At 62.5% G+C, this 228,522-nt stretch carries 206 protein-coding genes, 7 tRNA genes, 1 other RNA gene and 2 pseudogenes (2 of these 216 running past the window's edge); 97 read left to right on the forward strand and 119 right to left on the reverse strand.

The annotated features are described in order from the left end of the window. The 5 genes from VWY75_RS11345 to VWY75_RS11365 all read right to left on the reverse strand — a co-directional run. Window positions 1-674: the 5' portion of an amidase gene (locus VWY75_RS11345; RefSeq protein ID WP_416538965.1), read on the reverse strand. It extends 751 nt beyond the left edge of the window; 674 of the gene's 1,425 nt are visible here — the first part of the coding sequence; the start codon lies at window positions 672-674; its stop codon lies off the left edge, out of view. A 141-nt stretch (window positions 675-815) separates the two neighbouring features. Next, window positions 816-1,940 carry a peptide chain release factor 2 gene (gene prfB, locus VWY75_RS11350; RefSeq protein ID WP_340545916.1) on the reverse strand — a complete coding sequence of 375 codons (1,125 nt, stop codon included), beginning with the start codon at window positions 1,938-1,940 and terminating at the stop codon, window positions 816-818. Between the two features lie 179 nt (window positions 1,941-2,119). Next, window positions 2,120-4,621, reverse strand: coding sequence for a penicillin-binding protein 1A (locus tag VWY75_RS11355; protein ID WP_416534237.1), 2,502 nt, complete (start codon window positions 4,619-4,621; stop codon window positions 2,120-2,122). A 187-nt stretch (window positions 4,622-4,808) separates the two neighbouring features. Further along, window positions 4,809-6,089, reverse strand: coding sequence for an N-acetylmuramoyl-L-alanine amidase (locus VWY75_RS11360; protein WP_416538966.1), 1,281 nt, complete (start codon window positions 6,087-6,089; stop codon window positions 4,809-4,811). Between the two features lie 164 nt (window positions 6,090-6,253). Further along, entirely contained in the window at window positions 6,254-7,402 is a 1,149-nt protein-coding gene (locus tag VWY75_RS11365; protein WP_416538967.1) for a pyridoxal phosphate-dependent aminotransferase, read from the reverse strand. Here VWY75_RS11365 and VWY75_RS11370 point away from each other — a divergent pair. Together VWY75_RS11370 and VWY75_RS11375 are read left to right on the forward strand one after the other, a co-directional pair. Then, complete coding sequence (locus VWY75_RS11370) at window positions 7,401-8,789, forward strand: M48 family metalloprotease (protein ID WP_416538968.1); 1,389 nt, start codon at window positions 7,401-7,403, stop codon at window positions 8,787-8,789. The genes VWY75_RS11365 and VWY75_RS11370 overlap by 2 nt on opposite strands. Beyond that, window positions 8,786-9,574 carry a DsbA family protein gene (locus VWY75_RS11375; RefSeq protein WP_416538969.1) on the forward strand — a complete coding sequence of 263 codons (789 nt, stop codon included), beginning with the start codon at window positions 8,786-8,788 and terminating at the stop codon, window positions 9,572-9,574. Before VWY75_RS11370 ends, VWY75_RS11375 begins: the two co-directional genes overlap by 4 nt. Window positions 9,575-9,809: 235 nt before the next feature. On the opposite strand, the gene ispG is transcribed toward VWY75_RS11375, so the two are convergent. From ispG to hemA, 3 genes are all read right to left on the reverse strand, one after another. Next, the gene (gene ispG, locus VWY75_RS11380) at window positions 9,810-10,931 is read right to left on the reverse strand and encodes a flavodoxin-dependent (E)-4-hydroxy-3-methylbut-2-enyl-diphosphate synthase (RefSeq protein ID WP_340545921.1); all 1,122 of its coding nucleotides are present in this window, start codon (window positions 10,929-10,931) and stop codon (window positions 9,810-9,812) included. 209 nt (window positions 10,932-11,140) lie between these two features. Beyond that, complete coding sequence (locus tag VWY75_RS11385; protein WP_340545922.1) at window positions 11,141-12,364, reverse strand: helix-turn-helix domain-containing protein; 1,224 nt, start codon at window positions 12,362-12,364, stop codon at window positions 11,141-11,143. A 131-nt stretch (window positions 12,365-12,495) separates the two neighbouring features. Continuing rightward, window positions 12,496-13,719: a 5-aminolevulinate synthase gene (gene hemA, locus VWY75_RS11390; protein WP_340545923.1), complete on the reverse strand. Its 1,224-nt coding sequence runs from the start codon at window positions 13,717-13,719 to the stop codon at window positions 12,496-12,498. 323 nt (window positions 13,720-14,042) lie between these two features. Here hemA and VWY75_RS11395 point away from each other — a divergent pair, with 323 nt between their 5' ends. Next, window positions 14,043-15,434, forward strand: a complete 1,392-nt coding sequence (locus VWY75_RS11395) for a M20/M25/M40 family metallo-hydrolase (RefSeq protein WP_416538970.1) — start codon at window positions 14,043-14,045, stop codon at window positions 15,432-15,434. A gap of 127 nt (window positions 15,435-15,561) precedes the next feature. Here the strand turns inward: VWY75_RS11395 and VWY75_RS11400 are convergent. The 8 genes from VWY75_RS11400 to VWY75_RS11435 form a co-directional block, all read right to left on the reverse strand. Then, window positions 15,562-15,638: transfer RNA gene (locus tag VWY75_RS11400), tRNA-Asp, on the reverse strand. An 87-nt stretch (window positions 15,639-15,725) separates the two neighbouring features. Next, window positions 15,726-15,802, reverse strand: a tRNA-Asp gene (locus VWY75_RS11405). 50 nt (window positions 15,803-15,852) lie between these two features. Further along, a tRNA-Asp gene (locus VWY75_RS11410) sits at window positions 15,853-15,929 on the reverse strand. Between the two features lie 330 nt (window positions 15,930-16,259). Beyond that, on the reverse strand, window positions 16,260-16,631 hold the full coding sequence (locus VWY75_RS11415) for a hypothetical protein (RefSeq protein WP_416538971.1): 372 nt from the start codon (window positions 16,629-16,631) through the stop codon (window positions 16,260-16,262). Window positions 16,632-16,781: 150 nt separating this feature from the next. Then, window positions 16,782-16,857: transfer RNA gene (locus tag VWY75_RS11420), tRNA-Val, on the reverse strand. Window positions 16,858-16,934: 77 nt separating this feature from the next. Further along, the gene (locus VWY75_RS11425; protein WP_416536883.1) at window positions 16,935-17,504 is read right to left on the reverse strand and encodes a histidine phosphatase family protein; all 570 of its coding nucleotides are present in this window, start codon (window positions 17,502-17,504) and stop codon (window positions 16,935-16,937) included. A gap of 148 nt (window positions 17,505-17,652) precedes the next feature. After that, window positions 17,653-17,727, reverse strand: a tRNA-Val gene (locus VWY75_RS11430). 101 nt (window positions 17,728-17,828) lie between these two features. Then, window positions 17,829-18,284 (reverse strand): Lrp/AsnC family transcriptional regulator, encoded by a 456-nt coding sequence (locus VWY75_RS11435; RefSeq protein ID WP_340545927.1) that lies wholly within the window; start codon window positions 18,282-18,284, stop codon window positions 17,829-17,831. Window positions 18,285-18,413: 129 nt separating this feature from the next. Between VWY75_RS11435 and VWY75_RS11440 the strand changes: the two genes are divergently transcribed. Then, window positions 18,414-19,469 carry a Leu/Phe/Val dehydrogenase gene (locus VWY75_RS11440; protein WP_416538972.1) on the forward strand — a complete coding sequence of 352 codons (1,056 nt, stop codon included), beginning with the start codon at window positions 18,414-18,416 and terminating at the stop codon, window positions 19,467-19,469. Window positions 19,470-19,761: 292 nt separating this feature from the next. Continuing rightward, entirely contained in the window at window positions 19,762-20,034 is a 273-nt protein-coding gene (locus VWY75_RS11445; RefSeq protein WP_416539811.1) for a YrhK family protein, read from the forward strand. A gap of 312 nt (window positions 20,035-20,346) precedes the next feature. Here the strand turns inward: VWY75_RS11445 and lon are convergent, their stop codons facing one another. The 3 genes from lon to tgt all read right to left on the reverse strand — a co-directional run bounded on the left by lon (window position 20,347) and on the right by tgt (window position 25,233). Beyond that, on the reverse strand, window positions 20,347-22,761 hold the full coding sequence (lon, locus tag VWY75_RS11450) for an endopeptidase La (protein ID WP_416535159.1): 2,415 nt from the start codon (window positions 22,759-22,761) through the stop codon (window positions 20,347-20,349). A gap of 235 nt (window positions 22,762-22,996) precedes the next feature. Then, the gene (locus tag VWY75_RS11455; protein WP_416538974.1) at window positions 22,997-23,665 is read right to left on the reverse strand and encodes a hypothetical protein; all 669 of its coding nucleotides are present in this window, start codon (window positions 23,663-23,665) and stop codon (window positions 22,997-22,999) included. Between the two features lie 437 nt (window positions 23,666-24,102). Next, window positions 24,103-25,233 (reverse strand): tRNA guanosine(34) transglycosylase Tgt, encoded by a 1,131-nt coding sequence (gene tgt / locus VWY75_RS11460; RefSeq protein ID WP_416538975.1) that lies wholly within the window; start codon window positions 25,231-25,233, stop codon window positions 24,103-24,105. A gap of 365 nt (window positions 25,234-25,598) precedes the next feature. On the opposite strand from tgt, the gene VWY75_RS11465 reads away from it, so the two are divergent. The 7 genes from VWY75_RS11465 (at window position 25,599) to VWY75_RS11495 (ending at window position 32,044) form a co-directional block, all read left to right on the forward strand. Further along, on the forward strand, window positions 25,599-26,492 hold the full coding sequence (locus VWY75_RS11465; protein WP_340545933.1) for an SPFH domain-containing protein: 894 nt from the start codon (window positions 25,599-25,601) through the stop codon (window positions 26,490-26,492). Then, on the forward strand, window positions 26,489-26,767 hold the full coding sequence (locus VWY75_RS11470) for an NfeD family protein (protein WP_340545934.1): 279 nt from the start codon (window positions 26,489-26,491) through the stop codon (window positions 26,765-26,767). Before VWY75_RS11465 ends, VWY75_RS11470 begins: the two co-directional genes overlap by 4 nt. Window positions 26,768-27,276: 509 nt before the next feature. Continuing rightward, window positions 27,277-27,792, forward strand: coding sequence for an Lrp/AsnC family transcriptional regulator (locus VWY75_RS11475; protein WP_416535161.1), 516 nt, complete (start codon window positions 27,277-27,279; stop codon window positions 27,790-27,792). 140 nt (window positions 27,793-27,932) lie between these two features. After that, window positions 27,933-29,072, forward strand: a complete 1,140-nt coding sequence (locus VWY75_RS11480) for a glycine cleavage T C-terminal barrel domain-containing protein (protein ID WP_416538976.1) — start codon at window positions 27,933-27,935, stop codon at window positions 29,070-29,072. Window positions 29,073-29,099: 27 nt separating this feature from the next. Then, window positions 29,100-29,549, forward strand: coding sequence for an OsmC family protein (locus VWY75_RS11485; RefSeq protein ID WP_416538977.1), 450 nt, complete (start codon window positions 29,100-29,102; stop codon window positions 29,547-29,549). A 23-nt stretch (window positions 29,550-29,572) separates the two neighbouring features. Beyond that, window positions 29,573-30,373 (forward strand): enoyl-CoA hydratase, encoded by an 801-nt coding sequence (locus tag VWY75_RS11490; protein ID WP_416538978.1) that lies wholly within the window; start codon window positions 29,573-29,575, stop codon window positions 30,371-30,373. Between the two features lie 3 nt (window positions 30,374-30,376). Continuing rightward, a complete protein-coding gene (locus VWY75_RS11495) occupies window positions 30,377-32,044 on the forward strand; it encodes an acyl-CoA synthetase (protein WP_416538979.1) in 1,668 nt (555 codons plus the stop codon). Between the two features lie 22 nt (window positions 32,045-32,066). Here the strand turns inward: VWY75_RS11495 and VWY75_RS11500 are convergent, their stop codons facing one another. The 4 genes from VWY75_RS11500 to VWY75_RS11515 are packed head-to-tail and all read right to left on the reverse strand — an operon-like array spanning window position 32,067 to window position 34,206. Next, a complete protein-coding gene (locus tag VWY75_RS11500; RefSeq protein WP_416538980.1) occupies window positions 32,067-32,921 on the reverse strand; it encodes a fumarylacetoacetate hydrolase family protein in 855 nt (284 codons plus the stop codon). A gap of 37 nt (window positions 32,922-32,958) precedes the next feature. Next, window positions 32,959-33,405 (reverse strand): ThuA domain-containing protein, encoded by a 447-nt coding sequence (locus VWY75_RS11505; protein WP_416538981.1) that lies wholly within the window; start codon window positions 33,403-33,405, stop codon window positions 32,959-32,961. A gap of 12 nt (window positions 33,406-33,417) precedes the next feature. Then, window positions 33,418-33,834: an NAD-binding protein gene (locus VWY75_RS11510; RefSeq protein ID WP_416538982.1), complete on the reverse strand. Its 417-nt coding sequence runs from the start codon at window positions 33,832-33,834 to the stop codon at window positions 33,418-33,420. Between the two features lie 30 nt (window positions 33,835-33,864). Beyond that, entirely contained in the window at window positions 33,865-34,206 is a 342-nt protein-coding gene (locus VWY75_RS11515; RefSeq protein WP_416539170.1) for an NAD(P)-binding domain-containing protein, read from the reverse strand. Between VWY75_RS11515 and VWY75_RS11520 the strand changes: the two are divergent. Together VWY75_RS11520 and VWY75_RS11525 are read left to right on the forward strand one after the other, a co-directional pair. Beyond that, window positions 34,095-34,361, forward strand: a pseudogene (locus tag VWY75_RS11520) (M24 family metallopeptidase); the annotation flags it as partial. The gene VWY75_RS11515 and the pseudogene VWY75_RS11520 sit on opposite strands and share 112 nt — an antisense overlap. 25 nt (window positions 34,362-34,386) lie before the next feature. After that, window positions 34,387-34,665, forward strand: coding sequence for a hypothetical protein (locus VWY75_RS11525; RefSeq protein ID WP_416541681.1), 279 nt, complete (start codon window positions 34,387-34,389; stop codon window positions 34,663-34,665). 32 nt (window positions 34,666-34,697) lie between these two features. On the opposite strand, the pseudogene VWY75_RS11530 reads toward VWY75_RS11525, so the two are convergent. Both VWY75_RS11530 and VWY75_RS11535 read right to left on the reverse strand, forming a co-directional pair. Next, window positions 34,698-35,252: pseudogene (locus VWY75_RS11530) on the reverse strand (IS5 family transposase); the annotation flags it as partial. A 94-nt stretch (window positions 35,253-35,346) separates the two neighbouring features. Then, window positions 35,347-35,766, reverse strand: coding sequence for a DUF4345 domain-containing protein (locus VWY75_RS11535; protein ID WP_416538983.1), 420 nt, complete (start codon window positions 35,764-35,766; stop codon window positions 35,347-35,349). 124 nt (window positions 35,767-35,890) lie between these two features. Here VWY75_RS11535 and VWY75_RS11540 point away from each other — a divergent pair, with 124 nt between their 5' ends. Further along, on the forward strand, window positions 35,891-36,487 hold the full coding sequence (locus VWY75_RS11540; protein WP_416538984.1) for a TetR/AcrR family transcriptional regulator: 597 nt from the start codon (window positions 35,891-35,893) through the stop codon (window positions 36,485-36,487). Between the two features lie 191 nt (window positions 36,488-36,678). Here the strand turns inward: VWY75_RS11540 and VWY75_RS11545 are convergent, their stop codons facing one another. Next, on the reverse strand, window positions 36,679-37,860 hold the full coding sequence (locus VWY75_RS11545; RefSeq protein ID WP_416538985.1) for an MFS transporter: 1,182 nt from the start codon (window positions 37,858-37,860) through the stop codon (window positions 36,679-36,681). Between the two features lie 113 nt (window positions 37,861-37,973). Here VWY75_RS11545 and VWY75_RS11550 point away from each other — a divergent pair, with 113 nt between their 5' ends. Further along, on the forward strand, window positions 37,974-39,284 hold the full coding sequence (locus VWY75_RS11550) for a PLP-dependent aminotransferase family protein (RefSeq protein ID WP_416538986.1): 1,311 nt from the start codon (window positions 37,974-37,976) through the stop codon (window positions 39,282-39,284). Between the two features lie 303 nt (window positions 39,285-39,587). Here VWY75_RS11550 and VWY75_RS11555 read toward each other — a convergent pair whose 3' ends face one another. Further along, window positions 39,588-42,665, reverse strand: coding sequence for a VCBS domain-containing protein (locus VWY75_RS11555; protein WP_416538987.1), 3,078 nt, complete (start codon window positions 42,663-42,665; stop codon window positions 39,588-39,590). Window positions 42,666-42,929: 264 nt separating this feature from the next. On the opposite strand from VWY75_RS11555, the gene VWY75_RS11560 reads away from it, so the two are divergent. Next, window positions 42,930-44,228: an MFS transporter gene (locus VWY75_RS11560; RefSeq protein ID WP_416538988.1), complete on the forward strand. Its 1,299-nt coding sequence runs from the start codon at window positions 42,930-42,932 to the stop codon at window positions 44,226-44,228. After that, window positions 44,225-45,904: a sensor histidine kinase gene (locus VWY75_RS11565; protein ID WP_416538989.1), complete on the forward strand. Its 1,680-nt coding sequence runs from the start codon at window positions 44,225-44,227 to the stop codon at window positions 45,902-45,904. Before VWY75_RS11560 ends, VWY75_RS11565 begins: the two co-directional genes overlap by 4 nt. Here the strand turns inward: VWY75_RS11565 and VWY75_RS11570 are convergent. After that, a complete protein-coding gene (locus tag VWY75_RS11570) occupies window positions 45,874-46,524 on the reverse strand; it encodes a response regulator transcription factor (protein WP_416538990.1) in 651 nt (216 codons plus the stop codon). The genes VWY75_RS11565 and VWY75_RS11570 overlap by 31 nt on opposite strands. A gap of 400 nt (window positions 46,525-46,924) precedes the next feature. On the opposite strand from VWY75_RS11570, the gene VWY75_RS11575 reads away from it, so the two are divergent. From VWY75_RS11575 to tpiA, 4 genes are all read left to right on the forward strand, one after another. Next, on the forward strand, window positions 46,925-47,287 hold the full coding sequence (locus tag VWY75_RS11575) for an SUF system Fe-S cluster assembly protein (RefSeq protein ID WP_340545951.1): 363 nt from the start codon (window positions 46,925-46,927) through the stop codon (window positions 47,285-47,287). A 384-nt stretch (window positions 47,288-47,671) separates the two neighbouring features. Next, entirely contained in the window at window positions 47,672-48,943 is a 1,272-nt protein-coding gene (locus tag VWY75_RS11580) for a glycerophosphodiester phosphodiesterase family protein (protein ID WP_416538992.1), read from the forward strand. A gap of 69 nt (window positions 48,944-49,012) precedes the next feature. Further along, window positions 49,013-49,372 (forward strand): HesB/IscA family protein, encoded by a 360-nt coding sequence (locus tag VWY75_RS11585; protein WP_340545952.1) that lies wholly within the window; start codon window positions 49,013-49,015, stop codon window positions 49,370-49,372. A 254-nt stretch (window positions 49,373-49,626) separates the two neighbouring features. Further along, a complete protein-coding gene (gene tpiA / locus VWY75_RS11590; protein WP_416538993.1) occupies window positions 49,627-50,379 on the forward strand; it encodes a triose-phosphate isomerase in 753 nt (250 codons plus the stop codon). A 202-nt stretch (window positions 50,380-50,581) separates the two neighbouring features. Here tpiA and VWY75_RS11595 read toward each other — a convergent pair whose 3' ends face one another. The 5 genes from VWY75_RS11595 to VWY75_RS11615 form a co-directional block, all read right to left on the reverse strand. Next, window positions 50,582-51,985 (reverse strand): TRAP transporter large permease, encoded by a 1,404-nt coding sequence (locus VWY75_RS11595; RefSeq protein ID WP_416538994.1) that lies wholly within the window; start codon window positions 51,983-51,985, stop codon window positions 50,582-50,584. Then, window positions 51,985-52,662 carry a TRAP transporter small permease gene (locus tag VWY75_RS11600; protein ID WP_340545955.1) on the reverse strand — a complete coding sequence of 226 codons (678 nt, stop codon included), beginning with the start codon at window positions 52,660-52,662 and terminating at the stop codon, window positions 51,985-51,987. Before VWY75_RS11600 ends, VWY75_RS11595 begins: the two co-directional genes overlap by 1 nt. A gap of 109 nt (window positions 52,663-52,771) precedes the next feature. Continuing rightward, window positions 52,772-53,773, reverse strand: coding sequence for a DctP family TRAP transporter solute-binding subunit (locus VWY75_RS11605; RefSeq protein ID WP_340545956.1), 1,002 nt, complete (start codon window positions 53,771-53,773; stop codon window positions 52,772-52,774). A 677-nt stretch (window positions 53,774-54,450) separates the two neighbouring features. Then, window positions 54,451-55,680 carry a sigma-54-dependent transcriptional regulator gene (locus VWY75_RS11610; protein WP_340545957.1) on the reverse strand — a complete coding sequence of 410 codons (1,230 nt, stop codon included), beginning with the start codon at window positions 55,678-55,680 and terminating at the stop codon, window positions 54,451-54,453. Beyond that, a complete protein-coding gene (locus tag VWY75_RS11615) occupies window positions 55,677-57,467 on the reverse strand; it encodes a sensor histidine kinase (RefSeq protein WP_340545958.1) in 1,791 nt (596 codons plus the stop codon). The genes VWY75_RS11610 and VWY75_RS11615 overlap by 4 nt, the downstream gene beginning before the upstream one ends. Before the next feature lie 61 nt (window positions 57,468-57,528). Here VWY75_RS11615 and VWY75_RS11620 point away from each other — a divergent pair, with 61 nt between their 5' ends. After that, on the forward strand, window positions 57,529-58,713 hold the full coding sequence (locus VWY75_RS11620) for a cytochrome P450 (protein WP_416538995.1): 1,185 nt from the start codon (window positions 57,529-57,531) through the stop codon (window positions 58,711-58,713). A 50-nt stretch (window positions 58,714-58,763) separates the two neighbouring features. Here VWY75_RS11620 and VWY75_RS11625 read toward each other — a convergent pair whose 3' ends face one another. Together VWY75_RS11625 and VWY75_RS11630 are read right to left on the reverse strand one after the other, a co-directional pair. Further along, a complete protein-coding gene (locus tag VWY75_RS11625; RefSeq protein ID WP_416538996.1) occupies window positions 58,764-59,963 on the reverse strand; it encodes an MFS transporter in 1,200 nt (399 codons plus the stop codon). A gap of 198 nt (window positions 59,964-60,161) precedes the next feature. Further along, window positions 60,162-60,641: an Lrp/AsnC family transcriptional regulator gene (locus VWY75_RS11630; RefSeq protein ID WP_340545961.1), complete on the reverse strand. Its 480-nt coding sequence runs from the start codon at window positions 60,639-60,641 to the stop codon at window positions 60,162-60,164. A gap of 146 nt (window positions 60,642-60,787) precedes the next feature. Between VWY75_RS11630 and cobA the strand changes: the two genes are divergently transcribed. From cobA to VWY75_RS11660, 6 genes are all read left to right on the forward strand, one after another. Continuing rightward, window positions 60,788-61,624 (forward strand): uroporphyrinogen-III C-methyltransferase, encoded by an 837-nt coding sequence (gene cobA, locus VWY75_RS11635; protein ID WP_340545962.1) that lies wholly within the window; start codon window positions 60,788-60,790, stop codon window positions 61,622-61,624. After that, window positions 61,624-61,932 carry a DUF2849 domain-containing protein gene (locus VWY75_RS11640; protein ID WP_260081637.1) on the forward strand — a complete coding sequence of 103 codons (309 nt, stop codon included), beginning with the start codon at window positions 61,624-61,626 and terminating at the stop codon, window positions 61,930-61,932. Before cobA ends, VWY75_RS11640 begins: the two co-directional genes overlap by 1 nt. Next, complete coding sequence (locus VWY75_RS11645; RefSeq protein WP_416535181.1) at window positions 61,925-63,589, forward strand: nitrite/sulfite reductase; 1,665 nt, start codon at window positions 61,925-61,927, stop codon at window positions 63,587-63,589. The genes VWY75_RS11640 and VWY75_RS11645 overlap by 8 nt, the downstream gene beginning before the upstream one ends. A 4-nt stretch (window positions 63,590-63,593) precedes the next feature. Next, window positions 63,594-64,373, forward strand: coding sequence for a phosphoadenylyl-sulfate reductase (locus VWY75_RS11650; RefSeq protein WP_340545964.1), 780 nt, complete (start codon window positions 63,594-63,596; stop codon window positions 64,371-64,373). Between the two features lie 3 nt (window positions 64,374-64,376). Further along, window positions 64,377-64,775: a DUF934 domain-containing protein gene (locus VWY75_RS11655; protein WP_416538997.1), complete on the forward strand. Its 399-nt coding sequence runs from the start codon at window positions 64,377-64,379 to the stop codon at window positions 64,773-64,775. 149 nt (window positions 64,776-64,924) lie between these two features. Next, the gene (locus tag VWY75_RS11660; RefSeq protein ID WP_340545966.1) at window positions 64,925-65,803 is read left to right on the forward strand and encodes a ferredoxin--NADP reductase; all 879 of its coding nucleotides are present in this window, start codon (window positions 64,925-64,927) and stop codon (window positions 65,801-65,803) included. A gap of 80 nt (window positions 65,804-65,883) precedes the next feature. Here VWY75_RS11660 and VWY75_RS11665 read toward each other — a convergent pair whose 3' ends face one another. Then, window positions 65,884-66,609 carry a hypothetical protein gene (locus VWY75_RS11665; protein WP_340545967.1) on the reverse strand — a complete coding sequence of 242 codons (726 nt, stop codon included), beginning with the start codon at window positions 66,607-66,609 and terminating at the stop codon, window positions 65,884-65,886. A gap of 311 nt (window positions 66,610-66,920) precedes the next feature. On the opposite strand from VWY75_RS11665, the gene infC reads away from it, so the two are divergent. Together infC and VWY75_RS11675 are read left to right on the forward strand one after the other, a co-directional pair. Continuing rightward, the gene (gene infC / locus VWY75_RS11670) at window positions 66,921-67,469 is read left to right on the forward strand and encodes a translation initiation factor IF-3 (RefSeq protein WP_374015615.1); all 549 of its coding nucleotides are present in this window, start codon (window positions 66,921-66,923) and stop codon (window positions 67,467-67,469) included. A gap of 220 nt (window positions 67,470-67,689) precedes the next feature. Beyond that, window positions 67,690-68,331 carry a methyl-accepting chemotaxis protein gene (locus tag VWY75_RS11675; RefSeq protein WP_340545969.1) on the forward strand — a complete coding sequence of 214 codons (642 nt, stop codon included), beginning with the start codon at window positions 67,690-67,692 and terminating at the stop codon, window positions 68,329-68,331. A gap of 101 nt (window positions 68,332-68,432) precedes the next feature. Here the strand turns inward: VWY75_RS11675 and VWY75_RS11680 are convergent, their stop codons facing one another. The 8 genes from VWY75_RS11680 to phaC all read right to left on the reverse strand — a co-directional run bounded on the left by VWY75_RS11680 (window position 68,433) and on the right by phaC (window position 77,767). Beyond that, window positions 68,433-69,221, reverse strand: coding sequence for an FAD binding domain-containing protein (locus VWY75_RS11680; RefSeq protein ID WP_416538998.1), 789 nt, complete (start codon window positions 69,219-69,221; stop codon window positions 68,433-68,435). A gap of 86 nt (window positions 69,222-69,307) precedes the next feature. Continuing rightward, complete coding sequence (locus VWY75_RS11685) at window positions 69,308-71,671, reverse strand: xanthine dehydrogenase family protein molybdopterin-binding subunit (RefSeq protein ID WP_340545971.1); 2,364 nt, start codon at window positions 71,669-71,671, stop codon at window positions 69,308-69,310. Window positions 71,672-71,765: 94 nt separating this feature from the next. After that, a complete protein-coding gene (locus VWY75_RS11690; RefSeq protein ID WP_260102333.1) occupies window positions 71,766-72,251 on the reverse strand; it encodes a (2Fe-2S)-binding protein in 486 nt (161 codons plus the stop codon). A 119-nt stretch (window positions 72,252-72,370) separates the two neighbouring features. Further along, the gene (locus tag VWY75_RS11695) at window positions 72,371-73,375 is read right to left on the reverse strand and encodes a molybdopterin-binding protein (RefSeq protein ID WP_416538999.1); all 1,005 of its coding nucleotides are present in this window, start codon (window positions 73,373-73,375) and stop codon (window positions 72,371-72,373) included. Beyond that, window positions 73,372-74,376: an XdhC family protein gene (locus tag VWY75_RS11700; protein ID WP_416539000.1), complete on the reverse strand. Its 1,005-nt coding sequence runs from the start codon at window positions 74,374-74,376 to the stop codon at window positions 73,372-73,374. The genes VWY75_RS11695 and VWY75_RS11700 overlap by 4 nt, the downstream gene beginning before the upstream one ends. Window positions 74,377-74,553: 177 nt before the next feature. Then, a complete protein-coding gene (gene phaR / locus VWY75_RS11705) occupies window positions 74,554-75,114 on the reverse strand; it encodes a polyhydroxyalkanoate synthesis repressor PhaR (protein WP_340545975.1) in 561 nt (186 codons plus the stop codon). Window positions 75,115-75,361: 247 nt separating this feature from the next. Beyond that, on the reverse strand, window positions 75,362-75,805 hold the full coding sequence (locus tag VWY75_RS11710) for a phasin, PhaP (RefSeq protein WP_340545976.1): 444 nt from the start codon (window positions 75,803-75,805) through the stop codon (window positions 75,362-75,364). Window positions 75,806-75,937: 132 nt separating this feature from the next. Then, the gene (gene phaC / locus VWY75_RS11715) at window positions 75,938-77,767 is read right to left on the reverse strand and encodes a class I poly(R)-hydroxyalkanoic acid synthase (RefSeq protein ID WP_416539001.1); all 1,830 of its coding nucleotides are present in this window, start codon (window positions 77,765-77,767) and stop codon (window positions 75,938-75,940) included. Window positions 77,768-77,912: 145 nt separating this feature from the next. Between phaC and phaZ the strand changes: the two genes are divergently transcribed. Continuing rightward, the gene (phaZ, locus tag VWY75_RS11720; RefSeq protein WP_416539002.1) at window positions 77,913-79,187 is read left to right on the forward strand and encodes a polyhydroxyalkanoate depolymerase; all 1,275 of its coding nucleotides are present in this window, start codon (window positions 77,913-77,915) and stop codon (window positions 79,185-79,187) included. Between the two features lie 82 nt (window positions 79,188-79,269). After that, entirely contained in the window at window positions 79,270-79,845 is a 576-nt protein-coding gene (locus VWY75_RS11725) for a DUF6151 family protein (protein ID WP_416539003.1), read from the forward strand. 53 nt (window positions 79,846-79,898) lie between these two features. On the opposite strand, the gene VWY75_RS11730 is transcribed toward VWY75_RS11725, so the two are convergent. From VWY75_RS11730 to VWY75_RS11740, 3 genes are all read right to left on the reverse strand, one after another. Next, on the reverse strand, window positions 79,899-80,807 hold the full coding sequence (locus tag VWY75_RS11730) for an alpha/beta fold hydrolase (protein ID WP_416539171.1): 909 nt from the start codon (window positions 80,805-80,807) through the stop codon (window positions 79,899-79,901). 39 nt (window positions 80,808-80,846) lie between these two features. Beyond that, entirely contained in the window at window positions 80,847-81,290 is a 444-nt protein-coding gene (locus tag VWY75_RS11735; RefSeq protein WP_340545981.1) for a VOC family protein, read from the reverse strand. A 178-nt stretch (window positions 81,291-81,468) separates the two neighbouring features. Then, on the reverse strand, window positions 81,469-82,251 hold the full coding sequence (locus VWY75_RS11740) for an alpha/beta hydrolase (protein WP_416539004.1): 783 nt from the start codon (window positions 82,249-82,251) through the stop codon (window positions 81,469-81,471). A 215-nt stretch (window positions 82,252-82,466) separates the two neighbouring features. Here VWY75_RS11740 and VWY75_RS11745 point away from each other — a divergent pair, with 215 nt between their 5' ends. From VWY75_RS11745 to VWY75_RS11770, 6 genes are all read left to right on the forward strand, one after another. Beyond that, complete coding sequence (locus VWY75_RS11745) at window positions 82,467-83,471, forward strand: DUF4105 domain-containing protein (protein ID WP_416539005.1); 1,005 nt, start codon at window positions 82,467-82,469, stop codon at window positions 83,469-83,471. Between the two features lie 185 nt (window positions 83,472-83,656). Beyond that, the gene (thrS, locus tag VWY75_RS11750) at window positions 83,657-85,603 is read left to right on the forward strand and encodes a threonine--tRNA ligase (protein ID WP_416535193.1); all 1,947 of its coding nucleotides are present in this window, start codon (window positions 83,657-83,659) and stop codon (window positions 85,601-85,603) included. Window positions 85,604-85,837: 234 nt separating this feature from the next. Further along, the gene (locus VWY75_RS11755) at window positions 85,838-86,143 is read left to right on the forward strand and encodes a DUF2282 domain-containing protein (RefSeq protein WP_340545985.1); all 306 of its coding nucleotides are present in this window, start codon (window positions 85,838-85,840) and stop codon (window positions 86,141-86,143) included. Between the two features lie 68 nt (window positions 86,144-86,211). Then, the gene (locus VWY75_RS11760) at window positions 86,212-87,075 is read left to right on the forward strand and encodes a DUF692 domain-containing protein (protein ID WP_416535194.1); all 864 of its coding nucleotides are present in this window, start codon (window positions 86,212-86,214) and stop codon (window positions 87,073-87,075) included. Next, window positions 87,072-87,827 (forward strand): putative DNA-binding domain-containing protein, encoded by a 756-nt coding sequence (locus VWY75_RS11765; RefSeq protein WP_416539006.1) that lies wholly within the window; start codon window positions 87,072-87,074, stop codon window positions 87,825-87,827. Before VWY75_RS11760 ends, VWY75_RS11765 begins: the two co-directional genes overlap by 4 nt. Before the next feature lie 3 nt (window positions 87,828-87,830). Further along, window positions 87,831-88,367: a DoxX family protein gene (locus VWY75_RS11770; RefSeq protein ID WP_416539007.1), complete on the forward strand. Its 537-nt coding sequence runs from the start codon at window positions 87,831-87,833 to the stop codon at window positions 88,365-88,367. 78 nt (window positions 88,368-88,445) lie between these two features. Here VWY75_RS11770 and VWY75_RS11775 read toward each other — a convergent pair whose 3' ends face one another. Then, window positions 88,446-88,814 carry a hypothetical protein gene (locus VWY75_RS11775; RefSeq protein ID WP_416539008.1) on the reverse strand — a complete coding sequence of 123 codons (369 nt, stop codon included), beginning with the start codon at window positions 88,812-88,814 and terminating at the stop codon, window positions 88,446-88,448. Between the two features lie 40 nt (window positions 88,815-88,854). Continuing rightward, window positions 88,855-89,175 (reverse strand): arsenate reductase family protein, encoded by a 321-nt coding sequence (locus tag VWY75_RS11780; RefSeq protein ID WP_416539009.1) that lies wholly within the window; start codon window positions 89,173-89,175, stop codon window positions 88,855-88,857. A gap of 220 nt (window positions 89,176-89,395) precedes the next feature. Here VWY75_RS11780 and VWY75_RS11785 point away from each other — a divergent pair, with 220 nt between their 5' ends. Continuing rightward, complete coding sequence (locus tag VWY75_RS11785) at window positions 89,396-89,602, forward strand: cold-shock protein (RefSeq protein ID WP_340545989.1); 207 nt, start codon at window positions 89,396-89,398, stop codon at window positions 89,600-89,602. 68 nt (window positions 89,603-89,670) lie between these two features. Here VWY75_RS11785 and VWY75_RS11790 read toward each other — a convergent pair whose 3' ends face one another. From VWY75_RS11790 to VWY75_RS11810, 5 genes are read right to left on the reverse strand one after another with little or no spacing between them, the layout of a single operon-like run. Further along, window positions 89,671-91,137: an aldehyde dehydrogenase gene (locus VWY75_RS11790; RefSeq protein ID WP_416539010.1), complete on the reverse strand. Its 1,467-nt coding sequence runs from the start codon at window positions 91,135-91,137 to the stop codon at window positions 89,671-89,673. A gap of 11 nt (window positions 91,138-91,148) precedes the next feature. Continuing rightward, complete coding sequence (locus VWY75_RS11795) at window positions 91,149-92,186, reverse strand: LLM class flavin-dependent oxidoreductase (protein ID WP_416539011.1); 1,038 nt, start codon at window positions 92,184-92,186, stop codon at window positions 91,149-91,151. 14 nt (window positions 92,187-92,200) lie between these two features. Continuing rightward, window positions 92,201-93,109 (reverse strand): flavin reductase, encoded by a 909-nt coding sequence (locus VWY75_RS11800; protein ID WP_416539012.1) that lies wholly within the window; start codon window positions 93,107-93,109, stop codon window positions 92,201-92,203. After that, window positions 93,106-93,918, reverse strand: coding sequence for an alpha/beta fold hydrolase (locus tag VWY75_RS11805; RefSeq protein WP_416539013.1), 813 nt, complete (start codon window positions 93,916-93,918; stop codon window positions 93,106-93,108). Before VWY75_RS11805 ends, VWY75_RS11800 begins: the two co-directional genes overlap by 4 nt. Further along, entirely contained in the window at window positions 93,890-94,492 is a 603-nt protein-coding gene (locus VWY75_RS11810; RefSeq protein ID WP_340545994.1) for an amino acid synthesis family protein, read from the reverse strand. Before VWY75_RS11810 ends, VWY75_RS11805 begins: the two co-directional genes overlap by 29 nt. Before the next feature lie 100 nt (window positions 94,493-94,592). On the opposite strand from VWY75_RS11810, the gene VWY75_RS11815 reads away from it, so the two are divergent. The 4 genes from VWY75_RS11815 (at window position 94,593) to VWY75_RS11830 (ending at window position 97,852) form a co-directional block, all read left to right on the forward strand. Next, window positions 94,593-95,297: a GntR family transcriptional regulator gene (locus tag VWY75_RS11815; RefSeq protein ID WP_416539014.1), complete on the forward strand. Its 705-nt coding sequence runs from the start codon at window positions 94,593-94,595 to the stop codon at window positions 95,295-95,297. After that, window positions 95,275-95,712 carry a carboxymuconolactone decarboxylase family protein gene (locus tag VWY75_RS11820; protein WP_416535201.1) on the forward strand — a complete coding sequence of 146 codons (438 nt, stop codon included), beginning with the start codon at window positions 95,275-95,277 and terminating at the stop codon, window positions 95,710-95,712. Before VWY75_RS11815 ends, VWY75_RS11820 begins: the two co-directional genes overlap by 23 nt. A gap of 95 nt (window positions 95,713-95,807) precedes the next feature. After that, the gene (locus VWY75_RS11825; RefSeq protein ID WP_416535202.1) at window positions 95,808-96,602 is read left to right on the forward strand and encodes an arylmalonate decarboxylase; all 795 of its coding nucleotides are present in this window, start codon (window positions 95,808-95,810) and stop codon (window positions 96,600-96,602) included. A 92-nt stretch (window positions 96,603-96,694) separates the two neighbouring features. Continuing rightward, a complete protein-coding gene (locus VWY75_RS11830; protein ID WP_416539015.1) occupies window positions 96,695-97,852 on the forward strand; it encodes a M24 family metallopeptidase in 1,158 nt (385 codons plus the stop codon). Between the two features lie 29 nt (window positions 97,853-97,881). Here VWY75_RS11830 and VWY75_RS11835 read toward each other — a convergent pair whose 3' ends face one another. Then, a complete protein-coding gene (locus tag VWY75_RS11835; RefSeq protein ID WP_340545999.1) occupies window positions 97,882-98,358 on the reverse strand; it encodes a dihydrofolate reductase in 477 nt (158 codons plus the stop codon). Window positions 98,359-98,370: 12 nt separating this feature from the next. After that, the gene (locus VWY75_RS11840) at window positions 98,371-99,204 is read right to left on the reverse strand and encodes a thymidylate synthase (protein WP_340546000.1); all 834 of its coding nucleotides are present in this window, start codon (window positions 99,202-99,204) and stop codon (window positions 98,371-98,373) included. 385 nt (window positions 99,205-99,589) lie between these two features. On the opposite strand from VWY75_RS11840, the gene VWY75_RS11845 reads away from it, so the two are divergent. The 3 genes from VWY75_RS11845 (at window position 99,590) to VWY75_RS11855 (ending at window position 102,499) form a co-directional block, all read left to right on the forward strand. After that, the gene (locus VWY75_RS11845; RefSeq protein WP_340546001.1) at window positions 99,590-100,525 is read left to right on the forward strand and encodes a thymidylate synthase; all 936 of its coding nucleotides are present in this window, start codon (window positions 99,590-99,592) and stop codon (window positions 100,523-100,525) included. Window positions 100,526-100,529: 4 nt separating this feature from the next. Beyond that, window positions 100,530-101,954: a hypothetical protein gene (locus VWY75_RS11850; protein WP_416539016.1), complete on the forward strand. Its 1,425-nt coding sequence runs from the start codon at window positions 100,530-100,532 to the stop codon at window positions 101,952-101,954. 116 nt (window positions 101,955-102,070) lie between these two features. Then, the gene (locus VWY75_RS11855; RefSeq protein ID WP_340546003.1) at window positions 102,071-102,499 is read left to right on the forward strand and encodes a VOC family protein; all 429 of its coding nucleotides are present in this window, start codon (window positions 102,071-102,073) and stop codon (window positions 102,497-102,499) included. 438 nt (window positions 102,500-102,937) lie between these two features. On the opposite strand, the gene VWY75_RS11860 is transcribed toward VWY75_RS11855, so the two are convergent. The 3 genes from VWY75_RS11860 to VWY75_RS11870 form a co-directional block, all read right to left on the reverse strand. Then, window positions 102,938-103,435, reverse strand: a complete 498-nt coding sequence (locus VWY75_RS11860) for a MarR family winged helix-turn-helix transcriptional regulator (protein ID WP_416539017.1) — start codon at window positions 103,433-103,435, stop codon at window positions 102,938-102,940. A 73-nt stretch (window positions 103,436-103,508) separates the two neighbouring features. After that, a complete protein-coding gene (locus tag VWY75_RS11865; RefSeq protein WP_340546005.1) occupies window positions 103,509-103,769 on the reverse strand; it encodes a succinate dehydrogenase assembly factor 2 in 261 nt (86 codons plus the stop codon). Further along, window positions 103,766-104,161, reverse strand: a complete 396-nt coding sequence (locus VWY75_RS11870; RefSeq protein WP_416535692.1) for a helix-turn-helix domain-containing protein — start codon at window positions 104,159-104,161, stop codon at window positions 103,766-103,768. The genes VWY75_RS11865 and VWY75_RS11870 overlap by 4 nt, the downstream gene beginning before the upstream one ends. Window positions 104,162-104,270: 109 nt before the next feature. Here VWY75_RS11870 and VWY75_RS11875 point away from each other — a divergent pair, with 109 nt between their 5' ends. The 3 genes from VWY75_RS11875 (at window position 104,271) to VWY75_RS11885 (ending at window position 107,108) form a co-directional block, all read left to right on the forward strand. Next, entirely contained in the window at window positions 104,271-105,473 is a 1,203-nt protein-coding gene (locus tag VWY75_RS11875; protein WP_416539018.1) for a pyridoxal phosphate-dependent aminotransferase, read from the forward strand. 14 nt (window positions 105,474-105,487) lie between these two features. Then, window positions 105,488-105,910, forward strand: a complete 423-nt coding sequence (locus tag VWY75_RS11880) for a hypothetical protein (RefSeq protein ID WP_416539019.1) — start codon at window positions 105,488-105,490, stop codon at window positions 105,908-105,910. 331 nt (window positions 105,911-106,241) lie between these two features. Continuing rightward, entirely contained in the window at window positions 106,242-107,108 is an 867-nt protein-coding gene (locus VWY75_RS11885; RefSeq protein WP_416539020.1) for a delta-class carbonic anhydrase, read from the forward strand. Between the two features lie 107 nt (window positions 107,109-107,215). Here VWY75_RS11885 and VWY75_RS11890 read toward each other — a convergent pair whose 3' ends face one another. After that, entirely contained in the window at window positions 107,216-108,613 is a 1,398-nt protein-coding gene (locus VWY75_RS11890) for an MATE family efflux transporter (RefSeq protein ID WP_340546010.1), read from the reverse strand. Between the two features lie 169 nt (window positions 108,614-108,782). Between VWY75_RS11890 and VWY75_RS11895 the strand changes: the two genes are divergently transcribed. Beyond that, a complete protein-coding gene (locus VWY75_RS11895; protein ID WP_416539021.1) occupies window positions 108,783-109,517 on the forward strand; it encodes a DUF2461 domain-containing protein in 735 nt (244 codons plus the stop codon). Window positions 109,518-109,526: 9 nt separating this feature from the next. Here VWY75_RS11895 and VWY75_RS11900 read toward each other — a convergent pair whose 3' ends face one another. Both VWY75_RS11900 and VWY75_RS11905 read right to left on the reverse strand, forming a co-directional pair. After that, complete coding sequence (locus VWY75_RS11900; RefSeq protein WP_416539022.1) at window positions 109,527-110,135, reverse strand: carboxymuconolactone decarboxylase family protein; 609 nt, start codon at window positions 110,133-110,135, stop codon at window positions 109,527-109,529. Window positions 110,136-110,366: 231 nt separating this feature from the next. Next, the gene (locus VWY75_RS11905; RefSeq protein ID WP_416539023.1) at window positions 110,367-111,782 is read right to left on the reverse strand and encodes a pyridoxal phosphate-dependent decarboxylase family protein; all 1,416 of its coding nucleotides are present in this window, start codon (window positions 111,780-111,782) and stop codon (window positions 110,367-110,369) included. A gap of 225 nt (window positions 111,783-112,007) precedes the next feature. On the opposite strand from VWY75_RS11905, the gene parE reads away from it, so the two are divergent. The 5 genes from parE to VWY75_RS11930 all read left to right on the forward strand — a co-directional run bounded on the left by parE (window position 112,008) and on the right by VWY75_RS11930 (window position 119,032). Next, window positions 112,008-113,966 (forward strand): DNA topoisomerase IV subunit B, encoded by a 1,959-nt coding sequence (parE, locus tag VWY75_RS11910; RefSeq protein ID WP_416539024.1) that lies wholly within the window; start codon window positions 112,008-112,010, stop codon window positions 113,964-113,966. Window positions 113,967-114,019: 53 nt separating this feature from the next. Further along, a complete protein-coding gene (locus tag VWY75_RS11915) occupies window positions 114,020-114,682 on the forward strand; it encodes a hypothetical protein (RefSeq protein ID WP_416539025.1) in 663 nt (220 codons plus the stop codon). A 680-nt stretch (window positions 114,683-115,362) separates the two neighbouring features. Then, complete coding sequence (locus VWY75_RS11920) at window positions 115,363-116,115, forward strand: hypothetical protein (protein ID WP_416539026.1); 753 nt, start codon at window positions 115,363-115,365, stop codon at window positions 116,113-116,115. 101 nt (window positions 116,116-116,216) lie between these two features. Further along, window positions 116,217-118,283: a molybdopterin-dependent oxidoreductase gene (locus VWY75_RS11925; protein WP_416539027.1), complete on the forward strand. Its 2,067-nt coding sequence runs from the start codon at window positions 116,217-116,219 to the stop codon at window positions 118,281-118,283. A 62-nt stretch (window positions 118,284-118,345) separates the two neighbouring features. Beyond that, window positions 118,346-119,032 (forward strand): hypothetical protein, encoded by a 687-nt coding sequence (locus VWY75_RS11930; RefSeq protein WP_416539028.1) that lies wholly within the window; start codon window positions 118,346-118,348, stop codon window positions 119,030-119,032. A 10-nt stretch (window positions 119,033-119,042) separates the two neighbouring features. Here the strand turns inward: VWY75_RS11930 and VWY75_RS11935 are convergent, their stop codons facing one another. The 3 genes from VWY75_RS11935 to proS form a co-directional block, all read right to left on the reverse strand. Next, on the reverse strand, window positions 119,043-119,756 hold the full coding sequence (locus VWY75_RS11935; RefSeq protein WP_416539029.1) for an ABC transporter ATP-binding protein: 714 nt from the start codon (window positions 119,754-119,756) through the stop codon (window positions 119,043-119,045). Further along, window positions 119,749-121,041, reverse strand: coding sequence for a lipoprotein-releasing ABC transporter permease subunit (locus VWY75_RS11940; RefSeq protein WP_416539030.1), 1,293 nt, complete (start codon window positions 121,039-121,041; stop codon window positions 119,749-119,751). Before VWY75_RS11940 ends, VWY75_RS11935 begins: the two co-directional genes overlap by 8 nt. 229 nt (window positions 121,042-121,270) lie before the next feature. After that, window positions 121,271-122,626, reverse strand: a complete 1,356-nt coding sequence (gene proS / locus VWY75_RS11945) for a proline--tRNA ligase (RefSeq protein WP_416539031.1) — start codon at window positions 122,624-122,626, stop codon at window positions 121,271-121,273. Between the two features lie 224 nt (window positions 122,627-122,850). Here proS and VWY75_RS11950 point away from each other — a divergent pair, with 224 nt between their 5' ends. From VWY75_RS11950 to VWY75_RS11960, 3 genes are read left to right on the forward strand one after another with little or no spacing between them, the layout of a single operon-like run. Further along, on the forward strand, window positions 122,851-123,918 hold the full coding sequence (locus tag VWY75_RS11950; RefSeq protein WP_416539032.1) for an AI-2E family transporter: 1,068 nt from the start codon (window positions 122,851-122,853) through the stop codon (window positions 123,916-123,918). 9 nt (window positions 123,919-123,927) lie between these two features. After that, a complete protein-coding gene (locus tag VWY75_RS11955) occupies window positions 123,928-124,698 on the forward strand; it encodes a DnaA ATPase domain-containing protein (RefSeq protein WP_340546024.1) in 771 nt (256 codons plus the stop codon). 47 nt (window positions 124,699-124,745) lie between these two features. Further along, window positions 124,746-126,290 carry a Ppx/GppA family phosphatase gene (locus tag VWY75_RS11960; RefSeq protein WP_416539033.1) on the forward strand — a complete coding sequence of 515 codons (1,545 nt, stop codon included), beginning with the start codon at window positions 124,746-124,748 and terminating at the stop codon, window positions 126,288-126,290. A 64-nt stretch (window positions 126,291-126,354) separates the two neighbouring features. Here the strand turns inward: VWY75_RS11960 and VWY75_RS11965 are convergent, their stop codons facing one another. From VWY75_RS11965 to VWY75_RS11995, 7 genes are all read right to left on the reverse strand, one after another. Then, window positions 126,355-126,795, reverse strand: a complete 441-nt coding sequence (locus VWY75_RS11965; protein ID WP_416539034.1) for a hypothetical protein — start codon at window positions 126,793-126,795, stop codon at window positions 126,355-126,357. 132 nt (window positions 126,796-126,927) lie between these two features. Beyond that, a complete protein-coding gene (locus VWY75_RS11970) occupies window positions 126,928-127,923 on the reverse strand; it encodes an endonuclease/exonuclease/phosphatase family protein (RefSeq protein WP_340546027.1) in 996 nt (331 codons plus the stop codon). Then, window positions 127,904-128,602 (reverse strand): molecular chaperone DjiA, encoded by a 699-nt coding sequence (locus VWY75_RS11975; RefSeq protein ID WP_340546028.1) that lies wholly within the window; start codon window positions 128,600-128,602, stop codon window positions 127,904-127,906. Before VWY75_RS11975 ends, VWY75_RS11970 begins: the two co-directional genes overlap by 20 nt. 9 nt (window positions 128,603-128,611) lie before the next feature. Then, window positions 128,612-129,136: a GNAT family N-acetyltransferase gene (locus tag VWY75_RS11980; protein WP_416539035.1), complete on the reverse strand. Its 525-nt coding sequence runs from the start codon at window positions 129,134-129,136 to the stop codon at window positions 128,612-128,614. Then, window positions 129,133-129,735 (reverse strand): VOC family protein, encoded by a 603-nt coding sequence (locus VWY75_RS11985; RefSeq protein WP_416539036.1) that lies wholly within the window; start codon window positions 129,733-129,735, stop codon window positions 129,133-129,135. Before VWY75_RS11985 ends, VWY75_RS11980 begins: the two co-directional genes overlap by 4 nt. A gap of 411 nt (window positions 129,736-130,146) precedes the next feature. Then, window positions 130,147-132,273: a methylmalonyl-CoA mutase gene (gene scpA / locus VWY75_RS11990; RefSeq protein ID WP_416535118.1), complete on the reverse strand. Its 2,127-nt coding sequence runs from the start codon at window positions 132,271-132,273 to the stop codon at window positions 130,147-130,149. Further along, window positions 132,236-133,171, reverse strand: a complete 936-nt coding sequence (locus VWY75_RS11995) for a hypothetical protein (RefSeq protein WP_416539037.1) — start codon at window positions 133,169-133,171, stop codon at window positions 132,236-132,238. The genes scpA and VWY75_RS11995 overlap by 38 nt, the downstream gene beginning before the upstream one ends. A 202-nt stretch (window positions 133,172-133,373) precedes the next feature. On the opposite strand from VWY75_RS11995, the gene VWY75_RS12000 reads away from it, so the two are divergent. Then, the gene (locus VWY75_RS12000) at window positions 133,374-133,976 is read left to right on the forward strand and encodes a DUF4174 domain-containing protein (protein WP_374015580.1); all 603 of its coding nucleotides are present in this window, start codon (window positions 133,374-133,376) and stop codon (window positions 133,974-133,976) included. A gap of 97 nt (window positions 133,977-134,073) precedes the next feature. Here the strand turns inward: VWY75_RS12000 and VWY75_RS12005 are convergent, their stop codons facing one another. From VWY75_RS12005 to VWY75_RS12035, 7 genes are all read right to left on the reverse strand, one after another. Continuing rightward, the gene (locus tag VWY75_RS12005; RefSeq protein WP_340546335.1) at window positions 134,074-134,598 is read right to left on the reverse strand and encodes a hypothetical protein; all 525 of its coding nucleotides are present in this window, start codon (window positions 134,596-134,598) and stop codon (window positions 134,074-134,076) included. A 9-nt stretch (window positions 134,599-134,607) separates the two neighbouring features. Further along, window positions 134,608-136,653: an acetyl/propionyl/methylcrotonyl-CoA carboxylase subunit alpha gene (locus VWY75_RS12010; RefSeq protein ID WP_340546033.1), complete on the reverse strand. Its 2,046-nt coding sequence runs from the start codon at window positions 136,651-136,653 to the stop codon at window positions 134,608-134,610. A 227-nt stretch (window positions 136,654-136,880) separates the two neighbouring features. Next, window positions 136,881-137,084, reverse strand: a complete 204-nt coding sequence (locus tag VWY75_RS12015; RefSeq protein ID WP_340546034.1) for a hypothetical protein — start codon at window positions 137,082-137,084, stop codon at window positions 136,881-136,883. Window positions 137,085-137,642: 558 nt separating this feature from the next. Then, window positions 137,643-137,999, reverse strand: coding sequence for a hypothetical protein (locus VWY75_RS12020; protein ID WP_416535115.1), 357 nt, complete (start codon window positions 137,997-137,999; stop codon window positions 137,643-137,645). Window positions 138,000-138,068: 69 nt separating this feature from the next. Next, the gene (locus VWY75_RS12025; RefSeq protein ID WP_014880466.1) at window positions 138,069-138,209 is read right to left on the reverse strand and encodes a hypothetical protein; all 141 of its coding nucleotides are present in this window, start codon (window positions 138,207-138,209) and stop codon (window positions 138,069-138,071) included. 283 nt (window positions 138,210-138,492) lie between these two features. Continuing rightward, on the reverse strand, window positions 138,493-138,888 hold the full coding sequence (locus VWY75_RS12030; protein WP_260104883.1) for a DUF6497 family protein: 396 nt from the start codon (window positions 138,886-138,888) through the stop codon (window positions 138,493-138,495). A gap of 404 nt (window positions 138,889-139,292) precedes the next feature. Then, window positions 139,293-140,825 carry an acyl-CoA carboxylase subunit beta gene (locus VWY75_RS12035; protein ID WP_416535113.1) on the reverse strand — a complete coding sequence of 511 codons (1,533 nt, stop codon included), beginning with the start codon at window positions 140,823-140,825 and terminating at the stop codon, window positions 139,293-139,295. A 217-nt stretch (window positions 140,826-141,042) separates the two neighbouring features. Here VWY75_RS12035 and VWY75_RS12040 point away from each other — a divergent pair, with 217 nt between their 5' ends. From VWY75_RS12040 to VWY75_RS12055, 4 genes are all read left to right on the forward strand, one after another. Continuing rightward, window positions 141,043-142,272: a M10 family metallopeptidase gene (locus VWY75_RS12040; protein ID WP_416539039.1), complete on the forward strand. Its 1,230-nt coding sequence runs from the start codon at window positions 141,043-141,045 to the stop codon at window positions 142,270-142,272. Window positions 142,273-142,319: 47 nt separating this feature from the next. After that, window positions 142,320-143,531, forward strand: a complete 1,212-nt coding sequence (locus VWY75_RS12045; RefSeq protein ID WP_340546038.1) for a multidrug effflux MFS transporter — start codon at window positions 142,320-142,322, stop codon at window positions 143,529-143,531. 161 nt (window positions 143,532-143,692) lie between these two features. Further along, window positions 143,693-145,081 carry a helix-turn-helix domain-containing protein gene (locus tag VWY75_RS12050; RefSeq protein ID WP_340546039.1) on the forward strand — a complete coding sequence of 463 codons (1,389 nt, stop codon included), beginning with the start codon at window positions 143,693-143,695 and terminating at the stop codon, window positions 145,079-145,081. Window positions 145,082-145,216: 135 nt separating this feature from the next. Next, window positions 145,217-145,714 (forward strand): hypothetical protein, encoded by a 498-nt coding sequence (locus tag VWY75_RS12055; RefSeq protein WP_340546040.1) that lies wholly within the window; start codon window positions 145,217-145,219, stop codon window positions 145,712-145,714. A 110-nt stretch (window positions 145,715-145,824) separates the two neighbouring features. On the opposite strand, the gene VWY75_RS12060 is transcribed toward VWY75_RS12055, so the two are convergent. From VWY75_RS12060 to VWY75_RS12080, 5 genes are all read right to left on the reverse strand, one after another. Further along, on the reverse strand, window positions 145,825-146,064 hold the full coding sequence (locus tag VWY75_RS12060; protein WP_340546041.1) for a YdcH family protein: 240 nt from the start codon (window positions 146,062-146,064) through the stop codon (window positions 145,825-145,827). 151 nt (window positions 146,065-146,215) lie between these two features. Beyond that, window positions 146,216-147,871, reverse strand: a complete 1,656-nt coding sequence (betA, locus tag VWY75_RS12065) for a choline dehydrogenase (RefSeq protein ID WP_416539040.1) — start codon at window positions 147,869-147,871, stop codon at window positions 146,216-146,218. 211 nt (window positions 147,872-148,082) lie between these two features. Next, window positions 148,083-149,540 (reverse strand): betaine-aldehyde dehydrogenase, encoded by a 1,458-nt coding sequence (gene betB / locus VWY75_RS12070; protein WP_416539041.1) that lies wholly within the window; start codon window positions 149,538-149,540, stop codon window positions 148,083-148,085. 64 nt (window positions 149,541-149,604) lie between these two features. Continuing rightward, window positions 149,605-151,113: a choline-sulfatase gene (betC, locus tag VWY75_RS12075; RefSeq protein WP_416539042.1), complete on the reverse strand. Its 1,509-nt coding sequence runs from the start codon at window positions 151,111-151,113 to the stop codon at window positions 149,605-149,607. Window positions 151,114-151,295: 182 nt separating this feature from the next. Then, a complete protein-coding gene (locus tag VWY75_RS12080) occupies window positions 151,296-152,504 on the reverse strand; it encodes a BCCT family transporter (protein WP_340546045.1) in 1,209 nt (402 codons plus the stop codon). A 159-nt stretch (window positions 152,505-152,663) separates the two neighbouring features. Between VWY75_RS12080 and betI the strand changes: the two genes are divergently transcribed. Beyond that, a complete protein-coding gene (betI, locus tag VWY75_RS12085; protein WP_340546046.1) occupies window positions 152,664-153,239 on the forward strand; it encodes a choline-responsive transcriptional repressor BetI in 576 nt (191 codons plus the stop codon). 55 nt (window positions 153,240-153,294) lie between these two features. Here the strand turns inward: betI and VWY75_RS12090 are convergent, their stop codons facing one another. The 3 genes from VWY75_RS12090 to VWY75_RS12100 form a co-directional block, all read right to left on the reverse strand. Next, window positions 153,295-154,365 carry a DUF1036 domain-containing protein gene (locus VWY75_RS12090; protein ID WP_416539043.1) on the reverse strand — a complete coding sequence of 357 codons (1,071 nt, stop codon included), beginning with the start codon at window positions 154,363-154,365 and terminating at the stop codon, window positions 153,295-153,297. Between the two features lie 66 nt (window positions 154,366-154,431). Then, window positions 154,432-155,400 (reverse strand): DMT family transporter, encoded by a 969-nt coding sequence (locus VWY75_RS12095; protein WP_416535108.1) that lies wholly within the window; start codon window positions 155,398-155,400, stop codon window positions 154,432-154,434. Window positions 155,401-155,536: 136 nt separating this feature from the next. Beyond that, window positions 155,537-156,142, reverse strand: coding sequence for a LysE/ArgO family amino acid transporter (locus VWY75_RS12100; RefSeq protein WP_416539044.1), 606 nt, complete (start codon window positions 156,140-156,142; stop codon window positions 155,537-155,539). Between the two features lie 138 nt (window positions 156,143-156,280). Here VWY75_RS12100 and VWY75_RS12105 point away from each other — a divergent pair, with 138 nt between their 5' ends. Continuing rightward, window positions 156,281-157,165, forward strand: a complete 885-nt coding sequence (locus VWY75_RS12105) for a LysR family transcriptional regulator ArgP (RefSeq protein ID WP_416539045.1) — start codon at window positions 156,281-156,283, stop codon at window positions 157,163-157,165. A 110-nt stretch (window positions 157,166-157,275) separates the two neighbouring features. After that, a complete protein-coding gene (locus tag VWY75_RS12110) occupies window positions 157,276-158,106 on the forward strand; it encodes a hypothetical protein (protein ID WP_416539046.1) in 831 nt (276 codons plus the stop codon). Between the two features lie 9 nt (window positions 158,107-158,115). Here VWY75_RS12110 and VWY75_RS12115 read toward each other — a convergent pair whose 3' ends face one another. Together VWY75_RS12115 and VWY75_RS12120 are read right to left on the reverse strand one after the other, a co-directional pair. After that, window positions 158,116-158,586, reverse strand: a complete 471-nt coding sequence (locus VWY75_RS12115) for a GNAT family N-acetyltransferase (protein WP_416539047.1) — start codon at window positions 158,584-158,586, stop codon at window positions 158,116-158,118. An 88-nt stretch (window positions 158,587-158,674) separates the two neighbouring features. Then, complete coding sequence (locus VWY75_RS12120) at window positions 158,675-159,415, reverse strand: YebC/PmpR family DNA-binding transcriptional regulator (protein WP_340546053.1); 741 nt, start codon at window positions 159,413-159,415, stop codon at window positions 158,675-158,677. 180 nt (window positions 159,416-159,595) lie between these two features. On the opposite strand from VWY75_RS12120, the gene VWY75_RS12125 reads away from it, so the two are divergent. Both VWY75_RS12125 and VWY75_RS12130 read left to right on the forward strand, forming a co-directional pair. Then, window positions 159,596-161,371: an SLC13 family permease gene (locus VWY75_RS12125; protein WP_416539048.1), complete on the forward strand. Its 1,776-nt coding sequence runs from the start codon at window positions 159,596-159,598 to the stop codon at window positions 161,369-161,371. 111 nt (window positions 161,372-161,482) lie between these two features. Beyond that, the gene (locus tag VWY75_RS12130) at window positions 161,483-163,153 is read left to right on the forward strand and encodes an FAD-binding dehydrogenase (protein ID WP_416539049.1); all 1,671 of its coding nucleotides are present in this window, start codon (window positions 161,483-161,485) and stop codon (window positions 163,151-163,153) included. Between the two features lie 51 nt (window positions 163,154-163,204). Here the strand turns inward: VWY75_RS12130 and VWY75_RS12135 are convergent, their stop codons facing one another. The 4 genes from VWY75_RS12135 to mgtE form a co-directional block, all read right to left on the reverse strand. Further along, window positions 163,205-164,983 carry an SLC13 family permease gene (locus VWY75_RS12135; protein WP_416539050.1) on the reverse strand — a complete coding sequence of 593 codons (1,779 nt, stop codon included), beginning with the start codon at window positions 164,981-164,983 and terminating at the stop codon, window positions 163,205-163,207. 297 nt (window positions 164,984-165,280) lie between these two features. Continuing rightward, window positions 165,281-166,093 (reverse strand): TIGR00282 family metallophosphoesterase, encoded by an 813-nt coding sequence (locus tag VWY75_RS12140; RefSeq protein ID WP_340546057.1) that lies wholly within the window; start codon window positions 166,091-166,093, stop codon window positions 165,281-165,283. Window positions 166,094-166,207: 114 nt separating this feature from the next. After that, complete coding sequence (locus tag VWY75_RS12145; RefSeq protein WP_416539051.1) at window positions 166,208-166,768, reverse strand: 5-formyltetrahydrofolate cyclo-ligase; 561 nt, start codon at window positions 166,766-166,768, stop codon at window positions 166,208-166,210. A 60-nt stretch (window positions 166,769-166,828) separates the two neighbouring features. Next, entirely contained in the window at window positions 166,829-168,217 is a 1,389-nt protein-coding gene (gene mgtE / locus VWY75_RS12150; RefSeq protein ID WP_416535100.1) for a magnesium transporter, read from the reverse strand. A gap of 136 nt (window positions 168,218-168,353) precedes the next feature. On the opposite strand from mgtE, the gene guaD reads away from it, so the two are divergent. After that, the gene (guaD, locus tag VWY75_RS12155; RefSeq protein WP_416539052.1) at window positions 168,354-169,640 is read left to right on the forward strand and encodes a guanine deaminase; all 1,287 of its coding nucleotides are present in this window, start codon (window positions 168,354-168,356) and stop codon (window positions 169,638-169,640) included. Window positions 169,641-169,747: 107 nt separating this feature from the next. Here the strand turns inward: guaD and VWY75_RS12160 are convergent, their stop codons facing one another. The 3 genes from VWY75_RS12160 to VWY75_RS12170 all read right to left on the reverse strand — a co-directional run bounded on the left by VWY75_RS12160 (window position 169,748) and on the right by VWY75_RS12170 (window position 172,435). Beyond that, a complete protein-coding gene (locus VWY75_RS12160) occupies window positions 169,748-171,088 on the reverse strand; it encodes an 8-oxoguanine deaminase (RefSeq protein WP_416539053.1) in 1,341 nt (446 codons plus the stop codon). Window positions 171,089-171,203: 115 nt separating this feature from the next. Next, complete coding sequence (gene hisN, locus VWY75_RS12165; protein ID WP_340546336.1) at window positions 171,204-171,998, reverse strand: histidinol-phosphatase; 795 nt, start codon at window positions 171,996-171,998, stop codon at window positions 171,204-171,206. A gap of 65 nt (window positions 171,999-172,063) precedes the next feature. After that, complete coding sequence (locus VWY75_RS12170; protein WP_340546062.1) at window positions 172,064-172,435, reverse strand: helix-turn-helix domain-containing protein; 372 nt, start codon at window positions 172,433-172,435, stop codon at window positions 172,064-172,066. A 367-nt stretch (window positions 172,436-172,802) separates the two neighbouring features. Between VWY75_RS12170 and VWY75_RS12175 the strand changes: the two genes are divergently transcribed. After that, window positions 172,803-173,771, forward strand: coding sequence for an NADPH:quinone oxidoreductase family protein (locus VWY75_RS12175; protein ID WP_416539054.1), 969 nt, complete (start codon window positions 172,803-172,805; stop codon window positions 173,769-173,771). A 59-nt stretch (window positions 173,772-173,830) separates the two neighbouring features. Here VWY75_RS12175 and VWY75_RS12180 read toward each other — a convergent pair whose 3' ends face one another. Beyond that, window positions 173,831-174,724, reverse strand: coding sequence for a LysR family transcriptional regulator (locus VWY75_RS12180; protein WP_416539172.1), 894 nt, complete (start codon window positions 174,722-174,724; stop codon window positions 173,831-173,833). A 127-nt stretch (window positions 174,725-174,851) separates the two neighbouring features. Between VWY75_RS12180 and VWY75_RS12185 the strand changes: the two genes are divergently transcribed. From VWY75_RS12185 to VWY75_RS12195, 3 genes are all read left to right on the forward strand, one after another. Then, on the forward strand, window positions 174,852-175,067 hold the full coding sequence (locus VWY75_RS12185) for a DUF1127 domain-containing protein (RefSeq protein ID WP_416539055.1): 216 nt from the start codon (window positions 174,852-174,854) through the stop codon (window positions 175,065-175,067). A gap of 509 nt (window positions 175,068-175,576) precedes the next feature. Then, window positions 175,577-176,353 carry a Bax inhibitor-1 family protein gene (locus tag VWY75_RS12190; RefSeq protein ID WP_340546067.1) on the forward strand — a complete coding sequence of 259 codons (777 nt, stop codon included), beginning with the start codon at window positions 175,577-175,579 and terminating at the stop codon, window positions 176,351-176,353. Window positions 176,354-176,468: 115 nt separating this feature from the next. Then, window positions 176,469-176,942: a GNAT family N-acetyltransferase gene (locus VWY75_RS12195; protein WP_340546337.1), complete on the forward strand. Its 474-nt coding sequence runs from the start codon at window positions 176,469-176,471 to the stop codon at window positions 176,940-176,942. A 399-nt stretch (window positions 176,943-177,341) separates the two neighbouring features. On the opposite strand, the gene rpmG is transcribed toward VWY75_RS12195, so the two are convergent. The 6 genes from rpmG to gatC form a co-directional block, all read right to left on the reverse strand. Then, a complete protein-coding gene (gene rpmG / locus VWY75_RS12200; RefSeq protein ID WP_007814563.1) occupies window positions 177,342-177,509 on the reverse strand; it encodes a 50S ribosomal protein L33 in 168 nt (55 codons plus the stop codon). A gap of 107 nt (window positions 177,510-177,616) precedes the next feature. Beyond that, an RNA gene (rnpB, locus tag VWY75_RS12205) (RNase P RNA component class A) lies at window positions 177,617-178,037 on the reverse strand. A 171-nt stretch (window positions 178,038-178,208) separates the two neighbouring features. Beyond that, complete coding sequence (locus VWY75_RS12210) at window positions 178,209-178,919, reverse strand: N-acetylmuramoyl-L-alanine amidase (protein WP_416539056.1); 711 nt, start codon at window positions 178,917-178,919, stop codon at window positions 178,209-178,211. A gap of 15 nt (window positions 178,920-178,934) precedes the next feature. Further along, window positions 178,935-179,708 carry a hypothetical protein gene (locus tag VWY75_RS12215; protein WP_416539057.1) on the reverse strand — a complete coding sequence of 258 codons (774 nt, stop codon included), beginning with the start codon at window positions 179,706-179,708 and terminating at the stop codon, window positions 178,935-178,937. Between the two features lie 39 nt (window positions 179,709-179,747). Next, window positions 179,748-181,235 carry an Asp-tRNA(Asn)/Glu-tRNA(Gln) amidotransferase subunit GatA gene (gene gatA / locus VWY75_RS12220; RefSeq protein ID WP_416539058.1) on the reverse strand — a complete coding sequence of 496 codons (1,488 nt, stop codon included), beginning with the start codon at window positions 181,233-181,235 and terminating at the stop codon, window positions 179,748-179,750. Window positions 181,236-181,238: 3 nt separating this feature from the next. Further along, a complete protein-coding gene (gene gatC, locus VWY75_RS12225) occupies window positions 181,239-181,526 on the reverse strand; it encodes an Asp-tRNA(Asn)/Glu-tRNA(Gln) amidotransferase subunit GatC (protein WP_008561736.1) in 288 nt (95 codons plus the stop codon). Window positions 181,527-181,719: 193 nt separating this feature from the next. On the opposite strand from gatC, the gene VWY75_RS12230 reads away from it, so the two are divergent. Then, complete coding sequence (locus VWY75_RS12230) at window positions 181,720-182,412, forward strand: metal-dependent hydrolase (protein WP_340546071.1); 693 nt, start codon at window positions 181,720-181,722, stop codon at window positions 182,410-182,412. Window positions 182,413-182,559: 147 nt separating this feature from the next. Here the strand turns inward: VWY75_RS12230 and VWY75_RS12235 are convergent, their stop codons facing one another. Both VWY75_RS12235 and VWY75_RS12240 read right to left on the reverse strand, forming a co-directional pair. Then, window positions 182,560-183,183 (reverse strand): DNA-3-methyladenine glycosylase I, encoded by a 624-nt coding sequence (locus tag VWY75_RS12235; protein WP_416539059.1) that lies wholly within the window; start codon window positions 183,181-183,183, stop codon window positions 182,560-182,562. An 83-nt stretch (window positions 183,184-183,266) separates the two neighbouring features. Beyond that, window positions 183,267-183,728: a nucleoside deaminase gene (locus tag VWY75_RS12240; protein ID WP_416539060.1), complete on the reverse strand. Its 462-nt coding sequence runs from the start codon at window positions 183,726-183,728 to the stop codon at window positions 183,267-183,269. Window positions 183,729-183,790: 62 nt separating this feature from the next. Here VWY75_RS12240 and VWY75_RS12245 point away from each other — a divergent pair, with 62 nt between their 5' ends. The 15 genes from VWY75_RS12245 (at window position 183,791) to VWY75_RS12315 (ending at window position 199,719) form a co-directional block, all read left to right on the forward strand. Continuing rightward, complete coding sequence (locus VWY75_RS12245; RefSeq protein ID WP_416539061.1) at window positions 183,791-185,143, forward strand: pseudouridine synthase; 1,353 nt, start codon at window positions 183,791-183,793, stop codon at window positions 185,141-185,143. A gap of 191 nt (window positions 185,144-185,334) precedes the next feature. Next, a complete protein-coding gene (locus tag VWY75_RS12250; protein WP_416539062.1) occupies window positions 185,335-186,252 on the forward strand; it encodes a 5-bromo-4-chloroindolyl phosphate hydrolysis family protein in 918 nt (305 codons plus the stop codon). A 22-nt stretch (window positions 186,253-186,274) separates the two neighbouring features. After that, window positions 186,275-187,471 carry a toxic anion resistance protein gene (locus VWY75_RS12255; protein ID WP_416535086.1) on the forward strand — a complete coding sequence of 399 codons (1,197 nt, stop codon included), beginning with the start codon at window positions 186,275-186,277 and terminating at the stop codon, window positions 187,469-187,471. Between the two features lie 86 nt (window positions 187,472-187,557). Further along, window positions 187,558-188,442: a DUF2927 domain-containing protein gene (locus tag VWY75_RS12260; RefSeq protein ID WP_340546338.1), complete on the forward strand. Its 885-nt coding sequence runs from the start codon at window positions 187,558-187,560 to the stop codon at window positions 188,440-188,442. A 56-nt stretch (window positions 188,443-188,498) separates the two neighbouring features. After that, window positions 188,499-189,686: an SPFH domain-containing protein gene (locus tag VWY75_RS12265; protein WP_416539063.1), complete on the forward strand. Its 1,188-nt coding sequence runs from the start codon at window positions 188,499-188,501 to the stop codon at window positions 189,684-189,686. 87 nt (window positions 189,687-189,773) lie between these two features. Beyond that, complete coding sequence (locus VWY75_RS12270) at window positions 189,774-190,301, forward strand: cytochrome b/b6 domain-containing protein (RefSeq protein WP_416539064.1); 528 nt, start codon at window positions 189,774-189,776, stop codon at window positions 190,299-190,301. Window positions 190,302-190,312: 11 nt separating this feature from the next. Then, window positions 190,313-191,467, forward strand: a complete 1,155-nt coding sequence (locus VWY75_RS12275; protein WP_416539065.1) for a TFIIB-type zinc finger domain-containing protein — start codon at window positions 190,313-190,315, stop codon at window positions 191,465-191,467. Window positions 191,468-191,517: 50 nt separating this feature from the next. Further along, window positions 191,518-192,189: a nitroreductase gene (locus VWY75_RS12280; protein WP_340546080.1), complete on the forward strand. Its 672-nt coding sequence runs from the start codon at window positions 191,518-191,520 to the stop codon at window positions 192,187-192,189. Window positions 192,190-192,217: 28 nt separating this feature from the next. Beyond that, window positions 192,218-192,664, forward strand: a complete 447-nt coding sequence (gene dtd, locus VWY75_RS12285) for a D-aminoacyl-tRNA deacylase (protein WP_416535081.1) — start codon at window positions 192,218-192,220, stop codon at window positions 192,662-192,664. A 476-nt stretch (window positions 192,665-193,140) separates the two neighbouring features. Further along, window positions 193,141-194,727: an ABC transporter substrate-binding protein gene (locus tag VWY75_RS12290; protein ID WP_061048721.1), complete on the forward strand. Its 1,587-nt coding sequence runs from the start codon at window positions 193,141-193,143 to the stop codon at window positions 194,725-194,727. A 14-nt stretch (window positions 194,728-194,741) separates the two neighbouring features. Then, complete coding sequence (locus VWY75_RS12295; RefSeq protein ID WP_416535138.1) at window positions 194,742-195,698, forward strand: ABC transporter permease; 957 nt, start codon at window positions 194,742-194,744, stop codon at window positions 195,696-195,698. Then, window positions 195,695-196,510, forward strand: coding sequence for an ABC transporter permease (locus VWY75_RS12300; protein WP_340546085.1), 816 nt, complete (start codon window positions 195,695-195,697; stop codon window positions 196,508-196,510). Before VWY75_RS12295 ends, VWY75_RS12300 begins: the two co-directional genes overlap by 4 nt. Next, complete coding sequence (locus VWY75_RS12305) at window positions 196,507-198,144, forward strand: ABC transporter ATP-binding protein (RefSeq protein ID WP_340546086.1); 1,638 nt, start codon at window positions 196,507-196,509, stop codon at window positions 198,142-198,144. The genes VWY75_RS12300 and VWY75_RS12305 overlap by 4 nt, the downstream gene beginning before the upstream one ends. 123 nt (window positions 198,145-198,267) lie before the next feature. Continuing rightward, window positions 198,268-199,104: an alkaline phosphatase family protein gene (locus tag VWY75_RS12310; RefSeq protein WP_260081714.1), complete on the forward strand. Its 837-nt coding sequence runs from the start codon at window positions 198,268-198,270 to the stop codon at window positions 199,102-199,104. A gap of 51 nt (window positions 199,105-199,155) precedes the next feature. Then, the gene (locus VWY75_RS12315; RefSeq protein ID WP_340546087.1) at window positions 199,156-199,719 is read left to right on the forward strand and encodes a DUF4453 domain-containing protein; all 564 of its coding nucleotides are present in this window, start codon (window positions 199,156-199,158) and stop codon (window positions 199,717-199,719) included. Between the two features lie 31 nt (window positions 199,720-199,750). Here the strand turns inward: VWY75_RS12315 and VWY75_RS12320 are convergent, their stop codons facing one another. The 5 genes from VWY75_RS12320 to VWY75_RS12340 form a co-directional block, all read right to left on the reverse strand. Continuing rightward, window positions 199,751-200,677, reverse strand: coding sequence for an alpha/beta hydrolase (locus tag VWY75_RS12320; protein WP_416539066.1), 927 nt, complete (start codon window positions 200,675-200,677; stop codon window positions 199,751-199,753). A 142-nt stretch (window positions 200,678-200,819) separates the two neighbouring features. Further along, on the reverse strand, window positions 200,820-202,715 hold the full coding sequence (locus tag VWY75_RS12325; protein WP_340546089.1) for an acyl-CoA synthetase: 1,896 nt from the start codon (window positions 202,713-202,715) through the stop codon (window positions 200,820-200,822). Window positions 202,716-202,896: 181 nt separating this feature from the next. Further along, window positions 202,897-204,696, reverse strand: a complete 1,800-nt coding sequence (locus VWY75_RS12330; protein WP_340546090.1) for an ABC transporter transmembrane domain-containing protein — start codon at window positions 204,694-204,696, stop codon at window positions 202,897-202,899. Between the two features lie 198 nt (window positions 204,697-204,894). Then, window positions 204,895-204,968, reverse strand: a tRNA-Gly gene (locus VWY75_RS12335). A 121-nt stretch (window positions 204,969-205,089) separates the two neighbouring features. Further along, on the reverse strand, window positions 205,090-205,638 hold the full coding sequence (locus tag VWY75_RS12340) for a CoxG family protein (protein WP_416539067.1): 549 nt from the start codon (window positions 205,636-205,638) through the stop codon (window positions 205,090-205,092). A 465-nt stretch (window positions 205,639-206,103) separates the two neighbouring features. Here VWY75_RS12340 and VWY75_RS12345 point away from each other — a divergent pair, with 465 nt between their 5' ends. The 5 genes from VWY75_RS12345 to VWY75_RS12365 all read left to right on the forward strand — a co-directional run bounded on the left by VWY75_RS12345 (window position 206,104) and on the right by VWY75_RS12365 (window position 211,501). Beyond that, window positions 206,104-206,697 (forward strand): LuxR C-terminal-related transcriptional regulator, encoded by a 594-nt coding sequence (locus tag VWY75_RS12345; RefSeq protein ID WP_416535137.1) that lies wholly within the window; start codon window positions 206,104-206,106, stop codon window positions 206,695-206,697. 17 nt (window positions 206,698-206,714) lie between these two features. Next, the gene (locus tag VWY75_RS12350) at window positions 206,715-207,968 is read left to right on the forward strand and encodes an FIST N-terminal domain-containing protein (protein ID WP_416539068.1); all 1,254 of its coding nucleotides are present in this window, start codon (window positions 206,715-206,717) and stop codon (window positions 207,966-207,968) included. Then, window positions 207,965-210,268, forward strand: coding sequence for a PAS-domain containing protein (locus tag VWY75_RS12355; protein WP_416539069.1), 2,304 nt, complete (start codon window positions 207,965-207,967; stop codon window positions 210,266-210,268). Before VWY75_RS12350 ends, VWY75_RS12355 begins: the two co-directional genes overlap by 4 nt. 163 nt (window positions 210,269-210,431) lie before the next feature. Then, entirely contained in the window at window positions 210,432-211,196 is a 765-nt protein-coding gene (locus VWY75_RS12360) for a CbiX/SirB N-terminal domain-containing protein (protein WP_416539070.1), read from the forward strand. Between the two features lie 231 nt (window positions 211,197-211,427). Beyond that, window positions 211,428-211,501 (forward strand) — tRNA-Cys (locus VWY75_RS12365). A 128-nt stretch (window positions 211,502-211,629) separates the two neighbouring features. On the opposite strand, the gene VWY75_RS12370 is transcribed toward VWY75_RS12365, so the two are convergent. Continuing rightward, window positions 211,630-212,412 (reverse strand): hypothetical protein, encoded by a 783-nt coding sequence (locus tag VWY75_RS12370; RefSeq protein WP_416539071.1) that lies wholly within the window; start codon window positions 212,410-212,412, stop codon window positions 211,630-211,632. A 358-nt stretch (window positions 212,413-212,770) separates the two neighbouring features. On the opposite strand from VWY75_RS12370, the gene VWY75_RS12375 reads away from it, so the two are divergent. Further along, window positions 212,771-216,103, forward strand: a complete 3,333-nt coding sequence (locus VWY75_RS12375; protein WP_416539072.1) for a glycosyltransferase family 2 protein — start codon at window positions 212,771-212,773, stop codon at window positions 216,101-216,103. A gap of 3 nt (window positions 216,104-216,106) precedes the next feature. Further along, the gene (locus VWY75_RS12380) at window positions 216,107-217,228 is read left to right on the forward strand and encodes a glycosyltransferase family 2 protein (protein ID WP_416539073.1); all 1,122 of its coding nucleotides are present in this window, start codon (window positions 216,107-216,109) and stop codon (window positions 217,226-217,228) included. Between the two features lie 29 nt (window positions 217,229-217,257). Here VWY75_RS12380 and VWY75_RS12385 read toward each other — a convergent pair whose 3' ends face one another. From VWY75_RS12385 to VWY75_RS12420, 8 genes are all read right to left on the reverse strand, one after another. Continuing rightward, window positions 217,258-218,874 (reverse strand): AMP-binding protein, encoded by a 1,617-nt coding sequence (locus VWY75_RS12385; RefSeq protein WP_416539074.1) that lies wholly within the window; start codon window positions 218,872-218,874, stop codon window positions 217,258-217,260. A 1-nt stretch (window position 218,875) separates the two neighbouring features. Next, the gene (locus tag VWY75_RS12390; RefSeq protein WP_416535070.1) at window positions 218,876-220,036 is read right to left on the reverse strand and encodes an acyl-CoA dehydrogenase family protein; all 1,161 of its coding nucleotides are present in this window, start codon (window positions 220,034-220,036) and stop codon (window positions 218,876-218,878) included. Between the two features lie 102 nt (window positions 220,037-220,138). After that, on the reverse strand, window positions 220,139-220,942 hold the full coding sequence (locus VWY75_RS12395) for an enoyl-CoA hydratase family protein (RefSeq protein ID WP_416539075.1): 804 nt from the start codon (window positions 220,940-220,942) through the stop codon (window positions 220,139-220,141). Further along, a complete protein-coding gene (locus tag VWY75_RS12400) occupies window positions 220,939-221,397 on the reverse strand; it encodes a MarR family winged helix-turn-helix transcriptional regulator (protein ID WP_260104930.1) in 459 nt (152 codons plus the stop codon). The genes VWY75_RS12395 and VWY75_RS12400 overlap by 4 nt, the downstream gene beginning before the upstream one ends. Then, on the reverse strand, window positions 221,397-222,155 hold the full coding sequence (locus tag VWY75_RS12405) for an SDR family NAD(P)-dependent oxidoreductase (protein ID WP_416535068.1): 759 nt from the start codon (window positions 222,153-222,155) through the stop codon (window positions 221,397-221,399). Before VWY75_RS12405 ends, VWY75_RS12400 begins: the two co-directional genes overlap by 1 nt. Further along, a complete protein-coding gene (locus VWY75_RS12410; RefSeq protein WP_416539076.1) occupies window positions 222,152-224,446 on the reverse strand; it encodes a bifunctional salicylyl-CoA 5-hydroxylase/oxidoreductase in 2,295 nt (764 codons plus the stop codon). Before VWY75_RS12410 ends, VWY75_RS12405 begins: the two co-directional genes overlap by 4 nt. A 674-nt stretch (window positions 224,447-225,120) precedes the next feature. Continuing rightward, window positions 225,121-227,361, reverse strand: coding sequence for a phosphoenolpyruvate--protein phosphotransferase (gene ptsP / locus VWY75_RS12415; protein WP_340546109.1), 2,241 nt, complete (start codon window positions 227,359-227,361; stop codon window positions 225,121-225,123). A gap of 45 nt (window positions 227,362-227,406) precedes the next feature. Beyond that, window positions 227,407-228,522, reverse strand: the 3' portion of a protein-coding gene (locus VWY75_RS12420; protein ID WP_340546110.1) for an aspartate kinase. 123 nt of this gene lie beyond the right edge of the window; the window shows 1,116 of its 1,239 coding nt (coding positions 124-1,239); its start codon lies off the right edge, out of view; its stop codon occupies window positions 227,407-227,409.

Genomic DNA, 228,522 nt, shown 5'->3' on the forward strand with positions numbered 1-228,522 from the left:
AGCAGCAGCGCCAGATCCTCGGGGCTGCGGGCCATCGGCCCATTGGTGGACAGCGGATGCAGGAACAGATCGCCGCGCGGCTCATTCGGAACCCGCCCCCAGCTGGGACGGAAACCGTAGACATTGCACCAGCCGGCAGGGTTGCGCAGAGATCCCATCATGTCGGACCCGTCCGCCAGCGCCACCATCCCGGTCGCCAATGCCACCGCCGCGCCGCCGGAGGAACCGCCGCAGCTGCGGCTGCGGTCATAGGGGTTGGCCGTCGCCCCGTAGATCGGGTTATAGGTATGCGACCCAAGGCCGAATTCCGGGGTGTTGGTCTTGCCGATGATTACAGCCCCCGCCGCCCGCAACCGCGCCACCATCAGATCGTCCGTCTGCGGCACGAAATCCGCGAGCAATGGCGAACCCTGCGTCGAAGGAACACCAGCCACATTTGCCAGATCCTTGACCGCCATCGGCAGCCCGTTCAGCGGCCCCCGCGTCTCTGCCCGATCGGCAGCGGCCGCCTCGGCAAGCAGCACGTCTCGCGCCCGCAGGGCCACAATTGCATTGACGCTCGGGTTGATCGCCTCGATGCGGTCCAGCGTCTCCTCCATCAGCGCCTCTGCGCGACGACGCCCGGTCGAAAGATCGCGCAGGATCTCGCGGGCGCTGGTCTGGATCTGGGTCATCTCCGGGGGCTCCTGGCTGGCAGATGATGTCAGCCTAGCCGCAGCAAAACACAAAGAAAACCCGCTTGCCGAGGCAAACGGGTCTGCAAATTCTCAACCGGGGGTGCTGCTATCGCAAAGCGGCAGGATGCCGCGTCGAAATCACTCGCCCTGCGCTTCCGAGCGGCTCTTTCCGGCGACGTTCAACGCCAGCGTTGCCGCCATGAACCCGTCCAGATCGCCGTCCAGCACACCTTTGGTGTCGGAGGTCTCGTGCTGCGTGCGCAGATCCTTCACCATCTGGTAGGGCTGCAACACGTAAGAACGGATCTGGTTACCCCAGCCGGCATCGCCCTTGGCCTCATGGGCGGCGTTGATATCGGCGTTCCGGCGGTCCAGCTCCAGCTGATAGAGCCGCGACTTCAGCGCTTTCATGGCGATGTCACGGTTCTGGTGCTGCGACTTCTCAGAGGAAGTGACCACGATGCCGGTGGGCACGTGGGTGATGCGGACCGCAGAATCGGTGGTGTTGACGTGCTGGCCACCGGCACCGGAGGAGCGATAGGTATCCACCCGAATATCCGACGGGTTCACCTCGATCTCGATATTGTCGTCCACCACAGGGTAGACCCAGACCGAGCTGAACGAGGTGTGGCGCTTGGCTGCGGAATCATAGGGGGAAATCCGCACCAGACGGTGCACGCCGCTTTCCGACTTCAACCAGCCATAGGCGTTGTGGCCCGAAATCTTGTAGGCGGCGGATTTGATCCCCGCCTCTTCGCCCGCGCTTTCGGACTGCAGTTCAACCTTGTAACCCTTTTTCTCTGCCCAGCGGACATACATCCGTGCCAGCATCGACGCCCAGTCGCAGCTCTCGGTGCCGCCAGCACCTGCGTTGATCTCAAGGAAGGTGTCATTGCTGTCGGCCTCGCCATCCAGCAGCGCCTCCAGCTCCTTTTCGGCGGCCTTTTCCTTCAGCGCCTTCAGCGCGGCCTCGGCATCGGCGATGACCTCATCGTCCTCTTCCATCTCGCCCAGCTCGATCAGCTCCATATTGTCGCTGAGATCCTGCTTGATGGATTTATAGGTGTCGATTGCATCAACCAGCATCTGCCGGTCGCGCATCAGGGCCTGCGCCGCCTCGGCGTCGTCCCACAGGTTGGGATCCTCAACGCGGGCGTTGAACTCTTCCAGGCGGAACTCTGCGGTTTCCCAATCCAGACGCTGCGCCAAAAGCTCCAGCGACTTTTCGATATCGGCCACGATGTTCTGAGTTTCGGCGCGCATGGCAATCCCTTGAAATCACGTATCAGGCCTGCGTGATAAACCACCCGCGCCCTGCGGGCAAGCCGACGCAGCAGGCAGCAGCGCGATTGGCGCACCACGCCACCGCAGAGCATAAAACGGGCGGGGTCATGAATTCCACGCCCCGCCCCTCAGATAGGTTCTGTCCAAAACAGTCGGCGTCAGTAAAGCCCGCCGGAACTGATGGTGCCAAAACTCGCCTTCGGTCCCAGAACGGCCGTGCCACCATCCGATGTGGTCACCCGGCGCGCCGATTGCGCGGCTTCTTCAAACAGCGGTAGGTTCGATCCCATCGCAAAGCCACCGTCAAATGCCAGGCCAAAGATCGGCTCCTCGCCATCGCGGAAATACTCCGCTACCACATTGGCCCCCGAAGCCGCATCGGCAAGGCGCGCGCCGGTGTAGCGGTCGATCTTGATGAAATGGCCGCCCTCCGGCACCGCAAACTTACCACCGCCATATTTGGCCGTGGCTTTCTGCATGAACTGTTGGAACACCGGACCACACATGGTGCCACCATAGGCGCCGCGGCCCATCGGACGCGGCTGGTCATAACCCATGTAACAGCCCGCCACGATATTGGAGGTAAAACCGACAAACCACACATCGCGCGAGTCATTGGTGGTGCCGGTTTTGCCTGCGGTCGGCACCGGCAGGTTGATCACGCTGGAGGCGGTTCCACGCTCCACAACGCCCCGCATCATCGAGGTGAGCTGATAGGCGGTGATCGGATCCATCACCTGCTCGCGGTTGTCCACGATCCGGGGCGCCTGCCCCGGTGCCAGCGCAGGCGAGGCGCAGTCCACGCAGTCACGGTCATCATGGCGATAGATGGTCTCGCCCCGGCGGTCCTGAATGCGGTCCACAAGTGTCGGCTGCACCCGTTCGCCGCCATTGGCAAACATCGCATAGGCCGCCACCATCTTGTAGAGTGTAGTTTCCTCGGCCCCCAGCGAGTTGGCAAGGAAAGCCCCCATATTGTCATAGACCCCAAAACGCTCCGCATAGCCTGCAACCACCTCCATGCCGACCTCCTGGGCCAGTCGGATGGTCATCAGGTTCCGGCTCATCTCGATTCCGGTCCGTAGCGGTGTCGGGCCGTAGAACTTGTTGGTGGAGTTCTTGGGGCGCCACAGCCCCTGCGGGGTGTTGATCTCGATCGGGGCGTCCACAACGATGGTCGCAGGGCTATAGCCGCTGTCCAAAGCTGCCGCATAGACAAAGGGTTTGAAGCTGGAGCCCGGCTGGCGCTGCGCCTGTGTGGCGCGGTTGAACACCGAATGCTGGTAGGAGAACCCGCCCTGCATGGCCAGAACCCGGCCCGTGTTCACATCCATCGCGACAAAGCCGCCCTGCACTTCCGGCACCTGACGCAGCGACCAATGTTGCAGTGCGCCGTCCTTTTCGACCGCGCGGACCAGCACCACATCCCCGGTGGCGAGATTGTCCTTGAAACTGCCCTTCATCCATTTGATGTCAGAGCGCGGAACCGAGCCGATTTCGGCCACCTCCTCGACGCCTACGCTGATGCTCTGGTCACCGACCTCCAGCACAACCGCCGGATGCCATTTGCCGCCCAGTTCGATATCACGCGGCACGGCAGCAGCGCTGAGCGCCGCGCGCCAGCTGTCTTCGGATGCCAGCAGATCGGCGTCCAGCGTCACGCCAGTGCCCCGCCAGGTGCCACGCGACCGGTCATAGTCCTGAAGACCCGCACGCAGCGCAACAGCGGCCTCGGCCTGCATCTCCTCGTCGATCGTCGCCCGCACCGTAAAGCCGCCGGTGAAGAATTCGCCCTCGCCAAAATCCTCCGAAAGCTGACGACGGATTTCATCGGTAAAATAATCGCGCGGCGGCAGCGCGGTGCGGAAGCTCTCAAAATCGCCATTCTGCACCGAGCGCAGCGGCAGATCGACCTCGACCTTGTAGACCGCATCAGAGATATAGCCGTTTTCGCGCATCTCGCGCAGCACGTAGTTGCGGCGGGTCAGCAGGCGGTCCTTTTGGCGGACCGGGTGATAATCCGACGGCGCCTTTGGCATGGCCGCCAGCGTCGCGGCCTCATGCGGGGCCAGTTCGCTCAGTGTCTTGTTGAAATAGGTCTGGGCGGCTGCGGCCACGCCATAGGAGTTCTGCCCCAGAAAGATCTCGTTCATGTAAAGTTCGAGAATGTCTTCCTTGCTCAGGGTATCTTCCAGACGGGAAGCCAGGATCAGCTCCTTCACCTTCCGCTCCGCCTTGCGGTCCCCGGAGAGCAGGAAATTCTTCATCACCTGCTGGGTGATGGTGGAGGCGCCGCGCACGTTCGACCCGCGCGAGCGCACCGCCTCGACCGCCGCCGCGGCGATGCCGCGCATGTCATAGCCCTTGTGGCTGTAGAAATTCTTGTCCTCGGCCGAGATGAAAGCCTGTTTGACCAGATCGGGAATTTCCTCGGAAGGCGTGAACAGGCGGCGTTCCTGGGCAAATTCGTCAATCAGCTGCCCCTCGCCGGAGTAGATCCGGCTGATCGTCGGCGGCTGATACTGCGCAAGTGATTCATGGCTGGGTAGGTCCCGGCCATAGATCCAGAACACCGCACCAATGGTCAGCGCGATCATCGCGATGCCCAGCGTGATGGTGCTGAAGATGGAACCAAAGAACGATAGAATATATCTGACCACTGTAGAGCCTTTCTCGCGCAGTGCCGCCTATATAGGTGCAGCGGCGCGTGGGGTCAAAACGGGAAACGGCATATTGATGCCGCTGACCCGGAGAAAACAGGGGGAAAGCGGTGCTGGCCGTCCCCGGATATCAAACGCCGCTGGGCCAGATCCGTTCCGCCTGACCGGCGATCCCGGCGAGCGGCAGCTACTGACGCACCAGCGGGCGGGTCTCATCATCGGCAATGCGCCAGGACAAAAGCCCATTCAGGATGCCCCGCGCCGTGCGTTCGCGCCACTCCGGGTCCATCAGATTGGCCAGATCGCGCGGGCTGGACAGGAATCCGATTTCCACGAGCGCCGAGGGGATGTCGGCCGATTTTAGCACAGAAAAGCCCGCCTCGCGCAGCGGTCGGCGGTTCATTGCCCCACCTTGGGTCTTGAGCCCCTTGACCAGCGCCCGGGCCAGCGCCTGACTGCGCGGATGTGTCTCCACCCGCGCCAGATCCAGCAGCACATCGGTCACCCGGTCATCGACCTGACTCAGATCGGTCCCCGCGAGCAGATCACCGCGTTCATGACGTTCCACCAGCGTCGCCGAGGCCGCATCAGAGGCGTCTTTCGACAGCGTGTAGACCGTGGTGCCATGAGCGCGCCCTTCGGACAGGCTGTCGGCATGAAGCGACAGGAACAGATCCGCCTTGGCCTGATGCGCCAGCGCGATCCGCCGCTCAAGCGAGACGAAGTAATCGTCGTCACGCGTCAGCTGCACATTGAACTGGCCCGACCGCACCAGCATCTCGCCCAGTTCGATGGCGAATTGCAGCATCAGATCCTTCTCCTGCACCAGACCGCCCTGAACAAAGGCCTCCGCCCCCGGATCAATGCCGCCATGACCCGGATCAATCACCACCAAGAGCGGCGCCAGCGAATCCTTGTCCTCGGGTGCGATCATTGGCGTTGGTGCGGGCAGATCCCAGCGGGCATCCCGCGGAGCGCCGGTGGTTTTGGCAAATTGCTCCGCGCTCGTTTCGCGCAGGGCAACGGTCAGACCCGCAGCCGCTGTCACCGGATCAACCTCCATCGCCGCCGTCTCGACCTGCATTGGGCGCGTCAACTCCAGCACCAGCCGCGACCAGCCCGGCACATACGTGCCAAACTGCGCCGTCCGTATGCCGTCCTCTGTCACCAGCGCCTCGGCCCCGAGGCCGCTCCAGTCGACCTCCTGAAAATCCAGCACCACGCGCGGCGGGCCATCCAGCGTGAACAGCCGATACGGCACCCCCTGGCTCAGCGCCAATGTCACATCCACCCCCGAGCGGCGATCGGCGGCGCGGCTGTCCTGCGGCAGGATCCGCGCCAGACCGCTGAAGCCCTGCCCGCTGATCTGACTGCTGGCAGCAGCTGTTTCCTCAGCGACAACCGGCGGCGTCATCGCGATCACCAGGGCCGGCAGCAGGGCTGCGAGGGCTTTTATAGGTCTGCTCATGGCTGTTGCTCCGCCCGTTTTTTTGTATTGCCCGGCCATAAGGACACAGGATGGCCGCGCGGCTGGTGGCGGCACGGCTTTTGGCCAAAGACTAAGCCATCGCGAGGCCTGATTGCCAGCCTCATCCGCTTGCCCCGCACGGCCTGCCCTTTCGCGACGCGCTCTCAGACCCGACGCTGCTCCATAAAGCTCTTGAGCCGCGCCAGCCCCTCTTCGATATCCGCCGTCGACCGCGCATAGGAGAACCGCAGGGTGGTCGCGCCGCGCTTGGGATCGAAATCCAGCCCCGGCGTCACCGCCACCCCGGCCTGATCCAAGATCTCCTTGGCAAAGGCGCGGCTGTCATTGGTCAGCTCGGAAACATCCGCATAAACGTAGAACGCCCCGTCCGGTGGCGCGATCCGGTCAAACCCGGCCTTTGGCAACCCCTCCAGCATCAGCGCCCGGTTGCGCGCATAGACCGCCAGATTCTCCTCCAGCTCCGCACCGCAGTCCATCGCCGCAAGCGCGGCAACCTGACTGGCATGAGGCGCGCAGATGAACATGTTCTGCGCGATGCGCTCGACCACCCGTACGTGGTCTTCCGGCACCACCATCCAGCCCACGCGCCAGCCAGTCATGGAGAAATACTTGGAAAAGGAATTGATCACATAGCACTCATCCGTCACCTCAAGTGCGGTGACCGCTTTCGCCTCATATTCGATGCCGTGATAAATCTCATCCGAGATAAAGGCCGCCCCCTGCCCCTGTGCCGCATCAATCAGCGCCGCCATCGCATCCCGGTCCAGCATGGTGCCGGTCGGGTTGGCCGGTGAGGCCACCATCAGACCCGCCAGATCCAGCCCCGCCAGATCCTGCGGCACCGGTTGCAGGCGGTGATCAAGCGAGGTTTCGATATCAACAGGCGTCAGCCCCAGCGCATGCAGAATCTGACGGTAGGAGGGATAGCCCGGCGCACCGATGCCGACCCGGTCGCCACTGTCAAAAAGCGCGGTAAAGCTCAGCAGGAACGCCCCCGAAGAGCCCGGCGTGATCACCACCCGCTCCGGATTCAGATCAACATTGTACCAGTCGCCATATAGCTGCGCGATCCGCTTGCGCAGCGCCGGCAGACCCAGCGCCACCGTATAGCCGAGGCTGTCGCGATCCAGCGCCTCCGCCAGCGCCCTGCGCGCGGCATCCGGCGCGCCGGTTGAGGGCTGGCCCACCTCCATATGAATGATATGGCGTCCAGCTTCCTCGGCCCGGCGTGCGGCGTCCATCACATCCATCACAATGAAGGGATCCACGTTGGACCGGCTTGAGTTTCGCATGTTGATCTCCCATGGTGCGGCCATGACCTTTGACCGCTTCTCCCGCCTCGCGTCAATCCCGGCTCTGGCCCTTGCCGCGCTGTGTTTCGTCGCGGGGTCACTGGCCCCCGCGGCGCAGGCGGCCTCGATCTCGCTGCTGCGCGATCCTGATATCGAACGCGGACTGAATGAGCTGGCAGCCCCGGTGCTGCGCGCCGCCGGGCTGAATGCCAAACGGGTGCGGGTGCTGGTGGTCAATGACGGCTCCTTCAATGCTTTCGTCATCGATTCCCAAACGATTTTCATACATTACGGGCTGATCCTGAAGGTGGACCGCCCCGAGATGCTGCAGGCCGTGATTGCCCATGAGGCCGCGCATATCACCAATGGCCACCTGTCCCGGCGGATGCAGAACATGCGCTCTGCGCGCTCCGCAGCGGGGCTTGGCGCAGCTCTTGCGGTGCTGGCGGCTGCCGCTGGCGCCGGGGAAGCCGCCGCCGGAATCGCGCTTGGCACGCAATCCTCCGCGCTGCGCGGCTTTCTGGCTCATACCCGCGCCGAGGAAGCCTCTGCCGACCGCACCGCCGCAGGCATCCTGCAACGGGCCGGTGTCAGCCCGCGCGGACTGGTCGATGTGCACAAGATCTTTGCCGGGCAAGAGCTGCTGAGCCCGGTCAATCAGGATCCCTATATGCGCTCGCATCCGCTCAGCCGCGACCGGATCCGCGCCGCCGAGGCCTATCTGGCGAGCCACGGTGACAGCGCCAAACCCGATGCCAACGCGATCTATTGGTTTGCGCGGGTGCGCGGCAAGCTGTCAGCCTTTACCCGGTCACCCAAATGGACCCTGCGCCGGATCGGGGATGAGCCTTACAAGGATGTGCGCCTGATGCGCGAAGCCATCGCCCATCACCGCCGCAACGATCTGAACATGGCCCTGCGCGCCATCGACGGCGCCCTCGCGATCCGCCCCTCCGATCCCTATTTTCAGGAGCTGAAAGGCCAGATCCTGATGGAGAACCGCCGCTGGCAGCCGGCACTTGCCGCCTATGGCCGGGCCGTTCAGAAGGCGGGGCGTGATCCGCTGATCCTCGCCAGCCTTGGACGCGCGCAATTGGCGGCGGGCCAGCCGAAAGCGGCGCTGAAATCCCTTGAGGCCTCCCGCGCGCAGGATTTCCGCAACGCCAACATGCTGCGGGACATGGCGCAGGCCTACGCGAAACTTGGCCAGTCCGGCATGGCAGCACTGGCCACCGCCGAGCGCTATGCGCTACAGGGTCGGCTGAAGGATGCGGGTCTCCATGCCACACGGGCCACCGCGCAGCTGCCCACCGGATCCCCTGCCTGGCGACGTGCACAAGATGTGCTGATTGCCGCCGAACAACACGAAAAAAGGAAATCGAGATGACCCGTATTGCCCGCCTTCCCGCCCCGGCGCTGCCTGTTCTGTCGGCGGCCGCCCTGTCGCTTGGGCTGATGATCGCTCCTGCCGCTTCGGCGCTCGACCTCGGCAAGATGAGCGCCGAGGAACGCGCCGCCTTTGGCGCCGAGGTGCGTGCCTATCTGCTGGATAACCCGGAGGTGATCCTGGAGGCTGTCAACAAGCTGGAACAGCAGCAGGCCGCCGATGAGGCCGCCCGCGACGATGCGCTGGTGGCCGAGAATATGACCGCGCTGCATGATGACGGGTTTTCCTGGGTCGGCGGCAACCCCGAGGGCGATATCACGCTGGTCGAATTCATGGACTACCGCTGCGGCTACTGCCGCCGCGCCGCGCCAGAGGTGGAAAAACTGGTCTCCGGCGATGGCAATATCCGCCTGATCATCAAGGAATTCCCGATCCTCGGCGAGGCTTCCGTGCTGACCTCGCGGTTTGCGATCGCCACCAAGATGGTCGCCGGGGATGAAGCCTACAAGATGGTGCATGACGCGCTGATCACCCTCGGAGGCGAGCCGAACGAAGGCACGCTGCGCCGTCTGGCAGAGGGGCTGGATCTGGACGCCGATGCGATCCTCGCGCGGATGTCAGATCCCGAGATTGCCCGTCAGCTGCAGGAAACCCGCGCGCTGGCCCAGCAGCTGGCGATTTCGGGCACCCCGACCTTTGTCCTCGGCGATGAGCTGCTGCGTGGCTACCTGCCCGCCGATCAGATGGAAATCATGGTCGCCGAGATCCGCGAGAACCGCAGCTGATTTTTCTGGGGCTGTGACGCAGGTTGTCCCCTATATGCAGGGCGGTCTGGGGGCCTGCGCCCAGGCACAGGTCACACTGGGGGCCAGCCCCCAGACACAGGTCACACTGGGGGCCAGCCCCCAGACCCCCGGAGTATTTCGGGAAAGATGACGGGCGAAACAGACACGAGAAAAGGGCGCTGATGTCATCATAGCGCCCTTTTGCTCATCTCGTTGTCAGTTTGTGGTCGCGGATCTATTCCGCCGCGGCGGCCTCTGCATCCAGCTGAGCCGCCTTTTTCTCTACCTCTTCGACGATGTGATCCACCATCTGATCATTGGACATCTTGTGGCTGGCCTTGCCGGCCAGATAAACCATGCCCGATCCCGCGCCGCCGCCGGTGAAACCCACGTCTGTCATCAACGCCTCGCCCGGGCCATTCACCACACAGCCGATGATGCTGAGGCTCATCGGGGTCTTCACATGTTCCAGGCGCTTTTCGAGCGCCTCCACCGTCTTGATCACATCAAACCCCTGCCGCGCGCAGCTGGGACAGGAGATGATATTGACGCCACGGTGGCGCAGGCCGAGGGATTTCAGGATTTCAAAGCCCACTTTCACCTCTTCCACCGGATCGGCGGAGAGGCTGACCCGCAGCGTGTCACCGATGCCCATCCACAACAGCTGGCCAAGGCCGATGGCGGATTTGATGGTGCCGGAGACAAAGCCCCCGGCCTCGGTGATGCCAAGGTGGATCGGCGCATCGGTTGCCTCGGCCAGCTGCTGATAGGCGGCGGCGGACATGAAAACGTCGGAGGCTTTGACCGAAATCTTGAACTCGTGAAAATCGTGATCCTGAAGGATGCGGATGTGATCCAGACCGCTCTCCACCATCGCCTCCGGGCAAGGTTCGCCGTATTTGTCGAGGAGGTGTTTTTCCAGCGAACCGGCATTGACGCCGATGCGGATCGAACAATTGTGGTCGCGGGCCGCGCGGATCACTTCGGCCACGCGTTTTTCATCGCCGATGTTGCCCGGGTTGATGCGCAGGCAGGCAGCGCCAGCTTCGGCGGCCTCGATACCGCGTTTGTAGTGGAAATGGATATCGGCAACGATGGGCACCGGGCTTTCGCGAACGATTTCCTTTAGTGCCTTGGAGGAGGCCTCATCCGGGACCGAGACCCGGACGATATCAGCGCCAGCCTCCGCTGCGGCCTGCACCTGGGCCACCGTCGCCGCAACATCCGTGGTCAGCGTATTGGTCATCGTCTGCACCGCAATCGGCGCATCGCCACCCACAGGCACATTGCCGACATGGATCTGGCGGCTTTTGCGGCGTTCGATGTGGCGCCAGGGGCGAATGTGGTTGATCGACATGAGGTCCGGTCCGCGCTGTTCAGGGTTCCGGGCATAGATACGCGCAGTCTCGCGCAGCTTCAATGGGAGGCGGGCAATCCTGAAGGTCGCAGGCCAGATGTCGCAATCACCACGCGTGGCCCATGAGGGAGGCCCGGGCTCAGAAAGGTCAGCTGTACGGCAGAGGCAGGTCAGACGCCCCGGCTGGAGACATCCGGGCCGGACGGGGCCTATTCGCCCGTGGTCTCGGTCACGGGAACGGTGAGGCTGCTGGCCTGCAATTCAGCGACCAGCGTGGCCAGTGCGCTGTTGCGATCCTCGCTCAGATCGGCCAGCGCAAACCGTTCGGTGAGCGCATCGGAGGACAGCACGACGTTCTTCGTCACCTGCCCCCGTTCGCCGACCGGTCCGTAATGGGCGCCGTTCACTGCGAAGTAAATCGCGCCGCTCTCGCCGGTGCGCAGCAGCGGTGCCTCTTCGGTGGCGGGAATTTCGAAATGCTGACCCGGCTCCATGATGGTTTCAAAGATCACGCTGCCATCCACGGCAGTGACCTGAACCCAGGACGGGCGCACGGCGACCATCTGCAGCGCGGGCGCGGTCTCTTCCACGACCTGCGGCATGGCGGGCAGCGGTGCTGCCGTGCTGAGGCTGGCATCTGCCAGCGCAACCGAGGGCAGCTCCGGCATGACAAAATTGCCGAAGCCGCGTGGATCAAGCGTCGCGATCGGGCCGTCGCGCGGCACCATGACCGGCACGTCCAGCGCCTGCGGGCGATAGAGCCGATCCAGCGCCTCAAGTGCGGGATCTTCGTTCTGGGCATCCCCCTCGCGGGCAGCCCCGGCCAACGGATCCAGATCGGCCAGCACGATGGGGGTCTGATCCACCGGCGCCATCTGCACCTGCTGGACCTCTTTCAGAACCGCCCAACCGCCGTAGCCAATGCCGCCGATCAGCGCCACCAGCACCGCAAGCGACCCCACCGCGCGCAGCTCGATCTGGCTGAAGACGCTGCTGGCTGCGGGTACGAAGGGAGTATTGGGAGAGGTGAAGGCATCGCTGCGCAGCCCACCCATGCCGGTTGCAATCGGTTTCCCGGCGGATTTGCGCACTGATGCCTCGGCGGACATGCCATGGGCCACCTGGAAACCGCTTTCCTGGCAGAAGGCGTCAAATGTGGTGTCGGGATCCATATTGAGATAGCGCGCATAAGAGCGCACGTAACCCGCAATAAAACCCGGCGTGTCAAAGACAGTCGGGTCAGAATTCTCAATCGCGGCGATGTAGGAGGCTTTGATCCGCAGCTCACGTTGGACATCCAGCAGCGACTTGCCCATCGTGGCCCGTTCACCGCGCATAATGTCACCCAACCGAAGCTCGTAATCATCAAAGCTGCGAGGCCTTGGCGATTCGTCGTGCGTCTTCGATTTGCGCTGAGTAAGGCGCCCGATCATGCCTGCTGTCCCATTTTAGCCTGCCGCATTCGACATTCAGGACGTCATGGATCCGCGGAATGCGATTCGCCTGCGCCCTTTGATTATGGTCATACTACCACAATCTTACCATTTTGACACAGCGCTATGATTCAGCCCGCCATTTCGGCACGATTCAGCGCACAATGCGACCAGAGCCCATCCATTGCCTTGACCAGGGCGTCAATCTCTTTGGGACCATGTACCGGGGATGGGGTAAAGCGCAGCCGCTCGGTGCCGCGCGGCACTGTCGGGAAGTTGATCGGCTGCACATAGATCCCGTGATCCGACAACAGCATGTCGCTCAGCTTCTGGGTATGGACCGGGTTGCCGACGATCACCGGCACGATATGGCTGCCATGGTCGATGATCGGCAGGCCAAGCCCCTTCAGCCGCATCTTCAGGATCCGTGCCTGCAACTGGTGCTGTTCGCGCAGTTCCGGCGCCGTCTTCAGATGGGCAACCGAGGCCGCCGCCCCTGCCGCTACCGCCGGGGCCAGCGACGTGGTAAAGATGAAGCCCGGCGCATAAGATCTTATGGCGTCGCACATTTTTTCCGATGCGGCGATATAGCCGCCCATCACGCCAAAGGCCTTGGCCAGGGTTCCGTTCACAATGTCGATGCGATCGATCAGCCCGTCGCGTTCGGTCACACCGCCACCGCGCGCGCCATACATGCCAACCGCATGAACTTCGTCGATATAGGTGAGCGCGCCAAATTCATCAGCCAGGTCGCAGATCTCGGCAATCGGGCCAAAGTCGCCATCCATGGAATAGACCGATTCAAAGGCGATGAGCTTGGGTGCAGCAGGATCCGCCGCTGCCAGCAGCTCCCGCAGATGCGCAACATCATTGTGGCGGAAGATGCGCTTGGCCCCGCCATTGCGCCGCACACCTTCGATCATCGAGGCGTGGTTCAGCGCATCGGAAAAGATGATCAGACCGGGAAACAGCTTGGGCAGCGTGCTCAGCGTGGCATCATTGGCGATATAGGCCGAGGTGAACAGCAGCGCCGCCTCTTTCTGATGCAGGTCCGCCAGCTCGGCTTCCAGCTGTTTGTGATAGACCGTGGTGCCCGAAATATTGCGGGTGCCGCCGGAGCCTGCACCGGTGGCATCAATGGCCCCATGCATTGCCTCCAGCACTACCGGGTGCTGACCCATGCCCAGATAATCGTTGCCGCACCAGACCGTTATGTCCTGTTTGCTGCCGTCTGGACGGGTCCAGACCGCATGTGGAAACTGACCGTTCTGCCGTTCGATATCAATAAATGTCCGGTAGCGACCTTCGGTGTGAAGCTGAGCAATCGCTTGGTCGAGTTTCGCGGTATAGTCCACCGGCATCTCCATGGCATAGTTGGCACCAGCGGATCTGGCGCGAGCTGTGGTCGGGCTGATATATTCACGTTACCGAATAAATAACCCGATCCCTCCGTTTGATCAATCAAATACGGTGAAGGGGCCGGTCCAGCCTTGATGCAGGTCAAATAGACCTTTGCGCCGACGGCAGCAAGAATTGTAACGCCCGTTTGACGCTACAAACCGACGCATATCACAGGCTTATCACTGGCACATCACAGGTGGGCGGCCTCTGGCCCCTGCCGACGGGCACTGTTAGGCTTCGCGGCGAGCCAATCATCAATTGCAGGAGCCCCCTAACCATGTCCTTGAACGACGTCCTGAACCGGATTGACAGCGACCTTGATGCCGCGACGCAGCGGCTGATGGATTTGCTGCGCATCCAGTCGATCTCCACCGATCCCGCCTATAAGGCCGAATGCGACAAGGCTGCCGATTGGCTGGTGGCGGATCTGCAATCCATCGGCATCGAGGCCGCAAAGCGCGTCACTCCCGGCCACCCGATGGTGGTAGGTCACGTCGGCCCTCAGGATGAGGCGCTGCCGCATGTGCTGTTCTACGGCCATTACGACGTGCAGCCGGTGGATCCGCTGAACCTCTGGACCTCACCCCCGTTTGAGCCGCAACTGGAAGAGACCGCGCGCGGCACCGTCATTCGCGGCCGTGGCGCCTCGGATGACAAGGGCCAGCTGATGACCTTTGTCGAAGCCTGCCGCGCCTGGCAGGCGGTCAATGGCACCCTGCCCTGCCGCATCACCTTCTTCTTTGAGGGCGAGGAAGAGAGCGGCTCGCCCTCTCTTGTGCCCTTCATGGAACAGCACGCAGCCGAGCTGAAAGCGGATCTGGCGCTGATCTGCGACACCTCGATGGTGTCGCGCGGGGTGCCGTCGATCTCCTCGCAGCTGCGCGGCATGCTGAAGGATGAGTTCACCCTGATCGGCCCGCGCATCGACCTGCATTCCGGCCATTACGGCGGCCCCGGCCTCAACCCGCTGCGCGAAATCAGCCGCATCGTCGCGTCCTTCTATGACGAAGACACCGGCAAGGTCGCGGTTGAGGGCTTCTATGAGGGCGTACATGAGGTGCCGGAAGAGCAGCTGCGCCAGTGGGAAGGCTGCGGCTTTGATGAAAAGGACTATCTCTCCAACGCAGGCTATACTCAGGCCCACGGGGAAAAGGACCGCTCGGTTCTGGAACAGCAATGGGCCCGCCCAACGCTGGAGGTGAACGGCCTCTGGGGTGGCTACAACGGTGCCGGCTCCAAAACCGTGATCCCGTCTGAGGCGCATTGCAAGATCACCTGCCGTCTGGTCGGCGACATGGACCCGGATGCGCTGCGCCTGAAGATCCGCAAACATGTCGAAGACCGGCTGAAGCCTGACTGCAAGGTGGTCTGGGACAATGATCTGGAGGGCTCGCGTGCCTCGGTGATGAATATCGCCCGCCCCGAGTTCGAAGCCGCCCGCGGTGCGCTGTCGGATGAATGGAACCGCGAAGCCGTATTCTGCGGCATGGGCGGCTCGATCCCCATTGCCGGCTTCTTCAAATCCATCCTCGGTATGGATGCGATGCTGATCGGCTTTGCCAATGAAGATGACGCCATCCACTCCCCAAATGAGAAATACGATCTGGAAAGCTTCCACAAGGGCATCCGCTCCTGGGCACGCGTGCTGGACGCGCTGACCAAAGCGTAAGATCACCAGTGGTGTGCGCTCCGGCGCGCACCACATCTCGACAGGGCAATCACCGTAACGCCCCGCCACAAAACGCAAAAACCCCGCCGAAGCAGGGAGCGTTCATCCACAAATTTAGGGAAGAAAGTGGCGCGGTTGACGGGGCTCGAACCCGCGACCCCCGGCGTGACAGGCCGGTACTCTAACCAACTGAGCTACAACCGCGCATGGGCCTTTCGGCAAATCAGGCAGCAGCCTGACCTATATATCCCCTCCGGGGCGGACCCTGAACGACAGGGCATCGTACGAAAGTGGCGCGGTTGACGGGGCTCGAACCCGCGACCCCCGGCGTGACAGGCCGGTACTCTAACCAACTGAGCTACAACCGCGCATTTACTTTCATCTGGATCCCTTAACCCGGATCCGGGGCGGACAGCAGTGGCGCGGTTGACGGGGCTCGAACCCGCGACCCCCGGCGTGACAGGCCGGTACTCTAACCAACTGAGCTACAACCGCTTGCTGTTCCATCCAACGTCGCCGCTGAATGTTGGGCTGTAATATTCGCAGCACCGAGGGATCGTCAAGCGGTGTTTTGGCATTTTCTCCGGTTTCCGTGAAAAAAAACAAAGCCACCGCCAAATTACCGCCTAACCCATTGTTTTTCCGAAATTCCCATCTGGCGTCCCGCCGGACACCAGGGATAATCGATCAGGAAAATCACAGCCAACCTCAGATCCGCGGATCACGGAGCCAAGCGGCGACAACAACAGCGCCATCCAGCCGCAAGGTGCCGCAGACAGCACCGATGGCGCCCCGTACCAGAGCCGCGCCACCGGTTAGTCCTGATCAGTTGGAGATCACCATGACAACGGCCGCGCCCCGGCCCTGCTCACGGATAAACTGCAGCTGATTTCCAGAGACGCCGATTTTCTGGCAGTCCGTCCCCCGCTCCGGCTGCTTGCCGATGCGGACATTGCGGCACCACAGGGCGCCATTCCACTGCCAGGCGCCAACCAGCTTGCCCTGGTTGGTCTTTCCCTTGATTTTCCCGTTGGGCAGGATCTGCATACTGCCCCAATCGGCGCTGAGGGTCTTGCCACCGACAAGAGCGAGAAACTCCGCCTCGGTCTTGATCGGCTTATAGGACCCGGCCTGCCCCGCTGCGGGCAGACAGAACAGGACAGAGACCACGACTGAAAGGATTGCAAAATATTTCATGACATAAACTCCACGTCATATACTCGGTAAAAAAAACTTCCCTCCGGCGGGAAATGCGCCGAAGGAGCGACATGAGCCTACTGCGAAACCATATGCCTCGCAACTTTGGCGCTGGCAGAGCTTATTGATATGGAATTCAAGGGGGGGGGATGGTGGGTCGTGAGAGGCTCGAACTCCCGACATCTTCGGTGTAAACGAAGCGCTCTACCAACTGAGCTAACGACCCGGTGAGCGCGGATTTAGAGAATGCGCGCGCTCTGCGCAAGAGGCAAATCGCAAAAATCTGCGAAAAAATTCCCGCCCCTAGCGCAGCACCCGCTCCATGCCCTGCGACAACTCGTAGATGCAGCCCTGTTCATTGGGCAAGGCGGCCATTTCCGCGCGCGACAAGCCGCAGATCACCCCGCGCAGGACCTGCCCCCACAGCCCATGCGCCACCACAACGGTCGGCTCACTCAGCCCGGTCAGGAAATCCGTGATCCGGGCCTGAAACGCAGCAAAGCCCTCGCCCTGTGGCGCCGCACAGAACAAATCCAGATTGAGCGGGTTGGCGGCGTAGATATCCGGGTATTCAGCCGCGACCTCGGCACGGGTCATGCCCTGAAACACGCCGGCCTGCGCCTCGGCCAGCCGGGCGTCGGTGACATAGGGCTGACCGCCAAGCGCGATCTGCGCCGTCTGCTGCGCCCGCCCCAACGGCGAGACATAGCAGGCAGGCCCCTGTGCCAGAATCGGCGCCATCAGCCCCGCTTGCTGCTGCGCATGCTCAATCCCCAGCGGACTCAGCCGCGATTCCAGCTGTCCCTGAATGCGCCCTTCGGCGTTCCATTCCGTCTGCCCATGCCGCAGAAACCAGATCTTCGGATAGTCCATGCCCGCCCTCGTTGATGCCCGACCCTCCGGCCCTCGCCTAAACATCTAGACAGGTTTCTCCGGCCTGAGAAGAACCAAGCGCGAAACGCGACACCACGTCCGCACCACAAGACGCAGAGGTCAGCTAATCGGCACTGCAAAAGGAGGATGGTGGGTGATAAGAGATTTGAACTCCTGACATCTTCGATGTGAACGAAGCGCTCTACCACTGAGCTAATCACCCTTGGCGGCGGTCATACCGCCGGTCGCGCGTCGCTGCAAGAGGGGGGTGATGAAAAATCCCGCTGCGCTGCGATTTTTGCGCCGCACGGGCGCTGCCCCCTCCTACTCCAGCGGCAGCACATTGCGGCAGATCATCGTGCGCAGGGTGAAACTGGACCGGGTGTTGCGAATGCCGGGGACCCGCATCAGACGATGCTCCAGAAACTGATCGAAATCGGTCAGATCCTGCGCCACGACCCGCAGCAGAATATCGCGGCTCCCGGTCATCAGATAACATTCCATCACCTGATCGAACCGCCGCACCGCTGCCTCAAAGGCCTGCAACCCTTCGCTGGACTGGCGTTCCAGCTCCACCGCGACAAAGATGGTGACCGGCAGGCCAACCTCGGCCTGATCGACCCGCGCCGAATAGCCCGAAATCACGCCGCTGTCCTCCAGATTGGCGACCCGCCGCGCACAGGGCGTCGCAGAGAGGCCGACTCGCTCCGCCAGCTCGGCGATCTTCATCCGACCGTTCTCCTGCAGGGCGGCCAGAATCCTGCGATCAATCTTATCCACGTGTTTCCCCCTAATGTTTGCCAAATATTAGGGAAAACCACCAACAACATCAATAACTGCGACGTATTTTGGAGGAAACCGGCGGTTGCGCGGCGGTATTCTGCGGTGAAATGGAGGAGCAATCCAAAGATGACAGCCACAATCACCCCCGTCGCCACCTCGACACATGAAGAAATCTACCGCGTCGAGGATGCCTCGGTTGGTCTCACCGGTTTTATCGCCGTGCATTCCACCTTGCTTGGCCCGGCGGCCGGCGGGCTGCGGATGCGCCCCTACGCCAGCGCCGATGACGCGCTGACCGATGTCAAACGCCTGAGCGAAGGCATGACCTACAAAAACGCCGCAGCAGGCCTCGCGCTTGGCGGCGGCAAGGCGGTGATCATGGGCGATCCCGCCACCCAGAAAACCCCGGAGCTGCTGCGCGCCTTTGCCCGCGCCATCGACAGCCTGGACGGGCGTTACATCACCGCCGAGGATATGGGCATGAGCCCCGCGGACATGGCCATCCTGGCCGAGGAAACCAGCTCCGTCGCCGGGCTTGCCGATGGTGAATATGCCTCCGGTGACCCCTCACCCATCACGGCGCGCGGCATCTTCAATGCGATCCGCACCGCCTGGGCGCATAAAACCGGCCAGATCGACCTCAGAAACCGGGTTGTTTCGGTTCAGGGCCTGGGCCATGTCGGCTGGTATCTCTGCGATTTTCTCAACAAGGCCGGCGCCAAGCTGATCGTCACCGATGTAAACAGCGCACAGGTTGAACGCGCAGTTGCCGCCTTTGGCGCCACTGCTGTCGCCCCCGATGAGATCTACGCGGTGGAGGCCGATATTTTTGCCCCCTGCGCGATCGGCGGCATCCTCAACAGCGAAACCATTCCGCAGCTGAAGGTTGCTCTGGTCGCAGGCGGTGCCAACAATCAGCTGGCCTCGGCCGAGGATGCAGCCGCACTGCACAAGCGCGGCATCCTCTACGCGCCCGATTTCGTGGCCAATGGCGGCGGCATCATCAATGTCGCCACCGAGATCCTGAAAATCGGCAACCGCAACAGCTTTGTGGCCGAACGGCTTGAGGCGCTGGAGGTCACCATGGCGGCAATCCTGAAGCAGGCCACCGCCGATGACGTCAGCCCCGACGCCGTGGCCATCGCCACCGTGCAGGCAAAAATGGCGCCCAAAGCGGCCTGACCCGGCATCGCGGCCCTGTCGCCCGCCCCGAACGTCCAAGATGCGCTGCCCAATGCAGCGCCTTGGATCAAGCCCGCCGAATAAGAGCGGGCGCCAGACGGAAGAACCCGAAACCTCGGGAAAACAATAATAAAACCTGATTTGGGCGACCCTTTGCGGTCGCCCTTTTTCTTGCGAGACCTGCGGGGACCCCTGAGGGGCACTGACTGCCGCTATGAAGACCCGCTTTGAACCAATCCTCCCCCCCGCGCGTTAGGGTAAAAGCAGCCGACACAGACCGACGGAGGACATGATGGCCCTGTTCCACCCCGACAATCGCAATCGCAGCGACCGCCACAAGAAGATCTACGCCTATTGTGAAATCGCCTACACGATGGTCGATGTCTCCGCTGCGGTGCTGTTTGTGATAGGTTCAATCCTGTTCTTCAACGACGCAACCGTCACCCCCGGCACATGGCTGTTTCTGGTAGGATCCATCCTCTTCGGCCTGCGCCCGACGATCAAACTCTACCGTGAATACGCCTATCTGCGACTTGGCGATTATGACGATATCACCCGCCAATGACACGGCCCGCGCCCGCGTCTCCGCCAGAGCCACCGCCCGGCGGACCGGCCAACAACCGGTTTCTCGTCGCCCTGTCATATCAGGCCAGCGTATCCCCTGGTGCGGCAATCAAGCGGCCCAACAATGCGGCGAACTGATCTATTTCTTCCTCTTCCCACGGCCGACGAACCGACAGTTCGCCTGCTTCAAGAAGGTCGCAAACGCATCTCACAGGACATAAGGCAGATGGGCGCCCCGGATAAGGGACGCCCATCTATTGTTACCTATTGCGGATTGATCTCAACAGCTTACGGGTAGCACCCGTCGCCTGGATCAATGCGCGGTGGCGCTGGCGCCATCCTCGGGAACACCCAATGCTGCCTTGGCAGCGGCGGCGGCCTCTTCTGCCGCCTCATCCCATTCGATGGGTTCGGGCGTATCGGTCAGCGCATGTTTCAGCACCTCGGAGACGTGGCTGACGGGGATGATCTCCAGCCCCTCCTTCACGTTATCCGGGATATCCGGCAGGTCTTTCTCATTCTCCTGCGGGATCAGCACCGTCTTGATACCACCGCGCAGCGCGGCCAGCAGTTTCTCCTTCAGACCGCCAATCGCGGTCGCATTGCCGCGCAGCGTCACCTCGCCGGTCATGGCGATATCCTTGCGGACCGGGATCCCAGTCAGCACCGAGACAATCGCCGTCACCATGGCCAGACCCGCGCTTGGGCCGTCCTTCGGCGTTGCGCCATCCGGCACGTGGACGTGGATGTCCAGCTTGTCGAATTTCGGCGGCTTCACCCCAAGTTGCGGCGAAATCGAGCGGACATAGCTTGAAGCCGCCTCGATCGACTCTTTCATCACATCGCCCAGCTTGCCAGTGGTCTTCATCCGACCCTTGCCCGGCAGGCGCAGCGCCTCGATGCTCAGCAGCTCACCCCCGACCGAAGTATAGGCAAGACCGGTGACAACACCGACCTGATCTTCCTTCTCGGCGAGACCATAGCGATACTTCGCAACCCCAAGGAATTCATCCAGATTCTCAGGCGTGACAGAAACGCTCTCCGCCTCTTTCTTGACGATCTTGGTCAGCGATTTCCGCGCCACCTTGGCGATCTCACGCTCCAGATTCCGCACCCCCGCCTCACGGGTATAGGTGCGGATGATCTCGGTCAGCGCCTCATCGGTGAGTTCGAATTCCTTGGCCTTCAGACCGTGGTTCTTCACCTGCTTGGAAATCAGGTGCTGCTTGGCGATCTCGCGCTTTTCATCCTCGGTGTAACCGGACAGCGGAATGATCTCCATCCGGTCCAGCAGTGGCCCCGGCATGTTGTAGCTGTTCGAGGTGGTCAGGAACATCACGTTCGACAGGTCATATTCCACTTCCAAATAGTGGTCCATGAAGGTCGCGTTCTGTTCCGGGTCCAGCACCTCCAGCATCGCCGATGCCGGATCACCCCGGAAATCCTGCCCCATCTTGTCGATTTCATCGAGCAGGATCAGCGGGTTGGTGGTCTTGGCCTTCTTCAGCGCCTGAATGATCTTACCGGGCATGGAGCCGATATAGGTCCGGCGGTGACCGCGAATCTCGGACTCGTCGCGCACGCCACCCAGCGAAATGCGGATGAACTCGCGACCGGTTGCTTTGGCCACCGATTTGCCCAGCGAGGTCTTGCCGACACCCGGAGGGCCAACAAGGCAGAGGATCGGCCCCTTCAGCTTGGCCGAGCGCTGCTGCACCGCGAGATATTCGACGATACGTTCCTTGACCTTCTCAAGCCCGTAGTGATCGGCGTCCAGAATATCCTGCGCCCGGCTCAGATCTTTCTTCACGCGGGATTTGGTGCCCCAGGGCAGGGCCAGAATCCAGTCCAGATAGTTGCGCACAACCGTGGCTTCCGCCGACATCGGCGACATGTTCTTGAGCTTCTTCAGCTCGGCCTCGGCCTTTTCGCGCGCCTCTTTGGAGAGTTTGGTCTCGGCAATCTTGGCTTCCAGCTCGGCGACTTCGTTAGAACCGTCCTCGCTGTCGCCCAGCTCCTTCTGAATGGCTTTCATCTGCTCATTCAGATAATATTCGCGCTGGGTCTTCTCCATCTGGGATTTGACGCGGGTCTTGATCTTCTTCTCGACCTGCAGCACAGACAGCTCGCCCTGCATCAGGCCATAGACCTTCTCCAGACGTTCGCTCACCGACAGGGTTTCCAGAAGATCCTGTTTGTTGTCGACCTCGATCCCCAGATGACCGGCGACCAGATCGGCCAGCTTGGCCGGTTCCGTGGTCTCGCCAACGGCGCTCAGCGCCTCTTCCGGGATGTTCTTGCGGACCTTGGCATAACGCTCGAACTCATCGCCGACCGTGCGCAGCAGCGCCTCCACGGTGGTGACATCGCCGGGAATCTCGCTGAGATACTCCGCGCGCGCTTCAAAGAAGTTGTCGTTGTCCAGATATTCGGTGATTTTCACCCGCGCATGACCTTCGACCAGCACCTTCACGGTGCCGTCGGGCAGTTTCAGCAGCTGCAGCACATTGGCCAGCACGCCGACACTGTAGATGCCATCGGATTGCGGATCATCTTCCGCCGGGTCGATCTGACTGGACAGCAGGATCTGCTTGTCGTCGGTCATCACCTCTTCCAGGGCACGCACCGATTTTTCCCGCCCGACGAACAGCGGCACGATCATATGCGGGAACACAACGATATCGCGCAGCGGCAGGACGGGGTAGGATGAATTGAGTGGCTCTTGCATACTCGGTCCTTTGGTTTGGCAAGACGCCCCCGCCCCGATTATCGGCAGCTTCGGCGCGTCTCCTCATTGGCTGTTTATCTGGTGCAGCGGTGTTGGGATTTCAACCGCCGTGCCTCAATGTTTGGTGTCACATTGCCCGCAGCGCGCCCGGACCACAAGGGCGCAAATGCAGCTAGGGTGAGCAAATGGTGAAGGCCGCGCGCGGCAGCCTCCGCCGATGACCTGACCCGCAGCATCAGCGCCGCATCAGGGTGATCACCCCGCGTTCCAGCCGCCCACCCGGTCCGGTTTCGCGGTAGGTGCCGCTCATCCGGGTCTGATCAATCAGGAACAGACGGATATCCTGCCGCAACACGTCTCCGGTGCCGGTGTCGCGTTCTGATTGCAGCCTCAGTTGCAGCATCTGGTCCACCCCGCAGGGCAGCCGCCCCACGCCCAGCTCATCGAGGAAGACCTCCGCACCATCCGCCAGATCGCCGCGGCCGACGCTTTCGGCCCTCAGCCCCGTGCCCGGCTCAGGTGGCGCCCGGTCCAGCACGCCGACGGGGATCACCCCGGACACGGCAGAATCCGCCACCAGACGGCCATTGCGAAATCTCAGTGTCAGCACCTCACCCGCGCGCTGCGGCAGCGGTTGCATATCGACGCGGCCGCCAACCGGCAGCCCGGTCTCCCCCGGCCCCTTCTGCACAAACCACTGGCCCCGCAGCGCTTTGGAGCCGCCCTTGATCAGATCGTCAAATGCGATCCGGCAGCCATCAAGCGGTGGTGCCTTGAAAAAACTGGAGGCCTCGGCCAGCGACCCCGGCGCCTTAGCTGCCTGATCCGACTGCGCCACAGCGCCAGAGGCAGCCACAAGGCCGCCCAGCAGCACCACGCTCCCCCATGCCTGAAACCAGCTCATCGCGCCCCTTCCCGTTTTGGCGGAATCTAGCAGCGAGGTCTTCATAACCGGTGAACGCGGACCGGGATCATCCCTACCAAAGATCGCAGCAAAAAGCGCACGACATCAGGCCGTTTCCTTGGGTGCAGTCGCGCTCCGGCAATCCTTACCGCTGCGCGGCCGACGTCAGGTGCGCCAGCGACCCCGGCTGCTCCCCATAGGATCCGCCATGGTCCAAAAGCGCAAAAACAGCAACGCCCGCCGCCAGCAAAATCATCAGCGAACAATGCGCAAGTCCAGTTGAAGCCGTCTCATTCATCGGATCTCTCCACGTTGGTCATCAGTACCTGATTGACAGATCACCGCTGATTTGTGGCGCAAACGTGTTCAGGGCAGGACCCGCCGATGAACATTCGCTCAAGTTTTCGACAATCCGGGCGCATCCCCCTTGCTGGCCCCTACAATGGCTCAATATCGCCTTCGGCACGGGTGTCGTGGAAATCCTTCTGCCAGGCCTCGAAGGTGCCCGCAGCAATCGCGTCCCGCATGCCGCCCATGATTTCCTGGAAGTAATGCAGGTTATGCCAGGTCAGCAGCATCCCCGAAATCATCTCGTTGCTGCGGAACACATGGTGCAGATAGGCGCGCGAATAGTTCGAACACGCCGGGCAGCTGCACTGCTCATCCAGCGGGCGTGGGTCATCCTGGTGGCGGGCGTTCTTGATATTGACCACACCGTAGCGGGTAAACGCTTGCCCCGTGCGACCCGAGCGCGATGGCAGCACGCAGTCCATCATGTCGATACCACGGGCCACCGCACCGACGATATCATCAGGCTTGCCCACCCCCATCAGATAGCGCGGCTTGTCCTCAGGCAGGAAACCGGGCGCATAATCAAGACAGTCAAACATCGCCTCCTGCCCCTCGCCCACTGCCAGGCCGCCAACCGCATAGCCCTCGAATCCGATCTTCTTCAGCGCCTCGGCGCTTTCTTCGCGCAGATCCTGCTCCAGCCCGCCCTGCATAATGCCGAACAGCGCATGGCCCGGACGGTCGCCAAAGGCCTCGCGCGAGCGCTCCGCCCAACGCATCGACAGGCGCATCGACTCGGCGATCCGGTCGCGGTCGGCAGGCAGCGCCGGACATTCGTCGAAACACATCACGATGTCCGAACCGAGCAGGCGCTGGATTTCCATCGACCGTTCCGGCGTCAGCTCATGTTTGGATCCGTCGATATGGCTTTTGAAGGTCACGCCCTTTTCCGTCAGCTTGCGCAGACCCGCCAGCGACATCACCTGAAACCCGCCCGAGTCCGTCAGGATCGGCCGCTCCCAGTTCATGAATTTGTGCAATCCGCCCAGACGGTCGATCCGCTCTGCCGTGGGGCGCAGCATCAGATGATAGGTATTGCCCAGCAAGATATCCGCCCCGGTCGCACGCACGCTCTCCGGCAGCATTGCCTTCACTGTTGCGGCCGTGCCCACGGGCATGAACGCAGGCGTGCGGATCTCGCCGCGCGGCGTATTGATGACACCGGTGCGGGCCTTGCCATCGGTGGCTTTCAGGTCAAATGAGATTTTCGGCGCCATGTTCTCTTCCTTGGGCTGTCTTGTGCGTGGTCCCGCCGCTGCGGGGAATTTCCTACGGGATCATCTGCCACCTGAACCCTGCTCCGCCGCGATCCGGGACCATACCGGCAGAGCCTGCCGGATGTGCCTTATCCCGGCGCGGTTTTCAAGCCTGCATGACCGCAGCCCGCGCCAAAGCCCCGGCAGCGCTAGCCAGCCCCCAGCCCGCTTGCCACGGATGCGTCGCAGACGGGGCCGTTCCCCTTGCCTGCCACCACCGCACACGCCATAGAGAAGAAGAACGGGGCGCCGTCCCCCCACGCTTGAATCCCGGGTCCACGACCCCCAACTGCATACCATAGCATACAAATTTATTGCGAGGCATAATGACCGAAGAACTCCTGCTGAGCCTGCTGACGCAGAACATCATCTATATCCTGGGCGCGATCTTCCTGATCATCCTGATCCTCAAGGGCGTCCGTATCGTGCCGCAGTCCGAAAAATACGTGGTCGAACGCTTTGGCCGCCTGCATGCGGTGCTTGGCCCCGGCATCAACTTCATCGTCCCGCTGCTCGACTCCGTCGCCCATAAGGTCTCGATCCTGGAACGCCAGCTGCCCAACGCCAGCCAGGACGCCATCACCAAGGACAACGTGCTGGTGCAGATCGACACCTCGGTGTTCTACCGCATTCTGGAACCGGAAAAGACCGTCTATCGGATCCGCGACGTTGACGGCGCCATTGCCACCACCGTGGCCGGCATCGTGCGCGCCGAGATCGGCAAGATGGACCTGGATGAGGTGCAGTCGAACCGCTCGCAGCTGATCGGTCAGATCCAGCATCTGGTCGAAAGCGCCGTTGACGACTGGGGCATCGAAGTGACCCGCGCCGAGATCCTCGACGTGAACCTCGATCAGGCCACCCGCGACGCCATGCTGCAGCAGCTCAACGCCGAGCGCGCCCGCCGCGCCGAGGTGACCAAGGCCGAGGGCCAGAAACGCGCGGTGGAACTGGCCGCCGACGCCGAGCTCTACGCCGCCGAGCAGATCGCCAAGGCCCGCCGCATTCAGGCCGATGCCGAGGCCTATGCCACCGGGGTAGTCGCCAAAGCCATTGCCGAAAACGGTCTGGAGGCCGCGCAATATCAGGTGGCCCTGAAACAGGTCGAGGCGCTCAATGCCCTTGGCGCAGGTGAAGGCAAACAGACCATCCTGGTGCCCGCCAATGCGATTGAGGCCTTCGGCAACGCCTTCAACATGCTGAAAGGGGCCGGAAAATGACGGCCCTGCTCTCGGTCTGGTGGGTCTGGATCGCGATTGCCATCGGCCTCGCCATCGTCGAGGTGCTGGCGCCGGGCTTCATGTTCCTCGGCTTTGCCGTCGGCGCGGTGCTGGTGGCCCTGCTGCTGGTCGCCACCCCCGCAGGCAGCATCACCCTGCCGGTGCTGCTGCTGATCTACGCCACCCTCTCGCTGATCGCCTGGCTGGTCTTGCGCCACTTCTTCAAGGGCCCCAAAGGCCAGGTGAAACACTTCGACCACGATATCAACGATTGAACAAAGCCCCGTCCGGTCTACACTGGGCGGGGATCCCCCCTAGCCTCACCAGTCCCGCAATCCAATACAACAGCCGCAACCGTCAAGCTCAGCAGTGTATAGATAGCGACATTCGGAGCTGGCGCCCGTCTCCCCTGCTGGAACGCAACACAGCGTCCGAAGCGGCCAGAGGCTATGTTGTCTTGCAAGACTCTCCTCTCTGCAAATCCTGTCCAGCGTCCAGTCTGCGATCGGATGTTATGCAACTGCGATCCGGCTGCGGCTCGAAACCTTTTTCTGCTCCGGGTCGGCCTGCTCTGCCGTTGCGAAACGTCTACCCGCGACATGCTGATATCAAACGGAGATATGCCCCCTATTGGCGGACAACGCCGATCAGCTGGACGTGGTCGCGCTCATTTCGGTCGCAAAGCCACTGAGCTGACGGAGGGCTTTCAGGTAGGGATATCCTAATCTAGCATGTGATCGTCGGTCATATGACCGCGCATCCACACAAGGAAAGACCAGAGCGAATGAAGAGACTTGCCCTTGATGCAGCAGACATCCGCATTCTCAGCGCGCTCCAGCAGCATGGGCAGTTGAGCAAGGCCAAGCTGGCAGAGCTGAGCGGTCTTTCCGCGACCCCCTGCTGGGCGCGGCTGACCCGGTTGAAAGCGGGCGGATACATTCGCGGCTATCATGCCGATATCGCGCTGGAGCGGCTCGCAGATTTCGCGCAGGTGATTGTGACGGTTTCCCTCAGCCGTCATCGAAAGGCTGATTTTGAGCGCTTTGAAGCTTTTCTCGACAGCCGGGATGAGATCATTGATTGCATCGCCACCGGTGGTGGGGTCGATTACATCATGAAGATCATCAGCCCCAGCCTCGCCGCGTTTCAAGACCTGATGGAAGATTTCCATGCCGAAGACCTCGGCATTGACCGCTACATGACCCATTTTGCCACGCGCCAAGTGAAATCAGCTTTGCCGAACCTCTCGAAATTGGCCGCTGCAAATCCGAAATTGCCGCTCTGGCCCAATCGGTCCTGATATGGCCCCGCAAACGGCCTGAATGGTCTGAGAAGTGATAATCTTCGGACCACTTTCGCCGCCTCTCCTGGACTACATCTCGCAAAGGTTTTGACAGTCTCCGATCAAAGCGGTCGGGGACAAAACGGGAGGTAGTTCCAATGCAAGCAGATGATTTCGGTTTCGGCACACAGATCCGCAAGTCGCCCTATTTTGACGCGACAGTGCGTTGGGGCGCGCAGGGGTTCTCCGTCTACAACCACATGTATATCCCGCGCGATTTCGGTGATCCCGAGCAGAACTTCTGGAACCTCGTGAATGACGCGATACTTTGTGATGTGGCCGTTGAACGGCAGGTTGAAATCACCGGTCCTGACGCGGCGAAATTCACCCAGATGCTGACCTGCCGCGATCTGTCGAAGATGGCGGTCGGCCAGTGCAAATACATCCTGATCACCAATGCCGACGGCGGCATTCTGAACGATCCGGTCCTGCTGCGTCTTGCCGAGAACCATTTCTGGATCTCTCTTGCTGATAGCGACATTCTTCTTTGGGCGCAGGGGGTTGCGATCAACGCGGGTCTTGATGTCACGATTGGTGAGCCGGATGTCTCGCCGCTGCAATTGCAAGGCCCCAAATCCGGCGAGATCATGCGCGCGCTGTTTGGCGACGGGATCATGGACCTGCGCTACTACTGGCTGCGCGAAGTCGAGCTGAACGGCATCCCGCTGATCGTGTCGCGCACCGGCTGGTCCAGCGAGCTGGGCTATGAAATCTACCTGCGCGACGGTTCCAAAGGCGATCTGCTGTGGGAAACCATTATGGCAGCCGGTCTGGAATTTGGCCTCAAGCCCGGCCACACATCCTCCATCCGCCGCATCGAAGGTGGGATGTTGTCGTATCACGCGGATGCCGACATGGGCACCAACCCCTTTGAGCTTGGGTTTGACCGGTTGGTGAACCTCGACATGGAGGCTGATTTCATCGGCAAGGCCGCGTTGCGCCGTATCAGGGACGAAGGTGTCAGCCGTAAGCAGATCGGCCTGATCATCGACGGCGATCCTCTTGCGGGTCCCAACACGACATTCTGGGACATCAATTCGGGTGGCGAAGCAATCGGCAAGGTCACCTCTGCGGTTTATTCCCCGCGTTTGGAGCAGAACATCGCCTTGGCCATGGTGTCAGCGGAACACGCCAACATCGGTGCACAGGTTGAGGTCGTCACCAAATCCGGCCCCGTCCGCGCAACAATCTGCGAGCGCCCGTTCTATGATCCCAAAAAACAGATCGCTGCCGCTTAACGTCCTGCTACATGAAAGAATACCGAAATGTCAGATCTCGCGATTGAGCTGCACTGGCAGCGCGCAGCGCCCGTATTGCAAACCGGTGCCTATTCGAACGAGCACACCGTGCAATACAACAACCGCTATGACCTGCTGGTCGATTCCGCCCCTGATTGGGGCGGAAACCCGGAGAACACAAACCCCGAACAGGCCCTCGCCTCGGCGCTGTCGAGCTGCCATATGATGACCTTTCTTGCGCTGGCCGCAAAGGCGCGCTGGCCGGTGGCCAGCTACCACGATTATGCCGAGGCCCATCTGGGCAAGAACCCCAAGGGCCAGATGTCGGTAACGCGGATTGATCTGCATCCGGTGGTGCGTTTTGACACCGGCTTTACGGTGGGCGACGCCGAACTCGCGCAGATGCAGGACCGCGCGCACCGCTACTGCTTTATTGCGAACACCCTCGCCGACAGTGTCGAAATCAACATTCTTTAGCGCTCGAATAAGGGATACCCCCCGTGACCACATCTGACATCCTGCTGCGCGTTCTGGACGGGACCGGAATATTGCGCCTGACCTTGAACGACGTGCGTCGGCGCAATGCCTTGTCCGAGGCGATGCTGGCGGAACTCGGTGCTGCGTTTGCAGCCGCCGGGACCGATCCGAATGTGCGGGTCATTGTCCTGGCGGCCAATGGCCCTGCGTTTTGTGCAGGCCATGACCTCAAGGAAATGACCGCTGGGCGTTTGAACGGAGATGGTGGTAAAGCCTATTTTGCCCATGTCATGGCGATGTGCGCAGGCGTGATGCAAGGCATCGTGAATTGCCCCAAACCCGTCATCGCTGAGGTCACAGGCATTGCAACGGCCGCAGGCTGCCAGCTGGTCGCAAGCTGTGATCTGGCCATTGCGGCGGACAGCGCCGGGTTCAGCACACCGGGTGTTCACATCGGGTTGTTCTGCTCGACCCCGATGGTGGCGCTGTCGCGCAATGTGGCGGACAAACACGCGATGGAAATGCTGCTGACCGGTGACATAACCTCAGCCGCGCGGGCCGCCGAAATCGGCCTTGTGAACCGCGTCGCGGCACCTGACGCGTTGCAAACGGTAACGATGGAGTTGGCGCGCAAGATTGCGTCAAAATCCAGCATGACGCTGGCAACCGGCAAACGCGCCTATTACGCCCAGCGCGAGATGTCGCTGCCCGATGCCTACGATTACGCCTCTGCTGTGATGGTCGATAACATGCTAGCGCAAGACGCCGAAGAAGGCATTGGTGCCTTCATCGAAAAGCGCGCGCCCCAATGGCAGGACGCTTGAGCCATGACCGCAAACCCCTATAATACCGATCTGGACCGCAATCCTGCAAACCATCAGCCACTGACGCCGCTAACATTTCTGGAACGCGCGGCCTCGGTCTTTCCTGATCACACTGCGATCGTGCATGGCCCGTTGCGGCGCAATTATGCGGCGTTTTATGCACGATCACGTCAGCTGGCCTCTGCTTTGGCACAGCAAGGCATCGGGCGCGGTGACACGGTGTCGGCCTTGCTGGCCAATACGCCCGCAATGCTGGAATGCCACTACGGTGTTCCCATGTGTGGCGGGGTCCTGCATTCCGTGAACACCCGGCTAGATGCCTCGGTGATGGCGTTCCAGCTGGACCATGCCATGTGCAAAATCGTCATCGTAGACCGCGAATTCATGCCCTTGATGCAGGATGCGCTGGCGCTGGCAACAGTGCGCCCGCTTGTCATCCAATACGACGACGCTGAATTCTGCGGATCCGTTACCGAGGCAGATGCGCAGGATTACGAGGCCTTCCTGTCGACGGGCGATCCTGAATTCGACTGGCTGATGCCGCTGGATGAATGGGACGCGATTTCGATCAACTACACATCGGGGACGACAGGCGATCCAAAGGGTGTGGTTTCGCACCACCGGGGGGCCTATCTGCTGGCGCAGGGCAATGCGCTGACGACGTCGATGGCGAAACATGCGGTCTATCTGTGGACGCTGCCAATGTTCCACTGCAATGGCTGGTGTTTCCCATGGACGCTGTCAGCGATCATCGGCACCCATGTCTGCCTGCGTCAGGTGCGGGCAGAACCAATCTGGGCCGCTTTGGCAGATGAGCACGTCACCCACCTGTGCGGCGCGCCCATTGTCATGTCTTTGATGATCTCGGCGCCGGAGACCGAAAAGCGCCAACTTGATCATACCGTGCAATTCTTTACCGCTGCCGCCCCGCCGCCGGAGAAGCTGCTGGCGGATATGAAAACCTCAGGCTTTGATGTCACGCATCTCTATGGGCTGACTGAAACCTACGGCCCTGCCGTGGTGAATGACTGGCATCAGGACTGGTCCGATCTGCCGCCCGCCGAGCAGGCAAAGCTGAAATCGCGCCAAGGCGTGCGCTATCTGCCGCTGGAAGGATTGGATGTGCTGGACCCGGACACCATGCTGCCCGTGCCGCGCGACGGGAAAACCATGGGCGAGGTGATGTTTCGCGGCAACGTCGTCATGAAGGGGTATTTCCGCAATCCCACAGCCACCCAAGAGGCCTTTGCAGGCGGCTGGTTCCATTCCGGCGATCTCGGCGTGCGGCACGCGGACGGCTATATTCAGCTGAAGGATCGCTCCAAGGATATCATCATTTCGGGCGGCGAGAATATTTCGTCCATTGAGGTGGAAGAAGCGCTTTATCGTCACCCCGCCGTCGCGATTGCTGCCGTGGTGGCCATGCCGCACGAAAAATGGGGCGAAACGCCCTGTGCTTTTGTGGAACTGGCTACAGGTGAACATGTGGATGCCGCCACACTGCGCGCGTGGTGCAAGGACCAGCTTGCGCCCTACAAGGTGCCCGGACAGTTCGTGTTCATGCCGATCCCGCGCACGTCAACCGGCAAGATCCAGAAATTCATCTTGCGCGATCAGGCCCAGAAGATCGCGGAAAACGCACATGCAGGTCAAATGACACCGGCTCAGTAAGCCGGTGTCAATTGCGATCCTGTCAGGCTGGCAAAACCTTTGATCGTTGCTCGCCCAATCCGTTGATACCCAAGGTCACAACCTCTCCGCCGTGCAGATACCGCTGCGGGGATTGACCCATCCCCACGCCCGGAGGCGTGCCGGTTGAAATGACATCCCCCGACTGCAGGCTCATGAACTGGCTGCAATAGGACACGAGGTGCGGGATCTTGAAGATCAATGTCGCGGTTGATCCTGTCTGCATGCGTTTGCCATCCACATCCAGCCACATCCCCATGTTGTCCATGTCTGCGATCTCATCGACTGTGACGAGCCAAGGCCCTGTTGGCCCAAAGGTATCGCAGCCTTTGCCCTTGTCCCACGTGCCTGCCCGATTGAGCTGAAAATCGCGCTCTGACACATCGTTGATCACACAAAACCCTGCGACATGGTCCATCGCGTTGGCCTCGTCGATATAAGATCCCGGTTCGCCGATCACGACGCCCAATTCGACCTCCCAATCGGTTTTGACCGAACCGCGCGGGACCTGAATGTCATCATTCGGGCCGACCACCGCAGAGGTCCATTTGTTGAAGATGATGGGCTCTTCAGGGATTGGCATCCCCGCCTCTTCGGCGTGATCGGCGTAGTTCAGGCCGATGCAGACAAATTTGCCGATATTCCCGACACAGGCCCCAAGGCGCAGATCATCCTGTGGTGTGCCGTCAACCAGCGGCAGCGTTTCCGGGTCCAGCCCGTGCAGCGCCTTCAGGCCAGCGGGGCGCAATGTCTCACCAGAGATATCCGGGACCACGCCCGACAGATCGCGCACGCGGCCTGACGCATCCAGAAGTCCGGGTTTTTCTGCGCCGGGCGCGCCGTAGCGGAGAAGCTTCATATCGTGTCCTCATAATTATGACTTGAATATCGTGTCATCAGGCAGCGCCACGTGCCGCCCACAGGGCCCCACGGCGGATAATCTCGGTGACTTGCGGCACCTTCAGGTCGTCCAACTCGTGGCCGATTGAGCAATAGAACACCCGGCCCTTGTCCCAGCGGCGTTTCCAGACAACCGGGATCACGGTGCTTTCGATCCACCACAGATGATCGCCCGAAAACGTCGTGGTCGCCAGGACCTCGTTCGATGGATCGACGAGCATATGGTATTGCTCGGTCGTCAGGCGGAAACTCTTAATGTCTTGCACAATCGGATCGTCGGGTTTGCAGATGGTCACATCGTAATCAATATGGTCTTCGCGCGGCTGCAGGTTGTCGGGCCATCCGGGGGGATGAGCCACAAACTGACCGCCGATCAGGAAATGATAGGTCGGGCGATCGCGGAACGCATCCCCCATATGCCCGTGCCAACCAGCCGCCAACAAACAGCGCCGCTTTCATGGTGTATCCTTTCGCATGTAGGTCGATATCGACGCCATATCGCGGGCGCCATAACCTGCCTTTTCCGCCTCGATCAATTTGGCCAGTGTGGTTCGGCCTTGCGGCATCGCAGTGCCACGTCGATCTGCAAGCTGTGGCGTCACCTCCATGTCTTTGCGGGCCAGTGCCACGGTAAAGGTGACATCGTGATCTGCCTCGTTCAGATAGAGCGGACGCCGGTATTTGAGCATTGGCGCACAGGCCGCAGAGGCCGCGATCACATCGAGTGCCTGCTCAGACGTGATGCCGGAGGCTTCGGCCAGGGTCATCGCTTCGGTAAGCGTCTGAATGATCCCGTGGATCAGCGAATTCACCGCCAGTTTCATTACAGCCCCTGCCCCGGACTGACCGAGATAGATGGTTTGTCGGCTCACCGCATCGAATACGGCCGCAAGATCAGCATCTTAATCACGGCAGCCGACCATGACCAGCAGATCTGCACTTGCAGCATCTTGTGTCGCCCCGGAAACCGGCGCATCAATCACCCGGATATTCTCTGGCGCCGTTGCGACCAGATCGGCGATGTGGTCAGGGCTCATCGTGCCCATTTCCACCAAGGTCGCGCTGCCTGTCGAGGCAAACAATCCGCCGCGTCCGAGATGCACTGCATAAGAGGCCGCGCCATCGGCCAACATCGTCACAACGATGTCAGCCCGCGCCGCCAGATCCGCAGGGGTCTGCACTGCCAGACAGCCTTCGGATTTTGATCCGACCCGGCAATCAGGCCTTCTTTGATATCCTGCAATCCTATCAGGGATATCGCACCTGCTACTACCGCAGGTTCAACGTCGGCCGCGCGACCCCATGGCAGAATGACGCCTATGTGAAGGCGCGCGAATGGATTGATGCCTCCATCGCGACGATCAAACCCGGCGTCTCCACCGACAAGGTGGTCGAGGTTTGACCAACAGCCCAGGAACTCGGCTTTGCGAATGAAGATCAGGGCGTTGGGCACCAGGGCTGCCGCTGTATGCGCCGACTTTTCCCATATGGATCAAGCCGGGGCCGAGGACGTGATAGGCTTTGCCGTCGGCGCGGTGCTGGTGGCCCTGCTGCTGGTCGCCCCCCCCGCAGGCAGCATCACCCTGCCGGTGCTGCTGCTGATCTACGCCACCCTCTCCCTGATCGCCTGGCTGGTCTTGCGCCACTTCTTCAGGGGCCCCAAAGGCCAGGTGAAACACTTCGACCACGATATCAACGATTGAACAAAGCCCCGTCCGGTCTGCACTGGGCGGGGATCCCCGAGCAGCCAATCGACATTTGGGAGACCACTGAGCAGCGCCCTCGCGCCGATGTAGTCGCACCTGACCGTCGGTAACGAACAGATCGAGCGGGTCCCCTGGCTGTCGCAGATGGCATGCAGCTTGGTGTTCATTCTACACTTGGTTCGCCCCCTCTCGGGACATTGCTGCGCAATGCCCTGCCGGGCAAGGGATCAGGCGGCCGCACCTCCCTTCGTCGGGGAATTGATCCACTGGATCAGTTCCTTATCCTCTATAGTTCGCGGCCATGCTGATCGCTGTGCGGTGGGCTTTTAGATACGTCGCGTCGATCATCACGGCCTGTTCTTCGCCGTGCCCGGCGTCCAGCCCCGCCATCATCCGCGCGAAGATGCCTTTCTCGCTCCAGCGCGTTCAGCGGCTGTAGAGAGACTTATGCGGGCCGTACTCCCGAGGAGCATCGCACCAGCGCAACCCATTGCGGTTGATAAAGATATTCCGCTCAACACACGTCGGCCATCAACGCGGGGCTCGCCGTGGAACTTGGGAAAGAAGGGCTCAAAGCGCGCCATCTGCGCATCCGTCAGCCAAAAAATCAGACAATTCACCGCTCCGTTTTCGGAACCGTGAATCACGCGTTACAGCAGAAACCTTCTGATCCTGACCCTAGGCCTCTCGTTTGGCAGACACCATCAGCCACCATGCAAGTAGCGGAAAACCAGCAAGCTCGAAGGCGAACGAAGGGGCAATGGCAGCGCTGAATACCCCGCCGGTGTCCATGGCGCTTAGTCGGAACAGACCCGCAACTGCGATCATCGTCGACAGAATGATCAAGGTTGAGCGAAGCTGGCGCATTGCAAAACCTCCGATCATGAACACAGCACCGACGCCAAACCAGACACCACCAATAAATCGTATGTGACTATCTTGAGCATGGAATGCTGCCGCATCGGTGATCGAAACGAAATCACGTGTCGATTGCCATCCCAGTGTCTTTATCCCGCCAAGGCCGACGTTCAAACCTAGGAGGACAATGACGGCACCAATGATCACGACGACCGCGTTCAGTAGTTTGATCTTCTTCATTTCATGTCTCCTAGAGGTTGGCGCTGAGGCTGAATAATAATTGGTACGCGTTCCATATTAATGAAAACTTGACATTGCAATATTTATTTGGGACGCGTTCCAGGTTAAATTGGAGTGTCCAACCATGGCTAGACGCGCTGGCAGACCTCGCCGAAGCGAGACCGATATCCTTGGATTCCAGGCAAAAATTGGGAAGCACGCGCTTGAGATTTACCAAGCAGAAGGCTTCGAAGCGATTTCAATCCGGCGTCTGGCGAAGGAGGTTGGATGCGCGCCGATGACGATCTATGCGCATTTCGAGGGCAAGACAGATATCCTGCGATACCTTTGGGCGGACGTCCTATCGGACATGTCAGATGAAATCCGGAAGACGCTAACGGATATCGCTGCTCCAAATGAACGGTTGCAGTCGGCGGCACAAACATTTGTCGCCTATTGGACCAATCATCCCGATCATTTTCGACTTGTCTTTATGTCCAACGACGTGAACCGCGCGGATGTCAGTACCTTCGTGAGCGATGAGAAGACCCTGGCACATTTCGCAGTCTTTTCAGATTTGATCCGAGAGGTTCTTCCGGACGCAGCCGATGTTCAAGTGAGGACCGACACGCTCATATCGGGAATGATCGGCATTGCTCTTTGCATGAACACTATCCCTGATTACCCTTGGGTCGATGCACCACTGATGACCGAACGTTTATTAAAAAGCGTCGTTGCATAAGCCGATAGGCAGTTTCGGAATGAGACAGACTTCCATGCGATCAGCAGCATTAGACACAGTGGGCCGGTAGCATACTTGAGGCGATGCGGCGCCGAGAGACCAGCCCAAGCTTGTCCCAGGCCAACCGTGATAGGCTCAGGCCCGCCGAAATCACCCAATACCGCACCTTAGACGGACCGTGGCTTTCAAAACTAGCGGTTGCACTGCCACCCAGCTTTGACAGCGGCGCTGGACGGGACGGGTCGCCGTTGCCGTAGCATCACGATGATCGCTGTCACCACGATCTGAACAGATGCGAAAACGATCATGGCCGACAGCAGGCCGAGCCTGTCCGCCAGTGCGCCGCTGGCAATCACGGGCAGCGAGAAGCCGAAATAGGCATAGACGAAGAGACCCGCCGTCGCCCGCGCCCGATCATCCGGCGCATGTAACGAGACCTCTGCCAGAGCGGCGAGATAGGTAAAGCCATAGCTGGCCGCACTGGTGATGCAGGTGCCGATCAGAACAAATGCCAGAACCTTCAGCCAGACACCGGCCAGAAGAACGAGAGAGCCGAGCGGGATCAAGACAAACCCGAGGGCGAGCGCCCGTTCGTTGGTCATGCGGCGGGCAATCGGCTGGCACAGAAAGCCCACGAAGATCGCAAGAAAGATGACAAGGCCCGTCCAGCCGCCAAGGTCGTTCGCGGCAAGTTCCAGCGGAACAACCGCAATGGTCATGCCTGTCGTGGACCAGGCCAGCGCCATCGCGGCCCCGAAAACCCAAACGCCAGCCGGGAACACCGGCAGGCGCAGAACCGATACCGGCTTGGGCGTATCGACCCGCGGCAATGCAAGGACAAGGACCGCAAGCACCGGTGCTGCCACAAACAGCGCGATATAGCTCGCAGGCAGCAAACTTGGCCCCTGCACACCAAGGCTGATACCGGTCGCCAGAGCGCCACCTCCAAAGCCGAGAGATGTTGCCGAGGTGACAATCAGAGCGGCGCTCCTTGCGCGCTCCGCGCCGAGAATTTCCGTCATATAGGCGGTTCCGGCAGTCGTCGCGAGACCTGTCCCGATCCCGAGCAGGAAGCGCGCGATGACCAGACTTGTCCAGCTTGGCACCTGCACCAGCAGCGCGGTTGCGACGACTCCGAAGATCAGCGCCAATGCAATCGGAACCCGGCGACCGATCCGATCCGATAGCCCGCCCACCAGCAGCAGCGTCGGCATGAGACCTCCGACATAGGCCGCGAACGCGACCGTCACTGCCGTCGCCCCAACGTCGCTTTCGGCGGCATAGACATCATAGAGCGGAGCCTGAAGGTTCACGGCGAATGTCACCGTGAACAAGCCAAAGGCAAGAAGCGAAATCGGGATGAGTTTGGACATGGGGTGGACCTTGAAGGTTGACTTCAGATCGGAATGCCATGAGCCTTTAAATATGACAATTTTTCTACTGTACTAATTACAGTGAAGAGATGAGGAAATCCAGATACATACGCTTGGCCGACATGCTCTCGGCAGTGATCCGGCAGGGCAAGCTTGCCCCGGGCACGAAACTCCCGACACATCGGGCGTTTGCGGAGCAGTTCAACGTCGCCCTCGCCACGGCGACGCGCGCCTACGGCGAGCTTGAACGCCGCGGGCTGATTGTCGGCGAGGCTGGTCGCGGCACCTATGTGCGCGACCTTGACCTGCCGACGACGCTTGGTGTTCGACAGACCGTCAGCGATGGTCTCGTCGACCTCGTCTTCAACATGCCGGGTGACGCAGCCGATGCAGATATGCTGCGTGCTGGCCTTCGGCGGCTTGCGACCACGGGTGATCTTGAGGCGATGCTGCGCTACCAGCCCCATGGCGGACGCACCCACGAACGCCGGATCATCGCCGAAAACCTCACATCAACGCTTGGTCCCATTGATCCCGAATGCCTGTTGGTCACCTCCGGTGGCCAGCATGGATTGGCCATCATCGCCCTTGGGCTATTTCAACGCGGTGACGCCATCGCCACCGACACGCTGACCTACCCCGGCTTCAAATCCATCGCGACATTGCAGGGGATTGACCTTATCCCGGTGGACGGGCGGGACGGCGTGATGAGCCCGGATGATCTGGACAGACAGTGCCGCGACCGAAAGATCCGGGCAATCTATCTGATGCCCACCGTCCATAATCCCCTGGGCGCAGTCATGGACGAACCAACGCGCCACCGTCTGATCGGCGTCGCGCGCAAACATGATCTTCTGGTGATCGAGGACGCTGCATACGCCTTTCTGGAGCCGGACCCGCCGCCGAGCCTCATCTCGCTAGCGCCGGAGCGTACCGTTCATGTGGGCGGCTTCTCCAAGAGCCTCGCCACGGGGCTACGCCTGGGATACGTGATCGCCCCTGCAAACCACTGCGACAGACTGCTTGAAGCGATCCGGGCGACGACATGGAACACCCCGGCGCTGATTTCCGGTCTGGTCACGGGCTGGGTGGAAGATGGCACGCTGGTGGCTTCGGAGGAAAACCGCAGACGGGATGGCGCTGAGCGCCAGCAGCTCTGCCGGACCGCGTTGGGTGGCGCGCGCATCCTGTCGCACCCGAATGCAGGTTTTGCCTGGCTGCCGCTGGAGAAAGGTGTCCGCGCCGAGCCTATCGTCACACGTCTGAAAGAACACGGCATCTCGGCATCGGGAGCAGACCCCTTTGCGACAACCGTTGCTGTGCCACAGGCATTGCGGCTCGCTTTCGGTGGCATTTCAAAGAGTGAGTTGAGGGAGGTTTTCCAGACCGTCCGAAAAGCCGTCGAGGAAACTTCGATAGCCTAGGGAAGCTCCGGCACCGGCTGTCGAACGAATACCGCGAACTGACGTTTGCCGCCGGTTCATCTTTGGTGCCGCTTGCTGACGGCACATCCGGCAAAGGGGGGAATGAGCATTGGCAGCCATGTCATGCCAAACGTCCAACACTCCGCACCCATCCGAAAGGCAGGGCTTCAGACACGGGCGGCCTCATCGGCCAGAAACGCCCCCTGACACCAGACACGTATGGCGAATGGACAGTTGCAACCGCAAACCGTGCGAAAGCAGGCACCTTGATGTGGTGCCTGCTTCGATTGCTGTACTGGTCCCCTAGGCAAACAGGATGTCATCTGATCCCAAAATGGTGATCGTCACAGTTTCCGTGTCCAGTCCGCCATCGCCGTCATCGACCGTGTAGGCAAAGCTGTCTGTGGCCGTCTCCCCGCTGTTCAAATGCTCGAACATACCGTCGGCGGAATAGGTGAACGTGCCGTCGCCGTTGTTGATGACATCGCCAAGCGTGCCGCTGTCGTCAATCGTGAACACAAAGGTATCGCTGTCAGGATCGGTGACATTTGCTGCAACCGTGACCGAGGGGCTGGGGCCATTCAGGGTTGAGCTGAACTGAACCCCGTCGACACGCAGATCATCCGTCCGCAAAAACTCGTAGTTCAGCGGGCCGACCGAAATCTGGGCATCCACCGTGACACCGCCTCCAAGATTCAGGCCTGCGATGTCCAGCTCGATGCTGTCGATGTTCTGATTGGTGTCGGCAAACAAAATCCACTGAGGGTTTGACAGGTCGACATCGCCGTTGCCCCCGTTGATGACCCAATCGGTCGAGGCGATTGTCTGTCCCGTCCCATCCACGAACACCTCGCCCGCGAATGCCCAGCCGGTGCTATTGGGGTTGGGCTGGACGATCACGCCGTTGCCCTCGCTGAGATACTGCGCGGCGATCTGATCAAAGGTGAAATTCGCGCCCCCGTCGCGCTGGATAGACGCCGCCGTGCCCGTGTCGAAATCGTAGACATAGAAACGCCCGGCATTGGGGATCGTTTGGGCCCCGACGCTGTCGGAACTGGCGACCTGCGGATCTTCGTCAACCGTGCCGGTCACCGCTTGTGCCACCGGAGCGTCATTTGTGCCGTTCACTGTGAACGACAGAGTTTGCGTGTCAGAGCCGCCGTTGCCGTCCTGCACGGTCACGTCATACTCGATCATCAGCGTCTCGCCCGCGGCCAGATAGGCCGCATCCACCGCGCCTATGTCAAAAGCCCAGTCCACAGAGCCGGACGCTTGCGCTGCGGTGCTGTTCACGCTGAGCTCGATCAGGGCCTGCGCCTGCGCCGAGGTCAGCCCGCCTGCATCGCCCACAAAGCGCACCGCATCAATCTCTGCCGTGTGCTCATCCGTGACATCGACATCGTTGAATTCAATCGTGCCCTGACGGGTGATCTCCATATCGTAGTCAAGGCCGACAAAGTAATTGGTCTCGTTGTCACCATCACTCGCAAGGAACAGCTTGAGCCCCAAAGACGGATCAATCGCGTTGGTTTGATCGGGTGTTGAAGACGCCGGGTCAAAGCCATCAAACGTGCCAATCAGCGCACCCGAACTGCTGAACACCGAGATGACATCGCTGAGACCGTCGAGGACGATTTCGAGGCTAAAGGTATTCTGCTGCCCGCCGCTCAGATTGAGTAGGTTCAGCTCAATCGCACCATCCTGTAGCGAGTCTCCCGGCTGCGAGTCCGTCTTGAGCTCGCCGTTATACAGGCGTCCCGCCCTGCTGTTGACAGAGAAATACGACACCTGGCCGACACCATCGGTGAGACCAAAAAAGACGTCCTGATCGCCGCCTGTCCGTGCGACTTCACCCTGAACAGTCACGACGACCTTGTCGCTGGCCTCCAGCGCGCCTTGCTCGACAATATCAAAAACGGTGTGTGGCGCACGCCTGTCTTCGGTGTTGATATTCACCCGCATCGCATCCTGACCGCCGACCGTCTGGATCGAAGCCGTGCCGCTTGTGGGATCAAAGGCCTCGATGAAATCTTGCGCGTCAAAGCTGCCGGATGTGGTAAAGCCCGCGCCGATCTCTTCCACCAGATCAGAGTTCGCGAAATTGATGACCGGCGCGTCGTTCTGGCCGGTGATGGTGACAGTGACCGTCTCAGTGGAAGTGCCGCCATTGCCGTCATCCACAGTGTAGGCGAAGCTGTCGGTTGCTGTTTCTCCAACCGCGAGGCTGTCAAACGCGCCGCTGGGGTCATAGCCAAACGTGCCATCGCCGTTGTCGGTGACCGCGCCAAGCGTGCCTGTGGTGTCGACGCTGAACGTGTGGCTGTCAGCGGCATCGACATCTGTGAAGTCCGCCGCAATGGTGATGGCAGGACCGTCTTCGTCGGCAGTATCGGTTACCGCCATGGCAACCGGCGCGTCGTTCTGGCCGGTGACGGTGATCGTCACGGTTTCGGTCGCAGTGCCGCCATTGCCATCATCCACAGTGTAGGTGAAGCTGTCGGTTGCTGTCTCTCCAACCGCGAGGCTGTCAAACGCGCCGCTGGGGTCATAGCCAAACGTGCCATCGCCGTTGTCGGTGACCGTTCCCAGCGTAGCACTCGTGTCGATGCTGAATGTGTGGGTGTCGGTGGCATCCACGTCCGAGTAATCCGCAGCAACTGTGACGGCCGGGCCGTCTTCGTCAACGGTCGCAGACACGGCCATGGCTACAGGGGCGTCGTTTTGTCCTTCGATCACAATATCATAGGTGACAGTTGTGATATTGCCTTCGTCATCCGATATCACCAGCGTCACGGTTTCGGTTGTGCTCTCGCCCGCGCCGAGACTGTCGTAGGCGGTCCCGGGATCAAAGGACAGGCTTGCACCGCCGCCGACCCCGATTTGGCTGGTCTGGCTGGCTCCACTGTCCTGCGCCGTCAATATCCCGCCGCCGGTAACACTTGCCGATACCAGTTCCACCGATGTCCCATCCAGGTCGTAGTAGTCCACCTGGAACTGCAGCGCGTCACCTTCCGACGTGCTCAAACCATCATCGCGCAGGATCACCAGAGGCGCGTTGTCGCCCGCCAGATCAAATGTGAAATCGTCGAATTGCAGCACTTCAAAACTGTGCAGAAAATCGCAGCCGTCCTCGCCCTGGACATAGGTCCAGGGTCCACGGCCAAAACCTGAAACCTGATAGTCCAGCACAGAACCGGAAAAAACCGCAGTGTCCCGTCCCTTGCCACCAAACATGACATCGTTGCCGCCGCCGCCTTCTACGGTGTCGTCACCTCGTCCGGTATAGATACGGTCACGGTACTCGGAGCCGGTGACCTCATCGTTTCCGCGGCGCGTCCAGATGAATTGTCCACGGGATGCGTCCGACGCATCTACTTCCATATCAGTATTTCTCAGATAACCACGACCGCGATATCCCATGGTGATACTCCGTTATTGTCATTGGACAGCTTTCGGGCCCCATCCCCTAGCCTTCCTGCGACCTCTGATCCGAGACCAGAACCACGCAAAAACAAGCTAATTTTTAATAAGTTAAGGATGGGAGCGACAATCACCCGAACGGGTGATTTTTATGGGCGAAACAGAAAGTTATTCCATTGGAAACAGTAATGCGTTCAAGATAACCCAAATGAGTTGGGGGAGATAATGAGAACCACCAATCGGGTTATGAGCGGCTGGCAGCTTTTCTGTTTCAGCGTTCTCAGCGCACCATTGGCCATGGTCAGCTTCGCAATCGTGAGCTTTGCGCCAACCTTTTACGCAATAGACATGGGGTTGGGGCTGGCGGTTGTGGGGGCCGTGTTTATGTTTGGTCGCTTGTTTGACGTGTTCACGGACCCGCTGATTGGTGCGCTGAGCGATCGGACCTTCGGCGCACGCGGCCCCCGAGTACCGTGGATGCTGTTTTCTTTCCCCGGGGTTTTGCTGTTTGCCTGGTTGCTGCTCTCGCCCCCGGATGGGGTTGGTCCGGTGTATCTGTTCTGTGTGATCTCCGGCTATTTGCTTTTTGTAACCGCTTTTGATGTGCCTTACTCCAGCATTGGTTTGGAGATTTCTCCCAATGTGCACGAGCGCTCGGTGCTGGCTGGCACCAAGGCTGTGTTTCAAATCCTGGGCGCCCTGGCCGCGTCACTGGCGCCCGTGATCATTGGGGCGCAGATGGGTCTGTCGCTGCGCACATTGGGGCTGGCCTTTCTCATAACGATGCCCGTCGCGATGGCGTTTTTTCTGATCTGGGCGCCGCGACAGCAAAGCCGGGAGACCCGGACCCGTTTAAGCCTGTGGACTGCGTGGCGTAACTGCTTGCAGGAGCGCGCGTTTCTCAGGCTGATGATTGCGTTCTTTGCCGTGCAGGCAGCCAACGCGATGACGGTCGGCCTATTGGTGCTGTTTGTCAGCCATGTTCTGAATGCACCTGCGGTGGTGGGTCAGATGTTCTTGCTGCTGCTGGTGGGCACTGCAGTCTTTGTGCCGCTGTGGATCTGGCTTTCCAGCATGATCGGCAAGCGCAGAACTTGGACAGTCGCGATCACGATCTGCGCCGGTGTCTTGTCGGGCTGCTACCTGGTTGGCGCCGGCGACATCCTATTGATGCAGGTGATCTGTATCGGCCTGGGGGCCTGCATGACCTGTGACGCGGTGATGCCAACGTCGATGCTTGCAGATATCGTCGCTCGGGATGAAGCCGACAGCGGCCACCCAAGAGCTGCCAGCTATTTGGCCCTGAAAAACGCGGCTTCCAAGATGGCCTTTGTTGCGCCAATGGGGATCGCTTTTCCGATTCTGGGTTTGGCCGGTTTCGACAAATCCGGCGTAAATGGCCCGGAGACCTTTGGCATCCTGCTATTCTTCTTTGCCGGGCTTCCCGCTGTGCTGCGACTGGCGGTTGCAGGATATCTCTGGCGCCAGGCAGGTGATGTGACGGTCACAACCACCCCAGCATGAGCCAGGCCCTTGCTCCACCGACCGCGGTCGAAATACGGGCAGAAGAAGCCCGTATGTTGCGAGAGCGGGCCAGAGGTTCCGCCCGCTTCGCCTTTACTCTGATTGCCTTGATCGCCGTCAGCCTCGCCTCCGTGCGTCTCTACCGCGAGGCGGTCCTATGGGCGGGCCTTGCTTCGATCATGGTGGTGATCACGGTTCTCTACGCGCGCGTCTGGCCTCAGGCAGAGGAGACCCCGGAACAGGTTGATCGGTACCTGATGGGCCACATCGCGATCTCAGCCTTTACCGGTCTGGTTTGGGGCATTTGCGCGATCCAGTTGGCCAGCCCGACATCTGAACTCCAGACTTTTATGGCGGGGCTGTTTCTGACATCAATCACCGCCGGTGGGGTCATGGCAGGAACCGTGTACCGGCCTGGCTACCTCGCCATTGCCATATGCTCACTCCTGCCGTTCGGCCTGTTTCTCTTGATCACAACAGATGGCGTGATCCGTATCTATGGCGGGTTCATCCTGTTCTATTTCAGCTTCTGTTTCGCCACCAATTTAACGGCCAGTCAAAAGACAAGGGATGCGCTCGCAGCCCAATTGGTCAGTCGGCAGGCTGAAAAGGCTTTGGAGCAATTTGCCGAAGCCGCCAGGCACCAACACGCGGCCAAACGTTCCCTGAAGGCAATTCAGCACGACATGACCCAGCCTCTATTGGCCCTGCGCAACTTCCTGGCCGAGATGGATCGCCAGGCCACTTCGCCGGAACAGGCGGTCTTGGTGCGCCAAATCCGATTTGCATTGATCAGTCAGGAGGCGCTGGTCGAGGAGCTTTCGAATGTGGAGCAACCCGCATCAAGACTGACGCATACCGAAATCGACGTGGCAGATCTGCTGTCTCGGCTGGACGAGGAGTATCGCCCGCAATTTGCCGCAATAGGCTGTGATTTCGTAGTAAAAAATGATCTGGGGATCATCGAGAGTGACCGCCCCAAGCTGGAGCGTATCCTGCGAAATTTCCTGAGCAACGCAGTAAAATACGGGGCCTCCGGCGGGTATGTGCAGCTGTCGGTTTTCGTGACCGGCGACGAGAGCTGGTGGCAGGTCACGGATCGGGGCAGAGGCATGACACAGGACCAGATTCAGGCGGTGCGCCAACGCGAAAACCTGCCCGCAACCCGCACTGGCCAGGGGTTGGGCCTGGGCATCGTACGGGAACTTGCCCAAGAGCTGGGCGGCACATTTGAGATCAAGTCCAGCACAACCACAGGCACGCAGGTGTCGCTGCGACTGTCGCACCAGCCTGTCGAGGTCGCGCGCGATCAGGCCTTTGTCCTGGTTATTGGACAGGATACCCTTCCGAACATGGGCGCATGGGCGGATCTGGTCTCGTCCTGGTACTGGAAATTTGCCCATGCGGACACCTGCCAAGGAGCGGCAGACGCGATCACGCTGCTGGGGCAAGTCCCCGATCTGATTGTATTGGATCCCGTCGCCGGGCAATCGTTTTCCGAAAGCGAAATCAGTGACCTACAGCAATTCGCGCCGACGACCTATCTCCTGCGTGCCCCGGTCGGCGATGGGCACGGTCAAGACAGGAACGGGATCGAATTGCCGGACCGGGAAGTCAACTTGCGGCGCGCGCTGGAAAGCCGCCTTCAGAACAGCGCCAATTCGCGCGCCCTTTGAACCGCTGCGGCACGGTTGCCCACAGAGAGTTCCCTGAAGATCGTTTTGGCATGAGTTTTGACAGTGTTCTCGCTGATTGAAAGGGCGCCGGCGATGCTCTTGTTGGTGTGGCCTTCCGCCATCATCGACAATATGCGCTGCTGTTGCGGCCCGAGTTTCGGGCGGACGATCGTGTCCATTCCATCAGATTGGAACATCGTACGACGGGCGCCATTCTCAATAGATTTGGCCGGTAGCGGCCCCTCATCGACGGCAGCAAGGATGGCGTCCAGCAAAACCTGCTCTTCACACGATTTGTGGACAAAGCGAAACGCTCCGACCATCTGGGCATTGGTCCGTGTTTTCGCATCTTCCGACGCCGACAGAACGATCACCTGAACGCCAATATTGCGCGCGCGCAACGCGCCGATCAGCGCGATCCCGTTGAACGGCTTCATCGCCAGATCAGTGATGACCACATCCCAGGTTCGACCGCTGTCTATCTCTGCCAAAAAATCGGTGGCCGTCGTGAAACTCGTCACGTCTAGGTCCAAAGCGCTGCTCTCGAACACGTAGGAGAGCCCCTGCAAGAAAATCGCATGATCATCAATTATGGCGAGGCGGATCGAAGCAGTTTCCACTCATTATCCCCCTTTCAGTCATCTGTTTTTGGACCAATTTCTATTGAAAATCTTATTTGATGCAGAGAGCAATTCCATTGTTACGGAGTGCCGCATTTTTCTTCAGCAAGTGACCTTTTTAGAAGTTGAAGGACAACTCTCACCCTCGATCAGCGTTTTGCCCCACAATGAACGGCTGCCTTATTTGCAAAAAACAACCCCAATCGTGGCGCATGTGCAGCCTGGTCAGCCAGGCTCCCCTGTCCCTGCCTGCATCGGGCCGGAACCCGCCCCGGCCCGCTCATCCCTCAGTTTCACCAAGCCTGCAATCTCGACCATCTCGTAGCTGCCACCGATCCACCACTGGACCCCCGGTCCCGGCTTCCCTATATAAACAGTCAGGAAACGAACCGAGGCCCGAATGACCAACGCATCCGAACCGCTGGAAGGCACACCGCTGATCGCCCCCTCCTCTGTCAGCCACGAGCTGTACGAGCCTGTGGTGGACGCTTGCCGGTCCGTCTATGACCCCGAGATCCCGGTCAATATCTACGAGCTGGGCCTGATCTACACGATCGACATCTCTGCCGAGAATGACGTGAAGATCATCATGACCCTGACCGCCCCCGGCTGTCCCGTGGCTGGCGAGATGCCGGGCTGGATCGTGGATGCCGTCTCGCCGGTGCCCGGCGTCAAGAGCGTCGATGTCGAACTCACCTGGGAGCCGCCCTGGGGCATGGACATGATGTCCGATGAGGCCCGCCTCGAACTGGGCTTCATGTGAGCCCACGCAGGAACGATCTGGCCTGATCCTGCGGTCGCCCATCGTTGCGTCCGCACCGACCATCCGCAACGCGGCAGCGCTTCTGGCCTGCCGCGTTTGTCATATCCGCCGCGAGGCTGCACTCCCTGCCGCCATTGCCGACCGCCCAGACGCCCGAGCCGACGCCCGACCCGATGCCCCGTGGCCGTCCCGTGGCGCGATCATAACGCAGGATAAATGCGCCTCCCCCTGCCCGCCCCCTTGCCCCGAGGGCGCATCCCCCCGTAATATCGGCCTTATTATTGGCGGCACCTAAGCCGCAGCCGCCCGATCCTCCGCGACAGCTGCCCCGGCAGCGCGCAACACCACCCGCGGGCGCGCGCACCCAATTTGGAGTTCCATATTTTGCCCCGCATCTTCGCCTGCCCGACGTCGCTGATCGCACTTGCCCTTGCCGCACCGCTCCTGACCGGCCCTGCCCTGACCAGCCCCGCCCTTGCCGACACCGCGCCCGAGGCGATGAGCCTCAGCTACGGCCCGCGCCCCGCGTATCTGGTCGCAGCCCTGCCCGAAGGCCCGCTGAAAACGAAGCTGCAATCCTGCGCCGCGCAGACCCCGCAAGCCACCGAGTTCTCCATCGCGCACCGTGGTGCGCCACTGATGTTTCCCGAACACACGGTTGAGGGCAACCGCGCCGCCGCCTCCATGGGCGCCGGGATCCTGGAATGCGACGTGACCTTTACCAAAGACCTGGAACTGGTCTGCCGCCATTCGCAGAACGATCTGCACACCACCACCGATATCCTCACCAGCCCCCTCGCCGAGCGCTGCACCCAGCCCTTTACCCCGGCCAGTGCCGACACCCCCGCCACCGCCGAATGCCGCACCAGCGATCTGACGCTGGCAGAGCTGATGACCCTGCAGCCAAAGATGGACAGCAGCGACGCCACCGCCACCAGCGCCAAGGCCTTTCAGGGCGGTCTGGCCCCCTGGCGCAGCAATCTGCATCAGGGCGAGGCAACACTGCTCAGCCATGCCGACAGTATCGCCCTGTTCCGCGAGCTGGGCGCCCGTTTCACGCCCGAACTAAAGGCGCCCGCCGTCGCCATGCCCTTCAACGGGATGACACAGGAAGCCTATGCGCAGAAACTGATCGACGCCTATGTCGCCGCCGGCATCCCTGCGGCGGATGTCTGGGTGCAGAGCTTTGACCTCAGCGATATCAAATACTGGCTCACCCATACGCCGGAGTTCGGCCGTCAGGCGGTCTATCTCGACGACCGCTTTGCCCGCCATGACGCCGATGAAGGGCAGATTGATCCGATGGATCCCGCAACCTTCCGACCCTCGATGCAGGAGCTGAAGCAGATGGGCCTCAATTACATCGCCCCACCGATCTGGATGCTGCTGACGCTTGATGGCGACCGGATCGTGCCCTCCGCCTATGCACGGGCCGCGCAGGAGGCCGATCTGAACATCATCACCTGGACGCTGGAACGCTCCGGTCCGCTGACCAGCGGCGGCGGATGGTATTTCCAGTCGATCTCGGATGCGGTGACCTCGGATGCGGCCGTCTACCAGGTCCTTGATGTGCTGGCTCAGGATGTGGGGGTTGTCGGCGTATTCTCCGACTGGCCCGCAACAGTCACCTATTATGCCAATTGCATGGGGCTTTGACCCCTCCCCCCTTGAGCCTGCGCCATCGCCCCCCTAAATTGGAGGTAACGCGCGATAGTGGAGACAGAGATGTTCGGCATTCCCGGCAAACAAGCGGTGACCATCACCGACAAGGCAGCGGCCCAGATCGCCAAGCTGATGGACAAGGGCGGCCATTCCGGCCTGCGCATCGGCGTGAAAAAGGGCGGCTGCGCCGGCATGGAATATACGATGGAATATGTCGACACCCCCGATCCCAACGATGAGGTGGTCGAACAGGATGGCGCCCGTGTGCTGATTGCACCGATGGCGCAGATGTTCCTGTTCGGCACCGAAATCGACTATGAGGTCTCGCTTCTGGAGGCCGGGTTCAAGTTCAACAACCCCAATGTCTCCGAGGCCTGCGGCTGCGGGGAATCAATCAGCTTCAAGGATATGCCCGCAGGCTGACCTGCCAGCCCCCGATGGATTGGGGCAGACGCAGATCACAACCCAGACGTGCAGCCTGAAAAAAATAGACGCCCCATTGCCGTTTTTCGCAGCCTTGGCGCGCAACTTCGGTATTGTTCAACATGTGCAGGCCACAGGCTCCATGCGAACAGGCGAATTGTTCCCCAATCCGAACAATGCTAGGACAGGCCAAGCAGCAAGCTGTCCCCCGTCAGGGGCATGAAGGCAGCACCGATTTTGAGGGAGATACGCAGATGCGTCGCAAGATGGTCGCAGGCAACTGGAAAATGAACGGCACCGCAAGTGCGCTGACCGAGCTGGGCAATCTGGCCTATAGCTGCAAGTCGGCCAAGGCCGAAGTGGTGATTTGCCCCCCGGCAACGCTGCTCTACCGGGCAGCCAATGTCTGCGTCGACAGCAAGGTCGACATCGGCGCCCAGGATTGCCATAGCGCGACCTACGGTGCCCATACCGGCGACCTCAGCGCCGAAATGCTGCATGACGCCGGGGCGAGCGCGGTGATTCTCGGCCATTCCGAACGGCGTGCCAATCACGGCGAGACCGATGACATGGTCCGCGCCAAGGCCAGGACCGCCATTGCAGCGGGACTCACCGCCATCATCTGCGTCGGCGAAACGCAGGACCAGCGCGAGGCCGGCAAGACGCTGGAGGTGGTTCGCGCCCAGCTGGCAGGCTCGCTGCCGGACGACACCAGCGGCACGAATGTGGTGGTCGCCTATGAACCGGTCTGGGCTATTGGCACCGGCAAAGTGCCCACGGTCGAACAGATCGCAGAGGTGCACAACGACCTGCGCGCAAGCCTCGTCAAACGCTTCGGCGGTGAAACCGCCAATGCCATCCGACTGCTCTACGGCGGCTCGGTAAAATCCAGCAATGCCAAGGAGATCTTCGCGGTGGCCCATGTCGATGGCGCGCTGGTCGGCGGCGCCAGCCTCAAGGCTGCGGATTTCGCCCCCATCGTCGCGGCTCTCGACGCCAGCGACTGAACGCGCCTGACGGCGCGGCCTCCGGCGGGAGTATTTGGGGAAAGATGACATCGCCCCGTGCCCGCTTTTCACCTTTCGCAAAATACTCTGGGGTGAATGCGCGCCAGCGCAGAGGGGCAAAGCCCCTGACATAACGCCAGACAGAAAAAGGCCCGGGACACTCTCCCGGGCCTTTTCATATGCGGGGGGATGCGCCGCAGCGCTACTTTGTTATGATCTCCGGCCCCATCACCGCATTGGGCAGCACCGTCGATATCCACGGGATATAGGTGATCATGATCAGGAACACGAAGAGCACCGCCAGGAACGGCAGCGCAGCCCGCACCACCGCCATCATCGGCATCCCCGCAACCCCGGAGGTCACAAAGAGGTTCAGACCAACCGGCGGGGTGATCATGCCGATCTCCATGTTGACCACCATGATGATGCCCAGATGAATGGGGTCGATCCCCAGTTCAATCGCAATCGGGAACACCAGCGGCGCCACAATCACCAACAGCCCCGACGGCTCCATGAACTGACCACCGATCAGCAGGATCACATTGACCACGATCAGGAACATCACCGGACCAAAGCCGGCCGACAGCATCGCGGTGGCAATCTGCTGCGGCACCTGCTCATCGGTCAGCACATGTTTGAGGATCAGCGCATTGGCAATCACAAACAACAGCGTCACCGTCAGCTTGCCTGCCTCAAACAGGGCATGGCGCGTATCGGCGTGAAAGAAGGACGGGATGAAATAGACCACGGTCTGCCCCAGCATCTTGGGCAGCATGGTCACAAACTGCCCCAGATCCTTCGGTTTTGGCGCCGATTTCAGCGGCCCCATGTCGCGGTAGACAAAGGTCGCGACAAAGAAGGCATAGACCGACGCCACAGCCGCTGCCTCTGTCGGGGTGAAAATCCCGCCATAGATGCCGCCCAGAATGATTCCGATCAGCAGCAGACCAACCGAGGCATTGGCCGCCGAGGCTGCAACTTCCCCCCAGCCCAGCCATTCGCCCTTGGGCAGGTTCTTCACCTTGGCCATCACATAGATGGTCACCATCAGCATGAACCCGGCCATCAGGCCCGGAATGACGCCCGCCAGGAACATCCGCCCCACCGAGACCTCAACCGCCGCCGCATAGACCACCATCACAATCGACGGCGGGATCAGGATGCCCAGCGTGCCCGCGTTACAGATCACACCGGCCGCGAACTCCTTGCTGTAGCCGACCTGACGCATCCCGGCGATCACGATGGATCCGATGGCCACCACGGTGGCCGGTGACGACCCGGACAGGGCTGCAAACAGCATACAGGCAAAGACGCCGGCAATCGCCAGACCACCCGGCAGATGACCGACACAAGCGATCGAGAACCGGATGATCCGCCGCGCCACGCCGCCGGTGGTCATGAAGCTTGACGCGAGGATGAAGAAGGGGATCGCCAGCAGCGTGAAATGCCCCTCGAAGGCTTCAAAAAGCGTGCCCGCAACCGACGCCAACGAGCTGTCGGAATAGATCAGCAGGAACAGCGTCGAGCTGAGGCCAAGCGCCACCGCGATCGGAACCCCGATCAGCAACAGGCCGATGACCATGGAAAACAATAGGACGACATCCATCAGTCGTGCTCCCCCCGCTGCGCCTGAACCTCGGCAATTTCATCTTCGACCTCATGGCTGGCCACCAGACGATCGACATCGCCGCGCAGGATCTGCACCGCCGCCTGACCAAAGCGCAGCAACATCAGCAGCATCGACAGCGGCAGCACCACATAGGGCACCACTTTGGGCAGTTTCTCGTAAGAGTCGCCGTAGTTGATCAGCTCTTCGAGAAATCCGAACACCGCCACCATCGGCACATCTTGCACCTCGTAGAAGCTCTGGCTGCGCGCTGACATGTCAAAACCGGTGGGAAACCAGCGCCCGGAGGTGGGCGGCAGATCGGCAAACACAGCCCAGTAGTCATAGGCGCCCTTCAGCAGCAGCAGCGAAAACACCAGGCAGCAGCCGACCGAGATCAGCCCGATCACCCGGCGCGCCGGCGCCGACACCATGTTGAGGATCGCATCAACCCCCAGATGGGCATGCACCTTCACCGCATAGGATGCGCCCAAGAGCACCAGCCAGGCAAACAGGAACACCGTCAGCTCCAGCGCCCAGAGAATATTGGAATTGAACACAAATCGCGCCACCACATTGGCAAATGTGATCAGGGTCATCAGCCCCAGCAGCAGCGCAATCAGCGTCTCTTCGAGTGTATTGATAAGCCCGGTCGGGCCAGGTTTTGCCCCCGCCATATCGCTCTCCCTCGATGTTTGGATAATGGGATACCGGCGCGGATGGCGCACCGTGCAAATTGGGGCGGCGCGTCAGTCGCGCCAGCCCCGGATCTTCAGCCTGTGGCCTTTACATGCCTGCGTTGATCGACTGTGCCGCATCGATCATGTCCTGACCAACGTCGCCTGCGAATTTCTCCCAGACCGGCTTCATCGCCTCGACCCAGGCCGCGCGCTGCTCGGGCGTCAGCTCACGCACCACGCCACCGGCATCAATGATCGCCTGACGCGCTTCGGCGTTCACCTTGGTGGATTCCGAGTTCCGCGTTGCCGTGACCTCGCCAAGGATGGTCAGGAACTGCTCACGGACAGCAGGCTCCAGGCTGTCGAGCCAGTCAACAGAAGTCACCACCAGATAGTCCAGCGCGCCGTGGTTGGTCTCGGTCACACCGTCCTGCACCTCAAAGAACTTCTTGCCGTAGATGTTGGACCAGGTGTTCTCCTGCCCGTCCACAACACCCTGCTGCAGCGCGCCGTAAACTTCGGAGAAGGCCATTTTCTGCGGGCTGCCACCGATCGCTTCCATCTGCGCCACCAGCACGTCCGAAGACTGCACGCGGAATTTCAGCCCATTGGCATCCGACGGCGCGATCAGCGGCTTGTTGGCCGACATCTGCTTCATGCCATTGTGCCAATAGGCCAGCCCCTGCAGACCGCGGCGCTGCATCGAATCCAGCATCGCCTGACCATTGTCAGAGGCCTGGAAAGCATCAACCGCGTCGATGTTCTTGAACATGAACGGCAGGTCGAACAGGCGGAACTGCTTGGTGAACTTCTCGAATTTCGACAGGCTTGGCGCGGCCAGCTGCACGTCGCCCTGCAGCATCGCTTCCAGCACCTTGTTGTCATTGTAAAGCGTGGAGTTCGGATAGACCTCCAGACACATGGTGCCGTTCATCTCTTCGTTGATGCGCTTTTCCAGCAGCGAGGCGGCAATCCCCTTGGGGTGCTTATCGGTATTGGTCACATGGCTGAACTTGACGACGATTTCGCCTTCCTCACAGGCCGCCATGGCGGCACCGGCACTCATGGTCAGCGCCACGGCGGTGGCAGCAGCAGTTACAAATTTCATGTCTTTCCTCCCAGAATATCTCCTTGGCCTTTGCAACAGCAAAGACCCCGACGGCAGCATCACGGCGCTGGCCTCTCCGCTCAAGCCTTTGTTACAGCGTCACGAGACTGGAAATTTATGAACTTATAACAAACGCTTACCGAGCCAATCTCAGGTCACCTCTCAGCGACACCACCATGGTTGTGCGAATTCCCGCACAGGGAGGCGGCCCTGCTGTGCGGATTTCCGCACATTCTGCGTGCGCGAGAGACGCGGCCCGGGATGCGGTCTTGGGAATCAGCGCCCGTCATCTTTCCATAAATACTCAAATCCGACGCCCGCACCGGGCAGTGCCAGCGGCACCGGGGCGTTGCACAGGCGCCGCGCGCCCTGCCCGCGTTTGATTAACCCGCAGCTGTCACATTGGGCCGGTCGCGACATCCGGGCCGTCTGACACGCGGTCCACCGATCCGGGGCATCTGGCACATGCCCCGGCAGGAGACCGGCCCGCGCCCCGCAGCATGCAGGGTGCAGGCGTCCAGACAGCCATGGTTGACGGACATGGGCCCCGGCTGACACCCGCGCCCATCCCCCTCCGCCCATGCGCCCTTAGGGGCCATCCGGCGGCGCCGCCATTCACTGCCCTCGCCGCCCGATCAGGCGTGGCGAGAAACAGCGAAAGACACAGCAGACCGCGCTCAGCGGCGATAGTCCTCAGGCCGGATGCCATAACGCGCCAGCTTGTCATAAAACGTCTTGCGCGGCAGCTTCAGGGCTTTGGCCGCGGCAGAGGCATGGCCGTTCTGCCGCCCCAGCGCCGCTATGAGCAAGGACCGCTCCACCTGCGCCAGCTGCTCGGCCAGCCCCAGTTCCGCCGATTGCGCCGCCTCCTCCGGCATGCCGAGGACAAAACGCATGGCCGCCGACATCAGCGATCGCGCATTGCCCGGCCAATCCTGCGCCATCAGCGCCGCCAGATGGTCCGGTGGAATATCCGGCACGGCAATGCCCGCCTGCTCTGCCGCCTGCGCCACGTAATGGCTGAACAGCACCGGGATATCCTCGGGCCGCTCCGACAGCGCCGGAATGCGCACCCGCATCACGTCCAGCCGGTAGAACAGATCCGCCAGAAATCCGCCACGCGTCACCTCCTCGGCCAGATCCGCGACGGTCCCAACCAGAACCCGTGCCTCCACCCGCTGTTCCAGCGCCTCCAGCATGGCATATTGCGTCTCTTTCGGCAGGGCGGCGATTTCATCGAGGTAAAGCGATCCGCCCGCCGCCTCGCGGCACAGATCCGCAAACCCATCAGGGGTCAGCCCCGCCGCCGGGCGTTTCACAAACGCGCCCTGACCACGCGGCGACATCAGGTGAATGACCTCCGCCACCTTGGAGATCCCGCCACCCGGTGCACCGGTCACCAGCACCTCCGCCCCGGTGGCCGCCACCGCGCGGGCACGGGCGCGCAGCTCCGCCACCTGCGCCGAGGTGCCAAAGATCATCCGCGCCGCCGCATCGCCGCTTTCCAGCCGCGACTTCAGTGCGCGGTTCTCCCGCACCAATGCCCGCGTCTTCAGCGCCCGGCGCACCACCGTCATCAGATCCGCAGTGGCGCAGGGTTTTTCGAGGAAATCAAACGCCCCCTCCGCCATCGCCTGCACCGCCATCGGGATGTCACCTTCGCCGGTCAGCAGGATCACCGGCAGATCACTGTCCACCTCGCGCACATAGCGCAACAGGTGAAACCCGTCGCGTCCCGGCATCCGCATATCCGACAGGATCACCCCGTCAAAATCGGGCGTGATCAGATCCTTGGCCGCCACAAAGGATCCCACCGTGATCGCGTCACACTCCGCCAGCTCCAGCGTCTGGCCAAGCGCCGCCCGCACCGCCGCATCATCGTCCACCACCAAGACACGATTGGTCATGCCACCTCATCCTGTTGTTGCGGCTCGGCACCTGCCTGCGCACGCCAGCGGTCCAGCTCCACCGTGAATTCGGCGCCATCGCCGGTGTTGACGCCCCGGATATCGCCGCCAAAGCTCTGCACCAGCCCGTAAGAGATCGACAGACCCAGCCCCATGCCATCGGCGCTGCCAACCGCCTTGGTGGAATAAAACGGCTCAAAGATCTTCTCGGGTTCCTTCAGCCCCGGACCGATATCGCGCACCGTCACCGCCAGCCGCGCAGCAGCATCCCCGCCGCGGGTCTCAATCGCCATCCTGATCTCGCGGCGCTCCTGATCCAGCATCGCATCGGCGGCATTGTTGATCAGGTTCACAAACACCTGCGACAGCCGCACCTCGCCGCCCCAGGCAAAGACCGGCTCCGCAGGCGGCTGCCAGACCAGCGCCACCCCGTCCTGCCGCAGCCGCTGCTCCGTCAGCTCGGCGGCGGTATTGATCACCTGCACCAGATCCACCCGGCCCATCGGTTCGTTTTCGTTGCGGGCAAAGGCACGCAGGTTCTTGATGATCCGCGCCATCCGACCGGCCATCTGCGCAATCCGGCCCAGGTTCTCGCCCGCCCGTTCCGGCTTGCCGCGCGCCACAAAAGCCTCGCCGTTCTCGGCATATTGCTGGATCGCCATCAGCGGCTGGTTCAGCTCATGGCTGATCCCCGCCGACATCTGCCCCAGCGCCGACAGCTTGCCCGCCTGCACCAGCTCCTCCTGCGCGCGTTTCAGCGCCGCCTCCGCCTCCTGACGTTCCTGCACCTCGCGGGTCAGCCGCATATTGGTGGCCGACAGCGCCCGTGTGCGCGCCTCGACCCGGCTTTCCAGCGCCGCATTGGCCTCCGCCAGTGTGCGCCGCCGTTCCAGCGCCAGCGCCAGCATCGTGCCCAGCGCCAGCACGATCGCCGCCATCGCCGCCGCCTGCAATCCTGCCAGACGCTGCGCCGGGGCCACATCCACCAGAATCTCCCCCACCATGCCGATCTGCGGCAGGTTCACCGCCTGATGCAGCGCCCGCTCCGGCAGATAGGGTGACCAGCGCAGATCCCAGATCTCATGCGGCCCTTCCAGCCAGGACCGAAGCGCCACCTGTCGCCCATCGGGCGGCGACAACCCCGGCCCGTCGGTGCTGCGCTGCCAGAACAACAGCTCCCGCCGGTTGGCAATGAACACCTCACCGCCCCGGTTGGTGAAAAACACCGCCGGCAGCGAGCCGCGCCAGGTCTGCTCAACATCCTCGACATCAGCCACCACCACCAAGGCACCGCGCACCCGGCCATCGCCGTCGAAATCAGGGGCCGCATAGACATAGGCCCGCCGCCCATCAGGTTGCAGCACATCATATCCGGTGCCCAGCGCCCCCTGCATCGCACGGTGGAAGTAGCGGCTCTGGGTCACATCGCGCCCCATCACCCCTTCGGCGGCCACAACCACCCGCCCCGCCCGGTCGACAAAGAACACATCCAGCGCCGCCGTCTTGTCCGCCACCTCGCGCAGCAGCCCCTGCGCCGCCGCCCGTGCCTCGGCGCGGTCCAGCTGCTTCAGCGTCGGGTGATCAGCCATCAGCACGGCGAGCTCCTGATAGACCTGCAATTGCGTGGTCACCCGGTCCGAAGCCAGCGCCAGATCCGCTGCACTGCGTTCGGCAAGCGAATCAAGCGCTTGGCGATAGCCCAGCCGGTAGACACCCGTTGCCACAGCCGTCACCGCCCCCAGAAGAAGCGCCAGAATGATCCAGCGATGTGCGTGAAACTGCGTCATTGGCCGCACAGTAGCAAAGCCCCCCTTGCATTGACCAGCCGCCTTGGCAAAAGCTGCGCAGATGAAGACATTGACCCAATCCCCCACCGACCCCGATTTTGTCCAATCCCCCTACGGTTTTTACGCCGAGGCCCGCGCGAACGGACATCTGCATTACTGGCAGGACTACAAGATGGTTGCGGCCTTCTCGCACCCGGCTGTTCATACCCTGCTGCGCGACCGCCGCTTTGGCCGCGAAATCCCCCCGGAGATGGCGCGCGAAAGCCCCGCCCATCTCGCCCCCTTCCTGCAGGTCGAGGCGCATTCGCTCCTGGATGCAGAGCCACCCCGCCACACCCGCCTGCGTCGCCTTGTCTTGCGCGCCTTCACCAGCCGCGAGATCAAGGCGCTGGCGCCCGGTCTCGAAACCCTCTGCCACGAGCTGATCGACGCCTTCCCTCAGGACGCGCCCTTTGACCTCCTGTCCACCTATTGCACTCAGGTCCCGGTGATCGCGATCTGCCGCCTGCTGGGCGTGCCCGAGGATATGGCGCCGCAGCTCCTGGACTGGTCGCACAAGATGGTCGCCATGTATCAGGCCTCCAAGACGGTTGAGACCGAACATGCCGCCGCGAAGGCCAGCCAGGAATTCATCGACTTCCTCACCGCCTATGTGGACGAACGCCGCAAGACCCCGGGCGAGGATCTGATCACCCGCCTCATCCAGGCCGAGGAAGACGGCGAAAGCCTCTCCACCGATGAGCTGATCGGCACCTGTATCCTGCTGCTGAACGCAGGCCATGAGGCCACGGTGCATTCGCTGGGCAATGGTGTGAAAACCATGCTGCAACAGGGCTGGGACACAAGCTGGCTTGCTCCCGACGGCATAGAAGGTCTGGTTGAGGAAATCCTGCGCTATGACCCGCCGCTGCATATGTTCACCCGCTACGCCTATGAGGAGGTCGAGATGTTCGGCCATAGCTTCCAGCGCGGCGATGAGGTGGCGCTGCTGCTGGCGGCGGCCAACCGCGACCCCGAAATGCTGGAGGATCCCGAGCGCTTCGATCCCACGCGCCCGGCGAAGGTGAACACCTCCTTTGGCGCAGGGCTGCATTTCTGCGTCGGCGCGCCGCTGGCGCGGATGGAGATGCAGATCGCCCTGCCGATCCTGTTCGAGCGTTGCCCCGACCTGAAACTGGCCGCCGCGCCGGAGTATAACAACACCTACCATTTCCACGGGCTGACAGGCCTGATGGTTCAGGTCTGATCCCCCAACGTGGCGGGCCGGCGCGGCCTGCCACAACACCACCGCCCCCCTCAGGCTGGGCTTCGCGGCCGTCCAAAGATCAGCACCGCAGCAGCGACAACAGCCACAGCCGACGCACAGCGGATCACGGTCTGAAAATCATAGGCCTGCGCAATCAGCCCCACCGCCGGGCCCGCCATCACCCCGCTCACCATCAGTGTATTCCAGTAGATCGCCGTCGCGCGGGCGGGTGTGTCAGGCGCAAAGGATTGCACATAGCTGATGCCAAGGCTGGCATAGAACCCGTAATACAGCCCCTCCAGCGCCGCCCCCGCCAGCATCTGCGGAAAGCTCTGCACCGCCGCCAGCAGCTGGATCGTCACAACCGCCAGCCCGGTGACCACCAGCAGCGCCCGCCACATGCCGATGCGCGCAATCACCCAAGGGGTGGCAAAGATCGCAATCACCTCGACAAAGGTCTTGATGCTAAAGGCAAACCCCGGCGCATAGCCGGGCAGCCCCACCTCTTCGACGTAAAAGATCGGCAAGGCGGAAAACGTCAGCGAATGCGCGCTCGACAGGCAGAACACAAACCCGGCCGCCAGCCACAAACCCTGCGGCGCCACTGCGGTCTGGCCGGCGCTGTCCTTCGCGGGCGCACGGCCCGGCATCGCGGTGATGTCACGGGGCAGCGTAAACCACCACAAAGAGATCCAGACCATCGACACCGCAACAGCCATCACAAACACCGCCCGAAGACCAATCCCATCCGCAATCAGAAACGTGACAGCCGGGCCGATCATCCAGGCCGTTGAAGTCGTGGCCCGCATATGCGCATTGAACCGCACCCGCTCCACCTTGTGACGCTCGGCCAGACTGCCGCCCAGGCTGAACATGGTCGACACCGCGCTGGAACTGATCCCGAACCCTATAACACCCGCCGTCAGCACCACCCAGAGCGCGGGCAGCAGCGCCAGCGCTCCGGCCGCAAACACAAACCCCGCCGCTGCCAGTCCAACCAACGGAAACACCCGCGCGCCGGCATCGATGCGGCGGGCAAACTGCCGGTTGGCCACCAGGGTCAGGCTGATCGCCATCCCGGCATAAACACTGATGATCCAGGGCTCATAACCCAGCCCCCTGACCAGGAAATAGCTCATGAAGGGCACAATCATGGCGGTGCAGATCGTGCCGCAGAACAACAGCAGCAGAAACAGCAGGCGCGCCGTCACCGCACCCACAGGTGCCGCGGAGGATGGGGAAATGGCCATGATCAAGTCAACTCAACTGCAAATGCCTCACCATTGCCGGAGCGCCCCCGCTGCGCAAGCCCAGCGTCCAGACTGGCTGCCCCGCCGCCCCGTCATCTTTCCAGAAATACTCCGGGGGATGGGACCTGCGCCGCAGGCGTGGGTCACAAAAAAGGGGGCAGCGCCCCCTTTCCTTTGCCACCATCTGACGGCCGCGCGCTATTCTTCTGCGATGGCTTCGAGCGGCAGCAGGGTGGTGGATTTGATCTCCTCCATCGACAGCAGGGCCGTGACATTATGCACCCGCACCTCGGAAATCAGCGCCTGATAGAAGTTGTCATAGGCACGGGCGTTCTTCACCCGCACCTTCAGGATATAGTCGATATCCCCCGCCAGCCGGTGCGCCTCCTGCACCTCCGGGCGATCCTGCAACGCCTTCAGGAACTTCGCCTGCCACTCCGCCTCATGGGCCGAGGTGCGGATCAGCACAAAGAAACAGGCCTCAAACCCCAGCGCCTCGGCATCCAGCACCATGGTCTGCCGCCCGATGACGCCCGCTTCGCGCAGCTTGCGAATGCGATTCCACACCGGGGTCTTGGAACTGCCCACACGGCGGGCGATTTCATCCAGCGACTGGCCCGCATCGCGTTGCAGCTCCGCCAGAATTTTCCGGTCCGTGCCGTCGATCCGCACTGTCATTCCTGTTTTCTCCTTGTTTGGGGATCAACCCGCCTGCATCTGCCGCCAGCTGGAACAATCTTCCTTATTTGCCGCGCCATATAGCGGATAAGGGGGAATATTTCCTATATTCAGGGGTAAGTCAAACAAACCAGACGAGGCCCCAGATGACCGGTCCAGACACCAGAACGCCCCCTGCGCCGCTGCCGAAGCCCGCGCAGGCCTGTGGCTCCGTCGCCGCGACGTCGCTGGTGGCTGGCGAGGTCGCCTTTGCCGGCTCCGGCCCCGGCGATCCTGACCTCCTGACGCTGAAGGTGGCGCGCGCGCTGTTGCAGGCGGATGTGATCCTCTTTGACCGTCTGGTCAGCGCCGAGATCATGGCCCTTGCAGGTCCGCAGGCCCAGCTGGAAGACGTCGGCAAGGAAGGATTCGGCCCGCAGGTAAGCCAGGAGGAGATCTGCGCCCGCATGGTGGCCCATGCCCGCGCGGGCAAGAAGGTGCTGCGCCTGAAATCCGGCGATCCCACCGTCTATGGTCGTCTCGATGAAGAACTCACCGCCTGCGAGGCGGCCGGTGTCGCCTATCAGATCCTGCCGGGTATTACCGCCGCCTCCGCGGCCGTGGCCTCCATCGGCCAGAGCCTGACGCAGCGCGGGCGCAATGCCTCGGTGCGGTTTCTGACCGGCCACGACATGAAGGGCTTTGCCGATCACGACTGGGCCGCTCTCGCCCGTCCGGGTGAGGTTGCCGCCATCTACATGGGCAAGAAATCCGCGCGTTTCGTGCAGGGCCGCCTGATCATGCACGGTGCCGACCGCGCCACGCCGATGACCATTGTCGAAAATGCCTCGCGCGCCAATCAGCGGGTGATCGAAACCACGCTGGACCGCCTGCCCACCGATCTTGCCGCCGCCGAACTGACCGGCCCGGCGCTGACATTCCTCGGCCTTGCCCCGCGCGCCAGCGCCCAGGCCCTGACAGATTTGAAAATGGAGCTTGCCTGATGCCCCGCCCCTTTACCCCGAAAATCATCACCGCCAACGATCTGCTTGAGGGCGACGTGATCTATTTCACCGACACCAACGGCTGGAGCCGCGAGCTGAAAGAGGCCGAGCTGATCGAAGATGAGGCCGAAGCCCAGCTGCGCCTGCTCGAAGCGGAGAAAGACGCGCAGCATGTGGTGGGCATCTACCTGACCGATGCAAAAGCGGGGGCTGACGGCCCCGAACCCACCCATTTCCGTGAAGATTTCCGCCGCACCGGCCCATCCAACTATCGCCACGGCAAGCAGGAGGCCGCAGCAAATGTATAAGTACAACGATTTCGACACCGCGTTCCTCGCCGAACGCAACGCCCAGTTCCGCGCCCAGGTGGAGCGCCGCATTGACGGCTCTCTCACCGAGGATGAGTTCAAGCCGCTGCGCCTGATGAATGGTCTCTATCTGCAATTGCACGCCTATATGCTGCGGGTGGCGATCCCCTATGGTACGCTGAACTCTGACCAGATGCGCACCCTCGCGCTGCTGGCGGAGAAGTGGGACAAGGGCTATGGCCATTTCACCACCCGTCAGAACATCCAGTACAACTGGCCTAAGCTGCGCGATGTGCCCGATATGCTGGACGCGCTGGCCGAGGTTGGCCTGCACGCGATCCAGACCTCCGGCAATACCATCCGCAATGTGACCTCGGATCATTTCGCCGCCGCCGCCAAGGATGAGCTGACCGACCCCCGCCCCTATGCCGAGCTGATCCGCCAGTGGTCCACCGATCACCCGGAATTCCAGTTCCTGGGCCGCAAGTTCAAGATCGCCATCACCGGCAGCTCCAACGACCGCGCCGTGACCCGCGCGCATGACATCGGTCTGCGCATGGTCGAACGCGACGGCGTTGCCGGGTTTGAGGTGATCGTGGGCGGCGGCCTTGGCCGTACGCCGCTGATTGGCAAGGTGATCCGCGATTACCTGCCGCAGGCCGATCTGCTGCCCTATCTGGAATCCGTGCTGGCGGTCTACAACCTGCTGGGTCGGCGCGACAACAAATACAAGGCCCGCATCAAGATCACCGTACTGGAAAACGGCATCGACACCATCCGCGAGATGGTGGAGGAGCGGTTTGAAGAGCGTCGCAAGACCTTTGACGGCACCGATCAAGTGCTGCTGGAGGAGATCAAGGCCCATTTCACCCCGCCCAAACTGCGCGGCGGCAATCTGGAGACCTATCTGGCCGCCTATGATGCCGATCCGGTGTTCCGCTCCTGGGCGGATACCAATCTGGCCGATCACCGCGATGACAACCACGCCATCGTCACCATCTCGATCAAGGCGCATGGCCAGACCCCCGGCGACGCCACCGCCGCGCAGATGCGGGCAATGGCCGATCTGGCAGAGCGGTTCGGCTATAACGAGCTGCGCATCAGCCATGAGCAGAACGTGATCCTGCCGCATGTGCATAAATCGGACCTGCCGGCCCTGCACGCCGCGCTGAAGGACCACGGGCTGGCCACCGCCAATGTCGGGCTGATCTCCGATATCATCGCCTGCCCCGGCATGGATTACTGCGCGCTGGCCACTGCCCGGTCGATCCCGGTGGCGCAGGAAATTGCCACCCGGTTTGAAGAGCTGAAGCTGGAACATGAGGTGGGTCATCTCCAGATCAAGATTTCGGGCTGCATCAACGCCTGTGGTCACCACCATGTCGGCCACATCGGCATTCTAGGCCTCGACCGCGCCGGGGTGGAAAACTACCAGATCACCCTTGGTGGCGACGCGACAGAAACCGCCGCCATCGGCACCCGCACCGGACCCGGTTTTGCCTATGATGAAATCGTGCCTGCGGTGGAACGGCTGATCACCGCCTATCTCTCTCTGCGCGACAGCGCCGAGGAAACCTTCCTCCAGACCTATCGTCGCGTCGGCATGGATCCGTTCAAGGCCGCGCTTTACCCCGAGGCCCAGAAAAAGGTTGCTTAGCACCATGGTCAATGCAGCGGCACTACCGACTGACACACACCAAGGCCCCAGCAGTGCGCATCAACTGGCACTGGCAACAAAGGTGGATGCGCTCAATGCGCGCTTTCGCCACCATTCTGCCACCGCGGTGATGGAAGGCGCGCTGAAGGATGCGGGCCATATCGCGCTGGTGTCCAGCTTTGGCGCGGAATCGGTCGTGCTGCTGCATATGGCGGCGGTGATCGACCCGATGACGCCGGTGGTCTTTGTCGATACCGAATTGTTGTTCACCGAAACGCTGGTCTACCAGCAGGAGGTGAGCGAGCGGCTGGGCCTGCGCAATGTGCAGGTGATCCGCGCCGCTGATATCGCCGAAAAAGACCCCTATGGCGCGCTGCGGTTCTCGGATACCGACGCCTGCTGCGCCCTGCGCAAGACGGCACCGCTGCAAAAGGCGCTGGCGGGGTTTGACGGCTGGATCACCGGGCGCAAGCGGTTCCAGGCAGGCACCCGTGCGGCGCTGGAGTTCTTCGAGGTGGAAGAGGCCGCCACCGGCCCCACCGGTCGGCTGAAGATCAACCCCCTCGCCCATTGGGCGCCGCAGGATGTGCGCGCCTATATGGATGAAAACAGATTGCCCCGTCACCCGCTGGTGGCCAAGGGCTACCCCTCAATCGGCTGCGCCCCCTGCACCTCGCCCGTCAAGGAAGGCGAAGATCCGCGGGCCGGGCGCTGGCGCAACCAAGACAAGGAAGAATGCGGCATCCACGTGGTGGATGGCAAATTCATTCGCACAGGAGCCTGATAGATGAGCGTGATTGTGACCGATACGGGCTTTGGCCCCGACAGCTGGACAGTGGGCTTTGACAGCGACACCGCCATTGAGATGCAGCCTGATGCCGACCCTTCGGCGCTGTCCAACCAGCTGCCGGGGCTGGAGATGATCCGTATTCATTTCCCCAGCTTTGCCGATGGCCGGGGCTTTACCCTCGCCCGGCGCCTGCGGCTGGCAGGCTACACCGGCCGTCTGCGCGCCTTTGGCCATGTGCTGGCCGATCAATATGCGATGGCGCGGCGCTCCGGGTTTGACGAGGTGGAGATCAGCGACGATCTGGCCACCCGCCAGCCCGAGGACCAGTGGCTCGACCGTGCCAAGTGGCAGGCGCATGACTATCAGGCCCGCCTGCGCGGCACCGCCGCGCGCTAAGCCAGCCCCCTTCCGCTTCATGGGACGACCCGCTGTCGGCCCGGCTCCCTTGCGCCCTGCGCGGAGCCGGTTTCGCAAAACAGGGGGTTTTCCTGACCTGTATCAAAGACTAATCAGAGGTGCCGGCTACTCCTCCGGCAGAGCAACCGATGAACGAGATGACCCCCGTGACTGAAGCTGTGACCGACATTGCCAACGATCCGAAACCGGCCAAAGCCGTACCGGCCCTGCCCGACGCCCAGACCGTGACCGAGGTCAAGCACTGGACGGATCGACTGTTTTCCTTCCGGGTGACCCGGCCTGCCTCCCTGCGGTTCCGCTCGGGCGAGTTTGTGATGATCGGTCTGATGAACGATCCCGACCCCAAGACCGGTAAGGTCAAACCGCTGCTGCGCGCCTATTCCATCGCCTCGCCCAGCTGGGACGAGGAAATGGAATTCTACTCGATCAAGGTGCAGGACGGCCCGCTGACCTCGCGTTTGCAGCACATCAAGGTGGGCGATGAGATTATCCTGCGCCCCAAACCCGTCGGCACGCTGGTGCATGACGCGCTGGTCCCCGGCAAACGCATCTGGTTCTTTGCCACCGGCACCGGTTTTGCGCCCTTTGCCAGCCTGCTGCGCGAACCGGAAACCTATGAGAAATTTGATGAGGTGATCATCACCCACACCTGCCGCGAAGTCGGGGAGCTGACCTATGGCGCCGAGCTGATCGAAAGCCTGAAGACCGATGAGCTGCTCAATGAGGTGATTGGCGAAGGCTTCTGGAAGAAGATCAAATACTACCCGACCACCACCCGCGAGGAGAGCCCCAAGATGGGCCGGATCACCGATCTGATGCGCTCGGGCGAGGCCTTTGCCGATCTTGGCGTGCCGCCGCTGAACCCCGAAAGCGACCGCGCGATGATCTGTGGCAACCTGGCGTTCAACCTCGAACTGAAGGACCTGTTTGAAAACACCTATGGTCTGGAAGAAGGTGCCAATTCCAAGCCTGCGCATTTCGTGGTGGAAAAAGCCTTCCTCGACTGATCCGCAGCGACGGCACTGATGTAAAAAGGCCCCCGCCAGAGTTTGGCGGGGGCCTTTCTCGTCTGGCACATCTGCCCGCGTTACTGCGGCAGCGCGTCCTTGATGCGTTTCAGCGTCGCTTCCAGCAGGGCCGGATTGTCACGCGCCTGACCCAGGGTGGTGACCAGCAGCGCCTTCTGTGTCGCCTCCATCGAGGAGTCCTCGATCATCGCGATCACCTTGTCATAGTCAAAGCCCGCAGGCGTCAGCAGCGCGTCTCTGGCGGCTTCGCCGTTCTCTTCAGCCGCAGCCGTGGCATCGGAGGCGGCGTCCGCCACGCTGTCGCCTGCCGCCTCGGCGGATTCTGCGGCATCATTGGCAACATCCTCTGCCGCCTGGCCTGCCGCAGCTGCCGTATCGGCAACTGCATCACCTGCCGCCGCTGCCTCGTCACCCGCCGCATCCACAGCAGCCGCAGTGCTGTCCTGCAACTGATTGGCAGTGTCGGTGACACCTTCGGCAATCTCGTTCACGGTTTCCTCGGTCGCCTCGGCAACCGCTGCGGCCGCATCGCTCACGGCCTTTGCCGCCGCATCGACGGAGCTGTCGACAGCGCCTTCGACCTCTTCGGCGGCGGTGGCCACATCATTCTCGATTTCGGCAGCGACCTCTGCGGCAGTCTCACCGGCAGGTTCTGCCTCCGGTGTCACCACAACGGTTTCAGTCGCAGGCGCGCCGGTTTCGGGATCGGTCCCCATGGAGGAGACGTAGAAATATCCGCCCAATGCGACGGCTCCCACACCCAGGCCAATGACGATCGGTTTCATGATGGATCTCCTTATCTCTCCATATGCCCCGCAGCATGGCAAGGCTTATGGCTTAGCACTTGGGGCTAGGCGCCTGAAACTACAAGGGGAATAAATGGCAGGCGCCGCCATCGGCCAAACACCGCCAGTCTGGCCCATCCTCGCCTGCCGACATCAGCGCAAGGCAGAATTAACCCTTTGATGACGCTGTTCTGTGCAAACAAACCTTGAAAACAGCGGTATGCGCAGTCATACCCGCAATTGACTTGAATCGCAGGCCCGGGACCGTTACTTTCCGGGCACTTTTCCGAAGTGACAGAAGGATAGACGTCATAGCCCGCAGACCCCATAATGCGCCGCCGCAACGCGACACCGGCCCGCGCATCAACGAAAAAATCCGTGCTCCTGAGATTCGCCTGATCGGCGCTGAGGGGGAAAACGTTGGCGTGGTCCACCCCGCCAAGGCGATGCAGATGGCAGAAGAGGCCGGTCTCGATCTGGTCGAGATTTCGCCCAATGCCACCCCGCCCGTGTGCAAGATCATGGATTACGGCAAGTTCAAATATGAACAGCAGAAGCGGGAAAGCGAAGCACGCAAGAAGCAGAAGATCATCGAAGTCAAAGAGGTGAAGTTCCGTCCCAATACGGACACCCACGACTACGAAGTGAAGATGCGCAACGTGTACAAGTTCCTGGAAAACGGCGACAAGGTAAAGATCACCCTGCGCTTCCGTGGCCGCGAGATGGCCCACCAGAACCTGGGCCGCGACCTGCTGCTGCGTGTTGCAGAAGACATCAAGGAACTGGGCAAGGTCGAAAACATGCCCAAGATGGAAGGCCGTCAGATGATCATGATGATCGGCCCCCTGCCGCAGAAATAACCGCGATCACACGCGCGACCGTTCGAACCCCGCCCCAATCGGAGCGGGGTTTTTTCGTCGTCGCGGCAATGGCTTGCACCATTGGCGCCGATGATATTTTTTCGCGCCACACGGCTTAGATGTATTTTATGGTCACGTTTTATTTACGCCCGCAGCTTACCTGATAGAGGACGTTCGGTCGCCGCCGACAATAAAATCACCGCCAAATATGGAGCCTCCCTTGAAGCCTCTCAGCGACGTCCAAAACAGTGCCTTCATGGCCATCGCGCCCTGCCGCGCCGCCTCTCTCGCGCTGGTGGTGCTGGCCAATGAAGACACCCAGCACGCGCCCGACACGATGAAAGACCTGCTGGACCAGTCGGTGAGCCGGATCAGAGCCGCCTATCAGATGCTGACCCAGGGCCTGGACAAGCTGCTGGCCGAAAGCGAATACGAACTGCCCGAGGATCTCTGCCTGCAACGGAAGAAATCCATCGACGCGCTGACCCCTTTTGCCGAGGTGCTGAACACGAAATCGGATGCCGAGGTGCTGAAGCGGGTGCGCGACATGCCCTCCCTCACGGCGCAGGCGCTGTACAAGGTCGAACCGGAGGTCTCCGCCTTTCTGATCGACATGACCAAAGACATGTTCGACGCGCAGAAAGCCCGCGACAGCGCCCGGGATGACGGGATGCGCGAAGCCATCGAAAACGCCGAAACCGTCGGCCGTCATATTCAGCTGATTGCCTTCAACGCCTCGATCGAGGCCGCACGCATCGGCGATCAGGGCAAGGGCTTTGCCGTCATCGCCTCGGAAATCCGCAACCTCTCCGGGCGCACCCAGACGCTGCTCGACACGATGTCCGGCTACCTGCGCGCCTGATAATCATCGCCGCCGGCAGTCAATACCGGCCCAGATAGCAACCAGATAGCAAACGGCCCCGGCAGATCGCCGGGGCCGTCTTGCCGTTTCGCGCTGATGGTTCAGGCCGCAGCCGCCACCGCCCGTTTGGTGATCACGCCGACCAGATGCGCGCGATAGGCCTTGCTCCCGTGCAGATCGCCGATCATGCCCTCTGCATCCACGCTCAGCCCCTCTATCGCAGCGGGCGCGAAATTCGCCGACAGCGCCGCCTCAGCCGCGCTCCAGCGGAACACGCCCTCCTCCGAGGCGCCGGTGACCGCCACCCGCACACCGTCAGAAAACCGCGCCACAAACACCCCCACAAGGGCAAAGCGCGAGGCAGGCTGGACGAATTTCTCGTAATGCGCGGCCTGCGGCACCGGCATGCGGATATTGGTGATGATCTCACCTTCCTCCAGCGCGGTGGTGAACAGCCCCTGAAAATAATCATCCGCCGCAATCTCGCGGGTGTTGGTCACGATCGTGGCCCCACTGGCCAGCGCCGCCGCCGGATAACAGGCGGACGGGTCGTTATTGGCCAGCGAGCCACCGATGGTGCCACGGTTGCGCACCGCCGGATCGCCGATATGGCCCGCAAGCGCCGACAGCGCCGGATAGCTCTTGGCGGTTGCCGCCTCGACCTCGGCATGGGTGGTGGCGCCGCCGATGGCGATGGCATCGCCATCCGGGCAGACACCGCGCATCTCGGCAATCCCGCTCAGGCTCACCAATGTGCTGGGCATCGCCAGCCGCTGCTTCAGCGTCGGAATCAGCGTCTGCCCACCGCCCAGAGCCTGGGCATCCTCCGCACCCAGCGCCTTGACCGCATCCGCAATGGTTGCGGGTTTCTCGAATTCAAATTCATACATCTTCGCTTCCTTCCCAAAGAGCGCATGAGGCCCTTCTTCTGGCTAGAAATATCCCGGGGGTATGGGGGCAGCGCCCCCATGAGCCCTTAGCCGTTCATCGCCGCCCAGACCCGTGCAGGGCTCAGGGGCATGTCGATATGGGTGACATCCTTGCCTGCGGATTGCAGCGCGTCCACCACCGCATTGACCACCGAGGGCGGGGTGCCGATGGCGCCGGCCTCGCCGCAGCCCTTCACACCCAACGGATTGTGGGTACAGGGCGTCTGACAGGAATGATCGACCTTGTAGAACGGCAGATCATCGGCCCGTGGCATGGCGTAATCCATGAAGGAGGCGGACAGCAGCTGCCCGTCGTCATCATAGACACAGGCCTCCAGCAGCGCCTGACCGATGCCCTGACCAATGCCGCCATGGACCTGACCATCGACGATCATCGGATTGACGATATTGCCAAAGTCATCCGCCGCGGCAAAGCTTTCGATGGTGACCTTGCCGGTGTCGGGATCGACCTCCACCTCGCAGGCATAGGCGCCCGAGGGATAGGTGAAATTCGCCGGATCATAGAACGCGGTTTCCTCCAGCCCAGGCTCGATATCCTCCAGCGGGTAGTTATGCGGCACATAGGCCGCAAGGGTCACATCGCCCCAGGCCAGCGACTTATCGGTGCCTGCGACGGTGAACTGGCCGTCCTTCAGTTCGATATCCGCGTCCGAGGCCTCAAGGATATGGGCGGCGATCTTCTTCGCCTTGGCGATGATCTTCTCGGTGGCACGGACCATCGCAGATCCCCCCACCGCCAGCGAACGCGAGCCATAGGTGCCCATGCCCATCGGTGCCTTGTCGGTATCGCCATGTTCGATTTCGACCATATCCTCGGGGATGCCGATCATCTCGGCGATCACCTGGGGGAAAGACGTCTCATGCCCCTGCCCGTGGCTGTGGCTACCGGTCATGACAACAATGCCGCCGGTGGCATTGACCCGCACGGTCGCGCTCTCATAGAGGCCTGCACGGGCGCCAAGCTGCCCGACAAGGTTCGAGGGCGCGATGCCGCAGGCCTCGATATAGCAGTTCACCCCAAGGCCCCGCAGCTTGCCCTTGGCCTCGCTGGCGGCACGGCGCGCGGCAAAGCCGCTGAGATCGGCGATCTCTTCCAGCTTGTCCATCGTGGCGTGGTAATCGCCGGTGTCATATTCCACCGCAACCGGTGTGGCATAGGGGAATTCGGTGATGAAGTTCTGGCGGCGCAGCGCGATCGGATCAACCCCCAGCTCACGCGCCGCCTTATCAATGACGCGCTCCAGCTGATAGGTCGCCTCTGGCCGACCCGCCCCGCGATAGGCGTCAACGGCAACGGTATTGGTGAACACCGCCTTCACATTCACATAGATCAGCGGCGTCTTATAATTGCCCGCCATCAGCGTGCCATGCAGCCAGGTCGGGACCGAGGGGGCAAAGGTCGACAGATACGCGCCCATATTGGCGTAGGTCTCGGTGCGCAGCGCGGTGAAATTGTTGTCCGCGTCCAGCGCCAGTTCGATCTTGGTCACGTGATCGCGGCCATGGGCGTCGGACATAAACGCCTCGGACCGGGACGAGGTCCATTTCACCGCCCGGTTCAGAGCCTTGGCAGCAAAGGTGCAGAAGGCCTCTTCCGCGTAGTGGAAGATCTTGGAACCAAAACCCCCGCCCACATCCGGGGCGACCACGCGCAGCTTATGCTCGGGGATGCCCAGCACAAAAGCGCCCATCAGGAGACGGATCACATGCGGGTTCTGCGAGGTGGTATAAAGCGTGCTGTCGCCGGTGGCGCGGTTGAAATCCCCGACCGCCACGCGTGGCTCCATCGGGTTCGCGACCAGACGGTTGTTGACCAGCTCCAGCGTGGTGACATGGGCGGCGTCCTTGATCGCCTGATCCACCGCCTCGCGGTTATCCTCGACAAATCCCCAGTCATAACAGAGGTTTGAGGTCAAATCATCATGCACCTTCGTGGCGCCATCCTTGACCGCTTCTTTCATGTTGATGACGGCGGGCAGCTCTTCGATGTCGACCACAATCGCCTCGGCGGCATCACGCGCCTGTTCCGGGGTCTCGGCCACAACGGCGGCGATGGGATCGCCGACATGGCGCACCTTGCCCTGGGCCAGCACCGGATGGGCCGGTTCCTGCATCACCTCGCCAAAGCGGTCGGTCACCTGCCAGCCGCAGGGCAGCCCGCCGACACCTTCGAAGTCCGCGCCGGTGAAGATGCGCACAACGCCGGGCATGGCGGCTGCATCGGCGGTGTCGACCGAGGTCAGCCGACCATGGGCCACATCCGAGCGCAGGAAATGCACATAGGCCTGGCCGTTGAGATTAATGTCGTCCGTGTAATTGCCGGTTCCGGTCAGGAACCTGATGTCTTCGCGCCGTTTCGGGCTGGCGCCGATGCCGCTATCCTTTGGCATTGTCCAAATTTCCTCCCTGGACGGTCTGCGCAGAGGCAGACCTCTTGGTCATGCTGTGGTTCAGTCGTGGGTCCTTTTGCAGCTGCGGCGGGCGTTATTCGGCCGCCAGCGCAGAGATATCCTGACCCGAGGCCGCCATGATCGCCTTCACGATATTGTGGTAGCCGGTGCAGCGGCACAGGTTGCCCTCAAGGTAGTCGCGGATTTCCTGTTCGCTGGGTTTTGGATTGTCCTTCAACAGCGCGGCTGCGGACATCACCATGCCCGGCGTGCAGAAGCCGCATTGCAGCCCGTGGTGGTCCTGAAACGCCTGTTGAATGACGTTGAGCGTGCCATCAGGGGCAGCCTGCCCTTCGATGGTGGCGACATCTGCGCCCTCGGCTTCGGCCGCCAGCATGGTGCAGGATTTCACCGCTTTGCCATCCACATGCACGACACAGGCGCCGCATTGGCTGGTGTCGCAGCCGACATGGGTGCCGGTCAGCCCCAGATCTTCTCGCAGGAAACTGGACAGCAGCGTGCGCCCTTCGACCTCTCCGCTGGCAGTCCGACCGTTTACGGTCATTGTGACTTTCACCATCAACTCCTCCCTTGGCTCGTAAAAACTCGCTGGCCGAAGTTAAGCACGGGGAGCTTGCCGGCGCGAAGCCCTAATCGCATCGCCACGACTAAAGTCGCAGGTGCAGCCGCAGGTCGGGGTCAGAGATCGCTGCGCCTTGGGCGGGGACGTGTGGGGATTTCCTTCAAGAGGCCGCCGACGCCCATGGCGGCGATATCGGCGCTGCTGACCTCGATGCCGCAGACCAGCCGTTCCAGCACCCAATCCGCCCCATTGAGCGCAGGCGAGCGCGCACAGCCCGGCAGGCCCAGCACCGGCCGACCGGACAGCTGGCCGAGAAACAGCAGGTTGCCGGGATCCACCGGCATTCCAAAGCGCAGAACCTCTCCGCCCGCCCGGCGCAGCGCCGCGGGCGCCACATCCAGGGGATCCGAGGTGGCCGAGGCGGTGAGGATCAGGATCAGATCGCTGTCATCGCCAAGGCTCGCAAGCGCGGCGGCCAGCTCCGCCTCGCGGTGCGGCACCACCTGCCGGGGCGCCATCGCCATGTCGAACCGGTCGAGCCGTCCGATCATCGCGGCGCGCCCCTTGTCCGGGGGCGTCTGCGCGCTGGTGCGCGTCTCGATCAGGGTGGCGCGGCGCAGCTGTGGCGGGATCAGGCGGATCGCCCCGGCCACATCGCGGGTGGCGGCCGTCAGCGCCTCATCCGGCACGGCGTAGGAGATGATCTTGGCGGTGGCGACCATGCCGCCGGGATCGGCGCGGTGGAAATCGGGCACCGTGGCCAGCGTGATCATCGGATCGACCGCATTCAGCGCGTTGATCCGTTCGGCATCGACCCGGATCAGACCGGGGCCAAGCGCATGAAGGTTGACCCGCCCTGCCCCGGCACCGGAGATGCGCAGCCCCAATGCGGCAGGATCCGGCAACAGCGCCTCGGCCAGCCGCTCTGCGGCGCGGTCTTCGTGGATATCCCCCGGTTCCAGCTGCGCCACGGTCAGCGCGCGGTGGCCGGCGGCGGCAAGGTCAGCCAGATCCTGCGCTGCCAGTCTGGTGCCCTTGGCAATGCGGTGCTCCGCCCCCTGCAGCGAATGGGCCAGATAGCATCCCGACGCCTCATTGAGGGGCACCTCGCCAAAGATCATGGGCACCGCCCCCGCAGAACCGCCGTCATCTCGGCGATGATCGACACGGCGATTTCCGCCGGGCCTGCGGCACCGATATCAAGCCCGATGGGACCGTGGATACGGGCGAGCGTCGCCTCGTCAAAACCAGCCTCCTGCATCCGTGCAATCCGTTTGGCATGGGTGCGCGTCGAGCCGAGCGCGCCGATGTAGAAACAGTCGGAGCGCAGGGCGGCCTCCAGCGCGGGATCGTCAATTTTCGGATCATGAGTAAGCAGCACCACCGCGCTGCGCCCATCCAGACCAAGCTCGGCGATCGCCTCGTCGGGCCAGTCCTCGATCAGCCGTTCATTGGGGAACCGGGCCGCCGAGGCAAAGGCCGCGCGCGGGTCGAGGATGACCGGATCGTAGCCGGCAATCCGCGCCATCGGCACCAGCGCCTGGGTGATATGCACCGCCCCCACCGCGATCAGGCGCAGGGGTGGGTTGTGAACGGCGACAAAGGTCTTGCCGTCCTCTTCGACGCCGGAGCGGTCCATGCGTTTTCGCTCGGCGTGGGCGTCGGTCTCCAGCCGCCCGGCACCGCTGTGGAGATCAACCACATAGGCCAGGGCGCGGCGGGCCGCGCGGGCAGCGACCAGATCGGCCAGCGTTGCCTCTGACAGGGAGCCGCCCACCGGTTCGACCAGAATGCGGATGGTGCCGCCACAGGCCAGCCCGACCGCAAAGGCATCACCGTCGCTGACGCCGAATTCCAGAAGCTGATGCCGCCCCGAGGCGATCGCCTCCTGCGCGGCCAGGATCACCGCGCCTTCGACGCAGCCCCCCGAAACGGACCCTTCGATCCGGCCATCGCTGGCAACCGCCAGCTGCGCGCCGGCGCGGCGCGGCGCGGATCCCCAGGTTTCGACCACCGTCGCCAGCGCCGCCCCGCCGCCGGTTGCCCGGCCCGCGCGATACCACGCCAGGGCGGTTTCGGGGATGGCATCAAAACGCTCGATACTGGACGCGATGCTGGACATGGGCATCTGGAACCTCGGGGTTGCGGCGATTGCCGTATGTGGTCCATGGCAGGTGACATTCCGGCCGCAGACGGGACGCGCCGAGTCTAACGCCGCCGCCCCGCAAGCGGGATCAAAAACACGCGCGCAGCCCTGCGACTTTGGTCGCAGGATCAACACCCGTGCCGCTGTCGGATCTTACTTCAGTTTGGAGAGCTTGTCCTGCAACTCGGCCAGCTGCCGCTTGATATCGTCCAGCCCGTCGCCGTCTTCGCCGCTGTCACTGTCGCCGGATGATTTCGCAGCGCCGGGCCAGTTGCCGGAGAACCCGCCGGTCATCGCCTTCAGAAACGCCTGCTGCTGCGCCTTCATCGCCTCGAACCCCGGCATCTGCGCAATCGGGTTCATGGCGTTCATATTCTCGACCATCTTGCTCTGGTTTTCGCGCAGCATCTCAAAGGAGCTTTGCAGGAACTGCGGCATCACCCCGCCACCGGGCACCATGTAGCTGCGCACCAGATCGTTCAGCACATTGACCGGCAGAATGTTCTCACCCCGGCTTTCGTGTTCGGCGATGATCTGCAGGAGATACTGGCGGGTCAGGTCGTCCCCGGTCTTGAGGTCAACGATCTGCACCTCACGCCCCTCGCGGATGAAACCGGCGATATCCTCCAGCGTGACATAGTCGCTGGTCTCCGTATTGTAGAGCCGTCGGCTGGCATATCGTTTGATCAACAAGGGTTTATCCTGATCCGACATGTCATTTCTCCCCAGACATGATGCATTGCAGCAAAGCCTATGCGAGCGCAGAACAAAAGGGAAGCGTTACGCCGGAACGCGCAACAAATGATCGTCGGATCCAATATCAGCGGGCTGGCCATCGCGGGCGGCCCCAGGCGGTCTGTGGCGCCAATGAAAAAGGGGCAGGTCCGGTGACCTGCCCCCTTCGGTGCAAAGAGATTTCATTGGGAGGAGTGCAAAACCCCTTTGCGGATGCGCTCAGCGCTTACTTTGCTGCGGCTTTTTTCGCAGCGGAGGTCACGTCGTTGGTGGCCTTCTTCACAGCGGCGGACGCTTCTTCGGACATGTCCTTGCCAGCCGACATCAGCAGCTCAACGGTGTCCATCTGAACCTTTTTCGCAACTTCGGCGAAGGCGGCCATGTTCTCGGCGGCCACTTCAGCGGAGGCGGAGGCGAAATCGGTTGCTGCCTTGGCATAGTCAGCAGGCTCGGCCTGTGCCTTGGAGACGTCGCTCAGCTTGGTCAGGGTTTCCTTGGCCCAGCTGTTGGAAATCTCGGCGGATTTCTCGGCAGCCTGCAGGGCAACCTGGGACAGTTTTTCGTTCAGGGCTGCGGTCGATTTGAACGCATCTTCCATCGCGGTTGTGTCAACCGGGAATGCACCCATCATGTCTTTCATCATCGCGGTAAAATCTTGGGTCTTAGCCATTGTACTGGTTCCTCTTGGTTACGCGGCCAGAACGTTCTGCCGCCTTCGCATGACCCCAATATTGTTTCTGCATCGCAGCATTTCAAGGTTTTTCTTGCTGCAATGCAGAATAATTTGCGAATGCCCGGAAAATCAGGGCTTTGCGGACCGCTTTGCCTTTACCCGGACGTAGTCGCCGGGGGCCGGTGTCAGCGGGGGATGCTGCGAATCGCCCGGTTCGCGGGCCTCGACCTGCTTGCCGGAGCGTTTCTTCAGCCAGCTTTCCCAGCGTGGCCACCAGGAGCCTTCGTGAAAGCTCGCCGCCTCTTTCCAGGTCTCGGCGTCACCTTTCATATCGGGATTGGTGTAATGGCCGTATTTGTTGCGGGTCGGCGGGTTGACGATGCCCGCGATATGGCCTGACTGCGCCACAACGAAGCTCTTGGAGCGCGAGCCCATCTGCTGAACACCGCGGTAGCAGTCTTTCCAGCGGGCAATATGGTCGGTCTCGCAGGTGATTGCCATCACCGGCACGGTGACGTCGCGCACATGCAGGGTATGGCCCATCAGCTCGAACCCGTCGCGCACGAACTCATTGCGCTGACACAGGCCACGCAGATATTGCATCGCCATCCGCCCCGGCAGGTTCGCGCCGTCACCATTCCAGTACAGAAGATCAAAGGCCGGCGGCGTCTCCCCCATCATGTAGCTGCGGATCGCAGGCCCGTAGACCAGATCGTTGGAGCGCAGGAAGGAGAAGGTCCGCGCCATGATATACGAGCGCAGCAGGCCGTTGTTGGTGATCTCCTCCTCGATGCCGTCGATGAAATCATTTTGCAGGAAGGGCGTGAACTCCCCCTGATCGGAGAAATCCGTCAGCGCGGTAAAGAAGGTCGCCGATTTGATCGAGGTATCGCCGCGCTGTTTCAGCAACGAGAGCGTCAGGCACAGCGTGGTGCCCGCGATACAGTAGCCAACGGCATTGATCTGTTTCACCTTGCAGATCGATTTGGCGGTTTCGATCGCGGTCAGATAGCCCTTCTCGATATAATCCTCCAGACCGAGGTCCGCCTGATCCTCGCCGGGGTTGACCCAGGACACCACAAACAGCGTATAGCCCTGTTCGGTCACCCATTTGATCAGGCTGTTCTGCGCCTTGAGGTCGAGGATGTAGAATTTGTTGATCCACGGCGGAAACAGCACGATGGGGGTTTCATGCACGGTTTCGGTGGTCGGCCGGTACTGGATCAGCTCCATCATCTCGTTGCGAAATACAACCTCACCGGGTGTGGTGGCAATATTGCGACCGATCTCAAAGGCGGTCTCATCCGCCAGCCGCACCACCAGTTCGCCGTCGTTGGCCTCCAGATCGGCAACCAGATTCTCCAGCCCCTTGATCAGTGACTGACCTTCGGTCTCCACCGCTTTTTCCAGCGCATCGGGGTTGGTTGCCAGAAAATTGGTGGGGGCCATCATCTGCACGATCTGATCGGCGAAATAGCCAAGGCGGCGTTTGTCGACATCTTCCAGATCATCGACCTCGGCGACGGCGTTGCGAATTGCCTCGGCATTGGTGAGATATTGTTTCTTGATGTAGTGAAAATAGGGGTTGGACTGCCACATCGGATTGGCAAAACGGCGGTCATCGGGCGCGCCCTCATCGGCGTCCTCGGGGCTGTCGCCCTCAATGGATTTGGCCAGAAGCGCCTGGGCTTCGGCGAAATTCACCACCGCCTGCCCCCAGTAAGACACCTGTTTTTCCAACAGCTTGGCGGGATTTTTGGCCATTTCGGCCCAATAGGCGGTTGCTGCGCGTGCAAAAAGCTCTTGATTCGGACCGTCCAGAGAAGGGGGGTGAGATTTTTTCTGAGCCAGAACATCCATCAGGCGTTTTGAAAGTTGCTCAACCTGCTCCATATTTTTTTTAATTCGTTCAATATGTTCCGGCGAGACTGCCGGATCCGTACTGTCGCTTGTTGTCATCTTAACAAATCCCCCGTAATCTTTCTGCTATGCAGAATACTGTCCGCCCATCATACGACAAAGCCATGAAACGTCCGATGGGTTGTGACACAACCGCACGTGGATTCAGATCGGATCCAAGCGGCCAACGCAATGGAGATATAACATGCGTTACATGATGTCGTACGATCTGATGGAAACAATGCGTAACACCAATCAGTGGTTGGGGGCCACCGCCCTGTCGATGGCATCGAACCCGGCGCTGGCCGCAATCCCCAATCCTGCCATTGCCTGGATGGCCGCCTGGGGCGAGGTGACGGAGCGCAGTTTTCAGCGCATGGTGACCAAACCGGATTGGGGCATCTATACCCAGACCTGCGCCGATGGCCGCGATCACGTGGTGGAAATCGACACGGTGGTTGAGCGCCCGTTTGGCGATCTGATCCATTTCCGCGTCGCAGGCCGCGCCGAGCAGCCGCGCAAAGTTCTGCTGGTCGCGCCGATGTCGGGCCATTACGCCACCCTGCTGCGCTCCACCGTCAAAAGCCTGATCGAGAATTGCGAAGTCTATGTCACCGACTGGCATAATGCCCGCGATATTCCGGTTTCAGCGGGCAAGTTCGACATTGAGGATTACACGCTATATCTGGTTGATTTCATGCGTGAAATGGGCCCCGATACCCATGTGATCGCGGTCTGCCAGCCGGCCCCGCTGACGCTGGCCGCCACCGCCTATCTGGCAGAGCAGGATCCGGGCGCGCAGCCGTCATCGCTCACCCTGATTGGCGGGCCGGTGGATCCCGATGCAACCCCGACAGATGTGACCGATTTTGGCCGCCGGGTCACCATGGGCCAGCTGGAAGAGACGATGATCCAGCGTGTCGGCTTCAAATACAAGGGCGTCGGCCGCAAGGTCTATCCGGGCCTGTTGCAGCTCAGCTCCTTTATGTCGATGAACGGCGAGCGCCATTCCAAGGCTTTCATGGATCAGATCCAGCGGGTCAGCCGGGGAAAAGCATCGGATCATGATGCCCACAACCGGTTCTATGACGAATATCTTGCCGTGATGGACATGACGGCGGAGTTCTACCTGTCGACGGTGGAGCGGGTGTTCAAGGGCGGCGAGATTGCCGGCAACAACTTTGTTGTCGCCGGTCACAAGGTCGATATGGGCAAGATCTCCGATGTGGCGGTCATGACCGTCGAAGGCGCCAATGATGATATCTCGGCCCCCGGACAATGTATCGCGGCGCTGGATCTCTGCACCGGCCTGCCGGAGGTAAAGAAGGCCAGCCATGTGGAGCCGGGTGCAGGACATTATGGCATCTTTGCCGGCCGCAGCTGGCGCGATAATATCCGCCCGCTGGTGATCGAATTCATGAACGCCAATGCCCGCACGCCGAAGAAAGCCGCAGCAAAACGCACCAGGGCGACCGCCTGACCGGCGAGGCTGAGGCCAGACCAAATAAGACGGGCGCCCAGCCCTGACCAAAGCCCATTTCAGCCCAAGGACCATTTCAGCAATGGCCGTTCCCCTGAGTTTCGCCTGTGACTGCGGCCAGATCCGTGGCGCGCTGTCGCCAGAGGCCCGCAAGGCCGGCACCCGCGTTGTCTGTTTCTGCGCCGATTGCCGCGCCAATGAGCTGTACCACAACCAGCCGGACCCCGCCCCGGGACCGGTTGATCTGTTTCAGGTCAATCCCGATGGGGTGACCTTTCATCAGGGGCAGGATCTGCTGCGGGTGATGCGGCTCAGCCCGAAGGGGCTGCTGCGCTGGTATGCGGGCTGCTGCGGCACCCCGATGGCCAATACGCTGGCCAAACCCACCCTGCCCTTTGCCGGGATGCGGTCGGACCGGTTTGCCGACCCATCCGCGCTTGGCAAGGTGCGCGCCCGCGCCTTTGTTCCGAAGGCAGGCAAACAGCCCCGCACCGAAGGCGCCGCACGGATGGTCATCTCGCTGCTCAGCCGGATGATATCGGCGCGCCTCTCCGGCCGCTGGAAAGAGACGCCATTCTTCGACATCGACAGCGGTGCGCCAATCAGCGAACCGGAGGTGATCAGCAAGGAGGCGCGCGCGGAACTGCTGCGCAGGTAGCGCCGTGCCCTCTTTGCGGCCGACCGGGCCGCGAACCGCATAAGCTTTGCAGGTTAACCGATTGGATCTGATGGCTTTAGTGGGTTGGTGAGTGTCAGGGGCGGCAACGGTTTTGACGGCGATGCCGCCGCAGGTTCCGCCGGTGGCGTCGATATCCGCTGCGGCTGGGTTGTGGCGGCAGCGCTCTGACGGTCTGCGGGCAGATCCGCCGGGCAGCCCAGCTGCCGGTCTTCCTCCGCCAGCCATTCCGCAATCGCTCCGGTCACCTGATCCGGCTGTTCCAGCGTCGGCAGATGTCCGGCCTCCTCCACCACATGAAGCCGCGCATTGGGCATCAGCGCGGCCATGAATTCATGGCGTTTCAGCGGCGTCAGCCGGTCCTGCGACCCACAGAGGATCAGGGAGGGCCCTTTGAAACGACGCAGTGCCGCCTGCTGATCGGTGCGCCGCTGCAACGCCCGCGCCTGCGCCACGAACAGCTCCGGCCCCAGCGCAAGGGCCTGCTCATAGATCGAGTTCAGAATATCCAGCCGCTGCGGCGACGGGGCCAGGCACTCCACCGGCAGACAGCTGCGCAGCACATCCGCCAGACGACCGCTGCGGGCCGCGATGATCAGCGGCTCCCATTCGGCGGCCTGGGCAGGCGTGTCGGGCAAGGGGCTGGTGGAGATCAGGCAGAGTCGGCTGACACGCTGCGGCGCGCGGCGCAGGATTTCCATTGCAACAATGCCGCCCATCGACAGCCCGGCCAATGAAAACCGCGCCGGCAGCCGGGCCAGCAGATGATCGGCGATCAGCTCGATCCGGTCGCCGCCGAGCAGCGGCGCAATCATCGTCGGCACCACCCCGGACAGTGCCCGCAGCTGCGGCAGGAACACCTCGGCATTGCCCATCAGACCGGGCAGCATCACCAGCGGGGCGCCAGCGGCGCGCTCTGCCGGGGCCTGCGAAGGGCGGCTCATGTTCTGCGGTGCGTCGCCTGACCGGTCTGTCACCTGTGCTTATCCCTCGGTTTGGGCGCCATAGCCGTTCCAGCGGAACGCGCCGTCATCTGACAGCGGCGAGAACGGGTTATGCGCGATTTCCCAGATATGGCCGTCCGGGGCGCGGAAATAGCCGATGGTGCCGCCCCAGAACACCTCTCCTGCCGGGCGCAGCACCGTGGCGCCTGCCGCCTCCGCCCGGGCCATCAGCGCAGCGACATCTGCCGCAGTGCGGGTGTTATGGCTCAGCGTCATCGCGCCGGTGCCCAGCTCATCCAGCGGCAGGCCAATATCCTCGGCCAGCGACGCCAGCGGATAAAGCCCCAGCGTCTGCGACATCAGATCAAAGGCAATGACCCCATCGGGGCTGTCTGCGCGCTGCCAGCCAAGCGCCTCATAGAAGGCCGCCGCCCGCTCCATATCCGGCACGCCCAGTGTGATCAGGCTGATACGTTGCTCCATCGGATCCTCTCCTGCCCTTCTCCGGCCTCTGTCCTGCTGCTGTCGGGTTGCCCCCTTTCGGGCCGCCCTGCGCTATGTGGCAGATCATCCCGGACATTCTGCCATAGCCTGCGTCAACTGTCGCGTGGTGGATGCAGGTCAGTACATCAGAACCTGCGCGCCCGCCCCGCCACTCAACCTAACCGATATCTGGCGCGCCAGATAGCCCCAGCACCTCCGCCACGGCGGTTTCGATCAGCGCCAGACAGGCCGGGTCGGAGAACCGATGGTCGGCGTCCTTCACCAGATGCAGGCGCATATCGGCGCAGGTGGCATGATCCAGCAGCCGCAGCGCGGTCTCGGTGCTGACGGCGGTGTCGGCGGTGCCCTGCAGGCAGCGCACCGGCATCGCCAGCACCAGCGGATCGCGCAGCACCAGATGGTTGCGCCCGTCCTCGATCATCCGTTTGGTGATGACATAAGGCTCCATGTAGTCGCTCGGCAGCTCAACCTGCCCGCGCGCCTCCAGCTCCGCCTTCTGGGGATCGGTGAAATTGGCCCAATAGCCATCCTCGGTGAAATCCGGCGCGGCGGCGATGGTGACCAGCCCGGCCACCCGCTCGGGCATCGCCCGCGCCAGGAGCAGCGCCTGCCAGCCCCCCATGGAGGAGCCAACCGGCAGGATCGCCCCTGTGGTCAATGCCTTTACCGCCGCCAGCGTATCCTGATGCCAGTCGCCGATGCAGCCCTCTTCAAAACGGCCGGAGCTTTCACCGTGGCCGGAATAGTCAAACCGCAGAAACCCGAGGCCCCGCGCCCGGGCCCAGGCCTCCAGATGCACCGCCTTGGTGCCCTCCATATCGGATTTCAGCCCCCCCAGAAACACGAGCGTCGGCGCATTCTTGGCCGCGCCGGTGGCCGGGCTCAGGTGATAGGCCAGACGGCGGCCGCTGTCACAGTCCAGAAATTGGGTTGCTGCCATGGTCTCCCCCGCGATGCAGTCCGGTCATTATGCTGATGTCAGATCTGCCACGACAGCCGCGCCGCCGCAATGGCCGGTTTCACCGCAGGAGGCACCGGCGGCAGATGGCGGGCGCCCGGATGCCGCCGCCCCGACCGCCTGATGCCCTTGCAGCCAGCCGCAGCCCTGCCTAGGGTCCGCGCGACATCAGAACCGCCGCAAATCAGGAGCCTCCCTTGACCCGTGCCCTCCGCCTTCTCTGCCTCGGGCTTCTCTGCCTGCTGATCCTGCTCGCCACTCTCTGGGGCGCGCTGGCGCTCTGGTACCGGCTGCCCGTGGACGGCCTCTGGCGTACAGCTGCGGCATCCGGCTTTGCGGGCCTTGGTCTGGCCACGCTCTGGGCGGTGATCCGCGGCCGTGCGATGCGCGGGCTGGCCACCTTCTGCCTGGCGCTGGCCGCGCTGATCTGGTGGTGGGCAAGCCTGACCCCGCCGGCCGAGGCAAACTGGTCCCCCGATGTGGCCCGCCAGGTCACCGGCACCCGCGACGGCGATATCCTGACGCTGACAGATGTGCGCAATTTCGACTGGACCACACCGACCGACTTCACCCCGCGCTGGGAGACCCGCAGCTATGATCTCAGCCAGCTGACCACCGTCGATCTCTTCATGTCCTATTGGGCCGGACCGGAGATGGCCCATATGGTGGTCAGCTTCGGCTTTGCCGATGGCGCCCATATCGCCTGGTCGGTCGAGGTGCGCCGTCAGGTCGGCGGCGGCTTCTCCCCCGTCGCGGATCTGTTCAAGACCAATACGCTGGTGCTGATCGCCGCCGATGAACGCGATGTGGTGGGCACCCGCACCAATGCCCGCGGCGAGGATGTGCAGCTGTTTCGCATCAATACCGACCCCGACACTGCCCGCGCGCTGCTGATGCAATATGTCGAGGCCGCCAACCGGCTGGCCGCACAGCCGCAGTGGTATAATTCGCTCACCTCGAATTGCACCACCGTGGTGATGACGATGATCCGCACCATCCTGCAGGATGTGCCGCTGGACTGGCGGCTGCTGGCCAATGGCTACCTGCCGGAATATGCCCATGAACAGGGCGTTCTGGCCGCAGGCTACAGCACCGAAGACCTGCGCGAACGCGGCAGCATCACCGCCAGGGCGCAGGCCCGGGGCATCACGCAAGACTACTCAGCCCTGATCCGCAAAGGTGTCCCAACCCCCGCCCGCTGATCCAGCCCCCCTGATCCAACCCCCCTGATGCCGCTGCTGCATCTTCTGGCGAAAAATATCCCGGGGAGCGCGAGGGGCTGGCCCCTCGCCTGCTTGACAGCCTCGCATACCCCTGCCAAACGGGCAGAACACCATAACCCGCAACCGGGCGTTCTGTGGGCGCCAAACCGACGAGGAGAGCCGATATGGCCCAAATCTCTCTCACCTTCCCCGATGGCAATGCACGCTCCTATGACGCAGGTATCACCCCTGCCGAGGTGGCCGCTGACATCTCGACCTCGCTGGCCAAAAAGGCCATCTCCGCCACCGTCAACGGGCAGCACTGGGATCTTCAGTGGCCGATCGACGCGGACGCCGCCATTGCCATCCACACCATGAAGGATGAGGTTCAGGCCAATGAGCTGATCCGCCACGATCTGGCGCATGTGATGGCGCGCGCGGTGCAGGACATCTGGCCCGACACCAAGGTCACCATCGGCCCGGTCATTGAAAACGGCTGGTATTACGACTTCGACCGCGCAGAGCCCTTCACCCCGGAAGATCTCGGCGCCATCGAGAAAAAGATGAAAGAGATCATCAACAAACGTGATGAGGTCCGCACCGAGGTCTGGGAGCGCGACCGCGCGATCCAGCATTACACCGACCTGAACGAACCCTATAAGGTCGAGCTGATCGAGAGCATCCCGGGCGATGAGCCGCTGCGCATGTATTGGCATGGCGACTGGCAGGACCTCTGCCGCGGCCCGCACCTGCAGCACACCGGCCAGCTGCCGGGCGATGCCTTCAAACTGATGAGCATCGCAGGCGCCTATTGGCGCGGCGACAGCTCCCGCCAGATGCTACAGCGGATCTACGGCGTTGCCTTCACCGGCAAGGAAAAGCTGAAAGCGCATCTCACCATGCTGGAAGAGGCCGCCAAACGCGACCACCGCAAGCTGGGCCGCGAGATGAACCTGTTCCACATGCAGGAAGAGGCGCCGGGCCAGATCTTCTGGCACCCCAACGGCTGGCGCATCTACACCACCCTTCAGGACTACATGCGCCGCATGCAGGACCGCGACGGCTATGTCGAGGTGAACACCCCGCAGGTGGTGGACCGCAAGCTGTGGGAGGCCTCGGGCCACTGGGACAAATACCAGGAGAACATGTTCATCGTCGAAGTGGACGAGGAACATGCCCGCGAAAAGGCGGTCAACGCACTGAAGCCGATGAACTGCCCCTGCCATGTGCAGGTGTTCAATCAGGGCCTCAAATCCTACCGCGACCTGCCGCTGCGCATGGCTGAGTTCGGCTCCTGTGCGCGCTATGAGCCCTCGGGCGCGCTGCATGGCATCATGCGGGTGCGCGGCTTTACCCAGGATGACGGCCATATCTTCTGCGCCGAGGATCAGATCGAGTCTGAAACCGCAAAATTCATCGCATTCCTGTCCAAGGTCTATGCCGATCTCGGCTTCCATGACTGGACCATCAAGCTCTCGACCCGCCCGGAAAAACGGATCGGCAGCGATGAGAGCTGGGATCTGGTGGAAAAGGCGCTAGGCGATGCCTGCAAGGCGGCGGGCTATGACTACGAGCTGCTGGAGGGCGAAGGTGCCTTTTACGGTCCGAAGCTGGAATTCACCCTCACCGACGCCATCGGGCGGAACTGGCAGTGCGGCACCCTGCAGGTGGATCCCAACCTGCCCGAACGGCTGGATGCGAATTTCATCGGCCAGGACGGCAATAAGCACCGCCCCTTCATGCTGCACCGCGCCACGCTGGGCTCCTTCGAGCGCTTCATCGGTATCCTGATCGAGGAACACGCAGGCAAGCTGCCGTTCTGGCTGGCGCCGCGTCAGGTGGTTGTCGCCTCGATCACCTCCGACGCCGATGACTATGTGAACGAGGTTGTTGAGACCCTGCGCGCCGCCGGTGTGCGCGCGGAGGCCGACATCCGCAACGAGAAGATCAACTACAAGGTTCGCGAGCATTCGGTGGGCAAGGTGCCGGTCATCCTCGCCGTCGGCCACCGCGAGGTCGAAGAGCGCACCGTTTCCGTCCGCCGTCTTGGCGAAAAACAGACCAAGGTCGAAACCCTGGAGGCTGTAACAAAAGCGCTGGCGGTTGAGGCAACTCCGCCGGATCTTCTGTAACATTCCTGCGGTCTTTTGCTGATCTTTGCCTTTTTACCGGCCCCCACTTGCGGGGCCGGTTTCTTTTTGCGCATGGTTTTAAGGGTTCAGCAGCCACTTCGCTGTAATAAGCGGTCACGGCTGCTGACGCCCGCGTGAGACACAGGCTCGTGAATTCAAACACTTCTCAGGCTGAGCTAATGTCTGACCTGTAACAACCGCCTCGCAACCAAATTCCAAAGAAGGAAGACACCGATGTCCAACACCGCAAAATCCCTCGCCGTCGCTGGTGCCGTTGCTGCCGCACTGACCTCTGCCATGGTCACCCCGGCTGCCGCCCAGTCCAAAGAGAAATGCTATGGCGTCTCCCTCGCCGGTCAGAACGACTGCGCCGCAGGCCCCGGCACCACCTGCGCCGGCACCTCGACCGTCGATTATCAGGGCAACGCCTGGACCCTGGTCGATGCCGGCAGCTGCGAAGGTATGGAACTGCCCGCAATGGCCGATGGCAGCGACCGCAAGGGCTCGCTGGAGCCGCTGGAACGTGACCTGCCTGCGTAAGCACAGGCCAGACCAGCGGGGCGGGGGATTTCTCCCGCCCTTTTTGTAACCGGATCAGAGGACCTGTCATGCTGGATGCCGCCCCTTCCCTGCCCGCCGCAGCCGGTGTTGGCTACAAGCCGCAGCATTTCGCCGATATTCTTGCAACGGTCGGCGCTGAGCGGCCGAGCCCGGTAAAATGGCTGGAAATCCACGCCGAAAACTACATGGGCGACGGTGGCCGCCCGATCGCGCAGCTGCGTCATCTGGCTGAACAATTTGCCCTGTCGGTGCATGGCGTCGGCCTCTCTATCGGCGGCGAAGGGCCGCTGGACGCCGATCACCTCGCACGGCTGACGCATCTGGTGGGCTGGCTCAATCCTGCCAGCTTCTCCGAACATCTCGCCTGGTCCACCCATGACAGCCATTTCTATAACGACCTGCTGCCGCTGCCCTATACGGATGCCACGCTGGCGCGGGTCTGCGATCATATCAATCAGGTGCAGGACGCCATCGGGCGGCGGATGCTGCTGGAAAACCCATCCAGCTACCTCGCCTTTGCCGAAAGCAGCTGGTCCGAGCCGGAGTTTCTGGCCGAGATCACCCGCCGCACCGGCTGCGGGCTGCTCTTGGATGTGAACAACGTCTTTGTCTCCGCCACCAATCTCGATTTTTCGCCGCAGGGCTATATCGACGCCTTTGCGCTGGATCAGGTTGGTGAAATCCACCTTGGCGGCCATGATGAGGATCAGGACGACCACGGCAAACCGCTGCTGATCGACAGCCACGGCGCCGAGGTGGTGGATCCGGTCTGGGCGCTGCTGGATTATACGCTGGCAAAATCCGGCCCCAAGCCTGTGCTGGTCGAGTGGGACACCGATGTGCCCGCCTGGCCGGTGCTGGAGGCCGAGGCCGCCCGTGCCGCAACCGCGCTGGAGCGGGTGCCGGCATGACTGTCAGCCAGACAGAATTCGCCCACGCCATGATGGATGCGGGCCAGCCGGTGCCTGAGGGGCTGCTGGATGCGACCGGCCAGCCGGCCGGGCGACGGTTCAGCGTCTATCGCAATAATATCGCGGTCTCCCTGACCGAGGCGATGCACAGCGCCTTTCCCCTGATCGGCAAGCTGCTGGGCAAGCAGAACCTCGACGGGCTGGCGGGCATATATCTGCGCGCCCATCCGCCCTCCTCGCCGCTGATGATGCACTATGGCGCTGAGTTTCCCGCGTTTCTCGCCGGGATGGAGCAGCTGAAACATCTCGGCTATCTGCCCGATGCGGCGCGGCTCGACCTTGCCCTGCGCCGGGCGTATCACGCTGCCGACGCCACTGCGGTTGACCCGGCGCGTCTGGCAGCGCTTGCACCCGATCAGCTGATGGCGACCCGGCTGACACTGGCCCCCGCCGTCACCCTGCTGCGCTCGCCCTGGCCGATCTATGACATCTGGCGCTTCAACACCGAAGAGAACGCTCCCAAGCCCCGCCATATCGCGCAGGACGTGCTGATCACCCGGCCCGAATTCGACCCCATCGTTCAGGAGCTGCCCGCCGGGGGCGCGGACTGGATCACCGCCCTCATCGCTGGTGCCACGCTGGACGAGGCGCTGACCGCCGTTCAGGCCGACCAGCCGGATTTCGACCTCTCACACCCGCTCGCCCTGTTGCTGCAAGGCGGTGCAATCATTGACCTAGACCGCAAAGGATAACCGATGCACGCGCTTGTTTCCTCCTATACCTCGATCTTCGGCAAGGCTGACCGGCTGTCCGATATCATCGTCCCGACCCTGGCCCGGCTGGTCTTTGCCGCGGTGCTCTTGGTCTACTACTGGAACTCTGCCGGGCTGAAGACGGATGGTTCGATTTTCTCGCCCTCTGCCGGCGCCTTTGGTCAGATCTTCCCCAAGGCCGCCGAGGCGGTGCTTTATGATGTCAGCCAGCTCAATATCTTTCAGCGGCTGGTGATCTTTGCCGGCACTGTCGCCGAATATGTGCTGCCCGCGCTGATCCTTGTTGGTCTGCTCACCCGTCTGGCCGCTCTTGGCACCATCGGTTTCATCTGGGTGCAGACCATCGTCGATGTGACCGGCCATGGCGTGAAACTGGGCAGTCTCTTTGACAACGCCATTGGTCTGGTCGACCAGCGGGTGATGTGGACCTTCCTGCTGCTGGTGCTGGTGTTCAAGGGGGCTGGTCCGCTGTCCCTTGATGCGCTGGCGCGGCGCGCTACGACGCCTGCCACCGCCTGATCCGGCCAGTCCTCAAACATAAAAAGGCGCCCTGCATCCGCAGCGGCGCCTTTTTTCATTCCTTGCGTTCGATCCGGTTCAGAAATGCGCCTTCGGCTCATCCGGTTTGCCGGCAGCAAGCGCCAGCAGCCCGCCAAGAAGCGCCAGCGAGATCGGGAAGATGGTAAAGACATTAAGCCCGAACCCGGCATATAGCCCCGCCGCCGAGGCCAGCAGCAGCACCCCGCCCCAGAGCGCCCGCGACAGCGCCATCGCGCCACCGGCCAGCGCAAGGATGGGCGAGATCACGGCCAGGAGCCGCAGTTGTTCGACATCGTCGACCTGCCGGGCCACCCCTTCGATTTCGCCAAAATACTCCACGGCGGCGGTATAGCCATAGCCCGCAAACCCCACCACCATGCCGATCAGCCCGGCCACGATGCCCAGCACCAGCGCTGCATTGCGCATTGCCGCTCTCCTTACCTAATCCGATATGCAGATGGGGGTTCTAGCCCTCGACGCCAAGGGCGGCCTTGGTTTTGGCGTCCCAGCCGAGGTGCAGACCCTCACCGGATCTGATCAGCGGACGTTTCATCAGCGTCGGATGCGCCGTCAACAGATCCAGCGGCTCCCCCGCCCGCTCTGCCTCGCTCAACCCGCGCCATGTGGTGGAACGTGTGTTGACCAGCCGGTCGCCGAACTGCGCCAGTGCGGCCTGCAAAATCGCCTCCGGCACCCCATCGGCGCGCACATCCACCAGCTCCGCCTGCGGCAACTGTTTCAGCGCCTTGCGGCAGGTGTCACAGGTCTTCAATCCATAGAGTTGCACGTTTTTTCCTTTCCCGAGGGGGCAGCTCAGCACAATTTATGGTAGAGCCGCACTGTTTTGCTTGATTTTTACATGGTCCGTGCAAAAGTTGAAACCGGGTTGGGACAACTTCCCCGGCCTGTTTTGTCTGCGCACTGCGGCAAAACCGATCACCCCGCTCTGCGCCGCGAAATTATCGTGTATTCAGGGCGGCTCACTAGCAGGAAGGAGACACGGGAACATGGCGAGTGGCACCGTGAAATGGTTCAATACAACCAAGGGCTATGGCTTTATCGAGCCTGAAGGCGGCGGCAAGGATGTGTTTGTGCACATCTCTCAGGTTGAGCGATCCGGGCTGACCGGGCTGACAGATAATCAGAAAGTCGATTTTGAAATGACCGAAGGGCGTGACGGTCGCCAGATGGCCAGCGACATCCGCCCACTGTGACCACACTCCGGCTGCGCCGGGGTTCCCCCTTGCGCGCAGCCACTCCGTGGCCTGCCCCAGCGCATCACCTAGCGCATCACAAAGGGATCCGGGATCGGATCGTCGCTGGTGCGCAGCCAGACCGTCTTTACCCTTGTGTAATCCAGCGCCGCCTGTAGCCCGCCCTCGCGGCCATGGCCGGATAGCCCGTGCCCGCCAAAGGGGGCGATGGGGCTGACCGCGCGATAGGTATTGACCCAGACAATGCCGGCACGAATGCCGCGGATCATGCGATGGGCACGGGTCAGGTCGCGGGTAAACACCCCAGAAGCAAGACCAAAGGCGGTGTCATTGGCCAACGCCAGCGCCTCGGCCTCGGTGTCAAAACCGCACACCGACAGGACCGGGCCAAAGAATTCCTCTCTCACGCAGGGGGCCTGCGGCGCGTTGCTACAATCCACGATGGTTGGCGGAAAGAAGTGACCGGCCCGCGGCAACGGCTGCCCGCCAGTCACGATCCGCGCGCCCGCCGCAACCGAGGCCGCCAGCAAATCCTCCGCCCGGCGCATCTGCGCGCCGGTGCAGAGCGGGCCGATCTCGGTCTGCGGCGCGTCCGGTGCACCGATCCGGGCGCTTTCGGCCTTTTCCGTCAGACGGCGCAGAAAATCCGCCTTGATCCGGTTTGAGATGATCAGCCGGGAGCCCGCAACGCAGCTCTGCCCGGTGGCGGCAAAGATCCCGGCGACCTGCGCATTCACCGCACTGTCGATATCGGCGTCCTCAAATACGATGAAGGGCGATTTGCCGCCCAGCTCCAGCGAGGTGGAGGCAAGGTTCTCAGCCGAGTTGCGCACCACCTGGCGCGCGGTCTCCGGCCCGCCGGTAAAGGCCACGTGGTCAATCCCGGCATGGGCCGTCAGCACCGCGCCACAGTCGGCGCCAAAGCCGGTGATCACATTGAGCACCCCCGGCGGAAAACCGGCCTGATCAAAGATGCGGGCGAATTCCAGCATCGGCGCCGGGGCTTCCTCCGATGCCTTCAGCACCACGGTACAGCCCGCCGCCAGCGCCGGGCCGATCTTCACCGCGGCCAGAAACAGCTGCGAATTCCACGGCACCACCGCCGCCACCACCCCAAGCGGCTCGCGGCGCAGCCAGACTTCCATATCCGGTTTGTCGATCGGCAGATGGGCGCCTTCGATCTTGTCGGCGAGGCCCGCGTAGTAGCGGTAATACTCAGCCACATAGGCGATCTGGGCCGAGGTTTCGCGAATGATCTTGCCGGTATCGCGGGTCTCGATCCGGGCCAGGCTCTCGGCGTTTTCGGCAATCAGATCCGCCAGCCGGTAAAGCAGCCTGCCACGCGCGGTGGCGGTGATGCCCGCCCAGTCCGGTGCGTGGAACGCGGCACGGGCCGCTGCCACGGCCGCCTCCACATCCACCGCGCGGGCCTCTGGCATCATCGCCCAGACCTCGCCGGTTGCCGGATCGCGGCTCTCGAAACGGGCGGAGCCATCCGAGAACACTCCGCCGATATACTGCTGGAACTGCTGCATGGTGATCCCCTTCAGGCAAAGGCCGGCATGACGTCGCGAATGAACCGTTCAAGCGAGGCGCGCTTGCGCTCGGAACTCATGCCGCTGTCGATCCAGAAACTGTATTCATCGTACCCCAGCGCCTCATAACCTTTGATCCGCGCAATCGCATCTTCGGCGGTGGCGATCACATTGTCACGCAGCATCGCCTCGGGCGAATAGAACGGATGGGCGGCAATCTCCGCCTCGCTCAACGGCGCGATCAGCCCCTGCGATACGGGCCGTTCGTTTTTGAACCAGGCGCCGAAGTAGCAGTAAAACCGGTTGATCTCCTCCGCTGCCTGCTGGGCGTCGGCGGCATCGGCGGCAATATAGGTGTGGTTCAACAGCATGATATCCGGGCGCGGCATATCCGGGAATTTGGCGCAGGCGGCCTTGAAGGTCTCCATCAGCCGGGTGATTTCCTCATCCCCCTGCCACAGCGGTGTCACCTGCACATGGCAGCCATTGGCAACGGCAAATTCATGGCTGTTGGGATCGCGGGCGGCGACCCAGATCGGTGGGCCGCCCGGTTGCAGCGGTTTGGGCGAGGAGGTGGTGGCCGGAAAGGAATGATAGGTCCCCTCCTGCGCGTAATCTCCCTGCCACAGTCCCCGCAGCGCCGGGATCAGCGCGCGCATCCGCTGGCCTGCGTCCCAGGCATCCATGCCCGGCACCATCCGTTCGTATTCGTAGCTATAGGCGCCGCGCGCAATGCCGAGTTCCAGCCGCCCGTCCAAGATCATATCGGTCATCGCCGCCTCCCCTGCAAGGCGGATCGGATGCCAGAACGGCGCGATGATGGTGCCGGTGCCAAGCCGCACGTTGCGGGTCTGGCGCGCCAGATCGACAAGGTTCAGGAAAGGGTTCGGCGCGATGGTGAAATCCATTCCGTGATGCTCCCCCGTCCAGACCGCGTGCATCCCGCCCTGATCGGCGATTTTGGCCAGGGTGACGAAATCATCGTAGAGATCCCGCTGGTCCTGCTCCGCCGAGGTGCGTTCCATATGGACAAAAAGAGAAAAGCGCATGATGCCACCTGCCGTTATGCGATCTGGCGGATTTCGCCGCTGCGTTGATTGCCTGAATAGATGCCGAAATCGCCGAGAGCCGCCTCGCGGGTGAAACGGTCCAGCATGGCAAGGATCGCCGGATCGCTGACATCGTCCAGCGCACTGCTGTCCAGCGGCACAAAGACCCCGCGCGACGGGGTGCCGGTGGCGCCATGGCACAGAAAGGCGATATGCTGGCGTTTGCGAGCAACGTCCTCATAGATCGAATAGACAAAGCCCGGCTCGCCGCTCAGCCCTGTTTCGGCGATCAGTCGGCGCATGGTTGCGGCAGCGCCTTCGGCATCGACCACGGCCTCCGGCAACGTAGATCCGCCGTATCCGTCATCGACCAGCAGCACCGCGCCGTCGCGCTCGATCAGGGCCGAGATCACCAGATCTGGACCGGCCACCGCCGCCTCTGCGGTCATTGCAGGCGTCACATAGGCACCGCGCGCATAGCCAAGCCCGGGGCTGGTGCCGGTGCCAAAGGCGCGGACCTCGCCGATCAGGATCACATGATCGCCCGCCTCAACCGTCTTGTGCAGGCTGCAATCGAACCAGGCCGACACCCCGTCGATCAGCGGCGAGCCCGCAGGCCCCCGGTGCCAGCTGATGCCCGCAAACCGGTCCTCAGCCGGGCGGGCAAAGGTATTGGAAATCTCGATCTGCATCTCCGCCAGCACATTGACGGCAAACCCCTCGCCGCCGACCAGCGCGTCGTAGTTGCGCGAGCTATTGGCCAGGCAGACCAGCAGCAGCGGCGGATCCAGCGAAACGGAGGTAAAGGAATTTGCGGTGAACCCGATGGGCCGACCCCCGGCATCATGGGAGGTGACCACCGTCACCCCGGTCATGAAGCTGCCAAAGGCCTGACGCAGGGCGCGTGGATCAAGGGGTGTCATGACGGATCCTCCTCAGGGGTGGGCGTGGCGAGCCAGTTGCGCAGTTCGGCGGTGACCAGATCCGGCGCCGTCAGGTTCACCATATGGCGGTGCCCGGTGATGGTCACCGCACGCCCCCGGCGCACCCGCAGCGCCATGGCCTGCGACATCTCAGGCGTGGAATTGGGATCGCCATCGCCGGTGATGGCCAGAAATGGACAGGCAATCTCGGCCAGCCGCCCGGCATAGGTCGCATCGCCCCGCGCAAAAGCCGCATAGGCGGTGGCGTAGCCTGCGGGATCAACCGATTTCAGCCAACCCGCAACCCGGTCGCGGGCGTCGATATCGGTCGGGCTGTCGCCGAACCAGCGGGCCAGCGGCGTGTCCAGATCGCAGCGACCCGCAGCGATCTCAGCGGCGCGGGACTGAACGGCCGTCCGCGCCGCCGGATCACGGCAGAAGACGCCGTTCAACAGCGCCACCCGTGTGGTCAGCGCCGGGTGGCTCACTGCGAAACCGGTCGCGATCAGCGCCCCCATCGAATGCCCCGCCAGGCTGACCGGGCCGAGGTCCAGCGCCCGCAGCACATCCCTGAGCCAGACCACGAAATCCGGCAGTTCGCTGTCCTCAGGCAGCGGCGCGCTGCCGCCATGCCCCGGCAGATCCGGCGCAATCACCCTATGGGTCCGGCTCAGATCCTCAATCTGCGGTCCCCAGGCTGCCGATTGCATTCCGACACCGTGCAGGAGCACCAGCGCAGGCCCCTGCCCGCAGTCGCGCAGCGCAACGCTGCGGGTGGGCTCAGACAGCTGCAGGGTTGTCGACATCATTGCCAAGCTCTTTCAGATCCTGATAGCGGTCGCCGATCCGGTGATGCGGCCGCCCGCCGATCGACGCGCCAAGCGCGATCAGCACCTCATCGGCACCGGGCGCATCGGCGACGGAGGTCTGGATGGTGAGGTAATGCGACCGTCTGCCGCCATCGCATTTATCCATCAGCGGGATCATCAGCGGCGCATTGGCAGGCCCGCGCGTATTGCAGAATGACAGGTAGGATTTGGCCCCCACAGCGCTGCGGTAGGGATTGCCGAATTGCAGTGTGTGGATCAGGGCGGAGGCGTGCTCAACCTCGCCGTTCATTCCGACGATCGCGGATTTTCCATAGCCCTCGACCCGGTCACCACCGCCTGCTGCCTCCAGAATCATCCCGGTCAGCAGGGTGCCCAGACCGGGTGCGCAGTCCCGGATCTGCGGCGTCAGATCCTCGACAAACCCCTGCCCTGCCCAAGGATTGCGAATAACGGCGATGGCGGCAATCAGCGTCAGCGGCACCGGCGCCGCCTTGCCGCCTTCGATCAGGGTCTTTTCGACGTGAAGCAGGGTTTTGCGGATGATGGCGGGCATGGGAATCTCCTGATCGGCAGTGCTGCGGTATCATGGTATACCATTATACGATATGTCAATCATACTTGCCGCAGCCCAGACGCGCTGCTATGGAAATCTCATGGAACCCAGCCAGACAACGCTCCGCAAAATCGAAAAAGCCCCGCAAACCCTGCGCGATATCGTGCAGGAACGGATGCGGGAGGCGATCATCGACGGCCATTTCGCCCCCGGTGAGCGGCTGGTGGAACGCCCGCTCTGCGATCAGCTGGGTGTGAGTCGCACCGTGATCCGCGAGACGATCCGCTATCTTGAGGCTGAAGGGCTGGTCGAGATCATCCCCAATCGCGGCCCGGTCGTGGCCCGCCTGACCTGGGATCAGGCGCGGCAGATCTACGATGTGCGCCGCCAGCTGGAAGCGGCGGCGGCAGCGGCCAGCGCCGAGGTGCAGCGGCCGGAGTTTGCCGCCGACCTCAGCCGCGCGCTTGCCGAGGTCGAGGCGTCGATGAGTGACACCGAATGGGGCCATCTGCTGCGCGCCACCACCGGCTTTTACCAGCTCATATTCCTTGAGGCCGGCCATACGATTGCCTGGGATATCGTGCAGCGGCTGAACGGTCGGATCAGCCGGTTGCGCGCCCTTACCATCGCGGCAAAGGACCGCGAAACCTCCGGCATGAGCCATATGACCGCCATTCACGATGCCATTCTCAGCCGCAACCCTGAGGCCGCGCGCCGGGCGGTTGAGACCCATATCGCCGATGCGGCCCGCACGGCCGAACGCTTCCTGAAGGAGCCAGCAGATGAGCCGTCCAACGACACCTGACACACCCGGCGCCACAGCCCACCGGACCAGCACCTTTGACGAGGATCTGTTCCTGAAGGGTCTGGAGCAGCGCAAGGCCACCCTTGGCGCGGAATATGTGGAAAAGAACCTCGCCGCCGCGGATGAGTTCACCCGCCCCTTTCAGGAGGCGATGACCGCATGGTGCTGGGGCTTTGGCTGGGGCGATGACACGATAGATGCCAAGACCCGGTCGATGATGAATCTTGCCATGATCGGCGCGCTTGGCAAGATGCACGAATGGGAGCTGCATTGCCGGGGGGCGGTGAACAATGGTGTCAGCCGCGAAGAGATCCGCGCGATTATCCACGCGGTTGCGATCTATTGCGGCGTTCCGCAGGGGCTGGAGTGTTTCCGCGCCGCCCGGACGGTTCTGGACCAGACAGACGCGGGCTGACGCCGCAGCCGCACCGGCCCGCAGAAGCCAGTCCTCCCCCCTCCTCACAGCGCAACGTCAACAGGCCAAGAGCCGACAGCGAGGTACCTTCTCAGATGTTTCAATCCGGTCAAACCGTTCAGTCCAGCCCCCGCACCCCGCTGATGGGCAAGGGCACCGCCCATCGCGCCAGTCTCGGCTTTATCCTGATGTCCACCGATCTGGCCTGCGAAACCGACCTCTTTGCCATGGCGCCCGAAGGGGTCGGCGTGCATATCACCCGGCTCAGGACCGATGATTACACCACCAACGAGACATTGGCGCGGCACATCGACCACATGGCCGAGGCGGCCGGCCGGCTGCAACCGGATATGAACCCCGAGGTCATCGCCTATTGCTGCACCTCCGGCTCGATTGTCTGCCGGGAAGAGAACGTCTTTCGCGAAATCCGCAAGGGCGCGCCGCAGACGCAACCGATGACCATTGTTACCGGCGTCATGGACGCGCTGCGCGAAGTCGGCGCCAAGCGGATCGTGGTCGGCACGCCCTATCTTGACGATATCAACACCGCCGAGGCGGAATATCTGCTGGCGGCCGGGTTTGATATCCTCGACATTCAGGGGCTGCGGCTGGAAACAGGTCTGGAATTCGGCCGGGTCGAACCCTCCTACTGGAAGGAATTTGCGCTGGAGATTGATCAGCCGGAGGCCGATGCGATCTTTCTCTCCTGTAGCGGCATTCGCGCGCTTGAGGTGGTGGATGAGATCGAACAGGCCGCAGGCAAGCCGGTGATCACGTCCAATCAGGCGCTGATGTGGTCCTGCCTGCGCCGGGCCGGAATCACCGATCAGTTGCAGGGGTTTGGGCAGATTTTCCAACATCCCGGCCACGCGCTGACGCCAACCCTCTGACCCCGACACTCTGCCCCCGGCCGGTGCCCTCCCGGTGCCGGTTTCTGAGCCCTTAACGCCCGACGGGCGGTCCACCTGCAAAGAAGATCACTATGACAGCACCTCTCGCGATGCGCGGATTTCCCGAAACAGAATACGCCGCCCGTACCAGGCGGGCACAGGCCCGCATGGCCGAAGCCGGTTTCGACGCGCTGCTCTTGATGACCGAACCCGACGTGCAGTATTTCACCGGTTTTCAGACGCTGTTCTGGCAAAGCCCGACGCGCCCGTGGTTTGTGCTGATCCCCGCCAGCGGCAAACCGATTGCCATCATTCCCGAAATCGGCGCCAGCCTGATGCGGCGCAGCTGGCTTGACGATATTCGCTGCTGGTCGGCGCCCGCGCCCGAAGATGACGGCATCAGCCTGCTGGTCGAGGCGCTGTCGCCGCTGAAGACGCTTGGCGTGATGAAGGGACATGAGACCCATCTGCGGATGCCGCTGGGCGACTGGGAACGGCTGATGGACGCCCTGCCCGACCTTCGCATTGCCGACGCAACCGGGCTGGTGCAGGGGCTGAGGATGGTGAAATCCCCGGCGGAAATCGACAAGCTCGCCCGGATCTGCGCCATTGGCTCTGCGACCTTTGCCGCGGTGCCGGAATTCGCCCGCGAAGATGTGCCGCTGGACGAGGTGTTCCGCGCCTTTCGCCGCGAGGCGCTGGCGCAGGGGGCCGATGGCGCGCCCTATGTGGTCGGGGCCAGCGCGCAGGGCGGCTATGCCGATGTGATCTCGCCGCCCGATGCCACACCGCTGGCGGCAGGGGATATCCTGATGCTGGACAGCGGCATGGTGCTGGACGGCTATTACTGCGATTTCGACCGCAACTGGGCAATTGGCCATGCCGATGACACCGCGCGCCGCGCCTATGATGTGCTGTGGCGCGCAACCGAAGCCGGGCTCGCCGCCGCCCGCCCCGGCAACAGCTGCCGCGATCTGTTTCAGGCGATGTCTGCGGTGATTGCAGAGATGGACGACAGCGGCGGCGACATTGGCCGTCTGGGTCACGGGCTGGGGTTACAGCTGACCGAACAGCCCTCACACGCCGCCTTTGACACCACCGAGCTGCAAGAGAACATGGTCCTGACGCTGGAGCCATCGCTGTCCTATGGCCACGGGCTGATGATGGTCCATGAGGAAAACATCGTGGTGACGCCGCAGGGGGGCCGCCTGCTCAGCACCCGTGCGGCGCCAGAGCTGCCGGTGATCTGAGCTGTGACAGACCGGCGCGCGGCACAGACCTAGCGGCGCATGTACTCCACCACCACGCAGGCCGGTGCCTCGCTGCGGATCTGGGTCTGGCTGGCGATCCCCCACTGCCCGGCCCGGAACGGCGGGAAATAGGTATCGGCGTCCTCGACCTCGGTCTCGACCTCGGTGATCAGCATCCGGTCAGCGATCTCCATCAGACCTTCGTAGATCCGCGCGCCGCCAATGCCGTAAATCCGGTGATAGCCCTGCGCGCGCGCCTCCGCCAGGGCGGCCTCGATGCTGGGGCAGACCAGATCCGCGGCATCCGGGTTTGAGGACACCACCAGATTAAGCCGGTTCTTCAACGGCTTCACCGGCAGGCTGTCCCAGGTATTGCGCCCCATGATCAAAGCCCCGCCCAGCGTTTCGCGCTGAAAAGACTTCAGATCCTCCGGCGCCTGCCAGGGGATCGTATTGTCCTTGCCAATGGCGCCATTCTGGTCGCGGGCAACAATAAGCGTGATCATGTCAGTCCTCTCTCAAACCGCAACCGGAGCTTTGATGCCCGGATCGGGGGTGTAATTCAGCACTTCGAAATCGTCATATTTGAAGTCAAAAATGGAGGGCACGTCGCGCGTGATGCGCAGCTCCGGCAGCGGCTGCGGCGTACGCGACAATTGCAGGGTCACCTGATCCATATGGTTGGAATAGATATGGGCATCACCGATGGTATGGATGAAATCCCCCGCCTCATAGCCGGTCACATGCGCCAGCATCTTCAGCAGCAGCGCATAAGAGGCGATGTTGAACGGCACGCCGAGGAACATGTCTGCCGACCGCTGGTAGAGCTGCAGGTGCATCCGCCGCCCCTGCACCCGCACCTGCCACAGGGTATGGCAGGGCGGCAGCGCCATATCGGGCACGTCGCCGGGGTTCCAGGCGGTGACAATCAGGCGGCGGCTGTCGGGGCTTTTGCGGATCATCTCCACCAGCTGCGCAATCTGATCGACCGTGCCCGCCCGATAAAGCGGCTCATCGCCACTGGTGCCGGGGACCAGCTCAAGCCGTGGAAAATGCCGCCACTGATGACCATAGACCGGCCCGAGGTCGCCGTTCTCATCCGCCCATTCGTCCCAGATCGACACGCCATTGTCCTTCAGGTAGCCGATATTGGTGTCGCCGGACAGGAACCACAAAAGCTCGTGGATGATGGAACGCAGATGCAGCTTCTTGGTGGTCACCAGCGGGAATCCATCGGCCAGCGGATAGCGGGTCTGCATCCCGAAACAGGAGATGGTCCCGGTGCCGGTGCGGTCACTGCTGGCCTCGCCGTGTTCCAGAATATACTGCAGGGCCTCATGGTACTGGCGCATTGCGATCTCTCCCTCGTGATCTGCCTGCCGTCGGGGCGCAGAGCGCGCCCGCAGGTTTTCTCCTCTGTCTAGCCTGCCGCCGCCCCCGATCTCAAGAGTGTGTAAGCCGCAGCCGCAGGGCGGCCCGCACCCAGACACCCGCCAAGACAGTCGGCCAGACAGCCGCCCAGACACCTGCCCGATATCCATTCGGACATCTGCCCCCAAAGTGGCGCAGCTGATCCACACCCTAGCGGCTTGCCCTGCCCCGCGCACCCCGCAACAAAAAGGTCACCGATGCGCCACGGTCGGCTACGGACGGCCCAGGCGGCGCGGCAATTCAATTGACTTTCCGCAACCATGACAAGACACTGCCGCAAACAAAGAAAATTTGAGGTCAGTTCATATGAAGCGGGCAATGCTTGGACTTGCGGCAGCAACGCTGCTGTCGGCATGTGGCGGGGGTACCAACCCCTTTGACACGGGGGATGATACCGATGGTGGCACCACCGATCCGATTGTCCCCGAAGTGCTGGCATCTGACGTTGATAGCGTCGCCTATGACGCCGCTGCGGGCACATTGGTGATCAGCGGTCTCAGCCTTGACGACACACCGTTTTCCGCCAACTACCGCCGCCGCCCGGCGCTCGACCGCGAGGGCTATCAGGCCTATACCGCGCAGGACAGCTCGCTTGACCGTCATGTCACCGCCTATGTCCGTGAAATCGAGAACGGCGGCTTTGCAGTGGCCGTCGCCACCGGCGGTCAGTTCTCCTATTATTTTGCCGGCACCAGCTTTGGCCGTCGCGGCGGCTATTCCGCCCCGACCGAAGACGTCGCCTCCGGAGGTGTGGTGAGCTATGCTGGCACCTATGTGGGCCTGATGAACATTGCAGGCGATGGCGGCGATCTGCTGCCCGTCGCCCCCGGCACTCCGGCTGACATTCGCCCGGCCCAGTCGGCCGAGGTCACCGGCGATGCCTTCGTCAATGCCGATTTCCGCGACAATGTCGTCAATGGCACCATCTACAACCGCCAGATTGAGCCGACCACAGCGGGCGGCACCCCGCAGACGCTGGTGACACTCGACCTCGCGCCCACCGATATTGCCGACAATGGCACCTTTACCGGCACCGCCTCGCAGGTGGTCAACGGCACCCGCACCAATGTCGGCACCTATGGCGGCATCTTCGCCGGGACCGATGCCACATCGGTTGCCGGGTCCGTCTTTGCCCAGAACCACGTCGAGAATATCGACGGCATCGAGGAATACGGGATCTTTGTTCTGGGCCAATGCGGCACCGCAGAAAGTTCGGCCGTCTGCGATCAGCCGGTACCCTGATCTCATGCGGCGCAGTCTGGCCGCAGCCCTGACGCTGGCGCTGCTGCACGCAGCGCCGGCAACGGCGACCGAGCCGACCCCCGAACAACATCTCAGCCTGGAACAGGGCCGCCTGCTGGCGGCGCATTCCCTTGGCACCGGCAAACCGGAGCTGACGCTGGACCTGACCCGCGCCCTCTTGCGGGCCGACCGGCGCGATCACCTGGCCTGGTATCTGCGGGCCGCCGCGCAGGCGCAGCTGAAATCGCCCGGCGCCGGGCGCCGCTCTGCGGCGCGCGCCTATCGCTTTGCCCCCGACAGCGCAGGCAAATTCCGCGCAGCCCAGCTGGCCGCACGGCTGGCGGTGCAGGACGCCCGGCCGACGCTGGCGCAGGTCTGGCTGCGCCGCACCGCCATTCACGCCCCCGATGAGATCAGCGAAACACGCATCGCCGCCGACTATAAGGTCCTGCGGCGGATCAACCCCTGGTCCTTCCAGCTGCGCGGCGAGCTGAAGCCCTCAAACAACGTCAACAACGGCGCCGACAACACGCTGGAAGTGATCGACGGCGTGCCGACACTGGGCCGGTTTGGTCCCCGTTCGGTGGCACTGGAGGGGACCGTTGCCGTGCTCGATGCCGCGATCGGCTACCGCCTGCGGGAAAACCGCAGCAGCCTCACCACGCTGAGCGCGCGCGGCTATGTCCAGCGGGTGGCACTGTCGTCAGCCGCCAAGGCCAAGGCCGCCCCCCTCGCCCAGCAGTCCGGCACCACGGTGCCGCGCAACAGCGAATTCGGATCGACCTACGGCGAGATCACCCTGACCCATGCCTTTGCCGCTGGCCCGCCCGAACGCAAAGGCTCCGCCGCCCTCGGGCTCAGCTTTGGGACCGCTTGGTATGGCGGCGACAAAAGCTATGATCTGGTCAAACTGACCGCCCGGCGCAGCTGGCAGCTGTCAGCGCGCACCGGACTGACACTGGATGGCATGGCAGAACAGCGGCTCGCCCCGCGCGGCCCCTCGCAGGATGGCGAGGTGTTCGGCCTGGGCCTCCGTGTCAATCGCGGGCTGCAAAATGGCGATCAGATCGACGTCAGCCTTGCACTGCGCGACAGCAGATCAGGCCATGTGAACACCTCCAGCCGCAGCGCCACGCTGCGGCTCGGCTATCACTTCGCCAAACCGCTGGGGCCGGCCAAAATCAGCACCGGACTGATCCTTGGCCAATCCGACTACCCGCAGTTCATCGCAGGCTTTCCCGCCCGCTACCTGGCCGATGGCCGCGAAGACCGGTCCTATTATGCCGATGTGAACCTCTTCTTCGAGGACTACGACTATGCCGGATTTGCCCCGACGCTGCGCCTGCGCGCGGGCAAAAAAGACAGCAATCACAGCCGTTTCCAGTCGCGCGAGCTATCGCTCTCGCTGGGTGTTCAGTCCAAATTCTAAGCGGATCCCGCAATCGCTCTGGTCACCGGCTCCGGACGCATTATGGTCAGGGGCCTGAGATATCTGACACGAGGCCGCGCCCCTGGGCCAGCCATCCTGACATGAGGAACACACCGATGCCGCTGAAATATCTGCACACTATGGTTCGCGTCAAAGACCTGGAGACATCCATGGCCTTCTACCAGCTGCTGGGTCTCAAGGAGACCCGACGCTACGACAGCGAAAAAGGCCGCTTCTCGCTGATCTTCATGGCCGCCGAAGGGCAGGAAGAAACCCCGATCGAGCTGACCTATAACTGGGACGGCGATGATGGCCTGCCCAGCGACAGCCGCCATTTCGGCCATCTGGCCTATGGTGTGGATGATATTTACGCCACCTGCCAGCATCTGATGGACAATGGTGTCACCATCAACCGCCCGCCGCGCGACGGCCACATGGCCTTTGTCCGCTCGCCCGATAATATCTCGATCGAACTGCTGCAAAACGGCGACGCGCTGGACCCGGCAGAACCCTGGGCCAGCATGGAAAACACCGGCAGCTGGTAAGCCGCAACCGCCAGGAGGGCAGCACCATCATCGCGCGCCCTGTCCTCCCGGCGCCTGACCTCTGCGGCATATCTGTGCCGCCCTGCGCGCAGGCCGCCAAGCCGCACCGCACGCCCCAGCCGCACCGCACGCCCCAGCCGCACCATCAGGGCACGCCAACCCGCAGGGCACGCAAAATTGCACCAGCCGGTTGCCCCGGTGGTGTGTCAGCCATGCTGCTGTCCGAAAAGATAGTCCAAGCCTGATGGGCCTTCTGGTCCCCGGATCCGCTCCGCTCCCGGCCTTCTGCCCGGTCAGCGTCGGTATGGCTTGGTCAGATCAGCTGCCGCGCAGCAAATCAAAAGGGTCAGGCATATCGGTGATAGTCGGCGTTCTGCCGAGAGGGATATGCGTTGCGACCGATGGAACACGCCCCGTTTCAGGCGTGCAAAACCCGGCTCAATAGATGTAGCGGATCTGGTCGGACCAGTAACGCTCCACCCGCTTCAGCGAGGCTGTGATATCCGCGATGCCCTCGTTGCTGATCACACCTTTGCCTTCCAGGCCTTCTGCGTGGCGCGAAAACAGCGCCGCAACAATATCACGAATCTCGCGACCGCGCTCGGTCAGGCGCACCCGGACCGAACGGCGATCAATCTCGCAACGCTGGTGGTGCATATAGCCCATCTCGACCAGTTTCTTCAGGTTGTAGCTGACATTGCTGCCCTGATAGTAGCCGCGTGATTTCAATTCGCCCGCCGTGACCTCATTGTTGCCGATATTGAACAGCAGCAGTGCCTGAACCGCATTGATCTCCAGCACGCCGACACGCTCAAACTCGTCCTTGATGACGTCCAGCAGCAGACGGTGAAGACGCTCAACCATTGCGAGCGCCTCAAGGTAGCCAGTCATGAACCCTTTGGTGTCCTGCTGGCCGATTGGCATTTCCATACTCATCCGCATCTCCGACTCGATGGTGTCTGAGAGCAACAATGCGGAAAATTCCCGAAAAATCCGTTAAGCTGAAATTTTATTCTTTTTGATGGGTTTGCGCTATGTCGTCGATCAGCGCCGAGAACCGATCCGGCGCCGCCACCTGCCCCGTCACCCACTGGTACAGATCCTGATCATTCTCCTGCAAAAGCAGGTCGTAGAGATCAAGATCCGCCGGGCCCATCGTGGCCAGTGTCCGCTCGGCATAGGCGGAAAGAAGAATATCCATCTCCTTGATTCCGCGCCGCATCGAGCGCATCTGCAACCGCTTCAGCCGGTGGGCAGGCAGTTCGCTCATTGTGCGCTGCCTTCCATCACCAGGCGCAGGCGTTTTTCCAGCCGCGCCGCCCGGTCAGCATTGCTGCGCAGATCCTCGCGCAGCTGGCGCAGCTCGGTCATCACCGCCGCCAGATCCTGCGGCATCTGTTCGCCAGCCGGGGCTTCCATGCCTTCGCCCTCGCCGGTCAGCAGCCAGCGCATCGACACATTCAGCAGCCCCGCCATCATCGACAGCTTGTTGGCGCGCGGTTCCGACAGATCCTGTTCCCAGCCGGTCAGGGTTGATTTCTTGATGCCCAGCCGACGGGCCAGCTGCGCCTGGGTCATGCCTGCTGCATCGCGTGCAGCGGCCACCCGGTCACCAAAGGTTGCCGCGTCGGGGCCATACCAATTCATGTCGTCGTTGCTCATTTGCCCGCTCCTGTTGGCCTATCGGTTTGTCGGTCTCCTGATCCCGCTTGATCGGAAGTTAGCGGCACCCTATGACAGTTCTAGATGACATTCAAACAGAGGTCTTTCCATGCAATTTCTGTCCGATAGCCTCTCCCGCGTCAAACCGTCACCCTCGATCGCCGTCACCACGCTGGCCGCTGAACTGCGTGCGGCCGGCCGTGACGTGATCGGCCTGAGCGCCGGTGAGCCTGACTTTGACACGCCCGACAATATCAAGGACGCCGCGATCCGCGCCATTCAGGCAGGCAAGACCAAATACACCGCCCCCGACGGCATCCCCGAGCTGAAGCAGGCGGTCTGCGATAAATTCGCCCGCGACAACGGGTTGGAGTATACCCCGGCGCAGGTTTCGGTTGGCACCGGCGGCAAGCAGATCCTCTACAATGCGCTGATGGCAACGCTCAATCCCGGCGATGAGGTGGTGATCCCGACCCCCTATTGGGTGTCCTACCCGGATATGGTGCGGCTGGCCGGTGGCACGCCGGTCTGTGTCGACTCCTCGCTGGACACCGGGTTCAAGATCACCCCGGCCCAGCTGGAGGAGGCAATCACGCCGCAGACCAAATGGTTCATCTTCAACTCACCCTCGAACCCGACCGGGGCCGGCTACCACCCGGAGGAGCTGAAGGCGCTGACCGAGGTGCTGCTGCGCCACCCGCATGTCTGGGTGATGACCGATGACATGTATGAGCATCTGGTGTTCGATGATTTCACCTTCTGCACTCCGGCGCAGATCGAACCGCGGCTCTATGACCGCACGCTGACCTGCAATGGCGTCTCCAAAGCCTATGCGATGACCGGCTGGCGGATCGGCTATGCCGCCGGTCCCAAGCATCTGATCGACGCGATGCGCAAGATCCAGTCGCAATCCACATCGAACCCTTGCACCATCAGCCAATGGGCTGCGGTTGAGGCGCTGAATGGCACCCAGGATTACATCCTGCCCAATACCGCCGTGTTCCGCCGCCGCCGCGATCTGGTGATTTCGATGCTCAGCCAGATCGAAGGCGTTGCCTGCCCGGTGCCGGATGGGGCCTTCTATGTCTACCCCTCCATCCATGCGCTGATCGGGCGGACCTCTGCCGGGGGCGTCAAGATCACCGACGACGAGGCCTTTGCCAAGGCGCTGCTGGCGGAGGCCAATGTGGCCGTGGTCCATGGCGCCGCCTATGGGTTGTCGCCGAACTTTCGCATCAGCTACGCCGCGGCCGATGACGTCCTGACCGAGGCCTGCCGCCGCATTCAGGCCTTCTGCGCCGCGCTGCGCTGAACGGAGCGTTTCGCATGGCTGCCTCCCTGCCGGACTATTACTTTCGCGTGCGCGACAACGGAGCCTTTGTGTTCCGCGTCGATAGTGAGAACCGGCAGCGGCGGCTGGATATGGATCAGATCGCCGTGGTGAAGCTGCGCAGCGGCGAGATCCGCGCCCATGGCGACCGTGACCTCAGTGCCGAGGATCTGAACGCGATCCGCAGCTGGATGGATCAGCGCCGCGAGACGCTGGCCACGCGCGAGATGGATGACATTCACCGCACCATCGAGCATCTGAACAGCACCGCCCATTGGGCACAAAGCAAGGCCAGCGCCGCGCAGCTGGAGGAGATCACCGACCAGCTGCTGCTCGCCATGCACGACCTGCGCTCGGTGCTGGTGCGCAAGAAGGCCGATCATCTGGCCCGTGGCGCCAAGGACAGCGACCCCTCCTGATCAGCGTGGGCATGACCGGCCATCGGTGGCGCCGGATCTGAACATCACCCGATGCGTACGCGCGGATCTTTGGCGGCTTGCACATCATGCGTGTCGCGCCGCCGCTCCTTACGCCCTGTGTCGCTGGGCGCCACCGCCAGCCCTTCGGTGAGGGGTGGGTTGCAATGGCAACCATAAGGCGATTAATATTTTTATCACACAATCATTATAGGAACCATTGGCGGCAGTTTCGGACTGTAGCGCGATCACCCCGGCCCCCTGTTCTGGTCCTGCGCAGATCCGCCACTGCCGCCACTGTTACCAGTATCATTCAGTCACAACAGGATTCCCGATGACGTCATATATTTCGATCATGCCCGCTTTTGCCGCCCTGACCCTCGCCAGCGGTGTGGCACTGGCCGCAGACAGTGCGCAGACCGTCAAGGACAGCGAAATCGACCGGCAACGTGCGGCACTGGCCATGAGCACCTTCGGGGCCGGATTTGGTCCGCAATCGCCGCGCGACATCGACATGGTCGAGGGGCAGAACCTGCGCGTCTTCAGCGCGGCACCGCCCGCCACCGAGATGAACCTCTGCAATATCCATTTCCATGAAAACGCAGAACATCGCGGCGGTGAATTCACCAGCTACGCGGGCAATGGCGATGGCAAAGGCTATGGCACCGGCTATCAATACGACGGCACGCTGAGCGAGGCGGAACTGGCGCCGCTGGACAGCCCCATCGGCGCCGAGGGCGGCCACGGCGATCTGCAACCGGGCGACACCATCGAGGTGCATTACGTCCACACCACCGCGCAGGTGACCCCGGGGCCAACGCTGGGCGCCTGCCTCAGCGATGCGATCAAGAACCCGCAGCTGCGGGTTGAGGCGCAGGTTTATGTGCTGGTCAATGACGAAAACGCCGCCGATTTCACCGAGCTGACCCGTCTCACCGTCCGAAACAACCTCTATCAGGCGCAGAACATCCCGGCCAATTCCGGCACCCCGATCAGCTATGCCGGCTCCACCACCGGTCCGGGGTACAATACCACAGGCTCCCCGTTTCAGGTCACCTGGAGCGTCCGACCCAAGGTGATCCGCGTCAATATCCACAGCGTCGGCACCTGGCTCGAGCATAATTATTTCAACGAGACCCACGCCCATGGCGTCCGCAATCTGGTGACCAACCCCGATCTGCTGGCACCGATCAGCAACTAGCCCGCGCCGCCACGGCTACCAGTGGTCGCGGTGATGACCCGGAAAGAGGACCAAAGGGGGCGATACCGCCCCCTTTCCGGTGCGCGGCTGACAGGTGCCTCGTGCCGTTATCCGGTGGTCAGCGTTGCGGAGGGGGCGCCCACCCGCTTGATCGAGCGGCGCCAGAACCGGATCATCAGGAACAGCCCCGCCGCCGACAGGCCGATCACCAGCCCCAGCCAGACGCCAAGCCCGCCCATGCCGAAGGTAAAGCCCAGCAGATAAGAGGCCGGTATCCCCACCGCCCAATAGCTGAGCCCCGCAATCACCATCGGCACGCCGGTGTCCTGGACACCGCGCAACAGGCCCAGCGCGATGACCTGCATACCATCCATCAGCTGAAACAGCGCCGCCGCCGCAAGCAGCACGCCGCCGATCAGCAGGATCTCGGCCTTCTGCGGGTCGGCGCTGTCCAGAAACAGCGACATCAGCGGGCCGGGCACGGTCAGGAACAGGACAATCGCCACCGACGATACCAGCAGCGACATCAGCGTCACCACCTTGCCGCCGCGTGCCAGATGCGCGCGGTCGCCGCGGCCATAGGCATTGCCCGCCCGGATGGTCGCCGCATTCGACAGCCCCAGATGCACCATGAACGTCAGCCCGCCCAGCGAAATCGCGATACCATGGGCCGCCAGCGGCACCGTGCCCAGCCAGCCCATCATCATCGCCGAGGCCGCAAACAGGCTGGCCTCGGCCAGCGTGGTCAGCCCGATCGGCAGCCCCATGCGCAGCACCCGGCCCAGCATCTCCCAGTCCGGGCGCTGGAAATTCTTCAGCAGCTCATGCTCCGGCAAGGCCTTCAGCGCGTAGACCAGCACCAGCACAAAGGACAGGCCATTGGTCACCAGCGAGGCCAGCGCCGCCCCGGCAATCCCCAGTTCAGGTGCGCCCCAGTTGCCAAAGATCAGCGCATAGTTCACCAGCCCGTTCACCACCGCCCCAAAGACCGACAGCCACAGCACGATCTGGGTCCGTTCCAGCGCCGCCAGATAGGATTTCGCAACCATGTAGAGCAGTGCCGGAAACAGCGCCCAGCCTGCAATCCGCAGGTATTCCGCAGCGTCATGGGCCACCTTCTCCTCCTGGCCCAGCAACAGCAGGATCGCCTCTGACCACCACAACAGCGGCATCGCCAGCACCCCGTAGACCAGCGACAGCCAAAGCCCCATGCGGGTAGAACGCCGGATCTGACGCTCTTCGCCGGCACCGGCTGCGGCGGCCACCATCGGCATCACCGCAAAGGCAAAGCCGGATCCGAACAGGAAGATCGAGAAGAAATAGGACGAGCCCAGCGTCACCGCCGCCAGCTCATCGACCCCATACCAGCCCAGCATCACCGTATCGGTCAGCCCGATGGCAAACTGCGCCACATGCCCGCCAATCAACGGCAGGCCAAGCACGGCAATGGCGCGACTATGGGCGAGGAGTGTGTTCGGGGCGGGCGCGGGCAATCTCTGTGTCATATGCAAGCCTTAGGCACGGGTCGACAGGACGGCAAGCCTCATTTCCGCTCCGGTTGCAATCTGCCCGCCGGCTTCTGCCGTGCCGGTTATGCGCGCCGTCTTATGCGTACGATCTGCGGCAAATGTGATATGCTGGCGGTGCCGATCATCGCCAGCAAGGAGCGCCTGCATGTCCGATCTCACACGCCAGCTGATCCCTGATGCGCAGGCCTTCCTGACGGAGCTGTCGCAGAACAACAGCCGCGACTGGTTCCAGACGCATAAGGCCCGCTATGACGACCAGCTGCGCCGCCCGGCAGAGGCGCTGCTGGTCGAGGTTGCCGATTACCTGCGCCCGCATCACCCCGGCATTCAGGGCAAGCTGTTCCGGCCCCAGCGCGATCTGCGGTTTTCCAGGGACAAGACCCCCTATCACACCCATCTGCATATGCTGTGGAAGCTGCCGCTGCTGCCGGGGGCCGGGCTGTTCTTTGGCATCGACCCGGCCCGGCTGCGCGTCGGCGGCGGTGTCATGAGCCTTGACGGTGCTGCGCTCAGCCGCTGGCGCATTGCGGTTGCGGGCCGGCCGCTGGTCCGGGTCTATCCGACGGCAGGCCTCGACCAGATCGACGGGCGCCGACAGCCCCCCGACAGCGGCTTTGCCGATGAGCTGGCGGCGCTGCTGGATATCCTCACCCTCAAGGGGTTTCGACCCAATGCGGCTGAGCTGAAACGGGTGCCGGGGCCACAGGATCAGACCCATCCCCACGCCGATCTCCTGCGCCGCAAGTCGCTGACCCTGTGGTCTGATCTCGACCTCACGTCGCCGGTGGATCCAAAGGCCGCGATCTGCAGTGCGGCCCTCGTGCTGGCACCCGTCTTCACCCTGTTGCGCCCGATCCTGACCAAGCCGGTCGCTGCCTGATCGCCGGGATCAGCTGTGGCCCCAGTCCTCCGGATTGTCGCTGTTGTTGGGGCTCAGCCCCAGCACATCCCCCCGGATCGAACAGCCCAGCCCCAGCACGGTGCGGTTGGCATAGGAGAAATAGGCGCAGACCTGATTGATCTCCAGAATCTGCCCGTCATCCAGACCGGCGGCCCGCAGCGCATGGATATCCGCCTCGATCAGCGCGGCCGGGGCTTCGGTCAGCTTGCGCGCATAGACCAGCCCGGCCCGCTGCGCCGGATCCAACGGCGCCAGCTGCGGGTTGCGCGCCTCGATCGCGGCGCGGATCTCCTGCCCCCGCGCTTCATCCGCCAGCAGCCGCTGGAGGCCGGCAAAATGGTGCTCCACGCAATAGGCGCAGTCATTCAGGGACGAGACCCAGACTCCCAGCACCTCCAGATACCATTTCGGCAGGCTGTTGCCGCTGTGGTGCAGCACATTCTTGTAAAGCGCCATATGCCCTTCCATCGAATGCGGCCGCAGACTGTGCACCATCATGATGTTGTCGACATTGTTGCCCGGCCCGGTCACCCGCTCGTAGAGCTTTTTCAGCTTGCCGGTTGCCTCTTCAAACGGAACGGTCCTGATCCAGGCCATGTCACTCTCCCTGATTGTCTGACCCGAGAGTAGCGGGATCTGACGTGGCGGAAAGACGGAACCGAACGTCACAGATGTTACGCAAGGCGGCACCGCCGCCCCGCGCCTGCCTGCCCCCCGGCAGGCGCGTTCACCGGCGCAACAAGACGCAACGGCAATCATCTATCGCGCCCGGCGCCATGCCGCGCCGTCACGCCTGCGCCCGCCCAGGCAGGCGCGGGGCTCATCGCTTTACGTCGCCGCCTCCCGCGCCACCGCGGCAATCGCCGCCCGCACATCCGCCGCGCGGCTGCGGTGGTTGGTGATCGCCGCGCGCAGCATCACGCGGCCCTCCGCACGGGTGGTCGAGAACACCGCCTCGCCGCTTTCCTGCAGGGTCTGGGCAATATGCGCGTTGATCACAGACTGCGCCTCCGGCGCCAGATCGCTGCGCGCGGTGAAGACGCAGATATTCGATACCACCGGCGCGCCCAGTGCCATCAGCGGCTGCGCCTCAACCTCAGCCGCCATCAGCGCCGCCAGCTCGCAATTGCCGGTGATCGCCTCGCAGAACGCCGCCTCGCCATAGGTCTCAAGCGCCGTCCAGACCTTCAGCGCCCGGTTGCCACGGCTGAGGTCAATGCCATAGTCGCAGAACCACGGCTCACCGCCCGCCAGCCCGCGCTCGGCCCCTTCCAGATAGGCAGGCCGCGCCGCAAAGGCCGCCCGGTGCTCCTCCTCATTCCTGAGCAGCGCCATGCCGCAGTCATAGCCCACATACATCCACTTGTGGAAATCCAGCGCGATGCTGTCAGCCCGCCCGATGCCATCGGACAGCGACCGGTAAGGCTCCGCCGCAATCCGCGTCCAGGCGCCAAAGGCCCCGTCCACATGCAGCCACAGCCCCAGATCCGCTGCCGCATCGGCCAAGGCATTCAGGTCATCAAACTGCCCCAGATCCACGGTGCCCGCATTGCCCACCAGCAGAAAGGGCAGCGCGCCCCTGGCCCGATCCTCGGCCACCATCCGGGCCAAGGCCGCGCAGTCCAGCCGGCCATCGACCAGCGGCACCTTGCGCAGATTGTCCGAACCGATACCCAACAGCTCCACCGCCTTCAGCGAGGCATTATGCACGCCCTCGCCCGCATAGGCGGTCAGCCGCACCGCGCACTGGCCGGTCTTGCGGACATCCTTCAGCACCCGCAGCCGCGCCGCCTGAAAGGCAATCACCGTCGCCTGCGAGGTGCCGGTCACCAGAATGCCGCTGGCCCCCTCCGGCATCCCCATTTTGCGGCGCGTCCAGTCGACAACCGCGCGCTCCATGTAGTTCGCGCCATGGTCGCGCCCGCCCATATTGGCATTGACCGCCGCCGCCGCAACCGAGGCGATCAGATCCGTCGCCAGACCCGATCCCTGCACCCAGCCCCAGAACCGCGGATGGGTGTTGCCACCGTGATAGGGCAGCACGTCCCGGATGATCCGGTCGACCGTCTCTTGCGGCCCCAGCGCCTCCGCCGTCACCGCATAGCGCGCGTCAATATCCTCCGGCACCGGCTGCCAGGGGCGCTCCGCTGCCTCTTGCATCTGGTCCAGCGCCGCCTCCAGCATCCGCTGCGCCTCAGCGCGGAACACCGCCCAATCCTGCGTCTTGATCCCAGTCTCAGCCACCCGCGCGCCCTCCTCCTGCCTGCCGCTGCCCACAGGTGTAGCCCGCAAGCCCAGGCACCGCACGAAGAATATCGCCGCACCCAGTTGCCCGGCCTTACCGTCGATGAACTGATCGCCGCGCACCCTGCCCTGCCTTATCCACAGCCCCTTGCGTGCCTCTTCCACCCGGCCCCAACACCTGCCATAATGGCGGCCAATCAAAACCAACCAAGAGCAGCCCCGCATATGGCCGACGACCTCCTCAGCACGCCCGCTTCTGAGACCTATGACGCTTCCTCGATCGAGGTTCTGGAAGGCCTCGAACCGGTCCGCCAGCGCCCCGGCATGTATATCGGCGGCACCGATGAGCGCGCGCTGCACCATATGGTCGCCGAGATCCTCGACAACTCCATGGACGAGGCCGTCGCCGGCCACGCCAACCGGATCGAGGTGACGCTGCACGCGGATTTTTCCGTCACCATCTCCGACAATGGCCGTGGCATCCCGATCGACCCGCACCCGAAGTTCCCGGACAAATCGGCACTTGAGGTGATCCTCTGCACCCTGCACGCAGGCGGCAAATTCTCCGGTAAGGCCTATCAGACCTCTGGCGGGTTGCACGGCGTCGGCTCCTCCGTGGTGAACGCGCTGTCGGATTCCATGGTCGTGCAAGTGGCCAAGAACAAGGAACTGTTCGAACAGCGTTTCTCCCGCGGCCTCCCCCAGGGTCCGGTGGAAAAAATCGGCGCCGCCCCCAACAAGCGCGGCACCTTCGTCACCTTCCACGCCGATGAACAGATCTTCGGCTCCCACCGGTTCAAGCCCAAGCGCCTGTTTACCCTCGTGCGCTCCAAGGCCTATCTGTTCTCCGGCGTCGAAATCCGCTGGAAATCGGAAATCGACGACAATGAGACCCCGACCGAGGCCACCTTCCACTTCCCCGGCGGCCTCAAGGACTACCTGACAGAGGTGCTCGGCAAATCCTCCGTCTACGCCGACCAGCCCTTTGCCGGTAAGGTTGAGTTCCGCGAGAAATTCAACGCGCCGGGATACGTGGAATGGGCGATCAACTGGACGCCGTCCCGCGACGGCTTCACCCAGTCCTACTGTAACACCGTCCCCACACCCGAGGGCGGCACCCATGTGGCGGGCTTCTGGGCCGCAATCCTAAAAGGGATCAAGGCCTACGGCGAGCTGGTCAGCAACAAGAAGGCTGGCAACATCACCCGCGACGACCTGATGGCGGGCGGCTGCGCGCTGGTCTCCTGCTTCATCGCCGATCCCGCCTTTGTCGGCCAGACCAAGGACCGCCTCTCGACCGAGGCTGCCGCCAAGATGGTGGAAAACTCGGTCCGCGATCATTTCGACAACTGGCTGGCCGCCGATACCAAATCCGCCGGCGCCATCCTCGACTTTCTTGTGCTGCGCGCCGAGGAACGCCTGCGCCGCAAGCAGGAGAAAGAGACCCAGCGCAAATCCGCCACCAAGAAGCTGCGCCTGCCCGGCAAGCTGACCGACTGCACCTCCAAGGACCGCGCCGGCACCGAACTGTTCATCGTCGAGGGCGACTCCGCGGGCGGTTCCGGCAAGGGCGCGCGCAACCGGGTCAATCAGGCGCTCTTGCCCCTGAAGGGCAAGATCCTGAACGTGCTGGGCGCGGCCTCCAACAAACTCGGCTCCAATCAGGAGATCAACGACCTCTGCGAGGCGCTTGGCGTCGGCCTTGGCACCAAATTCAACCTCGACGATCTGCGCTATGACAAGATCATCATCATGACCGACGCGGACGTCGACGGCGCCCATATCGCCTCGCTGCTGATGACCTTCTTCTTTACCCAGATGCGCCCGCTCATTGACGGCGGCCACCTGTATCTCGCCTGCCCGCCGCTGTTCCGCCTGACCCAGGGTGCGCGCCGCGTCTACTGCCTCGATGAGGCCGAGCGCGACAAATGGCTGGAAAAGGGCCTCGGCGGCAAGGGCAAGATCGACGTCTCCCGCTTCAAGGGTCTTGGCGAAATGGACGCCAAGGACCTGAAGGAGACCACGATGGACCCCACGACCCGCAAGCTGATCCGCGTCACCATCGACGAGGACGAGCCCGGCGAAACCGGCGACCTGGTCGAGCGCTTGATGGGCAAGAAACCCGAGCTTCGTTTCCAGTATATCCAGGAGAACGCGAAGTTCGTGGAGGAGCTGGATGTTTGAGTTAACAAACCCCTGCATTTGCAGGGGTTTTTCTTTGGAGAGCAGCCTTTTTGATGAAGAAGAGCACATTACTCAGAGCATCTGAGTGTTTACCTGAATTTGACGGAAAGCCCTTTGACACCCCAGCAGTTGAGCTGAAAATTGAAAGAAAAATCAGTCAATACAAAAAACAAGGCCCAAAGACAAGCTGGGACTACCGAGGGTTTGAGAACCTTTTAACACAAGGGTATCAATTAAATTCTTCAAAGAAAGTGCTCGAAGCTATTGCAGGCTCTCGATATCAGGATGAAGTTTCAGCAAAAACGCCAATAGCAAAATCTGTCTTCAAGTACCTGCCTGTGGAAGAATGGTCACCCATTGAGTTGACCGCGCCATCGAAGGAGTTGTCTCCCGGAATTGAGTATCGCCCCCCATATGATTTTGCGCTCAAACAGGGCAACAGAATTGCCTGTGTACTATTTAGCCCGTATGCGAGTATCGCCTTGAAGAAGGCTCAACGGGATCCCCTGCTTCAACTACTCTCAAAGCCTATCGCTGGATATCATGAGAAATTTGAGCTTCATTACTTTGAGTTCCCCAAGATAAAATCAACGCGAACGCAATTCTATGAATCCAAAGATTTTTCGTACTCGAACACCGAAGCGTTTGAAAAACACTTAGCAAAGTTCCAGCGCAAGAACCAAGCAGAAGACCCTGGACTGTTTGACAGCCAATAAGGCCCTCCCGCAACACAAGGCCCGCGCCTGACCTTGGGGAGGCGTGAAGCGCCTTCCCGGGGGGAAGGTCAGGCGCGGGCCGTGCCGCTGCGCGCCACGTCCCAAGGGGCACACCGACACCTCCTTCACCTTTCTGAAAATACTCCCGCCCCCTGCCCGGCAGGCGGTTTTGCCGCCGAGAGGGGGGAGGCATCCCGCCTATAGGTCTGCGCCTGCCGGGGACTGGCACGCGGCCCGGTCAAGGTGCCTCGTACCCCCGTTGCGCCACCCCCCGGACCACCGCACGCCCCCTCCACCTTCGCTTAAACCCGATCTGCCAGGCTGATCCCGTCGCGACATCCGGGGCGGACTGACACCCCGCCCCACCACCTGGAGATCGGACGCCACGGCCACCAACCGGGGCGGTTCGCAGATATCTCGCGAAGATGGGCAATCCCCATCCTACCCTCCGCCTCTGGCCCCAGTGGAGACATTGGGCCCTTGGCGGCGCCGCCTGCTCTTTGCTGCCCGCAGCACTGACCCGCTCCCGACAACGCGGGTGACATCACAATCAGGACATCCCCCACCGCGCCTCTGGGCATCACCGGCCGCGCGGTGATAGCGCTTGCCTGCAAGGCGCTGGTCTTTCTACACTTCCCCAACGCCAGCCCACCCTGGACCCACCCGCAGGAGCCGCCGCCATGATGACCATTGCCGACAATCAGCTGCTGCTGATCCTCCTGTGTTTCGGCGCGGGCAGCCTGGGCACCGCGCTGCTGTTTCGCCATCCAGCAGGACACCGGGTCTGGCGGCTGGCGGATCTGGGCTGGGTGGTTCTGGGCGGTATCGGCGCGCTGGTCGCTGTGCTGGCGGGCATCTACAAGGCCGACACCGGGCGGCTGGAACGGCAGATCGACATCGCCTATGCCGCCACCGCCTCTTTTGACCGCGACGCCGCGCGGTTCCGCCTGCGGTTCTGCGATCCGGCCTATGACAGCGATATCGCAACCCTATGTGATAAGATCGAGTTTCTCTCCGCCTCCACTGCGGGCAATGCCGAACTGCCGCTGTTCATCGCTGTGACTGATCAGGTGACCCCGCTGCAGGGGCTGCAGCTGATCTTTGGCCGCGCCGAGCACACGCCTGAGATGATGGAAATGGCCGCCAAGGCGGATGCCTTCGATCCCGCCGCCTTTACCGTTTTTACCGCACTGGATGCCCCGACCGAAGCCGCCGTCGACACCCTGCGCCGCAAGGTGCCGACCATTGCGGGCGATTTTCTGATCCTGGCCCGCGCCTATGACGCGCTGATCGGGCAGATCACCCAGCTCAAGAGCGAATGGGAATATCTTCAGGACAACGCTCATATTCTGGTGTTGCAGATCCTCGCGCTCTGCATGGTGGCCTTTGCCGCGCCGTTCCGGCTGGGCAAATCGGTGGTGGATCTGCGCTAGGTCCTGGCCTTATCAAAACTCACCGAACTGGCCATTTCGACAAGGTCACATTCCAGGCTAGGCTGACCGCAACAGACCCTTTCAGATTTGCGAGCCCAGCCATGCGCGACAACGCCCCTGCCGATAGCCCGACCACCCAGTTGCCCAGCGTCTGCCCGCTGGATTGCCCCGACACCTGCAGCCTCAGCGTCAGTGTCACGGATGGCGAGATCACGGCGGTGCGCGGATCACACGCCAATCCGCTGACCGACGCGGTGATCTGCAACAAGGTGGCGCGCAGTTTTGCAGGCTTCGTGCATGGTCCCAACCGGCTGACCCGGCCGCTGCGGCGCAGCGGCCCGCGCGGCAGCGGCAGCTATGAGCCGATCAGCTGGGAGCAGGCGCTGGACCTGATCCACGCCGGGTTCATGCGCGCAATCACCGCCCACGGCGCGCAATCGGTGCTGCCCTTCAACTACGCAGGCCCCCACGGCGAGCTGGCCGGCGGGTCGATGGACCGGCGGTTTTTCTACCACATGGGCGCAACCCGGCTGAACCGGGGGCCGCTCTGCGGCGGGGTGCGCGGTGGCGCCTATGAGAGCCTGTTCGGCGCCGCCCCCGGCATGCCGCCACAACAGGTGGTGCATTCCGATCTGGTGCTGGTCTGGGGCAATAACATTACGGTTTCCAACCTGCATATGGCGCCGCTGCTGAAACAGGCCCGCACCAAGGGCACACGGCTGGTCGTCATCGACCCCAAGCGCACCAAGATTGCCGAACACTGCGACCTGCATCTGCAACCGGTGCCGGGCACCGATGTGGTGCTGGCGATGGCACTGGCGGCTGAGCTGGAGCGGCGCGGCGCGCTGGACCATGAGTTTATCGGCCAATGGACCACCGGATCAGAACCATACCTGAGGGCCGCGCGCAGCTATACCCCCGATCAGGTGGCCAAGGTCTGCGGCATCCCGCTGGCGCAGTTCCACCAGCTGGCGGATTGGATCGCACAGGCCCGCTGCATGTCCACCTCGCTCGGCAACGGGATCGAACGCGGACGCTCAGGCGGCTCCGGCCTGCGGGCGGCCATGGCGCTCCAGGCGCTGACCGGCCATCACGGGCGGCTGGGCGCCGGGGTGCTGGCCAAACCCGGCCTCGCCGCCCCCAAAACACAGGACCGCTTGCAGGCCAGCCACCTGATCGACCCGGACACACGGGTGTTCAACATCGTCGATGTGGCACGCAAACTGCTAGATCGCGATATGCGCATCCCGGTCAAGGCGGTGATGATCTACAATCACAACCCGGTCGCCACCCACCCCGATCAGGCCCGCCTGATCGAAGCGCTCAGTCAGGAAGATATCTTTATCGCGGGCTGCGATGTGGCGATGACCGATTCCATGCGGATGTGCGATGTGATCCTGCCCGCCGCCAGCCATTTTGAATATGACGATGTCTATGGTGCTTACGGCCAGAACTTCATCCAGCGTGCCGCCCCGGTGATCCCACTGGTGGGCGACAGCCTGCCCAATACCGAGATTTTCCGCCGTCTGGCCGCGCGGTTCGGCTATGACGACCCGCTGTTTCAGGCCAGCGATGCTGAGCTGATGGATCAGGCGCTGGACGGCAATCATCCACAGCTTCAGGGCCACCGCCCCAGTGAAATCCCCCTCGACCGGGCGCTGGAAATCACCGCTGCCGAGGGCGCCGCACCGATCCTCTGTGATACAATTGCGCCGGCCACCGCCTCGGGCAAGATTGAGCTGTTCAGCGAGGACTACGAGACCCGCTACGGCTTTGGCGTGCCGCGCTATGATCCGGTGCCGCGCAGCGCCCCCTTTGTGCTGATCACGCCGTCCTCTGCGAAACGCACCAACGCCACCTTTGGCGATCAGCCACCCTCAGATGGGGCCGAACTGGTCGAAATGCACCCAAAGGATGCCGCCAGCCGTGAGCTGACCGATGGCGATCTGCTGGAGGTCTTCAACGATCGGGCCACCGTCACCCTGCGGCTGAAAATCAGCGATGCCACCCGTCCCGGCGTGCTCTACAGCCCCAAGGGCACCTGGCGCGCCAGCAGCGCCACGGGTCTGACCGTGAATGCGCTGATTCCCGCCGATATCCGCACCGATACCGAAGATGGCGCCTGCTATAACGAGACCTTCGTGGACCTGCGCCGCGCTGCCAGCTGACCACGCAACAAAGCTCGCAAAACCAGTTCCCACCCAGGCGCAACTTGTCCTAGGGTGGGTCCATGATCGCGCGGTTCTGTCTTGTCCTGGGGTGTCTTGCCCTGCTGTCCTGCGGGCGTCCGCTGTCCGAAGGCGAACAGCAGTTCCTCAACCGCATTCACGGGCCCGAACTGGATATGAACCGCCTGCGCATCGTCAAGGGCGCGCCGCTCTCGCAGGTCACATTTCGCCGCAAGCCACGCCCCCGCGTGACCTGCCGCGAACGCATCCTGCCGCCCGTAAAGGATGAGATCGTCACCTCTTCCCCCGCCGCACTGGCGCTGTTCAATCGCATCTTCTTCGTGCGCGACTGGTATATCGACGACTACATGCCCGCCTACCCCGAGCGGCTCTATCTGGTGGAGGCGATGCTGCTGGCCCATGAGGCGACCCATGTCTGGCAATGGCAGCAACGCGCCAAGACCGGCTATCACCCGCTGCGCGCCGCCGCCGAACACCGCGCGACGGATGATCCCTATCTGTTTGATCTGAAAGGCGACGACCGCTTCATCGACTTTGCCTATGAACAGCAGGGCGCGATTGTCGAAGAATACGTCTGCTGCCGCGCGCTGGACCCAACCGGCGCGCGCACCAAGCGGCTGCATGGAATGCTGAAGGCGGCGATGCCCGTCTCAGACCTGCCGCAAAGCCGCGAAAGCGATGTCTACCTGCCGTGGAAAGGCGCCGAGCTGGGCGGTATCTGCGCCTGACCGATGCGGCTCAGAGCCCCGGATGGAGCTGCCCTCCGTCCAACCGCACCACCCGGTCCATGCGCTCTGCCAGCTCCAGATTATGAGTGGCAATCAGCGCCGCCATGCCGGTCTCGGCCACCAGCTCCATCAGCACCGCGAAGACCTGATCGGCGGTAGCGGGATCGAGGTTGCCTGTCGGCTCATCCGCCAGAAGCAGACGCGGCCCGTTGGCCAGCGCCCGACAAAACGCCACCCGCTGCTGCTCGCCGCCCGACATCGCCGCAGGGCGATGCCCGGCGCGGTCGCTCAACCCGACACGCGCCAGCAGATCCTGCGCCCGCGCCTCTGCCTTGGCCTGGCTGATGCCATTGGCCAGCTGCGGCAACACGATGTTTTCCAGCGCGGTGAACTCCGCCAGCAGATGATGGAACTGGTAGACAAACCCCACATCCTGCCGCCGCACCGCCGTACGCCGCCGCTCGGATTTGCCGGTCAGATCCTGCCCGCCAATCCGCACCGTGCCGCGATCGGGCGTGTCCAGCAGGCCGGCCGTATGCAGCAGCGTGGATTTGCCGGCACCAGAGGGCGCCACCAGCGCCACGATCTCTCCGGGCTTCACCGTCAGATCAATGCCAGTCAGCACATCCACCTGCGTTGGCAGGCCGTGGTTGTAGGATTTGCCGACCTGGCTCAGCTGCAATACGGCAGATTGCGCGCCTGTCTGCATTTCGAAATTATTCATAGCGCAGCGCCTCCACCGGGTTCATCCGCGCCGCGCGCCGGGCCGGGAAAATGGTGATGACAAAGGACAAGGTCAGCGACAGCGCCACCGCCGACAGCACATCCGCCAGCCGCAGCTCGGCGGGCAGCGCATAGATGCCCCGGATCGCCGGATCCCAGACCCCGCCCCCCATCACATAGTTCACAAAGGAGAAAATCGGATCAATGTAGATCGCGAATAGGCAGCCCAGAATGACCCCAAGCACAGTGCCGATCACGCCGGTGCAGGCCCCACAGAGGAAAAACACCCGCATCACCGACCCCTCACTCAGGCCAATGGTGCGCAGGATGCCAATGTCGCGGCCCTTGTTCTTGACCAGCATAATCAGCCCGGAAACGATATTCATCGTGGCAATCAGCACCAGGATCGACAGGATGATGAACATCACATTGTCCTCGACCTCCAGCGCACGCAGGAAGCCACCCGAGGCATCGCGCCAGGTCCAGACGCCGATGCCCGGGGCAACCTCATCCCCGGCCTGCAACAGCGGCAGCACCAGACGGTCAACGGTTTCGGGATCCTCCACCATCACCTCGATCTCATCGGCAAAGCCTTCGCGGTTGAAATAGCTCTGCGCCTCGGCAAAAGGCATGTAAAGCCGGGTGCGGTCGATGTCATAGCGCCCGGCGGTGAAGATATAGACCACCTCATAGGCATTGACGCGCGGGCTGGTGCCAAAGGCGGTCTTGACCCCATCGGGGGATACCAGCTTGATCCGGTCGCCGACGCTCACGCCCAGTTCACGGGCCACGCCAGATCCCAGCGCCACGCCTTCGTCAAACCGCGACAGGTCACCAATCGCCGCCTCGCTCTGGGCAATCCCCGGCAGGCTGGCGATGTTGGCCGCCGAGATGCCAAAGACCTCAACCCCGGCGCTGCGCTGGCGCAGGCTTGCCATCACCTGCCCTTTGATCAGCGGCGCGCTGCGGATCACGCCGGGCACCGCGGCGGCGGCCTCGGCCAGGGCGTCATACTCTGCCAGCTTGCGGTCCAGCTGGCCCTGTTCGGTCACCGTGCCATGTGAATAGAGCGTCACATGCGCATTGGCCCCCAGAATGGTGCCGACAAATTCCGAGCGGAATCCGGTGCGCACCGCCAATGTGGCAATCAGCGCAAAGACGGCAAGCGCAATGCCGATGAGGCTGATCCAGGTCATCACACTGACGCCACCTTCGGCCCGGCGCGCCCGCAGATAACGCCAGGCGATCAGCCATTCAAAACGGGAAAAAGGGAGTGGTGTGGCCATAATGATCCTGCCGGGCAAAGTTCAGCGCAACCTGTGCTGCCCACGGCCCAAGGTCAAGATCTGGTTTCCGCCCCGGCAGCATTCCCCGGCGGTGACACCAATCCACCGCCATCGGCCGGGCGCTGGTTATTTTGGCAAAATTCCTGGCCCAGACGCAAACGGTCCGCACCAATGGGGCGCGGACCGTGCTGATCGTTCCATAAGGGCGTGTCGCGGGCTATGCGCCGCTTCAGAAGCCCCGGCCGGTCTGGTGGTTGGCATAGATCTCCACGATCTTCTGCACTGCCGCCTCGGGCGAGAGTTCCTCGCTTTCGCCGCTGCGGCGCGAGGTGAGTTCGACCACGCCGTTTTTCAGACCACGCGGGCCGACGGTGATGCGCCAGGGCAGACCGATCAGGTCCATGGTGGCGAATTTACCGCCTGCCCGTTCCTTGCGATCATCATAAAGCGGCTCCAGCCCGACAGCTGTCAGCGCGTCATAAAGGCTCTCACAGGCGGCGTCGGCTTCTTCGTCGCCCTGTTTGAGGTTTACGATCCCGCAGTGGAACGGCGTCACCCCTTCGGGCCAGATGATGCCCTTTTCGTCGTGGCTGGCCTCGATGATGGCGCCAAGGAGACGCGAAACGCCGATCCCGTGCGAGCCCATATGGACCGGCGACTGCTTGCCATCGGGGCCTTGCACATTGGCACCCATCGCTTCGGAATATTTGGTACCAAAGTAGAAGATCTGGCCAACCTCGATCCCGCGCGCCACCCGGCGACGGTCTTCCGGCACCTCGTTGAACAGCGCCTCGTCATGGGTTTCATCGGTGCGGGCATATTTCGAGGTAAACTCCTCCAGCACGCCCTGACACTGCTCGACGCTGTCGTAATCAATTTCGCGATCGCCAAAGGTCAGATCGGTAACGGCGCTGTCATAGAACACCTCGCTCTCGCCGGTTTCGGCCAGCACCAGGAATTCATGGGTATAATCGCCGCCAATCGGCCCGCCATCGGCGCGCATCGGGATCGCCTGCAACCCCATACGCTCGTAGCTGCGCAGATAGCTGACCAGATGACGGTTATAGGCGTGCAGCGCGTCCTCTTTGGTCAGGTCGAAGTTATAGCCGTCCTTCATGTAGAATTCACGGCCCCGCATGACACCGAACCGTGGGCGGATCTCGTCGCGGAATTTCCACTGGATGTGGTAGAGCGTCAGCGGCAGATCCTTGTAGCTGCCGACATGGCTGCGGAAGATATCGGTGATCAGCTCTTCGTTGGTGGGACCATAGAGCATGTCGCGGCCATGGCGATCGGAGATCCGCAGCATTTCCTGACCATAGTCATCATAGCGCCCCGATTCCTTCCACAGATCCGCCGATTGCAGCGTCGGCATCAGCATCGGGATATGACCCGCGCGCATCTGCTCTTCATGGACGATGGTTTCGATCTTTTTCAGCACCTTGAAGCCCAAGGGCAGCCAGGAATAGATCCCGGCAGAGGACTGTTTGATCATGCCGGCGCGCAGCATGTAACGGTGGCTGACGATCTGGGCTTCGGAGGGGGTCTCCTTCAGCACGGGAAGAAAATAGCGGGACAGGCGCATGGCGGTCTCATTTATCAATCTGGGTTCGCAAGCGGTCTAAGCCATCGACGCGCCTCAGGCAATCGTGCTTTGCGTTTCGGCACATGGCTGACCGGGCGAATGACCTGACCGCCCCCCCTGCGGGAACCGGCGGCGGGTCATTGGGGTTGCATCGACGGGGCGCATGGGCGAAGACTTCTGCCCAAACAGGCCCCTAGGATCAGGCTGAGAGCAGGACGCAACACATGGCACTTCCGGCACAGAAGCAATTGAAATACTGGGGCATTGCCGCTGTCGTCTTTGCGGTGACCATGTGGGCACTGGGCGATGTCCTGCTGCCGTTTGTCCTGGGCGCCGCGATTGCCTATCTCCTTGATCCGATTGCCGACCGGCTGGAAGCGGCGGGGCTCAGCCGCACGGCGGCCACCGCAACTATCACCGTTGCGGCGGTGCTGCTGTTTGTGGTGCTGCTGCTGGTGGTGGTGCCGACGCTGATCTACCAGATGATCGACCTCGCGCAGGTGCTGCCGGAGGCCTTCAAGAACCTGCGCGACTTTGCCCAGAAACAGGCCCCGTCCCTGTTTGACGAGGGCAGCCGTGCCCAGCAGACCATCGTGTCCATCGCCCAGACCCTGCAAAGCAAGGCGATCAGCGTGCTGGAGGGCGTTGTCGGCTCCGCGGTTTCGCTGGTCAACGTCATGGTGCTGTTTGTGATTGTTCCGGTGGTCGCGGTCTATTTTCTGGTCGATTGGGATCGCATGGTTGCGCGGATCGACGAGCTGCTGCCGCGCGATCACGCCCCCACCATCCGCGAGCTGGCCGCGCGCATCGACAAGGTGCTGGCCTCCTTTATCCGCGGCATGGGGACGGTCTGCCTGATTCTCGGCTCCTATTACGCAGTGGCGCTGATGCTGGTGGGGCTGAACTTCGGTCTTGCGGTGGGGTTCATCGCCGGTCTGGTCACCTTTATCCCCTATCTCGGCGCCCTGATCGGCGGCGCGCTGGCCATCGGGCTGGCGCTGTTCCAGTTCTGGGGCGACTGGTGGTCGATCGGCATGGTCGCAGGCATTTTCGTGATCGGTCAGGTGGTTGAGGGCAATTTGCTCACCCCCAAGCTGGTTGGCAATTCGGTTGGGCTGCATCCGGTCTGGCTGCTGCTGGCGCTGTCGGTCTTTGGCGCGCTGTTCGGCTTTGTCGGCATGTTGATCGCGGTGCCGGTTGCCGCCGCACTCGGGGTGATTGCGCGGTTCCTGGTTGAGCGCTATCTGGACAGTCGCCTCTACCAGGGCAAAGCCTTTCACGACGCGGACTGAACCTGACCCATGGCACAACAGCTGAGCTTTGACCTCCCGGCGAAACCGGCGCTTGGACGGGACGATTTCTTTGTCGCGCCCTCCAATGCGATGGCGGTGGCGATGCTGGATCCCGCCTTTGCCTGGCCCGGCGGCAAGCTGGTGCTGAGCGGGCCGAAACGCTCCGGCAAGACCCATCTGGTGCATGTCTGGGCCAGCAACTCCGGCGCGCGCATCCTGCCCGCTTGGCAGCTGACCAAGGCGGATGTGCCGCATCTGGCTGACGGCCCGATCGCCATCGAGGACGTGCCGGATATTGCCGATAACGCCGAGGCGCAGGATGCCCTGTTTCACCTGCACAATCTGGTTCTGGCCAATGGCCATGCGCTGATGCTGACCGGGCGGGCCGCACCGCATCTGTGGGCGATGTCGCTGCCCGATCTGCAAAGCAGGGTCGAAGGCGCGACCCATGCCCAGCTGCAACCGCCGGATGACGCGCTGCTGTCGGTGGTGCTGGCAAAACTGTTCAACGACCGGCAGATCACCCCGAAACCCGATGTGATCCCCTATCTGGTGGCGCATATGGACCGCTCCTTTGCCGCAGCCTCGCAGATCGTCGAGGAGCTGGACCGCCTGTCCCTCGCCGAAGGGCGGATGGTGTCGCGGGTGCTGGCGGTCGAGCTGATGTCGGACCGCCCTGCCCGAACCGCGCGCAGCCCGTCGCGGCCTGCGGAGAAACCAGCCGCCACCGCATCAGCCGATGCCGCAGACAGGTCCGGCGCTGCCGCAGCCTGCGATTGACCCGGCTTTGCCGATCCCCCATCCTGACGACACGTAACGGAGCCAACATGCACGTGACACCGGAGCCTGCCACCGCCGATTGGGGGCCTTTTGGCCGACCCTTGTTTGACGATCCGGGCGCCCGCGCCCTGTCACGGGTGGGCGTGGTGGACGTCGGCTCCAACTCGGTGCGGATGGTGATCTTTGACGGGGCCGCCCGTAGCCCCGCCTATTTCTATAACGAAAAAATCATGTGTGCCCTGGGCGCTGGCCTGTCGGAGACCGGTCGGCTGAACCCGGAGGGGCGCATCCGCGCCCTGTCGGCGCTGCGCCGGTTCCAGCATCTGGCCGCGGGCATGGACATGCCGCCGCTGTCGGTGGTGGCCACTGCAGCAGTACGCGATGCCAGCGACGGGCAGGATTTCTGCGAAGAGGTGCTGCGCGAAACCGGGCTGAAGATCTGGGTCATCGACGGTCAGGAAGAGGCGCGCCTGTCTGCGCAGGGCGTGCTGCTGGGCTGGCCCGGATCCTATGGTCTGGTCTGCGATATCGGTGGCTCCTCCATGGAGCTGGCAGAAATCCATGACGGTGAGGTTGGCAAACGGGTGACCTCCTCACTCGGCCCGCTGAAACTGCGCGACGTTGCGGGAGGCCGGCGTGGCCGCAAGGCGCATGTCACCGAGGTGATGGAGGGCCTGCGCAGCGAGATGGGCCAGCAGAACGACCGGCTGTTTCTGGTCGGCGGCAGCTGGCGGGCGATTGCCCGGATCGACATGGCGCGGCGCGGCTACCCGCTGCGGGTCCTGCATGAATACCGCATGAGCGCCCAATCCGTGCGCGAGACCCTGCGCTATATCGAGACCCAGGACCTGGAAGAGCTGCGCGCCGAATGCGGTGTTTCCAGCGCCCGGATGTCGCTGGTGCCCTATGCCGCCGATGTGCTGTCGCGGCTGGTCAAGACCTTTCGGCCCAAGGATATCGCAGTCTCCAGCTATGGCATCCGCGAGGGGCTCCTCTATGAGCAGATGCCCCAGCGCCTGCGCGACCGCGATCCGCTGATCGAAGCCAGCCGCTTTGCCGAGCAGAAGGATGCCCGCATCCCCGGTTTTGGCCGCACGCTGTATGAATTCGTCTCGCCGCTGTTCAGATCCTCCGACCATGCCAAGACCCGGCTGGTGAAAGCCGCCTGCCTGCTGCATGACGTCAGCTGGCGCGCCCATCCCGACTATCGCGCCGAGGTCTGTTTCGACAACGCCACACGGGCCAATCTGGGCGGGCTGAAACACTCCGAACGGATCTTTCTCGGCCTTGCGCTGCTGCACCGCTATCGCAACAAGCGGCAGGGGACGGCGTTTGAATATCTCTATGATCTTCTGGACGAGCGCGGCAAGAAAGAGGCCGAGATCCTGGGCAAGGCGATGCGGTTCGGCGCCATGCTGATGGTCAGCAAGGATGGCAACATCGGCAAGCTGGTCTGGCAACCGCGCAAGAAACACCTGCTGCTGGAACTGCCGGCCGAGGCGGAGCCGCTGTTTGGCGAGGTTGCCGAAGCACGGCTGAGTTCCCTTGCCCGGTCGCTGGAGGCAGAGGTACGGGTGAAGATCCGCAAGTAACCGCAGCGCCTGCCCCGCATCGGGTCAGACCCTCCCTCGCCGCTCTGGGCCGATCCTCAGCGCGTCACAGGTCGGTTGTGCCTTCGGGCAGATCGGTGTCCGGGCTGGCCTGCGGGGATCCACCCGGCGGCACCTCTGGAGCGTCCTGCGGCTTGCGGCGAATGATGATATCGCCATTGGGCAGGATTTCGGGACGTTCATAAACGCTCCAGTCCTCGACCTTGCCCGCAATCTCGGCCAGTGCAGGCCCCATCTCCGACAGGAACCCTTGCAGGCTTGGCCCGAATTCATCCGCCAGCGCCTGAAGATCGTCAAGCGCGGGCGCCATTTCCTGACGCAGCCCCTCCCAGAACAGCTCTGCCCCGCGCTGCATCAGGCTGCTGCCTTCGTCCTCTGGCGCGGGTGCGGTTTCGGCAGCCACCGGCTCTGTCAGCGGCAGCACCAGCAGCCCCGCAAGCGCAAGGCCGCGCATCGACTGAGGCGTCATTCGGAACCTAGGCATCATGTCATTGCCCCCTTTAGGGTTGGACGGGATTGCTTGCCGTCAATATAGGCGAAACACGTCAGGATTGAAGTGGCGACCACCACCGGCGGCGTCGCGCAGCCCCCGGTGCCGCCGGTGAACCTTTGAGGGCCTTCACCCAAGATCGAGATCAAGGCTGACCGGAAAGTGATCGGAGGCCGCCAGCAGCGCCTCGCGCAGATCGACATCCTCATAACAGGCGGCATCCTCGAACGGGTGCCAGATCCGCCAGCTCTGCGCCGATTGGCGCAGCCCGGAGGAGACCATGACATAATCCAGCAAGGCACTGAAATAGCGTTTGTTTGCCTTGTCATAAAAGCGTGCCGTGCTGGGCATTACCCGCAGCCGGGGTTGCAGCAGGCTCTGGGCGTTCGGATCATAGAGATCGCTCTCCATCACAATCTCGACCGAGGAGCGATTGAACAGCTGCTCATAGTCGTCAAGCCCCGGCCCGTCATTGAGATCGCCCATCACGATGACATCCCGCCCCTCGGCCAGAAGCTGCTCAACCCGGCGGCGCAGCCAGATCGCCTGTGCCAGCTGTTTGCGCCGGTTGGCAATCGACAGGCTGACCGCGTGCCCTTCGGAGCGCGCGCCATGGGGCGCTTTCGATTTCAGATGCGCGCCGATCAGCGCCACCTCGCGCCCGCCGTTTGTGGTCAGGGTCAGCTCCAGCGGCGGTTTGGAAAACCGCACCGCATCCTTTTTGGCATCAATATCCAGATCAATGTGAAAGACACCGTCGAAACGCGGTGCCTCGGTGGTTTGCGCCGGTGTATGGGCCACCCGCAGCACCTGCGGATCGTAGAGAAAGGCAATTTCCTGCTGGGTGTCATTGGCAAAACCGATCAGCGCTTCGGTGCTGCGCAGCCCCGCCTCTCGCGCGAAATGTTCCAGCGCGCGCACGGTCTGGCGGCGACCATTGGTATCCGGGGCCTCGATCACCATGATGCCATCGGCATCGAGGCGTTGAAACACCCGCGCCAGCGCGCGTGTCTGACTGCTGCGATCCACCCCGTAGCGGCCCGAACTGCCAGCGTCCATCAGCAGGCGGTCCCCGGCGTCAAACAGCGAGGAGAACCATTCGACGTTATACGTGACGAGCCGCATGGGCCGCACATCCGTTGATTTCATCCCAGGCGCGGTTGATGTCGATCATCCGCTTTTCCGCCAGCCGCACCGCCTCTTCGGGGACGCCACGGGCCATCATCGCATCCGGGTGGGTCTCTCGCACCAGCTTGCGCCAATGTTTGCGGATCTCCTCGCGCGGCATCTCTGGGGTCACCCCCAGCACCGTGTAGGGATCGCGCGGCGCATCGGCAACAAACCGCGCCCTCAGCGCCATGAACTGCTGCTCGCTCTGACCGAAGATGCGGCTGACCTCGGACAGGAATTCGTTTTCGCCGGGATGATAAAACCCGTCCGCCATGGCGATGTGAAACAGTCCTTCCATCAGATCGCACAGCGTCTGCGGGTCATTGGCAAACATCTTCTGGATCCGCGCGGCATAGTCCTGATAGCCCGCAACATCGGTTCGGGCGAGGTCAAACACCCGCGCAGCACCTGCCTCATCCTCCGCCGCGATCTGGAACACCTCGCGAAAGGCGGTGACCTCGTCGCGGGTGACCTGCCCGTCCGCCTTGGCCATTTTGGCACCAAGCGCAATCACCGCGATGGCAAAGGCAACGGTGCGTTCCGGTGGCGCGCGCAGGCTGTCGAAGACATCGCTGAGGCTCTGGCCAGAGGCCAGCGCAGCGAGCGCTTCGGTGATGCGGGTCCAGAGTGACATATGGCCAGCCTAGCCTGCTTTGGCCGGACTGTCAGCGGGGCCAACCCCTTTGGGAGAGAGAATTTTCTGCATCAGCACCAGATCCAGCCACTGGCCCCATTTGTAGCCGACCTCCGGCATCCGTCCGACCTCGACAAATCCCATGGCCGCGTGAAAGCCAAGCCCGCCTGCATTGAGCGCGCTGATGCCTGCGACCAGCACGTGGATGCCGTCCCGGCGTGCGACCTCCTCGATGGCGGCGATCAGCGCCCGGCCGGTGCCCCGGCCACGGGCCGCTTCGGTGAGGTAAATCGCATGTTCAGCGGTGCGGGCATAGCCGGGACCGCTGCGAAACCCGCCAAGGCTGACATAGCCGAGGATCTGGCCCGACTCCTCGGCCACCTGCACATAAGCGCCTTTCGCGGCGATCTCATCGCTGACCTGTGCGCCGGTCTTTTCCGCCGTGGTGAAGGTGATCAGCGTGTCGCGGATGATCTGGTTGGTGATCGCGGCGATTGCCTCTGCATCCGCTGCGGTGGCCGCCCGGACGATCATCGCAGCACCCGGCGCCCGTGGGGCGTGTCGAACTCAGCCTCGAAGGCGGCGGGACCGCTGTGGATCTCGACCCGCGGATCATCAAACGGCAGCGCCTGCGCCAGTGCTGTGCTGTCCGGGTGCGACAGATGCAGACGGCGCAGGGTGCAGCCCTGCGGGACCAGCGCGGCGGCGGGATGGGGGCTGTGCCATTGCATCAAGGCCGGGAACATATTGTCAAACGGCAGGATGCCATCAGCCGGCACCGCCATCTGCCAGATGAGATTGCCCCGTTGCAGATCGACAATCTCTCCCGCGCCCTCCGGGGCTGCCGCCAGCGCGGCCGTGAGATCGGCGCAGCGGCAGATCCAGTTGGTGATCCGTGCGGGGCCGCTGCGGCGGTCCAGATCGAACCAGCGCGGGCTGCGCTGTGGTGTGGCGGCGGGGTCGATGGCAATGGCCTCGAGATAGAGGCCATCAGCAAGCCCAAGAAGCCGGTTGTGGGTGCCAAAGACCGCATGGCTGCCGCCCGGCTGCATCGGCACGCCGAGGCTTTCCTCCACATGGGCGACCGCCTCTTCCAGTGTCGCGGCCGAAACGGCCAGATGATCGAGTTCCATGACATGCTCCCCGCTGATGGCGGCGAGACTAGCCACCCGCCGCCGGGGTGCAAGCGGCAATGTTGGAACCACGTGCGGGCGCCCCAACACTGGCGATGTGACGGCAGGTGGCTGCCTAACATCCGGGCACAGATACATCCGGGCACAGATGGGAGGCAGCAGCTCTCCCGCCCGTCGGCGGCGGCGTCACAGACGCCCCCGCTCCCGTTGGGCATGGCATCGCGCATCGCGCGATGTCGGCAGCCAGCCGGATAGGCTGGCTGCCGCGCCCAAGGCCGCAAGGGGGGATTTGCCCATCTGGCAAAGGCCCCCGCGGGCGCGGGAGCGCTTATGAGCATGAGCAAGGCGGTCAGGCCGCAGCGCCGCCCTTGCCGGGCCGCAAATGCCAGCGGTCCTGATCAGCCGCGCCGGTTACCCACCCTGGCGGATCAGCTTCAGGATGTCCTGCGCCGCTTCGGGAATATTGGTGCCGGGGCCAAAGATCGCCTTGACGCCATTGTCATAGAGGAACTGGTAATCCTGCTGCGGGATCACCCCGCCACAGATCACGATGATATCCTCGGCGCCCTGCGCCTTCAGCTCCTGCACCAGCTGCGGGGCCAGCGTCTTGTGCCCTGCGGCCTGCGACGAAATCCCGACCACATGGACGTCATTGTCGATGGCGTCCTGCGCGGCCTCTTCCGGGGTCTGGAACAGCGGGCCGACGTCAACGTCAAATCCGATATCGGCAAAGGCGGTGGCGATCACCTTGGCCCCGCGGTCGTGACCGTCCTGCCCCATCTTGACCACCAGAAGACGCGGGCGACGGCCCTCTGCCTCGGCAAAGTCTTCGATGGATTTCTGAATGGCGGCAAAGCCTTCGTCGCCCTCATAGGCGGCGCCATAGACACCGGCCAGGGTCTTGACCTCGGCGCTGTGACGGCCGAATTCCTTTTCCATTGCCATGGAGATCTCTCCGACTGAGGCCCGCGCGCGGGCGGCTTCGACGGCGGCGGCCAGAAGGTTGCCACCTTCCTTTGCGACGCGGGTCAGATTGTCCAGCGCGGCCTCGCAGGCGGCGCTGTCGCGGCTGGCGCGGATCTGTTCCAGCCGGGCGATCTGGCTGTCGCGCACCTTGACGTTGTCGACATCCAGAATGTCGATCGGATCTTCCTTTTCCTTGCGGTATTTGTTGACCCCGACGATCACCTCTTCGCCCCGGTCGATCATCGCCTGACGACGGGCCGCGCTTTCCTCGATGCGCAGTTTTGGCATCCCGGAGGCCACGGCCTTGGTCATGCCGCCCATCTCCTCGACCTCTTCCATCAGCGCCCAGGCTTTCTCGATCAGCTCATTGGTGAGGCTCTCGACATAGTAGGAGCCAGCCAGCGGATCGACCACATTGGTGACGCCGGTTTCCTCCTGCAGCACCAGCTGGGTGTTGCGGGCGATGCGGGCAGAGAAATCGGTGGGCAGCGCGATGGCTTCGTCCAGCGCGTTGGTGTGCAGCGACTGCGTGCCGCCAAGCACCGCCGACATCGCCTCATAGGCGGTGCGGATCACGTTGTTGTAGGGGTCCTGCTCCTGCAAGGACACGCCCGAGGTCTGGCAATGGGTGCGCAGCATCTTGGAGCGGTCGGATTTGGCGCCAAAGTCGGTCATCACCCGGTGCCAGAGCGTGCGGGCAGCGCGCAGTTTGGCGATTTCCATGAAGAAATTCATGCCAATCGCAAAGAAGAAGCTCAGGCGGCCTGCGAATTTGTCAACATCCATGCCTGCCTCAATCGCGGCGCGGACATATTCGCGACCGTCCGCCAGCGTATAGGCCAGCTCCTGCACCAGGTTCGCGCCGGCCTCCTGCATGTGGTAGCCGGAAATGGAGATGGAGTTGAATTTCGGCATCTCGTTCGAGGTATATTCGATGATGTCCGAGATGATCCGCATCGAGGGTTCCGGCGGATAGATATAGGTGTTGCGGACCATGAACTCCTTCAGGATGTCGTTCTGAATGGTGCCTGCCAGCAGCGCCTTGTCATGGCCCTGCTCTTCGCCCGCGACGATAAAGCTGGCCAGGATCGGGATCACCGCGCCGTTCATCGTCATCGAGACCGAGACCTGATCCAGCGGGATGCCATCAAACAGGATTTTCATATCCTCAACGCTGTCGATGGCCACACCGGCCTTGCCGACATCGCCCATCACGCGGGGGTGGTCGCTGTCATAGCCGCGGTGGGTGGCAAGGTCGAAGGCCACCGAAACGCCCTGCTGCCCGGCCGCGAGGTTGCGGCGGTAGAAAGCGTTGGATTCCTCAGCCGTGGAGAAGCCCGCATATTGGCGGATGGTCCAGGGGCGGCCTGCGTACATCGTGGCCTTCACGCCCCGGGTAAAGGGTCCAAAGCCGGGCAGCGTGCCCATATGAGGCAGATCCTTGCTGTCAGCCTCAGTATAAAGCGGTTTTACATCAATGCCTTCCAGCGTATTCCAGGTCAGCGCGTCCAGCGGGCGTCCGCGCAGCTCTTTTTCAGCCAGAGCCCGCCAATCGTCGGTTTTGGTCGTCATCGGAAGTTCCTCTTGTCAGGTCGTATGAGGGCGGGTTCGAGCCCACCGCATGTTTGTCAGGGTCACGCATCAGCTCTGCCAGACCGTCCGCGCCGCCTTGCAGCCACATCAGATCATCGGCGTAGCGCTCGCGCAGCGCTGCGGATTGAATGTCGGAAAACGGGGTCCAGCGGCCCTCGCCGCGCGGCAGGTCGCGGGCGACGGCTGCCGACAGGCGATGCCGCAGGGTCGGCAGCCCGTCTGAGCGGTTGAGTCGATCCGAACAGGTGAACCGCGCCAGCCGCGTCCCGGTCAGCAGCGCCATCTGCACCTCTGGCCGGTCGCCATAGGTTTCATAGGGCAGCACCCGGATGCGGGCATTGGGCATGGCGCAGGCGATATCGGTGATCACATCGCGCCAGCTGCGCGGATGGGCGGCGATCCGCCCCAGCAGCGCGGCCGAGGGCAACGGGTGGCCATTGGTCACCATCCGGGTCAGCAGCGAGGTCCAGAACCGCTCCGGGCTGCGCAGGTTCAGCATCACATCGCGCACCTGCCCGTCAAAGGCGGCATCGAACCGCGCCATACGCACGCCGATGCTGCCATATAGCTGGCTCTGTTGCAGCAGGCCATTGGGACTGCCCATCATATTGGCGTCGCTGATCAGCAGCCGCGTGCTGCCGCTGGCGGCCTCGGTCGCGAGGCGCAGGCGCAGACGACCACGGGCGCGGGTTGCCAGGTCACGGCCTGTTACCGGGGCCGGGCCGGGATGGATGCCGTGGAACAGCCCGTCGCGGGTCTTGGCCGGTCCCCAGACCGCCAGCCCGTCACGGCGCAGCGCCGTTTCATGATGGGCAAGAAAGCCCTGAAAATATCCCGTAGCGCAGCGATGTGCGCCGATGTGCAGCATGATATCCATAGCCGGTCCCGTCCCGTTGGTGGCGCCGCGCGAGGCGGACAGCCCGGTTTGCAGAGGCCGGGAGGATGACATGGGCAGGCTGACAATAGGGTTAACGGCGGCTTTGGCCCCGAAGTGCGGGGTGGATTTTTTTGCCCGGCAAGCCGGATTGCCCATCGCAATTGGCGGGGCGGAGCATATATTCATCGCTACAGGAGAGCCGATGAAACAGTTGTTTGTCTTTGGAAAAACCCGATTTTGGCCCGCAGTCCCAGCTGCGGGCGCCGCGTTGGCGCTGCTGCTGGCGCTGCCCGGCCCGGCCATGGCGCAGGAGCCTGCAACAACCGAGGCCGCAGATGGCGCGCGCGGTGAGACCGCAACGATGATGGTCGAAGGCACCGATCCCGCCAGCGCCGCGCAGGAGCTGCCGCAGACCGCAGAAAACCTGGCGCAGGATCCCATCACCCAGCTGATCCGCGCCGGTGACAGCGTCGATCTGGACAGTCTCCTGTGGGTATACCGCCCCATCGTGGTCTTTGCCGACAGCCCTGCCGATCCGCGGTTCCACGAGCAGATGGAGCGGCTGACCGACGGCGCCGAGGCGCTGCTGGATCGCGATGTCATCGTGCTGACCGATACCGATCCAAGCGTGACGTCTGCGCTGCGCAAAACACTGCGGCCGCGCGGGTTCATGCTGGTACTGATCGGCAAGGACGGCGGAGTCAAACTGCGCAAGCCGCAGCCCTGGACCGTGCGCGAGCTGAGCCGGACGATCGACAAATTTCCCGACCGGCTGCGCGAGGTGAAGGAACGGCGCGGCAGCTGAGCCGCCGCCGATGCACCGCGCCCTGCACCCCCGCGATGAAACGCGCCGGGATCCGGGGCCGCGTCCCGCAGCGGCTGGGTGGCAGATCGCAGGCCCATCACACCGCCCCGCCCTGCGCGTAGAACAGACGCCTGTTGGTGCGGTCCACCACCGCCATGAACCGGGCGCGTGGCTCATAGATCAACACCGATGTCGGATCGAGCAGCGCGATCAGATAGGCGCGGCTCACCTCCTCCAACATGCAGTCCTTGCCGACGATCCCGGCGGCAAAGATACCATTGCCGCGCCCCTGATCCATCGTCATCACCTGAACCGAAACCATATTGGGCGACAGTCCGGGCACCTCAAAGGCGACGGGTTTGTCGTCATCGAGATGACGCAGCCCCGCCCGGACCGACCGTGCCTTGGTCAGCAGCGATGAAATCCGGGTGGCCTTGATTTCGAACACGCCTGCGGCGCAGTTGCGGCGGGAGAAGTAATACTGTGTCTCCCCCAGCTGCACCCAGTCGCCGACGGCGGCACGGGCCGCCGCCTCATCTTGCATGGCACAGCCCGCCAGCCCCGAAAGGACCAGCGCCAGACAGGCGACCCGCGCCAGTTTGCGATATGGCTGCACCAACATCATCTGGTGTTATTCGAATTCCATGATCACTTCGTCAACGGCGAGGCTGTCACCGGCGGCGGCGTTGATCATGCTAACGACGCCTTTCCGCTCGGCGCGCAGGATGTTCTCCATCTTCATCGCCTCGATGGTGCAGAGCGCCTGACCTTCCTGAACCTCGTCGCCGACTTCGACCTCCAGTTTCACCACCAGACCCGGCATCGGGCAGAGCAGCAGTTTGGAGGTGTCGGGGGCGACTTTCTCGGGCATCAGCTTGGCCAGTTCCGCCTGTCGTGGCGTGCGCACATGAACCTTCAGATCGGCCCCGCGCGAGCGGATGCGGAACCCGCCGGAGATCTTGCCGACCTTCACCACCAGAGCATCACCGCCAACCGTCAGCCGGGCGAGCTGATCGCCGGGGGTCCAGTCCGAGGTGACGCGCAGGGTGCTGCCATCGTCAAACCGCACGGTGGAGCCGTCGCGGTCAGCGTCGATGATGACGTTGAAATCCATACCCTGAAGCGAGACCACCCAGTCGCTGCCGACCTTGCGTTCGTGGTTGTCCATCCGGCCCGACACGCGGGTGCGGCGGATTTCGGCAACCCGGTGCATGGCGGCAGAGGCGGCGGCGATCTTGCGCAGATCCTGCTCCGGCAGCTCCACCCCGACGAACCCTTCGGGATATTGCTCCTCGATAAAGGCGGTGGTCATGGTGCCCGCGATAAAGATCGGGTGATCCATCACCGCGCTGAGGAACGGCAGGTTGTGACCGATGCCTTCAACCTCGAAGCCGTCAAGCGCATCGCGCATGGCGGCAATCGCCGCCTCGCGCGTGGGCCCCCAGGTGCAGAGCTTGGCGATCATCGGGTCGTAATACATCGAGATCTCGCCACCCTCAAAGACGCCGGTGTCATTGCGCACGGCGAGTTCGCCCGCAGGGGCGTCGCCCTGCCATTTGCCGCTGTCATGCAGCGGGCCTGCGGCGACTTCGGCGGGCGGACGATAGCGGGTCAGGCGCCCGATGGAGGGCAGGAAACCCCGATAGGGATCTTCGGCATAGAGGCGGTTTTCGATGGCCCAGCCGTTCAGTTTGACGTCGTTCTGGGTGATCGACAGCGGCTCGCCGCCGGCAATGCGGATCATCTGTTCGACCAGATCAACACCGGTGATCAGCTCGGTGACCGGGTGTTCGACCTGAAGGCGGGTGTTCATTTCCAGGAAGTAGAAATTCTTGTCGCCATCGACGATGAATTCCACCGTGCCAGCGGAGGCGTAGCCCACCGCCTTGGCCAGGGCGACGGCCTGTTCGCCCATGGCGCGGCGGGTGTCCTCATCGAGGAAGGGCGACGGCGCCTCTTCGACGACTTTCTGGTTGCGACGCTGGATCGAGCATTCGCGCTCCCCCAGATAAATGCCATTGCCATGGCCGTCGCAGAGCACCTGAATTTCGATATGGCGCGGCTGGGTGACGAATTTCTCGATGAAGATCCGGTCGTCGCCAAAGGAGTTTGCCGCCTCGTTCTTGGAGGATTGGAACCCTTCGCGGGCCTCCTCATCGGACCAGGCGATCCGCATCCCCTTGCCACCACCACCGGCAGAGGCCTTGATCATCACCGGATAGCCGATCTCGTTGGAGATTTTCACCGCCTCGTCAGCGTCGGCAATCAGGCCCATGTAGCCGGGCACGGTGGAGACGCCAGCCTCCTGCGCGATCTTCTTCGAGGTGATCTTGTCACCCATGCTTTCGATGGCGCCCACCGGCGGGCCGACAAAGGCGACGCCTTCGGCGGCCAGCGCCTCGGCGAATTTGGCGTTTTCCGACAGGAAGCCATAGCCCGGATGCACCGCCTGCGCACCGGTTGCACGGATCGCCTCCATCACCTTGTCGATGACGATATAGGACTGGTTGGCGGGCGGCGGGCCGATGTGGACAGCTTCATCAGCCATTTCGACATGCAGGGCCTGCTTGTCGGCGTCCGAGTAGATGGCAACGGTCTTGATGCCCATCTTGCGGGCGGTCTTGATGACCCGGCAGGCGATTTCGCCCCGGTTGGCAATCAGGATCTTTTCAAACATTGGCTGTCCCTTGTCTTCGGTGGGTGACGGAGCCCTGCCCCGTCACGGTCTTGGCTTCGTCAGAACACAAAAAAGGCCGCGCCGGAGGGGACTCCGGGTGCGGCCTTTGTGCGGTGATATATATGTGGCGCGCGGCCACCGCCCCTGCGGCGAGGCGGTCAGACGGCGTTGCTGTCAGGGCATGGCTGCGGCGATACAGGCGCGTGCCTGCGGCGCCACCGGCAGGCCTAGCACTTGCGCGGATTTTCCTTGCAGTAGATGACGTTGGCCGCAGCACCAACAGCGGCACCTGTGACCAGGTTGCCGTTGAGCAGCGCCGAGCCGACGGCACCGGCACCGGCCCCGTAAACAACCTGTTCGCCGGTGGTGTCGCCACAGGCCGCAAGCGCGGTGCAGAGGCCAAAAGCCGCAAGAATGAGTTTTGCCTGCATTGGAATGATCCTTCGTTTTGTGATCCAAGCTCTGGGCAACTGTTCGCAGCACGGTCCAGAGCAAACAAGGATTTCTGTTGCGGATCAGGGGAATGCGCAGAAGCCTGCCAAACACTGGGGGGCAATTGGCAAGCTTCCGCCTTTGCATCCAAGGAAAAAATGGGCAGGCCGCGATTGGGGGGGCAAACCTGCCCTTCCAGGCGAAGGGGCTGGATCAGATGCACGACAGGCTGACCTGTCACGACCAGAGTGCACAGCCCGCGCCACAGAAACATCCCCTGAGTTGCAAAACACGCCAATTTGGCGAGAAGTTGCGCAAACCGGGATCTGCCCTGCAGGATTACGCCGAAATCGGCCCGGAATGCCCGGCTCGCGCCGCATATAGTGTCACCGCCCCGCGATCTGACCCTCCCTGCGGCCGGGTTTGCCGCGGGGCTCGTCACATCGCGCAGGGGCAAGAGATTCGCCCGAGCCCGAGCCAGATCACAGCCACCGCGCGGCGGTCGCGCGAGGCGACGACAGCTCTGCACAGGGATATGGTCGGGCCCGGCAAACATCTCAGCGCGCGCTCCCGTCGAAGACTTCGGGAAAGGACAGCTGGGCAACATCGACATTGATGACCAGCAGCGCCTCATAGCTTTCGGGATCAAACGGGTCTTCGGCAGGGATCACCTCGCGGCCGAACAGCCAGCTCAGACGACCTGCATCCAGATTACCACGTTCAAAGGGCTGATCGCCAAAGCAGTCCCACAGCGCCTGCATGAAGCCCGCATCGGCGCGCCGGTCTGCCGGGCGACGGTCGCGGAACCGTTCGCGACGGGTGATCGGCGTAACCCCCTTGGGGTTGGGACGGCGGATGACGAATTGAAAATCGGTGCCCGGCAGACGGCCGGGGAAACCGCGGTGTTTTAGCATGATGGTGCCTCCGATCCGGCACCCCGCGGGACGGTAGAGTCCGGCCGCAGGGCCGGACCCCTGTCGTGATTACTTGTATTTGCCGGTGTAAACGGGCTCAGCCGAAATCGGCTCGGGCTCGACAACGACGTATTCTTCTTCCTGCTGTGCGCAGGCTGCGGCGGCTGCAAGCAGGCCCGCCAGGGCAACGAGTTTGATGCTCTTGGACATTTCTGTCTCCCAATTGTGTCTTTGAAACCTGCGCGGGCCACGGCCGGCGCCTGCCTCATCCTCAAATAACAGATCACGCTCATGTGATCTGACGAGAGAGTAGCGGAGATGCGCGGGGTTTCACATCCCAAAGCCGGATCCGACGACACTTCGGCGGGCAAAGCTGCAAAAAAGCGCCAGTTTTCAGCCTGCATCGGCGTCTTTGTGACCCCGGGGGGCACCAGAACCGGCGGCAGCTGCCGGGCTGTAGTGGCCCGCAGCCCGCGGGGCAGACAACAGATCATCAGAATGCCTCCCAGATGCAGCTGTCACCCTCGGGGCGGTAGCTTTCAAAGAACTGTGTCGCCGCCGCATCCGCCGCCCCAAAGGGCACTTCGCGGTCCGACAGCGATATCACCACCCGGACCGGCTCAAGCCCATGCTGGTGCAGATAGGCCAGAACCAGGGTCTGGCACAGGTGATCCATATCCGGGGCGGCCTGTTCATAGCTGATCAGCGCCGCGTCGCGGGCAATCTGCGGCGCAAGAAAGCGAAAGCGCACCCAAAGCTCGCCGGTGCTGTCGTCCAGAAGAACCTCATGCAGATCGACCTCCTGCCCCGATGGCAGATCAATCGGCAGCGATCCGGCCTGCGCAGCCGCGCCAAGGGCAAGCAGAACCGAGACCCCGGAGGCCGTCACGGCAGATTTGATGGCAGGCCCAATACCGCAGCCCCGACCCCAAAAACGATGGGCTCCTCCTGTCGGGGCTGCAGGCGCTGCACACGCGGTGCGCGCTGTCCGATATGAGCTGGCGCGGATCATGTGTCAGATTCGGTTCCGGTGTCAAACGAAGATACAAATGTGGGCGCAAACATCTGAGATTGTTCAAATTGATCGCATTTTGCGAACAATCCACCCGATATGCCGGCGATTGGTTCCAGTCTGCTGATTTCCAACAGGCTTTTGCCATCGGGGTGGCGGCAGATCGCGGCATAGGCAGGCGCTGACATCTGAGTTGTATCCTCATCACCCCTCGCAACCAAGGCGATATTTACCTTTGGCCGCAAGGGTCTGGGTCAGGAAATCCGGAACGGGTCCGGGTGTTACAGCGGGATATTGTCGTGTTTCTTCCACGGGTTTTTGAGCTGCTTACCCCGCAGCGACGCAAAGGCACGGCTGACGCGTTTGCGGGTGGATTGCGGCATGATCACCTCGTCGATGAAGCCGCGTTCCGCCGCCACAAAGGGATTGGCAAAGCGTTCTTCGTAATCCTTTGTGTGCTCGGCAATCTTGTCGGCATCCGCCAGATCAGCGCGGTGGATGATTTCGGTCGCACCCTTGGCCCCCATCACGGCGATCTCCGCCGTCGGCCAGGCGTAGTTGAAATCGCCACGCAGATGTTTGGAGGCCATCACGTCATAGGCGCCGCCATAGGCCTTGCGGGTGATCACGGTAACCTTCGGCACCGTCGCCTCGCCATAGGCAAACAGCAGCTTTGCCCCATGTTTGATGACGCCGCCATATTCCTGGCTGGTCCCAGGCAGGAAGCCCGGCACATCAACCAGCGTCAGGATCGGGATCTCGAAACAGTCACAGAAGCGCACGAACCGCGCCGCCTTGCGGCTGGAATCGATATCGAGACAGCCCGCCAGAACCATCGGCTGGTTGGCAACAACACCCACGGTCTGCCCTTCAAGGCGGATAAAGCCGGTGATGATGTTCTTGGCGAAATCTTCCTGAATTTCGTAGAAATCCCCCTCGTCCGCGACTTTGTGAATCAGCTCCTTCATGTCGTAGGGCGTGTTGGGATTCTCTGGAATCAGCGTATCGAGCGAGGCTTCGACGCGGCCCGGCTCATCAAAGAAGGGGCGAACCGGCGGTTTTTCGCGATTGTTCAGTGGCAGGAAGTCGACCAGCCGGCGGACCTCCGCCAAGGCTTCGACGTCGTTTTCAAAGGCGCCATCAGCCACCGAGGACTTCTTTGTGTGGGTCGAGGCGCCGCCCAGCTCCTCGGCGGTGACGACCTCGTTGGTGACGGTCTTCACCACGTCGGGGCCGGTCACGAACATGTAGGATGTGTCCTTCACCATGAAGATGAAATCGGTCATCGCGGGCGAGTAGACCGCGCCGCCGGCACAGGGGCCCATGATGACGGAAATCTGCGGCACCACGCCCGAAGCCATGATGTTGCGCTGGAACACCTCGGCGTAGCCCGCAAGCGAGGCGACACCTTCCTGAATACGGGCGCCACCGGAATCGTTGATGCCAATGACCGGCGCGCCATTCTGCACCGCCATATCCATGATCTTGCAGATCTTTTGCGCGTGGGTTTCCGACAGAGAGCCGCCAAACACCGTGAAATCCTGGCTGAAGACATAGACCATCCGGCCATTGATGGTGCCCCAGCCGGTAACCACGCCATCGCCCGCCGGGCGCTGTTTTTCCATGCCGAAATCGGTGCAGCGGTGCGCCACGAACATGTCGAATTCTTCGAAACTGCCCTCGTCCAACAGCAGCTCGATCCGCTCGCGCGCGGTCAGTTTACCGCGCCCATGCTGAGCGTCGATCCGCTTTTGTCCGCCCCCCAGTCGCGCTGCGTTGCGACGGTCTTCCAGCTCGGAAAGGATATCTTTCATGGCCATGCCCCCTGTTGAATTTCAGGCGACCATAGACGCTGCACAGGAGAAGCCAAAGTCAATAATGGCAAATTTGCAAAGCATTTGCGTAACAGATGCGCTAATTTGCAAACAGGCACAGAACCGCGCAGAAACCGCCGAAGCGGCGGGTGTTCTTGATGTGCTGACCGATGTGCTCGTATCACCGGGGCCGAGCAACGGAGACGGAACACCCCCCATGTTACACCCTTCCCAGATCATACAGGCCATGCAGTTCGACGGGTTCTACACCCGCAATCCGATCAACACGGATAACGCCCCCCGGCTGACCATCACCTATCAATTCGCGGGCAGCTCCGCGCCCGGCGATCTGCCGACCGGCAGCACATATTCCGGCTGGCAGAGTTTCAGCGCCGCGGAACGGGCTGCCTTTGCCGAGGCGTTCGACCATATCGAAACCTTCCTGAACGTCGATTTTGTCGAGGTGCGGGGCGCGGCTGATCCCGACCTGAACCTCGGCTCCGTCACCATCCCCGGCAGCACGGTCGGGATCGGCGGCTACAGCATGAGCTTTCGCGGCAGTGATATCAGCAGCTGGGACGGCTATGCGGTTTTTGACAACACGCTGGATATGTCACAGGACAACCGTGAAAGCCTGATCCTGCATGAACTGGGACATGCTCTTGGTCTTCAGCACACCCATGATTCAAGCCTGCCCGAAGGCTATGACAGCAACCTCTATTCGGTGATGTCCTACCGCGAGAACCCGCTGAACGGGCAGGACAGCGATGCGATGATGCTGTTCGACGTGCTGGCGCTGCAGGACATCTGGGGTGCCGTCGATTATAACACCGGCAACTCTACCTATCGCGGATCGCGCACCGACACCGTGGATGTGATCTGGGACACCGGTGGCCGCGACACCTTCAACGCCAGCGACCGCAGCACGGCGGTGACACTGGATCTGCGCGAGATGCATTTCTCAAGCTTTGACACCGAAAGCGATGTGACAATAGCCCATGGCGTCACCATCGAGAACGCCATCGGCGGGCGAGGCCGGGATTTGATCATCGGTAATGACGCCAACAACCGGCTGGTCGGCGGCGGCGGACGGGACACCCTGCGCGGCGATGGCGGCAATGATGCCTTGAACGGCAACAGCGGGATTGACCTGCTCATCGGTGGCGGCGGCAATGACCGCCTGAACGGCGCCGGCGGCAATGATCGTCTGGTGGGCAACAGCGGCGCCGATATCTTCATCTTTGCCCGCAATGGCGGCAATGACACCATCCGCGACTTTCAGGACGACATCGACACGCTGCGCATCGTCGGCCACGGCAGCAGAGCCGAGGTGCTCGCCCGCGCCAGCGAGGTGGGCGACGATCTATACTTCGACCTTGATGGCAACAACAGCGTCACGCTGCGCAATATGACCCTGGATCAGATCAGCGACGATCTGCTGGTCTGAGGCTGCGCATTATGGACAATCGCCGCGGTGTGACCTAATTCGTTCACATGCGAACCATTCCGCGGCGATTTCTGGACCGTCGGTCCAACCCCAATATCGGCACGCTGATCCTGCTCTCTGGGCTGTCGGCGCTGGCGATGAATATCTTTCTGCCCTCCCTGCCCGGGATGGCCCGATATTTTGATGCCGATTACAGCCTGATGCAGCTGTCGGTCGCGCTGTACCTTGCCGTCAGCGCGGCGGTGCAGATTTTTGTCGGGCCGATTTCCGACAAGCTGGGGCGCCGCCCGGTCATCCTGTGGGGCGTGGCGCTGTTCTTGCTGGCGACGCTGGGCTGTCTTTATGCGCCGACGGCGGAGATCTTTCTGCTGTTTCGGATGTGTCAGGCGATTGTCGCCTCTGCCATGGTGCTGAGCCGTGCCGCTGTGCGCGACATCTACGACAATGATGCCGCCGCCAGCATGATCGGCTATGTCACCATGGGCATGGCGGTGGTGCCGATGATAGGCCCGGTGATCGGTGGCGCGCTGGAAGAGACCCTCGGCTGGAAAGCCAATTTCTGGCTGCTGATGGTGCTGGGGGCGGCAACATTCGCGATTGCCTATCTCGACCTTGGCGAAACCGCCCGCAAGAGCGGCAAGACCCTGATGGCGCAGTTCCGCGAATATCCCGAGCTGCTGCGGTCGCCGCGGTTCTGGGGCTATTCGCTGGCCTCGGGCCTGTCGTCGGGAGCGTTTTTTGCCTATCTGGGCGGCGCGCCTTTTGTCGGCACACAGGTCTATGGTCTGTCTGCTGCCGAGCTTGGGGTCTATTTTGCCTCGCCGGCCGTGGGGTATTTCATCGGCAATTTCCTGTCCGGGCGCTATTCGACCCGGATCGGGCTCAATCGGATGGTGCTCTGGGGCTGTCTGATCAACGGCATCGGCGTGGCGCTGTCGCTCACACTGGCGCTGGCGGGTGCCGACAGCGTCTATTCCTTCTTTGGCTTCATGACCTTTGTCGGGCTGGGCAACGGCATGGCGATCCCCAATGCCACCGCCGGTGCGATTTCGGTGCGGCCCCATCTTGCGGGCACCGCCTCAGGGCTTGCCGGTGCGATCATGATTGGCGTTGGCGCCGGGCTTAGCGCCTATGCGGGCTACCTGCTGGTTCCGGGATCGACGCCGGTGCCGCTGCTCACCATCATGCTGGCCACCGCCGTTCTGGGCTTTGTGTCGATCCAGGTGGTGATCCGCCGCGAGAAAAACCTCGGGATCTGAGCGGCAGCTGCGCCGCCCAGCCCGGTTCGGGTGCTCGCATAACGCCCTCCCATCATCACCTTGCACTTTCCCCGCCAGCGGGTCCGATGGCGTGCCGCTCTTGCACCGCATGATTTGCAATTCTACAGTTGCAATATCCAAGATTTGCAAAGGGGATACCCATGGCGCAACAGAAACTCTATGCCGGAGCCAAGCTGCGGGAAATGCGGCTGCGCCTGTCGCTGACGCAAAAGGAGTTCGCCGCCAAGCTGGGGGTCTCCCTGCCCTATCTCAACCAGATGGAAAACAACAACCGCCCGGTTTCCACCACCGTGGTTCTGGCGCTGGCGCAGGAATTCGGGCTGGATGTCACCGAGCTGTCCACCGGTGACAGCGAACGACTGGTCAGCGACATGCGTGAGGTGATGGCCGACCCGGTTTTTGCCGATGCGGCAGTACCAATGGCGGATCTGCGGCTGACGGCTTCCAACGCGCCGGCGCTGGCGCGCGCGCTGCTGACGCTGCATCGCGCCTACCGTCAGACCCATGAGCGGCTGGCCTCGCTGGATGAGGCGCTGGGGCGCGAGGATGCGCGCATTCAGGCTTCGCCCTGGGAAGAGGTGCGCGATTTCTTCCATTATTGTGACAACTACATTGATGCGGTGGATCGCGCGGCAGAGAATTTCAGCGGCAGGCTAGATGCCCGCAGCGCCGCCATCGCCGCATTGGATCAGGCCGGGATCAGCGTGGTTTTCGGCGATATCGACGGGCTGCGAAAGTTTGATCCGGCAGGCAAGGTGCTGCGGTTGTCCAACCGTGCCTCACCGCAGACGCAGCTGTTCCAGTTGCTGTTGCAGGTGGCGCTGCTGCATCAGAACGACCTGCTGGAGGCCACGCTGGACTTTGCCAAGTTTCACAGCGAGGCGGCCCGCTCGATCGCCAAGATCGGCCTCGCCAACTATTTCGCCGGGGCCGCGATGATGCCCTACCGGCAGTTTCTGGATGCGGCCGTGGACTGCCGCCACGATCTGGAGCTGCTCGCCACCCGCTTTGGCGCCTCGATCGAACAGGTGGCGCATCGCCTGTCCACATTGCAGCGCCCCGGCGCCAAGGGGGTGCCGTTCTTCTTTGTCCGGGTTGATCAGGCGGGCACCATCACCAAGCGGCACTCGGCCACGCGGCTGCAATTTGCGCGATTTGGCGGCGCCTGCCCGCTGTGGAATGTGCACCGCGCCTTTGAGACGCCGGGCCGGTTCCTGCGGCAGCTGGCGGAGACGCCGGACGGGGTGCGCTATATCTCATTGGCGCGGGATGTGTCGAAACCGGGCGGTTCCTTTGGCTCTCCTGTCCGGCGCTACGCGATTGCCCTGGGCTGCGAGGTCCGCCATGCCGACGCTCTGGTCTATGCCGATACGCTGGATGTGAGTCAGGACAGCGCCTATGAGCCGATTGGCATCTCCTGCCGGATCTGCGAACGACGCGATTGCCATCAGCGATCGGTGCCACCGCTGGAACGGCGGCTGAGCATCAACACCGACCAGCGCGGCGTGCTGCCTTATGAGGTGAGCTGAAAGGATGCGGAAAACCCAGCCGCGGTGCCCAGCAGGACCTGAGCGCCCCGGCAGAAAAGTTTCTTGCAGAAACAGGGGCAAGCCTCCAAGCTCGGCAGCCAGATACGAGTGTCCCCCGGAAAAGAGAGTAACCACATGAAAATCCCAGCTATTGCCGCCAGTTTCTTGTTGATCGGTGCGGTCCATACCAACGCGGTCGGTGCCCAGACACTGGAGCAATGGGGGGCCTCTGACTACTGGGATGTTCTGATTGATCCCTCACTGGGCGACGGCTGCCTGATCCAGTCGGAATTCACCGATGGATCCGTTGTCCGCATCGGTTTTGACCGCACCGAAGGCACGGGCTATGTCACTGCCTTCAACATGGGCTGGGGGGACATCGAGGAAGGGGCCTCCTATCCGGTTCTCTTCTCGCTTGACGGTCAGGATTATGATGCCGATGCGACGGGCATCTATCTTGAGGATGTGCCCGGGGCGGATATCGCCTTTGACAACCCCGATTTCCTGTTCGACCTCGCGATCAAACAGACGATGACGCTCTACACGACCGAGGGCGAAGTCATGTCGATTGACCTCACCGGGAGCTACAAGGCGCTTGAAGCGGCAATCGAATGTCAGGAAGAAATGGGCTGAGCGATATCTCGGCCCCGATCTTCGGCATGATATCGCAGGAATAATCGCGCGGGTGACAGGAAAAGAGGGGCACCGGCGGCGCCCCTCTTTGCTGTTGTTGGATGGGTTTCTTACGCCTTTGACAACATGCCCCAGATCTCATCCTTGAGGGCGGCGCGCTGTTTGCGCAGGTCGGCTTCGGCAGTTTCGGACATCGGCTCGACATTGGTTTCGGCGCGATGCACCGCGCGGTTCACCGCGTGATAGCTGTCCGCAAGCTTGGCAAAATGGGCGTCCGATTGCTTCAGCGCATGGATCTGCGACTGCTTGTCGGGAAATTCTTCGGCCAGTTCGTGGGGGGTATTGGACATCTGCTCGCTCCTTGATTTTTCAGCGTCAGACGGACCTTAGCCAGCCCTGCCCCTGCCCACTTTGACGCGGATCAAACCGGCAGCTTCGGCCGACTAAAAAACGCCCGCGCAACGGGGTGCAGCGGGCGTTTCAGGGATATCCCCCGGCTGTTCAGCGCTGGGAGGTTTGCCAATTCGGGTTGAACCAGGCCTGCGCGTTTGACGACGGCAGGCGGCGGCCGAGGATGTGGTCGGAGGCTTTCTCGCCGGTCATGATCGAGGGGCCGTTGAGATTGCCATTGGTGATGCGTGGGAAGATCGAACTGTCGGCGACGCGCAGGCCGTCGACGCCGATGACGCGGCATTCGGGATCAACCACCGCCATCGGATCCTCCACCGCGCCCATCTTACAGGTGCCGCAGGGGTGATAGGCGCTTTCGACATGTTCGCGGATAAAGCCGTTCAGCTCGTCGTCCGATTGCAGCCCATCGCCGGGCTGGATTTCATATTTCACGAACGGCTTCATCGCATCCTGTGCAAATACCTCGCGGGTCAGGCGGATACATTTGCGGAAATCCTCCCAGTCCTTCTCGGTCGACATGTAGTTGAACAGGATTTTTGGCGCATCCTTGGGATTGCTGGAAGCCAGCGTGACCTCACCGCGCGAGTCCGAGCGCATCGGGCCGACATGGGCCTGAAAACCGTGGCCCTCGGCTGCGGCCTGACCATCATAGCGCACCGCGATGGGCAGGAAGTGGTACTGGATATCCGGGTAATCGACGCCCTTGTCGGAGCGGATGAAGGCGGCGCTTTCGAACTGGTTGGAAGCGCCCAGACCTGTTTTGGTGAACAGCCACTGCGCCCCCACCATCGCCTTGCCAAGCAGGTTCCAGTATTTGAACAGGGTAATCGGCTGTTTGGAGGCGAACTGGAAATAGAATTCCAGATGGTCCTGCAGGTTCTGGCCCACGCCGGGACGATCGACAACAACGTCGATGCCATGCTCGGCCAGATGTTTGGCCGGACCGATGCCCGAGAGCATCAGCAGTTTGGGCGAGTTCAGCGAGGAGGCCGCAAGAATGACCTCGGCGTTGGCGCGGATCACCTCGATCTTGCCGCCCCGCTCGACCTCGACGCCGACGGCGCGCCCTTCTTCAATGACCACCTTGCGGGCAAAGGCGCGGATCAGATCGCAATTGTCACGCTTCAGCGCGGGCTTCAGATAGGCATTGGCGGCGGACCAGCGCTGACCCTTGTAGACGGTCATTTCCATCGGGCCGAAGCCTTCCTGCTGCTCGCCGTTGTAATCCTCGGTCACCGGATAGCCGGCCTGTTCGCCCGCCTTTACAAAAGCCGCGTGCAGCGGGTTGTCGCGGGGGCCGCGGGTCACATGCAGCGGGCCGTCGGTGCCGCGCCAGTCCGCATCGCCGCCATGGCCGCGATCGTCCCAGGTTTCCATACGTTTGAAATAGGGCAGCACGTCGGCATAGGACCAGCCTGTCGCCCCGGTCTCGGCCCAGTGGTTGTAATCGCCTGCGTGGCCGCGCACATAGACCATGCCGTTGATCGAGGAGGAACCGCCGATCACCTTGCCGCGCGGGCAGACCAGCTCGCGACCCCCCAGATGCGGTTCCGGCTGCGATTTGTAGCCCCAGTCGTACATCGACATATTCATCGGGTAGCTCAGCGCCCCCGGCATCTGGATGAACGGTCCGGCATCACTGCCGCCATGTTCGATCACCAGAACCGATTTTCCTGCCTCGGACAGGCGGTAAGCCATGGCACAGCCGGCAGAGCCGGCACCGACAATCACATAATCCGCGTTCATTGCGTCTCTCCATTGCGGATGCGGGTTGGGTCAAGGATGCCTGTGGCACCGCGCCATGGCGCGGCCTGTCCTTGAGGCACCCCGAATCTGCCTCATCATTGTTGTGGTCCGCCGAGGACGCGAAGCGCCCTCAGCAGGCCTCTCAGCATCCCCTTCCCTCTTGCCCTTTTGGGCAACGGGGCGGGTGGGTGGGCGTTGCCCAAAAGGGCAATCAGAACGCCGCTTCGACGTCGCCCATGCGGACGTAGACCGATTTCACCTGGCTGAAGTGCTTGATCGCCTCTTTCGAGTTCTCGCGGCCCACGCCTGAGGCTTTCACGCCGCCAAACGGCGCCTCGACCGGCGCGTCGTTGTAGGAGTTGATGAAGCAGCTGCCCGCCTCCAGCTGGCCGATGACCCGGTGGGCGCGGCTGAAGTCATTGGTGAAGACGCCCGCCGACAGGCCGAATTCGGTGTCATTGGCGCGCGCGATCACCTCTTCCTCGGTGTCGAAGTCGAGGACCGACATCACCGGGCCAAAGATCTCCTCGCGGGCGATGGTCATATCGTCGGTCACATTGGCAAAGACGGTCGGTTCGACAAAGAAACCATCCATGTCTGCGCGCTTGCCGCCGCAGATCAGGCGGGCGCCCTCTTCTTTGCCCTTCTCGATGTAGCCAAGTACGATGTTCATCTGGTTTTCGGTGACCATCGGGCCAAAGCTGGTGGCCTCATCCATCGGGTCGCCGAGGATTGCGTTGCCGGTGCGTTCAGCGAGACGGGCGAGGAATTTCTCCTTGATGCCCTTCTGCACGAACACGCGGGTGCCGTTGGAGCAGACCTGACCGGAGGAATAGAAGTTGCCATTGATGGCGCCGCCGACGGCGTTTTCCACATCGGCGTCGTCAAAGATGATCAGCGGCGACTTGCCGCCCAACTCCATGGTGACATGCTTCATGCCCTCAGCCGCCGCCGCATAGACTTTCTTGCCGGTCGGCACCGAGCCGGTCAGCGAGACCTTATCAACGCGCGGGTCGGTGACCAGCGCAGCCCCGACCTCGCCCATGCCCTGAATGACATTGTAGATACCGGCCGGAGCGCCCGCCTCATGCAGGATCTCAGCCACCTTCAGGGCGCAGAGCGGCGTGGTCTCGGAGGGTTTGAACACCATCGAATTACCGCAGGCCAGCGCAGGCGCGCCTTTCCAGCAGGCGATCTGGGTCGGGTAGTTCCAGGCGCCGATGCCGACACACAGGCCCAGTGCCTCGCGGATGGTATAGACCCAGTCTTCGCCCATCGGGATGTGCTCGCCGGTGAGGGACCCTGCAAGGCCGCCGAAATACTCCAGCGCGTCGGCACCGGAGGTGGCGTCGGCCACCAGCGTCTCCTGTAGCGGCTTGCCGGTGTCGTAGGTTTCCAGCACGCTGAGCTCGTGGTTGCGCTCGCGCATGATGTCGGCGGCGCGGCGCAGGATGCGGCCGCGCTCGGTGCCGGTCATCTTGGCCCATGCCTTTTGCGCGGCTTTGGCGGTGGAGAGCGCCTGTTCGACGATTGCGGGCGTGGCCGCGTAGACCGTGGCGATCTGCTCGCCGGTGGCGGCATAGATCACCGGGATCGGGGTGCCGCTGGTGTCTTCGACATATGCGCCATTGATGAAATGGCTGGCTTTGGGCTGTGCGGGGTGTGTCATGATTTTATGCCTCCGGCGGGGATATTTAGGGCCAGAAGAACTGGCGTAGGAGTGTGTGAGTGGTCTATTCGCCGCGAGGAAAGCGGTTGCCGTCCTCAACGTCGTTCAGATCCATATGGTTGCGCATGTAGCGTTCGGATGCTTTTTGCAGCGGCTGGTAGTCCCAGGGGAAATAGCCGCCCTGGCGCAGGGCTTCGTAGACGACCCAGCGGCGGGCCTGACTGGCGCGCACCTCTGCGTCGAAGGTCTCAAGGTTCCAGCGGGCCTCGGATTTGGCGCGCAGGGAGTTCAGCGTGCCGGCATGGGCCGGGTCCGCTGCCAGATTGGTCAGCTCGTGCGGGTCGGCCTCCAGATCAAACAGCTGGTCGGGATCGAGCGCGCAGCGGGTGTATTTCCATTTGCCATAGCGCAGGCAGACCAGCGGCGCATAAGAGGCCTCGGCTGCGTATTCCAGGGCGACGGGTGCGCTGCGCTCCTCCCCAAGGGCCAAAGGCAGCAGGTTCTGCCCATCCGTCCAGGGTTCGATCTCTGCCATATCCACACCGGCCAGCGCGCCCAGCGTTGGCGTCACATCGAGGGTGGAGACCGGGGTGTCGATCCGGCCCGCGGGCAGGTCCGGCGCGCAGATCATCAGCGGCACCCGCGCGGAGCCTTCGTAGAAGGTCATCTTGAACCACAATCCACGCTCGCCCAGCATGTCGCCATGATCGGAGACAAAGAGGATGATCGCCTCTTGCCGAGTGGTTTCCAGCACCTCAAGGATCTCGCCGATCTTGTCATCAAGATAGGAGATATTGGCGAAATAAGCACGGCGGGAACGTTTGATGTCCTCTTGCGAGATATCAAAGCTGCGCCAGTCGTTGGCGTCGAAAATCCGTTTGGCGTGGTTGTCGTGGTCGGCGTAGGCCATTGCCGGGATTTCGGGCAGCAGGTGCTCGCAGTCCTCGTAAAGGTCCCAGTACTTGCGGCGCGCCACATAGGGGTCATGAGGATGGGTAAAGCTGACGGTCAGCGCCCAGGGGCGATCGTCCTTGCCACGGGCCAGATCGTAGAGCTTGGCCTTGGCGTGATGGGCGACCTCATCGTCATATTCCATCTGGTTGGAAATCTCGGCGATGCCTGCGCCGGTGACCGATCCCATATTGTGATACCACCAGTCGATCCGCTCTCCCGGTTTGCGGTAATCCGGCGTCCAGCCGAAATCGGCCGGGTAGATGTCGGTGGTCAGCCGGTCCTCGAACCCGTGCAGCTGGTCGGGGCCGACAAAGTGCATCTTGCCGGAAAGGCAGGTGTAATAGCCCGCACGGCGCAGATGATGGGCGTAGGTGGGGATGTCGCTGCGAAATTCGGCGGCGTTGTCATAGACGCCGGTGCGCGAGGGCAGCTGGCCGGACATGAAAGACGCCCGCCCCGGCGCGCAGAGGGGCGAGGCGGTATAGGCATTGGCAAAACGGGTGGAGCGGGCGGCCAGTTTTTTCAGGTTCGGCGCATGCAGGAACTCGGCGGGACCATCGGGGAACAGCGTGCCGTTCAACTGGTCAACCATCACGATCAGGATGTTCGGGGCAGTCATATGTCGAAGCGCTCCTTTTGGTCTGCGATGCGGCCTGTGGCCGGGTGATCTGGGGCGACAGATTGGAGAGAGCCAAGGCGCGAGGCCCACGGCGCAAAAGACCAAACCTGTCGGATATCTCGGTGCGGCGATGCCGCGAAAGGCCCCGGCCCTGCCATCTGGCGGGCCGGGGCGCCCGGTCTTTAGTGGGCTGTCTTGATACGATCGAAATCGAGGGTGTTTTCCTCAGGCGAGGCAGTGATGGCCGCAACTTCGCTGCGCTTCTTCACGAAGATGTAGATCAGGCAGGCGATGTAGATGCCGATCACCACGGTGCCGACCCACTGGATCTGCAGCCACTGGCTCTGGAAGGCCAGGGTCAGGGCAAAGAGCGCCACGGCATTGCCAAGCACGTAAGGCAGCTTGCCCAGACGTTCGGCGCTGAGGTTCATGTTGTCGGTGTAAAGGCGGATCAGCGAGTCAAACGAGTTGATCACGAAGAGGATGCCAACAACCGTCATGGACCAGTTGATCAGACCAGCGGTGGGAATGGTGTTGAGGTGGTAGAAATACAGCACCGAGAACCAGACCGCGAGCGGGATCGACGGGAACACCAGCAGTGAGGCCAGCAGCTGCCATGTGGTCAGGCCACCGACAAAGCGCGAGGTGAACTGGCCGATCATGATCGACCATGCAAACCACCAGAACAGGTAGAATTCATGGTATTCGGTCAGCGGCAGGATGAATTTGTGGATATTGCCGAAGTAGCCGCCGATATTGCCGGCCGTGGTGACAAACTCACCCAGCCCCATACCTGCATAGGCCCACATGCCGAGGATCAGCGCGAAGAACAGGAAGGTGGAGGCCACCGACAGGATACGGACGTATTTGATATCGGTCGAGGAATAGGCCGCCGCCAGGATCACCAGGAAGCAGATCACATAGAAGGCCGGGATGACCGTCTCGCCGTCGCCGACTTCGGCGATGTAATATGGCATGTAGATCAGGAACAGCGCGCCGGTGAAGGCGCAGGTGGTGATGATCACCAGATTGTTCAGCAGCTTCACGATGCCGATTTCAAAGAACTTCACCCGCGGCTCGATGGCGCAGAAATAGAAGGCGGTCAGGAAGTAGAACGCCCAGATCAGGAAGCCCCAGAAGCCAAATTCGAGCGCCAGCGGATTGGTGAAGGCATAGGCGGGCTCTGTCGCCGTATCCGCGTAAAGCGGGAAGTCGAAGGCGAGTGGGAACATGATCAGCCCCACATCCAGACCCGAGGTGAAAAGAATAGCGATGAAGGTGAACAGCGGCACCGGGGTGACCCCGACGATGCGCATGTTCCACCATTTGATCACGCAGAAAATCACCAGCGCAAAGGCCAGCAAGATCCCGGCTGAGATGATTGTTGTCATACGTCCCTCCCTTGGATGGGCGTTGGTCGCCCTTTTGACGTGTGCGACAGACATAGCAGAAAACGGGAGGTCCCCAAATAGTTTTTAAATGACCATTCAAGATCCGGAATAGTCATAACAGGAGTTGAAACGCAGACCGAGCTGGCGCAAGACTTCTATATGGCTAGAAAAAGAATTCGCGACATCCGGAACGAAGAGCTGATCGAAGCAACCATCGTTGCGGTCCACCGCCGCGGCTATGGTGTTGTTACCATGGCGGAAATCGCGAAGGAAGCGGGGGCCTCGGCAGCCTCGATCAACTATTATTTCGGCTCCAAGGAAGGGCTGATGGAGGCCACTATGCGCCATCTGCTGAACAAGCTGCGCCTGGCGATGATTCGTGGATATGCCACGGCGCAGACGCCAAAAGAGCGGCTTTATGCAGTGATGGACGCCAATTTTGACGATGATTTGTTCCGTGTCGCGCCCTGTAGCCTGTGGATGCAGTTCTGGGCCAGCGCGCCTTATTCGAGTCGTCTGTCGCGGCTGCACAGAATCAACCGCAGCCGCGTGCGCAGCCATTTCCGGGCCGAGCTGAAATGCCTGTTGCCGCAGGACCGGGTCGAAACCGCCCGACAGGCGCTGCAATGTTATATGGATGGCGTCTGGCTTCAGGCGGCCCAGTCCGAAACGCCGCTGGATCCCGAACAGGCGCGCCGGGCGGCACATCGGGTTGTGGATCTGGCGATCGGCTGACAGCCACTGAGCCGGGCCGTTGCCCGACGATCTGGCCCGTCGACCGGATGGCTGTTCAGTTCAGCGGCAGGTCCTGACGGCGATAGTGCAATCGGCTGTCACGCGGCATGTATCCCAGCACCAGATCGGTCTCCGTCAGGGAGAGGATGCGGTAACAATGGGTCGGCCCGCCGTCCTCGGCCTGGGCGACGAGGAACGGGCCCGCACCCTCAGCATCTGCGCAGGCGGTCTGCACCGAGAGCAGTTCGGTCATGGTTTCGACCGAGCCGTAGAAATTGCGCCGCGCCGCCCCTTCGACCACAAAAAGATCGTAGGCATCCGACTGAGAGACCCACCTGCCCGCCAGCTGAGTAAGCAGGGTGTCATATCGGGTTTCGTCCCGCTCTGTCAGCGCGCTGATGCTGGCCTGGATGACGCGATCCCCGACCGCCAGACGATTGCCGGCCACCCGCACCGGAGCGCCTGCATCCAGCGTCAGCAGACGCTCGATGATGGCAGGCTCTGTCGCGCCGTCATTGGTGACGCAGATCTGCCCCTCCTCCATCACCAGCTTGCAGATCACCCGCCCGTCGCTCTGCCTGACCTCGCAGCCCTGAAAGGTGACATCCCGATCAAACCCGCTGTCCGGCGGCGCGGTGGCACCTGACGCCGCGCTTTCAGGCGGGGCGTGACGCGGGCGGGAATGTTCGCTGAGCTGCGCCACATAGGCGATTTTGGCGCCGGGGGCATCGGTGGTTGTGGCGGGCGCCTGGGTGTCGATCTTGGCAAAAAATGCGCTGTCATAGCCACGTATGGCGCAATCATGGTCGCCATAGATGGTGAACTCATCCGGCGCGGTGCAGAAGGAAATCCGCTCATCCAGAAACTGCCAGTCCTGTGCCTCGCTTCGGAAGTAGTAGAAGCGGTTGCGCAGCGGGGCGTCGATCACCCGCTCGCAGGTGGCGGGTGGCAGCTGCCACCAGCCGCGGGAGATCCAGCGCCCGTCATCGCGGAACGCCAGGCTGAGCGACTGCGGCACTGCGGTGTCATTGCAGATCTCCAGCCCGACATGACCGGTGTCGGCCCAAGCCGATTGCACCAGCGCCGCCGGTGCAATCAGAAGAGCCAAGATCCATCGGACGCGCATGTCGTTCACCTCTATTCTCGAATTATTCCGGTGTCCCTATCAGTGCTCTGTGACGGTTTTGCGAAATCAGACCTTTGTGGCGAGGCTGGCAGGTGTCAGCGCCCGGCGTTTCAGCACCGCCTCCCGCCAGGTGATGAAGCTGACAGCCGCCAGGATCAGGCAGCCACCGGCGACAACCCAGATATCCACCGCCTCTTCGAAGACGAGGGCGCCGAGAAGTGTCGCCCAAAGCAATTGTAGAAAGGTTACCGGCTGGGTCACCGTCACCGGCGCTGACGCAAAGGCAAGCGTCATGGTGAAATGCCCCGCTGTCGCAAAACAGGCGACCGCAAAGAGGACAGCCAGCTCCCAGATGTTCGGGGTCACCCAGACCGCGGCGGCAAAGGGAGCCAGAAACACCGTGACCCAGATCGACAGCATCGCCACGACAACCACCGGGTTGGTGCCATCAACCGTTGTCTTGGCCAGAAGGTAGGACGCGCCAAAGGCCAGCGCGGTAAAGAGCATGGCAAGATGGCCTGCCTCTACCTCGCGAAATCCGGGGCGCAGGATGATCAGCGCGCCCAGCAGCGCCACAAGAATGGCGCCCACACGGCGCAGGGCCATCCGTTCGCCCAGAAAGAGGGCGGCACCGATGGAGACATAGATCGGCGACAGGTAGTTCATCGCCGTGACCTCGGCCAATGGGATCTGCGTCATGGCAAAGAACCACAGGATCACCCCCAGCGTATGCACAAAGCCGCGCATGGCAAACAGCCCCCAGAGCCGGGCGGTGAGCCGCGACCGGCGCAGCGTCGCGACCATCGGCACCAGAAACACCAGCCCCATCAGGTAGCGCAGAAAGGCCGATTCCGCAGGCGGGATGCGATTGCCGAGGTATTTGACAAGGGCGGTCACCGCGACAAAACACAGCCCCGTCACCAGCATCCAGAACACCCCTTTTACCGGGTTGCCGACGGCGGGCGCCGGCGGCCTTGCGGCGGCGGCGGTGGCGGCGCGGTCGGATGTGGGGTGGTCGTCGGATGGAGTGGTCATGGCGCGCATGAGAGCACCGGGGCGGTCGCAGAACAACCCTTCACATATGAAATATGTTCTTGTCCCGGGCGGCACGACCGGGTTTGTGCGTGACGCGCACAGAGGCGCATCAGAACCTGTATGACACCCCGCACTGTCACATCATTAGCAGCTTGATGGCGATGGCCCACATGGTCAGCCCCACCAGCACGTCCAGCAGCTGCCAGGCTCGGGGTCGGGCAAAGACCGGTGCCAGCAGGCTGGCCCCGTAGCCAAGCGTGAAGAAGAAGACAAAGCTCGACAGCGCCGCACCAAGGCCAAAGACCAGCGGCTGCGGATATTGCGCCGAGATCGAGCCAAGCAGCACCACGGTATCGAGATACACATGCGGGTTGAGCCAGGTCAGCGCCAGCACCGTGGCCAGCATCGGCCAGAGTGTCACCGGCGCGCCCTGCCCGTCTGCGCTGTCCAGATGCGCGCCGCCGCGCCATGCCGACCTGAGGCTGCGCGCGCCATACCACAGCAGGAAGGCCGCGCCGCCAAGCCGCATCGCCAGCTCGAACCACGGCAGTGCCAGCGCCAGCGAGCCGAAGCCCAGCACACCTGCGGTAATCAGCAGCGCATCGGAGCTGGCGCAGGTGAGGCAGATCCAGAACACATGCTGGCGTCTGAGCCCCTGCCGCAGCACAAAGGCATTCTGCGCGCCAATGGCCATGATCAGGCTCAGGCCGAGAAAGAAACCGGCAATCAGGCTGGAAGGCATGGGATCTGTCCTTTGTCATCTTGGTGCAGGCGGCCTGGTCCAACAGGTGACCTGGTGGTGGTCGTGGTCTGTGCTTTGACTAAGGCGCTGAGCGGGTGTAAGCAAATTAATCTGACTTACCCAAATTAAGATCCGCTAATGCAATTCGATCCCAATCAGCTCGCCGCGCTATCGGCTGTCTTGCGGCTCGGCTCGTTTGAGGCGGCCGCGCAGGCCTTGCGGGTGACGCCGTCGGCGATCTCGCAGCGGATCCGGGCGCTGGAGGATCGCATTGGCAGCAGCCTCGTGCAACGCGGCAGCCCCTGTCTGGGCACCGAGGCCGGTCTGCGGATCGCCAAACATGCCGAGGATGTCGCCCTGCTGGAGGCGGCAGTGTCCGACGATCTGCGGCTGGAGCGCGCGCCCGGTGCCTCGCGGCTGCGGGTGGCGATCAATGCCGACAGTCTGGCGACCTGGTTCGTTCCGGTGATGGCGGCCTGCGAGGGGCTGCTGTTTGATCTGGTGATCGACGATCAGGACCACAGCGCCGACTGGCTGCGCCGGGGCGAGGTTTCGGCAGCGGTGACGGCCCGCGCCAAGCCGGTGACCGGCTGCGATGCCCATCCGCTGGGTGCGCTGCGCTATATCGCGACCACCTCGCCTGCGTTCCGCGACCGCTGGTTTGCCAGCGGCGTGACCCCGGAGACAGCGTGCCGCGCGCCCTGTCTGATCTTCAACGCCAAGGATCAGCTTCAGGCGCGCTGGCTTGGCGCACATGTGGGGCCGGGGATTGCGCCACCTGCGCATTTCCTGCCGTCGAGCCAGGGATTCGTCGATGCGGCGCTGGCGGGCGTCGGCTGGGGGATGAACCCCGAGCAGCTGGCTGCGCCCTATCTGATGGCCGAGCAGCTGTGCCCGCTGATCCCAGACACCCCGCTGGATGTACCGCTGACCTGGCAGGTGAGCCGGGTTCTGGCCCCGGCCCTTGCCGATGTGACCCGTGCCGTGCTCAAATCAGCCCGTCGGCATCTGACGCCGATCTAACCACCGGGGGCACGAATACAGTGCCAGAGGACCACAAAGGCAACAGAACGGACGGCAGGTTATCCAGCCTGAAGACAGATCCCGCCCGCAGCTCGCCGGAGCGGCTGCATATGCTGACGCTGGGCCGCAGTTTCCTGTGGCAGCTGGTGTTGCCACGGCTGCTGGTGCTGCTGACATGGGCGCTGCTGAACACGGTTGTCGTGCTGCCGCTTCGGCTGCTTTATGCGCTGGTGCTGATTGATGGGCTGTTGCTGCTGTGGCAGGCGCGCAGTTTCCTGCGCAGCGCCGATGCCCATATTCGCGACACCGGTCATCTGGCGCCGGTCTGGGGCGGCTATCTGGCCATTCTCTTCGCCGGTTTTGCCACGGTGACCCTGTGGTGGGACGCAGTGCTGATCGCCACCACCCCGGAGGAGCCGGATTATGCCGAAACCGAACGGCTGGCGCGCGAGGCGCTATATGATCTGTCGATCACCCCGGATGGGCGTCGGCTGGTCTTTGCCGGGGAAATCCCGCATGGGCTGACGCGCCGGGTGGCGGCGATGATGGCCGAGGCCCCGGCCCTGCGCGAGGTGGCGCTGAGCGGTCCGGGCGGGCTGATCTATGAGGCGCGAGGTGTGGCCCGGCTGATCCGGGAGCGCGCATTGGACACGGTGGCCGAGGGCGCCTGTGCCTCGGCCTGCACCTTGGTCTTTGCCGCCGGAGAGGAGCGCAGGCTCGCCAAGGGAGGCAGCCTTGGGTTTCATTCTTATGCGCTGGCCTTTCCCGGTGGGTTGCCGCAGGTCGATCTGAACCGCGAACAGGCCCGCGACCGCGATTTTCTGATTGCACAGGGGGTCAGCGCCGATTTTGCCGAGCGGCTGTTTGCCACCGACCATCGCCAGCTCTGGACACCGGATGCGGACGAGCTGCGGCGCGCAGGTGTGCTGACCCGGCCCTAAGGCGTGGGTTTATTGCAGCGATTTGGTCATTCGGTAGTTGTGCAGCATCACGCCGCGCCGTTCGAAATCGCGCCGCCCCTCATCGCTGAAGCCCTGCCGGGTGAAGAAGCGCTTTGCGGCCTCGCTGGCCTCGACATAGAGGATCTTCAGCCCCAGATCGCGCGCCCGGATCTCCAGCTGACGATAGAGCGCCACGCCGACGCCTGTGCCCGCCACATCCGGGTGGCAGTAGAAACAATCAATATGGCCGTCCTGCTCCAGCTCGATAAAGCCCTGCGGCTGATCGCGGCCGTCAACCGCAACGAAGATGACCCGCCCGTCCAGAGCGCGGCTTTGCCAGACCGTGGCGGGGGCGGCTTCCGGGCTCCATGCGGCGCATTGAGCGGCGGTGTAGTCCTGCCGCGCAACACCATGCACGGCGGCATGAAAGATCTGCGCCACTGCGGCGGCATCTTCGGCGCGGAACTCTCTGATCTGCATCGGGCGGCCTTTCTACAGCATTCCCAAGGGGTTCAAAGAAAAAGGCCCGCCGGGCTGACGGGCCTTGAAAATCGCATCGGACGCTGGCTCAGAGCTGCGCCATCACCTCGTCGGAGGCTTCAAAATTGGTGGTGACCCGCTGCACGTCGTCGTCATCTTCCAGCGCATCCACCAGCTTCATCAGCTTCTGCATGCCTTCGAGATCCAGCTCGGTTGTGGTGGTGGGTTTCCAGACCAGCTTGGTCGATTCAGATTCGCCCAGTTCAGCCTCAAGCGCAGTGGAGACCTCGTTGAGGTCGGTGTCGGCGCAGTAGATCAGATGCCCGTCCTCGGCGCTTTCGACATCCTCGGCACCGGCTTCGATGGCGGCCATCATGACGGTATCGGCATCGCCGACAGCGGCGGGATATGTCACCTCGCCCTTGCGTTCGAACATGAAACCCACGGAACCGGTTTCGCCGAGGTTGCCACCGTTCTTGGAGAAGGTGGAGCGCACGTTGGAAGCGGTGCGGTTCTTGTTGTCGGTCATGGTTTCGACGATCACGGCGACACCGTTGGGGCCATAGCCCTCATAGCGGATTTCGTCGTAGTTCTCGGCGTCGCCGCCGGTGGCTTTCTTGATCGCGCGGTCAATCACATCCTTGGGGACGGACTGGCTCTTGGCTTCCTTGACGGCCAGACGCAGACGCGGGTTCTTGTCCGGGTCGGGGTCGCCCATCTTTGCGGCGACGGTGATTTCCTTGGAGAGTTTCGAGAACAGTTTCGACCGCGCGGCGTCCTGACGGCCCTTGCGGTGCTGGATGTTCGCCCATTTGGAATGGCCTGCCATGGTGCATCCTTGCTAATTCAATTTCGGATCTGGCGCCCATATAGCCCCGACACCGGGGGGCTTTCAAGCGCCCCATATCCGGCCCGGCGCACCATGCGGACGGTGACAGCCGTGAGCCGCACTGCATCCGGCGTGCAGGGAGGCGCTTGTCCCGCAGCGCGCAACCGCTAGAGTGGCGCCATGACATTTGACCAGATTGTATTGTTCGCCCTCTTCGCTGCTGTCTTTGGCCTGCTGCTGTGGGGCAAGTATCGCTATGATATCGTGGCTTTTTCCGCATTGATGGTGGCGGTCCTGCTGGGGGTGGTGCCTGCCAATGACGCCTTTGCCGGATTTGGCCATCCGGCAACATTGGTGGTGGCACTGGTGCTGGTGGTTTCGGCCGGGCTGGTGCGCTCGGGTGCGGTGTTTCTGATCACCCGCACGCTGGTCGACAGCAGCCGCAATCTGGGCGCACATATCGCGCTGATGGGCGGTATTGGCGCGGTGCTGTCGGCCTTTATGAACAATGTGGCGGCGCTGGCGCTGCTGATGCCGGTGGACATCCAGACCGCGCGCAAGGCCGGGCGGGCGCCGGGGCTGAGCCTGATGCCGCTGTCCTTTGCCACCATTCTGGGCGGTATGGTGACGCTGATCGGCACGCCGCCCAATATCATTATCGCGTCGATCCGGGCCGAAACTCTGGGCGAACCCTTCGGAATGTTCGACTTTGCCCCGGTTGGCGGCATCGCGGCGCTGGCGGGGCTGCTGTTTGTGGCGCTGATCGGCTGGCGGCTGATCCCGCTGCGCCAGAATGCGGCCGGCGACTCGGAGGCACAGCTGTCGCAGTATATCGCCGAGCTGACGGTGCCCGAAGGATCGGGCCTGATCGGTCAGCGTCTGGGCGAGCTGGACGCGGAAGCCGACAAGGCCGATGTGGCGATCCTCGGGCTGATCCGCGACGGCAAGCGGCTCTATGGGCGCGCGGCGGGTCAGCTGCTGCGGGCCGGTGATGCGCTGGTGCTGGAGGCCACGCCCGAAGCGCTGGATGAATTCCGCACCGCCGCCTCGCTCGATTTTGCCGATGCCGCCCGGCAGGAGAAGCTGGGCGCCGCCGGTGATGGGCTGGAGCTGGTCGAGGTGCTGGTGCCGGAAACCGCCCGTATCAAGGGGCGCAGCGCGCAGGCGCTGGGTCTGGCCTGGCGGCAGAACACCGTGCTGATGGGGCTGGCGCGGCAGGGCCGCCGCCTGACCCGGCATATCCGGCAGGAACAGATCGAGGCGGGGGATATCCTGCTGCTGCTCTGCCCGCGTGATCGCGGCACGGATGTCACCGAATGGCTGGGCTGCCTGCCGCTGGCGGAACGCGGCCTGTCGGTCACTGCCAATGACAAGACCTGGCTTGCCATCGCGCTGTTTGCAGGCGCGGTGCTGGCGGCCTCGCTGGGTATCATCTACCTGCCGATTGCGCTGGGGCTGGTGGTGGTGGCCTATGTGCTGACCAAGATCCTGCCGCTGGCGGAATTATACGACCATATCGAATGGCCGGTGGTGGTTCTGCTCGGCTCGATGATCCCCTTGGGGGCGGCGCTGGACAGTGCCGGCGGCACTGCGCTGATCGCCGAGAGCCTGCTGACGCTGACCGCAGGCATGCCCGCCTGGGCCATTCTGACCGTGTTGATGGTGGTCACCATGACGCTGTCGGATGTGTTGAACAACACCGCCACGGCCATTGTCGCGGCCCCGGTCGGGATCCAGATGGCCAATGGTCTGGGCGTGTCGCCGGATCCGTTCCTGATGGCGGTGGCGGTGGCAGCCTCGGCGGCGTTCCTGACCCCCATCGGGCATAAGAACAACACGCTGGTGCTGGGTCCGGGCGGCTATCACTTTGGCGATTACTGGCGCATTGGCCTGCCGCTGGAGGTGCTGATCATCGCGGTCTCCATCCCCGCAATCCTGCTGTTCTGGCCGCTGTGATCGGCGCTGTGGCGCTGCTGTGACCCAACGGCAGGGACCGCAGGGTTTGCGCCGCGCCCCTCTGCACGCTTAGGCTGATCCCACAACCGGGACCAACAGCAGAGGCACGCCATGGGACAGCCGACGGACAACAGCGCAGATGTGATCATCGTCGGGGCCGGGCTGGCCGGGCTGGTGGCGGCAGCCGAACTGGGCGACCGGGGCAAGCGGGTGATCCTGCTGGATCAGGAGCCTGCACATTTCCTGGGCGGTCAGGCGCATTGGAGCCTGGGCGGGCTGTTCATGATCGACACGCCCGAGCAGCGCCGCATGGGCATTCGCGACTGTCCCGATCTGGCGCGGCGCGACTGGTTCGGCAGCGCCCAGTTTGACCGCCCCGAAGACCATTGGCCGCAACGCTGGGCGCGCGCTTATCTGGACTTTGCCAGCGGCGAGATGCGGGCCTGGCTGCATGGTCTGGGAATGCGCTGGTTTCCGGTGGTTGGCTGGGCTGAACGGGGCGGTGGCGACGCCGAGGGGCATGGCAATTCGGTGCCGCGCTTTCACCTGACCTGGGGCACCGGACCGGGGGTGGTCGCCCCCTTTGCCGCGCGGGTCGAGGCCCATATCGAGGCTGGTCTGATCCAGCCGCGCTTTCGCCATCAGGTGAGCCATATCATCACTCAGGGCGGCGCTGTCAAAGGTGTCTCCGGCGAGGTCTTGGCGGCAGATGACGCGCCGCAGGGGGCCCGCACCAACCGTCAGGAAATCGGCGAATTCGAGGTCTATGCGCCCTCGGTGCTGGTCGCCTCGGGTGGGATTGGCGGCAATCTGGATGCGGTGCGCCAGAACTGGCCGGTGGAGCGGCTGGGACCTGCGCCGCGCCGCATGGTGGCCGGTGTGCCCTTTCACGTCGATGGGCGGATGATCCCCATTGCGCAGGCGGCGGGCGGCCATGTCATCAATGCCGACCGGATGTGGCATTACACCGAAGGGCTGCGCAACTGGGATCCGATCTGGCCCAACCACGGCATCCGCATTCTGCCCGGGCCATCGTCGATGTGGTTTGACGCCAGAGGCGACAGGCTGCCTGCGCCTTATCTGCCGGGATTCGACACGCTGGGCACGCTGCGCGAGATCCTGAAGACGGGCCATGATTACAGCTGGTTCATCCTGAGCCAGAAGATCATCCAGAAGGAATTCGCCCTGTCGGGGTCCGAACAGAACCCCGATCTCACCTCCGGCAAATGGGGCGAGGTGCTGCGCGCCCGGCTGTTGTCGCGGGGCAAGGCCCCTGCCCCGGTTGAGGCCTTCAAGAAACATGGTGCGGATTTTGTGGTGGCCGACACGCTGAGCGAGCTGGTGGCGGGCATGAATGAGATCGGCGATGTCGCGCTGGAGGAAACCCACCTGCGGCGTCAGATCGAAGCGCGCGATGCCCAGGCCGACAATCCCTTTGCCAAGGATGCGCAGATCATCGCCATCAATGCCGCGCGCAACTACCGGGGCGACCGGCTGATCCGCACCGCCAAGCCGCATCGGATTCTGGACCGCGCCAATGGGCCGCTGATCGCGGTGCGGCTGAATATCCTGACCCGCAAGTCACTGGGCGGTTTGCAGACCGATCTTGACGGGCAGCTGATTGGCGCCGATGGCACGCCGGTGCAGGGACTGTTTGCCGCCGGAGAGGTCGCAGGCTTTGGCGGTGGCGGCTATCACGGCTACAATGCGCTGGAGGGCAGCTTTCTGGGCGGCTGCCTGTTTACCGGCCGTCAGGCAGGCCGGTCCCGCGCCATCGCATGAGCGGCCAAAACCTGCGGTAACTCTTGGTTAACAAACCCTTACCGGCCGTTTTTAAAGCGGCCAGAAGAAGGGGATGAGGATGGAGGCCAGAAGGCCGACGCTGAAGTTCAGCGGAATGCCAACGCGCAGGAAGTCGGTGAACTTGTAACCGCCCGGACCGTAGACCAGCATATTGGTCTGATAGCCGATTGGCGTCGCAAAAGAGGCCGAGGCCGCAACCATGACCGCAACCACCAGCGGGCGCGGATCAATGCCCATGGCCTGTGCCAGCCCGACCGCAATCGGCGTGACCACCACCGCCACGGCATTGTTCGAGACCAGCTCGGTCAGGATCGAGGTCAACAGATAGACCGCCCAGACCAGTAGGAACGGCGGCAGCAGCGACAGCGAGGGGGCCACGGCATCCACGATCAGACGCACCGCACCCGAGCTTTCCAGGGCGGCCCCGATCGCGAGCATGGCAAAGATCAGCGTCAGCAGGCGCCCATCGACAAATGAGAAAGCCTCATCCGCGTCGATGCAGCGGGTGATCAGCACGGTGGAGACGGCCAGCACCGACAGCAGCAGGATTGGCGCCACATTGAGCGCGGCGAGCAGCACGATCCCGATCAGCGCGGCAATGGCAATGGGGGCGTGGCGCCGGCGATAGGCGCGCACCGAGGGTTGCGAGACGGCGGCCATATCCATATCGGCGGCCAGTCGCTGGATATCCTCGACATTGCCTTCCAGCAGCAGGGTATCGCCTACGCGCACCACCAGATCCTCAAGCTGCACACCGATGTTCTGATTGCGCCGATGCACCGCCAGCACATAAACGCCATAGCGCCGCCGCAGGCGCATCGCGCCGAGCGACCGTCCCACCATGCGGCATCCGGGGGTGATCAGCACCTCCACGGTTGTGGTTTCCACGGTGGAGACCTGATCGACGCGCTTCAGTTCCTTATTGCGTTGCAGGCTGAGGAGTTCGGTCATCTGGGTGCGCAGCACCACGCGGTCGCCGACCTGAAGCTCAACCCCTTTCAGCGCGTTGCGCAGCGAGATATCGCCGCGAATGACATCGACCAGACGGACGCCGGGCCGTTTGAACAGCTGCACGCCGGTGACTTCGCGGCCGATCAGGTTGCTGTCCGGGGGGATCACCGCCTCGGTGAAGAATTTCATGCGGGACCGGTCGCTGAGCAGGCTGGCCATGCTGCTGCGATCCGGCAGCAGGCGCGGCGCGATGAAGCGCAGGTAGATCATGCCCCAGATCACCAGAATGATGCCAAGCGGTGTCACTTCGAAGATGGTGAAAGGCGTCAGCCCCTGCGCCCGCGCAACACCGTCAACCAGCAGGTTGGTAGAGGTGCCGATCAGCGTCAGCGTGCCGCCCAGAATGGCCGCATAGCTGAGCGGGATCAGCATCTTGGAGGCGGAAACGTTCATTGTGCGGGCGATCTGGATGAACACCGGGATCATCACCACCACTACCGGCGTATTCGACACCACCGCCGAGGCGGCTACGACAAAGACCATCAAGAGCGCAATGGCCAGTTTCGGATTGATCTCGGCCTGTTTGCGGGCCTGCGCGGTAAAGGCATCCAGCGCGCCGGTGCGCACCAGCGCGCCCATGATGATGAACATGGCCGCAATGGTCCAGGGCGCCGGGTTCGACAGCACGGGCAATGCCGCCTGATAGGGCAGAACGCCGGTTGCCAGCATCGCCGAGACACCGGCCAGCGCCACCACCTCGGTCGGGAAGGTTTCCCGCAGGAAAGCGGCAAACATGGCCACCACGATCAGCAACGTCAGAACCGCGCCACCGGTTTCGCCAAGGGGAATGAACTGCATCAGGGGTAAAGACATCCAAGAGGTTGAGAGATCAATCATCGGCGACCTGAAAGAACTGCGCGAACCGCCTCGCATATCGCGCGGCCCAAGGGAGTGAACCTGATCCGGTCACCGGAGGCAAGTGTTTCGCAACACGATGGGAGCATCTGGTCCCTATTTAGCGGTCCTTTGCGAATAAGCTTCGGAATTTGAGGGGTTTGGCGGGCGAATATCCCGCCCCGCCTGCCCAGATTTCGCGCATGGAACGGGCGGGGTTGCCGTGGCCTGCACTAGGGGGCCTGGATCGGGTGGCCAGCGTCAGGGAGTTGCCTGCTCGAGAAGGCCGCCGACCCGGATCATGCGGATCGATTTGGCCGCCCCGGTGCGGTCATCGGTTTCGACAAAAACACCCGACAGGGTTGCCGGGCCTTCGGCCGGGGTAAAGCGGTTCTTGGGCATGCCGGTGAGGAAACGGCGCATTGGTTCGGCTTTCTCCATGCCGATCACCGAATTGTAATCGCCGCACATGCCAGCATCGGTCAGATAGCCGGTACCCTCCGACAGGATCTGCGCATCGCCCGTCGGCACATGGGTATGGGTGCCCACCACCAGCGACGCGCGGCCATTGCAGAAATGGCCCATCGCCATCTTCTCGGAGGTGGCCTCGCAGTGCATATCCACGATCACCGCCTGCGCCAGCCCACCGCGTGGGTGCGATTTCAGCACCGCCTCAACGGCGCCGAAGGGATCGTCATAGGCCCGTTTCATGAACACCTGCCCCAGCGCCTGCACCACCAGCACCTTGCGCCCGCCCGGAGCATTGAACAGCCGGTAGCCGCGCCCCGGCGCGTTTTTGGCAAAATTCAGCGGCCGGATGATGCGCGGCTCTTTCTCAATGGCCTGCAACATGTCCTTCTGGTCAAAGGCATGATCGCCAAGCGTCAGGCAATCGGCCCCGGCATCCAGCAGCAGCTTGGCGTGTTCGCCATTGAGCCCCATACCGTTTGAGGCATTCTCGCCATTGACCACGACAAAATCGAGCCGCCAGTCCTTGCGCATCTGCGGGAGGTGTTCGGAAATGGCCTTGCGTCCCGCACGGCCCATGACATCGCCAAGAAATAATAGTCGCATTGCCGCGTGGTACGCCGTTGCAAGGCTCAGGACAAGAGCCGCGTTGCGGGTGCAAAACTTTTTAAAAGTTTTGCCAAGGTTTTTTGACAAACCCTTGGCCCGTCACAGCGGGTGTCAGCTGAACTGCAACACCCGGCTTTCGGTGATCAGCATGTCCAGCGGCTGGTCGGTGGGCTCCAGCGGCAGGGTTTCGGCCTCCTGCGCATCAAAGGCAAAACCGATGGCGAGGGGTGGACGTTTGGCCCGCAGCAGTTCCAGAGTGCGGTCATAAAAGCCGCCGCCATAGCCCAGCCGCCCGCCGCGCGCATCAAAGGCGACCAGCGGCACGATCAGGATTTCCGGTTCGAAATAGTCATCGACCTCCGGCACCTTTGCCCCAAAGGGACCGTCGCGCAGCGCGCCATCAGGCTGCCAGCGGCTGAAGTTCAGCGGTGTATCCTTGGCCTGGATCACCGGCACGCCAACAGGGCCATGAGCGGCGGCTTCCGCCATCGCAGGAAGCGGGTCGATCTCGGTGCGGATCGGCATATAGCCCGACAGCGGCACGCCGCGATAGCCTGCCAGCACCTCCGAGAGATGCCCCGCGACACCGGGTTTATTCATGTCAAAGGCGGCCTTGCGGCGCTGAAAGGCGGCCTTGCGGGCGTCGACCTTGATCCGGGTGAGGTCATCCATGATGCGGCTCCTGTCAAAGCAAGTGAACACCACCCGGACGGGCAGCAACAGCGGGCAGGATCAGAGCAGCAACACCCCGGCCAGCCCGAGAAAGGCAAAGAAACCAACGATATCCGTGACCGTCGTCACAAAGGCGCCGGAGGCCAGCGCCGGGTCGACGCCGATTTTCTCCAGAATAATCGGCACCGCTGTCCCCGCCAGCCCCGCGACGACCAGATTGATCACCATAGCGACGGCGATCACGACGCCCAGCATGGGTGAGCCAAACCACAGGATGCCGACAACGGCCATGATCAGCGCAAAGGCGAGGCCGTTCACCAGCCCCACCAGGACCTCCCGCCGGATCACCCGCCAGACGTTGGAGCCGGTGAGGTCGCGGGTGGCCAGCGCGCGCACCGCCACGGTCAGCGACTGGGTGCCGGCATTGCCACCCATCGAGGCCACAATGGGCATCAGCACCGCCAGCGCCACAAATTCCGCAATCGTCGCCTCGAACTGGGCAATCACCAGCGAGGCCAGAATCGCCGTTGCCAGATTCACCGCCAGCCAGGGAAAGCGTTGCTTCGTGGTGGCCATGACCCGGTCGGCCAGGCTGCCCTCACCGACACCGGCCAGACGCAGGATGTCTTCTTCATGTTCCTCATCCAGCACGATCATGGCGTCATCCATGGTGATGACACCAACCAGCCGCCCCTCGTCATCGACAACCGGGGCCGAAATCAGGTGATACTGGTTGAAGGCATAGGCGACGTCTTCTTCGTCCTGATCGGCGGGAATGATCTGAAAGGTGTCTTCGACGATCTCGCTCAGCCGCACCTCCCGTTTCGAGGACATGATACGGCCAAGCGTGACATTGCCCACCGGGTGCAGCCGCGGGTCGACCAGAACCACATGGTAGAACTGATCCGGCAGGTGTTCGGATTCACGCATGAAATCAATCGCCTGCCCCACCGTCCAGTGGTCGGGAGCCATCACCACCTCGCGCTGCATCAGACGGCCGGCGGAGTTCTCCGGGTAGCTCAGCGATTGCTCCACCGCGACCCGGTCGGCATCTTCGAGCGTATTGAGGATGGCCGCCTGCTGAGGCTCTTCCAGATCCTCCAGAAGGTCGACCACATCATCGCTTTCGAGGTCGCGCACCGCCTCGGCCAGAACCTGCGGCGCCAGCAGCGAAATCACCTCTTCGCGGATTGATTCATCCAGTTCCGACAGGATCTCGCCGTCGAATTCGCGGTCATAAAGGCGGATCAGGCGGCCACGTTCGTAGGCGCTGATCTGTTCCAGAAGGTCGGCGATGTCAGCGGCGTGCAGCGGCTCCATCAGCTCGGTCAGCTGAGGCTGGTCATCGGCCTCCACCGCCTCCAGAATCTGGGCAACCCGTTTGCGGTCCAGCTCGTAGGCATCCTCGAATGTGGCATCGACTGGCTCTTTTTGGTCATCTGCGATCATTCCGAGGCCCCTTTTGGTGATTGCTTCTGGAATAAAAGAAGCTGTTACCGAAAAACAATGACAATGACGTAATTTACCGTCGATGTCGCTGCGCGTATCCTGCGCATCGCAGTTTGGCAAGAAAGGACCGCGTTGGATGCAGGCAGAATTTATCTTACGGGGGCAGGTCCTGTCATTTGCGGGAGACCCGTTTGAGGGCGACCACCCCGAGGCTGCGGCGACGCTGCATGAAGCGGTGGCGATTGGTGGTGGCAAGGTGCTGGAACTGGGCGCGGCTGATGCGCTGCGCAAGGCCCACCCCTCCGCCAGCCTGGTGGATCATGGCGACCACCTGATCCTCGCCGGCTTTGTCGATGCCCATGTGCATTTCCCGCAGACCGCGATCATTGCCAGCTGGGGCAAGCGGCTGATCGACTGGCTGAACAGCTATACTTTCCCCGAGGAGATGCGTTTTGGCGACCGTGGCTATGCCGATGAAATCGCAGGCCGCTATCTGGATCTGACACGCGCCAATGGCACCACCACGATGTGCAGCTACTGCACCATCCACCCCGAAAGCGTGGAGGCGTTTTTCAGCGCTGCGCAAGCGCGCGGGCAGCGCGTGATTGCGGGCAAGACCTGCATGGACCGCAACGCCCCGGAAGGCCTGCGCGACACCGCGCAATCGGCCTATGACGACAGCGCCGCATTGATTGGCCGCTGGCATGGGGTGGACCGGCTGTCCTATGCGATCACGCCACGGTTCTCGCCCACCTCGACCCCCGAACAGCTGGAGGCGATGGGTGCGCTTTGGGCCGAGCACCCAGACTGCCTGATGCAGACCCATCTGAGCGAGCAGACCGACGAGATTGCCTGGGTGAAATCGCTGTTTCCCGAGGCCCGGGACTATCTGGACACCTATGAGCAATTTGGCCTGCTGGGCGAAGGTGGTCTCTACGGTCATGCGATCCATCTGGAAGACCGCGAGCGCGCCCGCCTGCGCGAGGTTGGCGCGGCGCTGGTGCATTGTCCAACCTCCAATACCTTCATCGGGTCTGGGCTGTTCGACATGGCCGGGCTGATGGCTGAGGGGCAACGCATTGGTCTGGCGACGGATACCGGTGGTGGCTCCAGTTTCTCGATGCTGCGCACCATGGCGGCCGCCTATGAAATCGGCCAGCTGCGCGGCACGCCGCTGCATGCTGCACAATTGCTGTGGCTGGCCACCCAAGGCTCGGCCCGCGCGCTGCGCATGGAGGCCCAGATCGGCAATCTCGCCCCCGGCATGGAGGCCGATCTGGTGGTCCTGGATCTGGCCTCGACCCCGGCGATTGCGCAGCGCTGCGCGGGCGCGCGCGATCTCTGGGAGGCGGTCTTTGCCACCATCATGATGGGCGATGACCGGGCGGTGACCGAGGTCTGGATCAACGGCGCGCGCAGCTGAGCCGGGCACCGAGGGGGAAAGAGGCGCTGATGCGCCTCTGCCTCCGGCGGGGATATTTCGGGCCAGAAGATGAGCGCCGCGCGCTGTCGCCGATCTGGTCAGCTGCGTCAGGCCAGCTGCATCAGCCGTGTGGTGGCTTTTTGGTGCCGTTCAAGAAGGTCTGGCAGATCCACGGTCGCCAGCGTGGCATCGCGGATGATCTGGCGCCCTTCGACAAAGAGATGTTTCACCTGCGCCGGCCCCGCCAGTAGCAGCGCCGCCGGATCCCAGCTGCCGCTGGCGGCGATGCCGGTCACGTCCCAGATCGCGATATCGGCACGTTTGCCTACCGCCAGCTGGCCGACATCGCGCCGCCCCAGCACCTCCGCGCCGCCACGGGTGGCAATCTCCAGCGCCTCATAGGCGCTCATGGCATCAGCCCCCTGTGCGACCCGCTGCAAGAGCATCGCCTGACGGGCTTCGCTGATCAGGCTGGCCATATCATTGCTGGCCGATCCATCCACACCGAGACCAACCGGCACCTGCGCATCGCGCATGGCGCGCAGCGGCGCGATGCCGCTGCCAAGGCGGCAGTTGGAACAGGGGCAATGGGCAACGCCGGTTCCGGTCCGGGCAAAGAGGTCGATTTCCCCGGCATCCAGTTTCACGCAATGGGCATGCCAGACGTCGGGGCCGGTCCAGCCCAGATCTTCGGCATATTGGCCGGGACGGCAGCCGAACTGCGCCAGGGAATAGGCGATATCCTCGTCGTTTTCGGCCAGATGGGTGTGCAGCATCACCCCCTTGTCGCGGGCCAGAAGCGCAGTGTCGCGCATCAGTTCGCGGCTGACGGAAAACGGTGAACAGGGCGCCAGCGCCACCCGGCACATGGAGCCTTCGGCGGGGTCATGGAACCGGTCCACGACGCGGATCATATCGTCGAGAATGGCGCGTTCCTCCTCGACCAGACTGTCCGGCGGCAGGCCCCCTGCACTTTCGCCGATGCTCATGGCGCCGCGCGTCGGCTGGAAGCGCAGACCAATATCACCCGCCGCCTCGATGCTGTCCTCAAGCCGGGTGCCATTGGGATAGAGGTAGAGGTGATCGGAGGTGAGCGTGCAGCCGGAGAAGGCCAGTTCGGCCAGCCCCAGCTGGGCGGAGACATGGATGTCATCGGGGGTAAAGGCCGACCAGATCGGATAGAGCCGTTTGAGCCAGCCAAACAGCAGCGCGTCCTGCGCGCCGGGCACCGCGCGGGTGAGATTCTGATAGAGATGATGATGGGTGTTCACAAGGCCCGGGGTCACCACGCAGCCCCGGCCGCTGATCCGCTCGCCCTCCGTGGTGAGATCGCTGCCGATCTCGGCGATCACCCCGTCGCGGATCCGCAGATCGGCATGGGTCAGCTGGCGGCGCTGATCATCCATTGTCAGCGCGATATCAATATCTTCGATCAGAATTTCAGGCACAGGTCACACTCCGTCAGGCCGCCCATTTCGGTTCAGAAGTGTGATGGCGCGCCGACAGAATATGGGCAAAGGACTCGGCGCGTGGCCGAACCCTAATGGATTGCCCGAGGTCGTTTCAAGTGGTTTTGCGGATCAGGGCAAGCGCCGCGGCATGAAGCTCGGCGGTGGCTGCGGCCAGGACCTGACCGCCCTCATGCGCAGGCTCCCCCTGCCAGTTGGTCACCACGCCACCGGCGGCCTCGATGACCGCGATCGGCGCCTGGATGTCGTAGGCGTTGAGCCCGGCCTCGATCACCAGGTCACATTGCCCGGCGGCCAGCAGCGCATAGGCGTAGCAATCCATCCCGTAGCGGGTCAGCTGCACTTCGCTGGCGACCCGCTGGAAGGCGGCGCGTTCCGCTGCGCTGCCGACTTCGGGAAAGGTGGTGAACAGCGTGGCCGCCGACAGATCCGATGTCTTGCGGGTGCTGAGTGCGACCTCCCCCAGCGGGCCGGTCAGACTGGCCCCCTCGGGCGTACCAATGAACCGCTCACCGATATAGGGTTGATCAATGATGCCGAGGAAAGGGCCATCCGCATCGCCAAGGGCAATCAGCACCCCCCAGGTCGGGGTGCCACTGATAAAGCCACGGGTGCCGTCGATCGGGTCCAGCACCCATATGCGCCCGGACTGGCCACGGGTCTCGCCGTATTCCTCGCCGAGGATGCCGTCCTCGGGCCTGAGTTGCGAAAGCACCGCGCGCATCGCCTGTTCGGCGGCCCGGTCGGCGATGGTGACGGGATCGAAACCTTCGTCCAGCTTGTTGTCGGATTGCAGCCCGGCTGAGCGGAAATAGGGCAGGATCGCCTGACGTGCGGCATCGGCCATCCGATGGGCAACGTCCAGATCTGAAAACGCGGCTGAAGTCATACCCGAAGGGGTGACATTCAACCGCGCATATTTCAAGCCCCAAGCCCCCACTTGAGGCGGGAAAATCAGGCTGCGTCGCTGAGCACGCGCGCCAGTTCGAACAGACGACGGCGCTGGTTTTCAGGAATCGCATAGTAGGAGCGCACCAAATCCAATGCCTCCTTGTCGCCCATCAGATCGTCAGGCACGCGTGCCTTGTCCGATGCCGGGGCATCATCATCTTGCAGACCTTCAAAAAAGAAGCTGACCGGCACGCTGAGCGCGTCGGAAATATCCCAGAGCCGGGAGGCGCTGACCCGGTTTGCACCGGTTTCATATTTCTGGATCTGTTGAAATTTAATACCAACCAGCTCTGCGAGCTGCTGTTGCGTCATGCCGATGAGCCACCGGCGATGCCGGATACGTTTCCCCACGTGCACGTCCACTGGATGAGCCATGCGTTTCTCCTAAGATTTACAAAACTGGGTGCCACCCTAACCGCCTTTTTAAACCCCCGCCCACCCGGCAAATACCGCGTGGTGCCAATGTTGCCAAAAAACCCGACGGGTTTCTGGACAAACGACAAGGCGCTCCCATTGGAGTTGAGTGTACGACCTTAACGGTTGAATTCAAGCGTTCACTCTCGCCGTGGTCAGCACCTGTGCGGCAAACGCATGATTTCATGTACCAATTTTATTTCACTTTTTTGCATGTTTTACACATGTTCCCCACCTCCCCATAAATAGTGAGGTGATCTGAAGGCGAATCTGGCATGGTTTGGCCATTCAGAATCACCTTACCCCATGCCAGATATGGAAAAATGATATGCGCGCCTACAGTGTCAGCAGTTTTGACATTTCCCCGACTATCGCAGAAGTTGACGTAGGATCACCGGGAAGCGGAGAAGTTGCAGTTGCAATACACGCCTGTGGGTTGAACTTTGCCGATCTTCTTCTGCTCCGTGGCAAATATCAGGATACGCCGGACCTGCCATTTATTCCCGGTTTGGAACTGGCGGGCGTCATTCAGGCGCTTGGCCCTGATGTGGAGGGGCTGGCGGTTGGCGATCGGGTGGCGGTGTTTTCCGGTCAGGGCGGGCTGGCGGAGGCCGGGGTGTTTGCGGCCGATCGCGTCACGCGGATCCCCGATGAGATGTCCTTTGCCGATGCGGCGGCGTTTCAGATCACCTATGGCACCGGACTGGTTGCGCTGGATCACTGTGCGCGGATGCAACCGGGGGAAACCCTGCTGGTCACCGGCGCTGCCGGTGGTGTCGGGCTGACGGCTGTGGAAATCGGCAAACGTCTGGGCGCGCGGGTGATCGCCCATGCGCGTGGAGCCGAGAAGCTGGCCGTGGCCAAGGCGGCGGGCGCGGATCATCTGATCGACGCCGACGAGGATCTGCGGCAGGCGGTCAAGGATCTGGGCGGCGCCGATGTGGTCTATGAGGCGATTGGCGGCGATGTCTGGCAAGCGGCCTTTCGGTCTACCAACCCGGGCGGGCGGCTGCTGCCCATCGGCTTTGCCGGCGGCGAGGTGCCGCAGATCCCGGCGAACCACCTGTTGGTGAAGAACCTCAGCGTTATCGGGTTTTACTTTGGCGGCTACCTGAAGAGCCACCCGGCGGTGGTCAGGGGCGCCATCGCGCGGCTGATCGACTGGTATCGTGACGGCTCGCTGCGCCCACACATCAGCCACCGCCTGCCGCTGGAGGAGACTGACGCAGGGCTGGAGCTGCTGCGCAACCGCAAAGCCACCGGCAAGGTGGTGATCATGATCCGGCCAGAGGCCTAGGCGACGGCAGCCGCCGCGGTGCAGGGCAACCGCAAGGCGCGATCGTTAGGGCGCAGGTGTCAGGCTGCGGTCCAATGGGACTGCGCCGCCGCCAGCGGGGTACTGATGTTGCGAAAGGCCTTCCGTACCAGAAAGGCCAGTTCAGTCACCATCGGCGAGCCAGAGGTCTCTGCCCCATAGAGGTTGATCAGCTGGATCGGCAGATCCGGCAGGCTGCCACCGTGGTCGATCTGTAGCAGATGCGGCGGCTCGGTGCCCTCGATCATGGTGTGGATCGCCAGATCGGCGCTGACCGTCGCCTCGATGGTGCGGTCGCTATCGGTCTCCACCACCATTTCCCAGGCGATCCCGGCGGCGTCCAGCGCGCTCACCACCTTGGGCCGGAAGGTGCAATAGCGGCCAAAGGCCAGTTTCAGCGGGCGCTGCCGCCAGGCTGATCCATTGGGCGCACCAATCCAGCACAGCGGCCGCTTGGCCAGCGTTTCGCCGTTTTCCGAGGTGGCGGTTTCGGTGGTCAGGATCAGATCGCATTCACCGCGCGAAAACTGCTCCTTCAAAGAGCGGGTATAGCTGGAGATCAGCTGCACCTTCACCCGTGGGAACGACGCATTGAAACGCTGTAGCACCTGCGGGATCGCCGGGTAGACAATGTCATGCGGCACGCCGAGAACGATTTCACCTTCATAGGCCTGATCGGTGAGCCGCCCGATCACCTCGTCATTCAGTGCCACCATCCGCCGCGCATAGGCCAGCAGCTGCTCGCCCGATGCGGTCAGCGCAATGGTGCGGCCAGAACGGTCCAGCAGTTGCAGGTCCAACAGCTCCTCCAGCCGCTTCAACTGCATGGAGACCGCCGATTGGGTCAGATGCAGAAAACCGGCCGCGCGGGTCACCCCGCCATTGTCCGCAACTGCCACAAACGAGCGCAGCGTGGTGATATCGAGATTTCGCATCATCACAATCCCTGATGGTTTAAATCATAAACATTCGTTTTTCATATCAATCACACTCCGCCATATATATCAACAGAATTGATCAGACACCTTAACCTCATCAGAGTTCCAGAAAAGGACAGAAATCATGACCTATATGGACAACAGCCTGCGCAACTGCGCCTGCGCGCCCCGCCGCTCGTTCTTCGCAACCGTTGCCCAACGCCTCGCCATCTGGCGCGAACGCCGGATGCTGGCCACGCTCGATCAAAGCGCGTTGGACGACATGGGCATCAGCAAGACCGAAGCCCAGGCAGAGGCCCGCCGCCCGATCTGGGACGCGCCGAGCAGCTGGCGGCGCTAAAGGCGACGCGCCGACAAGGCTCACACCAAGCCTAATACGAAAAGAGGTCCGCGCTGCGGGCCTTTTGCACCCCCAACAGTCTGCCCCCCGGATCAAGGTTGGGAGTCAAGGAACTCTCTAGGACCGTCACCGGAGGTGTCGCCGGCGCACGACCGGCGGCCACCTGTGGCGATGCCGTGAAGATGGAATCTTTGTGCGTCTTTTGTGGGTTCATGATGTTAGCCTGCAACAGGGTCGCCAGACAGCACCAACAGAACCGCACGCCCACGTTGTGAGAACTGCCTCAGGGTGATCTCAGAGGGGGCGCGGACCCGGATCCGGAACACTCTGGTCTGGCTCTGTGCAAGCCCTCGCTAAACATCCCAAGTTTTTTGTCGATAATTCCACCGAAACTTCGGTCTACGGCCTTGAACCGCGCCCCGCTTCACCCGATATTTGCGAGGAACGCCAGGTCTCTGCACGCAGCAGGAAACCTGCGCGAGGGAGTTTAAAGACGGAGACCATGATACATGGCACAGTTTGACACCATCCGGTCCACAGCGGGCGCACGCTCTGCGGAGATCGATGCGGGCCTGCGCGCCCATATGAACAAGGTCTACGGCACCATGGCCGTGGGCACATTCATTACATTTCTGGCTGCCTGGGCCATCTCCGGCCTGGCGGTGACCTCCGATCCGGCCAATGCCGCAGCCCAGCTGAGCGCCGATAAATACCTGACCAGCATCGGCTATGCGCTTTACGCCTCGCCGCTGAAGTGGGTGATCATGTTTGCCCCGCTGGCCTTTGTGTTTGGCATCGGCGCCGCCGCGAACCGCATGTCGGCCGCGGGCGTCCAGCTGCTGTTCTACGTCTTCGCCACCGTGATGGGCCTGTCGATCAGCTCGATCTTCCTGGTGTTCACCGGCGAAAGCATCGTGCAGGTGTTCCTGATCACCTCCATCGCCTTTGCGGGCCTGTCGCTGGTGGGTTACACCACCAAGAAGGACCTCAGCGGCATGGGCGCTTTCCTGATCATGGGCCTGATCGGCCTGATCGTGGCGTCTATCGTCAACATTTTCCTGGCGTCGTCGGCAATGGCCTTTGCGATCTCCGTGATCGGCGTGCTGATCTTTGCGGGCCTCACCGCCTATGACACCCAGCGGATCAAGAATGACTATCTCCAGCACGCCCATATGGGCGACCAGGAATGGCTGGCAAAATCCGCGATCATGGGCGCGCTGAGCCTCTATCTGGACTTCATCAATATGTTCATGATGCTGCTCCAGCTGCTTGGAAACCGCGAATAGCGCGTCTCCTTTCAGAGCCAACCAAGACCGGGGCGGATCATCACGATCCGCCCTTTTTCTTTGCCCGCGCTGCCGTTGCGGCCGGGACATGTCACGCAACGAATTTGAGACCCCGATGAGATTGATTGATATCGCCCCGAAAGAGGCGCACCGCATTGTCCCGCTGCTGCAAGAGCTGCACGCGCTGCATGTCACCCACCAGCCTGACCGCTACCCGGCCGATCCTGATGGTGCAGCGCTGGCCCGCTGGCTTGAGACATGGCTGAGCGAGCCAAGCCTGACCGCCCGCGCCGCCGTCAGCCCGCAGGGGCGGATCATGGGCTATGTCATCTATGGCATCGAGGAGCGCCCTGCCCTCCCCGTCCGCAGGGCCGAGACCCGCGCCATGCTGCACCATGTCGCCGTCGCCAAGAGCTGGCAGCGCATGGGTGTCGCAACCGCGCTGATCACCGATATGAAGCGTTCTGTGGCGGCCAAGGGAGTTCCGGTGATCGCCACCACATACGCCCCCTTCAACACCGCCTCTGCGGCGCTGATGCAGCGTATGGGCCTGCTGCCTGTGATGGTCATGGCCGAGTGGCGCGGCTAATCTGCGGCCACAACGAAAAACAGGAGGCGACCCCACCGTCGCCTCCTGTCATGGTCGCTCCCCCGAGCCGACCTGTGGTGCTGTGAACTTCCGAAACCGCGCGCTTCTGGCGCTGCATCCCGGACCCACTCTCTCACCCACATCCCAGAACATATGTGACGGCCAAATGTGGCATTTTCGGGCCGATCCGGCGCGCCGTCGGTGTTTTCATTTACCGAATTTTCATAAAATGCGCGCGACCGGCAGCCCGGCCAGCGGCGCCCGGTCAGTGGCGCCCGGTCAGTCAGGCAACAGCGCGGCAACATGAAAAAGGGCCGCACCCTGGTGCGACCCTTCTGATCTACTGTCCCGAATATCGGGGGCGGTGTCGCGGCCGGAGGCAGCGCAACACCAAGAGGCTTATTTGATTTTGCCTTCTTTGTATTCAACGTGCTTGCGCACGACCGGGTCGTACTTCCGCACAACCATTTTCTCGGTCATGGTGCGTGCGTTTTTCTTGGTCACGTAGAAGTGGCCCGTGCCCGCGGTCGAGTTCAGGCGGATCTTGATTGTGGTCGGCTTCGCCATGGTATTCTCCTGCGTCCGAAAAGGCAGGGGCCTCTCGGTAAATTCCTATATGAGCGTGCGCTTTTACCTGCACCACCCCGCGAGTCAATAGGATTCGAGGGGATATTTTGCGCAGAGGGCCTGTAAGCCGGATTTTGTTCCAGGGCCAGGGCCCCTTCGACGACCATTCATCTAGGATGCACATTGCTGCGCACCTCCAGCTGCCAACCCGACCCCTCTTGGCCAAAACATGCCTAGCGGCGGTATCGGCTGACGCCGACCGGCCCGCGCGGGGGTCCTATTTGGCATTGCTCCCGGTGGGGCTTGCCGTGCCACCCCTGTTGCCAGCGGCGCGGTGGGCTCTTACCCCACCGTTTCACCCTTACCCACATGGGATCACCTGACAGGCAGGCGCACATGGGCGGTCTGTTTTCTGTGGCGCTCTCCGTCAGATCGCTCTGCCCGGGCATTACCCGGCACCGTTGTTTTGTAGAGTCCGGACTTTCCTCGCGACGCCTTGCGGCCCCCCGCGGCCGTCCGGCCCTCTGCGCAGGGGTTGGGGTAGAAACTACTGCGCCCAAGGTCAAGCGGATAGTGCACCGGGGGCGTTGCCCCCTCGCGCCTGCGGCGCTCACCCCCAGGATATTTGCGGCCAGAAGATGCCGGGACGCTCTCTATCTTCTGGCGTCAAATATCCCGGAGCGCGAGGCAGAGCCTCGCTCAGGCCTCTGCCCGGGACGCATCGGTCAGCAGCGGCAGGACGTCCCTGTCGGTCAAGGGACCGGTCTGCCATGGCCGGAATCTGAGGCGCACCGCCTGCAGCAGGGTGGCGTCATCCACATCCGCCGTAAAGCCACGCCGCCGCGCCAGAGCGCGAAAGCGGTCCATCCCGACGTCAGTCTCTGGCCGCGCCGCAGCGCCCGGCGCGGCGCTGGCCAGCCCCTGTCTGGCCAGCCGCGCCCAGTCAAAGCGGGCGCCTGGGTCACATTTGCGCCCCGGCGCCATGCAGGAATGCCCGATCACACCGGAGGCCGGGATCCGCCAGCGCAACAGCACAGCCCGCAGCAGCCCCTCCAGCCGGTTCATCTGGGCTGCAGAAAACGGATGATCGCCCCGGTTGTCCAATTCGATCCCGATCGAGCGGGAGTTGATATCCTCCTGCCCGCACCATTCCCCGGCGCCGGCATGCCAGGCGCGGTCGGCCTCCCTGACCATCTGCCATAGCCGTCCGTCAGCGGCGATCAGGTAATGGGCTGACACCTCGTACTGCGGGTCGCAGAGCCGCTCCAATGCGGCCTCGGCACTGTCCATCGCGGTGTAATGCAGCACAACCAGATGCGGCGTCAGATCATGGCGGCGCGCATTGAAATTGGGACTGGGATGCCAGATGGCATCCGTCCCGGTGTCAGCAGAGGTCGGCGGAGGTGTCATGAGGCGCCAGCCGCCTCAGTTCTGCACCGCAAGTCGATAGGGCGCCGGATCCCAGCCGCAGGCGTAGCCGTCCCCATCGGGATCAAGCGCCTGGCGGTCACGTTTCGGGCCGCCCGCTTCGAGAAAGGCAATCTGGGCCAGTTCCGGCGAGGCAAATCCGGCGCAGTTGCGCGAGGAGCGGGCCGCCAGGTTGAAGCCGGAGCGTGAATAGATCCGCTGCCCACGCGGGTTGGAGGTGCTGAGCGCATAGCGCACGATATTGGGATCGCGGTCGCCGCTGCGTTCGGGCACTGCGGTGGGGCTGACCACCTGATACTGGGCGCGCTGACGGGCAAGACGCTCGGCATCGCTTTCGATGCTTTGGCGCGAGGCGACCGCATCGAAATCATTCTCGTCGGAGATCCGCGGATTGCCCGCAAGGGCCGGTGCCGGGTTTGACGGGCTGGCCTCGATCGGTGCGGTGCCCGAGTTGCCGCGTGCAGCCGCGAGGGCCGCGGCGGTTTCGCGGGCAATATCGTCGCTGCTGCCGGTCGCGGGTGCGAGGGATCCGGCGCTACCGCCTGCGGCTGCGACGCGGGGGGCGGGCTGCGCGCTGCCCGGCAAGCTCTCGGTTGCGACGCGGACCGGCGGCACCAGCGGATCGCCATTAATCGTGGTGCCTGTCGCCGGTGCCCGGTCAAAGGGGCTGGAGCCAAATCCGGCCTCTGGGCCACTTTCAGGCACCGGAGGCTGGCACGCAGCCAGCAGCACAAGACTGCTGGTCGCCAAGATGGACCGGAATAGACGCATGATCACCACCTGTTGGTTCTGCTCAGATCAGGACAGGGTTTACCACCATTGGGCCGGCTTGGCCACAAAACCGGCGGCCCCTTCCAGCGCATAGGCCGTATTCAGCAGATCGCCCTCTTCCCAGGGGCGGCCAATCAGCTGAAGCCCCAGCGGCAGGCCCTGCGCATCAACACCGGCCGGAACCGAAATGCCGGGCAGACCGGCGAGGTTCACGGTGACGGTAAAGACGTCATTGAGATACATCTGCACCGGATCCGCATCGATCATTTCGCCGAGGCCAAAGGCGGCCGAAGGTGTCGCCGGGGTCAGGATCGCGTCAATGCCCTGGGCAAAGACGTCTTCGAAGTCTTTCTTGATCAGGGTGCGGACCTTGCGGGCGCGGTTGTAATAGGCGTCGTAGAAACCGGCCGAGAGAACATAGGTCCCCACCATCACGCGGCGCTGCACCTCATGGCCGAAGCCTGCGGCGCGGGTTTTTTCGTACATTTCGGTAATGCCATCGCCCGCCTCCAGCGCCGCGCGCTGGCCATAGCGCACACCGTCATAGCGCGCGAGGTTGGAGGAGGCCTCGGCCGGGGCGATCACGTAATAGGCAGGCAGGGCGTATTTGGTGTGCGGCAGGGAGATATCGACGATCTCGGCCCCCGCGGCACGCAGCATCTCGGCGCCTTCGGACCAGAGTTTCTCGATTTCGCCGGGCATTCCATCCATGCGGTATTCACGCGGGATACCGATTTTCTTGCCCTTGATATCGCCGGTCAGCATCGCCTCGAAGTTCGGCACCGCCAGATCGGCGCTGGTGCTGTCCTTGGGGTCGTGGCCGCACATCGCCTCAAGCATCATTGCCGCATCGCGCACCGATTTAGTCATCGGGCCCGCCTGATCCAGGGAGGAGGCAAAGGCCACCACCCCCCAGCGCGAGCAGCGCCCATAGGTGGGCTTGATGCCAGTGATCCCGGTAAAGGCGGCCGGCTGGCGAATCGAGCCGCCAGTGTCGGTGCCGGTGGCCGCTAGGCACAGATCCGCAGCCACGGCCGCTGCGGAGCCGCCGGAGGAGCCGCCCGGTGTCAGCTCGGCAGTATCATTGCCGCGCCGCCAGGGACTGACCGCGTTACCATAGACGGAGGTTTCATTGGACGAGCCCATGGCGAATTCGTCCATGTTCAGCTTGCCCAGCATGACAGCGCCTGCATCCTGCAGCTGCTGCGATACGGTGGATTCATATTCGGGTTTGAAACCTTCCAGAATGCCGGAGGCGGCCTGGCTGGCGACACCTTTGGTGCAGAACAGATCCTTGATGCCGATCGGCAGGCCGCACATGGCGGGCGCATCGCCTGCCTTGATCCGTGCATCTGCTGCCTTGGCGCGCTCCAGCGCGATTTCGGGTGTCTTGCGCACAAACGCGTTCAGGGCATCTGCGGCCTCGATGGCCTTGAGGCAGGCCTTGGTCAGCTCGACAGAGGTGGTCTCGCCCTTGCGCAATGCGTCACGGGCTTCGGACAGGGTGAGTTTGTTGAGTTCGGTCATGTCTTATTCAACCACCTTGGGCACTGCAAAAAACCCTTCGCGGGCATCGGGGGCATTGGCCAGGATCTTGTCCTGCTGATTGCCATCGGTCACCTCGTCGACGCGGCGTTTCAGGCGCTGCGGCGTCACCGACGTCATCGGTTCGACGCCCTCAACATCCACCTCGTTCAGCTGCTCGATAAAGCCGAGGATGGTGTTGAACTCATCCGCCAGTGCTGGCAGCGCGTCCTCTTCGACCTTGATACGGGCCAGTTTGGCCACTTTTGCGGCGGTGCTTTGGTCAATCGACATGGAAACCCTCATCTCGTGTTAGGACGCATTTACCGCCGCACCGCCGCCGCCGCAAGCCTGTGGCGGCGCGAAACCCCGGTGAAATCGGCGTGACGGAGCGCGGGCGAGTGGATTTTTGCACCAAGCGCGATAGGCTTAGGCCAAGACGATGCGCCAGCGGGGCCGATCGTAACAGTATTGAGGGAGACAGAACATGAAGATCATCTGGTTGGGCCATGGCAGTTTTCGCATCGAGACCGCAGGGCAGGTTCTGCTGGTCGACCCTTGGCTCACCGGCAATCCCATGCTCGCCGAGGACCAGCATGACGCCGCGATCACCGGCGCCACCCATATCATTCTGACCCATGCGCATTTCGACCATGTGATCGACGTGCTGGCGCTGGCGCGACGCCTGGATGTGCCGATTGTGGGGCAATATGACCTGATGGGCATCTGGGGCGAGACCGAGGAGGTCACCACCATCGGCTTCAACAAAGGCGGAACCGTCAATCTGGACGGGCCGCAACTGGCGATGGTGCCTGCCTCGCACAGCTCGACCTTTGCCACCCAGGACGGGCTGCGCACCGGGGGCAGCGAAGTCGGCTACATGCTGATGAGTGAAAACAAGACGCTCTATATCTCGGGCGATACCGGGTTGATGGCCGATATGGACTGGATGGGGGATTACTACAAACCCGACATCGGCATCCTGAGCGCGGGCGGGCATTTCACCATGGATATGGCGCAGGCGGCCTATGCGGCGACACGGTATTTCAACTTCAAAACCGTGATCCCCTGCCACTACCGCACGTTCCCGATCCTTGAGCAGAGCGCCGAGAAACTGGCCGAGGCGCTGCCGGATGTGACGGTGATCGAGCCGCAGGTTCTGGACGTAATCGACGTCTAGCCGACAGGCTCCCGCCCGGACCCCGGTCTGCGGTGCAGATCCGGTCCCGTTGGGCGTGGCGCCGCCCCGGCCGGGGCGGCGCGGGCACGCGCGAAAGCCTGGTAGCGCGCTGACCTCAAAAGCGCGAAGATCACGCGTGCGGCCTGATCACTCGCCGCCGGATAAGGCCGGGGATTGAAAGCTGGCGCGCGCCCTGGCCGCCTGCGCGCGGCAGATGCAATGCTCCGCGTGATCATTGACCAGCCCCATCGCCTGCATGAAGGCAAAACAGGTGGTGGGGCCGACAAATTTCCAGCCCCGTTTCTTCAGCTCTTTTGACAGCGCGATGGACTGCGGCGTGATAGAGGCCGTCTGCGGCGGCACCTGCGCATCGGGACCGGGTTCAAACCGCCAGAAAAACGCCGCCAGCGAGCCCTCCTGCCTGACCATCTCCTGCGCGCGCCGGGCATTGTTGATCACCGCCTCGACCTTGCCGCGATGGCGGACAATGCCTGCATCCTGCAACAGGCGCTCCACATCTGGCGGGCCAAATTCCGCCACGCGGTCCCAGTCAAAATCATGGAAGGCGGCGCGGAAGTTCTCGCGCTTGGCCAGAATGGTCCGCCAGCTCAGGCCGGATTGAAAGCTCTCCAGACAGATCTTTTCAAACAGGCGGCGATCATCTGCCACCGGATAGCCCCATTCCTGATCGTGATAGGCCAGAAACTCGGGCGCGGATCCAGCCCAGCCACAGCGCAGCTGCCCGTCATCTGCCAGATATTCCTTGCTCATCACTCGCCCCCTTTTTCGGCAGTGCAGGCCGCTCATCTGCTGGCCCGCCGCGCCGCCACGCTACGGGCAGGAAATCAGCGCGGTCAACCGCCCCCCGCGCGACGCGCCGCAAAGAACTCCTTCAGCAGGGTTTCGGCCGGCTCTGCGCTAATGCCATCGTAAACCTCGGGCGCGTGATGAGCCTGCGGGTGCGAGAACACGCAGGCACCATGGGCGACGCCACCGGATTTCGGATCGGACGCCCCGTAGTAAACACGCCCGATGCGGGCGGCAGCAATCGCCGCCGCGCACATCGCGCAGGGTTCCAGCGTCACGTAAAGGTCGTGACCGGTCAACCGCTCGGAACCGGCGGCGGCGCAGGCCGCACGGATCACCAGCACCTCGGCATGGGCGGTGGGGTCGTTCAGTTCGCGGGTGCGATTGCCCGCCTGTGCCACGACACGGCCATCCGGCGCGATCAGCACGGCGCCCACCGGCACCTCGCCGCGCGCGGCGGCTGCGCGCGCCTCGGCAAGGGCAATATCCATATGAGAACGAAACGGCATAGCTCTCCCTGCCCCAGAATGGGAGCTTTCGCAACCGCGCGGAATGATCTATGGCCTCAGGTATGAGCAAAACACCATCCTCCCCCAAGGGCCAGCGCCCCGCAGCGGCGAAACCAGCCCGCGCCAGCAAGAAACCGACCGCCCCCTCCGCAACCGGCGAGAGCCCGGACGGCGACCGCATCGCAAAGGTGCTGTCGCGCGCCGGTGTTGCATCGCGGCGCGAGGCCGAAAAGATGATCGCCGAAGGGCGTATCGCCGTGAACGGCAAGGTCATCGACAGCCCGGCGCTGAATGTGGTGTTGGGCAAGGACCGGATCGTGGTGGATGGCATGCCGATGCAGGATCCGGAGCCGCCGCGCCTGTGGATGTATCACAAACCAGCGGGGCTGGTGACCACCACCAGCGACGAGCTGGACCGCCGGACCATCTTTGATGAGCTGCCCGAGGACATGCCCCGTGTGATGACGGTCGGCAGGCTTGACCTCAACTCCGAGGGGCTGCTGCTGCTGACCAATGACGGCGGCATCAAGCGGCAGCTGGAGCTGCCGTCGACCGGCTGGCTGCGCCGCTACCGGGTGCGGATCAACGGCCGACCGAAGGACAGCGATTTTGAACCGCTGCGTCAGGGGCTCGTGATCGAGGGAGAGAGATTTCAGCCGATGACGGTCGCGCTGGATCGTCAGCAGGGCGCAAACGCCTGGCTGACCATTGGCCTGCGCGAAGGCAAGAACCGGGAGATCCGCCGCGCCATTGAGGATATCGGGTTCACCGTAAACCGCCTGCTGCGCCTGTCGTATGGGCCGTTCCAGCTGGGCAATCTGAAGCCAGGCGAAGTCGAGGAGCTGCGTCCGCGTGTGGTGCGCGATCAGCTGGGTCTGACCGGTCCCGAGACCGAGGAAGACGACAAGCCCAAGCGCCCAGGCCGCCCGGTACGACAGCGCCCCGGTGCCGCGAAACCGGCGGGCAAGCCAGCGACGAAAGCCGGCGCAAGACCAGCGACAAAACCAGGCGGCAAGCCCGTCGGAAAACCTGCCGGAAAACCGGCGGGCCGTTCATTTGCAGGCTCGGACCGCTCTGGCGACAGACCCGCAGAGCGTTCAGGCGCCCGGCCCGCCGGCCGGTCCGGTCCTGGCGGCGCGTCCGGCGGCAAATTTTCAGGCAAGGGCAAACCCGCTGACCGGTTCGCCGGAAAGCCCGGAGGAAAACCGGCGGGTCGCAGCACGGAGACGCCGGGCGGCAGACCGACCGGCAAGCCGACTGGCAAGCAAGCTGGCAAACCGACCGGAAAACCGATGGACAAGCCGACAGGCAAACCGACCGGAAAATTCGGCGGCAAACCCGCAGGCGGCGGAGCTGGCCGTGATGCGGGTCGCAGTTCAGCCCCACGCGGTGGCGGCAAACCGCCCCGGCGCTGAGCCACCGCCAAAGACGGCCCTGCGGCGAAGGCCTGAGACTTCCCCCTAGCAAGATGGCGCTGCATATCCTAAGTTTCCAATTGCTTGGAGCGCTCATCTCGGGGGAATAAACGTGCAGAAACTCGCCTTTGTGGCCTTGCTGATCCTGATGATCGGTCTGGCAACCGGCTGGCTGGTCGGAGGCTGATCGCATGGCGCGGCGTTTTGGCGGCAAATACAGTCCCGACGAACAAGAGCGGAAAGCCGCCGATGAACCGGCGTCGGGCGGCGCGGGCTCCAGTTCTGGCAGCTATCGCAATGCCCGCGTCGATCCGGTCGGAGCACGCGCCAATCTGATGGCGCTGCCTGCCGGTCTGGTCGCGCTGATGTCCGTTTTTTCGGGGGCTGCCGGTCTCGCCTTTGGGCTGCTTGCGGCCGCGACATGGGCCGGATCGGCCTATCTGCTGCGCGACGGGCTGAGGGCCGAGGCCGCTTATGACGATCGCAAGGTCGCCCGTCGCCCTGCCCTGCCCCGCAAGATCCTCGCCGCGCTGCTCTGCGGTGTCGGCGCGCTGTTTGCCGCCTGGCGGCAGGACCCCGGCGCGCTGACGGCGCTGATCTATGCCGCAGCGGCGAGCGGCCTGCATCTGGCGGCCTTTGGGCTTGATCCCCTGCGCGACAAGGGCGCCGAGGGCATCGACGATTTCCAGCGCGACCGGGTCGCCCGTGTCGTCGAAGAGGCGGAAACCTATCTCTCGGCCATGAAGGATGCTGCTCTGCGCGCCCGTGACCGCGAGGTCGAACAGCGGGTTGAGGCCTTTCAGGAGGTGGCGCGCGATCTCTTCCGCACGGTTGAGGAAGACCCCCGCGACCTGACCGGCGCGCGGCGCTATCTGACCGTCTATCTGATGGGCGCGCGCGACGCCACGATCAAGTTTGCCGATATCTATACGCGCAGTGGCGACCCCCGATCGCGCGAGGATTATCTGGCGCTGCTGCGCGACCTTGAGGAAAACTTTGCCGCCCGCACCCGCAAGATGCTGCTGGAGGACCGCACCGATCTGACCGTTGAAATCGACGTGCTGCGGGACCGTTTGCAGCGCGAGGGCGTTCACCTGGACCCCCGCTGACACAGCCATAAGGAACTTCGACATGTCCAAGACGACCCAGACGAAAGCCGCCCAGGAGGCTCAGCTGATCTCCGAAATCACCGCGATCGCACTGCCGGAACCGACGGCCGAAATCCAGTCGCTGGATCAGGCCGACGCCGCCACCAGTGCAGACATACAGTCGCGCATGGCGCAGATCGACATGTCCGACAGCAACTCGATCATCAACTTCGGCTCCGGTGCGCAGGCTGAATTGCAACAGATCAGCCAGGCCATGCTGACCGATGTGCGCAACAAGGATGTCGGCCCTGCCGGCGATTCCCTGCGCAATATCGTCACCACGATACGGGGCTTTTCGGTGTCCGAACTGGATGTGCGCCGCAAGCGCAGTTTCTGGGAGCGGCTGCTGGGTCGCGCTGCGCCCTTTGCGAAGTTCACCGCGCGATTTGAGGATGTGCAGGGCCAGATCGACCGCATCACCGACAATCTGCTTGGCCATGAGCATCAGCTGCTGAAGGATATCAAGTCGCTTGATCTGCTCTATGCCAAGACGCTGAGCTTCTATGACGAACTGGCGCTCTATATTGCAGCAGGTGAGGCCAAGCTGGCCGAACTGGACAGCAAGGAAATCCCGGCGCTGGAGGCGGCAGTGGCCGCCGCACCGGAGGCCGATCAGGTGATGCGCGCGCAGGAGCTGCGCGACATGCGCGCGGCCCGCGACGATCTGGAACGCCGGGTGCATGATCTGAAGCTCACGCGCCAGGTGACGATGCAGTCGCTGCCGTCGATCCGGCTGGTGCAGGAGAATGACAAATCGCTGGTGACCAAGATCAATTCGACGCTGGTCAATACCGTGCCGCTCTGGGAGACCCAGCTGGCACAGGCTGTTACCATCCAGCGCTCCGCCGAGGCGGCGGCGGCGGTGCGCGATGCCAATGACCTCACCAATGAGCTGCTGACCTCCAACGCGGCCAATCTGCGCGAAAGCAACAAGATGATCCGACAGGAGATGGAGCGCGGTGTCTTTGATATCGAAGCGGTGAAACAGGCGAATGCGGATCTGATCGGCACCATTCAGGAAAGCCTTCAGATCGCCGATGAGGGCAAGGCCAAGCGCGCCGCCGCCGAGGCGGAGCTTAAGAAGATGGAAGCGGAGCTGCGTGACACGCTGGCCTCGGCAAAGGCGCGGCGCGACGGGGTCGGCGATACCGCCGCCACGGCGGTTCCCGGCACCGCATGACCGCAGCCGCGCCGATATCGCAGCGCGCCCGAAGGCGACGGCTGGTGCCGGTGCTTGTCGGCGCGCTGGCCGGGACTGCGTTCCTGATGGGATGCGATCCCCTCGCTCAGCGCACCTCGCTGGTGCCGCCGACACGCCCGGCCAATCTCGCCCCGCAGCCCAAGCCGCCCTCCGCCGAGAGCCAGCGGCTGGCCCGCTACTATGGCGCCCTCCAGCAGGACCTGCTGACGCGCGGGCTGCTGCGGACCGATGGGGGCGGGCCGGAGACGCCCTATGACGCCGATGATCTGCGCCGGAATTTTGAGCAGATCGCCTTTTACGACGAATATGGCAGCAGCAATCTGCGCACCTCCGGCGCGCTTGGGCGCTGGGACGGGCCGGTGCGTCTGCGGGCCGATTTTGGCCCCTCGGTCAGCGCAGAACAGCAGCAGAAGGATCGCGCCACCCTTGATGCCTATGCCGCCCGTCTGGCCCGGATCACCGGCCATCCGATCAGCACCACCACCAGCCGCGCGCGCGCCAATTTCAACGTGATCTTTGCAGGCGCCGACGACAGCGCCTATGTCGCCGGCCGCGTGCGGGAGATCCTGCCGTCGATCAGCGACGCCGACCTAGAGGTTTTTGCCAACCCGCCGCAGAGCTACTATTGTCTGGTGCGCGCCGGGGGGCTGCAGGCGGATCCATCGTCCTATATGCGCGGGGTCGCGCTTATCCGCGCCGAGCACCCGGATCTGGCGCGGCGCAGCTGTATCCACGAGGAAGTTGCCCAGGGCCTTGGCCTGCGCAACGACAGCCCGCAGGCGCGCCCCTCGATTTTCAACGATGACGACGAATTTGCGCTGCTGACCAGCCAGGATGAGAAACTCCTGAAAATCCTGTACGATCCGCGCCTGCGCACCGGCATGTCCGCCGATGAGGCGCGGCCCATCGTGCAAGCCATCGCATATGATATCATGGGAGAGCCGCAGTAGCGGCTCCGCATTTGCCGACCCCGATGCCCCGGCATCGCCGAAAGAGGATGAAGACAATGGGTATTTTCGACTTTCTCAAGGGAGAGTTCATCGACGTCATCCACTGGACCGACGACACCAATGACACGCTGGTCTGGCGGTTCGAGCGCGAAGGCCACGCGATCAAATACGGCGCCAAGCTGACGGTGCGCGAAGGTCAGGCGGCGGTTTTTGTGCATGAAGGTCAGCTGGCCGATGTCTTCACCCCCGGTCTCTACATGCTGGAGACCAACAACATGCCGATCATGACCACCCTGCAACATTGGGATCACGGCTTTCAGTCGCCGTTCAAATCCGAGATCTACTTTGTCGACACCACCCGGTTCAATGATCTGAAGTGGGGCACCAAGAACCCGATCATGGCGCGTGACCCGGAGTTCGGGCCGGTCCGTCTGCGCGCCTTTGGCACCTATAGCATCCGGGTGGTGGACCCGGCCCGGTTCCTGAGTGAGATCGTCGGCACCGATGGTGAGTTCACCATGGATGAAATCTCCTTCCAGATCCGCAATATCATCGTCCAGCAGGTGAGCCGGGTTCTGGCAGGCTCCGGCATTCCGGTTCTGGATATGGCTGCAAATACCGCCGATCTGGGCAAGCTGGTGGCGGCTGAGATTTCCGCCACGGTGGCCGAATACGGCATCGCGATCCCGGAGCTCTATATCGAGAATATCTCGTTGCCCGCCGCGGTCGAACAGGCGCTGGACAAGCGCACCCAGATGGGAATCGTCGGTGATCTTGGCCGTTACACGCAGTTCTCCGCCGCCGAGGCGATGACCGCCGCCGCCCAGGCGCCCAATAGTGGCATGGGGGCCGGAATGGGCATGGGGATGGGCATGGCAATGGCCCAGCAGATGGCGCAGATGGCGCAGCCGGGTGCCGCCGCTCATGCAGCGGGTCAGACCAGCGGTCCCTGGGGCGCGCGGCCCGCACCCGCTGCGCCGCAGGCCGCCGCGCCGGTGGCGCCGCCGCCTCCACCGGTGGAACATGTCTGGCACATCGCCGAGAACGGTCAGACCACCGGCCCCTATTCCAAGGCCCGACTGGGGCGAATGGCACAAGAGGGCGGATTGCGCCGGGACAGCCTGGTCTGGACACCCGGTCAGGACGGCTGGAAGGCGGCAGGCGATGTCATCGAACTGGCGCAGCTGTTCACCATCATGCCACCGCCGCCTCCGCCACCGCCGCCCGCACCGCCGGCTGGCTGACATCACACAATCCCGAGGGCGCTGCGATCACCGGCGCCCTTTCTCAGGACCGACCGCAGCCCTTGTGCCACGAAGGACCTTCTGCATATGACCCGACGCAGCGCGCTCAAATGGCAGCACTGGCTGAGCCTTGGATTGATCCTCTATTTCTTTCTCGTGGAACCGGAGGAAAACCGCGCCGATCCGGGGCTGGCGCTGGCCACCCACGCGGGCGTCGGCCTGCTCCTTGCCGTGGTCGTGCTGATCTGGACACTTGTCTATCTGCGCAAAGGGCTGGCCGGGCGCGCCGGTCCCAAGCTGCCGGGCTGGGCCAGACGGTTCCACGGGTTGAACCACCGTGTCTTGCAGATCGGCCTGCCGGTCATGGTCGCAACCGGAGCGCTGGCCGGGGTGCTGGCTCCCTTTGCGATCCGCGCTTTTGGGGTGTTGCCGATCAATCCGGCCGCAGGCAGCCGCACCCTGCATGAGCTGGCTGAAGAGCTGCATGAACTTGCCTTTGATGCGCTGCTCATTGTCATCGTCCTGCATGGGCTGTTCCATCTGTGGCGCCATTTCCTGTTGAAGGACAACGCCCTGCGCATCATGGTGCCGAAACTGCTGCATAGATATCTTTGAGGCTTCCCCACGTGACCCAGCCCCCACCGCCGCCGCCCTCCGGCCTGTCGCCTGCCGAGAGCTCCGCCAGCGCCGAGACGCAGGCACCGCTTGAGGAACATCGGTTCCCCTGCGAGCAATGCGGCGCGGATTATCGCTATGATCCTGAAAACGGCACGCTGACCTGCGATCATTGCGGCCACCGGGAAGCGATCCGATCCGGCCCGTGGCGGGGTGGCAGCCTGCGGGAGCTGGATTTCGAGACGGCGCTCTCCTCGGGGCTGGCCGAGGCCGACATGGAAGAAACCCGCGTGTTGCGCTGTCCGAACTGCGCCGCGCAGGTGGAATTTGACCCAAAGGACCATGCGGGGGAATGTCCGTTCTGCGCCACGCCGATGGTCACAGACACCGGGATCCACCGTCATATCAAGCCCAAGGGCGTGCTGCCCTTCGCCTTTGATGAGCGCAGCGCCCATCAGGCGATGTCGGACTGGCTGGGCCAGCTGTGGTTTGCGCCGAGCGGCCTGCAACAATATGCCCGCAAAGGCCGACGCATGGACGGCATCTATGTCCCCTACTGGACCTTCGACGCCGACACCCGCTCACAGTATCGCGGCCAGCGCGGCACCGTCTATTATGTCACCGAAACCGTGATGGTCGACGGCAAGCGCCAGTCGCGGCAGGTGCCGAAGATACGCTGGCGGCCGGTCTCGGGGCGGGTGCAGCGGTTCTTTGACGATGTGCTGGTGCTCGCCTCCAAGAGCCTGCCGAAAAAGAACACCGATGCGCTGGAGCCCTGGGACCTGTCGGCGCTGGAGCCTTACCAGCCGCAGTATCTGGCCGGGTTCCGGGCCGAGGCCTATGCGGTGGAACTGGCCGATGGCTACGGCGAGGCGACTGCGCGGATGCGCCGGGTCATCGAACGCGACGTGCGTTTTGACATTGGCGGGGATCGGCAACGGATCGAACATATCGACAGCGATTTTTCCGATATCACCTTCAAACATGTGCTGCTGCCGGTCTGGCTGGCCGCTTATAAATATCGGGGCAAGACTTATCGTTTTGTGGTCAACGGGCAATCCGGTCGGGTACAGGGAGAACGCCCCTATTCGGTGTGGAAAATTGCCGCCGCCGTTGCTCTGGCACTGCTGATCGGCGCTGCTGTGGCCTATTTCGGATCACGCTGACATTCCGCGCCGAGGCCACGACTCCCCCGAAGCCGACATAAGGATCCGCCATGACCACCCTTCCTGCGCTTGATGCGCTGTTCAGCCGCCGTCACAGCTGTCGCGGCTTTCGCCCCGATCCGGTACCCCGTGCGGTTATCGAGGATATCCTGCGTTGCGCCCAGAAAGTGCCCTCCTGGTGCAATGCCCAGCCCTGGCAGGTGACGCTGTTCAGCGGCGCGGCGACGGATGCGCTGCGGGTGGCCCTGGCGGAGGCGGTCGCAAAGGATCCTGTTGCCCCCGACCTCCCCTTTCCCGAGCGTTACAGTGGCGATTACAAGGCGCGGCGACAGGCCTGCGGCTGGGCGCTTTATGAGGCGGTTGGTGTTGAACGCGGCGATCGCGCCGCCTCTCACCGGCAGATGATGCGCAACTTTACGCTTTTTGACGCCCCCCATTGCGCGATTCTGACCAGCCCCAAGGAGCTTGGCCCCTATGGTGCGCTGGATTGCGGTGGCTTTGTCACCGGGTTCACGCTGGCCGCAACCGCAGCGGGCGTTGCCAGCATCGCGCAGGCGGCTGTTGCCACCTATGCGCCGATGCTGCATCAGCTCTGCGACATACCGGAGGATCGAAATATCCTTTGTGCGCTGTCTTTCGGCTATGCCGATCCCGACCACCCGGCCAACCAGTTCCGCACTGAACGCGCTGAACTGCACGACTTCACCACCTGGCGCGACTGACGCCGCATATCACTGAGTAGGATAATCCATGCGTGCCCTGATCCAGCGAGTGTCCGAGGCGTCTGTCACCGTCGACGGCGATATCATCGGTGAAATCGGTGAAGGCCTGCTGATCCTGATCTGCGCGATGGCGGGGGACAGCGCGGCCGAAGCGGATCAGATGGCGGCCAAGATCAGCAAGCTGCGGATTTTCCGCGATGAGGCGGGCAAGATGAACCGCTCGGTAAAGGACATCGGCGGCGGCGCGCTGGTTGTCAGCCAGTTTACACTGGCCGCCGATACCCGCCGTGGCAACCGGCCCGGCTTCTCCAATGCCGCCGCGCCGGATCTGGGCCGCGCGCTTTACACCCGGTTTGCCGATCAGCTGGCGGCGCTTGAGGTGCCTGTGGCGCGCGGGTCCTTTGGGGCCGATATGCAGGTTGCGCTGATCAACTCCGGTCCGGTGACCATCTGGATGGACAGCGCGGACTGGTGAACTGCGCTTTTCTGCGGGCGGATTGCGGTTAGGTTGCGGATGTCGTTTTCCGTCATGTCCTGACGCGCCCATTGGTGCCAAAGCAAGCATCCGAAATCGCGCAAATGCGCCAGATCGGCCATCGCGCCCGCAGCTGCGGCCTGTCGCAAAACCGGCTCGGATCACCCGTTTTGGCCGAAAATCAGGCGGGGTCCACCATCCATTGGCGAAATACGGGGTGCGGCGGCGATAATAATTGGCATCGCGAGTGCATTGGTTTTTTCCACATATTGTCCCACCAGCCATTCACTTCTTACCAAATACGACATACCAGTTCCAAAAGACGACGGGATCACCGTCTCTTTATGCCTTCGCCATCCCCGCCTGCGCCAGAAAGCACGCTAATAAGGGTTGCGAGGTCGCAGCAAATGCGCAAACCTTGAATGACAATTCAAGAAATGACGTGTTCAGCGTCTAGATACGACAGGGAGTCCGCAATGAAAGACCAGATTGATTTCATGACGCAAAGCGTCACCTCCGGGAAAATGACCCGGCGTGAATTCATGGGCAAAACCGCCGCACTCGGCATCAGCGCCGCAGTAGCAGGCAGCCTGTTTGCCCGCGCCGTCGAGGCCGCAGGCCCGGTCAAAGGGGGCACGCTGAAGCTCGGCTCCATCGGCGGCGGCAGCACCGACTCGCTCGATCCCGCCGTGGCCGCAAGCCAGGTGCCCTACCACAATCTTTATCAGTTCGGTGAAACGCTGGTGAACGTGACGCCCGAAGGCGGCATCGAAAACCGTCTCGCCGAAAGCGTCGAAGCCAGTGCAGACGCCAAGACCTGGACCTTCAAGATCCGCAAGGGCGTTGAATTCCACAACGGCAAGGCGGTGACGGCCGAGGACGTGATGCGCACCATGGAGCGCCACTCCAACGAGGACAGTAAATCGGGTGCGCTCGGCATTATGCGCGGCATCGAAAGCATGAAGGCCGATGGCGACAACTTCGTCGTCTCGCTGACCACGCCCAACGCCGACCTGCCCTATCTGATGGCCGATTATCACCTGATGATCCAGCCTGATGGCGGCTTTGACAACCCGGCAGCGGGCATCGGTTCCGGTGCCTATATGCTGGTCGCCGATGAGCCGGGCGTGCGCCATATGTGGAAGAAGAACCCCAACTACTGGGATGACACCCGCGGCCATGTCGATGAAGTCGAAATCGTGGTAATCAACGACGCCACCGCCCGTATGGCGGCGCTGCAATCGGGTCAGGTACATATCGCCAACCGTGTTGAGCCGAAGGTTGCAGGTCTCCTCGACCGTGCACCGAACCTGACCGTGCGCAACGCAGCCGGTCCGGGCCACTATGTGTTCATCATGCATTGCGACACCGCGCCGTTTGACAACAACGAGCTGCGCCTGGCGCTTAAATATGCCATCAACCGTGAGGAAATGGTCGATAAGGTTCTGCGCGGTTATGGCTCCGTCGGTAACGACATGCCGATCAACTCCGCCTATCCGCTGTTTGATGACAGCATCCCGCAGCGCCCGTTTGATCCGGCCAAAGCGGCAGAGCACTACAAGAAATCCGGCCATGACGGCAGCCCGATCACCCTGCGGGTGTCGGATGTTGCCTTCCCGGGTGCATTGGATGCAGCCCAGCTGTTCCAGCAGTCGGCCAATGCCGCCGGTATCCCGCTGGAACTGAAGCGCGAGCCCGGTGATGGTTACTGGTCCGAAGTCTGGAACGCCCAGCCGTTCTGTGCCTCCTACTGGGGTGGCCGTCCGGTGCAGGATCAGATGTATTCGACCGCTTATCTGTCGACCGCAGACTGGAACGACACCCGCTTCAAGCGCGAAGACTTTGACCAGCTGTTGTTTGCCGCCCGCGGCGAGCTGGACGAAGCAAAGCGCAAGGCGCTCTACAGCCAGATGGGCATGATGGTGCGGGACGAAGGCGGTCTGATCTGCCCGATGTTCAACGACTTCATCGAAGCGACCAGCAGCAAGGTTCAGGGTTGGGTGGTGGATTCCACCGGCGACACCATGGCCGGCAAATGGTCGCATAAGTGCTGGTTGGCCTGATAGAGGTCCATGCCATGCACCCCGTCGTGAAACTTGTGTCCCAGCGCCTCGCGCTGGGACTAATTCTCTTGATCGCCGCATCCGTGCTCATCTTCATGGGCACCTTGATCCTGCCCGGCGATGTGGCGCAGTCCATTCTGGGTCAGTCGGCCACGCCCGAGGCACTTGCCAACCTGCGCGAGGAACTGGGGCTGAATGAACCGGCTGTTCTGCGCTATTTCGACTGGCTGTTCGGCGCCCTGCAAGGTGATCTGGGCACCGCCCTGACCAATGGTCAGGACATTGCAACCAGCATTGGCCGCCGTCTTGGCAACACGCTGTTCCTGGCGTTCTGGGCTGCCGTGATCTCGGTTCCCTTGGCGATCTTCCTGGGCCTTCTGGCGGTACGTTACCGCGACCGCTGGCCTGACAAACTGATCTCGGCCGTGACATTGGCCTCGATCTCGATCCCGGAATTCCTGATTGGCTATCTGCTGATCTATTTCGTTGCGGTGCAGATGGGCTGGTTCAGCTCTGTCGCAATGATCAATGAATCCATGAGCCTGCTGGAAAAACTGAACGCCATTGCCCTGCCCGTCGCGGTGCTGACACTGGTGGTTCTGGCGCATATGATGCGCATGACGCGGGCGGCGATCCTCAACGTGATGCAATCGGCCTATATCGAGACGGCGGAGCTGAAGGGGCTGAGCACCTTCAACGTGATTGCCCGTCACGCCTTTCCCAATGCCATCGCACCGATCGTCAATGTGGTGATGCTGAACCTCGCCTATCTGGTGGTCGGCGTCGTGGTGATCGAGGTGGTTTTTGTCTACCCCGGCATGGGCCAGTATCTGGTCGACCACGTGTCCAAGCGTGACGTCCCGGTGGTGCAGGCCTGCGGTCTGATCTTTGCCGCCGTCTACATCGTGCTGAACATGATTGCCGACATCGTGGCGATCCTGTCGAACCCGCGTCTGAGGCATCCGAAATGAAGAATATCCCTATCTCTGCAATGATCGGGCTGTTCTTCACGGCCCTCTACTTCCTGATGGCGATCTTTGCACCGCTGCTGGCCCCCTATGGGATGGCTGAAATTGTCGGTGACGTCTGGGAGCCGCGCTCGGCTGAGCATCTCCTTGGCACCGACAATATCGGCCGTGATCTTCTCAGCCGGATGATCTATGGCGGACGCACCACCATCTTCATCGCCACTGCGGCCACCATCCTGTCCTTTGTCACCGGATCGGTGCTGGGCTTCTTTGCCGCCGTTGCCGGTGGCTGGGTGGATCAGGTGATGTCGCGGCTGGTCGATCTGGTGATGTCGATCCCGACGCTGATCTTTGCCCTTGTGGTGCTGTCGGTGATGCCGGTGACCGTGCCGGTTCTGATCGTGGTTATGGGTCTGCTGGACTCCACCCGCGTCTATCGTCTCGCCCGTGCTGTTGCGGTGGATATCGAGGTGATGGACTACGTCGAAGCCGCGCGTCTGCGGGGTGAGAAAACCGCCTGGATCATCTTCCGCGAAATCCTGCCCAACGCGCTGTCACCGCTGGTGGCCGAAATGGGCCTGCGGTTCATCTTCATGGTGCTGTTTGTCTCGACGCTCTCTTTCCTCGGCCTTGGCGTGCAACCGCCAGAAGCCGACTGGGGCGGGATCGTGAAAGAAAACAAGGAAGGCATCGTCTATGGCATTCCGGCGGCACTGCTGCCTGCCATCGCCATCGCCACCCTTGCGATCTCGGTCAACCTTGTCGCGGACTGGGTCCTGAACCGCACAACCTCGCTGAAAGGAGGCCGCGGATGAGCGAACCTCTTATGAAAGTGCGCAATCTCAAGATCGGCGCAACTGTCTACCCGCCGGGGGAAAAGCCCCATGACATCGAAATCGTGCATGGTGTCAGCTTTGATCTGCAACCGGGCAAGGTGCTGGGGCTGATCGGCGAATCCGGCGCCGGAAAATCCACCATCGGGCTGGCCTCCATGGCCTATGGCCGGGGCGGTGTGAAGATCACCGGCGGCGAGGTCTGGGTGAATGGCCGCGATATCCTGCAATCCAAACTGCGCGATATCCGTCGCCTGCGCGGCGGCGAGGTCACCTATGTCTCGCAATCGGCGGCGGCCTCGTTCAACCCGGCCAAGAAGATCATGGAACAGGTGATCGAAGCGGCGGTTGAACAGGGCAAGTTCTCCAAGAAAGAGGCCGAAGCCCGCGCCCGCGCGCTTTTTGCCAAGCTGGGTCTGCCCGATCCCGACAATATCGGCGAGCGCTATCCGCATCAGGTCTCCGGCGGTCAGCTGCAACGCTGCATGACGGCGCTGGCGCTCTGCCCGGAGCCGGATCTGGTGGTCTTTGACGAGCCGACAACGGCGCTGGATGTGACGACCCAGATCGAGGTGCTGATGGCGATCAAGGAAGCCATCCGCGACACGGGTGTGGCTGCACTCTATATCACCCATGACCTTGCGGTGGTGGCACAGGTGAGCGACGACATCATGGTGCTGCGCCACGGCAATATGGTGGAATACGGCCCCGTCGATCAGATCATCAACGCCCCGCAGGAGGAGTACACACAGGCGCTGGTCTCGGTGCGCTCCATCACCCATGAGGAAAAGGCCCCGACCTCGGAGCCGGTGCTGAGCGTGCGCAATATCACCGCGCGCTACCAGGGCACCAAATTCGATGTGCTGCATAATGTGAACGTCGACCTGCACCCCGGTCAGACGCTGGCCGTGGTCGGAGAATCCGGCTCTGGTAAATCGACACTGGCACGGGTGATCACCGGGCTATTGCCACCGCGCGAGGGTGATATCGAGTTTGCCGGGCGTCGGCTGTCCTCCGATCTGGCGGGACGCACCCGCGAGGATCTGCGCGAATTGCAGATGATCTATCAGATGGCGGATGTGGCGATGAATCCGCGCCAGACCGTCGGTACGATCATCGGCCGTCCGCTGGAGTTCTACTTTGGCATGAAGGGCGCCGAAAAGCGCAAGCGCATCATCGAACTGCTGGATGAGATCGAGCTGGGCGAAAGCTTCATCGACCGTTACCCGGCGGAGCTGTCGGGCGGACAGAAACAGCGGGTGTGTATTGCACGTGCGCTGGCGGCCAAGCCCAAGATGATCATCTGCGACGAGGTCACCTCGGCGCTGGATCCACTGGTGGCCGATGGCATTCTGAAGCTGTTGCTGGAACTGCAAAAGATCGAGAATGTCGCCTATCTGTTCATCACCCACGATCTCGCCACGGTGCGGGCGATTTCGGATAATATCGCGGTGATGTATCAGGGCCGCGTCCAGCGCTATGGCGGCAAGACCGAAGTGCTGTCGCCCCCCTTTGACGATTACACCGATCTGCTGCTCAGCTCGGTGCCGGAAATGCGGCTCGGGTGGCTGGAAGAGGTCATCGCCAACCGCAAGATGGAAAGTGCGGGCAACTAGCAGCCCAGCACCTGATATCCCCCCGTCGCAGGCAACTGCGGCGGGACGCACTCAAAGGCGGTCGCAGGAACACTCCTCACGGCCGCCTTTTTAACTCACCTTTACAAGACCTTGGGTTCTGCGATGGACAACAAACTTCTCCTTATCATCTTGGACGGGGTGCCGTGGCGCAACTTCCGTCGGCTGTTTGGCAATCTGGAAGGCTGGGTCGACAGCGGCGAAGCGCGGGTCTGGAAACACCGGTCGGTGCTGCCCTCGATCTCCGCCAGCTGCTATGCCTCGATCCACACAGGTGTTGCCCCCGCCGAACATGGCTGCACCGGCAATGGCAATGTCTTCCGCTTGGGCCACAAGGATGTGTTCAGCCAGGTTCGCGAGGGCGGCGGCGTAACCGGTGCGGTGGCGCATAGTTTCTGGTCCTCCTTCTTCAACCGCCACCCCTATGACCCCGTGCGCGACGTTGAATATGACGAACCGGACAGCGCCACGATCAATCACGGGCGGTTCCATTCGATGACCGGCTACGGGCTGGACAACCAGATGACCCCGTCGGACGTCGATCTGTTTGGCACGCTGACAAACCTCTGCCTGCGGTTCGGGCTGAACTACGGAATGCTGCACACCTGCACGCTGGACAGCATGGGGCACCGGTTTTTCCACGATTGCCAGCAAATGGACCACGCCTGTTTCGTCATGGATGAGATGCTGGCGCCGTTTATCTTCAAATGGCGCGAAATGGGCTATGAGATCATCGTCACCGCCGATCACGGGCAGGATGATCGCGGCCACCACGGCGGGCGCAGCGCCCTGCAACAGGAAACCGCGCTGTATTATTTCGGCCCGGCCGAAGGCCCGGCAGAAGATGTGGTGATCGACCAGCGCCAGCTGGCGCCTACCATCCTCAGCCGCCTTGGTGCGCCCATCGCCGACACGATGAAGGCAAAATCTTTCCTCGGCTGAGGATCCATGGCAGGCTTATCGGACCGTCGCCGCGATCAACAGGAGCCTGCCATGCCCATCCGCTATCTTACACTACTGTTAACGCTGCTGCCCTTGCCCGCGTTTGCACAGGACGGCTGCGATGATCTGTGGTTCACGCGAAATCTGATCATGGACCGTGCCGGCTATTGTTTTGGAACGGTGCTGGGCCAAAGCGTTTTCGACAATAGCGATTGCCTCGGAAAATCCGTCGCGCTTGACCCGCAGAGCAACCGGCAGGTGCAGGACATCCGCGCGCTGGAGAAGTATCACGGCTGCAAGGTCAACACCGGGCGCAGGCAGTTGACGCTGAACGATACGCATCTGCGGCGGTTGCTGGTGGATCTGCCGATCCGCGATGAATTTGAAGGCGCCTGTCTGGGTTGGCTTGGCGCTCCGGTCCCGCTCCATTCCGGCCATAGTGCGGGCACCGCCCGTATCGGCACGATCCAACCCGGCGACACCATCGGCTATGCGCATCTTCCAGTGGGCAACTGGTCCTATGTCACCACCCACAGCAGCGACTGGCGGGTCAAGAGCGGCGGCTGGTACAACCGCGCAGCCGCCCCTGAAAACTGCCGCGATTTCGCAGGCTGATCATGTGCCAGGGGCCGGGCGACGACAGCGCTCACTCATAGGGCCAGAGCCCCTGCCCCAGCGCCTCCACGGCGACGGAGATCCGTTCGAAACTGTCACGGGCGCGGCCGACGCTATGGCGGGCGCGCAGATAGCCATGGACCAGCCCCTGTTCGTTGATCCAATGCGCTTTGCCACCGGCGGCCATGATCTTGTCGCGGTAATGGCGGGAATCATCACGCACCGGATCACAGTCGGCAGTGATCAGCACCGTTGCGGGCAGGTTGGAAAAATCGGTATCGGCCAGCGGTTCGAGGGTCGGATCGCCCGTCGCCTGCGTGCCTTCCGGGCGGCGAATTGACCCGTAGTAGAGGATATCATCCCGTGTCAGCATCGGCGCCTGCGCGTGTTCCAGATAAGAGCCCTGATTGATATCGCCACCAAAGGCGCCGTAGATCAGCACCTGCCCCACCAGCCCGCCAATACGTCCGCGCGCATGATGCGCCACGGCGGCACAGAGATTGGCACCGGCGCTGTCACCAGCCAGAACCAGATCCCCCTCAAAACTGTCGCGGATCCACTGCAAGACCGCCCAGGCGTCCTCAAAGGCCGCAGGGTGGCGATGTTCTGGGGCCAGACGGTAATCCACCGCCACAACGCGATAGCCGCTCTGGGCGCAAAGCTCGGCGCAGACGTCATCGTGGCTGTCCAATCCACCAACGACAAAGCCGCCGCCATGGCAGTACATCACCGTGCAGCCCGGCTCTCCGGCGGTGTAGATCCGCACCGGGACCGCCCCCACCAGCCGATCCTCGCAGCGGACCACATCCGGGCGCGCGACACGGAATTCAGCGGCCATGTCATTATAGACCTTGCGCTGTTCCGTGATCGACAGATCCACCGCATCATCCGGGTAACATTCGCCGGTTTTGCGGATAAAGGCCCAGGTTTCTTCGTCGATCAGCCGCTCGTAGTTCATCTCACCCGTTCCCTATCTTCATAGTCCGTCGAATGAGATTAGCAGCGCCGAAATCAAAAACCATGCTTTACAAATGAAAAAAGCGCCCGCGTGGGGCGCTTTCTGATGCTGGGGTGGCGCAGTGCCATCCGCCGCTCTGGGATCAGCCCTTTGGCATCGGTTCCCAGGGGCGGGTAAAGACACCAAGCACATCCGAAATATCGGAGGCCGAAGCGCCATTGGCCTCAACCTGGGCGACCAGACCGCGGCTTTTGTCGTCGACCACATGTTCGACGCGCGCAGGCAGGCCTGCCTTCAGCAGGGCCTCATTGTAGATCCGGGTGATGGCATTCTTGCGCAGATCAGGTTTGAACACCTTGCCCACGGCCGTCTTTGGCAGCTCATCCATCACCGTGACATGTTTCGGGATTGCCGCGCGTTCATGCACGTGGATCTTGCAATAGGCCAAAAGATCCTCCGGCGTCACGCTTGCGCCATCCACCAGCTCGACAAAGGCACATGGCACCTCGCCGGCATGGGCATCCGGCTGGCCGATTGCACCCGCAAAGGCGACGGCCTCATGCCCCAGCAGCGCCTCTTCGATTTCGGCCGGATCAATATTGTGGCCGCCGCGGATGATCAGATCCTTCGCCCGGCCCGTGATCCAGAGATAGCCATCCGCATCCAGACGGCCCAGATCGCCGGTGCGCAGATAGGTGTCCTTGTAGAACAGACCTTCGTTCTTCTCGACCTCGGTATAGGTATGACCGGCATAGACGCCGGGGCTCGAGATACAGATCTCACCGATCTCATCCACACCCAGCTCGACCATATCGCCATTGGTTGCCTTCACGATCTTGACGTCAGTGTAGGGCAGCGGAATGCCGATCGAGCCGATCTTCTTTTCGCCCTGAACCGGGTTGCAGGAGACCAGGCAGGTCGCCTCGGTCAGGCCGTAACCTTCGACAATGCTGACGCCCGTTGCGCTTTCGAACCGTTTGAACAGTTCGACCGGCAGTGGCGCCGAGCCGGAGAAGGCCGTCTTTACGGTCGAGACATCGGCATCGACGGGCCGCTGCATCTTGGCCGAAATTGCAGTGGGTACGGTGATGATAAAGGAAATCTTCCAGCGTTCGATCAGCTTCCAGAAATTGTCAAAGACACCCTCGCCGCGATAGCCCTGCGGTGTCGGGAACACCACATGCGCCCCCGAGGCCACCGCCGCCATCAGGATCACATGGCAGGCAAAGACATGGAACAGCGGCAGCGGGCACATGATATTGTCATCTGCGGTAAACAGCAGCTTGCTGCCCAGCCAGCCGTTGTAGTTCATGCCGGAATAGGTGTGCTGCGCCACTTTGGGCATCCCGGTGGTGCCGCCGGTGTGGAAATAGCAGGCCACCCGGTCGCTGTCGGAATCCGCGAACGTCAGCTCGGTCGGATGCTTGCGCAGCTCTTTGTTGAAATTCTTGTAATCCGCATGGGCCAGCTTGTCCTTGCCCTCAAGCTTGGGGCGGATCATCGGTACAATCCAGGATTTTGGCGGCGTCAGATAGCGGTTGAGGTCGATTTCCAGAACCGTGTTCACCTTGGGCGCATGGCGCACCGCCTCCGCCACCTTCTGGGCGACGTCGGTCTTGGGGAAAGGCTTCAGCGTCACCACCACCTTCGCCCCGGTTTCGCGCAGGATCGAGGCGATCTGCTCCGGCTCAAGCAGAGGGTTGATCGGATTAGCGATGCCTGCCACAGCGCCGCCGAGCAGGGTCACGACGGTTTCATTGCAGTTCGGCAGGATATAGGCGACCACATCCTTTTCACCGATCCCCATGGAGCGGAACATATTCGCCGCCTGGGTCACCTTGTCCTTCAGCTGGCGCCAGGTCAGGGTCTCGGCCTTATCCTTGGGACCAGAGAATATCTGGTAGCTCACCGCGTTGTTGTCGGGAAATTTCCCGGCCGTACGGGACAGCAACCCATAAAGCGTCGTCGGCATATTCCGCTGCCCAAAAGGCATCTCGTTCGTTAGTGCCAAGCAGTCCGCAGCCGTGGCAAATCCCATTGGTTTCCTCCCCTAGTCCCCTTGTGCCGGGGAATTTCAGTTAACACAAAATGATTTGAAACGACCCGCCGCGCAAGCGCGCCGACAGGGTCACGTCAAGGAAGCCTGCGCTTTGACGCAGCGACATTTGAAGTTTTTCGACCTTGAAGCCGAAATTCGGCTCATTTGAGACCGGGTCTGCCTATTCCGCAGCCAGCCCATCGGTGAACTGAAGCCGTGCAAGACGCGCGTAAAGCCCGCCTTCGGCAACCAGCTGATCGTGGCTACCGGTGGCCACGATACGGCCCTCTTCCATCACCACGATGCGATCTGCCTTTTTCACGGTTGCCAGTCGATGCGCCACGATCAAGGTGGTGCGGCCCTGGCTCAGCTCATCGACAGCGGCCTGTACCAGTCGTTCGCTTTCGGCATCCAGTGCGGATGTGGCCTCATCCAGCAACAGCACCGGCGCGTCGCGCAGAATCGCGCGGGCGATGGCGATCCGTTGTTTCTGACCGCCCGACAGCATCACGCCACGTTCCCCGACCTGGCTGTCATAGCCCTCTGGTAGCCGAGTGATAAAGTCATGGGCGGCGGCCGCACGGGCGGCGGCCTCGACCTCGGCGTCGCTGGCCTCGGGACGACCAAAGCGGATATTGTCCCGCGCCGAGGCGGCAAAGATCACCGGGTCCTGAGGCACCAGCGCGATATGTCTGCGGAAAGCATCCCGTTGCAGGTCCCGCAACGAGACACCATCCAGACAGACCGCACCATCAGTGGGATCGTAGAACCGCTGGATCATCTGGATGATGGTTGTCTTGCCCGCACCGGAGGGGCCGACAAAGGCAACCGTCTCGCCCGGCTTCACCGTCAGGGAGACGTCGCTCAGGGCCGGAATCAGCGGACGGGCGGGATAGCGGAAGGACACATTGTCAAATCGGATTTCGCCCCGCACCGGTTCGGCCAGCGCCTGCGGACGCGACGGATCCTGCACCTCATCCACCGCCGTCAGCAGCTCCACCAGACGTTCGGTTGCGCCAGCGGCCCGTTGCAATTCGCTCCAGATCTCTGACAGCGCCGCTACCGAGCCTGCGACCAGCACCGCATAGATCACGAACTGGACCAGGGTGCCTTCGGACATGACCCCGGCGCGCACATCGTTTGCGCCCATCCACAGGACGCCAACCACGCCGGAGAATACCAGAAAGATCACGATCACGGTCAGGAAAGCACGGGTCTGGATCCGCCGCATTGAAACGTCAAATGCGGTTTCGGTCATCCGGCTGAATTCGCCCCGGCTGGCGCTCTCATGCGTATAGGCCTGAACCGTCTGCACCGCGCCCAGCGCCTCACCCGCGTTGCCGGAAGAGGCCGCGATCCAATCCTGATTCTCGCGGCTGATCTTGCGCAGCCGCCGCCCCAGCACCAGAATCGGCACGATCACCGCAGGCACGATCAGCAGAACAAGGCTGGTCAACTTGGCCGAGGTCAGCAGCATCAGCACCAGACCGCCGCCAAAGATCAGCATATTGCGCAGGGCAATCGACACCGACGAGCCCAGCACCGACTGGATCAGCGTTGTATCCGTGGTGATCCGGCTCAGCACCTCTCCGGTCATGATCTGCTCGAAAAACGCCGGGCTCATACCGATGACGCGGTCAAACACCGCCTTGCGGATATCTGCAACCACCCGCTCTCCCAGCCGCGTGACCAGCGCATAGCGCAGGCCCGTGCCCACGGCCAGCAGCGCCGCAATCACCAGAGCAGCGGCGAAATACTGGTTCAGCAGCTCAGCATCGGAAACCCGGAAGTTATCGACCACCCGGCGAACCGCCAGCGGCAGCGTCAGCGACAGGCCCGCGGTGAGCACGAGTGCTAGCGTCGCGGTGGCCATCAACAGGCGGTAGGGGCGCATAAACGGCCAGAGGGCAGACAGGACACCAATCTTGCGCGATTTCTCGCGCTCTACATCCGCAGTCGGGACCGCTTGATTGCCCGCCATGTCAGCTCCTTCGACGTTCCGTGTGGCAGGCTCTGTCGCCTGCGCATCGCCAAGGTTCATGACCCCGCAAACCCCTGAGGTCAAGCGCACAGAGGCCGTCAAAGCCTGTCATACCGCCGCATGAATGGTTCGGCACCGCCCTGAACACCCCAGAGAGATCTTCTGCGCAGCTACCGGTCTGATCTATGTCGGAAATCCTGGAGCGGGTAGCGGGAATCGAACCCGCACCTTAAGCTTGGAAGGCTCTTATGATACCATTTCACCATACCCGCTCAGGGAATTTGGTCTATAAATCGGTGCTTTCGGAGCGTCAAGCGGCTGTGGCGTGAAATCGTGAAATTTCATCTGGAAGAGCCGGATTAACCGGCATCTCTCCCCTGACCACATGTCCGCTCAATTGCCGAGCACCCGGCCAATCCAACCTTTGCGCGGCGCCTCGTCCCGGCTGGTGTCGGGTGTCCCGGCCTCCTCCGCTGAGGCATCTGTTTCGACCGAACTATCCCCTTCGACGGCGGTCTGGAACCGCTCGAAGAACTGGTCGGCCATCTTTTTGGCAAACCCGTCGATGATCCGGCTTCCAAGCTGGGCGAGTTTGCCGCCGACCTTGGCCTCGACCTCATAAGTCAGCAGGGTATGCCCGTCCTCACCATCGCTCAGCGTCACATGGGCGTCGCCCTTGGCGAACCCAGCCGCGCCGCCCTTGCCCTCCCCCCGCAGGGTCAGACTATTGGGCGCATCTAGATCGGACAGGGTCACAGTGCCACGGAATGTCGCCTTAACCGGGCCGACCTTTTGCACCACAACCGCCGTGAAACCCTCCTCGGCCGATCCCTCCATTTCCTGGCAGCCGGGCACCGCATCCTTCAGCGTTTCGGCATCCAGAAGCCCCTGCCAGACCTCGGCGCGCGGGGCAGCGATGCTGCGGGTATCGGCAAGTTTCATAAGCCTATTCCTTTTGCTGGCGATACATCGTGTTGCGGGCACTGGGACGCCCCTGCTGGCGCCTGCATAACGCAATCCGGCTGCGCGCCGATATGCGACATTGGTTGCAGATCAGACGGCGACGGTGCGCGCAACAAGGATAGCACAGGCCTACGCTCCCGCCAGACGCGAAATCACGGCCGTTGCATCTTCGCGAGCCGTCTTAGACTTTTCGCCTATTGGTCGCGGCTTGCAGCTGCTGCTAGCATGAGCGGCATGGCGGGCGCGTGGCTTTGGCGCGCGATGTGACCCGCGATTGCCCGGCGCAGACCATGGACCATTGGCATAGGCTTGAGGAGTGTGATGACCCATTCGCCCGCCCCAGATCATCCCCAGCGACCTCGCACCCCGGATGCGCAGGACCCGGCAGGCTTTGTGACCGCGCTGATCGTCGAGGATCACCCGCTGTTCTGCGACGCCCTGGCGATGACGCTGCGCGCCACGGTTGGGATCACCAGCATCGCAACCGCCGCGACAGTGGAACAGGCCATTTCCGAGGTTTCGGACACTCCTGCTCCCGATGCGGTGGTGCTGGATCTCAACCTGCCCGATGCTCAGGGCCTCGACGGGCTGATACGGCTGCACAATGCGACGACCGCGCCGATCCTTGTCGTATCGTCGATGGCGGACAACCGGGTCATCAGCGCAGCCATCCACGCCGGTGCCGCCGGCTTTGTGCCCAAGCACAGCCAGCGCGAGATCTATATCGACGCCTTTGACGCCATCGGCAGGGGCACGCCTTTCGTCCCGCCCGGCTATGTGCTGCTGCCGCGGGACAGTGAAACGCAGGATGCGACCGGGCGTCTGGCGACGCTGACCAATCAGCAGGCGCGGATCCTGCAACTGATCTGCGCGGGCAAACTGAACAAGCAGATCGCCTATGACCTGTCGATCGCCGAAACCACGGTAAAGGCGCATGTCACCGCGATCATGCGCAAACTCGGGGTCCAAAGCCGGACCCAAGCGGTTCTGATTGCAAAGGAAACAAGCTTTGCAAACGTCTTGCAAGATCTGGGCTGAGCTGCCTACCATCCGACATGACGCGCCCCGCCCCCTTCCCTGACACGGCTGATCCCCGCGCAACGGCGCAGGCTTCAGACCGGGTCTCTCTGCCCGCCATGGCGGGGGCGCTGCACAATGCGGATCGCATCACCCGCACGGGACGGGCAGCGGCAGACTCCCCTGATGCGCTGGCGACATTGGCCGGAACGCTGGCGCCGCTGGACGAGCTGGAGCTGGTCATCCTCTTTGTCTCGCCGCAGGCCGATATCCATGCGCTCAGCGCGGCTGCGGCGCGGCAGCTCGCACCGGCCACTGTTGTTGGGTGCACCACCGCAGGCGAGATCGGCGAAGCGGGCTATACCGACGGGGAGATCATCGCAATCGGCCTGCCGCGCAGCCATTTCTGCGGACGTGTGCTGAGCATCGAAGATCTGAACACATATGATGCCCAGTGCCAGATCGACCAGATCATCCGCAACCGCAACGACATGGCGCGAGAGACGCCGCAATGGACCTCCGAATTCGCCTTTCTGCTGATCGACGGGCTGTCGATCAAGGAGGACGCGCTGACCGCCGATCTCGCACCCGGTCTGGGCCCCGTGCCACTATTTGGCGGCTCCGCAGGCGATGGTACCGATTTTGGCGCGACCTATGTGCTCTGTGACGGCATCGCGCGCCAGAATGCGGCGGTGTTGCTACAGATCCGCAGCAATTGCCCGGTCAAGGTCTTCAACACCGACCATCTGGTGCCCACGGCCCAGCGCATGGTGGTCACCGGTGCCGATCCCGCCCGTCGGCTGGTCTATGAAATCAACGCCGAGCCGGCCGCGCGCGAATATGCACGGCTCCTGGGCAAGGATCCTGAACAGCTGACCACTTTCACCTTTGCGGCCCATCCCGTCGTCGTGCGCCTGGGTGGCCAGCACCATGTCCGCGCGATTCAGCAGGTCGCTGAGACGGGCGATCTGGTGTTCTTTTCCGCCATCGACGAAGGTGTCGTGCTGACCCTGGCCGAACCCCTGGACATGGTCGATCACCTCGACCGTGCCCTGACCGCTCTTGGCGAGACACAGACCCCGGATGTGATCCTTGCCTGCGATTGCCTCCTGCGACGGATGGAAGCCCAGCAAAAACAGCTCACGCCGCAGATCTCATCGCTTCTTGCCAAACATCGTGCTGTCGGCTTCTGCACCTATGGCGAACAGGTGAATTCCATCCATGTGAACCAGACGCTGACAGGAGTTGCCATCTATCCGCCCCTGGCCTGCGACCCACCGGCACGATCATGACGCAAGGCCTGATTGATCCGCGCGACTCGCTGGAGCGGCAGAACGAAAAACTGCTGAAAATCACCGCAACGCTGATGCGCCGGGTGGAACAGAACACCGATGCCTCCGGTCTCGCCTATGCGCAGTTCGAACGCGCCGTTCTGCTGGAAGAGGAAATCCGCAGCCGCACCCGCGATCTGGAGCGCACGCTGGACCTTCTGAACCTGTCCAATGCCAAACTTGCCGAGGCCAACCGCGAGACCGAGGCGGCGCGCGCCAATCTCGCCGATGCCATCGAAACCGTGCAGGAGGGGTTTGCCCTCTTTAATCCGCAGGATGTACTGGTGATGTGCAACAGCCGATTTGGGATGCACATGCCCGACATCCACGCGCGGCTGCGGCCGGGGCTGGCATTTGAGGCCTATGTCAATCTGGTCAGCGGCAGCTCGGCCCTGTCGCTGCCCGCCGGAACCACAGCCGCCGAATGGGCCGCGCGCAGGCTGGCCCGGCATCAGGACCGCAGCGTCATGTTCAACGTTCGCATGACCGGGAACCGCTGGCTTCAGGTCAGCGAACACCGCACCTCCGACAGTGGCACCGTCATCCTGCAAACCGATGTCACCGACATCATGCGTCTTCAGCACCAGGAACGTGAACGCATCCTCGACGATCAGGCCCGGCTCATCCGCGCCACATTGGAACACCTGAACCAGGGGGTCTGCATCTTCGATCAGCAGGCGCGTCTGGTTGGCTGGAACCGGCTCATGGGAGAGCTGCTGTCCATTCCGATCAGCCGGTTTCGCATCGGCAGCCGCTTCGAGCGGATCTTCGAACATCTGCGGGCGGAGTTCACATTTGAACAGGCCGATATGGCCGATCAGGTCACCCTCTGGACCCGGCCAAAAGCAGATCCTGCACCGGATATCCCTTCTGAACGGATACGATCCGGCCCAGCGATACGGGCGCCGCTTTCCTTCGACGTGCAGCAGGGCATGACACGGGTCCTGACGGTTTTTATGCAGGAAATGCCCGACGGCGGTTTCGTGATCAGCTTCACCGATGTCACCGCCGAACGGACCGCTGCGCGCGCGATGAGCGAGGCCCGTGACACGCTTGAACAGCGTGTGCTTGACCGAACGCTGGAGCTGGAAGACGCGCTTCAGGCCGCCGAACGCGCCAATGCCTCAAAGTCGCGCTTTGTGGCCGCCGCCTCCCATGACCTGCTGCAACCGCTCTCGGCGGCAAAGCTCTTTGTCGCAGCGTTGCAAAGCGAATTGCCGACAGGCGGTTCCCGCGAAACCCTGAACAAGGCGGCAAATGCGCTGGACAGTGTAGAGACACTGGTCTCAGCGCTCCTTGATATTTCGCGACTGGATTCCGGCCGCGCCACACGGCATGTGACGTCCGTCGATCTCGACGACCTGCTGCTGCAACTGCATGACGAATTGCGCCCGATGGCAGATGCCAAGGGCCTCTCGTTCCGCCTCAGGCTCAGCCAGACGCGGGTGCTGAGCGATGTGACCTACCTGCGGCGCATCCTGCAGAACCTGATATCAAATGCGCTTCGCTATACCAGCCGGGGGGGTGTGCTTGTCGGCATCCGCCCCCGCCGGGACTCGGTCCGGGTTGAGATCTGGGACACCGGGACCGGCATTCCCGACGAGGATCGCACGCTGATCTTTGCAGAATTCCAGCGGCTGAACGCCACGGTGAGCGCCGCTGACGGCATGGGCCTTGGCCTTGCGATTGTGGAACGCGCCTGCGGGTTGCTGGGCCATCCCCTGACGCTCAGATCCCATGTGGGGCGCGGAACGGTCTTTGCCGTTGATCTGCCCCGTGACACCGCACGGCTGCACCAGTCACATCAGTCGGAGCTGTCCGGCGCTCGCATGGCCGAGGTCGCCCCCTCCGGGACAGCTTCCCCGGATCCGGCAGCTGTGGCCTTGGGGCAGCTGATCGCGCTGCTGATCGTCACCGATCCCGATCTGCGCCACGCATTGACCCTGACGATGGAGCAATGGGGGATCGATGTCTTGCCCTGTGCCAGTGAAGAGGATGCCCGCGCCTTGCTGACGGAAATCGACGTCACACCGGATGTTCTGGTGATTGACCTGCAACTGGGAGCGGACCAGAACGGCGCCGAGGTGATCGCCCGCCTCAACCGCGACCTTGGCGCGCTGCCCGCCTGCCTGATCTCCGCCGACCGCCGCCCGCAGGTCGCCCGGCTTGCCCAAAACACAGGTGCCAGACTGTTCACAAAACCCATTCAACCGGAGCAGCTGCGCAGTTTCCTCGACGATCTGCGACAGCCGCCTCAATGACGCCCATGGCTTGCCCCCAGCCCCAGCGGTGGCGAGGCCATGGCGGCCCGCAGAAGATTGATCCAGCGCCCCCGCCCTGCCGTAATGCCATCGAAACACCCGCAGGCGACCCGCAAGGTCGATGCCCTGCCAGCCCCCTCCTACAGCCGAAAGGCTCTTCCAGTTGACCGATCCCGCCCCCCTGCCCCCACATCGCCCGACCGCCGTGATTACCGCGCATGGCCAGCCTTCCGATCCGGCGCCCCAGGAACGCGCGCTGGCCGATCTGGCCGATGCCGTCGCTGCGCTGTTGCCCGACTGGGATATCCGCTCGGCCACGTTGTCCACAGCTGATCGACTGGAACAGGTGACACCAAAGGGCGCGCTGATCTATCCGTTCTTCATGGCCAACGGCTGGTTCACCGGCTCGGTGCTGCCCAAGCGGCTCCAGGGGCATGATGTTCACCTGTTACCCCCCTTCGGTCTGGACCCGGCCCTGCCGGAACTGGCCTGCAAGGCGCTGGCCACGGCCTGCGAGGCACGCGGATGGTCGCTGCCCCGGACCCGCATCCTTCTGGCCGCTCATGGGTCGGCCCGGGGGCCCAAGGCCGCCGAAGCCGCCGAGGCCTTTGCAGCCGCCATGCGCCACCACCTGCCGGGCACGGATCTGCTCACAGGCTATGTCGAGGAAGATCCGCGTATCGCGGACGCCGCCCGCGATCTTGCAGCGGCCAAACCTGAACACCTGACCCTCTGCCTGCCGTTCTTTGCACAATCCGGCGAACACGTCCGCGACGATATCCCCGAGGCGCTGGCCGATGCCAGTTATCCCGGCGACATATTGCCCGTGCTCGGGGCGCTGCCCGGCGTCCCCCAGCTGATCGCCGACGCCCTAAGGCAGGCTCTCCTCGGGCCAAACCCGGCAGGAGACAAAGCCGGTCGGATCTGACCAAACCCGCCCGCAGCCCGGCGTAACCGTCCCCCCGTTGCGACACCCGGCAGGGCTGCCGACAGCCACCAAGGCAGCCTGCCCCGCTGGCGCCCCCGGCAGATCGACACTCAAGGCGGCACTCCAGCCCATTGCGGCCGCAGAATTTTTCAAAATTTCCCGCCGGTTCTGCGCACGCCCCCTTGCACCGTCCCCCGGCATGTGATTAATCACGCCTCACACCACCGGTAAGGCGAGTTGGCGGAGTGGTGACGCAGCGGATTGCAAATCCGTGTACACCGGTTCGATTCCGGTACTCGCCTCCAGACGTCAGATTTGACTACGCGATCCGCGACAGCTTTGACAGTTTTGCTCGCGTCGCCTCTAAAGGCGGATCTGGCACTTCCCTCCAGGCGGTCAACTGAACTCATCGGCACTGCGCCTGCCCCCCGGATCAGGCCGATGTGGATGTCGGCACGCGCTGCCAATAGGCGGGACCGCAGGCGTTTTGTTCCAGAAACCGATAGCGGGCCGTTCGGCGGTCCGGGCTCAGGTGGACCTCCGGTGCGCTGCGGTCTTCGAAACGGTAGGGCAGCACCGAGCGCAGCTCTTGGGAATGCTCCTCAACTGCCCGGATCACCCAAGGCCGCGTGAACATGACCTCCCGTGTCGCCTCCTTGGGGCGCTGAAAGCCCTTGGAGGCCGGGAAGCTGATCTCCCCCTCGATCACAATGCCCAATGATCCGAGGAAATCGCGGTAGTCTTCCGTCAGACGTTCGACCCGGATGATGTGATCGGCGACACAGACACCGTTCACGGAGTACACATCGAAATCCTGCGGCCAGCGACCGTCGTTGACAAATCTCTTGAATCGCGGCTCAACCGGGCGTTCGGGGCGCCTGTTTCCCTTCCAGAAGAATGACGAGATCGCCTTTTCCCACGGGTTCCGCTCGGTGCAAACCACATCATAGTCGACGATCTGCTCGCCATATACCCGCAGCGCATCGCTGTATCTGGAATGGTTCTGCAGTTCGATGGTCTCGCCGGAGTTGATATTCACGAATTGTGGGTTTTCGATCCGCGCCGCACAGTCGCCGCGCTGATATTCCTCGCGCGGGCGCAGCCTGGTGATCACATCCTGTGGCCCGCAATAGGCGCTAATGGCCAGCTCGATCGAGCTGCCCGCGGTCTTGCCGGGCTTGACGTAAACAAAGTTGTGCTTGTGGCTTACAATCATTTGAACGCGCCCTGAAGGTAGGTTATCGTCCGCTTATGACATGTGGGGTCACCTCAGGCAATGATCGCAAGCAGACGGTCAAGTGGCTCCGGTAGTTAGATAAAAACGAGTTTGAGGACGTGCGGGCGGCCTGGGCTGTCCCTGCTTAATCAGAGGGGCTCTGGTGGCGATACGCCCCTTCGCGAACCTCTCGCAGTCACGAGGATGAGTGTCGAACAGGGCATTGCCGGACAGAAAACCGTTTTGCAGGCTCAGCTTTGCAGCTGGCAGCGGTCGCGCGTCGGATCTCGCGGCCCCGGACGGTAGACCAGCGCCCCTTCGACAGTCCCAGAATAAGAATGAAGCAGTGCGCAATACTATGTCTGACCTCCCGGTAATCGCCTCCCTCTGGATTGGTGGCAATCTCAGCTATCTTGAGCAAACCTGTCTGAAATCCTTTGCCGATCACGGGCATCGCACGCTGCTCTATACCTACGAGACGGTCGACAACTGCCCGCCGGGTGTCGAGCTGATGGATGCAAACCGGATTTTCCCGGCGTCGGATTTCATCCGCCACAAGGTCTCCGGCTCGCCTGCGGTTCATGCCGACGCCTTTCGCTACAAGATGATTTCCATGCAGAATGTGATCTGGGTGGATGCCGATGTTCTCTGCGTCAAACCCTGGGATTTTCCGGACCAATGGGTCTTTGGCTGGGAAAAACCGGGACGGCTGGTCTGTAATGCAGTTCTGGGATTGCCCCGGTTTTCGCGGACGCTACAGCGGCTGAACACGTTCTGCGAAAACGAATACCCGATCCCGCCCTGGGTCAAGGGCGAGGAACGCGCGGCCCTGGAAGCGGCTCATGCGGCTGGCAACCCGGTTCATGTCTCCGAATTGAAATGGGGCGTCTGGGGGCCATCGGCGCTGACCTATTTCCTGAATGAAACCGGTGAGATGGCGCATGTGAAACCGCAGATGGCCTTCTTTCAGATCTCTTTCAAAGAACGCCGGAACCTGCTGTCACCGGGCTATACCGTAGAGAAGAAGATCGACGAGGGCTGCTATGGTGTGCATCTTTGGAACCGTCGGCTGAGCCGACGCCTGATCACCCATGAAGGCGGCATTCCTCATCCCGACAGCTATCTCGGCCGCGCGCTGGTCCGGCATGATATCGACGCCGCCGCCGCACCGATCCCGGACCGGCCCCCACAGGGCAAACCCACACAGGCCGAACTTGCCAAAGCCGCGGCTGCAACCGCAAAAATCCCGGCTCCGGCGCCACGGGCATCAGCACAACAGACCGCGCACCCCCTGCTCAAAATACCGCTGGATCGTCTCACGCAGAGCGCCCATTACCAGCGGGCGATCGACAATCTGGAGCTGCGGACCGAAACACTCGTGGATCGCCTCGCGCCGCTGGCAGAGCCGGTTTCCCACGACAATATCCTGATCCTCACCTCGATGAAGAACGAGGCCCCGTTCATTCTGGAGTGGATCGCCTATCACAAGGCAATCGGGGCGAAACACTTCCTGATCTACACCAACGACTGCCGCGACAATACCGATGCGATGCTCGACCGTCTGGCAGAACTGGGGCTGGTCACCCGCGTTGACAATCCCTGGGATCCGGCCTCCGGTAAGAAGCCCCAGCATGTCGCGCTGGAGGACGCCATGAGACAGCCTGCCTTCAAGGCTGCGGATTGGGTTCTGACCATTGATGTCGATGAATTTGTGAACATCCATGTCGGTGACGGCAGATTTGCCGATCTGTTCAGGGCCGCTGGCGATCCGAATGTGATCTCCTTTACCTGGAAATTCTTCGGCAATGGCGGGGTCGGCACCTATGAAGACCGCCCCATTATCGAACAGTTCACCCGCTGCGCGCCCGAGTTCATCCCAAAACCCCGGCTTGGCTGGGGGTTCAAAAGCATGGTGCATAAATCCGCGCCCTACACCAAGATAGGCGTTCACCGCCCGCTGAAGATCGACAACGAAGACAACGTCTCGCAGGTGCGCTGGGTCAACGGGTCCGGGCGCGTCATGCCTGATATGCTGCTCACCAACAACGGCTGGCGCTCCACCAAACGCTCGCTTGGCTATCGGATGGCGACACTGAACCACTATGTGCTGCGGTCGGCCGACAGTTTCCTGGTGAAACGGGATCGTGGGCGGATCAACCATACCGAGCAGGATCAGGGGATCGACTATTGGGCGCGCCGCAACTACGCCTCGGAAACCGACGGGCGGATGCTCAATCGCCTGCCGATGATGCGGGCCGAACTGGATCAGCTGATGGCGGATCCGCAGCTGGCACGCCTGCACAGAGAGGCCGTGCAATGGCATAGGGCCAAAATCGACGATCTGAAATCTCAGCCGGAATACGCCAATCTATATGAAAACCTGAGCGAGGTCGCGCGCCCGGATGCGATCTACCTCACCAAGCTTGAGGATCAGGCCGAGGCAGGCACCCCGGCAGGTGTGCAGATCCCCGAACCGGAGGCGCTGCTGCTCTCTCCCGCCCAGATCAAGGCCAAGACCCGGCTGCTGAAAGAGATGGTGCAGGGCAAGATCCGCGTTGCGGACCTGAAAACACGCGAGGCCGAGCTGGGAGCCGATATCGATATCGCCGACCTCGCCCAGAAGATGCAGCGCCCCTCTGCGCCTGCGCCTGCCGTCGTCGCGCCTGCCCCGGCGCCTGCCAGCCGCGTGGTCACGATCGCGCCGGCCGCTACCAATGCCCAGATCAAAAATCAGGGCGCCCTTGATCGTTCCGCCGTCAGGCGTCCGGACGCGCCGGACAGCGCCCAGCCGATGACCGGTGATGCACGGTTCACCGACATGCGCGCCCATGCCGCCCAGCGTGCCGGCTTCTTCTGGGAGGACAAGGACAACGCGCTGTTTTACGAGCCTTCTGGCAAGCGGCTGGTGGTCAGCTTCGACAATATCCATGTCGTCCAGCAAAAGGAGGGCCAGCGCTGGCCCTGGGGTTACAAGCTGCTGTCGCAGACCATGGGCTGTTCGGTGCTTGGCGTGATCGGCGCCAAGCGGAACTGGTTCCGTAACCCCTTTGTGCATGACAGCTTTGACCAGCTGCGCGACAGCGGCTTCTTTGCACAATTTGACGAGGTTCTGTTCTATGGCGCCTCCATGGGGGCCTTTGGCGCACTCACCTATTCGCAATGCGCGCCAGGCTCCAAGGTCTTTGCCATCGCGCCGCAGACCACGCTCGACCGTCGCATCCTGCCGGATGACAACCGCTGGGGCTGGACCGCGCGTCTGGATTGGGAGGACCGCTATGCGGATGCAGCGCAGGCGACCCAATCGGCAGAGGATGTCGTGGTCCTGTACGACCCCTATTTCGCGCCGGATGTGGAACAGGTGAACCGGCTCACAGGTGACAATATCCGCAAGATGAGGATGCCGTTCTTCGGCCACCAGCTGCCGCAGGCGCTGGCCAATATGGACATCCTCAAACCGATGCTGAACGAAATCTGCGAGGGCCGTTTCACCTCCCAACGGTTCTACCAACTGCTGCGCGCGCGTCGCGACCTGCCCCGATACCAGCACGACCTCCTGATGAAGGCCGAGGAGAAAAACCACAGGAAACTGGCCATTCAGGTCTGCGAATACACGCTGAAGAAACGCAATGCGAAAAACATTCGCAACTCGCTGGAACGGCTGCGTGCCGAACTCGCCGAGGCAGAGGGCTAGGTCATGACAACACGCCCCGCAAAGACGGCTCAGCGTCTGATCATCACCTGTATGAAAAACGAAGGCCCCTTCATCCTGGAATGGGTCGCCCACCACCGCGCCCTCGGGTTCGATCATATCCTGGTTTTCACCAATGACTGCGACGACGGCACTGTCGAGCTGCTCGATGCGCTGGCGGCCCGTGGCTATGTCACCCGGATGGACAACCCCTATCAGGAGATGGGCAGCGGCTATAATCCGCAGAAAGGCGCGTTGAAATTCGCAGAAGGTCTTGATCTGGTCCGGGAGGCCGAGTGGGTTCTGGTCTCTGATGTGGATGAGTTCGTGAACATTCACGTTGGCGACGGCGACCTCGACAGCCTTTTTGCTGCCACCGGTGATCCAGACATGATCTCGATGCAATGGCGCCTGTTCGGCAACAGTTTCCGCGATTCCTATGAGGACGTGCTTCTGACACAGCAGCATACCTATTGCGCGCCCAAATACTGCCCTGCCCCGATCCAGGCCTGGGGCATCAAAACCCTGTTCCGAACGCGAGGGGACCATGTCGCCGGAGGTTATGACCGCATTGGCGTCCACCGTCCGCTGAAACGGCGCATAGAGGGGATGCCGAATTGGGTGGCAGGCACGGGAAAACCGGTGCCCGAGGATATGGCCGATCAGGGCTGGCGTTTCGGCATTCGCGACCACGGCTACGACATGGTGACGCTGAACCATTACGCCGTACGCAGCACCGAAAGCTTCCTTGTCAAACGCGACCGTGGCCGGGTGAACCATGTGGAGCGCGACCAGGGGCTGGCCTATTGGATGCGCATGAATTTCAACATGGAACAGGATCTCTCCATCCAGCGCCGCCTTCCGGCAACGAAAAAGGAACTGACCCGGCTCAAACGGCTCAAGGGGATCAAGGCGCTGCATGACGCTGCGGTCACCGCCCACCGCAGCAAGATCACCGAGCTGATGGCGCGCGACGACATGAAGGCCTTCTACGAAGAGATCTCCTCGGCAAAGCTGACGCTGCTTTCACGGCATCTGAATTTCGTCTCCCGTGCCCAGTTCAACGATGGCCCGGACGCAATCTCTCCCGACCTGATACGGCGGCTGGAACAGGTGCCCGTCCTCTAGCAGCCGGAATCCCGAGGCGGATCCCTGCGCTACTCCGCTTTCAGGCGAAACCGCTGGATCTTGCCGGTTTCGGTTTTCGGCAGGGCGTCGATGTAGACGATATCGCGGGGATATTTATAGGGCGCGATGGTCGCCTTGACGTGGTCCTGAAGCGCCTTGGTCAAAACATCCGACGGGCTGCTGCCCTCGGCCAGCACCACATGCGCCTGCACAATCTCTCCGCGCGCCTCATCCTTGGCGCCAATGACCGCGCATTCGGCCACCGCCTCATGCGACAGCAGCGCCGCCTCGACCTCCGGGCCTGCGATATTATACCCGGCCGAGACAATCATATCGTCATTGCGCGCCGCAAAATGCAGATAGCCATCAGCGTCCATCACGAAGCTGTCGCCGGTGATGTTCCAGCCATCGCGCACATAGCTATCCTGACGCGTATCCGCCAGATAGCGACAACCCGTCGGCCCCTTGACCGCCAGCCGGCCAACCTCGCCGCGCGGCGCCTCTTTGCCCTCCGCATCCAGCACCCGCACCTGATACCCCCGGACCGGCTTGCCAGTACAGGCCGGGCGATGATCGTCGAACCGGTTGGAGATAAAGATATGCAGCATCTCCGTCGCCCCGATCCCATCCAGCATCGGTTTGCCAGTCTGCGCCATCCAATCCTCATAAACCGGCGCGGGCAGCGTCTCGCCCGCGGAAACGGCCGCCCGCAGCGACGACAGATCGGCCCCCTCCTCCATCGCGCGCAACATCACCCTGTAGGCGGTTGGCGCGGTAAAACAGACGGTCGCCCGGTATTTCTCAATAATCTCGATGAGATTCGGCGGCGAGGCATTCTCCAGCAATGTCGCCGCCGCCCCGAACCGCAGCGGAAAAATCGCAAGCCCGCCAAGACCGAAGGTAAAGGCCAGCGGCGGCGAGCCGACAAAGATATCTTCGGGCGTCACGCCCAGTACCTCCGCCGCGTAGCCATCCGCAATCATCAACAGATCACGGTGGAAATGCATGGTCGCCTTGGGCGCGCCGGTGGTGCCCGAGGTAAAGCCCAGAAGCGCCACATCGTCCCGGCCCGTGGCCACAGCCTCGAAACTCACCGGCTTTTCCAGCGCCAGCCGGTCCAGCTCGGCATCATGGTTGGAGGTGCCATCAAACCCCACAACGGACGTCAGATATGCCGAGGTCTTGGCGCAGCTCACCAGCTCCTCCATCAGCCGCGTGTCGCAGAGCGCATGGCTGATCTCAGCCTTGTCAACGATCTTGGCCAGCTCCCCCGTCCGCAGCATCGGCATGGTGTTCACAACAACCGCCCCCGCCTTGGTCGCTGCCAGCCAGCAGGCCACCATGGCCGGGTTATTGGCCGAACGGATCAGCACCCGGTTGCCCGGCTTCACCCCCAGATCCTCCACCAGAACATGGGCCAGCCGGTTGGTCCAATCGGCCAGTTCCTTGTAGGTGCGTCGCCGCCCGTTGCCGATCAGGGCGGTATTGTCGCCAAATCCCCTGGCCACCATGGCATCGGTCAGTTCGACCGCGGCATTCAGCCGCTCGGGGTAGTCGAACCCCTCCATCAGGAACTCCGGCCACTGATCTGCCGGCGGCAGGTTATCGCGGGTGAATGTGTCGATATGTGCGCTTGGTCCCAGCATCTCAGCCCCCTTTTTGAAACGCGGAAATCGCCTGACGGGCGATCACCACACGCTGCACATCCGAAGCCCCCTCGTAGATCCGCAACGCTCTGATATCGCGATAGAGTTCCTCGACCTTCTGGCCCTGCCGCACGCCGTCACCGCCATGCAGCTGTACCGCCCTGTCGATGACCTGCTGCGCCTGGTCGGTAGAAAACAGCTTTGCCATGGCGGCCTCGCGGGTGATCCGCGCCGCGCCGCTGTCCTTGGCCCAGGCGGCGCGGTAAACCAGCAGGGCGCTTGCATCCACATCCAGCGCCATATCGGCGATATGGCCCTGTACCATCTGCAAATCCGCCAGCGGCGCGCCCTGCACATGGCGCGTCGTCACCCGTGCCAGCGCCTCGTCCAGCGCCCGGCGGGCAAACCCCAGCGCAGCCGCCGCCACGGTGGAGCGGAATACATCCAGCACCGACATCGCAATCTTAAAACCGGCCCCCGCCTCCCCCAGAAGGGCGCTGCGCGGGATCCGGCAATCTGTGAACCTCAGCCTCGCCAATGGATGCGGCGCCAGTGTCTCCAGCCGCTCCACCACCTCAAACCCCGGCAGGCCCGCAGGCACCACAAAGGCCGAGAGCCCCTTCGCCCCCGGTCCCTCACCGGTACGGGCAAACAGAGTATAGACATCGGCAATCCCGCCGTTGGAGATCCAGGTCTTCTCCCCGTTCAGAACGTAATGATCGCCATCCAGCGTCGCGGTCATGGTGGAATTGGCCACATCCGACCCCGACTGCGGCTCCGTCAGGGCAAAGGCCGCGATCGCCTTGCCCGAGCGGGTCAGCGGCAACCACTCCTGCCGCTGACCCGCGCTGCCAAACAGGGAGATCGCCCCTGTCCCCAGCCCCTGCATCGCAAAGGCGAAATCCGCCAGACCGTCGTGCCGCGCAAGCGTTTCGCGGATCAGGCAGAGCGTGCGCACATCCAGCGCCTCTCCGGCCATGGCGCCGGAATGCTGCGTCCAGCCGCCTGCACCAAGCGCCGCAACCAGCGCCCGGCAGGCCGCGTCGGTATCGCCATGATCGATGTCCGCCAGCGCCCCGGCAGCCCAGCTCTCCAGCTCCTCAGCCAGCGCCCGATGGCGTTCTTCGAAAAACGGCCAGCTCAGAAACGTCCTATCCGCCATATCGCTCCTCCCGGGACAGGGCAGCGCCTGTCATCTTTCCCCAAATACTCCCGCCGGAGGCCTCTGCGCCCTCCTCCGGCGCCGCGGTCTCCGGGGATCGGATCAATCCCCTTCAAACAGGGGTTTTTCTTTCTTCACAAAGGCCTGATAGGCGCGCTCGAAATCGGCCGTCTGCATGCAGATCGCCTGCGCCTGCGCCTCGGCCTCGATGGCCTGTTCGATCGACATCGACCATTCCTGCGCCAGCATGGTTTTGGTCATCATGTGACCAAAATTCGGACCCGAAACGATCCGCTCGGCCCAGTTGCGCGCCTCAGCCATCAGCTCGTCAGCCGCCACGATACGGTTGTGAAACCCCCAGGCATGGCCCTCATCCGCGCTCATGGATCGCCCGGTATAAAGCAACTCCGCCGCCCGTCCCTGACCGATGATCCTCGGCAGGATAGCACAGGCCCCCATGTCGCAGCCCGCCAGCCCGACGCGAGTGAACAGAAAGGCCGTCTTGGCCTCGGGCGTGGCGATCCGAATATCCGAGGCCATCGCGATGATCGCACCGGCCCCGACACAGACGCCGTCCAGCGCGGCGATGATCGGCTTGCCACAATTCACCATCGCCTTGACCAGATCGCCGGTCATGCGGGTAAAGGCCAGCAGCTCCTTCATCGACATCTGCGTCAGGGGGCCAATGATATCATGCACATCGCCGCCGGAGCTGAAGTTGCCGCCGTTGGGTGCAAAAACCACCGCCTTTACGTCGTCATCGTAATGCAGCTCGCGAAACCAGTCGCGCAGCTCGGCATAGCTCTCAAAGCTCAGCGGGTTCTTCCGCTCGGGCCGGTTCAGCGCAACCGTTGCGACACCCGCGTCAACAGAGCACAGAAAATACTTGGTATCCGTCGAGATCATCCCTTGCGTCCTTCATTCTCAAGCCGTTTAGCCACCTGATCCAGCGCGTCGGACAGTGTCTGCACCTCCGCCTCCTGCACGCTGTCAAACATCCGGTCGATCCAGGCCTCATGCGCGGCGGCCTGGCGGGCAAATTCCGCCACCCCCGCCTCGGTCAGCCGCACCCGGCTGGCGCGCCGGTCACCGGGGACCTTTTCGCGCTGCACGTGGCCATCGTCCACCAGCCGCTCGACGATGCCGGTCACATTGCCGTTGGAGACTTTAAGCACGCCGGAGAGTTCACTCATCTTCAGCCCGTCAAGATGCTGGCTCAGCGCTGCCATCACGTCAAAACGCGGCAAAGTCGTGCTGAACTCCTGCCGCAGGTTTTCGCGGATTTCGCTTTCCACGGCGCGGGTGGCCTTCAGAACCTTGAGCCACAGCCGCAGCCGGTCCTTGGAGCGGTCGGTCTGCATCAGATCTCGCCTCCGGTGATCGGCAGCGCACTGCCATTGATGGATGCGGCAGCCGTCCCGGCCAGATAGAGCGCGGCATCCGCCACCTCCTCCGGCTGGATGAACCGCCCCTGTGGATTGCCTGCACGCAGGGATTTCGCCGCGTCGTCAGCGCTCATGCCGGTGGTCGCCACAATGGTGGCGATCGACCGCTCCAGAAGCGGCGTCTCAATGAACCCCGGACAGATCGCATTCACCGTGATCCCGCTGCGCGCCAGCTCCTGCGCCAGCGCCCGTGTCAGACCGATGACCCCGTGTTTGGCCGCACAATAGCCCGCGACATAGGGGTATCCCTTTAGCCCGGCAGTGGAGGCCACGGCGATCATCCGTCCCCAGCCTTCGGCCTTCATATCGGGCAGCGCCGCCTGCCACAGGTTGAACACCCCCGACAGGTTGACGGCAAGCGCCGCTGCGAAATCGCCCTCATCCATTCTGGCAAAGGGCTTGGAAGGCGCCGCACCCGCGTTGGCAATGGCAATGGTGATCGGGCCCTGCTGTTCACGGGCCGCCGCAAGCGTCTCGCGCACCGCCTCGGCATCGGTGACATCACAGGCCAGTGGCAGGCCATCCACCTCGGCGGCGACGTCCTCCAACGGCGCCTTGCGCCGCCCCAGCAGCGTTAGCCGCGCACCCTGCGCCGCAAAGCCCCGCGCAAGGGCGGCGCCCACGCCAGAGCCGCCGCCGGTGATCACCACATGTTTCCCGCAAATCTCGCTCATGCCCGGATCACCTCCGCCTCGCGGTCGGCCAGACGCCAGGCCTGATCGCGCCCGGCCTGATAGGGCAACGGCCAGTCTGCATGGCGATCACCGATCCGCGCCGCCTCATGCAGGGTCCAGTAGGGATCTGCCAGATGTGGCCGCCCGACACAGACCAGATCCGCCCGGCCGGCCATCAGGATCGAATTGGCGTGATCCGCCTCATAGATATTGCCCACCGCCATGGTCGCAATGCCCGCATCATTGCGGATCCGATCCGAAAACGGTGTCTGGAACATCCGGCCATAGACCGGCCGTGCCTCGGGTGTGGTCTGTCCGGCGGAGACGTCGATGATATCCGCGCCCGCCGCGGTGAACGCCCGCGCAATCTCGACCGCCTCTTCCGGCGTGACGCCGTCATCGCCGACCCAATCGTTGGCGGAAATACGCACGGACATCGGCTTGCTTGCAGGCCAGGCTGCCCGCATCGCCTCAAACACCTCCAGCGGGTAGCGCAGACGGTTTTCCAGCGCGCCGCCATACTCATCGGTTCGAATGTTGGATTTGGGCGAGATGAAGGATGAAATCAGATAACCATGCGCCGCGTGAAGTTCGATCATGTCAAACCCGGCGCGATCCGCCATCTGAGCTGCGGCCACGAATTGCGCCTTGATGGCCTCCATTTCCTGCGCTGTGATCTCACGCGGGGCCGGATTATCCTCAGTCCACGCAATGGCAGAGGCCGAAATCGTCTCCCAGTTCCCCTCCGGCAGCGGCGCGTCCATGGTCTCCCAGCCCAATTGAGTGGAGCCTTTGCGGCCCGAGTGGCCGATCTGACAGCAGAGTTTGGCGTCGGTCTCGCTGTGTACGAACTCCGTCAGCCGCGTCCAGGCGGCCTCATGCTCAGGCGCGTAAAGCCCCGGACAGCCGGGCGTGATCCGCCCCTGCGAAGACACACAGGTCATTTCAGTATAGACCAGCCCTGCTCCGCCCTTGGCGCGTTCGCCGTAGTGGATCAGATGCCAGTCGGTCGGGCAGCCATCCTTGGCCTTGTACTGCGCCATCGGCGACACCACGACACGGTTCTTCAGCTGCATCTCCCGCAGCCGGTAGGGGGCAAACATCGGCGGGCGCACCGGGGCATCCTTGCTGGCACCCGCCCGCGTCTGGAACCATTTCTCGGCAGAGGCCAGCCAATCCGCATCCCGCAGGCGCAGGTTTTCATGGGAAATCCGCTGCGACCGGGTCAGCAGCGAATAGTTGAACTGCACCGGATCCATATCCAGATAGCGTTCCACATCCTCGAACCACTCCAGGGAGTTGCGCGCCGCCGACTGCAACCGCAGCACATCCAGCCGCCGCTCCTCCTGATAGCGGACAAAGGCCTGTTCCAACGTCGGTTCGGAGCTGATGAACTCCGCCAATGCGATGGCGCTGTCAAAGGCCAGTCGCGTGCCCGACCCGATGGAGAAATGCGCCGTGGCCGAAGCATCGCCCAGCAAGACCACGTTCTGATGATACCATGTTTCGCAAAGCACACGGGGGAAGTTGATCCAGACCGCCGAGCCGCGCAGGTGATCCGCGTTGGAAATCAGCGCGTGCCCATCCAGATGATCGGCAAAAATCGCCTCGCAGGTGCGCAGGATCTCGTCCTTGCTCATCGCCTCAAAGCCCCAGTTTTCCCAGGTCTGGGCCGAGCATTCAACGATCACCGTCGCGGTGTCAGCGTCGAACTGATAGGCGTGGATCCACATCCAGCCATGCTCTGTCTTCTCAAAGATAAATGTAAAGGCATCATCGAATTTCTGCTGTGTGCCCAACCAGATAAACTTGCAAGGGCGCACATCGACGTTTGGTTTGAAATGCGCGGCAAACTCGGTTCGCACCCGCGAATTCAGCCCGTCGCAGGCCACGACCAGATCATAATCCGCCTGATAGCTCGCGGCCGATCCGACTTCGGTTTCGAACTGCAAATCAATACCCAGTTCGCGCGCCCGCTCCTGCAGGATCACCAGCATCGCCTTGCGACCGATGCCCGCAAACCCATGCCCGCCCGACACGGTCCGCACGCCGTCATGCACCACGGCGATATCGTCCCAATAGGCGAATTTATCGCGGATCCGCTCGGCGCTGACGGGATCATTGGCGGCCAGATTGTCCAGCGCGTCATCAGACAGCACCACACCCCAACCAAAGGTATCATCGGGCTTGTTACGCTCAAAAACCGTGATTTCGGCATCCGGCTGACGCAGCTTGGTCGAAATCGCGAAATACAGGCCAGCGGGGCCGCCTCCCAGACAGGCGATTTTCATGGTGCCACTCCCCTATTGCGATCAAAGCTGAGCACAGGATAAGCGCACGGCAATAAATTTCAAGCTTAAACTTTTAAACTTGAAGCTTTTGCCAGACCTGCAGGAGATCCGCATTAAGGGAATATTCATCTCCGCTCTGCAATACTGGCAAGAGCATGACTCTTGCCCCGGTTTTCTCGGACGCCATCGCCATGGGCGCGGGAAACCCAAGCTATTCAGCCATAATTTCCCGATAAGTTTCAAGTGGATAAGCCCCACAATTGATGTAGAGAACTTATCTCAAACGGGTCATCTGATCTCCCGCAAAACCATAATTAATTCAATGTTTTCAGATAGATAAAACAACCTAAACAACAGGGGCGACGCTGTGGATAAGTTGGGGGACAGTTTGGGCATTCTCAACCCAAACGAGACACCCTGCCGGGACATTCAGAACCGACAAAAATATCGAGATAAGTCAAGTTTGGAAGGTATTAACAAAATGTTAAAGAGTAAATTCGATTGCGCAGTCACGATTCATCAAGAGCAAACCAGAGCCACCAGCCAGACCCGTTACCTGCGGCTATCCACAACACACTCATAGGCTGCAGCCCCTGACCTGATACTCAGTCAAAAAAACCGCGCAGCCTCGGCTGCGCGGTCCCAATGCAGACTATGGTGCGAAGGATCCCGGCTCAGAGCTCTCGCAGATATTGCATCACTGCCGGACGCACCGTCTGTTCGCCTCGGTGGCGTGCGTCAGCGATGATTTTGCGAATAGCATTCAGATCGACACGCATCAGCAGCGATTTGACCGGGCCAACCGAGGCAGGTCGCATCGACAGTACCCGCAACCCCATCGCCGCCAGGCAGACCGCCTCGATCGGGCGCCCGGCGTCCTCGCCGCAAAAGCTGAGAGGAGTCCCGGAAATCTCGCAACGCTCAACGATTTGCGCGATAAAGCTCAAGTAGCTCACATTCAATGTGTCGTAACGCTTGCGCACCCTCTCGTTTTCACGGTCCGCAGCAAAGAAAAACTGCTTGAGGTCATTGCCGCCGATCGACAGGAATTCGACCTCGTCGAAAAACTTCTGCGGCGCAAAGGCCAGCGACGGGGTTTCCAGCATGGCCCCGACTTCCAGTTTTTCCGGCAGCGGATGCCCGAGGCGCCGTTCGCGTTCCAGCGTCTTGGCGACCTCGGCCTTGGCGGCGCGGAACTCCTCGAACTGCGCCACAAACGGGAACATGACCGTCAGCGGACGCCCGTTGGCGGCGCGCATCAGCGCCTGCAACTGCATCCGCATCACACCGGGCTTGTCGAGACCAACCCGGATCGCCCGCCAGCCAAGCGCCGGATTCGGCTCATCGGTCGGCTTCATATAGGGCAGCACCTTGTCCGACCCGATGTCCAGCGTGCGGAACACCACCCGCTTGCCGCCAGCCGCATCCAACACCCGCTGATACAGCGCCACCAGTTCGGATCGTTTCGGCATCTGGTTGCGGACCAGAAACTGCAATTCGGTTCGGAACAGCCCGACGCCTTCGGCACCGGAGTTTTCCAGCGACGGCAAATCGGCCATCAGCCCGGCGTTCATCAGCAGGTTCACACGTGTGCCGTCGCGGGTCAGCGCCTGTTTGTCACGGATCGAGGCATAGCGTTCCTGCGCCTTGGCCTGCATCGCGATCTTGTCGCGAAAGGCCCCCACAACGGTGTCATCCGGCCGCAGATGCACGACGCCCTGCTCCCCGTCCACCATGATATGGTCGCCGTTCAGCGCCTCGGTGGTGATGCGTTTGGTGTGAACCACCAGCGGAATGGCCAGCGCGCGGGCAATGATCGCCGCATGAGAGCCGACAGAGCCTTCCTCCAGCACGATGCCACGCAGGTTGCGGCCATATTCCAGCAGCTCACCGGGGCCGATGTTCCGTGCAATCAGCACCGGGTCCTCGGGCAGCTCAGCACCGGTTTCACGGCCCTGCCCGGTCAAAATCCGTAGCAGCCGGTTGGACAGATCATCCAGATCGCTCAGCCGCTCGCGCAGATAGGCATCCTGCACCTGCCCCATGCGCGCCCGCGCCTGGGACTGTTCTTTCTCCACCGCCGCCTCGGCACTCAGACCGCGGCCGATGTCCTCTTCCATCCGCCGCATCCACCCTTTGGAATTGGCGAACATCCGGTAGGCTTCCAGCACCTGCAACTGTTCCTTGTCACCGGTCTGGGAGACCTCCAGCATCTTGTCGACGCCGACCCGCAGCTCCTCGACCGATTCATGCAGGCGCTCAAGCTCGCGGTGCGGATCATCGGCAATCGGATTGGTCACAACAACGCGCGGCTCATGCAGCCAGACGTGGCCTTCAACAGCGCCTTCCTGCGCGATGGTTCCCCGCAGCAGAACCGGTTGCTGGTGCAGGGGCGACAGTGCCGCGCCCTCGCCAACAAAGGCGCCAAGCTCGGTCATTTCGGCAATCACCATCGCCACCACTTCCAGCGCATAGACCGCATCGGCGGAGAATTCGCGCGCGTCCTTGGACTGCACCACCAGCACGCCCAGCATCTCGCCAAGCCGCTGAATCGGCACCCCCAGGAAAGAGGCATAACGCTCCTCCCCGGTTTCCGGCATATAGCGGAACCCCTTGGCGTTGGGGGCATCCGGGGTGTTGACCACCTTGCCATAGCGCGCCACACGGCCCACCAGCCCCTCGCCGATCCGCATACGGGTCTGGTGTACGGATTCAACGTTCAGACCCTGAGTCGCGCAGAGCTCAAGCGTCTCCTCGTCCCGGAACAGATAGACCGAGCACACCTCGCTGCGCATGCTATCGGCGATCAGCTGGGTGATCTTGTCCAGCCGGGCCTGACCGGCATCATCACCGGCCATCGCCTCGCGCAAGCGCATCAACAGATTGCGACTTTCGGATTCGGTCGTCTTTACCATGGGGGCCGTTCACACAGGTTTCGGTGTCAGGCAGCCAGGTCCAGATCAGGCCGCCTTGTCCAATTCAAAGGCATCATGCAGTGCTTGCACTGCAAGTTCCATGTATTTCCGGTCGATCAGAACCGAAATCTTGATTTCGGAGGTGGTGATCACCTTGATGTTGATGCCCTCGTCCGACAGCACCTTGAACATCTTGGCTGCAACCCCTGATTGTGAGCGCATACCGATGCCAACCACCGAAACCTTGGCAACATCACGGTCAGCCAGCAGTTCGGCGTAGTTCAGCTCGCCCTTCTGCTTTACCGCCTGCAACGCCTGTTCGGCGCGCGCCACCTGATCGGTCGGGCAGGAGAAGGTCATATCGGTGCGACCCTCGGCCGAGATATCCTGAACGATCATATCGACGTTCACACCTGCATCGCTAAGCGCGGTAAAGATATGTGCCGCGATGCCGGGACGGTCGGCGACCGATTGCACGGTCAGCTTGGCTTCGTCACGGGAATAGGCCACACCGGCCACAACATTGGATTCCATGATTTCCTCCTCGTCGCAGACCAGGGTTCCGGCCTCGTCGGACTGTTCCTCAAAACTCGACAACACGCGCAGCTTCACCTTGTAGCGCATCGCCAGTTCAACAGAGCGGGTTTGCAGGACCTTGGCGCCCAGCGAGGCCAGCTCCAGCATTTCTTCAAACGCGATCCTATCCAGTTTGCGCGCCTTATCGCAGATCCGCGGGTCCGTGGTATAGACCCCGTCCACATCGGTATAGATATCGCAGCGCTCCGCCTCAAAGGCCGCGGCAAAGGCAACAGCGGTGGTATCCGACCCGCCCCGGCCCAGCGTGGTGATACGGCCTTCGGGGCTGATCCCCTGAAACCCTGCAACCACGGCGACGCGCATGCCTTCGCCGAACTTCGCGTTGATGTTCTCCGGCGGGATCTCTTCGATCCGGGCCTGACTGTGGGCACTGGTGGTTTTCAGCGGCACCTGCCAGCCCTGCCAGCTGCGCGCGGGGATATCCATCTCCTGCAGCGTCAGCGCCATCAGACCCGCCGTCACATTCTCGCCCGAGGAGACCACAGCATCATATTCGCGCGCATCAAACAGCGGCGAGGTCTCATTGACCCAGCCGACCAGCTCATTGGTCTTGCCCGACATGGC

Origin of the sequence: Phaeobacter sp. JH20_08, assembly GCF_048056635.1 — a bacterium.
Classification (GTDB): Bacteria; Pseudomonadota; Alphaproteobacteria; order Rhodobacterales; family Rhodobacteraceae; genus Phaeobacter; species Phaeobacter bryozoorum.

What these genes read in the sequence shown, in the direction of transcription:
- prfB (WP_340545916.1), bottom strand. Translation starts at nt 1,940, where the DNA reads ATGCGCGCCGAAACTCAGAACATCGTGGCCGATATCGAAAAGTCGCTG.
- VWY75_RS11360 (WP_416538966.1), bottom strand. Translation starts at nt 6,089, where the DNA reads ATGAGCAGACCTATAAAAGCCCTCGCAGCCCTGCTGCCGGCCCTGGTG.
- VWY75_RS11370 (WP_416538968.1), top strand. Translation starts at nt 7,401, where the DNA reads ATGTTGATCTCCCATGGTGCGGCCATGACCTTTGACCGCTTCTCCCGC.
- VWY75_RS11365 (WP_416538967.1), bottom strand. Translation starts at nt 7,402, where the DNA reads ATGCGAAACTCAAGCCGGTCCAACGTGGATCCCTTCATTGTGATGGAT.
- VWY75_RS11375 (WP_416538969.1), top strand. Translation starts at nt 8,786, where the DNA reads ATGACCCGTATTGCCCGCCTTCCCGCCCCGGCGCTGCCTGTTCTGTCG.
- ispG (WP_340545921.1), bottom strand. Translation starts at nt 10,931, where the DNA reads ATGTCGATCAACCACATTCGCCCCTGGCGCCACATCGAACGCCGCAAA.
- VWY75_RS11385 (WP_340545922.1), bottom strand. Translation starts at nt 12,364, where the DNA reads ATGATCGGGCGCCTTACTCAGCGCAAATCGAAGACGCACGACGAATCG.
- VWY75_RS11395 (WP_416538970.1), top strand. Translation starts at nt 14,043, where the DNA reads ATGTCCTTGAACGACGTCCTGAACCGGATTGACAGCGACCTTGATGCC.
- VWY75_RS11415 (WP_416538971.1), bottom strand. Translation starts at nt 16,631, where the DNA reads ATGAAATATTTTGCAATCCTTTCAGTCGTGGTCTCTGTCCTGTTCTGT.
- VWY75_RS11425 (WP_416536883.1), bottom strand. Translation starts at nt 17,504, where the DNA reads ATGGACTATCCGAAGATCTGGTTTCTGCGGCATGGGCAGACGGAATGG.
- VWY75_RS11440 (WP_416538972.1), top strand. Translation starts at nt 18,414, where the DNA reads ATGACAGCCACAATCACCCCCGTCGCCACCTCGACACATGAAGAAATC.
- VWY75_RS11445 (WP_416539811.1), top strand. Translation starts at nt 19,762, where the DNA reads ATGGCCCTGTTCCACCCCGACAATCGCAATCGCAGCGACCGCCACAAG.
- lon (WP_416535159.1), bottom strand. Translation starts at nt 22,761, where the DNA reads ATGCAAGAGCCACTCAATTCATCCTACCCCGTCCTGCCGCTGCGCGAT.
- VWY75_RS11455 (WP_416538974.1), bottom strand. Translation starts at nt 23,665, where the DNA reads ATGAGCTGGTTTCAGGCATGGGGGAGCGTGGTGCTGCTGGGCGGCCTT.
- tgt (WP_416538975.1), bottom strand. Translation starts at nt 25,233, where the DNA reads ATGGCGCCGAAAATCTCATTTGACCTGAAAGCCACCGATGGCAAGGCC.
- VWY75_RS11465 (WP_340545933.1), top strand. Translation starts at nt 25,599, where the DNA reads ATGACCGAAGAACTCCTGCTGAGCCTGCTGACGCAGAACATCATCTAT.
- VWY75_RS11470 (WP_340545934.1), top strand. Translation starts at nt 26,489, where the DNA reads ATGACGGCCCTGCTCTCGGTCTGGTGGGTCTGGATCGCGATTGCCATC.
- VWY75_RS11475 (WP_416535161.1), top strand. Translation starts at nt 27,277, where the DNA reads ATGAAGAGACTTGCCCTTGATGCAGCAGACATCCGCATTCTCAGCGCG.
- VWY75_RS11480 (WP_416538976.1), top strand. Translation starts at nt 27,933, where the DNA reads ATGCAAGCAGATGATTTCGGTTTCGGCACACAGATCCGCAAGTCGCCC.
- VWY75_RS11485 (WP_416538977.1), top strand. Translation starts at nt 29,100, where the DNA reads ATGTCAGATCTCGCGATTGAGCTGCACTGGCAGCGCGCAGCGCCCGTA.
- VWY75_RS11495 (WP_416538979.1), top strand. Translation starts at nt 30,377, where the DNA reads ATGACCGCAAACCCCTATAATACCGATCTGGACCGCAATCCTGCAAAC.
- VWY75_RS11500 (WP_416538980.1), bottom strand. Translation starts at nt 32,921, where the DNA reads ATGAAGCTTCTCCGCTACGGCGCGCCCGGCGCAGAAAAACCCGGACTT.
- VWY75_RS11535 (WP_416538983.1), bottom strand. Translation starts at nt 35,766, where the DNA reads ATGAAGAAGATCAAACTACTGAACGCGGTCGTCGTGATCATTGGTGCC.
- VWY75_RS11540 (WP_416538984.1), top strand. Translation starts at nt 35,891, where the DNA reads ATGGCTAGACGCGCTGGCAGACCTCGCCGAAGCGAGACCGATATCCTT.
- VWY75_RS11545 (WP_416538985.1), bottom strand. Translation starts at nt 37,860, where the DNA reads ATGTCCAAACTCATCCCGATTTCGCTTCTTGCCTTTGGCTTGTTCACG.
- VWY75_RS11555 (WP_416538987.1), bottom strand. Translation starts at nt 42,665, where the DNA reads ATGGAAGTAGATGCGTCGGACGCATCCCGTGGACAATTCATCTGGACG.
- VWY75_RS11560 (WP_416538988.1), top strand. Translation starts at nt 42,930, where the DNA reads ATGAGAACCACCAATCGGGTTATGAGCGGCTGGCAGCTTTTCTGTTTC.
- VWY75_RS11565 (WP_416538989.1), top strand. Translation starts at nt 44,225, where the DNA reads ATGAGCCAGGCCCTTGCTCCACCGACCGCGGTCGAAATACGGGCAGAA.
- VWY75_RS11575 (WP_340545951.1), top strand. Translation starts at nt 46,925, where the DNA reads ATGACCAACGCATCCGAACCGCTGGAAGGCACACCGCTGATCGCCCCC.
- VWY75_RS11585 (WP_340545952.1), top strand. Translation starts at nt 49,013, where the DNA reads ATGTTCGGCATTCCCGGCAAACAAGCGGTGACCATCACCGACAAGGCA.
- tpiA (WP_416538993.1), top strand. Translation starts at nt 49,627, where the DNA reads ATGCGTCGCAAGATGGTCGCAGGCAACTGGAAAATGAACGGCACCGCA.
- VWY75_RS11595 (WP_416538994.1), bottom strand. Translation starts at nt 51,985, where the DNA reads ATGGATGTCGTCCTATTGTTTTCCATGGTCATCGGCCTGTTGCTGATC.
- VWY75_RS11600 (WP_340545955.1), bottom strand. Translation starts at nt 52,662, where the DNA reads ATGGCGGGGGCAAAACCTGGCCCGACCGGGCTTATCAATACACTCGAA.
- VWY75_RS11605 (WP_340545956.1), bottom strand. Translation starts at nt 53,773, where the DNA reads ATGAAATTTGTAACTGCTGCTGCCACCGCCGTGGCGCTGACCATGAGT.
- VWY75_RS11610 (WP_340545957.1), bottom strand. Translation starts at nt 55,680, where the DNA reads ATGACCAATCGTGTCTTGGTGGTGGACGATGATGCGGCGGTGCGGGCG.
- VWY75_RS11615 (WP_340545958.1), bottom strand. Translation starts at nt 57,467, where the DNA reads ATGACGCAGTTTCACGCACATCGCTGGATCATTCTGGCGCTTCTTCTG.
- VWY75_RS11620 (WP_416538995.1), top strand. Translation starts at nt 57,529, where the DNA reads ATGAAGACATTGACCCAATCCCCCACCGACCCCGATTTTGTCCAATCC.
- VWY75_RS11625 (WP_416538996.1), bottom strand. Translation starts at nt 59,963, where the DNA reads ATGGCCATTTCCCCATCCTCCGCGGCACCTGTGGGTGCGGTGACGGCG.
- VWY75_RS11630 (WP_340545961.1), bottom strand. Translation starts at nt 60,641, where the DNA reads ATGACAGTGCGGATCGACGGCACGGACCGGAAAATTCTGGCGGAGCTG.
- cobA (WP_340545962.1), top strand. Translation starts at nt 60,788, where the DNA reads ATGACCGGTCCAGACACCAGAACGCCCCCTGCGCCGCTGCCGAAGCCC.
- VWY75_RS11640 (WP_260081637.1), top strand. Translation starts at nt 61,624, where the DNA reads ATGCCCCGCCCCTTTACCCCGAAAATCATCACCGCCAACGATCTGCTT.
- VWY75_RS11645 (WP_416535181.1), top strand. Translation starts at nt 61,925, where the DNA reads ATGTATAAGTACAACGATTTCGACACCGCGTTCCTCGCCGAACGCAAC.
- VWY75_RS11650 (WP_340545964.1), top strand. Translation starts at nt 63,594, where the DNA reads ATGGTCAATGCAGCGGCACTACCGACTGACACACACCAAGGCCCCAGC.
- VWY75_RS11655 (WP_416538997.1), top strand. Translation starts at nt 64,377, where the DNA reads ATGAGCGTGATTGTGACCGATACGGGCTTTGGCCCCGACAGCTGGACA.
- VWY75_RS11660 (WP_340545966.1), top strand. Translation starts at nt 64,925, where the DNA reads ATGAACGAGATGACCCCCGTGACTGAAGCTGTGACCGACATTGCCAAC.
- VWY75_RS11665 (WP_340545967.1), bottom strand. Translation starts at nt 66,609, where the DNA reads ATGAAACCGATCGTCATTGGCCTGGGTGTGGGAGCCGTCGCATTGGGC.
- VWY75_RS11680 (WP_416538998.1), bottom strand. Translation starts at nt 69,221, where the DNA reads ATGTATGAATTTGAATTCGAGAAACCCGCAACCATTGCGGATGCGGTC.
- VWY75_RS11685 (WP_340545971.1), bottom strand. Translation starts at nt 71,671, where the DNA reads ATGCCAAAGGATAGCGGCATCGGCGCCAGCCCGAAACGGCGCGAAGAC.
- VWY75_RS11690 (WP_260102333.1), bottom strand. Translation starts at nt 72,251, where the DNA reads ATGGTGAAAGTCACAATGACCGTAAACGGTCGGACTGCCAGCGGAGAG.
- VWY75_RS11695 (WP_416538999.1), bottom strand. Translation starts at nt 73,375, where the DNA reads ATGATCTTTGGCGAGGTGCCCCTCAATGAGGCGTCGGGATGCTATCTG.
- VWY75_RS11700 (WP_416539000.1), bottom strand. Translation starts at nt 74,376, where the DNA reads ATGTCCAGCATCGCGTCCAGTATCGAGCGTTTTGATGCCATCCCCGAA.
- phaR (WP_340545975.1), bottom strand. Translation starts at nt 75,114, where the DNA reads ATGTCGGATCAGGATAAACCCTTGTTGATCAAACGATATGCCAGCCGA.
- VWY75_RS11710 (WP_340545976.1), bottom strand. Translation starts at nt 75,805, where the DNA reads ATGGCTAAGACCCAAGATTTTACCGCGATGATGAAAGACATGATGGGT.
- phaC (WP_416539001.1), bottom strand. Translation starts at nt 77,767, where the DNA reads ATGACAACAAGCGACAGTACGGATCCGGCAGTCTCGCCGGAACATATT.
- phaZ (WP_416539002.1), top strand. Translation starts at nt 77,913, where the DNA reads ATGCGTTACATGATGTCGTACGATCTGATGGAAACAATGCGTAACACC.
- VWY75_RS11725 (WP_416539003.1), top strand. Translation starts at nt 79,270, where the DNA reads ATGGCCGTTCCCCTGAGTTTCGCCTGTGACTGCGGCCAGATCCGTGGC.
- VWY75_RS11730 (WP_416539171.1), bottom strand. Translation starts at nt 80,807, where the DNA reads ATGAGCCGCCCTTCGCAGGCCCCGGCAGAGCGCGCCGCTGGCGCCCCG.
- VWY75_RS11735 (WP_340545981.1), bottom strand. Translation starts at nt 81,290, where the DNA reads ATGGAGCAACGTATCAGCCTGATCACACTGGGCGTGCCGGATATGGAG.
- VWY75_RS11740 (WP_416539004.1), bottom strand. Translation starts at nt 82,251, where the DNA reads ATGGCAGCAACCCAATTTCTGGACTGTGACAGCGGCCGCCGTCTGGCC.
- thrS (WP_416535193.1), top strand. Translation starts at nt 83,657, where the DNA reads ATGGCCCAAATCTCTCTCACCTTCCCCGATGGCAATGCACGCTCCTAT.
- VWY75_RS11755 (WP_340545985.1), top strand. Translation starts at nt 85,838, where the DNA reads ATGTCCAACACCGCAAAATCCCTCGCCGTCGCTGGTGCCGTTGCTGCC.
- VWY75_RS11760 (WP_416535194.1), top strand. Translation starts at nt 86,212, where the DNA reads ATGCTGGATGCCGCCCCTTCCCTGCCCGCCGCAGCCGGTGTTGGCTAC.
- VWY75_RS11765 (WP_416539006.1), top strand. Translation starts at nt 87,072, where the DNA reads ATGACTGTCAGCCAGACAGAATTCGCCCACGCCATGATGGATGCGGGC.
- VWY75_RS11770 (WP_416539007.1), top strand. Translation starts at nt 87,831, where the DNA reads ATGCACGCGCTTGTTTCCTCCTATACCTCGATCTTCGGCAAGGCTGAC.
- VWY75_RS11775 (WP_416539008.1), bottom strand. Translation starts at nt 88,814, where the DNA reads ATGCGCAATGCAGCGCTGGTGCTGGGCATCGTGGCCGGGCTGATCGGC.
- VWY75_RS11785 (WP_340545989.1), top strand. Translation starts at nt 89,396, where the DNA reads ATGGCGAGTGGCACCGTGAAATGGTTCAATACAACCAAGGGCTATGGC.
- VWY75_RS11790 (WP_416539010.1), bottom strand. Translation starts at nt 91,137, where the DNA reads ATGCAGCAGTTCCAGCAGTATATCGGCGGAGTGTTCTCGGATGGCTCC.
- VWY75_RS11795 (WP_416539011.1), bottom strand. Translation starts at nt 92,186, where the DNA reads ATGCGCTTTTCTCTTTTTGTCCATATGGAACGCACCTCGGCGGAGCAG.
- VWY75_RS11800 (WP_416539012.1), bottom strand. Translation starts at nt 93,109, where the DNA reads ATGACACCCCTTGATCCACGCGCCCTGCGTCAGGCCTTTGGCAGCTTC.
- VWY75_RS11805 (WP_416539013.1), bottom strand. Translation starts at nt 93,918, where the DNA reads ATGATGTCGACAACCCTGCAGCTGTCTGAGCCCACCCGCAGCGTTGCG.
- VWY75_RS11810 (WP_340545994.1), bottom strand. Translation starts at nt 94,492, where the DNA reads ATGCCCGCCATCATCCGCAAAACCCTGCTTCACGTCGAAAAGACCCTG.
- VWY75_RS11815 (WP_416539014.1), top strand. Translation starts at nt 94,593, where the DNA reads ATGGAACCCAGCCAGACAACGCTCCGCAAAATCGAAAAAGCCCCGCAA.
- VWY75_RS11820 (WP_416535201.1), top strand. Translation starts at nt 95,275, where the DNA reads ATGAGCCGTCCAACGACACCTGACACACCCGGCGCCACAGCCCACCGG.
- VWY75_RS11825 (WP_416535202.1), top strand. Translation starts at nt 95,808, where the DNA reads ATGTTTCAATCCGGTCAAACCGTTCAGTCCAGCCCCCGCACCCCGCTG.
- VWY75_RS11830 (WP_416539015.1), top strand. Translation starts at nt 96,695, where the DNA reads ATGACAGCACCTCTCGCGATGCGCGGATTTCCCGAAACAGAATACGCC.
- VWY75_RS11835 (WP_340545999.1), bottom strand. Translation starts at nt 98,358, where the DNA reads ATGATCACGCTTATTGTTGCCCGCGACCAGAATGGCGCCATTGGCAAG.
- VWY75_RS11840 (WP_340546000.1), bottom strand. Translation starts at nt 99,204, where the DNA reads ATGCGCCAGTACCATGAGGCCCTGCAGTATATTCTGGAACACGGCGAG.
- VWY75_RS11845 (WP_340546001.1), top strand. Translation starts at nt 99,590, where the DNA reads ATGAAGCGGGCAATGCTTGGACTTGCGGCAGCAACGCTGCTGTCGGCA.
- VWY75_RS11850 (WP_416539016.1), top strand. Translation starts at nt 100,530, where the DNA reads ATGCGGCGCAGTCTGGCCGCAGCCCTGACGCTGGCGCTGCTGCACGCA.
- VWY75_RS11855 (WP_340546003.1), top strand. Translation starts at nt 102,071, where the DNA reads ATGCCGCTGAAATATCTGCACACTATGGTTCGCGTCAAAGACCTGGAG.
- VWY75_RS11860 (WP_416539017.1), bottom strand. Translation starts at nt 103,435, where the DNA reads ATGAGTATGGAAATGCCAATCGGCCAGCAGGACACCAAAGGGTTCATG.
- VWY75_RS11865 (WP_340546005.1), bottom strand. Translation starts at nt 103,769, where the DNA reads ATGAGCGAACTGCCTGCCCACCGGCTGAAGCGGTTGCAGATGCGCTCG.
- VWY75_RS11870 (WP_416535692.1), bottom strand. Translation starts at nt 104,161, where the DNA reads ATGAGCAACGACGACATGAATTGGTATGGCCCCGACGCGGCAACCTTT.
- VWY75_RS11875 (WP_416539018.1), top strand. Translation starts at nt 104,271, where the DNA reads ATGCAATTTCTGTCCGATAGCCTCTCCCGCGTCAAACCGTCACCCTCG.
- VWY75_RS11880 (WP_416539019.1), top strand. Translation starts at nt 105,488, where the DNA reads ATGGCTGCCTCCCTGCCGGACTATTACTTTCGCGTGCGCGACAACGGA.
- VWY75_RS11885 (WP_416539020.1), top strand. Translation starts at nt 106,242, where the DNA reads ATGACGTCATATATTTCGATCATGCCCGCTTTTGCCGCCCTGACCCTC.
- VWY75_RS11890 (WP_340546010.1), bottom strand. Translation starts at nt 108,613, where the DNA reads ATGACACAGAGATTGCCCGCGCCCGCCCCGAACACACTCCTCGCCCAT.
- VWY75_RS11895 (WP_416539021.1), top strand. Translation starts at nt 108,783, where the DNA reads ATGTCCGATCTCACACGCCAGCTGATCCCTGATGCGCAGGCCTTCCTG.
- VWY75_RS11900 (WP_416539022.1), bottom strand. Translation starts at nt 110,135, where the DNA reads ATGGCCTGGATCAGGACCGTTCCGTTTGAAGAGGCAACCGGCAAGCTG.
- parE (WP_416539024.1), top strand. Translation starts at nt 112,008, where the DNA reads ATGGCCGACGACCTCCTCAGCACGCCCGCTTCTGAGACCTATGACGCT.
- VWY75_RS11915 (WP_416539025.1), top strand. Translation starts at nt 114,020, where the DNA reads ATGAAGAAGAGCACATTACTCAGAGCATCTGAGTGTTTACCTGAATTT.
- VWY75_RS11920 (WP_416539026.1), top strand. Translation starts at nt 115,363, where the DNA reads ATGATGACCATTGCCGACAATCAGCTGCTGCTGATCCTCCTGTGTTTC.
- VWY75_RS11925 (WP_416539027.1), top strand. Translation starts at nt 116,217, where the DNA reads ATGCGCGACAACGCCCCTGCCGATAGCCCGACCACCCAGTTGCCCAGC.
- VWY75_RS11930 (WP_416539028.1), top strand. Translation starts at nt 118,346, where the DNA reads ATGATCGCGCGGTTCTGTCTTGTCCTGGGGTGTCTTGCCCTGCTGTCC.
- VWY75_RS11935 (WP_416539029.1), bottom strand. Translation starts at nt 119,756, where the DNA reads ATGAATAATTTCGAAATGCAGACAGGCGCGCAATCTGCCGTATTGCAG.
- VWY75_RS11940 (WP_416539030.1), bottom strand. Translation starts at nt 121,041, where the DNA reads ATGGCCACACCACTCCCTTTTTCCCGTTTTGAATGGCTGATCGCCTGG.
- proS (WP_416539031.1), bottom strand. Translation starts at nt 122,626, where the DNA reads ATGCGCCTGTCCCGCTATTTTCTTCCCGTGCTGAAGGAGACCCCCTCC.
- VWY75_RS11950 (WP_416539032.1), top strand. Translation starts at nt 122,851, where the DNA reads ATGGCACTTCCGGCACAGAAGCAATTGAAATACTGGGGCATTGCCGCT.
- VWY75_RS11955 (WP_340546024.1), top strand. Translation starts at nt 123,928, where the DNA reads ATGGCACAACAGCTGAGCTTTGACCTCCCGGCGAAACCGGCGCTTGGA.
- VWY75_RS11960 (WP_416539033.1), top strand. Translation starts at nt 124,746, where the DNA reads ATGCACGTGACACCGGAGCCTGCCACCGCCGATTGGGGGCCTTTTGGC.
- VWY75_RS11965 (WP_416539034.1), bottom strand. Translation starts at nt 126,795, where the DNA reads ATGATGCCTAGGTTCCGAATGACGCCTCAGTCGATGCGCGGCCTTGCG.
- VWY75_RS11970 (WP_340546027.1), bottom strand. Translation starts at nt 127,923, where the DNA reads ATGCGGCTCGTCACGTATAACGTCGAATGGTTCTCCTCGCTGTTTGAC.
- VWY75_RS11975 (WP_340546028.1), bottom strand. Translation starts at nt 128,602, where the DNA reads ATGTCACTCTGGACCCGCATCACCGAAGCGCTCGCTGCGCTGGCCTCT.
- VWY75_RS11980 (WP_416539035.1), bottom strand. Translation starts at nt 129,136, where the DNA reads ATGATCGTCCGGGCGGCCACCGCAGCGGATGCAGAGGCAATCGCCGCG.
- VWY75_RS11985 (WP_416539036.1), bottom strand. Translation starts at nt 129,735, where the DNA reads ATGGAACTCGATCATCTGGCCGTTTCGGCCGCGACACTGGAAGAGGCG.
- scpA (WP_416535118.1), bottom strand. Translation starts at nt 132,273, where the DNA reads ATGACGACCAAAACCGACGATTGGCGGGCTCTGGCTGAAAAAGAGCTG.
- VWY75_RS11995 (WP_416539037.1), bottom strand. Translation starts at nt 133,171, where the DNA reads ATGGATATCATGCTGCACATCGGCGCACATCGCTGCGCTACGGGATAT.
- VWY75_RS12000 (WP_374015580.1), top strand. Translation starts at nt 133,374, where the DNA reads ATGAAACAGTTGTTTGTCTTTGGAAAAACCCGATTTTGGCCCGCAGTC.
- VWY75_RS12005 (WP_340546335.1), bottom strand. Translation starts at nt 134,598, where the DNA reads ATGTTGGTGCAGCCATATCGCAAACTGGCGCGGGTCGCCTGTCTGGCG.
- VWY75_RS12010 (WP_340546033.1), bottom strand. Translation starts at nt 136,653, where the DNA reads ATGTTTGAAAAGATCCTGATTGCCAACCGGGGCGAAATCGCCTGCCGG.
- VWY75_RS12015 (WP_340546034.1), bottom strand. Translation starts at nt 137,084, where the DNA reads ATGCAGGCAAAACTCATTCTTGCGGCTTTTGGCCTCTGCACCGCGCTT.
- VWY75_RS12020 (WP_416535115.1), bottom strand. Translation starts at nt 137,999, where the DNA reads ATGCTAAAACACCGCGGTTTCCCCGGCCGTCTGCCGGGCACCGATTTT.
- VWY75_RS12025 (WP_014880466.1), bottom strand. Translation starts at nt 138,209, where the DNA reads ATGTCCAAGAGCATCAAACTCGTTGCCCTGGCGGGCCTGCTTGCAGCC.
- VWY75_RS12035 (WP_416535113.1), bottom strand. Translation starts at nt 140,825, where the DNA reads ATGAAAGATATCCTTTCCGAGCTGGAAGACCGTCGCAACGCAGCGCGA.
- VWY75_RS12040 (WP_416539039.1), top strand. Translation starts at nt 141,043, where the DNA reads ATGTTACACCCTTCCCAGATCATACAGGCCATGCAGTTCGACGGGTTC.
- VWY75_RS12045 (WP_340546038.1), top strand. Translation starts at nt 142,320, where the DNA reads ATGCGAACCATTCCGCGGCGATTTCTGGACCGTCGGTCCAACCCCAAT.
- VWY75_RS12050 (WP_340546039.1), top strand. Translation starts at nt 143,693, where the DNA reads ATGGCGCAACAGAAACTCTATGCCGGAGCCAAGCTGCGGGAAATGCGG.
- VWY75_RS12055 (WP_340546040.1), top strand. Translation starts at nt 145,217, where the DNA reads ATGAAAATCCCAGCTATTGCCGCCAGTTTCTTGTTGATCGGTGCGGTC.
- VWY75_RS12060 (WP_340546041.1), bottom strand. Translation starts at nt 146,064, where the DNA reads ATGTCCAATACCCCCCACGAACTGGCCGAAGAATTTCCCGACAAGCAG.
- betA (WP_416539040.1), bottom strand. Translation starts at nt 147,871, where the DNA reads ATGAACGCGGATTATGTGATTGTCGGTGCCGGCTCTGCCGGCTGTGCC.
- betB (WP_416539041.1), bottom strand. Translation starts at nt 149,540, where the DNA reads ATGACACACCCCGCACAGCCCAAAGCCAGCCATTTCATCAATGGCGCA.
- betC (WP_416539042.1), bottom strand. Translation starts at nt 151,113, where the DNA reads ATGACTGCCCCGAACATCCTGATCGTGATGGTTGACCAGTTGAACGGC.
- VWY75_RS12080 (WP_340546045.1), bottom strand. Translation starts at nt 152,504, where the DNA reads ATGACAACAATCATCTCAGCCGGGATCTTGCTGGCCTTTGCGCTGGTG.
- betI (WP_340546046.1), top strand. Translation starts at nt 152,664, where the DNA reads ATGGCTAGAAAAAGAATTCGCGACATCCGGAACGAAGAGCTGATCGAA.
- VWY75_RS12090 (WP_416539043.1), bottom strand. Translation starts at nt 154,365, where the DNA reads ATGCGCGTCCGATGGATCTTGGCTCTTCTGATTGCACCGGCGGCGCTG.
- VWY75_RS12095 (WP_416535108.1), bottom strand. Translation starts at nt 155,400, where the DNA reads ATGACCACTCCATCCGACGACCACCCCACATCCGACCGCGCCGCCACC.
- VWY75_RS12100 (WP_416539044.1), bottom strand. Translation starts at nt 156,142, where the DNA reads ATGCCTTCCAGCCTGATTGCCGGTTTCTTTCTCGGCCTGAGCCTGATC.
- VWY75_RS12105 (WP_416539045.1), top strand. Translation starts at nt 156,281, where the DNA reads ATGCAATTCGATCCCAATCAGCTCGCCGCGCTATCGGCTGTCTTGCGG.
- VWY75_RS12110 (WP_416539046.1), top strand. Translation starts at nt 157,276, where the DNA reads ATGCTGACGCTGGGCCGCAGTTTCCTGTGGCAGCTGGTGTTGCCACGG.
- VWY75_RS12115 (WP_416539047.1), bottom strand. Translation starts at nt 158,586, where the DNA reads ATGCAGATCAGAGAGTTCCGCGCCGAAGATGCCGCCGCAGTGGCGCAG.
- VWY75_RS12120 (WP_340546053.1), bottom strand. Translation starts at nt 159,415, where the DNA reads ATGGCAGGCCATTCCAAATGGGCGAACATCCAGCACCGCAAGGGCCGT.
- VWY75_RS12125 (WP_416539048.1), top strand. Translation starts at nt 159,596, where the DNA reads ATGACATTTGACCAGATTGTATTGTTCGCCCTCTTCGCTGCTGTCTTT.
- VWY75_RS12130 (WP_416539049.1), top strand. Translation starts at nt 161,483, where the DNA reads ATGGGACAGCCGACGGACAACAGCGCAGATGTGATCATCGTCGGGGCC.
- VWY75_RS12135 (WP_416539050.1), bottom strand. Translation starts at nt 164,983, where the DNA reads ATGCAGTTCATTCCCCTTGGCGAAACCGGTGGCGCGGTTCTGACGTTG.
- VWY75_RS12140 (WP_340546057.1), bottom strand. Translation starts at nt 166,093, where the DNA reads ATGCGACTATTATTTCTTGGCGATGTCATGGGCCGTGCGGGACGCAAG.
- VWY75_RS12145 (WP_416539051.1), bottom strand. Translation starts at nt 166,768, where the DNA reads ATGGATGACCTCACCCGGATCAAGGTCGACGCCCGCAAGGCCGCCTTT.
- mgtE (WP_416535100.1), bottom strand. Translation starts at nt 168,217, where the DNA reads ATGATCGCAGATGACCAAAAAGAGCCAGTCGATGCCACATTCGAGGAT.
- guaD (WP_416539052.1), top strand. Translation starts at nt 168,354, where the DNA reads ATGCAGGCAGAATTTATCTTACGGGGGCAGGTCCTGTCATTTGCGGGA.
- hisN (WP_340546336.1), bottom strand. Translation starts at nt 171,998, where the DNA reads ATGACTTCAGCCGCGTTTTCAGATCTGGACGTTGCCCATCGGATGGCC.
- VWY75_RS12170 (WP_340546062.1), bottom strand. Translation starts at nt 172,435, where the DNA reads ATGGCTCATCCAGTGGACGTGCACGTGGGGAAACGTATCCGGCATCGC.
- VWY75_RS12175 (WP_416539054.1), top strand. Translation starts at nt 172,803, where the DNA reads ATGCGCGCCTACAGTGTCAGCAGTTTTGACATTTCCCCGACTATCGCA.
- VWY75_RS12180 (WP_416539172.1), bottom strand. Translation starts at nt 174,724, where the DNA reads ATGCGAAATCTCGATATCACCACGCTGCGCTCGTTTGTGGCAGTTGCG.
- VWY75_RS12185 (WP_416539055.1), top strand. Translation starts at nt 174,852, where the DNA reads ATGACCTATATGGACAACAGCCTGCGCAACTGCGCCTGCGCGCCCCGC.
- VWY75_RS12190 (WP_340546067.1), top strand. Translation starts at nt 175,577, where the DNA reads ATGGCACAGTTTGACACCATCCGGTCCACAGCGGGCGCACGCTCTGCG.
- VWY75_RS12195 (WP_340546337.1), top strand. Translation starts at nt 176,469, where the DNA reads ATGAGATTGATTGATATCGCCCCGAAAGAGGCGCACCGCATTGTCCCG.
- rpmG (WP_007814563.1), bottom strand. Translation starts at nt 177,509, where the DNA reads ATGGCGAAGCCGACCACAATCAAGATCCGCCTGAACTCGACCGCGGGC.
- VWY75_RS12210 (WP_416539056.1), bottom strand. Translation starts at nt 178,919, where the DNA reads ATGACACCTCCGCCGACCTCTGCTGACACCGGGACGGATGCCATCTGG.
- VWY75_RS12215 (WP_416539057.1), bottom strand. Translation starts at nt 179,708, where the DNA reads ATGCGTCTATTCCGGTCCATCTTGGCGACCAGCAGTCTTGTGCTGCTG.
- gatA (WP_416539058.1), bottom strand. Translation starts at nt 181,235, where the DNA reads ATGACCGAACTCAACAAACTCACCCTGTCCGAAGCCCGTGACGCATTG.
- gatC (WP_008561736.1), bottom strand. Translation starts at nt 181,526, where the DNA reads ATGTCGATTGACCAAAGCACCGCCGCAAAAGTGGCCAAACTGGCCCGT.
- VWY75_RS12230 (WP_340546071.1), top strand. Translation starts at nt 181,720, where the DNA reads ATGAAGATCATCTGGTTGGGCCATGGCAGTTTTCGCATCGAGACCGCA.
- VWY75_RS12235 (WP_416539059.1), bottom strand. Translation starts at nt 183,183, where the DNA reads ATGAGCAAGGAATATCTGGCAGATGACGGGCAGCTGCGCTGTGGCTGG.
- VWY75_RS12240 (WP_416539060.1), bottom strand. Translation starts at nt 183,728, where the DNA reads ATGCCGTTTCGTTCTCATATGGATATTGCCCTTGCCGAGGCGCGCGCA.
- VWY75_RS12245 (WP_416539061.1), top strand. Translation starts at nt 183,791, where the DNA reads ATGAGCAAAACACCATCCTCCCCCAAGGGCCAGCGCCCCGCAGCGGCG.
- VWY75_RS12250 (WP_416539062.1), top strand. Translation starts at nt 185,335, where the DNA reads ATGGCGCGGCGTTTTGGCGGCAAATACAGTCCCGACGAACAAGAGCGG.
- VWY75_RS12255 (WP_416535086.1), top strand. Translation starts at nt 186,275, where the DNA reads ATGTCCAAGACGACCCAGACGAAAGCCGCCCAGGAGGCTCAGCTGATC.
- VWY75_RS12260 (WP_340546338.1), top strand. Translation starts at nt 187,558, where the DNA reads ATGGGATGCGATCCCCTCGCTCAGCGCACCTCGCTGGTGCCGCCGACA.
- VWY75_RS12265 (WP_416539063.1), top strand. Translation starts at nt 188,499, where the DNA reads ATGGGTATTTTCGACTTTCTCAAGGGAGAGTTCATCGACGTCATCCAC.
- VWY75_RS12270 (WP_416539064.1), top strand. Translation starts at nt 189,774, where the DNA reads ATGACCCGACGCAGCGCGCTCAAATGGCAGCACTGGCTGAGCCTTGGA.
- VWY75_RS12280 (WP_340546080.1), top strand. Translation starts at nt 191,518, where the DNA reads ATGACCACCCTTCCTGCGCTTGATGCGCTGTTCAGCCGCCGTCACAGC.
- dtd (WP_416535081.1), top strand. Translation starts at nt 192,218, where the DNA reads ATGCGTGCCCTGATCCAGCGAGTGTCCGAGGCGTCTGTCACCGTCGAC.
- VWY75_RS12290 (WP_061048721.1), top strand. Translation starts at nt 193,141, where the DNA reads ATGAAAGACCAGATTGATTTCATGACGCAAAGCGTCACCTCCGGGAAA.
- VWY75_RS12295 (WP_416535138.1), top strand. Translation starts at nt 194,742, where the DNA reads ATGCACCCCGTCGTGAAACTTGTGTCCCAGCGCCTCGCGCTGGGACTA.
- VWY75_RS12300 (WP_340546085.1), top strand. Translation starts at nt 195,695, where the DNA reads ATGAAGAATATCCCTATCTCTGCAATGATCGGGCTGTTCTTCACGGCC.
- VWY75_RS12305 (WP_340546086.1), top strand. Translation starts at nt 196,507, where the DNA reads ATGAGCGAACCTCTTATGAAAGTGCGCAATCTCAAGATCGGCGCAACT.
- VWY75_RS12310 (WP_260081714.1), top strand. Translation starts at nt 198,268, where the DNA reads ATGGACAACAAACTTCTCCTTATCATCTTGGACGGGGTGCCGTGGCGC.
- VWY75_RS12315 (WP_340546087.1), top strand. Translation starts at nt 199,156, where the DNA reads ATGCCCATCCGCTATCTTACACTACTGTTAACGCTGCTGCCCTTGCCC.
- VWY75_RS12320 (WP_416539066.1), bottom strand. Translation starts at nt 200,677, where the DNA reads ATGAACTACGAGCGGCTGATCGACGAAGAAACCTGGGCCTTTATCCGC.
- VWY75_RS12325 (WP_340546089.1), bottom strand. Translation starts at nt 202,715, where the DNA reads ATGGGATTTGCCACGGCTGCGGACTGCTTGGCACTAACGAACGAGATG.
- VWY75_RS12330 (WP_340546090.1), bottom strand. Translation starts at nt 204,696, where the DNA reads ATGGCGGGCAATCAAGCGGTCCCGACTGCGGATGTAGAGCGCGAGAAA.
- VWY75_RS12340 (WP_416539067.1), bottom strand. Translation starts at nt 205,638, where the DNA reads ATGAAACTTGCCGATACCCGCAGCATCGCTGCCCCGCGCGCCGAGGTC.
- VWY75_RS12345 (WP_416535137.1), top strand. Translation starts at nt 206,104, where the DNA reads ATGACGCTGCGCGCCACGGTTGGGATCACCAGCATCGCAACCGCCGCG.
- VWY75_RS12350 (WP_416539068.1), top strand. Translation starts at nt 206,715, where the DNA reads ATGACGCGCCCCGCCCCCTTCCCTGACACGGCTGATCCCCGCGCAACG.
- VWY75_RS12355 (WP_416539069.1), top strand. Translation starts at nt 207,965, where the DNA reads ATGACGCAAGGCCTGATTGATCCGCGCGACTCGCTGGAGCGGCAGAAC.
- VWY75_RS12370 (WP_416539071.1), bottom strand. Translation starts at nt 212,412, where the DNA reads ATGATTGTAAGCCACAAGCACAACTTTGTTTACGTCAAGCCCGGCAAG.
- VWY75_RS12375 (WP_416539072.1), top strand. Translation starts at nt 212,771, where the DNA reads ATGTCTGACCTCCCGGTAATCGCCTCCCTCTGGATTGGTGGCAATCTC.
- VWY75_RS12380 (WP_416539073.1), top strand. Translation starts at nt 216,107, where the DNA reads ATGACAACACGCCCCGCAAAGACGGCTCAGCGTCTGATCATCACCTGT.
- VWY75_RS12385 (WP_416539074.1), bottom strand. Translation starts at nt 218,874, where the DNA reads ATGCTGGGACCAAGCGCACATATCGACACATTCACCCGCGATAACCTG.
- VWY75_RS12390 (WP_416535070.1), bottom strand. Translation starts at nt 220,036, where the DNA reads ATGGCGGATAGGACGTTTCTGAGCTGGCCGTTTTTCGAAGAACGCCAT.
- VWY75_RS12395 (WP_416539075.1), bottom strand. Translation starts at nt 220,942, where the DNA reads ATGATCTCGACGGATACCAAGTATTTTCTGTGCTCTGTTGACGCGGGT.
- VWY75_RS12400 (WP_260104930.1), bottom strand. Translation starts at nt 221,397, where the DNA reads ATGCAGACCGACCGCTCCAAGGACCGGCTGCGGCTGTGGCTCAAGGTT.
- VWY75_RS12405 (WP_416535068.1), bottom strand. Translation starts at nt 222,155, where the DNA reads ATGAGCGAGATTTGCGGGAAACATGTGGTGATCACCGGCGGCGGCTCT.
- VWY75_RS12410 (WP_416539076.1), bottom strand. Translation starts at nt 224,446, where the DNA reads ATGAAAATCGCCTGTCTGGGAGGCGGCCCCGCTGGCCTGTATTTCGCG.
- ptsP (WP_340546109.1), bottom strand. Translation starts at nt 227,361, where the DNA reads ATGGTAAAGACGACCGAATCCGAAAGTCGCAATCTGTTGATGCGCTTG.